224 protein-coding genes, 7 tRNA genes and 3 pseudogenes (2 of these 234 only partly in view) are annotated in these 224,254 nt (G+C 65.1%); 120 read left to right on the forward strand and 114 right to left on the reverse strand.

What is annotated here, in order from left to right; all coding sequences use genetic code 11:
• The 5 genes from G7078_RS03595 to G7078_RS03615 form a co-directional block, all read left to right on the forward strand.
• Window positions 1–1,272, forward strand: partial view of a hypothetical protein gene (locus G7078_RS03595; RefSeq protein WP_166093078.1) — the 3' portion only. The gene continues 120 nt to the left of window position 1, outside the view; only the last 1,272 of its 1,392 coding nucleotides appear in the window; its start codon lies beyond the left edge, outside the window; it ends in the stop codon at window positions 1,270–1,272.
• Window positions 1,273–1,282: 10 nt separating this feature from the next.
• Window positions 1,283–1,768 (forward strand): nuclear transport factor 2 family protein, encoded by a 486-nt coding sequence (locus G7078_RS03600; RefSeq protein WP_166093081.1) that lies wholly within the window; start codon window positions 1,283–1,285, stop codon window positions 1,766–1,768.
• 43 nt (window positions 1,769–1,811) lie between these two features.
• Window positions 1,812–1,887: transfer RNA gene (locus G7078_RS03605), tRNA-Glu, on the forward strand.
• A gap of 151 nt (window positions 1,888–2,038) precedes the next feature.
• A complete protein-coding gene (locus G7078_RS03610) occupies window positions 2,039–3,775 on the forward strand; it encodes a type I secretion system permease/ATPase (protein ID WP_246166461.1) in 1,737 nt (578 codons plus the stop codon).
• Window positions 3,772–5,133 carry an HlyD family type I secretion periplasmic adaptor subunit gene (locus G7078_RS03615; RefSeq protein ID WP_166093084.1) on the forward strand — a complete coding sequence of 454 codons (1,362 nt, stop codon included), beginning with the start codon at window positions 3,772–3,774 and terminating at the stop codon, window positions 5,131–5,133. Before G7078_RS03610 ends, G7078_RS03615 begins: the two co-directional genes overlap by 4 nt.
• Before the next feature lie 44 nt (window positions 5,134–5,177).
• Here G7078_RS03615 and G7078_RS03620 read toward each other — a convergent pair whose 3' ends face one another.
• On the reverse strand, window positions 5,178–5,345 hold the full coding sequence (locus G7078_RS03620) for a hypothetical protein (RefSeq protein WP_166093087.1): 168 nt from the start codon (window positions 5,343–5,345) through the stop codon (window positions 5,178–5,180).
• A gap of 107 nt (window positions 5,346–5,452) precedes the next feature.
• On the reverse strand, window positions 5,453–8,473 hold the full coding sequence (locus tag G7078_RS03625) for an FG-GAP-like repeat-containing protein (protein ID WP_166093089.1): 3,021 nt from the start codon (window positions 8,471–8,473) through the stop codon (window positions 5,453–5,455).
• Window positions 8,474–8,753: 280 nt separating this feature from the next.
• Between G7078_RS03625 and G7078_RS03630 the strand changes: the two genes are divergently transcribed.
• On the forward strand, window positions 8,754–10,205 hold the full coding sequence (locus tag G7078_RS03630) for an AMP nucleosidase (RefSeq protein WP_281346920.1): 1,452 nt from the start codon (window positions 8,754–8,756) through the stop codon (window positions 10,203–10,205).
• Here G7078_RS03630 and G7078_RS03635 read toward each other — a convergent pair.
• Both G7078_RS03635 and G7078_RS03640 read right to left on the reverse strand, forming a co-directional pair.
• On the reverse strand, window positions 10,202–11,881 hold the full coding sequence (locus G7078_RS03635) for a bifunctional metallophosphatase/5'-nucleotidase (protein WP_166093091.1): 1,680 nt from the start codon (window positions 11,879–11,881) through the stop codon (window positions 10,202–10,204). The genes G7078_RS03630 and G7078_RS03635 overlap by 4 nt on opposite strands.
• Entirely contained in the window at window positions 11,878–12,735 is an 858-nt protein-coding gene (locus G7078_RS03640) for a S1/P1 nuclease (RefSeq protein ID WP_166093093.1), read from the reverse strand. Before G7078_RS03640 ends, G7078_RS03635 begins: the two co-directional genes overlap by 4 nt.
• A gap of 106 nt (window positions 12,736–12,841) precedes the next feature.
• Here G7078_RS03640 and cdd point away from each other — a divergent pair, with 106 nt between their 5' ends.
• Entirely contained in the window at window positions 12,842–13,255 is a 414-nt protein-coding gene (gene cdd, locus G7078_RS03645) for a cytidine deaminase (RefSeq protein ID WP_166093095.1), read from the forward strand.
• A 23-nt stretch (window positions 13,256–13,278) separates the two neighbouring features.
• Here cdd and G7078_RS03650 read toward each other — a convergent pair whose 3' ends face one another.
• Together G7078_RS03650 and G7078_RS03655 are read right to left on the reverse strand one after the other, a co-directional pair.
• Complete coding sequence (locus G7078_RS03650; protein WP_166093097.1) at window positions 13,279–14,655, reverse strand: ATP-binding protein; 1,377 nt, start codon at window positions 14,653–14,655, stop codon at window positions 13,279–13,281.
• Window positions 14,652–15,368, reverse strand: a complete 717-nt coding sequence (locus G7078_RS03655; RefSeq protein WP_166093100.1) for a response regulator — start codon at window positions 15,366–15,368, stop codon at window positions 14,652–14,654. The genes G7078_RS03650 and G7078_RS03655 overlap by 4 nt, the downstream gene beginning before the upstream one ends.
• Window positions 15,369–15,493: 125 nt before the next feature.
• Here G7078_RS03655 and G7078_RS03660 point away from each other — a divergent pair, with 125 nt between their 5' ends.
• Both G7078_RS03660 and G7078_RS03665 read left to right on the forward strand, forming a co-directional pair.
• A complete protein-coding gene (locus tag G7078_RS03660) occupies window positions 15,494–16,372 on the forward strand; it encodes an ABC transporter ATP-binding protein (protein ID WP_166093102.1) in 879 nt (292 codons plus the stop codon).
• Window positions 16,373–16,383: 11 nt separating this feature from the next.
• The gene (locus G7078_RS03665; protein WP_166093104.1) at window positions 16,384–19,974 is read left to right on the forward strand and encodes an ABC transporter permease/M1 family aminopeptidase; all 3,591 of its coding nucleotides are present in this window, start codon (window positions 16,384–16,386) and stop codon (window positions 19,972–19,974) included.
• A 19-nt stretch (window positions 19,975–19,993) separates the two neighbouring features.
• Here the strand turns inward: G7078_RS03665 and G7078_RS03670 are convergent, their stop codons facing one another.
• The 4 genes from G7078_RS03670 to G7078_RS03685 form a co-directional block, all read right to left on the reverse strand.
• Complete coding sequence (locus G7078_RS03670; RefSeq protein WP_166093106.1) at window positions 19,994–20,938, reverse strand: isopenicillin N synthase family dioxygenase; 945 nt, start codon at window positions 20,936–20,938, stop codon at window positions 19,994–19,996.
• Window positions 20,939–21,019: 81 nt separating this feature from the next.
• Window positions 21,020–22,294: a NupC/NupG family nucleoside CNT transporter gene (locus G7078_RS03675; protein WP_166093109.1), complete on the reverse strand. Its 1,275-nt coding sequence runs from the start codon at window positions 22,292–22,294 to the stop codon at window positions 21,020–21,022.
• A 31-nt stretch (window positions 22,295–22,325) separates the two neighbouring features.
• The gene (locus G7078_RS03680; RefSeq protein ID WP_166093111.1) at window positions 22,326–22,895 is read right to left on the reverse strand and encodes an LOG family protein; all 570 of its coding nucleotides are present in this window, start codon (window positions 22,893–22,895) and stop codon (window positions 22,326–22,328) included.
• Window positions 22,892–23,878: an adenosine kinase gene (locus tag G7078_RS03685; protein ID WP_166093113.1), complete on the reverse strand. Its 987-nt coding sequence runs from the start codon at window positions 23,876–23,878 to the stop codon at window positions 22,892–22,894. The genes G7078_RS03680 and G7078_RS03685 overlap by 4 nt, the downstream gene beginning before the upstream one ends.
• 82 nt (window positions 23,879–23,960) lie before the next feature.
• Between G7078_RS03685 and G7078_RS03690 the strand changes: the two genes are divergently transcribed.
• The 4 genes from G7078_RS03690 (at window position 23,961) to G7078_RS03705 (ending at window position 35,069) form a co-directional block, all read left to right on the forward strand.
• The gene (locus G7078_RS03690) at window positions 23,961–24,638 is read left to right on the forward strand and encodes a queuosine precursor transporter (RefSeq protein ID WP_166093115.1); all 678 of its coding nucleotides are present in this window, start codon (window positions 23,961–23,963) and stop codon (window positions 24,636–24,638) included.
• Between the two features lie 159 nt (window positions 24,639–24,797).
• Window positions 24,798–27,440, forward strand: a complete 2,643-nt coding sequence (locus tag G7078_RS03695) for a TonB-dependent receptor (RefSeq protein ID WP_166093117.1) — start codon at window positions 24,798–24,800, stop codon at window positions 27,438–27,440.
• Between the two features lie 175 nt (window positions 27,441–27,615).
• Complete coding sequence (locus G7078_RS03700; protein WP_166093120.1) at window positions 27,616–32,991, forward strand: HAMP domain-containing protein; 5,376 nt, start codon at window positions 27,616–27,618, stop codon at window positions 32,989–32,991.
• Window positions 32,992–32,993: 2 nt separating this feature from the next.
• The gene (locus G7078_RS03705) at window positions 32,994–35,069 is read left to right on the forward strand and encodes a response regulator (RefSeq protein ID WP_206367470.1); all 2,076 of its coding nucleotides are present in this window, start codon (window positions 32,994–32,996) and stop codon (window positions 35,067–35,069) included.
• Window positions 35,070–35,075: 6 nt separating this feature from the next.
• Here G7078_RS03705 and G7078_RS03710 read toward each other — a convergent pair whose 3' ends face one another.
• From G7078_RS03710 to G7078_RS03745, 8 genes are all read right to left on the reverse strand, one after another.
• A complete protein-coding gene (locus G7078_RS03710; RefSeq protein ID WP_166093122.1) occupies window positions 35,076–35,441 on the reverse strand; it encodes a response regulator in 366 nt (121 codons plus the stop codon).
• 73 nt (window positions 35,442–35,514) lie between these two features.
• The gene (gene wecB / locus G7078_RS03715; protein ID WP_206367471.1) at window positions 35,515–36,522 is read right to left on the reverse strand and encodes a non-hydrolyzing UDP-N-acetylglucosamine 2-epimerase; all 1,008 of its coding nucleotides are present in this window, start codon (window positions 36,520–36,522) and stop codon (window positions 35,515–35,517) included.
• Between the two features lie 155 nt (window positions 36,523–36,677).
• Window positions 36,678–36,959 carry an ETC complex I subunit gene (locus G7078_RS03720; protein WP_166093124.1) on the reverse strand — a complete coding sequence of 94 codons (282 nt, stop codon included), beginning with the start codon at window positions 36,957–36,959 and terminating at the stop codon, window positions 36,678–36,680.
• 45 nt (window positions 36,960–37,004) lie between these two features.
• Window positions 37,005–38,018 (reverse strand): polyprenyl synthetase family protein, encoded by a 1,014-nt coding sequence (locus G7078_RS03725; RefSeq protein ID WP_166093126.1) that lies wholly within the window; start codon window positions 38,016–38,018, stop codon window positions 37,005–37,007.
• Between the two features lie 47 nt (window positions 38,019–38,065).
• Entirely contained in the window at window positions 38,066–40,102 is a 2,037-nt protein-coding gene (locus G7078_RS03730) for a M13 family metallopeptidase (protein ID WP_166093128.1), read from the reverse strand.
• A gap of 82 nt (window positions 40,103–40,184) precedes the next feature.
• Window positions 40,185–41,489 carry a sensor histidine kinase gene (locus G7078_RS03735; RefSeq protein ID WP_166096101.1) on the reverse strand — a complete coding sequence of 435 codons (1,305 nt, stop codon included), beginning with the start codon at window positions 41,487–41,489 and terminating at the stop codon, window positions 40,185–40,187.
• 95 nt (window positions 41,490–41,584) lie between these two features.
• Entirely contained in the window at window positions 41,585–42,250 is a 666-nt protein-coding gene (locus tag G7078_RS03740; RefSeq protein ID WP_166093130.1) for a response regulator transcription factor, read from the reverse strand.
• 119 nt (window positions 42,251–42,369) lie between these two features.
• Window positions 42,370–42,672: a PepSY domain-containing protein gene (locus tag G7078_RS03745; protein ID WP_166093132.1), complete on the reverse strand. Its 303-nt coding sequence runs from the start codon at window positions 42,670–42,672 to the stop codon at window positions 42,370–42,372.
• Between the two features lie 150 nt (window positions 42,673–42,822).
• Here G7078_RS03745 and G7078_RS03750 point away from each other — a divergent pair, with 150 nt between their 5' ends.
• From G7078_RS03750 to G7078_RS03760, 3 genes are all read left to right on the forward strand, one after another.
• Complete coding sequence (locus G7078_RS03750; protein WP_166093135.1) at window positions 42,823–44,613, forward strand: ABC-F family ATP-binding cassette domain-containing protein; 1,791 nt, start codon at window positions 42,823–42,825, stop codon at window positions 44,611–44,613.
• Window positions 44,614–44,739: 126 nt separating this feature from the next.
• Window positions 44,740–46,563, forward strand: a complete 1,824-nt coding sequence (locus G7078_RS03755) for a cation:proton antiporter (RefSeq protein ID WP_166093137.1) — start codon at window positions 44,740–44,742, stop codon at window positions 46,561–46,563.
• A 5-nt stretch (window positions 46,564–46,568) separates the two neighbouring features.
• Window positions 46,569–47,147 carry an OmpA family protein gene (locus tag G7078_RS03760; protein ID WP_246166462.1) on the forward strand — a complete coding sequence of 193 codons (579 nt, stop codon included), beginning with the start codon at window positions 46,569–46,571 and terminating at the stop codon, window positions 47,145–47,147.
• On the opposite strand, the gene prsR is transcribed toward G7078_RS03760, so the two are convergent.
• Window positions 47,122–48,486, reverse strand: a complete 1,365-nt coding sequence (prsR, locus tag G7078_RS03765; RefSeq protein ID WP_166093141.1) for a PEP-CTERM-box response regulator transcription factor — start codon at window positions 48,484–48,486, stop codon at window positions 47,122–47,124. The genes G7078_RS03760 and prsR overlap by 26 nt on opposite strands.
• Window positions 48,483–50,540: an XrtA/PEP-CTERM system histidine kinase PrsK gene (gene prsK, locus G7078_RS03770; protein WP_166093142.1), complete on the reverse strand. Its 2,058-nt coding sequence runs from the start codon at window positions 50,538–50,540 to the stop codon at window positions 48,483–48,485. Before prsK ends, prsR begins: the two co-directional genes overlap by 4 nt.
• Window positions 50,541–50,655: 115 nt before the next feature.
• Between prsK and G7078_RS03775 the strand changes: the two genes are divergently transcribed.
• Window positions 50,656–51,591 (forward strand): aldo/keto reductase, encoded by a 936-nt coding sequence (locus G7078_RS03775; RefSeq protein WP_166093144.1) that lies wholly within the window; start codon window positions 50,656–50,658, stop codon window positions 51,589–51,591.
• Here G7078_RS03775 and G7078_RS03780 read toward each other — a convergent pair.
• Genes G7078_RS03780 through G7078_RS03790 form a run of 3 tightly spaced genes read right to left on the reverse strand, consistent with a single transcriptional unit; the run spans window position 51,588 to window position 54,320 of the window.
• Complete coding sequence (locus G7078_RS03780; protein ID WP_166093146.1) at window positions 51,588–52,910, reverse strand: amidohydrolase; 1,323 nt, start codon at window positions 52,908–52,910, stop codon at window positions 51,588–51,590. The two genes, G7078_RS03775 and G7078_RS03780, sit on opposite strands and share 4 nt — an antisense overlap.
• 14 nt (window positions 52,911–52,924) lie before the next feature.
• On the reverse strand, window positions 52,925–53,542 hold the full coding sequence (locus tag G7078_RS03785) for a DUF4893 domain-containing protein (protein ID WP_246166464.1): 618 nt from the start codon (window positions 53,540–53,542) through the stop codon (window positions 52,925–52,927).
• Window positions 53,543–53,552: 10 nt separating this feature from the next.
• Window positions 53,553–54,320: a 3-hydroxybutyrate dehydrogenase gene (locus tag G7078_RS03790; protein ID WP_166093148.1), complete on the reverse strand. Its 768-nt coding sequence runs from the start codon at window positions 54,318–54,320 to the stop codon at window positions 53,553–53,555.
• 86 nt (window positions 54,321–54,406) lie between these two features.
• Here G7078_RS03790 and ypfJ point away from each other — a divergent pair, with 86 nt between their 5' ends.
• Window positions 54,407–55,306 carry a KPN_02809 family neutral zinc metallopeptidase gene (gene ypfJ / locus G7078_RS03795; protein WP_166093150.1) on the forward strand — a complete coding sequence of 300 codons (900 nt, stop codon included), beginning with the start codon at window positions 54,407–54,409 and terminating at the stop codon, window positions 55,304–55,306.
• Here the strand turns inward: ypfJ and G7078_RS03800 are convergent.
• Window positions 55,303–56,292: an NADP-dependent oxidoreductase gene (locus tag G7078_RS03800; RefSeq protein ID WP_246166466.1), complete on the reverse strand. Its 990-nt coding sequence runs from the start codon at window positions 56,290–56,292 to the stop codon at window positions 55,303–55,305. The two genes, ypfJ and G7078_RS03800, sit on opposite strands and share 4 nt — an antisense overlap.
• Window positions 56,293–56,500: 208 nt before the next feature.
• Here G7078_RS03800 and G7078_RS03805 point away from each other — a divergent pair.
• A tRNA-Ala gene (locus G7078_RS03805) sits at window positions 56,501–56,576 on the forward strand.
• A 73-nt stretch (window positions 56,577–56,649) separates the two neighbouring features.
• Complete coding sequence (locus G7078_RS03810; RefSeq protein WP_166093152.1) at window positions 56,650–58,515, forward strand: ABC-F family ATP-binding cassette domain-containing protein; 1,866 nt, start codon at window positions 56,650–56,652, stop codon at window positions 58,513–58,515.
• Here G7078_RS03810 and G7078_RS03815 read toward each other — a convergent pair.
• From G7078_RS03815 to rimP, 12 genes are all read right to left on the reverse strand, one after another.
• Window positions 58,512–60,185, reverse strand: coding sequence for a DEAD/DEAH box helicase (locus tag G7078_RS03815; RefSeq protein ID WP_166093154.1), 1,674 nt, complete (start codon window positions 60,183–60,185; stop codon window positions 58,512–58,514). The genes G7078_RS03810 and G7078_RS03815 overlap by 4 nt on opposite strands.
• A gap of 235 nt (window positions 60,186–60,420) precedes the next feature.
• Window positions 60,421–62,799 carry a polyribonucleotide nucleotidyltransferase gene (pnp, locus tag G7078_RS03820; RefSeq protein ID WP_166093156.1) on the reverse strand — a complete coding sequence of 793 codons (2,379 nt, stop codon included), beginning with the start codon at window positions 62,797–62,799 and terminating at the stop codon, window positions 60,421–60,423.
• Window positions 62,800–62,958: 159 nt separating this feature from the next.
• A complete protein-coding gene (gene rpsO / locus G7078_RS03825; protein ID WP_166093158.1) occupies window positions 62,959–63,228 on the reverse strand; it encodes a 30S ribosomal protein S15 in 270 nt (89 codons plus the stop codon).
• 17 nt (window positions 63,229–63,245) lie between these two features.
• Window positions 63,246–64,181, reverse strand: a complete 936-nt coding sequence (gene truB, locus G7078_RS03830) for a tRNA pseudouridine(55) synthase TruB (protein ID WP_166096107.1) — start codon at window positions 64,179–64,181, stop codon at window positions 63,246–63,248.
• Complete coding sequence (locus G7078_RS03835) at window positions 64,181–64,801, reverse strand: thymidine kinase (protein WP_166093161.1); 621 nt, start codon at window positions 64,799–64,801, stop codon at window positions 64,181–64,183. The genes truB and G7078_RS03835 overlap by 1 nt, the downstream gene beginning before the upstream one ends.
• Before the next feature lie 90 nt (window positions 64,802–64,891).
• Window positions 64,892–65,287, reverse strand: a complete 396-nt coding sequence (locus tag G7078_RS03840; RefSeq protein WP_166093163.1) for a hypothetical protein — start codon at window positions 65,285–65,287, stop codon at window positions 64,892–64,894.
• Window positions 65,284–65,817, reverse strand: a complete 534-nt coding sequence (locus G7078_RS03845; protein ID WP_166093165.1) for a GNAT family N-acetyltransferase — start codon at window positions 65,815–65,817, stop codon at window positions 65,284–65,286. The genes G7078_RS03840 and G7078_RS03845 overlap by 4 nt, the downstream gene beginning before the upstream one ends.
• Window positions 65,814–66,206: a 30S ribosome-binding factor RbfA gene (rbfA, locus tag G7078_RS03850; protein WP_166093167.1), complete on the reverse strand. Its 393-nt coding sequence runs from the start codon at window positions 66,204–66,206 to the stop codon at window positions 65,814–65,816. The genes G7078_RS03845 and rbfA overlap by 4 nt, the downstream gene beginning before the upstream one ends.
• A 92-nt stretch (window positions 66,207–66,298) precedes the next feature.
• The gene (gene infB / locus G7078_RS03855) at window positions 66,299–68,806 is read right to left on the reverse strand and encodes a translation initiation factor IF-2 (protein WP_166093169.1); all 2,508 of its coding nucleotides are present in this window, start codon (window positions 68,804–68,806) and stop codon (window positions 66,299–66,301) included.
• Window positions 68,803–69,513 (reverse strand): DUF448 domain-containing protein, encoded by a 711-nt coding sequence (locus G7078_RS03860; protein WP_281346921.1) that lies wholly within the window; start codon window positions 69,511–69,513, stop codon window positions 68,803–68,805. Before G7078_RS03860 ends, infB begins: the two co-directional genes overlap by 4 nt.
• Window positions 69,494–71,125 (reverse strand): transcription termination factor NusA, encoded by a 1,632-nt coding sequence (nusA, locus tag G7078_RS03865; protein ID WP_166093171.1) that lies wholly within the window; start codon window positions 71,123–71,125, stop codon window positions 69,494–69,496. Before nusA ends, G7078_RS03860 begins: the two co-directional genes overlap by 20 nt.
• Window positions 71,126–71,127: 2 nt before the next feature.
• On the reverse strand, window positions 71,128–71,670 hold the full coding sequence (gene rimP / locus G7078_RS03870; RefSeq protein WP_166093174.1) for a ribosome maturation protein RimP: 543 nt from the start codon (window positions 71,668–71,670) through the stop codon (window positions 71,128–71,130).
• A gap of 187 nt (window positions 71,671–71,857) precedes the next feature.
• Here rimP and G7078_RS03875 point away from each other — a divergent pair, with 187 nt between their 5' ends.
• Window positions 71,858–72,406, forward strand: a complete 549-nt coding sequence (locus tag G7078_RS03875) for a hypothetical protein (RefSeq protein ID WP_166093176.1) — start codon at window positions 71,858–71,860, stop codon at window positions 72,404–72,406.
• Here G7078_RS03875 and G7078_RS03880 read toward each other — a convergent pair.
• Both G7078_RS03880 and G7078_RS03885 read right to left on the reverse strand, forming a co-directional pair.
• On the reverse strand, window positions 72,403–72,897 hold the full coding sequence (locus G7078_RS03880; RefSeq protein WP_166093179.1) for an isoprenylcysteine carboxyl methyltransferase family protein: 495 nt from the start codon (window positions 72,895–72,897) through the stop codon (window positions 72,403–72,405). The genes G7078_RS03875 and G7078_RS03880 overlap by 4 nt on opposite strands.
• Window positions 72,894–73,937 carry a type III polyketide synthase gene (locus G7078_RS03885; RefSeq protein WP_166093181.1) on the reverse strand — a complete coding sequence of 348 codons (1,044 nt, stop codon included), beginning with the start codon at window positions 73,935–73,937 and terminating at the stop codon, window positions 72,894–72,896. Before G7078_RS03885 ends, G7078_RS03880 begins: the two co-directional genes overlap by 4 nt.
• Window positions 73,938–74,134: 197 nt before the next feature.
• Between G7078_RS03885 and G7078_RS03890 the strand changes: the two genes are divergently transcribed.
• Window positions 74,135–75,133, forward strand: a complete 999-nt coding sequence (locus tag G7078_RS03890; protein ID WP_246166468.1) for a PQQ-dependent sugar dehydrogenase — start codon at window positions 74,135–74,137, stop codon at window positions 75,131–75,133.
• Here the strand turns inward: G7078_RS03890 and G7078_RS03895 are convergent.
• Window positions 75,102–75,650, reverse strand: a complete 549-nt coding sequence (locus G7078_RS03895; RefSeq protein WP_166093185.1) for a hypothetical protein — start codon at window positions 75,648–75,650, stop codon at window positions 75,102–75,104. The genes G7078_RS03890 and G7078_RS03895 overlap by 32 nt on opposite strands.
• On the reverse strand, window positions 75,650–76,348 hold the full coding sequence (gene trmB, locus G7078_RS03900; protein ID WP_166093187.1) for a tRNA (guanosine(46)-N7)-methyltransferase TrmB: 699 nt from the start codon (window positions 76,346–76,348) through the stop codon (window positions 75,650–75,652). The genes G7078_RS03895 and trmB overlap by 1 nt, the downstream gene beginning before the upstream one ends.
• 56 nt (window positions 76,349–76,404) lie before the next feature.
• Here trmB and G7078_RS03905 point away from each other — a divergent pair, with 56 nt between their 5' ends.
• The gene (locus tag G7078_RS03905; RefSeq protein WP_166093190.1) at window positions 76,405–76,761 is read left to right on the forward strand and encodes a hypothetical protein; all 357 of its coding nucleotides are present in this window, start codon (window positions 76,405–76,407) and stop codon (window positions 76,759–76,761) included.
• 9 nt (window positions 76,762–76,770) lie between these two features.
• On the opposite strand, the gene metK is transcribed toward G7078_RS03905, so the two are convergent.
• Entirely contained in the window at window positions 76,771–77,979 is a 1,209-nt protein-coding gene (gene metK, locus G7078_RS03910; RefSeq protein ID WP_166093191.1) for a methionine adenosyltransferase, read from the reverse strand.
• A gap of 38 nt (window positions 77,980–78,017) precedes the next feature.
• Window positions 78,018–79,571, reverse strand: coding sequence for an apolipoprotein N-acyltransferase (lnt, locus tag G7078_RS03915; protein ID WP_166093194.1), 1,554 nt, complete (start codon window positions 79,569–79,571; stop codon window positions 78,018–78,020).
• A gap of 139 nt (window positions 79,572–79,710) precedes the next feature.
• Between lnt and G7078_RS03920 the strand changes: the two genes are divergently transcribed.
• Both G7078_RS03920 and G7078_RS03925 read left to right on the forward strand, forming a co-directional pair.
• Window positions 79,711–80,784, forward strand: a complete 1,074-nt coding sequence (locus tag G7078_RS03920) for an acyltransferase family protein (protein ID WP_166093196.1) — start codon at window positions 79,711–79,713, stop codon at window positions 80,782–80,784.
• A complete protein-coding gene (locus G7078_RS03925) occupies window positions 80,781–81,197 on the forward strand; it encodes a VOC family protein (protein ID WP_166093199.1) in 417 nt (138 codons plus the stop codon). The genes G7078_RS03920 and G7078_RS03925 overlap by 4 nt, the downstream gene beginning before the upstream one ends.
• Here G7078_RS03925 and G7078_RS03930 read toward each other — a convergent pair.
• The 20 genes from G7078_RS03930 to G7078_RS04025 form a co-directional block, all read right to left on the reverse strand.
• A complete protein-coding gene (locus tag G7078_RS03930) occupies window positions 81,194–82,075 on the reverse strand; it encodes a hemolysin family protein (RefSeq protein WP_166093201.1) in 882 nt (293 codons plus the stop codon). The genes G7078_RS03925 and G7078_RS03930 overlap by 4 nt on opposite strands.
• Complete coding sequence (gene ybeY / locus G7078_RS03935; RefSeq protein ID WP_166093203.1) at window positions 82,075–82,578, reverse strand: rRNA maturation RNase YbeY; 504 nt, start codon at window positions 82,576–82,578, stop codon at window positions 82,075–82,077. Before ybeY ends, G7078_RS03930 begins: the two co-directional genes overlap by 1 nt.
• On the reverse strand, window positions 82,572–83,588 hold the full coding sequence (locus tag G7078_RS03940; protein WP_166093205.1) for a PhoH family protein: 1,017 nt from the start codon (window positions 83,586–83,588) through the stop codon (window positions 82,572–82,574). Before G7078_RS03940 ends, ybeY begins: the two co-directional genes overlap by 7 nt.
• Window positions 83,588–84,913, reverse strand: a complete 1,326-nt coding sequence (miaB, locus tag G7078_RS03945; RefSeq protein WP_206367487.1) for a tRNA (N6-isopentenyl adenosine(37)-C2)-methylthiotransferase MiaB — start codon at window positions 84,911–84,913, stop codon at window positions 83,588–83,590. Before miaB ends, G7078_RS03940 begins: the two co-directional genes overlap by 1 nt.
• Window positions 84,910–85,602: a lysophospholipid acyltransferase family protein gene (locus G7078_RS03950; RefSeq protein WP_166093209.1), complete on the reverse strand. Its 693-nt coding sequence runs from the start codon at window positions 85,600–85,602 to the stop codon at window positions 84,910–84,912. The genes miaB and G7078_RS03950 overlap by 4 nt, the downstream gene beginning before the upstream one ends.
• A gap of 49 nt (window positions 85,603–85,651) precedes the next feature.
• Window positions 85,652–86,077, reverse strand: a complete 426-nt coding sequence (locus tag G7078_RS03955) for a Fur family transcriptional regulator (RefSeq protein ID WP_166093211.1) — start codon at window positions 86,075–86,077, stop codon at window positions 85,652–85,654.
• Between the two features lie 69 nt (window positions 86,078–86,146).
• Window positions 86,147–86,581, reverse strand: coding sequence for a Ros/MucR family transcriptional regulator (locus tag G7078_RS03960; RefSeq protein ID WP_166093214.1), 435 nt, complete (start codon window positions 86,579–86,581; stop codon window positions 86,147–86,149).
• Window positions 86,582–86,691: 110 nt separating this feature from the next.
• Window positions 86,692–87,156, reverse strand: coding sequence for a GNAT family N-acetyltransferase (locus G7078_RS03965; protein WP_166093216.1), 465 nt, complete (start codon window positions 87,154–87,156; stop codon window positions 86,692–86,694).
• Window positions 87,153–87,779: a tRNA (adenosine(37)-N6)-threonylcarbamoyltransferase complex dimerization subunit type 1 TsaB gene (tsaB, locus tag G7078_RS03970; RefSeq protein WP_246166471.1), complete on the reverse strand. Its 627-nt coding sequence runs from the start codon at window positions 87,777–87,779 to the stop codon at window positions 87,153–87,155. The genes G7078_RS03965 and tsaB overlap by 4 nt, the downstream gene beginning before the upstream one ends.
• 29 nt (window positions 87,780–87,808) lie before the next feature.
• Complete coding sequence (locus G7078_RS03975; protein ID WP_166093218.1) at window positions 87,809–88,381, reverse strand: NifU family protein; 573 nt, start codon at window positions 88,379–88,381, stop codon at window positions 87,809–87,811.
• Window positions 88,382–88,412: 31 nt separating this feature from the next.
• Entirely contained in the window at window positions 88,413–89,066 is a 654-nt protein-coding gene (locus G7078_RS03980) for a cytochrome b/b6 domain-containing protein (protein WP_166093220.1), read from the reverse strand.
• Window position 89,067: 1 nt separating this feature from the next.
• The gene (locus G7078_RS03985) at window positions 89,068–89,613 is read right to left on the reverse strand and encodes a c-type cytochrome (protein ID WP_166093223.1); all 546 of its coding nucleotides are present in this window, start codon (window positions 89,611–89,613) and stop codon (window positions 89,068–89,070) included.
• Window positions 89,614–89,624: 11 nt separating this feature from the next.
• Window positions 89,625–90,533, reverse strand: a complete 909-nt coding sequence (gene mmsB / locus G7078_RS03990) for a 3-hydroxyisobutyrate dehydrogenase (RefSeq protein WP_425505259.1) — start codon at window positions 90,531–90,533, stop codon at window positions 89,625–89,627.
• Between the two features lie 90 nt (window positions 90,534–90,623).
• Window positions 90,624–91,400 carry an enoyl-CoA hydratase gene (locus tag G7078_RS03995; RefSeq protein ID WP_166093228.1) on the reverse strand — a complete coding sequence of 259 codons (777 nt, stop codon included), beginning with the start codon at window positions 91,398–91,400 and terminating at the stop codon, window positions 90,624–90,626.
• The gene (locus tag G7078_RS04000) at window positions 91,397–92,455 is read right to left on the reverse strand and encodes an enoyl-CoA hydratase/isomerase family protein (protein WP_166093230.1); all 1,059 of its coding nucleotides are present in this window, start codon (window positions 92,453–92,455) and stop codon (window positions 91,397–91,399) included. The genes G7078_RS03995 and G7078_RS04000 overlap by 4 nt, the downstream gene beginning before the upstream one ends.
• Window positions 92,452–93,606, reverse strand: coding sequence for an acyl-CoA dehydrogenase family protein (locus tag G7078_RS04005; RefSeq protein WP_166093232.1), 1,155 nt, complete (start codon window positions 93,604–93,606; stop codon window positions 92,452–92,454). Before G7078_RS04005 ends, G7078_RS04000 begins: the two co-directional genes overlap by 4 nt.
• A gap of 11 nt (window positions 93,607–93,617) precedes the next feature.
• Window positions 93,618–94,238 (reverse strand): glutathione transferase GstA, encoded by a 621-nt coding sequence (gstA, locus tag G7078_RS04010; protein WP_166093234.1) that lies wholly within the window; start codon window positions 94,236–94,238, stop codon window positions 93,618–93,620.
• A gap of 10 nt (window positions 94,239–94,248) precedes the next feature.
• Window positions 94,249–94,764, reverse strand: a complete 516-nt coding sequence (locus G7078_RS04015; protein ID WP_166093237.1) for a hypothetical protein — start codon at window positions 94,762–94,764, stop codon at window positions 94,249–94,251.
• Between the two features lie 34 nt (window positions 94,765–94,798).
• Window positions 94,799–96,301, reverse strand: a complete 1,503-nt coding sequence (locus tag G7078_RS04020) for a CoA-acylating methylmalonate-semialdehyde dehydrogenase (RefSeq protein ID WP_166096113.1) — start codon at window positions 96,299–96,301, stop codon at window positions 94,799–94,801.
• Window positions 96,302–96,378: 77 nt separating this feature from the next.
• Complete coding sequence (locus G7078_RS04025; RefSeq protein ID WP_166093239.1) at window positions 96,379–98,388, reverse strand: M3 family metallopeptidase; 2,010 nt, start codon at window positions 98,386–98,388, stop codon at window positions 96,379–96,381.
• Window positions 98,389–98,503: 115 nt separating this feature from the next.
• Here G7078_RS04025 and G7078_RS04030 point away from each other — a divergent pair, with 115 nt between their 5' ends.
• The 5 genes from G7078_RS04030 to G7078_RS04050 are packed head-to-tail and all read left to right on the forward strand — an operon-like array spanning window position 98,504 to window position 103,542.
• Entirely contained in the window at window positions 98,504–99,925 is a 1,422-nt protein-coding gene (locus tag G7078_RS04030) for a M28 family peptidase (protein WP_166093241.1), read from the forward strand.
• Window positions 99,925–100,188: a DksA/TraR family C4-type zinc finger protein gene (locus G7078_RS04035; RefSeq protein WP_166093243.1), complete on the forward strand. Its 264-nt coding sequence runs from the start codon at window positions 99,925–99,927 to the stop codon at window positions 100,186–100,188. Before G7078_RS04030 ends, G7078_RS04035 begins: the two co-directional genes overlap by 1 nt.
• A gap of 17 nt (window positions 100,189–100,205) precedes the next feature.
• Window positions 100,206–102,479, forward strand: coding sequence for a ribonuclease R (rnr, locus tag G7078_RS04040; RefSeq protein ID WP_166093245.1), 2,274 nt, complete (start codon window positions 100,206–100,208; stop codon window positions 102,477–102,479).
• Window positions 102,480–102,490: 11 nt separating this feature from the next.
• A complete protein-coding gene (locus G7078_RS04045; protein WP_166093248.1) occupies window positions 102,491–103,072 on the forward strand; it encodes an NADPH-dependent FMN reductase in 582 nt (193 codons plus the stop codon).
• A 59-nt stretch (window positions 103,073–103,131) separates the two neighbouring features.
• Entirely contained in the window at window positions 103,132–103,542 is a 411-nt protein-coding gene (locus tag G7078_RS04050) for a DoxX family protein (protein WP_166093251.1), read from the forward strand.
• Here the strand turns inward: G7078_RS04050 and kynU are convergent.
• Together kynU and dcd are read right to left on the reverse strand one after the other, a co-directional pair.
• A complete protein-coding gene (kynU, locus tag G7078_RS04055; RefSeq protein WP_166093254.1) occupies window positions 103,535–104,758 on the reverse strand; it encodes a kynureninase in 1,224 nt (407 codons plus the stop codon). The two genes, G7078_RS04050 and kynU, sit on opposite strands and share 8 nt — an antisense overlap.
• Window positions 104,755–105,309, reverse strand: coding sequence for a dCTP deaminase (dcd, locus tag G7078_RS04060; protein ID WP_166093256.1), 555 nt, complete (start codon window positions 105,307–105,309; stop codon window positions 104,755–104,757). The genes kynU and dcd overlap by 4 nt, the downstream gene beginning before the upstream one ends.
• Window positions 105,310–105,471: 162 nt before the next feature.
• On the opposite strand from dcd, the gene G7078_RS04065 reads away from it, so the two are divergent.
• The 6 genes from G7078_RS04065 (at window position 105,472) to G7078_RS04090 (ending at window position 111,439) form a co-directional block, all read left to right on the forward strand.
• Window positions 105,472–106,962: a replicative DNA helicase gene (locus G7078_RS04065; protein ID WP_166093258.1), complete on the forward strand. Its 1,491-nt coding sequence runs from the start codon at window positions 105,472–105,474 to the stop codon at window positions 106,960–106,962.
• 67 nt (window positions 106,963–107,029) lie between these two features.
• Complete coding sequence (lpdA, locus tag G7078_RS04070; protein WP_166093260.1) at window positions 107,030–108,442, forward strand: dihydrolipoyl dehydrogenase; 1,413 nt, start codon at window positions 107,030–107,032, stop codon at window positions 108,440–108,442.
• Between the two features lie 14 nt (window positions 108,443–108,456).
• Window positions 108,457–109,761 (forward strand): Xaa-Pro dipeptidase, encoded by a 1,305-nt coding sequence (locus G7078_RS04075; protein ID WP_166093263.1) that lies wholly within the window; start codon window positions 108,457–108,459, stop codon window positions 109,759–109,761.
• Window positions 109,758–110,708, forward strand: a complete 951-nt coding sequence (locus G7078_RS04080) for a cation diffusion facilitator family transporter (RefSeq protein WP_166093265.1) — start codon at window positions 109,758–109,760, stop codon at window positions 110,706–110,708. The genes G7078_RS04075 and G7078_RS04080 overlap by 4 nt, the downstream gene beginning before the upstream one ends.
• Window positions 110,709–110,783: 75 nt before the next feature.
• Complete coding sequence (locus G7078_RS04085) at window positions 110,784–111,035, forward strand: hypothetical protein (protein WP_166093267.1); 252 nt, start codon at window positions 110,784–110,786, stop codon at window positions 111,033–111,035.
• Entirely contained in the window at window positions 111,035–111,439 is a 405-nt protein-coding gene (locus tag G7078_RS04090) for a cupin domain-containing protein (protein WP_166093268.1), read from the forward strand. Before G7078_RS04085 ends, G7078_RS04090 begins: the two co-directional genes overlap by 1 nt.
• A 47-nt stretch (window positions 111,440–111,486) precedes the next feature.
• Here G7078_RS04090 and G7078_RS04095 read toward each other — a convergent pair whose 3' ends face one another.
• Entirely contained in the window at window positions 111,487–111,705 is a 219-nt protein-coding gene (locus tag G7078_RS04095; RefSeq protein ID WP_166093270.1) for a hypothetical protein, read from the reverse strand.
• Between the two features lie 397 nt (window positions 111,706–112,102).
• On the opposite strand from G7078_RS04095, the gene rpsL reads away from it, so the two are divergent.
• The 4 genes from rpsL (at window position 112,103) to tuf (ending at window position 116,461) form a co-directional block, all read left to right on the forward strand.
• Window positions 112,103–112,474 (forward strand): 30S ribosomal protein S12, encoded by a 372-nt coding sequence (gene rpsL / locus G7078_RS04100; protein ID WP_147044308.1) that lies wholly within the window; start codon window positions 112,103–112,105, stop codon window positions 112,472–112,474.
• 57 nt (window positions 112,475–112,531) lie between these two features.
• Window positions 112,532–113,002, forward strand: coding sequence for a 30S ribosomal protein S7 (rpsG, locus tag G7078_RS04105; RefSeq protein ID WP_166093272.1), 471 nt, complete (start codon window positions 112,532–112,534; stop codon window positions 113,000–113,002).
• A 103-nt stretch (window positions 113,003–113,105) separates the two neighbouring features.
• On the forward strand, window positions 113,106–115,199 hold the full coding sequence (gene fusA / locus G7078_RS04110; protein WP_166093274.1) for an elongation factor G: 2,094 nt from the start codon (window positions 113,106–113,108) through the stop codon (window positions 115,197–115,199).
• 71 nt (window positions 115,200–115,270) lie between these two features.
• Window positions 115,271–116,461: an elongation factor Tu gene (gene tuf / locus G7078_RS04115; protein ID WP_166093276.1), complete on the forward strand. Its 1,191-nt coding sequence runs from the start codon at window positions 115,271–115,273 to the stop codon at window positions 116,459–116,461.
• Between the two features lie 150 nt (window positions 116,462–116,611).
• On the opposite strand, the gene G7078_RS04120 is transcribed toward tuf, so the two are convergent.
• Window positions 116,612–117,004 carry a hypothetical protein gene (locus tag G7078_RS04120; protein ID WP_166093278.1) on the reverse strand — a complete coding sequence of 131 codons (393 nt, stop codon included), beginning with the start codon at window positions 117,002–117,004 and terminating at the stop codon, window positions 116,612–116,614.
• 411 nt (window positions 117,005–117,415) lie between these two features.
• On the opposite strand from G7078_RS04120, the gene rpsJ reads away from it, so the two are divergent.
• From rpsJ to G7078_RS04235, 23 genes and pseudogenes are all read left to right on the forward strand, one after another.
• Window positions 117,416–117,727, forward strand: coding sequence for a 30S ribosomal protein S10 (gene rpsJ / locus G7078_RS04125; RefSeq protein ID WP_028969184.1), 312 nt, complete (start codon window positions 117,416–117,418; stop codon window positions 117,725–117,727).
• Window positions 117,728–117,902: 175 nt separating this feature from the next.
• A complete protein-coding gene (rplC, locus tag G7078_RS04130) occupies window positions 117,903–118,784 on the forward strand; it encodes a 50S ribosomal protein L3 (protein WP_166093280.1) in 882 nt (293 codons plus the stop codon).
• Between the two features lie 3 nt (window positions 118,785–118,787).
• Window positions 118,788–119,414: a 50S ribosomal protein L4 gene (gene rplD, locus G7078_RS04135; RefSeq protein ID WP_166093282.1), complete on the forward strand. Its 627-nt coding sequence runs from the start codon at window positions 118,788–118,790 to the stop codon at window positions 119,412–119,414.
• Window positions 119,407–119,724 (forward strand): 50S ribosomal protein L23, encoded by a 318-nt coding sequence (locus G7078_RS04140; protein ID WP_166093284.1) that lies wholly within the window; start codon window positions 119,407–119,409, stop codon window positions 119,722–119,724. Before rplD ends, G7078_RS04140 begins: the two co-directional genes overlap by 8 nt.
• A 3-nt stretch (window positions 119,725–119,727) precedes the next feature.
• Window positions 119,728–120,564 (forward strand): 50S ribosomal protein L2, encoded by an 837-nt coding sequence (gene rplB, locus G7078_RS04145; protein ID WP_166093286.1) that lies wholly within the window; start codon window positions 119,728–119,730, stop codon window positions 120,562–120,564.
• A gap of 3 nt (window positions 120,565–120,567) precedes the next feature.
• Window positions 120,568–120,843 carry a 30S ribosomal protein S19 gene (gene rpsS, locus G7078_RS04150; protein ID WP_166093289.1) on the forward strand — a complete coding sequence of 92 codons (276 nt, stop codon included), beginning with the start codon at window positions 120,568–120,570 and terminating at the stop codon, window positions 120,841–120,843.
• Window positions 120,843–121,220, forward strand: a complete 378-nt coding sequence (gene rplV / locus G7078_RS04155) for a 50S ribosomal protein L22 (protein WP_166093291.1) — start codon at window positions 120,843–120,845, stop codon at window positions 121,218–121,220. Before rpsS ends, rplV begins: the two co-directional genes overlap by 1 nt.
• A complete protein-coding gene (gene rpsC, locus G7078_RS04160) occupies window positions 121,220–121,930 on the forward strand; it encodes a 30S ribosomal protein S3 (protein ID WP_166093293.1) in 711 nt (236 codons plus the stop codon). The genes rplV and rpsC overlap by 1 nt, the downstream gene beginning before the upstream one ends.
• Before the next feature lie 18 nt (window positions 121,931–121,948).
• Entirely contained in the window at window positions 121,949–122,383 is a 435-nt protein-coding gene (gene rplP / locus G7078_RS04165; protein WP_166093295.1) for a 50S ribosomal protein L16, read from the forward strand.
• Window position 122,384: 1 nt separating this feature from the next.
• Window positions 122,385–122,594, forward strand: coding sequence for a 50S ribosomal protein L29 (gene rpmC, locus G7078_RS04170; protein ID WP_166093297.1), 210 nt, complete (start codon window positions 122,385–122,387; stop codon window positions 122,592–122,594).
• A 16-nt stretch (window positions 122,595–122,610) separates the two neighbouring features.
• Window positions 122,611–122,859 (forward strand): annotated as a pseudogene (gene rpsQ, locus G7078_RS10905) (30S ribosomal protein S17); the annotation flags it as partial.
• Window positions 122,860–123,015: 156 nt separating this feature from the next.
• The gene (gene rplN / locus G7078_RS04180) at window positions 123,016–123,384 is read left to right on the forward strand and encodes a 50S ribosomal protein L14 (protein ID WP_166093301.1); all 369 of its coding nucleotides are present in this window, start codon (window positions 123,016–123,018) and stop codon (window positions 123,382–123,384) included.
• Window positions 123,384–123,698: a 50S ribosomal protein L24 gene (rplX, locus tag G7078_RS04185; RefSeq protein WP_166093304.1), complete on the forward strand. Its 315-nt coding sequence runs from the start codon at window positions 123,384–123,386 to the stop codon at window positions 123,696–123,698. Before rplN ends, rplX begins: the two co-directional genes overlap by 1 nt.
• A complete protein-coding gene (gene rplE / locus G7078_RS04190) occupies window positions 123,691–124,287 on the forward strand; it encodes a 50S ribosomal protein L5 (protein ID WP_166093306.1) in 597 nt (198 codons plus the stop codon). Before rplX ends, rplE begins: the two co-directional genes overlap by 8 nt.
• Window positions 124,288–124,317: 30 nt before the next feature.
• Window positions 124,318–124,623 carry a 30S ribosomal protein S14 gene (gene rpsN / locus G7078_RS04195; RefSeq protein ID WP_166093308.1) on the forward strand — a complete coding sequence of 102 codons (306 nt, stop codon included), beginning with the start codon at window positions 124,318–124,320 and terminating at the stop codon, window positions 124,621–124,623.
• 12 nt (window positions 124,624–124,635) lie between these two features.
• Complete coding sequence (gene rpsH, locus G7078_RS04200) at window positions 124,636–125,031, forward strand: 30S ribosomal protein S8 (RefSeq protein ID WP_166093310.1); 396 nt, start codon at window positions 124,636–124,638, stop codon at window positions 125,029–125,031.
• The gene (gene rplF / locus G7078_RS04205) at window positions 125,032–125,565 is read left to right on the forward strand and encodes a 50S ribosomal protein L6 (protein WP_166093313.1); all 534 of its coding nucleotides are present in this window, start codon (window positions 125,032–125,034) and stop codon (window positions 125,563–125,565) included.
• Window positions 125,566–125,567: 2 nt separating this feature from the next.
• Window positions 125,568–125,921: a 50S ribosomal protein L18 gene (gene rplR / locus G7078_RS04210; RefSeq protein ID WP_166093315.1), complete on the forward strand. Its 354-nt coding sequence runs from the start codon at window positions 125,568–125,570 to the stop codon at window positions 125,919–125,921.
• Complete coding sequence (rpsE, locus tag G7078_RS10910; protein WP_246166473.1) at window positions 125,922–126,812, forward strand: 30S ribosomal protein S5; 891 nt, start codon at window positions 125,922–125,924, stop codon at window positions 126,810–126,812.
• Window positions 126,813–126,817: 5 nt separating this feature from the next.
• The gene (gene rpmD / locus G7078_RS04220) at window positions 126,818–126,997 is read left to right on the forward strand and encodes a 50S ribosomal protein L30 (protein WP_166093318.1); all 180 of its coding nucleotides are present in this window, start codon (window positions 126,818–126,820) and stop codon (window positions 126,995–126,997) included.
• 52 nt (window positions 126,998–127,049) lie between these two features.
• Window positions 127,050–127,598: a 50S ribosomal protein L15 gene (rplO, locus tag G7078_RS04225; RefSeq protein ID WP_166093320.1), complete on the forward strand. Its 549-nt coding sequence runs from the start codon at window positions 127,050–127,052 to the stop codon at window positions 127,596–127,598.
• A 112-nt stretch (window positions 127,599–127,710) separates the two neighbouring features.
• Complete coding sequence (gene secY / locus G7078_RS04230; RefSeq protein ID WP_166093323.1) at window positions 127,711–129,078, forward strand: preprotein translocase subunit SecY; 1,368 nt, start codon at window positions 127,711–127,713, stop codon at window positions 129,076–129,078.
• 27 nt (window positions 129,079–129,105) lie between these two features.
• Window positions 129,106–129,765 (forward strand): adenylate kinase, encoded by a 660-nt coding sequence (locus tag G7078_RS04235; RefSeq protein ID WP_166093326.1) that lies wholly within the window; start codon window positions 129,106–129,108, stop codon window positions 129,763–129,765.
• Here the strand turns inward: G7078_RS04235 and G7078_RS04240 are convergent.
• Window positions 129,732–130,241: a dihydrofolate reductase gene (locus G7078_RS04240; RefSeq protein ID WP_166093328.1), complete on the reverse strand. Its 510-nt coding sequence runs from the start codon at window positions 130,239–130,241 to the stop codon at window positions 129,732–129,734. The genes G7078_RS04235 and G7078_RS04240 overlap by 34 nt on opposite strands.
• 57 nt (window positions 130,242–130,298) lie before the next feature.
• On the opposite strand from G7078_RS04240, the gene G7078_RS04245 reads away from it, so the two are divergent.
• Window positions 130,299–131,705, forward strand: a complete 1,407-nt coding sequence (locus G7078_RS04245; protein ID WP_166096118.1) for an FAD-binding oxidoreductase — start codon at window positions 130,299–130,301, stop codon at window positions 131,703–131,705.
• Between the two features lie 18 nt (window positions 131,706–131,723).
• Here the strand turns inward: G7078_RS04245 and G7078_RS04250 are convergent.
• Window positions 131,724–131,800: transfer RNA gene (locus tag G7078_RS04250), tRNA-Arg, on the reverse strand.
• Between the two features lie 169 nt (window positions 131,801–131,969).
• Here G7078_RS04250 and G7078_RS04255 point away from each other — a divergent pair.
• Entirely contained in the window at window positions 131,970–132,113 is a 144-nt protein-coding gene (locus tag G7078_RS04255) for a hypothetical protein (protein WP_166093331.1), read from the forward strand.
• Here G7078_RS04255 and purQ read toward each other — a convergent pair.
• Window positions 132,110–132,775, reverse strand: coding sequence for a phosphoribosylformylglycinamidine synthase subunit PurQ (gene purQ / locus G7078_RS04260; protein WP_166093334.1), 666 nt, complete (start codon window positions 132,773–132,775; stop codon window positions 132,110–132,112). The genes G7078_RS04255 and purQ overlap by 4 nt on opposite strands.
• 2 nt (window positions 132,776–132,777) lie before the next feature.
• The gene (purS, locus tag G7078_RS04265; RefSeq protein ID WP_166093336.1) at window positions 132,778–133,011 is read right to left on the reverse strand and encodes a phosphoribosylformylglycinamidine synthase subunit PurS; all 234 of its coding nucleotides are present in this window, start codon (window positions 133,009–133,011) and stop codon (window positions 132,778–132,780) included.
• 53 nt (window positions 133,012–133,064) lie between these two features.
• Here purS and G7078_RS04270 point away from each other — a divergent pair, with 53 nt between their 5' ends.
• Window positions 133,065–133,475, forward strand: coding sequence for a PaaI family thioesterase (locus G7078_RS04270; protein ID WP_166093338.1), 411 nt, complete (start codon window positions 133,065–133,067; stop codon window positions 133,473–133,475).
• Here the strand turns inward: G7078_RS04270 and G7078_RS04275 are convergent.
• On the reverse strand, window positions 133,472–134,749 hold the full coding sequence (locus tag G7078_RS04275; RefSeq protein ID WP_206367475.1) for a hypothetical protein: 1,278 nt from the start codon (window positions 134,747–134,749) through the stop codon (window positions 133,472–133,474). The genes G7078_RS04270 and G7078_RS04275 overlap by 4 nt on opposite strands.
• 65 nt (window positions 134,750–134,814) lie before the next feature.
• Between G7078_RS04275 and G7078_RS04280 the strand changes: the two genes are divergently transcribed.
• Window positions 134,815–135,807 carry a 2OG-Fe(II) oxygenase gene (locus G7078_RS04280; protein WP_166093340.1) on the forward strand — a complete coding sequence of 331 codons (993 nt, stop codon included), beginning with the start codon at window positions 134,815–134,817 and terminating at the stop codon, window positions 135,805–135,807.
• 89 nt (window positions 135,808–135,896) lie between these two features.
• Entirely contained in the window at window positions 135,897–137,144 is a 1,248-nt protein-coding gene (locus tag G7078_RS04285; protein ID WP_166093343.1) for an acyl-CoA dehydrogenase family protein, read from the forward strand.
• Between the two features lie 49 nt (window positions 137,145–137,193).
• On the opposite strand, the gene ctrA is transcribed toward G7078_RS04285, so the two are convergent.
• Window positions 137,194–137,907: a response regulator transcription factor CtrA gene (gene ctrA / locus G7078_RS04290; RefSeq protein WP_166093345.1), complete on the reverse strand. Its 714-nt coding sequence runs from the start codon at window positions 137,905–137,907 to the stop codon at window positions 137,194–137,196.
• Between the two features lie 168 nt (window positions 137,908–138,075).
• On the opposite strand from ctrA, the gene arfB reads away from it, so the two are divergent.
• Window positions 138,076–138,486, forward strand: coding sequence for an alternative ribosome rescue aminoacyl-tRNA hydrolase ArfB (gene arfB, locus G7078_RS04295; protein WP_166093348.1), 411 nt, complete (start codon window positions 138,076–138,078; stop codon window positions 138,484–138,486).
• 83 nt (window positions 138,487–138,569) lie between these two features.
• Complete coding sequence (locus tag G7078_RS04300) at window positions 138,570–139,049, forward strand: GAF domain-containing protein (RefSeq protein WP_166093350.1); 480 nt, start codon at window positions 138,570–138,572, stop codon at window positions 139,047–139,049.
• Here the strand turns inward: G7078_RS04300 and G7078_RS04305 are convergent.
• Window positions 139,046–139,510, reverse strand: coding sequence for a universal stress protein (locus tag G7078_RS04305; RefSeq protein ID WP_166093352.1), 465 nt, complete (start codon window positions 139,508–139,510; stop codon window positions 139,046–139,048). The genes G7078_RS04300 and G7078_RS04305 overlap by 4 nt on opposite strands.
• 124 nt (window positions 139,511–139,634) lie before the next feature.
• On the opposite strand from G7078_RS04305, the gene G7078_RS04310 reads away from it, so the two are divergent.
• Genes G7078_RS04310 through G7078_RS04320 form a run of 3 tightly spaced genes read left to right on the forward strand, consistent with a single transcriptional unit; the run spans window position 139,635 to window position 141,702 of the window.
• Window positions 139,635–140,930, forward strand: a complete 1,296-nt coding sequence (locus G7078_RS04310; RefSeq protein ID WP_166093354.1) for a pyruvate dehydrogenase complex dihydrolipoamide acetyltransferase — start codon at window positions 139,635–139,637, stop codon at window positions 140,928–140,930.
• A 26-nt stretch (window positions 140,931–140,956) separates the two neighbouring features.
• Window positions 140,957–141,340: a hypothetical protein gene (locus G7078_RS04315; RefSeq protein ID WP_166093357.1), complete on the forward strand. Its 384-nt coding sequence runs from the start codon at window positions 140,957–140,959 to the stop codon at window positions 141,338–141,340.
• On the forward strand, window positions 141,322–141,702 hold the full coding sequence (locus G7078_RS04320) for an acyl-CoA thioesterase (protein WP_425505260.1): 381 nt from the start codon (window positions 141,322–141,324) through the stop codon (window positions 141,700–141,702). Before G7078_RS04315 ends, G7078_RS04320 begins: the two co-directional genes overlap by 19 nt.
• Here G7078_RS04320 and astD read toward each other — a convergent pair.
• Window positions 141,699–143,126, reverse strand: coding sequence for a succinylglutamate-semialdehyde dehydrogenase (astD, locus tag G7078_RS04325; protein WP_166093359.1), 1,428 nt, complete (start codon window positions 143,124–143,126; stop codon window positions 141,699–141,701). The genes G7078_RS04320 and astD overlap by 4 nt on opposite strands.
• Before the next feature lie 32 nt (window positions 143,127–143,158).
• Entirely contained in the window at window positions 143,159–144,556 is a 1,398-nt protein-coding gene (locus tag G7078_RS04330) for a protein adenylyltransferase SelO family protein (protein ID WP_166093362.1), read from the reverse strand.
• Between the two features lie 41 nt (window positions 144,557–144,597).
• Here G7078_RS04330 and G7078_RS04335 point away from each other — a divergent pair, with 41 nt between their 5' ends.
• Window positions 144,598–145,458, forward strand: coding sequence for an alpha/beta fold hydrolase (locus G7078_RS04335; RefSeq protein ID WP_166093364.1), 861 nt, complete (start codon window positions 144,598–144,600; stop codon window positions 145,456–145,458).
• Here the strand turns inward: G7078_RS04335 and G7078_RS04340 are convergent.
• The 3 genes from G7078_RS04340 to G7078_RS04350 form a co-directional block, all read right to left on the reverse strand.
• Window positions 145,455–146,045 (reverse strand): SCO family protein, encoded by a 591-nt coding sequence (locus G7078_RS04340; RefSeq protein WP_166093366.1) that lies wholly within the window; start codon window positions 146,043–146,045, stop codon window positions 145,455–145,457. The two genes, G7078_RS04335 and G7078_RS04340, sit on opposite strands and share 4 nt — an antisense overlap.
• A complete protein-coding gene (locus G7078_RS04345; protein WP_166093368.1) occupies window positions 146,042–146,458 on the reverse strand; it encodes a copper chaperone PCu(A)C in 417 nt (138 codons plus the stop codon). Before G7078_RS04345 ends, G7078_RS04340 begins: the two co-directional genes overlap by 4 nt.
• A 90-nt stretch (window positions 146,459–146,548) precedes the next feature.
• A tRNA-Cys gene (locus tag G7078_RS04350) sits at window positions 146,549–146,622 on the reverse strand.
• Between the two features lie 171 nt (window positions 146,623–146,793).
• Between G7078_RS04350 and G7078_RS04355 the strand changes: the two genes are divergently transcribed.
• The 5 genes from G7078_RS04355 (at window position 146,794) to G7078_RS04375 (ending at window position 153,640) form a co-directional block, all read left to right on the forward strand.
• Complete coding sequence (locus tag G7078_RS04355) at window positions 146,794–147,444, forward strand: protein-L-isoaspartate O-methyltransferase family protein (RefSeq protein ID WP_166093369.1); 651 nt, start codon at window positions 146,794–146,796, stop codon at window positions 147,442–147,444.
• A gap of 17 nt (window positions 147,445–147,461) precedes the next feature.
• Window positions 147,462–148,925 carry a TolC family outer membrane protein gene (locus G7078_RS04360; protein WP_166093372.1) on the forward strand — a complete coding sequence of 488 codons (1,464 nt, stop codon included), beginning with the start codon at window positions 147,462–147,464 and terminating at the stop codon, window positions 148,923–148,925.
• Between the two features lie 66 nt (window positions 148,926–148,991).
• Window positions 148,992–149,399 carry a DUF2497 domain-containing protein gene (locus G7078_RS04365; protein WP_166093374.1) on the forward strand — a complete coding sequence of 136 codons (408 nt, stop codon included), beginning with the start codon at window positions 148,992–148,994 and terminating at the stop codon, window positions 149,397–149,399.
• A gap of 46 nt (window positions 149,400–149,445) precedes the next feature.
• Window positions 149,446–152,064: a valine--tRNA ligase gene (locus G7078_RS04370; RefSeq protein WP_166093376.1), complete on the forward strand. Its 2,619-nt coding sequence runs from the start codon at window positions 149,446–149,448 to the stop codon at window positions 152,062–152,064.
• Between the two features lie 100 nt (window positions 152,065–152,164).
• Complete coding sequence (locus G7078_RS04375) at window positions 152,165–153,640, forward strand: MATE family efflux transporter (RefSeq protein WP_246166475.1); 1,476 nt, start codon at window positions 152,165–152,167, stop codon at window positions 153,638–153,640.
• Here G7078_RS04375 and G7078_RS04380 read toward each other — a convergent pair.
• Complete coding sequence (locus tag G7078_RS04380) at window positions 153,637–154,530, reverse strand: diacylglycerol/lipid kinase family protein (RefSeq protein ID WP_246166477.1); 894 nt, start codon at window positions 154,528–154,530, stop codon at window positions 153,637–153,639. The genes G7078_RS04375 and G7078_RS04380 overlap by 4 nt on opposite strands.
• 52 nt (window positions 154,531–154,582) lie before the next feature.
• Here G7078_RS04380 and hemB point away from each other — a divergent pair, with 52 nt between their 5' ends.
• Both hemB and G7078_RS04390 read left to right on the forward strand, forming a co-directional pair.
• Entirely contained in the window at window positions 154,583–155,572 is a 990-nt protein-coding gene (gene hemB, locus G7078_RS04385; RefSeq protein ID WP_166093380.1) for a porphobilinogen synthase, read from the forward strand.
• Window positions 155,565–156,140, forward strand: coding sequence for a GNAT family N-acetyltransferase (locus tag G7078_RS04390; protein WP_166093383.1), 576 nt, complete (start codon window positions 155,565–155,567; stop codon window positions 156,138–156,140). Before hemB ends, G7078_RS04390 begins: the two co-directional genes overlap by 8 nt.
• On the opposite strand, the gene G7078_RS04395 is transcribed toward G7078_RS04390, so the two are convergent.
• The gene (locus G7078_RS04395) at window positions 156,137–156,631 is read right to left on the reverse strand and encodes a hypothetical protein (RefSeq protein WP_166093385.1); all 495 of its coding nucleotides are present in this window, start codon (window positions 156,629–156,631) and stop codon (window positions 156,137–156,139) included. The genes G7078_RS04390 and G7078_RS04395 overlap by 4 nt on opposite strands.
• A 117-nt stretch (window positions 156,632–156,748) precedes the next feature.
• Here G7078_RS04395 and G7078_RS04400 point away from each other — a divergent pair.
• A tRNA-Arg gene (locus tag G7078_RS04400) sits at window positions 156,749–156,825 on the forward strand.
• Window positions 156,826–156,886: 61 nt separating this feature from the next.
• Window positions 156,887–157,300, forward strand: coding sequence for a PilZ domain-containing protein (locus G7078_RS04405; RefSeq protein WP_166093388.1), 414 nt, complete (start codon window positions 156,887–156,889; stop codon window positions 157,298–157,300).
• On the opposite strand, the gene G7078_RS04410 is transcribed toward G7078_RS04405, so the two are convergent.
• Window positions 157,254–158,000 (reverse strand): PilZ domain-containing protein, encoded by a 747-nt coding sequence (locus G7078_RS04410; RefSeq protein WP_166093390.1) that lies wholly within the window; start codon window positions 157,998–158,000, stop codon window positions 157,254–157,256. The genes G7078_RS04405 and G7078_RS04410 overlap by 47 nt on opposite strands.
• A 104-nt stretch (window positions 158,001–158,104) precedes the next feature.
• Between G7078_RS04410 and G7078_RS04415 the strand changes: the two genes are divergently transcribed.
• Together G7078_RS04415 and G7078_RS04420 are read left to right on the forward strand one after the other, a co-directional pair.
• Entirely contained in the window at window positions 158,105–158,581 is a 477-nt protein-coding gene (locus G7078_RS04415) for a sterol desaturase family protein (protein WP_166093392.1), read from the forward strand.
• Window positions 158,578–159,321: a fatty acid desaturase gene (locus G7078_RS04420; RefSeq protein ID WP_246166479.1), complete on the forward strand. Its 744-nt coding sequence runs from the start codon at window positions 158,578–158,580 to the stop codon at window positions 159,319–159,321. Before G7078_RS04415 ends, G7078_RS04420 begins: the two co-directional genes overlap by 4 nt.
• 19 nt (window positions 159,322–159,340) lie before the next feature.
• Here the strand turns inward: G7078_RS04420 and G7078_RS04425 are convergent.
• The 4 genes and pseudogenes from G7078_RS04425 to crtY form a co-directional block, all read right to left on the reverse strand.
• A pseudogene (locus G7078_RS04425) lies at window positions 159,341–160,510 on the reverse strand (glycosyltransferase); the annotation flags it as partial.
• Window positions 160,510–161,388, reverse strand: a complete 879-nt coding sequence (locus tag G7078_RS04430; protein WP_166093395.1) for a phytoene/squalene synthase family protein — start codon at window positions 161,386–161,388, stop codon at window positions 160,510–160,512. The pseudogene G7078_RS04425 and the gene G7078_RS04430, both read right to left, overlap by 1 nt.
• A complete protein-coding gene (locus G7078_RS04435) occupies window positions 161,385–162,863 on the reverse strand; it encodes a phytoene desaturase (protein WP_166093397.1) in 1,479 nt (492 codons plus the stop codon). Before G7078_RS04435 ends, G7078_RS04430 begins: the two co-directional genes overlap by 4 nt.
• Window positions 162,860–164,002 carry a lycopene beta-cyclase CrtY gene (gene crtY / locus G7078_RS04440; RefSeq protein ID WP_166093399.1) on the reverse strand — a complete coding sequence of 381 codons (1,143 nt, stop codon included), beginning with the start codon at window positions 164,000–164,002 and terminating at the stop codon, window positions 162,860–162,862. Before crtY ends, G7078_RS04435 begins: the two co-directional genes overlap by 4 nt.
• A gap of 56 nt (window positions 164,003–164,058) precedes the next feature.
• Here crtY and G7078_RS04445 point away from each other — a divergent pair, with 56 nt between their 5' ends.
• Entirely contained in the window at window positions 164,059–164,484 is a 426-nt protein-coding gene (locus G7078_RS04445) for a DUF2141 domain-containing protein (protein ID WP_166093401.1), read from the forward strand.
• 68 nt (window positions 164,485–164,552) lie between these two features.
• Window positions 164,553–165,545 (forward strand): 4-hydroxy-3-methylbut-2-enyl diphosphate reductase, encoded by a 993-nt coding sequence (gene ispH / locus G7078_RS04450; RefSeq protein WP_166093403.1) that lies wholly within the window; start codon window positions 164,553–164,555, stop codon window positions 165,543–165,545.
• A gap of 20 nt (window positions 165,546–165,565) precedes the next feature.
• Here the strand turns inward: ispH and G7078_RS04455 are convergent, their stop codons facing one another.
• The 3 genes from G7078_RS04455 to folK form a co-directional block, all read right to left on the reverse strand.
• Complete coding sequence (locus tag G7078_RS04455; RefSeq protein ID WP_166093405.1) at window positions 165,566–166,210, reverse strand: LuxR family transcriptional regulator; 645 nt, start codon at window positions 166,208–166,210, stop codon at window positions 165,566–165,568.
• A gap of 81 nt (window positions 166,211–166,291) precedes the next feature.
• Window positions 166,292–166,367 (reverse strand) — tRNA-Lys (locus G7078_RS04460).
• Between the two features lie 17 nt (window positions 166,368–166,384).
• Complete coding sequence (gene folK / locus G7078_RS04465; RefSeq protein WP_166093407.1) at window positions 166,385–166,882, reverse strand: 2-amino-4-hydroxy-6-hydroxymethyldihydropteridine diphosphokinase; 498 nt, start codon at window positions 166,880–166,882, stop codon at window positions 166,385–166,387.
• A gap of 17 nt (window positions 166,883–166,899) precedes the next feature.
• On the opposite strand from folK, the gene G7078_RS04470 reads away from it, so the two are divergent.
• A complete protein-coding gene (locus G7078_RS04470) occupies window positions 166,900–167,568 on the forward strand; it encodes a uracil-DNA glycosylase (RefSeq protein WP_166093409.1) in 669 nt (222 codons plus the stop codon).
• Window positions 167,569–168,255: a TMEM175 family protein gene (locus tag G7078_RS04475; RefSeq protein ID WP_166093411.1), complete on the forward strand. Its 687-nt coding sequence runs from the start codon at window positions 167,569–167,571 to the stop codon at window positions 168,253–168,255.
• Here G7078_RS04475 and aguB read toward each other — a convergent pair.
• Entirely contained in the window at window positions 168,252–169,103 is an 852-nt protein-coding gene (gene aguB / locus G7078_RS04480) for an N-carbamoylputrescine amidase (RefSeq protein ID WP_166093413.1), read from the reverse strand. The genes G7078_RS04475 and aguB overlap by 4 nt on opposite strands.
• Window positions 169,104–169,180: 77 nt before the next feature.
• On the opposite strand from aguB, the gene G7078_RS04485 reads away from it, so the two are divergent.
• Complete coding sequence (locus G7078_RS04485) at window positions 169,181–169,579, forward strand: low affinity iron permease family protein (protein WP_166093416.1); 399 nt, start codon at window positions 169,181–169,183, stop codon at window positions 169,577–169,579.
• Between the two features lie 12 nt (window positions 169,580–169,591).
• Here G7078_RS04485 and G7078_RS04490 read toward each other — a convergent pair whose 3' ends face one another.
• The gene (locus G7078_RS04490) at window positions 169,592–170,566 is read right to left on the reverse strand and encodes an agmatine deiminase family protein (RefSeq protein ID WP_166093418.1); all 975 of its coding nucleotides are present in this window, start codon (window positions 170,564–170,566) and stop codon (window positions 169,592–169,594) included.
• Between the two features lie 118 nt (window positions 170,567–170,684).
• Here G7078_RS04490 and G7078_RS04495 point away from each other — a divergent pair, with 118 nt between their 5' ends.
• Both G7078_RS04495 and G7078_RS04500 read left to right on the forward strand, forming a co-directional pair.
• Entirely contained in the window at window positions 170,685–172,472 is a 1,788-nt protein-coding gene (locus G7078_RS04495; protein ID WP_166093420.1) for a M61 family metallopeptidase, read from the forward strand.
• Window positions 172,473–172,561: 89 nt separating this feature from the next.
• Window positions 172,562–174,532 (forward strand): S9 family peptidase, encoded by a 1,971-nt coding sequence (locus tag G7078_RS04500; RefSeq protein ID WP_166093423.1) that lies wholly within the window; start codon window positions 172,562–172,564, stop codon window positions 174,530–174,532.
• A gap of 39 nt (window positions 174,533–174,571) precedes the next feature.
• Here the strand turns inward: G7078_RS04500 and rpsD are convergent, their stop codons facing one another.
• From rpsD to rpiB, 6 genes are all read right to left on the reverse strand, one after another.
• Window positions 174,572–175,186, reverse strand: coding sequence for a 30S ribosomal protein S4 (gene rpsD, locus G7078_RS04505; RefSeq protein WP_166093425.1), 615 nt, complete (start codon window positions 175,184–175,186; stop codon window positions 174,572–174,574).
• 182 nt (window positions 175,187–175,368) lie between these two features.
• Window positions 175,369–175,590 (reverse strand): hypothetical protein, encoded by a 222-nt coding sequence (locus G7078_RS04510; protein ID WP_166093427.1) that lies wholly within the window; start codon window positions 175,588–175,590, stop codon window positions 175,369–175,371.
• Window positions 175,591–175,652: 62 nt separating this feature from the next.
• Window positions 175,653–176,375, reverse strand: coding sequence for an RNA methyltransferase (locus tag G7078_RS04515; RefSeq protein WP_166093429.1), 723 nt, complete (start codon window positions 176,373–176,375; stop codon window positions 175,653–175,655).
• Window positions 176,372–176,851, reverse strand: coding sequence for a transcriptional regulator NrdR (gene nrdR / locus G7078_RS04520; RefSeq protein ID WP_166093431.1), 480 nt, complete (start codon window positions 176,849–176,851; stop codon window positions 176,372–176,374). Before nrdR ends, G7078_RS04515 begins: the two co-directional genes overlap by 4 nt.
• Before the next feature lie 34 nt (window positions 176,852–176,885).
• Window positions 176,886–178,193 (reverse strand): serine hydroxymethyltransferase, encoded by a 1,308-nt coding sequence (gene glyA / locus G7078_RS04525; RefSeq protein ID WP_166093433.1) that lies wholly within the window; start codon window positions 178,191–178,193, stop codon window positions 176,886–176,888.
• Window positions 178,193–178,639, reverse strand: a complete 447-nt coding sequence (rpiB, locus tag G7078_RS04530; RefSeq protein WP_166093436.1) for a ribose 5-phosphate isomerase B — start codon at window positions 178,637–178,639, stop codon at window positions 178,193–178,195. The genes glyA and rpiB overlap by 1 nt, the downstream gene beginning before the upstream one ends.
• Before the next feature lie 254 nt (window positions 178,640–178,893).
• Between rpiB and G7078_RS04535 the strand changes: the two genes are divergently transcribed.
• Complete coding sequence (locus tag G7078_RS04535) at window positions 178,894–180,480, forward strand: FAD-dependent oxidoreductase (protein ID WP_166093439.1); 1,587 nt, start codon at window positions 178,894–178,896, stop codon at window positions 180,478–180,480.
• Window positions 180,481–180,554: 74 nt separating this feature from the next.
• Entirely contained in the window at window positions 180,555–181,907 is a 1,353-nt protein-coding gene (locus G7078_RS04540; protein ID WP_166093441.1) for an APC family permease, read from the forward strand.
• A 110-nt stretch (window positions 181,908–182,017) separates the two neighbouring features.
• On the opposite strand, the gene G7078_RS04545 is transcribed toward G7078_RS04540, so the two are convergent.
• A complete protein-coding gene (locus G7078_RS04545; protein WP_166093443.1) occupies window positions 182,018–183,121 on the reverse strand; it encodes an extracellular catalytic domain type 1 short-chain-length polyhydroxyalkanoate depolymerase in 1,104 nt (367 codons plus the stop codon).
• A 168-nt stretch (window positions 183,122–183,289) separates the two neighbouring features.
• Between G7078_RS04545 and G7078_RS04550 the strand changes: the two genes are divergently transcribed.
• Window positions 183,290–183,691, forward strand: a complete 402-nt coding sequence (locus G7078_RS04550; RefSeq protein ID WP_166093445.1) for a hypothetical protein — start codon at window positions 183,290–183,292, stop codon at window positions 183,689–183,691.
• A gap of 4 nt (window positions 183,692–183,695) precedes the next feature.
• Here the strand turns inward: G7078_RS04550 and G7078_RS04555 are convergent, their stop codons facing one another.
• From G7078_RS04555 to murI, 3 genes are all read right to left on the reverse strand, one after another.
• Entirely contained in the window at window positions 183,696–184,766 is a 1,071-nt protein-coding gene (locus tag G7078_RS04555; protein ID WP_166093447.1) for a calcium:cation antiporter, read from the reverse strand.
• Window positions 184,767–184,838: 72 nt separating this feature from the next.
• Window positions 184,839–186,050 (reverse strand): 5-aminolevulinate synthase, encoded by a 1,212-nt coding sequence (hemA, locus tag G7078_RS04560; RefSeq protein ID WP_166093450.1) that lies wholly within the window; start codon window positions 186,048–186,050, stop codon window positions 184,839–184,841.
• A 74-nt stretch (window positions 186,051–186,124) separates the two neighbouring features.
• Window positions 186,125–186,916: a glutamate racemase gene (murI, locus tag G7078_RS04565; RefSeq protein WP_166096129.1), complete on the reverse strand. Its 792-nt coding sequence runs from the start codon at window positions 186,914–186,916 to the stop codon at window positions 186,125–186,127.
• Between the two features lie 55 nt (window positions 186,917–186,971).
• Between murI and plsY the strand changes: the two genes are divergently transcribed.
• The 4 genes from plsY to topA all read left to right on the forward strand — a co-directional run bounded on the left by plsY (window position 186,972) and on the right by topA (window position 192,752).
• The gene (plsY, locus tag G7078_RS04570; RefSeq protein ID WP_166093452.1) at window positions 186,972–187,571 is read left to right on the forward strand and encodes a glycerol-3-phosphate 1-O-acyltransferase PlsY; all 600 of its coding nucleotides are present in this window, start codon (window positions 186,972–186,974) and stop codon (window positions 187,569–187,571) included.
• Window positions 187,528–188,640, forward strand: coding sequence for a DNA-processing protein DprA (gene dprA / locus G7078_RS04575; RefSeq protein WP_166093455.1), 1,113 nt, complete (start codon window positions 187,528–187,530; stop codon window positions 188,638–188,640). Before plsY ends, dprA begins: the two co-directional genes overlap by 44 nt.
• 246 nt (window positions 188,641–188,886) lie before the next feature.
• Window positions 188,887–190,200: a VWA domain-containing protein gene (locus G7078_RS04580; protein ID WP_246166481.1), complete on the forward strand. Its 1,314-nt coding sequence runs from the start codon at window positions 188,887–188,889 to the stop codon at window positions 190,198–190,200.
• Between the two features lie 68 nt (window positions 190,201–190,268).
• Window positions 190,269–192,752, forward strand: coding sequence for a type I DNA topoisomerase (topA, locus tag G7078_RS04585; RefSeq protein ID WP_166093458.1), 2,484 nt, complete (start codon window positions 190,269–190,271; stop codon window positions 192,750–192,752).
• 13 nt (window positions 192,753–192,765) lie between these two features.
• On the opposite strand, the gene G7078_RS04590 is transcribed toward topA, so the two are convergent.
• Window positions 192,766–193,332: a helix-turn-helix domain-containing protein gene (locus G7078_RS04590; protein ID WP_166093460.1), complete on the reverse strand. Its 567-nt coding sequence runs from the start codon at window positions 193,330–193,332 to the stop codon at window positions 192,766–192,768.
• Window positions 193,333–193,426: 94 nt separating this feature from the next.
• On the opposite strand from G7078_RS04590, the gene G7078_RS04595 reads away from it, so the two are divergent.
• Together G7078_RS04595 and G7078_RS04600 are read left to right on the forward strand one after the other, a co-directional pair.
• Entirely contained in the window at window positions 193,427–193,927 is a 501-nt protein-coding gene (locus G7078_RS04595; RefSeq protein ID WP_246166482.1) for a DUF6456 domain-containing protein, read from the forward strand.
• 22 nt (window positions 193,928–193,949) lie between these two features.
• Window positions 193,950–194,600: a glutathione S-transferase family protein gene (locus G7078_RS04600; protein WP_166093462.1), complete on the forward strand. Its 651-nt coding sequence runs from the start codon at window positions 193,950–193,952 to the stop codon at window positions 194,598–194,600.
• A 52-nt stretch (window positions 194,601–194,652) separates the two neighbouring features.
• Here the strand turns inward: G7078_RS04600 and G7078_RS04605 are convergent, their stop codons facing one another.
• From G7078_RS04605 to rpsF, 4 genes are all read right to left on the reverse strand, one after another.
• A complete protein-coding gene (locus G7078_RS04605; protein ID WP_166093464.1) occupies window positions 194,653–195,120 on the reverse strand; it encodes a hypothetical protein in 468 nt (155 codons plus the stop codon).
• 179 nt (window positions 195,121–195,299) lie between these two features.
• Window positions 195,300–195,944 (reverse strand): 50S ribosomal protein L9, encoded by a 645-nt coding sequence (gene rplI, locus G7078_RS04610; protein WP_166093467.1) that lies wholly within the window; start codon window positions 195,942–195,944, stop codon window positions 195,300–195,302.
• A gap of 12 nt (window positions 195,945–195,956) precedes the next feature.
• On the reverse strand, window positions 195,957–196,181 hold the full coding sequence (gene rpsR, locus G7078_RS04615) for a 30S ribosomal protein S18 (RefSeq protein ID WP_114228749.1): 225 nt from the start codon (window positions 196,179–196,181) through the stop codon (window positions 195,957–195,959).
• Window positions 196,181–196,606 (reverse strand): 30S ribosomal protein S6, encoded by a 426-nt coding sequence (gene rpsF, locus G7078_RS04620; protein WP_166093469.1) that lies wholly within the window; start codon window positions 196,604–196,606, stop codon window positions 196,181–196,183. The genes rpsR and rpsF overlap by 1 nt, the downstream gene beginning before the upstream one ends.
• A gap of 298 nt (window positions 196,607–196,904) precedes the next feature.
• Between rpsF and G7078_RS04625 the strand changes: the two genes are divergently transcribed.
• The gene (locus G7078_RS04625; RefSeq protein ID WP_166093471.1) at window positions 196,905–199,097 is read left to right on the forward strand and encodes a M3 family metallopeptidase; all 2,193 of its coding nucleotides are present in this window, start codon (window positions 196,905–196,907) and stop codon (window positions 199,095–199,097) included.
• A gap of 17 nt (window positions 199,098–199,114) precedes the next feature.
• Here G7078_RS04625 and G7078_RS04630 read toward each other — a convergent pair whose 3' ends face one another.
• Window positions 199,115–200,224, reverse strand: coding sequence for a phosphotransferase (locus tag G7078_RS04630; RefSeq protein WP_246166484.1), 1,110 nt, complete (start codon window positions 200,222–200,224; stop codon window positions 199,115–199,117).
• 64 nt (window positions 200,225–200,288) lie between these two features.
• Between G7078_RS04630 and G7078_RS04635 the strand changes: the two genes are divergently transcribed.
• From G7078_RS04635 to G7078_RS04660, 6 genes are all read left to right on the forward strand, one after another.
• Window positions 200,289–201,131: a metallophosphoesterase family protein gene (locus G7078_RS04635; RefSeq protein WP_166093473.1), complete on the forward strand. Its 843-nt coding sequence runs from the start codon at window positions 200,289–200,291 to the stop codon at window positions 201,129–201,131.
• 32 nt (window positions 201,132–201,163) lie between these two features.
• Window positions 201,164–202,003 (forward strand): carboxylating nicotinate-nucleotide diphosphorylase, encoded by an 840-nt coding sequence (nadC, locus tag G7078_RS04640; protein ID WP_166093475.1) that lies wholly within the window; start codon window positions 201,164–201,166, stop codon window positions 202,001–202,003.
• Window positions 202,004–202,068: 65 nt separating this feature from the next.
• Window positions 202,069–203,475, forward strand: a complete 1,407-nt coding sequence (locus tag G7078_RS04645; protein WP_166093477.1) for an NAD(P)H-dependent flavin oxidoreductase — start codon at window positions 202,069–202,071, stop codon at window positions 203,473–203,475.
• On the forward strand, window positions 203,475–203,954 hold the full coding sequence (locus tag G7078_RS04650) for an SH3 domain-containing protein (protein ID WP_166093480.1): 480 nt from the start codon (window positions 203,475–203,477) through the stop codon (window positions 203,952–203,954). Before G7078_RS04645 ends, G7078_RS04650 begins: the two co-directional genes overlap by 1 nt.
• A gap of 53 nt (window positions 203,955–204,007) precedes the next feature.
• Window positions 204,008–204,220, forward strand: coding sequence for a helix-turn-helix transcriptional regulator (locus G7078_RS04655; RefSeq protein WP_166093482.1), 213 nt, complete (start codon window positions 204,008–204,010; stop codon window positions 204,218–204,220).
• Window positions 204,217–204,873, forward strand: a complete 657-nt coding sequence (locus G7078_RS04660) for a hypothetical protein (RefSeq protein ID WP_166093484.1) — start codon at window positions 204,217–204,219, stop codon at window positions 204,871–204,873. The genes G7078_RS04655 and G7078_RS04660 overlap by 4 nt, the downstream gene beginning before the upstream one ends.
• Before the next feature lie 4 nt (window positions 204,874–204,877).
• On the opposite strand, the gene G7078_RS04665 is transcribed toward G7078_RS04660, so the two are convergent.
• Window positions 204,878–206,074 carry an acetyl-CoA C-acyltransferase gene (locus G7078_RS04665; protein ID WP_166093486.1) on the reverse strand — a complete coding sequence of 399 codons (1,197 nt, stop codon included), beginning with the start codon at window positions 206,072–206,074 and terminating at the stop codon, window positions 204,878–204,880.
• Between the two features lie 101 nt (window positions 206,075–206,175).
• Between G7078_RS04665 and G7078_RS04670 the strand changes: the two genes are divergently transcribed.
• Together G7078_RS04670 and G7078_RS04675 are read left to right on the forward strand one after the other, a co-directional pair.
• Window positions 206,176–207,327, forward strand: coding sequence for an isovaleryl-CoA dehydrogenase (locus G7078_RS04670; RefSeq protein ID WP_166093488.1), 1,152 nt, complete (start codon window positions 206,176–206,178; stop codon window positions 207,325–207,327).
• A complete protein-coding gene (locus G7078_RS04675; protein ID WP_166093490.1) occupies window positions 207,324–208,400 on the forward strand; it encodes an AI-2E family transporter in 1,077 nt (358 codons plus the stop codon). Before G7078_RS04670 ends, G7078_RS04675 begins: the two co-directional genes overlap by 4 nt.
• A 63-nt stretch (window positions 208,401–208,463) precedes the next feature.
• Here G7078_RS04675 and G7078_RS04680 read toward each other — a convergent pair whose 3' ends face one another.
• Window positions 208,464–210,554: a M13 family metallopeptidase gene (locus tag G7078_RS04680; RefSeq protein WP_166093492.1), complete on the reverse strand. Its 2,091-nt coding sequence runs from the start codon at window positions 210,552–210,554 to the stop codon at window positions 208,464–208,466.
• 231 nt (window positions 210,555–210,785) lie between these two features.
• Between G7078_RS04680 and G7078_RS04685 the strand changes: the two genes are divergently transcribed.
• From G7078_RS04685 to cysQ, 7 genes are all read left to right on the forward strand, one after another.
• Entirely contained in the window at window positions 210,786–211,337 is a 552-nt protein-coding gene (locus G7078_RS04685; protein ID WP_166093494.1) for a hypothetical protein, read from the forward strand.
• Between the two features lie 52 nt (window positions 211,338–211,389).
• Entirely contained in the window at window positions 211,390–211,869 is a 480-nt protein-coding gene (locus G7078_RS04690; protein ID WP_166093496.1) for a DUF2846 domain-containing protein, read from the forward strand.
• A gap of 104 nt (window positions 211,870–211,973) precedes the next feature.
• Window positions 211,974–213,575 carry a carboxyl transferase domain-containing protein gene (locus tag G7078_RS04695; RefSeq protein ID WP_166093499.1) on the forward strand — a complete coding sequence of 534 codons (1,602 nt, stop codon included), beginning with the start codon at window positions 211,974–211,976 and terminating at the stop codon, window positions 213,573–213,575.
• On the forward strand, window positions 213,575–214,060 hold the full coding sequence (locus tag G7078_RS04700) for a hypothetical protein (RefSeq protein WP_166093501.1): 486 nt from the start codon (window positions 213,575–213,577) through the stop codon (window positions 214,058–214,060). Before G7078_RS04695 ends, G7078_RS04700 begins: the two co-directional genes overlap by 1 nt.
• Before the next feature lie 16 nt (window positions 214,061–214,076).
• Window positions 214,077–215,972: an acetyl/propionyl/methylcrotonyl-CoA carboxylase subunit alpha gene (locus tag G7078_RS04705; protein ID WP_166093504.1), complete on the forward strand. Its 1,896-nt coding sequence runs from the start codon at window positions 214,077–214,079 to the stop codon at window positions 215,970–215,972.
• Entirely contained in the window at window positions 215,969–216,748 is a 780-nt protein-coding gene (locus G7078_RS04710; RefSeq protein WP_166093506.1) for an SDR family NAD(P)-dependent oxidoreductase, read from the forward strand. The genes G7078_RS04705 and G7078_RS04710 overlap by 4 nt, the downstream gene beginning before the upstream one ends.
• 5 nt (window positions 216,749–216,753) lie before the next feature.
• Window positions 216,754–217,575 carry a 3'(2'),5'-bisphosphate nucleotidase CysQ gene (cysQ, locus tag G7078_RS04715; protein ID WP_166093508.1) on the forward strand — a complete coding sequence of 274 codons (822 nt, stop codon included), beginning with the start codon at window positions 216,754–216,756 and terminating at the stop codon, window positions 217,573–217,575.
• Between the two features lie 205 nt (window positions 217,576–217,780).
• Here cysQ and G7078_RS04720 read toward each other — a convergent pair.
• The 6 genes and pseudogenes from G7078_RS04720 to G7078_RS04745 form a co-directional block, all read right to left on the reverse strand.
• Window positions 217,781–217,856, reverse strand: a tRNA-Val gene (locus G7078_RS04720).
• A gap of 54 nt (window positions 217,857–217,910) precedes the next feature.
• The gene (locus tag G7078_RS04725; protein ID WP_166093510.1) at window positions 217,911–218,669 is read right to left on the reverse strand and encodes a HesA/MoeB/ThiF family protein; all 759 of its coding nucleotides are present in this window, start codon (window positions 218,667–218,669) and stop codon (window positions 217,911–217,913) included.
• Entirely contained in the window at window positions 218,666–219,103 is a 438-nt protein-coding gene (gene dut, locus G7078_RS04730; protein ID WP_166093512.1) for a dUTP diphosphatase, read from the reverse strand. Before dut ends, G7078_RS04725 begins: the two co-directional genes overlap by 4 nt.
• A pseudogene (gene coaBC, locus G7078_RS04735) lies at window positions 219,100–220,265 on the reverse strand (bifunctional phosphopantothenoylcysteine decarboxylase/phosphopantothenate--cysteine ligase CoaBC). Before coaBC ends, dut begins: the two are co-directional and overlap by 4 nt.
• Window positions 220,266–220,270: 5 nt before the next feature.
• A complete protein-coding gene (ubiB, locus tag G7078_RS04740) occupies window positions 220,271–221,803 on the reverse strand; it encodes a 2-polyprenylphenol 6-hydroxylase (RefSeq protein ID WP_166093514.1) in 1,533 nt (510 codons plus the stop codon).
• Complete coding sequence (locus G7078_RS04745; RefSeq protein ID WP_166093516.1) at window positions 221,800–222,531, reverse strand: class I SAM-dependent methyltransferase; 732 nt, start codon at window positions 222,529–222,531, stop codon at window positions 221,800–221,802. Before G7078_RS04745 ends, ubiB begins: the two co-directional genes overlap by 4 nt.
• A 46-nt stretch (window positions 222,532–222,577) precedes the next feature.
• Between G7078_RS04745 and mutM the strand changes: the two genes are divergently transcribed.
• From mutM to dnaA, 3 genes are all read left to right on the forward strand, one after another.
• Entirely contained in the window at window positions 222,578–223,381 is an 804-nt protein-coding gene (gene mutM, locus G7078_RS04750; protein ID WP_166096139.1) for a bifunctional DNA-formamidopyrimidine glycosylase/DNA-(apurinic or apyrimidinic site) lyase, read from the forward strand.
• A gap of 103 nt (window positions 223,382–223,484) precedes the next feature.
• Entirely contained in the window at window positions 223,485–223,748 is a 264-nt protein-coding gene (gene rpsT / locus G7078_RS04755; RefSeq protein ID WP_166093519.1) for a 30S ribosomal protein S20, read from the forward strand.
• A gap of 366 nt (window positions 223,749–224,114) precedes the next feature.
• Window positions 224,115–224,254 carry the start of a chromosomal replication initiator protein DnaA gene (gene dnaA, locus G7078_RS04760; protein ID WP_166093520.1) on the forward strand. It continues 1,249 nt past the right edge of the window, so the window shows 140 of its 1,389 coding nt (coding positions 1–140); the start codon lies at window positions 224,115–224,117; its stop codon lies beyond the right edge, outside the window.

Consider the following 224,254-nt stretch of genomic DNA (forward strand, 5'->3'; position numbering starts at 1 on the left):
CCGCCGGCGGAAACCGTCGACCATTCGCAAATGGATCATTCGCAGATGGATCATTCCGCGCCGGCGCCTGACGCCATGGAGGCGGGGCATACCGACCATGCGATGACGGGCGCGCTGGGCGCTTACCCGATGCAGCGCGAAGCGTCCGGCACGGCCTGGCAGCCGGACGCTTCCGAACATCTGGGCCTGATGAAGGACAGCGGTGCGTGGACGCTGATGGCCCACGGTACGCTCAACGCCGTGTTCGATCGTCAGTCTGGCCCGCGCGGCGACGACAAGCTGTTCGTCAGCGGGATGGTCATGGGCATGGCGCGGCGGCCGCTTGGCAATGGAACGCTGCAGCTCCGCGCCGGCATCAGCCCGGACCCGCTGATGGGCAAGCGCGGCTATCCCCTTTTGCTTGCAAGCGGGGAGACCGCCGACGGTGTCGAACATCTCATCGACCGCCAGCACCCGCACGATTTCTTCATGGAGCTCTCGGCGTCCATTTCGCAGGACATCGGGGCCGGCAGCAGCCTGTTCGTCTACGGCGGCTTGCCGGGTGAGCCGGCATTCGGCCCGCCGGCCTTCATGCATCGCGAAGCGGTGATGGATTCGCCGGAAGCGCCCATCAGCCACCATTGGCTGGACTCGACGCACATCAGCTTTGGCGTCCTGACCGCGGGTGTGGTTGCCAACCGCTTCAAGCTGGAGGTGAGCCGCTTCAACGCGCGCGAGCCCGACCAGCACCGCTGGAACATCGAAACCGGCCCGCTGGATTCGACCGCGGTCCGGATTTCCTGGAACCCGACGCGAGAGCTTGCCCTCCAGGGCAGCTGGGGCAAGTTCAAAAGCCCCGAACAGCTCGAACCCGGAGTCGACCAGGACCGCTGGTCGGCGAGCGCGCTTTACGCGACCGAGCTTGGATCGGGGTGGAAGCTGGCCGGCACACTGGCGTGGGGCCGCAAGTCGATCGTTCATCACGAGGAGCGGCAGAACGATGACGCGTTCGTCGCCGAAGCGGCGCTCAAGCGGGCGGACTGGACGATCTTCGGTCGCGCCGAGATGACCGAGAACCGGGAACTGGTCGAAGATGCGGACGAGCACGGCCCGGCATTCAAGGTCGGCAAGGCGAGCGTCGGCGCGGTCCGCGATTTCGACGTCGCGCCCCACGTAAAATTCGGCGCGGGCGCGCTGTTCTCGCTGAATTTCGTTCCCCGCGCGCTGGCGCCGCTTTACGGTGGCGGCAATCCGACCGGGGCAATGGCCTTCGTTCGCCTGAAGATCGACTAAGGGAGGGCATATGCGCTGGGGAATCCTTGCTGGTTTGCTGTTTGTCTGCGCAGGGACCGCTCCGGCGCAGGTCGCCCATCATCCGGCGCATTTCGCGGCGCTTTCGCCGCAGGCCAGCCAGGCTGCTGAAACCGTTGATGCCTTTCACGCCGCGCTGCGCCGCGGCGACACGGATGGGGCGGCAATGCTGCTGGCCGCGGGTGCCGTCATCTTCGAAGGCGGGGACGTGGAACGGTCGAAGGCGGAATATGCGGCGCACCATCTTGGCGCCGACGCGCAATTCGCCGCCGCGGTCCCGTCGAAGGTTTCGCGCCGTAGCGGCTCGGTAATCGGAAATATGGCGTGGGTTGCGACGGAAGGGCGGACGACTGGCAGCTTCAAGGGGCGGGACGTGGATAGCGTCACCACCGAAACCGCGATCCTCGAGCGGGTCGGCTCCAACTGGAAGATCGTTCACCTGCACTGGTCGTCGCGCAAGGCCGGCGCGGCTGATTGACTAGGCGGCGCGCAGCCCACATATGCCCCTCGCCTTCGCGCAAGGCCCCTTCGTCTAGCGGTCTAGGACGTCGCCCTCTCACGGCGAAAACACGGGTTCGAGTCCCGTAGGGGTCACCAGCCGCGCCCGCCTTACGCTCCGACGCGCACCGGCGCCGGCGCGGCGAGTGGCACGAGGTGGACCTTCAGTCGTTCTTGACGGGAACTTTGAAAGCCGCTCCGTCGCATCTAGAGTGGCTAGCCGTACCGTCTGGAGGTCAAACTGTTCGCGTTGAAGTCCGCGCCACCGGCGATCCAGGCCGCGCTGACCGCGTGTCGGCGACACTTCGTCTACGCGTTTGCGTTCAGCGCGTTGCTCAACCTGCTGTTCATCGCACCGATGCTGTACATGCTCCAGGTGTACGACCGCGTACTTCCGACGGCTGGCGGCACGACCCTCCTGTTCCTGACATTTGCGATTCTGTTCGCCTTGAGCACGCTGTCGGCACTGGACAGCATCCGGTCGCGCCTGCTGACCAGGGCCAGCGTTCGGCTCGACAAGGTGCTTGCCGGAGCGATCATCGACGCGACCTTGCGCCGCCCGGACCTCAACTCGCAGCGCCTGTCGCGGCAGGCACTTCGGGAATTCGACATCCTTCGCCAGGTGCTGACCGGCCCGGCGATCATCGGCGCCTTCGACGCACCGTGGATCCCGATTTACATCTTGATCGCTTTCATCATTCACCCGTGGCTCGGCGCCATGGCCCTGGTTGGTGCCGGGCTCAGCATATTCCTTGCGTGGCGCAACGAAGAAGCCACCCGCGGGCCGCTGCAGCGAGCGAACGAGGCGGCGGGCCGGGCCTATGCGTCATACGAATCGAGCCTTTCCGCGGCAGATACCGTGCGCGCTCTCGGCCTTCGTGAAGCGTTGGTCGCAAGCCACTTGGCCGAGCGCGGCAGCATGCTGTCGATGCAGACCGACGCCAGCCTCGGCTCGAGCCGGATTTCGGCGCTCGCCAAGTTCCTTCGACTGGCCCTTCAGTCGCTTGCACTCGGCCTTGGCGCGCTGCTCGCGATCGACGCGAAGATCACGCCCGGCGCGGTGTTCGCAGCAAGCTTCATCGTCGGTCGCTCGCTGGCCCCGATCGACCAATTGGTCGGCAGCTGGCGGTTTATCGTTCAGGCCCGCGGCGCGTTGACGACCCTGCGCAATCTGTTTGCCGAAACGCCGCCCGACATCGCCTTGACCCGGTTGCCGCCGCCGGAGGGCAAGCTGCAGGTCGAAGCGCTGACCGTCACCGACCAGCACGGGCGAACGATCCTCGACGACGTCAGCTTCAACGTGGCACCCGCGACCATGGTCGCGATCATCGGCCCAAGCGGGGCAGGCAAATCGACGCTAGTGCGCGCGGTGGCCGGGGCGTCCGTGCCATCGTCGGGCGTGATCCGGTTCGATGGCGCCGACCAGAAGAATTGGGACCCCGAACGGCTTGCCGAGCACGTCGGCTACCTGCCGCAAGACCCATCGCTGTTCGCTGGCTCCATCAAGGAAAACATCTCGCGCTTCCTCAATCGTCTCGGCGAGGACCCGACCCGGCTTGACGAACAGGCGGTCGCGGCCGCGCGGCTCGCCGGCGCGCACGACCTGATCCTGCAATTGCCTGGCGGTTACGACTACCAGCTCGGCATGTGGGGACGGGGTCTATCGGCCGGACAGGCGCAGCGGATCGCGCTCGCCCGCGCACTGTTCCGCAACCCGCGCTACCTGATCCTCGACGAACCCAACTCCAACCTCGACCCGGAAGGCGATCAGCAGCTGATCCGCACGCTCGGCGAAATCAAGGCGCAGGGGACGACGATCCTGGTCGTCGCCCACCGATTGAGCATGCTGCCGTCGGTCGACAAAATCATGCTGATCCAGGGTGGCCGGCTCACCGCTTTCGGCGATCGTGACGAAATCCTTCGTCAGATGAAGCCGCAGCCACCGGCGCGCGGCTCGGTCGTTAGCAATCTGAAGACAGTGTCGTGAACATCGAAGCACTGAATATCTCGGCGACGCCGGTCCTTCCGCAGATTTCGGAAGATGTCGACGATCCCAGGAGCGAAATCCGGCTTGGACTTCTCATCGCCGGCGTATTTTTCATCCTGTTCCTTGGATGGGCCAGCTTCGCCCGCCTCGACGCCGCGGCGCAGGCCCCGGGCAAGCTCGTGGTTTCGGGCCAGCGGCAGACCGTGCAGCACCGCGAAGGCGGTGTCATTTCGGCGATCCTGGTGCGTGAGGGTGCACAGGTCCAGCGCGGCCAAGTGCTCATCCGCCTGACCGGTGCCGACGTCCGCGCGCAGGAGCGCGCACTGTCGGCGCAGGCGATCGGCCTGCTTGCGCAGCGGGCACGGCTATATGCCGAACAGAGCGGCGCCAGGACGATCACGCCGCCGCCCGAATTCGCCGACCTGCGTCCGGAAGACCGCGCCGCCGCGGCCGATGCGCTGCGCATTCAACTGGGCCAGATGCGGACCCGCGCTGCGGTCTTGAGCGCCCAGCGCGGGGCCCTCGGCCAGCGAAGCGCGCAAGCAGGCAGCCAAGGTCAGGGCTTCAGCCGCCGCCTGACCGCCATCGACGAGCAGATCCGGCTGATCGATGAAGAACTCGAAGGCATGCGTGAAGCTGCCGCGAAGGGGTTCGTTTCGAAGAACCGGCTGCGCGCATTGGAACGGGCCAAGGCCGAGCTGGAAGGACAGCGTGGCCAGGATTCCGCAAGCATCGCGCAAAGCCGCCAGCAAGCGGGCGAAAGCCAGCTCCAGGCGCTTGAGGCACGAAGCAACTATTACGAGCGGATCGCCGCGGAATTACGCGAAGTCGAAACCAGCCTGAACGATGTGCTGCCCAGGCTCGCGGCTGCCCGCGAGCAGTTGGCACGAACCGAGATCAGGTCTCCCGCCGCCGGCACCGTCGTCGGCCTTAGCGTGTTCACCCCGGGCGGCGTGATCGAACCCGGCGCCAAGTTGATGGACATCGTTCCCGGCCGGGCGCCGCTGACGATTGAGGCGCGCGTTTCTGCAAGCGATGGCGACGACGTGCGCGTCGGGCAACGTGCATTCGTGCGCTTTGAAACGCTCCACGAACGGGCACTGCCGGCGCTCGAGGGCTCGGTGACGCGGGTTTCGGCCGATGCTTTCACGGACGAGAAGACCGGCGCCAGCTATTATACGGCGGAGGTCGCAGTGCCGGAGTCCGAGCTTCGGAAAATCGAGGAGCTTCGCGGCAAGGACGTGCTTCGCGCCGGCCTGCCCGTCGCGGTAACGATCCCGCTGCGCAAGCGCACGGCGCTGCAATATGCGCTCGAACCGATCACATCGTCGCTGCGCCGGTCTTTCCACGAAAATTGATCGGCGACCGGCGGGCGGACTGAAGCCCGCCCGCGCTCGTCTGCTTACTGTTGGTCGAGCGCTGCGCGCTTTTCCTTCGCCGCAGCCGCCAGCGGATGGCCGGGATGCCTGGCGATGAATAGGTCGTACGCGTACCGCGTGTTCGCTTTCACCGCAGCGTCATACTCGCCACGGACTGCAATCTCGGGATTGAGCGCGCGTTGCATGTCCATCGATGTCCTTTCGGCTGGCCGTGCTGCTGGCTGCGCAGTGCACCCGCCAGCCAACACGGCCGTCAACAAGGCGGGCGCCCGAGTCACCAAAGCTGCCCGGCGCCGGGTCAAAGGATCAGGTCCGGCGGCAGGATCCCAGTCTTACCGAGAAGGATCACTTCCATGTCGGCAACGCCGTCACCGTTGACGTCGGCGTACAGGTGAACGTCGCTGCCGATCTGCGCGTAGCGCAACTGGCCGGCCTGGCCGGTAAACGCACCCGTGCCCAGGAACGTGAACGCGTCGTTCGCCGTCGTGTTGGTGTTGGCATCGATGGCCGAAAAGTTCAGTCGGTCGCCCGAATTGAAGTCCAGGATCGTATCCGCTGCTCCGACTTTGCTCTGATCGACGGTATAGAAATAGTAGTCGTCGTTCCCGCCGTTGCCGCGCAACACGTTGGCAACGTTGTTGCCCGTGATGTTGTCGTTGCCGCTCGTCCCGATCACATTCTCGATCAACGACCGGACGTCGCCGTTGTACTGCAGCGCATTGTACACGTTGCCGCTGGCGTAGGTACCGCCCAGGTTCGCGCGCTGGACGATGCTGAACAGGCTCTCTTCACCCGGGCGAAGGTCGATGTTCATCCGCTGGGATGCGTCGCCCGTGTAGTTGGAGAAGTCGTAGGTATCGACACCGCCGCCGTCCCAGATCGTCATGAAAACGCGGTTGCCGCCCGGCGTCGCCTGGACCGCCCCGTTGATCATGAAGGCGCCGGTATTCGCGTTCCAGCTGTACGTCGTGTTCCCCGAATTGGTGCCGAAGTCGGCTCCATACAAACGCTGCAATGCAGCGATGTCGTACATCATGAACGTCGTCGGGAAGCCCCACTGCTCGTTTGAGTAGCCGCCACCGACGGTGCCGCCGATGAACGAGCGGTAGGTCATGATCGAATATTCGAGCGAGTCATGGGTCGGATCGAGCGCAGGCGATTCGTGGCCGTGCTTCAGCCCCAACGCGTGCCCGGTTTCGTGAATGAAGGTGGCCCAAGCGTAATTGCCGACGACCGGGTTGTCGTACTTGCCGTTCGACGCATTGTACCAGCTGTCGCCGCCGTTACCCGAGCCTGGCGAATAGGCATAAGCGGTTTCGGGCGTGTCCGAGCGTGCATAGCGCAGCATGGCGCTTCCCGGTGACGACGAGTTTTCCGTGAACGTCAGGTTCGTCAGCGAGGCAATATATTGCAGGATGGTGCGGGTCGCGTCCTGCTGAACCGGTAACAGGACCTGGAACGTCCCGATCTCATCGTCCCCGTCGCTGGCGTATTGGCTTACGCTGGTGGGGAAGGAGTACGTCAGGTTGACCGTGTTCCAGGTATAGCCCCAGATCAGCGCCTCAATATTCTCCTCGTGGATCTGCTCCGGCGTCGCAATCGGACCGATCGAAACGTTCAGGTTGTAGTTCCCCGTTCCGGCGCCGTTGTAACCCTCGATCCGGAAGTAATATGTGCCGCTGGTCGGGGCCCGATATTCCATCAGCGAATCAAGATAAGTGACCGATCCGGCATCGAGGACGCCATCGGGAGTGGTCCCATCATCGTTAGTCGCCAAGTCTTCACCCAACGGGGACACGATGGTGACGACGGTATCGATCCCGCCGGTGGTGTTGTCGACGTCGAGGATGAGCAGCTCACCCGCCTGCAAGGTGATGCTGAAATAGTCCTGATCGCCGGGCGTCAGCGAGCCGACGATCCGGGCGGACGGATCGCTGGAGGTTTCCAGGTTCGGATCGTTCGATACGGTGAACAGGGTCCGGTCCAAAACCTGTGGGAGATAGATCGAACCGTTCTGGCCCGTCGTTTCCTGGATGGTGTAGACCGACGCTGGCGGCGGCGGCGGCGGCGTAACAACCGAAGAAAGCGACACATAGGTGCCGGCAATGCCGAAACCGACAATGTCCGCGCGTCCGTCGCCATTCACATCGCCGAGTGTGCGTGGAAAGGTGTTCAGGCTGTTCCAGCCGCCGGCCGTGGCCCCGTATTCGCTGATAAGGAGCTGCGAAGCGGTGAAGTTGCCGCCGCCGGTTGCGAACGCGACGTAGACGCCTGTTTCGTCGAACCCGACAACATCGTCCATCCCGTCACCGTTGACGTCGGCAAGCATGCGGGGGGTGGTGTCGTAGCTGCTCCAGCCGCCAGCGCCGCTGCCGGCGCCGAATTCGTTCAGCGTGATGCTCGGGAAACCGAACGCGCCGCCGCCGATCGCGAGGGCGACATTAACGCCGTTCTCGCCGAAGCCGATCAGGTCAGCCATCCCATCGCCGTTCACGTCGCCAAGCATGCGCGCGAACGTCTCCTGGCTCGCCCAGCCGCCGGCTTCAGGCCCGTAGCCGAAGGCGCCGAGGGTCAACGTCGGTGCGGTGAAGGTGCCGGTGGTCGTCCCAAGCGCGACCCAGACGCCCGAAGCGCCGAATCCGACGATATCGGCCCGCCCATCGCCGTTCACATCGGCAAGCTCGCGGTGGAAAATGTTGTCGCTGCCCCAGCCGCCCGAACTTGGGGCCGCACCAAAGGCGTTCATGACCAATGTGGCGTTGGCGAAGCCGCCGCTGGCGTTTGCCAGCGACACATAGACGCCGGCGTTGCCGAAGCCGACAATGTCGGCGCGGCCGTCACCGTTGATATCGGCAAGGCGACGCGGGAAAGCGTCCATCGACGTCCAGCCGCCGCCGCTGGCCGCGGCGCCGAAATTTGCAATGACGAAATTGGCTGTGCCAAAGTTACCGCCGCCAGTCGCCAGCGCGACATAGACGCCGGCGTTACCGAACCCGATGATGTCGGCCATGCCGTCGCCGTTCACATCCGCCAGTTGCCGCGAATAAACGTTATTGTTCGACCATTGGCCGGCGCCAACGCTGGTGCCGAAGTTGGCGATGCGGAACGTCGCGACGTTGAAAGTCGTCTGGGCGGAGCCGGAAACGACTTCAGCGAGGCCGGGGATCTGATCGGCGTGGCTGGGGCCGTCGCGAAGCGACTGAATATAATCGTCACCAACCAGGCTAGTGTCGCCGCGGTTCAGGCCTGACCATGCGGGCGCGAACGCGTCGTCCCGGATGAAATCCACGTCGCGAACATTATTGTGCTGCCGGTACATCAGCCCACCCCATCCAAACGGTTGCAAATCTGAACGATCAGCCTGCGCTCAGCTCTCCCCGACAGAGATTGCGCTGCTTTCGAACCTACGAACTAATCCATAAAAATGCGGAGGTTGCAATAGGGTGCGGTCCTCACGCTTGTCAATTTAGTAAATAAGCTCAAAACCTTAGAGCCTCGACGCCCGCGCCGGGCAGCGTAGAATTTTACCGTTTCTGAAGGAAGCTGACCGGCGACGATCGCTCTTGTCTCCTCAACTGATCGGCGGCAGTGCCGTGGGCGTGAAGAAATCCCAGGACATGACCGCTGTCGTCGCCGAGCTTTGCGCCGTTTACGACAGCTCGCTCGAAAACCTTCGCAACGCTCTTCAGGCGTTTGTCGAAACCGGCGCGGTTCCCGATCCGGCGGATCGCGTCAAGGGCTGTTTCGCTTATCCGGAGCTTCGGATCGTCAACCGCAGCTCGACCCCGCGCAAGACCCTGACTCGCGCCTTCGCAAGGCTCAACCAGCCGGGCACCTACGTTGCCAGCATCGCTCGGCCGGCGCTGTTCCGCGAATATCTGGTCGACCAGCTCGAGCATCTGGTGCGCGACTATGACGTCGACGTGTCGGTGGGCCGGTCAAGCAGCGAGATTCCCTATCCCTATGTCATGGACGGATCGGGGATCAGTGTCGGCGACATCGGCACCGGCGAGCTGTCGCGCGTGCTGCCGTCGACCGAGCTGATGCATATCGGCGACGAAGTGGTGGACGGCACCTGGATCGTGGCGGAGGACGGTGTCCGGCCGCTGGCCCTGTTCGATGCACTTCGGACCGACTTCAGCCTTGCCAGGCTGCGGCATTATACGGGGACCGCGCCGGAAGATTTCCAGCACTATGTGCTGTTCACCAACTACATCCACTACGTCGACGAATTCATCCGCTTCGCCATCGCTTCGTTGCGTTCCGGCGAGGGGCCCTACACCGCGCTTTCGGTGCCAGGCGGGGTGTATGAGCGCGGCGAGTTGCAGGACGCCGAGGAGCAGATTGCCGCCGGAACCTGGCGACGGCACCAGATGCCCGCCTATCACCTCATGGCCGAGGGCCGGTCGGGGATTACGCTGGTCAACATCGGGGTCGGTCCAGCAAATGCGAAGACGATCTGCGATCATATCGCGGTCCTTCGGCCCGAGGTTTGGCTGATGATCGGCCATTGCGGCGGTCTTCGACCGACCCAGACCATCGGCGATTACGTTCTTGCTCACGCTTACCTTCGCGACGACCACGTCCTCGACGACCACCTGCCGATCGAAATCCCGATCCCGGCGATCGCGGAGGTGCAAACCGCACTGTTCAGCGCCGCGCAGAGCGTCACCGGCGAAGATGAGGAAACGTTGAAGAAGCGGCTTCGCACCGGGACGGTCGTGACCACGGACGACCGCAACTGGGAGCTCCGCTACACGCTGTCGGCGCGCCGGTTCGACCAGAGCCGGGCGGTCGCGATCGACATGGAGTCAGCGACGGTGGCGGCGCAGGGGTATCGGTTCCGGGTGCCTTACGGGACGCTGCTGTGCGTTTCCGACAAGCCGCTTCACGGTGAGCTCAAGCTGCCCGGTCAGGCCAATGCCTTTTACAACCGCGCCATCAGCCAGCATCTGAGGATCGGCATCGAGACCCTCAACCTGCTCAAGGAAGAGGGCGAGTCCCTGCATAGCCGCAAGCTGAGGAGCTTCGACGAGCCGCCGTTGCGCTAGCGGCCCACGATTCCAATGCGGCCGGTCTTCGGCGGGTTCCGGCCTGGAGCAAGCCACGCGACGAGCGCATCGAGATCGACGATTCCCCCATCTGTCACGTCGGTTCCGTCGGTGAACGCCTTCAGGCCGTCGCCCCCGGCCGCCACATAGTTGTTGACGACGACGCGGTAACGCCCCTGCGGCCGGATCGGCGTGTCATTGAGCGCCATTCGGGTAACGCGATCGCCGGACGGGCGCGAAACGTCGATATCGTAGGCGAAGCCCGCGCTCGCTGCGAGCACTGCCACGTGCTTTAGCGCGGCGAGGTTGGTGTCGCTATACTGCTGCTCGATTGCGGTCTTCAGCTGCGCGCCGGTGAGCGTCATCACCACCAAATTGTTGCCGAACGGCATCATCGCGAAGGCGTCGCCGTAGCGGACATCGCCGGCGGCAAGGCCGACGCGCACGCCGGTCGCGTTGACCAGTGCGAGCTGCGCGCCGCCCGTCGCCGCTGTCCGGGTCGCGCCGAGCATTGCATCGGCAATCAGGTTGGCGGCCGCGCTTTCACCGTCGCTATCGTCGCGCGGCGCCGGCCCAGCCAGCGTGCCCACCACCTGATCGGCCACCGGCTTGATGGCGGCGGCATAACGGTCGACCAGCTGCTTGACCGGCCCTTCGGTCGCGGTCCCGGCAACCGGCACATTGCGCGCCGACTGGGCAATGAGCTGGTGGGTGCGCGGCGCGAAGGTCAGGCGGATATCGCTGACGAGATAGCCGTTTTTGCCCGCGCTCGTGAGCAGGCGCCGAGCGCCGCCGCGATCGAGCTCGCAGGCGTAGGCATTATGCGTGTGGCCGGAAACGATGGTCCGAATGGCCGGGTCGAGGCGGTCGAGGATTGGCAGGATGTCGCCGGTCAGGCCTTCGCATCCATGCTCGATAAAGCTGCCGGGCAGCTTGCCGCCTTGGTGCACCAACAGAACAATGGCGGCTGCGCCCTGGGCCTTGAGGATCGGCACCAGCGCATTCGCGGTATCCGCCTCGTCGCGAAAGCTGACGCCGCGCACGCCCGACGGCGTCACGACGTTCGCGGTGCCTTCGAGAGTCATGCCGATGAAGCCGACGCGGATCGGGCCGTCGACCGACCGGAACGTCTTGATGCCGGTCGCAGGAAACACGGTGCTGCCATCCTGCTGGACGACGTTGGCGGCGAGGTAACGGAAGCGGGCCCCGGCGAAGGGCTCCACCGCGCAGGGCTTGCGGCGCGTATTTTCAGCACAGCCGCCCGACTGCATCCGCTTGAGCTCGGCGACGCCCTTATCGAATTCGTGATTGCCGACCGAATTGAATTCCAGTCCGATGCGATTCATGGCCTCGATGGTCGGCTCGTCCAGATAGTAGCCGGAGATGAGCGGGCTGGCGCCGATCGTATCGCCGGCCGAGACGGTGACCGTATTCGGCTGCCGCAGACGCTCCAGGGTCGCGCCTAGTCGCGCCGCACCGCCGAACCGGTCGCGGCGCTCGGAACCATCCGCCGCCTTGATCACGATCGGGTCGGGCGGCGTTTCAAGGTTGCCGTGAAAATCGTTGAACGCGAGCAGCTGCACTTCGACCGGCGCCGCCACCGGTTGCGTAACCGGCACCACCGCCGTGCGCGCGCAGGCGCCGAGCAACAGCAAGGGAAGCAGTTTGCGAATCATTTGCCTTCGCTCTTCGCCAGCGGCTGCGGGTGGCCGAACAGTGCATTTAGGTAGGCCGCAAGGCGCACGCCGGCCTGGCTGAGCCGCTGGTTCACCACCGGCGTGAACTTGTAGACGTAGGCGTAGGACAGGTCCGGCAGCGGTGCGGGCGTCGCTTCGCCACTCGACGCCGGCGGGGGAGGAGGCGGGACGTCCGGATAGACCGTCTCCCGAATGCGGGCGCTTTCGGCGATCCAGTCCTTCGGGCGAACGGTCCACCAGTCGATCACGTCCTGTGGGCTGATGTGCCGCTCCAACCGCTCGGCATATTCGGTGAAGGATAGTTGCTGGTCGTCGACCAACGCGCTGTCCCAAATGGCGTGGAGGTTCGATTCCTTGCCGAAATAGCGCACTTTCACCTCGTTGCCGCCGCGGTCGCAGCATTTGCCGACGTGCAGCGGCTGGTGAAGGTCGCCGACCAGGTGGATGATGAAGCGGAGCGCCAATTGCTTGTCTGCGCGACTTGCCTTTGGATCCATCAAGACCGCGCGAAAACGTTCGATCGCTTCCAACGCATCGCCTTCGCTCGGCGCATGGTCGTAGATGAGGCCGTTGAGGGTCACATAGTGCCACGGCGTCGATGTCTTCTGCCAGAATGGCGCCGGATCGCTGCGCATCTCGTCGGGCCAAGTCGAGGCTTCGTCGAGCGACTCAACCCCGATCAGCTCGCGAATGTGGGCGCGGGCAAGGCCGCTGAGTTGCGAGTCGGCGATCTTCGCCACCACGCGGTGCCCGGTCTTGCCCCAGGCGAAAGCAGGCGTGGGAAGCGCAGCGAACGCGACGGCGGCCGAGAGGAACAGGTGACGCAGCTTCATTATTCCGAGCAACTCCAAAGGCGTCATGCAAACAGCGCAGTGACCAGGCCGCCAAGGCGGCGAGTCCGGATTGCTTCGCTCCGCCGCCAATGACAAGGACTTGGCGATGAACGATGACGAGTTGATGGCCTTGGCGCGCCAGGCCGCGGGCAGGGCCTATGCGCCTTATTCGAAGTTCAATGTCGGCTGCGCGATCGAGAGCGCGGACGGGGACGTGGTCACCGGCGCCAATATGGAGAATGCCTGCTACCGGCTCGGCATCTGCGCCGAGCAGAGCGCGCTGACTGCCGCGCAGCATCGGTTCGGGCTCGACAAGGTCGCGCGGATCGCGGTTTCGGGCGGCGAGGGGCCAATGGTGTGCACGCCCTGCGGCGGTTGCCGGCAGGCAATCCTGGAAGCGGCCCAACTGTCCGGCCGCGATGTCGAAATCCTCTGTTCGAGCGGCGATGGCAGCGTGGTCGAGCGGTACAGGATCTCGGCCCTGATACCGCACGGCTTCGGGCCCGCGAACCTGGATTGAGCCTGCGTTAGAGGGAAGCGCCGCTAGTCAGCATCTTCCGGCTCGCGTCTTCCGGCTGAGGCGGCGGGAAGGCGCACATGGACTCGAACGCCCTTGGGCGAGCGGTTGGTCAGCCAGACATCGCCGCCGTGCGCCCGGGCAATTCCGCGAGCCAGGGCAAGGCCCAGTCCGACCCCTCCGGTTGCCGGATCGCGGGTCGAGTCCCCCCGCTCAAAGGGCGTGAAGACCCGCTCGAGCGAATCCTCGCTTATTCCGGGGCCATCGTCATCCACCAGCAGGAAGGCCGAGTCGCCGTCCCGGCCGACGCTGCACCGGGCGCTTCCCGCATATTTGATCGCATTCTCGATGATGTTGGAAATCAACCGGCGCAGCGCCAGCGGGTCGGCTTCAACCTGAACCGGAAGCGCTTCGGCAACGGTGACGTCGGCGCCGGAGTCCGACCAATCGTCGGCGGCGGAGTGAACGAGCGCGGAAAAGTCGAGGCGGTGCCGGTCGTCTCGCTCCTCGCCTTTCACGAATGCCAGGACTCCCCCGATCATCGAATCCATGCGCTCGATATCCTGGACGATCCGATCGCGATGGTCGGCGGGCGCATATTCGGCACGAAAGCGAAGGCGCGTCAGTGGCGCCCGCAAATCGTGCGCAATGGCAGCAAGCAGCTTGGTTCGCTCCTCTACCGCGCCGCGGATCCGGCGCTGCATCTCGCTCAGCGCTTGCGCGGCGGTGCGCACTTCGCGCGGGCCGGCGACCGCGAAGGTGGCGTCGGGATCGCCGCGCCCGGCGGCTTCGGCAGTCTCGGCAAAGGCACGGATCGGGTTCACCACACGCCGAGTGAAGGCCCAGGCCATGGTGATGAGCACCAGCGCGCTTGCGGCGAGCCAGCTGAGCAGGAACTTGCTTATCCCGAGCCATTCGATCGGATCGCTGACGACGACCCACCGGCCGCTTTGCAGGCGGGCCGCCACCGCGGCGTCCTCGAACGAGGTGGCTCCGCCGCGTGCATAAGGCTCGGTCGGCAACTCGTTTTCCGGCAGCTTCGGCTCGGCGAGCCGCAGAAGCATCATGCCGCCCGGTATCGGAACCTGCTGTTCCACCCGGATGTCGGCGGGGTTCATCCTGAGCGACTGTGCGACGGTCAGCTGGATCCGCCGTTCCAGCGGATCGTCCTTCTCCCAGCCTTCGGGCGGCGCATCGACGATCTTGACCGAAAGCCTGACGCGTCCATCGTCGGGCGGCGGCAGGCCCCGCAACGTATCCGCGATCTCGCTGATACTGAACGCACTGTGCGGCATAGGCACGAGCATCAACACCGCGAAGGTGGTCAGCTGCATGGCGACTACGGTCGTGACGACCAGCGCGAGCGTCTGGGCAAAGAGCGGGGCGCGGGACAGTCGGCTCATCGAAGCACCGGCTTGACCGCGAACATGTAGCCTTCGCTGCGCACGGTCGCGATGAGATCGGCGCCGCCATGATCGGCGAGCTTCTTGCGGAGGCGGCTGACCTGGACGTCGATCGCGCGATCGAAGACGTCGGACGTCGGGCCCCGCGCAACCTCGATTAGTTGGTCCCGGCTTAGGACGCGAAGCGGCCGCTCCAGGAAGGCGCTCAGCAGCCTGAATTCGCCCGACGACAGGGCGACCGTGATGCCGTCGGGCGAACGAAGCTCCCGCCGGCGGGGGTCGAAGCTCCAGCCCGCGAAGTGATAGAAGCCCGCGGCGGCCGGCTGCGCGCTTTCATGCCGGCGCAGGACTGCGCGGATCCGAGCCAGCAATTCGCGCGGGCTGCACGGCTTGGCGAGGTAATCGTCGGCGCCAAGCTCAAGGCCGACGATCCGGTCGGTTTCCTGGCCGAGCGCGCTTAGCATGATGACCGGGATTTGAGTTGCCGACAGGCGGCGGCAGATGGCCAGCCCGTCTTCGCCCGGAAGCATTAAGTCGAGCACGATCAGTGCGGGCCGCTCGGCGGCGATCTGTCGGTCCATTTCCACGCTGTTGCCGGCGGACGCGACGCGGAAGCCATGCTGGTCGAGGAAGTCCCCGATCAACTGCCTGATTTCCGGATCGTCGTCGACGAGCATGACGAGGTCCGCCTGCCCAACACCCGCTTGGCTCATGCGCCCCCTCTATGCGCTTCCCGTTTCGTCACGATTTCGGTCTTGCAACAAATCGCAACGATCGGAAATCCGGCCGCAATGTCGCACGGCCAGATGGCTCTCCCAGCCAGGGAGGACTCACACCGATGCTCGAGCTTCACGACGTAAGCCATGTCTATGCCAACGGAACCCGCGCGCTCGATCATGTGAACCTGACGATTCCGCGTGGCATGTTCGGGCTGCTTGGGCCGAACGGCGCCGGCAAGTCGACGCTGATGCGGACGCTGGCGACGCTTCAGACGCCGACCGAAGGTGCGATCAAGTTCGGCGATATCGATGTGGTGAAGGCGCCGGAGATGCTCCGCCGGGTGCTTGGCTACCTGCCGCAGGATTTCGGCGTCTATCCGCGCGTTTCCGCCTACGAAATGCTCGATCACCTGGCCGCGCTGAAGGGCGTCGCATCGCCCCGGGACCGCAAGGCGACCGTCGAGACGCTGCTGCAGCAAACCAACCTCTGGCAGGTGCGCAAGAAAGCGCTGACCTCGTTTTCAGGCGGGATGCGCCAGCGGTTCGGGATCGCGCAGGCACTGATCGGCAACCCCCGGCTGATCATCGTCGACGAACCGACCGCCGGCCTCGACCCGGAAGAGCGCAACCGCTTCCTCAACTTGCTGGCGGAAATTGGCGAGAACGTGGTGGTCATCCTGTCCACGCACATCGTCGAGGACGTGTCCGACCTGTGCCCGAAAATGGCGGTCATCGCGGACGGCCGGATCCAGCTTGAAGGCGCGCCGAGCGAGCTCATCCGCGCAACGCGGGGACGTGTATGGATGAAGCGCATCGCGCGCGGCGAGCTGGACGCGTGTCGCGAGCGATACACGGTCATTTCGACCCGCCTGTTCGCCGGCCAAACCATCGTTCACGTGCTTTGCGACAGCGACCCCGGCGACGGCTTCGCGCCGGTCGAAGGCGGCCTCGAGGACGTCTATTTTTCCACGCTCGCGCAATCGCGCCAAGCGGCTTGAGGGGTAAAGCGATGTTCGCCAGGATCGCCGCCTTCGAGTTCCGCTACCTGCTTAAGAATCCATTGCTGTGGATGACCGCCGCAGTGGTCTTCCTCATGCCGTTCGCATCGCTGGCGCTGGGCCTTGGGCTTGAGGAAGACTTCCTCGTCTTCAAGAACTCGCCGTACGAGGTGATCAGCAAATACCGCCTCATTTCCTGCCTGTTCATGTTCGCGACGACCGTGTTCGTTTCGAACATCGTGCTGCGCGACGACGAGACCGAATTCGGGCCAATCCTACGGTCTACCGGGATTACCAAATTCGATTATCTGTTTGGCCGCTTTTTCGGCGCCCTGGCGGTGGTCGCGCTGTGCCTGGCGCTGGTCAGCGTGGGGATCTGGCTTGGCTCCGTGATGCCGTGGATCGACCAGGCGACGGTCGGCCCCAACCGCATCGGCGACCACTTGTATGCTTACTTCCTGATTGGCCTTCCCAACGTCGTCATCAGCGCGTCTGTCTTCTTCGCGGTCGCGACCATCTCACGTTCGATGATGGGCACGTACCTTGGGCTAGTCGTGTTCCTCGGGCTCTATCTCACCCTGTTGAGCCTGCTCGGCGGCAGCTCCGAAACGATCCCGGGGTTCGCGATCGCCGAGCCATTCTCCGCCCGGGCATTCAATGACGCGATCCGTTACTGGACCACGCCCGAACGCAATTCGATGCTGCCGGATTTCTCCGGCGCGCTGCTTTACAATCGGCTGCTCTGGCTTGGCATCTCCGCAGGGTTTCTGGCCACGGCCTATTTCGGCTTCGATTTCGCGACGAGGCGTGGGTCGCGGCGCCGGCGCAAGCAGACGAAGATGGCCCGATTGGCAGCCGACGACGGGAAAGCGGCCGGCATTTCGTTGCCGCACCTGCCTTCGCCCCAGCACGGCCCGCGAGCTACCCTGGCCCTGTTGGCGGTGCGCACGCGCTTTGAAATGAAGCAGGTGCTGAAAAGTCCGGCCTTCATCTTGCTGATGGCCTGGGCGACGATCACGACGCTGTTCGTCCTCATCACGCAGCGCGACCCTGGCGGCAGGCCGGCCCACCCGGTGACGGTCACCATGATGGCGGACCTTCGCGACATCTTCCAAATCCTGCCGATCCTCGTCGTCGTCATCTACGCCGGCGAGCTGGTCTGGCGCGAACGCGACCGCAGGATGCACGAGATCGTCGACGCCGCACCGCATCCGAACTGGGCCTATGTCGTGCCGAAGATGGCGGCGATCGCCGCCGTCCTGTTCTCGATGTTCGTGGTCAGCGCGATCGCGGCCATCGCCACGCAGCTTGCACTGGGCTTCCCCCGGATCGAGGCTGCCACTTACCTGTTGTGGTATGTCCTGCCGATGACCTGGGACGCGCTCCTGGTCGCGGCGCTGACCGTTTTCATCCAGACGCTGACTCCACACAAATTCGTCGGCTGGGGCGTCATGGCGCTTTACATCGGCGCCAAGTTCACCGGTTACACGTTCGCGCACCATCTCCTCGATTATGCGAGCACGCCGCCCACGCCTTACAGCGACATGGATGGGATCAGCTCGTTCTGGCAGGGGCCGTTGGTCTTCCGGCTGTACTGGGGCGCGCTGGCGGCCTTGCTGTTGGTGGCCGCACACCTGCTTTGGCGACGGGGAACGGACACCCGGCTGAAGTCGCGGTTGCGGCTTGCTCCAGGCAGATTGAAAGGGGGGCCGCGGCTCGTTGCCGGCGGCGCGCTGCTGACCTTCGCTGCAACGGGCGCTTTTGCCTATTACAACACCAACATCCTCAACCGTTACGAAACGCCCGAGGCGAGCGACGCATATTCGGCGAGGTACGAGAAAAAGTACCTGAAGTTCGCCAAAATTCCCCAACCCTCGGTCGCGGACGTCAAGCTGGATGTGGCGCTCTATCCCCACCAGCGCCTGGCAACGGTCCAGGGCAGCTACCTGCTTCGCAACCTGACCGGCCAACCCATCTCGGACGTGCACGTTCGGGTCACCGACCGTGGCCTCGTGTTGAAGCAGGCGGAAATTGCCGGCGGCCGACTGGCCATGAACGACGCGGTGTTCGGTTATCGCATCTATCGCCTCGACCGGCCGATGGCGCCGGGCGAGAGCCGGGTCATGCGGTTCGCCACCGAGCGGCACCATCGCGGCTTCGCCAACGGAACGCCGAACACCCGGATCGTCGATAATGGGACTTTCTTGAGCAACAGCCAGTTGCTGCCGCTGGTCGGCGTGCGCACCCAGCCGATGGTGCAGGACGCGGCCGTCAGGCGCGAATTCGGCCTCCCCAAGCTCGGCCGGGCGCCGCTCGAGGACGAATCCGCGGCAGCGCTTCCGGCGGACGAGGCGTCGTGGGTCAATGCGGACATCCAACTGTCCACTAGCGCCGACCAGACGCCGGTCGCGCCGGGCCGGAAAGTGTCCGACAGCGTTCGCGGCGGCCGCCGAATAGCGCGCTTCGTTTCCGAAGCCCCGATCCGCAACAGCTTCGCGGTCCAATCCGCGCACTATGCGGAAAGGCACCGGCAGTATCGGGGCATCGACCTGGCGGTTTACTATCACCCGGCGCACGCTTGGAATGTCGGTCACATGCTCGACACGCTGCAGACCGCGCTCGATTATTATCAGGCCAATTTCGGCCCCTATCAGTTTAGCCAGGCCCGCATCGTCGAGTTCCCGAGCTATCAGTTCAACTATGCCCAAGCCTTTGCCGGGACGATCCCGAACGCGGAATCCCTGGGCTTCCTCGCCGACCTGAGGTCGCCTGAAGCACTGGATTACGTGTCCGGCAACGTCGCCCACGAAATGGCGCACCAATATTGGGGGCACCAGATTACCCCCGCCGCGGTCCAAGGCAGCCTGTTGCTGGTCGAATCGCTGGCCCAATATTCGGCGATCATGGTTGTGAAGCACACGCAGGACGAAGCGCACCTTCGTCGCCTGCTTCGCGCCCAGCTAGACAACTACCTCTCGGGCCGTGCCTGGGACCAGCACGGCGAGGTTCCGCTCGCCCGGCTCGAGACGCAGCAATATCTGATGTACAACAAAGGGCCGCTCGCGCTGTACTTGCTCCAGCAGCGGCTGGGCGAAGCTGCGGTGAACCGGGCGCTGCGTTCGCTGCTCGACCGTTTCCGGTTCAAGAGCGCGCCTTACCCGCGCTCCGTCGACCTGATCGGTGCGCTGCGGGCGCAGGCCAAGACGCCGGAGCAGCAGGCGCTGATCACCGATCTTTTCGAACGAATCACGCTTTACGACCTGAAGGTGACTGGTCCGACGGCTAGACGCCGTGCGGACGGAAAATGGGAAGTGACCGTGCCGATCCAGGCCCGCAAATTCTACGCGGACGCCGCTGGTGCGGAAAAAGAAGCTCCGCTGTCCGACGCGATCGAGATTGGTGTGTTCACCGCCGACCCCGGCAGCGGCGACTTCACCAAGCGAGACGTCGTCCTGCTGGAGCGCCGGCCACTCGAATCCGGCCGCCAGATCGTCAAGTTCGTCGTCGACCGGAAGCCGGTCTACGCGGGCGTCGATCCCTACGCTTATTACATCGACCGCAATGTCACCGACAACGTGGTCGAGATTGCGACGGCGAAATGACTGCCGCCTCCGGCAACGGTCAGGCCAGATTGATCTCGCGTAGCCGTTCCTGGAGGTAATCGTTGGCCGTGACCGGCGGCCACTTCGGTTCCTGACCTGCGGCGACCGTGCCGGGCAAGGGTTCGATCAGGAAATCGCTCCGGAAATGGAGGAAGAAGGGCATCGAATAGCGCGCATTGCTGGCACGGTCGGGCGACGGGTTGACGACCCGGTGCGAGGTCGAGCGCAGCCGCCCGTTGGTCAGCCGCTGCAACATGTCGCCGATGTTGATCACCATCTGCCCCGGCTTCGGCGAGACCGGGATCCAGCGGCCGTCGCGGGTCAGCAGCTCCAGACCGGCTTCCTCGGCGCCGAGCAGGAGGGTGATGGCGTTGATGTCCTCGTGCGCGCCGGCGCGGATATGCTCGCCGGTCGGCTCGGTCTGCGGCGGATAGTGGAGCATCCGCAACACCGAATTGCCCTCGCGGACGGCGTCCTCGAAATAGTTTTCATCGACGTCGAGGTAGCGGGCGATCGCCTTGAGCACCTTCAGCCCGACGCGGTCGAACGTCGCGAACAGCTCGGTGAACGTGTCGCGAAAGCTTTGCACCTCCGCTGGCCAGATGTTGTCGGGCATATGGTCCCGGAACTTATGGCCCTCGGGCAGGTCGCGGCCGACGTGCCAGAACTCTTTCAGGTCGTGCGCCTTGTGGCCCTTTGCGGTCTCGATCCCGAACGGCGTGTAGCCGCGCGCACCGCCACCGCCGGCAATGTGATACTCGTGCTTTTGCTCTTCCCGCAGCGCGAAGAAGGCTTTGGCTTTCTCTTCGGCGCGTTCGATCAGCTCGTCCGGGATGCCGTGGTCGCCCAGGACGGCGAAGCCAAATTCCTCAAAGCTCCGGCCGAGCTTGTCGGCGAAGGCGTCCGGGTCGGAGTCGGCGTCGCGCAGCGAGACCGAGGCGATGTTGTCTGCAGTAGTGGCCATGAGTCGCCTTTAACTGTCATTGCGACCGAAGCGAAGCACTCCAACGCCGGATGGCCGCGTCGCTGCGCCGATTGCCGTCGATCAGGGCAGCATCAAACCGGCGAGCGCTGCGCTCATCAGGTTGGCGAGACTGCCGGCGATCAGCGCGCGAATGCCCAAGCGGGCGATCACCGGCCGCTGGTTTGGCGCGAGCCCCCCGGTCACCGCCATCTGGATCGCGATCGAGCTGAAATTGGCAAAGCCGCACAGCGCGAAGGTGACGATGGCACGGCCGCGTTCGCTGAGGCCCGCAGCGGCGCCCTGGGCATTGCCAAGGTCGATGAAGGCGACGAATTCGTTGAGCACGATCTTGGTGCCGAACAGCCCGCCGGCGATGCCCGCTTCGTTCCAGGGCACGCCGATCAGATACATCACCGGCGCGAACACCAAGCCGACCAGGCGCTGGAAGCTGAGGTCGGGGACGCCGACCATGTTGCCGAGGCCACCGAGGAGGCCGTTGGCTAGAGCGACGAGGGCGACGAAAGCGAGCACCATCGCGCCGACGGCGACGGCCAGTTTGACGCCGGTCTGCGCGCCCTGAGCCGCCGCCATGATGATATTTGCCGGCCGCTCCCCTTCCTCGAAGGTTTCGGCGACATCGACCTGGTCTTCGGCGGATGCACCGCCGGCAAGCGGCAACTCATCAGCCGCTGAATCGTCGTCGGGCATGATGATCTTGGCCATCAGGATGCCGCCCGGCGCCGACATGAAGGCGGCGGCGAGCAGGTAAGGCAGGTAGGCCTCGCCAAGCAGCGCCGCATAAGCCGCCAGGATCGTTCCCGCGACACCGGCCATGCCGACCACCATCAAGGTGAACAGGCGGGCGGGCGGCAGGGCGGCGAGATAGGGACGCACGACCAATGGCGATTCGGACTGGCCGACGAAGATGTTCGCGGCCGAGCCAAGCGCTTCGACCCGGCCGATTCCGGTGATCCAGCCGATCGCGCCTCCGACCCAGCGGACGATGCGCTGCATGATGCCGAGATAGTAGAGGATCGAGACGAGCGCGGCGAAGAAGATGATGACCGGCAGGGCGGCGATCGCGAAGGTGTTGGCAAGCGGGTTGCTGGCGCTCGGCCCGAACAGGAATTCGGTGCCCTTGTTGGCGTAGCCCAGCAGGTTGGCGACGCCGCTTGCAAGCGTCTCGATGCCGGCGCGGCCCCAGTTTGTGTAAAGCACGAGGAAGGCGATGAACGCCTGTAACGCGAAGGCGGCGCCGACAACCCGCAGGCGAATGCCGCGTCGGTTGGTCGAAAACAGGAGAGCGATGGCCAGGATAACGACGACCCCGGCGATGCCGAGCAGCTTGCTGTTCATGAAAGAGCCCCTCCCCAAGGGCGAAAGATGCCTACCAGACCATGCCCTGCGTAGCGGCTGCGGCGGCTTCGTCCAGCTTTTCAAGCGCTTCGACCGGGGTGTCGGCGACAAGCAGCTGCTGGCGCCGCTTGGGTGACATGAAGCCGCAGGCGGCGGCGTGATCGAGGAAGGCAATCATACCATCCCAAAAGCCGTCGACATTGAGCAGGCAGAAGGGCTTGGCGTGGTAACCAAGCGCGTTCCAGCTCCACGCTTCGAATAATTCATCGAGCGTTCCGATGCCGCCCGGCAAGGCGATGAAGCCGTCCGCAAGGTCGGTCATCTTGGCCTTGCGCTCGTGCATGTTGGCAACCGTGTGGAGCTCGGTAACGCCGGTGTGCGCGACCTCCAGGTTGACCAGCGCCTCCGGGATGACTCCGTACACCCGGCCGCCTTGTTCCAGTACGGCGTCGGCGACGATGCCCATCAGGCCGAGACGGCCACCGCCGTAAACGAGGTCGACGCCGGCGCCGACCATCGTCGCGGCAAGGTCGCGCGCGGAATCGGCGAAGATGCTGCCGCTACCGGCCGCCGAGCCGCAATAGACCGCGACTCGGTTCACAGCCGAACCAGCTGCTTGAGGTCGGCCTCGGGACGAGCGCCGAAGTGGGAAATGATTTCCGCGGCGGCCTGCGCTCCGGCTTCGAGGCAGCGCTCAAGGCCGTGACCTCGGCTATGGGCGGTGAGGAAGCCCGCGGCGAACAGGTCGCCGGCTCCGGTCGTGTCGACCACCTTGTCGACCGGCGCCGCCGAAACCGTCACGCGGTCAGGTCCGCGCATGGCCAGCGCACCATCGGCGCCGCAGGTGACGACCAGCGTTTCCACTTTCGGCCGCAGCGCGGCCAAGGCGGTTTCGATGTCGTCGGTGCCGGCAAGCAACAGCGCTTCGTCCTCGTTGGCGAAGAGAATGTCGACGACGCCGCCGTCGATCATTCCCAAAACGCCCTCGCGACGGCCGGCGATGCACAGGCTCTCGGACAAGGTGAAAGCGACCTTGCGGCCGGCATCATGAGCGAGGCGTGCGGCGTGCAGCATCGCCTCGCGCGGCTTTTCCGGACCCCACAGATAACCTTCGAGGAAGGTGACCGCTGCGGAGCGGATCAGATCCTCGTCCAAGGCCGCGACGGTCAGCTCGTGGCTCGCGCCCGGGCTGGTGTTCATCGTCCGCTGCGCATCGGGTGTGACGAGGATCAGGCAACGCCCGGTCGGCAGGTCGTCTCCGATCGGCGGCGTGTCGAACCGGACCCCGAGCGCCCGCATGTCGTGGGTGAAAATTTCGCCGAGCTGGTCGCTCGCCACCTGGCCGATAAAGGCCGCCCGGCCGCCGAGCGCGGCCACGCCCGCCATGCTGTTGGCGGCCGAACCGCCGCTCATCTCGCGAGCGACGCCCATCGCGGAATAAAGGTCGTCGGCGGCGTCGGTGTCGAGCAGCTGCATCGAACCCTTGCGCAGGCCCCTTGCGACCAGGAAGGCGTCGTCGCAGGTCGCGATGACGTCGACGATCGCATCGCCGATGGCGACGACATCAAGGCTGCAGGAAGTCACGGACGCGTCGCCTAGCGGCGGGGTGTTGGCGCGGTCAACAGCAGGCGCTTGCGGTTGCGGGCAAAGCCGCTAGGCCTTCGCCATGGCAATCGAGACCAAAGCCGACGCCGGCACCCGCGACACCCTTATCAGCCGCTCCTTGTTCGCCTTCGCGATTTTCTATGGCGGCATGGTCTGCATTGCCGGCGTGCTTGGCAACAAGCAGGTGTCCCTCGGGCCGCTGGCGGTCGAGGCGGGCATCTTCGCCTTCCTGCTGCTGGTGGTGACGTCGAGCGCAGTCGCCGAGCTGCAGGGCCGGAGCACGGCGAATCGCCTGGTGATCATCGGCTTCATTCCGCTGCTCGTGTCGCTGTTGCTGACTCTTGTCGTGCTCTGGATCCCGGCGTCGCCGGAAATGGCCCCCGATCGCCTTGGCGCCTTCAATACGATGATGAGCGCAACGCCCCGGATCTGGCTTGGGGGCATCATCGCCTATGGGACGTCGCAGCTGCTCAACGTGACGATCTTTACCTGGCTCAAGCGCGAAGGCGGAAAGATGCTGTGGGCCCGGTCCGCGATCGCCAGCGTGCTGAGCCAGGCGCTGGACACGCTGATCTTCATCACCGTCGCTTTTTACGGCGTGTTCCCAATCCAGTCGCTGCTGTTCGGCCAGTTGATCGCCAAGGTGACCTTGTCGATCATCCTGGTGCCGCCATTGGTCTATCTCTTCGTCTGGCTAGGGCGCCGGCTGGACGGGGTTTCACGCACTACCCACAGCTAAGTTCCCAATCCGATTCAGAAATCAGGGCACTGTGGCCAAGCGGCAACAACCCGAATCGGATTCTGCTGCTAAGGGCGATTGTAATAGAAGTGACTTGGTAGCCGCTTAGCGGGTCGCCGCATCCCACAACCCATACTCGACTCGGGGGAGTTCATTCCTGTGAAGAAGATCGCATACCTGCTTTGCTCGTCGGCAGTCCTGGTTCCGACCAGCGCTTACGCGCAGTCCACCGGCACCGTGGACTTCGAAAAGGACACCATCGTCGTGACCGGCACCCGCCAGACCGACGTCGGTGGGATCAAGGCCCCCGACGCGACCAAGGCCAAGGCGGTCGTCACGCAGGAGATGATCAAGCGGGCTGGGCCTGGACAGACCGTGCTCGACGTCATCAACGTCGTTCCTGGCGTCAGCTTCCAGAACAACGACGCTTACGGCAACGCCGGCGGTACGCTGACGATGCGCGGCTTCGATTCTACCCGCATCAGCTACACGCTCGATGGCATTCAGTTGAACGACAGCGGCAACTACAACATCTACTCGAACTTCTCGATCGATCCCGAGCTGATCGAGCAGGTGAACGTCAACCTCGGCTCGACCGACGTCGACTCCCCAACTGCTTCGGCCGTTGGCGGCACCATCAACCAGCGGACGATCACGCCGACCAAGCGCTTTGGCGGACTGGTCAACACGTCGCTTGGCGAATTCGATTACCGCAGGTTCTTCGGCCGGCTCGAACTGGGCGAATTCACGCCGTGGGGCACGCGTGCGTTCGTCGCTGGCAGCACGTCCAACTACCGCAATCCGTTCAACAATTACGGCAAGCTCAACCGGCAGCAGTACAATGCCAAGATCTGGCAGCCGATTGGCGGCAACGGCGATTTCGTTTCGATCGCGGGCCGGTACAACCAGGATCGCAACAACTTCTTCGGCTCGCTGCCGCTTCGTACCGACCTCGACCCGCGCAACGGTTTTCCGACGAGCCGCAGCGAGCGCCAGTACAATATCACTTATCCGTGCACCACCGACGTCCCGCAGGCAGGTGTCCCGGATACGACTGCCAGCTGCGGCACCGAATTCGACCGTCGCTACAATCCATCGAACAGCATCAACATTCGGGGCAACTCGAAGTTTTCGATCACCGACAAGCTGACGCTCACCATTGACCCGAGCTTCCAGTATACCAAGGCCAACGGCGGCGGCACGGTCACCGGCCGCGAGGGCTTCTTCGTGCGCAACGGCGTCCAGTACACCGGCTTCATCGGCGGCGCCTACTGGTTTGGGCGCGACCTGAACGGCGATGGTGACGTTCTCGACACGTGCGTCCAAAACTCGAACAACAGCGGTGGCTGCGCATCCGGCTCGACTGCCAGCCGTGGCGTGACGTTGCTGGCACCGAGCCAGACGCGCACCCGCCGCTACGCTGCGGTTGCGAACCTGTCGTACGAGATCAGCCCCGAACATCTGATCCGCGTTGCCTACACGCACGATTATTCGAACCACCGGCAGACCGGCGAAGTCGGGCGGGTTGATTCAAATGGCGAACCGCTGGACGTTTTCCCGGTCAATGAGCCGCTGGTCGACGGCAACGGCAACGTCCTGCAGAAGCGCGACCGTCAATCCTATGCGATCCTCGACAAGTTCGCCGCCGAATATCGCGGTGAGTTTGGCCCGCTGACGCTAAACGTCGGTGCGGCGCTGCCTTACTTCACCCGCGATCTGGAGAACTACTGCTTCGCAACTTCGGCCGGCGGTTTCGTTGACTGCTTCGCCCAGGATCCGGAGCTGAACGCCGCTTACGATGCAGCGACGACGTTCCAAGGTCCGCAACGGCGTGTGCTGAAGTACCACAAGCTGCTTCCAAGCTTGGGCGCGATCTATGACCTTACGCCGCAGGTTTCGGCCTTCGCGAGCTACACAAAGAACATCTCGGTCCCGAGCACCGATAACCTCTACAACTCGTTCTTCTTCGCTCCGGACAAGGAAGAGGCAAAGCCGAAGCCGGAAACGACCGACTCGTTCGATGGCGGTCTTCGCTACCGCAGTTCGAAGATCCAGGCGCAGTTGGCGGGCTGGTACACCCGCTTCGATAACCGCCTCGCCTCGGCTTATGATCCGGAGCTCAACGACACCGTGTACCGGAACCTCGGCCGCGTGAATAAGTGGGGCATCGATGGCTCGTTTGCGTATGAGCCGGTCCGTGAGCTCACGCTTTATGCGTTCGGCTCTTGGAACCGTTCGAAGATTCAGGACAACATCCAGATCGGGTCGTTCGGGAACAACCCCAACGACCCTAATGACCCCACAAAGGTCAAAGACTGCGACAATCTGCCAGCGGGGGTGAATCCTCTACCGCTCGCGCGCAGCTGCGCATTTACGGCCGGCAAGTACGAGTCCGGTGCGCCGAAATATAGCTACGGCTTGTCGGCGGTAGGCCGTTTTGCCGGCTTCGAGCTTGGCGCGACGGCCAAGCGCACCGGCCCACGTTACGTTTACGACAATAACCAGCCGTTCTTCGTTAGCACGCTGGCTACCCCGACCACGCCGGTGACCCAAGCATACGGAGCCACCACGCCCGCCTACTGGCTGGTGAATCTCGATGCCCGCTACAAGCTGTCGATGCTCCGCGGGCTAGAAAACAGCTACCTTCAGCTGAACGTCTACAACCTATTCGATCAGCTATATGTCGGCGGCTTCCAGGGCGGCCTCAACGAGTCGGTCAGCGGCTCGGGTTACGGTAGTGCGCCGAACGTCCAGATCGGTGCTCCGCGGACGATCTCCGGGACGCTCAGCATCGCGTTCTGATTTCGACCCGACTCGGACAGCGAAAGGGGCGTCCCGCCGGGGCGCCCCTTTTTCGTGGGCTCGGCGCCACCTGCATTTTCATCAAGCGTAAATCAGTTTTGCTGGTATGACGGACGCTTGCGGCCGGGGGGCTGCGTCAACCCGGGTGGGGGGAGCCTGACATACGGAGAGTTGAGTGAACGCCCAGAACCCTCGCGACTTCATCGATCGCCGCCAGCTGGTTTCGGCGCTTCGAGCGCTTCGACGCGGCGACTTTTCGGTTCGGCTGCCGGAGGACGCGGAAGGTGTCGATGGCGAGATCGCGAGCCTCTTCAACGAAGTCGTCACCATCAACGAGGATATGACGACCGAGTTCGAGCGGCTTTCCCAGGTCGTCGGCAAGGAAGGCAAGATCACCCAGCGCGGGCGCATCAAGAATGCGCGCGGCGGCTGGGAATCGGCGGTGCGCTCGGTCAACGAACTGATCGAGGACATGGTGCAGCCGACGGCCGAGGTCGCGCGCGTCATCGGCGCGGTCGCCAAGGGCGACCTGTCCCAATCAATGACCGTCGAAATCGACGGCCGCCCATTGCGCGGCGAGTTCCTGCGCATCGGTAAGGTCGTGAACACGATGGTGGAGCAGCTCGCCAGCTTCGCCTCCGAAGTAACGCGCGTGGCGCGCGAGGTCGGTACCGAAGGCAAGCTGGGGGGGCAGGCGCAGGTGCGCGGCGTCGCCGGCACCTGGAAGGATCTGACCGACAACGTCAACGCGATGGCGACCAACCTCACCTCGCAAGTCCGCAACATCGCCGACGTGACGACCGCGGTCGCCAGCGGCGATTTGTCCAAGAAGATCACCGTGGAGGTGAAAGGCGAAATCCTGGAGCTGAAGAACACCATCAACACCATGGTGGACCAGCTCAATTCGTTCGCGTCGGAAGTGACCCGCGTGGCCCGCGAAGTCGGCACCGAAGGCAAGCTTGGCGGGCAGGCGAAGGTGGAGGGCGTCGGCGGGACCTGGAAGGACCTCACCGACAACGTGAACCTCATGGCCGCGAACCTGACCGGCCAGGTGCGCAACATCGCCGAAGTGACCACCGCCGTGGCCTCGGGCGACCTGTCCAAGAAGATCACCGTCGACGTGAAGGGTGAAATCCTTGAGCTGAAGAACACCATCAACGTCATGGTCGACCAGCTCAACGGCTTCGCGTCCGAAGTGACCCGCGTGGCGAGGGAAGTCGGCACCGAGGGCAAGCTCGGCGGCCAGGCGCAGGTGCCAGGCGTCGCCGGCACCTGGGCCGATTTGACCGACAACGTGAACCTGATGGCGGACAATCTTACCGGCCAGGTCCGCAACATCGCCGAAGTGACGACCGCCGTGGCGTCAGGCGACTTGTCCAAGAAGATCACCGTCGACGTGAAGGGCGAAATCCTGGAGCTGAAGGACACCATCAATACGATGGTCGACCAGCTCAACGGCTTCGCTTCGGAAGTGACCCGCGTGGCGAGGGAAGTGGGTACCGAAGGCAAGCTCGGCGGGCAGGCGCAGGTGCCTGGCGTCGCCGGCACCTGGGCCGACTTGACCGACAATGTGAATCTCATGGCCGCGAACCTCACCGGCCAGGTCCGCAACATCGCCGACGTGACCACCGCGGTGGCGAAGGGCGATCTGTCGAAAAAGATCACCGTCGAGGTGAAGGGCGAAATCCTTGAGCTGAAGAACACGATCAACACCATGGTCGACCAGCTCAACGGCTTCGCTTCCGAAGTGACCCGCGTGGCCCGCGAAGTGGGTTCGGAAGGAAAGCTCGGCGGGCAGGCAAAGGTGGAAGGCGTCGCCGGCACCTGGGCGGACTTGACCGACTCGGTGAATTTGATGGCCGGTAATTTGACCGGTCAGGTTCGTAACATCGCCGAAGTGACGACCGCGGTGGCCCGCGGCGATTTGTCGAAGAAGATCACCGTCGACGTGAAGGGCGAAATCCTGGAGCTGAAGAACACCATCAACGTCATGGTGGATCAGCTGAACTCCTTCGCCTCGGAAGTGACCCGCGTGGCCCGCGAAGTGGGTACCGAAGGGCGTCTCGGCGGCCAGGCGAAGGTGGAAGGCGTCGCCGGCACGTGGGCGGACTTGACCGACAATGTGAACGCAATGGCCGCGAACCTTACCGGCCAGGTGCGTAACATCGCGGAAGTGACCACCGCGGTGGCGCTGGGCGACCTGTCCAAGAAGATCACCGTCGACGTGAAGGGCGAGATCCTGGAGCTGAAGAACACCATCAACACCATGGTGGACCAGCTCAACGGCTTCGCTTCGGAAGTGACCCGCGTGGCGCGCGAGGTCGGTACCGAAGGCAAGCTTGGCGGCCAGGCGCAGGTGCGCGGCGTTGCCGGCACCTGGAAGGATTTGACCGACAACGTGAACCTGATGGCGGAAAACCTCACCGGCCAGGTGCGTAACATTGCCGACGTCACGACCGCGGTTGCGAAGGGCGACCTTTCGAAAAAGATCACCGTCGAGGTGAAGGGCGAAATCCTTCAGCTGAAGGACACCATCAACACCATGGTGGATCAGCTCAACGCCTTCGCAAGCGAGGTGACTCGCGTCGCCCGCGAAGTGGGTACCGAGGGCAAGCTTGGCGGCCAGGCGAAGGTGCCGGGCGTCGGCGGGACGTGGAAAGACTTGACCGACAACGTCAACCTGATGGCGACCAACCTGACCAACCAGGTGCGCGGCATCGCCGAAGTCGTGACCGCCGTTGCGCAGGGCAATCTGAAGCGCAAGCTGACGCTCGACGCGAAGGGCGAAATCGCGGCGCTGGCCGAGACGATCAACTTCATGATCGAGACTCTGTCGACCTTCGGCGACCAGGTGACCAACATGGCCCGCGAGGTGGGTATCGAAGGGCGCCTTGGCGGCCAGGCCCGCGTGCCGGGCGCCGCCGGCCTGTGGCGCGATCTTACCGACAACGTGAACCAGCTCGCCGCCAACCTGACCAACCAGGTGCGCTCGATCGCCGACGTGGCGACCGCGGTCACCAAGGGCGACCTTACCCGGTCGATCGCGGTGGAAGCGTCGGGCGAAATGGCGGCGCTGAAAGACACGATCAACGAGATGATCCGCAACCTCAAGGATCAGACGTTGAAGAACGCGGAGCAGGACTGGCTCAAGACCAACCTCGCCCGGTTCAGCCGGATGCTTCAGGGCGAACGCGATCTCACCACCGTGTCCAACCTGATCATGTCCGAACTCGCGCCGCTGGTGAACGCGCAATATGGCGTGTTCTACGTCACCAAGCGCGAAGAAGAGGAAACCAAGCTTGAGCTGGTCGCCAGCTACGGCGCGGAGAACACTGACGAGCTGAAAAAGGAATTCAAGCTGCGCGAAGGCCTGGTCGGCCAGGCGGCGGCGGACAAGCGGCCGGTCCTGCTCAAGGACGTGCCGCCGGACTTCATCCGCATCGGGTCCGGGCTCGGCCACGCCAAGCCGGCCAACGTCAACATCCTGCCGGCCCTGTTCGAGGACGAAGTCAAGGCGGTGATCGAGCTCGCCTCGTTCAACGAGTTCAACGAAACCCACCAGAACTTCCTCGACCAGCTGGTGGAATCGATCGGCATCGTGCTCAACACCATCGCCGCGACCATGCGCACGGAGGGGCTGCTCAAACAGTCGCAGCTGCTGACGACTGAGCTGCAGGCGCGCCAGACCGAGCTGACCACGAAGCAGGAAGAACTGCACGCGACCAACGAGGAGCTGCAGGAGAAAGCGCAGCTGCTCGAGAATGAGAAGAAGCAGGTCGAAGCGAAGAATATCGAAATCGACATGGCCCGCCGCGCCATCGAGGAGAAAGCCGAACAGCTCGCCCTGACATCCAAGTATAAGTCCGAGTTCCTCGCGAACATGTCCCACGAGCTGCGGACACCGCTCAACTCGCTGCTGATCCTCTCGAAGCTGCTCAGCGAAAACCCGCAGGGCAATCTGAACGGGAAGCAGGTCGAATTCGCGCGGACGATTCACTCCGCCGGCGCCGACTTGCTCAGCCTCATCAACGACATCCTCGACCTGTCGAAGATCGAATCCGGCACGGTGACGATCGAGGTCGGCGAAATGCCAATGGTGACGCTGAAGCAGCACATGGAACGCACGTTCCGTCAGCTTGCGGCCGACAAGAGCCTCGATTTCAACGTCAACTTCGAAGCCGGTTTGCCTGCGGCGATCCGCACCGACGAAAAACGGCTTCAGCAGATCGTGCTCAACCTGCTGTCGAATGCGTTCAAGTTCACGGCCAAGGGTGGCGTCACGCTGGACGTACGCAGCGCGAACGAAGGCTGGAGCCGCAACCACCCGGTCCTGCGCACTGCGGATTCAGCGATCGCGATCTCAGTCACCGATACTGGGATCGGCATCCCCGAAGACAAGCAAAAGCTGATCTTCGAGGCGTTCCAGCAGGCCGACGGCACGACCAGCCGCAAATATGGCGGCACTGGCCTTGGCCTGTCGATCAGCCGCGAAATCGCTCGCTTGCTCGGCGGCGAGTTGCAGGTCCGCTCGAAGCCGGGCGAAGGCTCCACCTTCACGCTGTACGTGCCGTTGGAAGCTGTCGCCGATGCCGGCGTCACCGGCGGCAGTTCGGCACGCTACGACAACAGCGGTGCGATGGTGCCAACGGCCCTGCCGGCGCCGGAGGAAGTCAGCGACGACCGCGACAACCTTGGCAACGACCCGTTCGTGTTGATCGTCGAGGACGACGCGACGTTCGCTTCGATCCTGCTGGAACTGGCGCGCGAAGCCGGATGGAAAGGCGTCGTCGCGACGGCCGGCGGTGGAACGCTGGCAATGGCGCGCAAGATGCAGCCCCATGCGATCACGCTCGACCTTGGCCTCAGCGATATCGACGGGTTCGTCCTGCTCGACCTGCTCAAGCACGATCCGGATACGGCGCACATCCCGATCCACGTCATTTCGGGTGCCGACCGCCTTGAATCGGTCGTCAACATGGGCGCCTTTGGCGTGACCGAGAAACCGGCCGAGCAGGAAGAGCTGGCCAAGCTATTCACCGACCTGCTGGACGAAGCGAAGTCGAAGCCTGCACGCGGCAAGAAGAAGAAAAAGGTCAGCGCGTCGGCGGCAAGCCGCGAGATCGCCGAGCTGGCGGGGACCAAGGTGCTGATCGTCGACGATGACATTCGCAACATCTTCTCACTGACCAGCGTTCTTGAAAGCTACGACGTGGAGGTGCTTCACGCCGAACGCGGCAAGGACGGGATCAACATTTTGGAGAATACCCCGGGCATTGATGTCGGCCTGATCGACATCATGATGCCGGAAATGGACGGCTATGAGACGATGCAGCACATCCGGCGTAACCCTGCATTGGCGCATCTGCCGCTGATCGCGGTCACCGCCAAGGCGATGAAGGGCGACCGCCAGAAGTGCCTCGATGCCGGCGCTTCGGACTATATTGCCAAGCCGGTCGACATCGACCTGCTGCTAGCCCTGCTTCGGGTATGGGTGGCGCGGTCCCGCGACATGGCTCAAAGCGAGCAGCCGGTCGTTGAAGCCGCGGAGTGAAATTGGACGATAGCAGCCCGATCGATGTCGTAACCGACGCGCTAGGCGATGCGGCGCCCGTGACCGACCAGGAAACGGGCGAGCGTCCACGCGTGCTCGTCGTCGACGACGACCAGCGCAACCTGCTGGCGATCGAGACGGTGCTTGAGGATGTTGGCGAGGTCGTCACCGCCAGTTCCGGCGAGGAGGCGCTCCGGCAATTGCTGAGGGGCGAATTCGCGGTCATCCTGCTCGACGTCTTCATGCCTGGCCTGGACGGCTATGAAACTGCGCAAATAATCCGCAGCCGCGACCAGTCGAAGCGAATCCCGATCATTTTCCTCTCCGCGGTTAACAAGGAGAACGAACATCTGATCCGCGGCTATTCGATGGGCGCGGTCGATTATGTGTTCAAGCCGGTCGAGGCGGTGGTCCTGCGTTCCAAGGTCGCGGTGTTCGTCGACCTGTTCGCCAAGACCAAGGAAATTGAGCGCAAGGCGCGGCACGAGCAGGCGCTGCTCGACGCGACGCTGCGCGCCAATGCCGAGAAGCTGAAAGCGGAGCAAAATCTTCGCCAGGCCGAGCAACGGCAGGCGGCGATCATCCAGTCGCTTCCGATCGTGCTCTACCTCGAGCCGCTGGGCTGCGACCCGCGCTGCCCCAAGTTCGTCAGCGGCGACCTTCATGCCATGACCGGCTACAGTTTCGCCGAAGTCATCGAAAATCCGACCTTGTGGGGCGAACGCCTTCACCCGGACGATCGCCATCGCGTGCTCGACGCGCTGGCCGAGCGCGAACGCACCGGGCGCCTCTCCGTCGAGTACCGCTGGCGGTGCGCCGACGACAGCTACAAGCATTTTCACGACCAGGCGGTCCTGCTCAAGGACCCGGATGGCCGGCCGCACGAATTTGCCGGCACCCTGACCGACGTGACCGAGCGGCGGCTGCTTGAAAGCCAGCTCGTGCAGGCGCAGAAAATGGATGCGATCGGCAAGCTGACCGGCGGCATCGCGCACGATTTCAACAATTTGCTCGCGGCGGTCCTTGGCGGCCTTGGCCTGATCGAACGGCGCGCCGAACTTTCGGACGAGCACCGGCGGATCCTGACCATGACCCGTCGTGCGGCCGACCAAGGCTCAGAACTGGTCCGGCGGCTGCTCGCTTTCTCGCGCCAGCAACAGCTCGAGCCCGCGGCGATCGATATGCATTCGCTCCATGAGGGCGTCGATGAGCTTCTGACGCACACGCTCGGCGGCCTGGTTGAGCTCGACTGGCAGATCGCCAAGGATGCGTGGTGTGCGTTCGCCGACCGCTCGCAGCTAGAGCTGGCGCTGATGAACCTCGTCATCAACGCGCGCGATGCGATGCCGGACGGCGGCACGATCAGCGTGCTGGCCGAGAATCGCGAAGTGACGGAGGAAGACCCGCTGCCGCTCGCTGGCGGCAATTATGTCGTCGTTTCGGTCGTAGATGCCGGCTCGGGCATTGCCCCCGACCTGCTCGAAAAGGTGCTTGAACCGTTCTTCACCACCAAGGAGGTTGGCAAGGGCACCGGCCTTGGCCTCAGCATGGTTTACGGCTTCGCCAAGCAATCGGGCGGCACGCTGCGCCTGACCAGCGAGGTCGGGAAGGGCACGACCGCCGAACTGTGGCTTCCACGCGCCGCGGAGAATGAAGCTCCGGCGGCCAAGCGCTCCTCGGACATCGACGACCTGGAGCCGCAGGGCGCGTTCAAGGTGCTTCTGATCGACGACCATCCGGAAGTGCGCGGGACCACCGCGGCCATGCTTGCGGACCTTGGCCATCAGGCCGTCGAAGTGAGCAGCGGTTCTGAAGCGATCGCGCTCCTGGAGCGTGACGGGAGCGGCGTCGACCTGGTGATCACCGATTATGCAATGCCTCGGCAAAGCGGGACCGAGGTGGTTCGGGTCATTCGCGAACAGCATCCTGAGCTGCCGGCGATCATCGTCACCGGCTATGCCGACGAAAATGAGATCGGCGAGCGGCCAAGCGACGTCGACCTGCTGATGAAGCCGTTTTCGCTGTCGGATATTTCAGGCGCGATCCGTCGAGCGATGGCGCCCAAGGTGAGCGCCTAGGCTAGTCTAGGACTGCCGTCCCGATTGCCGCTGTCCCAGCGCAGTGCGCACCGCGGTCGCCAATTCCGCCTCGTCGACCGGCTTTTGAACCACGATTGCGTCGGGCACTCGGTCGATCAACTCGTCGGCATAGCCGGTGATGAAAACGACGGGCAGGTCGCGCTTCGCGCAGATCGCATTCACCGCGCTGACCCCGTCGCCGGGCAGGAGCCGCACGTCGGCGGTAATCAGGTCGATGTTCTGGGCATTGGCGCCCATCACCGCCGCATCTTCAGAGCGGGCAAAGCTGAAAGAGTTGAAGCCCAGCCGCTCAAGCATGTCCTGAAGCGACTGGCCGATCAGATATTGGTCTTCGATGATGAACGCGTGCATTGCTTTGTCTCTTCAGCCCCCCGTTATTAACATGGAGCAGTAACGCTCGCCGGCGAGGGGGTTTCCAAAAAGCTTAGCCCGTCCTCTGTAATATCGCACCGGACCGCGCCAGCGCATCGACGATCAAGGCGGCGATTCGCTCGCTCGCGCGACCGTCGCCATAGGGATTTACCCATTGCCGAGGCACCAATGCCCGCCCGCGCAGCGCGACCCCGACGTAGTGGAGAATTCGGTCCGGGTCGGTGCCGACCAACCGCATCGCGCCGCAAGCGATCGCCTCGGGGCGCTCCGTCCGTTCGCGCAGGACCAGCAACGGCACCCGAAGCGCCGCGCATTCTTCCTGCAATCCGCCGGAATCGCTGAGTACCAGGTCCGCCCGCGCCAGCCGATCGATCGTGCCGACATGCGGGAGCGGTGGCGAAAGGCGGATCGAGGCTACGTCGCGGAGCGCATCGGCCACGAATCGCGCGGTCGTCGGGTTGGGGTGCAATACCACATCGATGCTTGCCGCGCCTGAATCGGCGAGCGACCGTAGCGCCGAAGCGATTCCAGCCAGCCCCGCGCCCCAGCTTTCGCGCCGGTGGCAGGTCACGAGGATTCTTGGCAGGCCTGGGGAGGCGACCGCGTGCGGCTCGCGCTCCTGACGAAGGCGAAGCACTGCGTCGATGCCCGTGTTGCCGGTGATGTGGATCGCGCCCGCGATGCGTTCGCGGCGCAGGTTGGCGGCGCTCAACGCCGTGGGTGCGAACAGCAGGGCCGCAAGCGAGTCGATCCGGCGACGGAAATCTTCTTCGGGCCAGGGCTGCCGCCGGTCGTGGCTGCGCAGTCCGGCTTCGACATGAGCGACGGCAAGGAACCGGTCGGCCGCGGCCAGCGCCCCGCCGAGCGCCGAGGAGGTGTCCCCTTGCACGATGACGAGCGAGCAACCGGCAAGCGCGCTTCCGGCGACCGTGCGAACGCGCTCGACATGAAACAGCGGATCGGCGCCTCCCGCGCAATCCAGCACGATGGCCGGGTAGCCGCACAGGCCGTAGTCCGCCGGGGACAGCGGGTGCTGGCCGGTAAAGATGAGCCTCGGCACGATACCGCGCTTCGACAGCGCTTCGGCGACTGGGGCGAGCTTGATCGCCTCGGGGCGGGTCCCGATGACGATTGCAATTGGAGCGTGCAGCCTTCCCCCTAGCTCGGCGGAGCTAGTCTGCCCTTACGGCCGGAATGGCGCAAGTCTGTCTCGGATCAACGGAAATTGTCGGCGTAGGCCTGCAATTTCAGGCTGACCGGCGTTGCCGGGACCAGGTGATAATCGATGCCGTGTCGATCGGCGTAGGCCACCGCTTCATCCCGGGTGGCGAAGGTCAGGCGCACCTGCGTGGCGGTATCGCCCGAGCCGTTCCAGCCGGTGAGCGGGTCGGGACGCTGCGGCTCCGTCCGTTCGAACTCGAGCAGCCACAGGCCGGCGTTGGCGCGGCCCGACTGGGTGGCCTTGCGATCGAGTTCGGAGATGCGGGCAACGGTCATGTGCGCGGAGTGGCAAAGCCTAGGCGTCGAATCAAGCCGGCTTGCCTAATAGGCCCGGGCGACCGCGAACTCGACCGCCTCGACCAGCGCCGCTTTCGCCTTGCCCGCCGGGAACGATGCGAGGGCGTCAATCGCGCGGCGGCCGTAGTGGCGGGCGCGCTCGATCGTGTCGGCAATCGCCCCGCTCGACCGGACCAGGTCGATGGCACGGACAAGGTCTTCGTCGCTGCAGCGCTCGCCGCCGATGGCAGCGCGCCAGAAAGCCCGATCCTCGCCGCCGGCGCGCGCGTAAGCCAAGATTACCGGCAACGTCATCTTGCCGTCGCGGAAGTCGTCGCCGACGCCCTTGCCCATGACTTCGCTGTTCGATGCATAGTCGATGACGTCGTCCGTCAGCTGGAAGGCGATGCCAAGGTTGCGGCCGTAGACGTCGAGCGCGAGTTCCGCGTCCTCCCCAGCTTCGGCAATGACCGGCGAGATTCGGCAGGCGGCCGCGAACAGAGCGGCGGTCTTGGCGCTGATGATCGCCAGATAATCGTCTTCGTCGGTTTCGATCCGCCGCTGCGCGGTCAGCTGGTCGACCTCGCCCTCGGCGATGACGGCCGACGCGCGGCTGAGGATCTTGAGCACCTTCAGGCTGCCGTCCTCGACCATCAATTCGAAGGCGCGGCTGAACAGGAAATCGCCGACCAGGACGCTTGCCGGGTTGCCCCAGATGAGGTTCGCGGTGCGCTTGCCGCGGCGCATGCCCGACCCGTCGACGACATCGTCGTGGAGCAGGGTGGCCGTGTGGATGAATTCCACCGCGGCAGCCAGCTTGTGATGCCGAGTCCCGGGATAATCGAGCAGTTCGGAGCAAGCGAGGGTCAGCATCGGTCGCATCCGCTTGCCGCCGCCGGCGATCAGGTGGCCGGCAAGCTCCGGGATCAGCGCGACCTTGCTTTGCATGCGCTCGAGGATGACGGCGTTGACGCCGTGCATGTCGTCGGCGACGAGTGCGATCATCGGCTCGAGCGAGGCTTCGCGCGAGGTTCGGAGCGGGTGAACGGTGGCGGTCACGGCGCCCCCCTAGCCCGGGAGGCGCCGGTTTCCTAGCCGAACGAGCGTCAGGCGCCCCAGATATGGACCCGCTGATCCGGCGGCAGGTAGAGCCTGTCGCCCGGCTTGACGTTGAACGCCTTGTACCAGGCATCCATGTTCCGGACCGCGCCATTGACCCGGTATTTCGCCGGTGAATGGGGGTCGGACAGAAGCTGCGCTCGCAATGCGCCTTCGCGCGCCTTGCTCTGCCAGCTGTAGCCGTAAGCGATGAAGAAGCGCTGGTCGCCGGTGAGGCCGTCGATCAGCGGCGGCTCACCGGTCTTTTCGACATGCTTGCGATAGGCGGCGTAAGCCACTTCCAGGCCGCCGAGGTCGCCAAGGTTCTCGCCCAGCGTCAGCTGGCCCTTGATGTGGACGCCGGGGATCGGCTCGTACGCGTCATATTGCTTCACCAGCGCGTTCGCCTGCTTCATGTAGGCTGCGGAACTCGCCGGGGTCCACCAGTCGCGAAGTCGCCCTTCAGCATCGTAAAGCCGGCCCTGGTCGTCGAAACCGTGTCCGATTTCGTGCCCGATGGTCGCGCCGATGCTGCCGTAGTTCGAAGCCGCGTCGGCGTTCGGATCGAAGTAAGGCGGCTGCAAGATCGCGGCCGGGAAGGTGATCTGGTTGTTTGACGGGTCGTAATAGGCGTTGTTCGTCTGCGGCAGCATGCCCCACAGCGAGCGATCGACGGGCTTCTTCATCCGTTCGACCAGCAGTCCCCATTCGAACTCCCCAGCGCGAAGCGCATTGCCAAGCAGGTCGCCGCGGCGGACCTCAAGCGAGGAATAATCGATATATTTGGCGGGGTGGCCGGTGCGCGGATCGAAGCTTGCAAGCTTCTTGAGCGCCTCCTTGCGGGTCGGCTCGTCCATCCACGTGTTGGTGCGGATCTTCTCTTCCAGCGCGGCGCGGAAGTTGCGGATGAGTTCGCCCATCTGCCGGTCGCTTTCGGGCGGATAATGCTCCGCGACGTAAATCTGGCCGACGCCTTCGCCAAGCGCGCCGTTGACCATTTCGACGCCGCGCTTCCAGCGATCCCGCTGGGTCGGAACGTCGCGCAGAGTCTTCGAGAAGAAATTGAAGCGCGCCTCGTCGAACGCCGCCGGGAGGTAAGTTGCGTTGTCGCTGATGAAACGGAAGGCCAGCCACTCCTTCCAGGTGGACAGCGGCACCGACTGAACCAGCTTGGCTTCGTCGCGGATGGCCGTCTTCTGGTTGAGGACGACCCGCTTTTGATCAGCGAGCTTGAGCGGCTTGAAGAACGAGGCCCAGGCAAGACCCGGCGCGTAGCTTTTCAGCTGCGCGACCGTCATCGGATTGTCGGTGGCCTTGGCATCGCGGCTCTGTTCCGGAGTCCACATCCTTTTCGCAAAGGCCGTTTCAAGCGCGACGATCCGGTCGGCCTTTGCCGCCGCATCGGGAATTCCGGCCAATTCCTGCATCCGGATCACATAATCGCGATAGGCCGCGCGGAAGGCGTCGTATTTGGCGCCCGGGAGCAGGTAGTAGTCCCGCCCGGGCATGCTCAGCCCGCCCTGGTACAGGTTGACGACGTAATGCGTCGGGTCATCGTTGCCCGGCTGGATGTAGGGATTGATCGGCGACGCGAAGCCGTTGCTGCCGAAAAGTTCGGCAAGCTGGGTCCGGTTCTTCACTGCCGCAATGCGTTGAAGGTAGGGCTTGAGCGGCGCCGTGCCGAGCGACTCAATCGCGGCCGTGTCCATCCAGGTCGCGTAATAATCGCCGATCTGCTGACCGAGCTTGCCCGATGCCGCGGGATTTTGAGCCTTGGCCTCAATGATCGACCGCACATCCTTGTCGATCTGGTCGTTGAGGACGGAATCGATGCCGACGAACGTGCGATCCGCGGCGATTTGCGTCCGCTTGGCCCAGGCGCCGTTGACGTAGTCCCAGAAGTCGTCGCCCGGCTTGACCGATCCGTCGATGGCGCTGCTGTCGATGCCCCAATTGCCGTAAGCGGGCTTTCCGGTTTGCGCGGCCGCCGGCGCGGCAATGGCGATGAGGCTGGCGGTCAAAAGCGCGAGACGCGTGGCTTTCATTTGGCACTCCGTTGCGATTGGGGCGGAGAGACCACAACCGGCCCGTCCACGCCAGTCGGATTTCGACGAAAGTGCGGGGACGTTAGCCGGCCGGGAGGGTGAGGCGGGCCAGTAACCCGCCAAGATCCTCGCTCTCTTCAAGGTGCACGGAGCCGCCGTAAATCTCGGCAACGTCGCGGACGATGGCGAGGCCAAGGCCGGTGCCGGGCTTGCCGGTGTCCAGCCTCGCCCCGCGGGCGAAAATCGCCTCGCGCTGTTCGGCGGGGATGCCGGTCCCGTCGTCCTCGACCACGATATCGACGCTATCGCCGTGGGATTCGACGGTCACGAACACGCGCCCGCCGCCATATTTCGCGGCATTTTCGACCAAATTGCCGATCATCTCGTCGAGATCCTGGCGTTCGACCCTGGCCTCAACCGCCTTGTCGCCGGCGATATCGACGGTGGCGTCCTCGTACAGGCGATCGACGGCGCGCTCGACCGCTTGCACGCTGTCCCAAACGCAGGCGCGGGCCTGGGCCGACGCACGGCGACCGATGGCGCGCGCCCGGGCAAGATGGTGATCGACTTGCCGGCGCATCTGCGACGCTTCTCGGCAGACCGTGTCGGCGAGCTCCGGCGCATTGGCGGTGGCGGCGTTGGTGATGACGGTCAGTGGGGTTTTCAGCGCGTGGGCCAGGTTGCCGGCATGGCGGCGGGCTTCCTCGGCCTGTTCCTCGCTATGCGCGAACAGCTGGTTGATTTCCTCGGTCAGGGGCCGGATCTCCGTTGGGAAATCGTCCGAAATTCGCGACTTCTTGCCTGATCGGATCGCCGCGACCTCGCGCTGGACCCGCCGCAGCGGCCAAAGCCCGTAGACCGTCTGTAGCGCGGCAAGGATCAGCAGCCCGGCGCCGAGCGCCGCGAAGCTCCAGATGAGCGTCCGGCGAAGCCCATCGATTTGATCGTCGATGCGCTCGCGCGATTCCGCCACCTGGAATCGCCAGCGCGTGTCCGACCCCGGCAGGATGATGTCGCGCTCGGCAATCCGCAGCGGTTCGGTGGCGAACTCGCTCGAATCGAAGAAATGCGGGGTCGCGTCGAAGTGAGTCGGGCGCACCTGGAGCCGCCGATCCCACAGTGACCGCGAGGGGAAGGTGTCGGCGCCGGGCCCGGAAATCTGGAAGTAGGCGCCGGAATAAGGCTCGATGAAGCGCTGGTCGGCGGGCGGCCGGCTGAAGCGCACTTCCCCGTCCGGGCCGATCTCCGAGGCCGCGACCATCGAGTTGAGGACGTAGGCGAGCTGCTTGTCGAAGTTGTCGAGGATCGATCGGCTGAGCACCCGGTCCAGCGCGAACCCACCGCTGAGCAGCAAAATTCCGATCCACAGCGCCGCGACGACGATCATGCGCCGGGTCAGCGAGCCGGTCCGGCTCCGTCGCCGGAGCGGTCCGGCGGCCGCGATGTCGTCGGCCGCCGCCGTCACCGGGGCGGCGTTGGCATTCACGCGCCCGGATCCTCCAGGCTGTAGCCGAGGCCGCGGATGGTCGTGATCACGTCCGCGCCAAGCTTCTTGCGGATGCGCGTCACGAACACCTCAATGGTGTTGGAATCACGATCGAAATCCTGGTCGTAGATATGTTCGATCAGCTCGGTCCGGCTCACCACCTTGCCCTTGTGATGCATCAGGTAGCTGAGCAGCTTATATTCCTGCGCGGTGAGCTTCACCGGCTCGCCCGCCTTGGTGACCTTGCCCGAACGGGTGTCGAGGCGAATGTCGCCGGCGATCAATTCTGAGGACGCATTACCGGAGGCGCGCCGGATCAGGGCGCGGAGGCGCGCAATCAGTTCTTCGGTCTGGAATGGCTTGGCGAGATAGTCGTCGGCGCCCGCGTCGAGGCCAGCGACCTTGTCGGACCAGCTGTCCCGGGCCGTCAGCACCAGCACCGGCATCTTGCGCCCTTCGCGCCGCCAGCGGTCGAGCACGGTCAGGCCGTCCACTTCCGGCAGGCCCAGATCGAGGACGACGGCATCATAGGCTTCGGTGGAGCCAAGATAATGGCCGTCTTCGCCATCGGTGGCGAGGTCGACGGCATAGCCGGCGCCTTCGAGCGTCGAACGCAACTGGCGTCCGAGATTGGGTTCGTCTTCGACGATAAGTACGCGCATTTCAGTCCCCTGAGACGGTTCGGCTAGATGAACACGCGCAAAGCTGAACGGTTGCTTGGGCGAAACAAGTCAGTGGAACTGTGCGGCGGAATGTCAATCCGCAAGCAAGGCGCTGGCGCCTAGTGAGAGCGCCGAAGGATTCGCCCGGTCGCGGCATCGACATCGACCCACACGACCCGTCCGTCCTTGAGGATGAACTTGAGCCGATAGCTGTCGCCGCGAAGCTCTGGACCGAGATCGACGGCGACATCGTCGCCCATGATCGGCATGACCCGGCGCTTGATCTGGGGAAGCGGCATCGAGCGACCTTCCTTGGTCGCACGGAATGCGCGATCGGCGTCGCGCGGCGGGTCGGCCAGCGCGGGCGATGCGGTGAGCCCAACCGCGAAAGCGGCGGCAATGAAGGTACGCAACAGGTTCATGACTATCTCTGAGATGCCCAATAGCACAAACCATTGAATGGCCTATGAATGCTGCGGTCGCGGCGCATTCAGGCAGACGGCTGAAGCATATTTGCAACAAGCAGCGCGTGCGGGTTCCCTTGAACGGGCGTTCAGCCTTAGGAGCGCCCAATGGCCGCGCCGATCCTCGCTTATGAAAAACTTGGGCTGATCCAGGGGGAAGGCTGGCTGTTTCGCGGCCTCGACCTCTACATCGGGGAGCGCGACCGGCTGGCGCTGATCGGTCGCAACGGTGCGGGCAAGACGACGCTGCTCAAATGCCTCGCGGGATTGATCGACCCGGACGAGGGCAAGCGAACGATCGTCCCGGGCACCACGGTCGTCCTGCTGGAGCAGGACCCGGCGATGCCGGCGGATGGAAGCCTGCTCGACTGGGTGCTGACCGGCAATGACGCGCCCGCCGAGCATGAGGCGGAAGCAATTGCCCACCAGATTGGGATCGACCTCGCCCGGCCCGCGGCGACGGCGAGCGGCGGCGAGCGCCGCCGCGCGGCAATCGTCCGGGCGCTGGCGCAGGCGCCTGACGTCCTCTTGCTCGACGAGCCGACCAACCACCTGGACCTTGGCGCCATTGAATGGCTGGAAGACTGGCTCAAGCGGTTCACCGGCGCTGTGGTCGTCATCAGCCATGACCGAACCTTCCTCACGCGGCTGACCAGCAGCTGCATCTGGCTCGACCGCGGCAATCTGCGGCGGGCACAGATCGGCTTCGGCGGCTTCGAAGCCTGGACTGAGCGGGTTTTCGAAGAGGAGGCGCGCGCCGCGGAGAAGCTCGATTCCAAGCTCGCGCTCGAACTTCGCTGGCTTGAACGGGGAGTCACCGCGCGGCGGCGGCGCAACCAGGGGCGATTGACCAAGCTCCATGAAATGCGAGCGCAGCGCGAAGCGATGATCGGCGGCCCCGGGGCGGCCAAGCTAGCGTTGGCCAAGGACGACGCGCGCTCGAAGACGGTGATCGACGCCGAAAATGTCAGCAAGGCCTTCCACGCACGCCCGATCATCCGGGACTTCACCTTGCGGATCCAGCGCGGCGACCGAATCGGCCTGGTCGGGCCCAACGGAGCCGGCAAATCGACGCTGCTCAAGCTGCTGACCGGCGAATTGGAGCCTGACAGCGGCAAGGTCACGCGGGCCAAGACTCTGTCCGGCATCGTCATCGACCAGCAGCGCAAGCTGATGGACCCGGCCAAGCGCGTCCGCGACGTGCTCGCCAACGGCGGGGAGTGGGTCGACGTGCGCGGCCACCGCACCCACGTGAAGGGCTATCTAAAGCAATTCCTGTTCGACCCGGCGATCGCCGATGCGCCGATCGCGTCGCTATCGGGCGGAGAACGGTCGCGGCTGCTGCTCGCGCGCGAATTTGCGCGAGAGGCCAACTTGCTCGTGCTGGACGAACCGACCAACGACCTCGACCTTGAAACGCTGGACCTGCTGCAGGAAGTGATCGCCGACTATGACGGCACCGTGCTCCTGGTCAGCCACGACCGCGACTTTCTCGACCGGACGGTGACGGTCACGCTCGGGCTCGACGGGTCGGGTAAGGTCGATATCGTTGCCGGCGGCTATGAAGACTGGGCCAAGCGGCGGCGGACGGATCGTCCAGCGACGCGGAGTCAAAGCGCGCCCAAAGGCACGCCGAAAGCCGTGCCCGCGCAAGCCGCCAGAAAGCTATCGTACAAGGATCAGCGCGACCTTGATCGGCTGCCGGGCGAGATCGAGCGCTTCGAAGCGGAAATCCGCGCCGACGAGGCCACGCTCGCCGATCCCGACCTTTACGTCCGCGACCCGCAGCGCTTCCAGGCACTGATGGACGCCATCGCCGCGAAGCGCGCGGCGAAGGAGGCCGCCGAGCACCGCTGGCTCGAGGTCGCGGAGATGGCCGATCAACTAGGCTCACCTTAGGGGCGCCGCTTTGATGACCTGGCCGTCGGTCCATCGCTGGAGATCTTAAGGTCGCCTTCGCGCGACGGTCGAATGCTTGCCTGCTTCCGCTTTTAGAGAGGCGGCGGGTTCTCTATCACGGCCAGAATGCACGAAACGGCATTCATGATGGCGCTGGTGGGCGTACTCGGAATCGGCGCTCAGTGGTTGGCTTGGCGCACGCAGTTGCCGGCAATCGCGCTTATGCTGGCCGCAGGATTTCTCGTCGGTCCGGTGTTTGGCCTGATCGACCCTCATCGCGATCTCGGCACGCTGCTTGAGCCGCTCATCGGAATTGCGGTGGCGGTGATCTTGTTCGAAGGCGGCCTCAACCTCAAACTTGAGGAACTGCACCGCTCCGATGGGGCAGTACAGCGGCTAGTCGTTCTCGGTGTCCCGATCGGCTGGGTTTTTGGCAGCATCGCTTGTTACTACATCGCCGGTTTGGTGCTCCCCGTCGCCATCCTGTTCGCCGGGATCCTCGTGGTCACTGGCCCGACCGTCGTATTGCCGCTGCTTCGCCAGACACAGGTCAGCCCAAGGCCGCGCGCGATCCTGAAGTGGGAGGCCATCGTCAACGATCCGATTGGAGCGTTATGCGCCGTCGTCGCTTACGAGTGGCTTCGGCAGTCGCAGACTGGCGGTACCTACTTCAATAACCTGCTCGTGCTCATCACGGCCTCGGCGTTCGCGTGCGTCCTGGGATACGCTGCTGCTCGCGCGATCGCATTCGCTTTCCCGAGAGGCTGGATCCCGGAATTCCTCAAGTCGCCGGTATTACTCGTCGCCGTCATCGCTACGTTCGTGGGCGCCGAATTTGTCTACCAGGAAACCGGGCTTCTGACGGTCACCGTCATGGGCATGTCGCTGGCGAACATGCGTTTATCCAGCGCCCGCGACTTCATGCGGTTCAAGGAAAACGTCACAGTCCTGCTGGTCTCCGGGCTGTTCATCATCCTTTCCGCCTCCCTCGACCTCGAAACGCTTGCCCGGTTCGAATGGCGTTTCGTCGGGTTCGTCCTCGCGCTTGTCCTGATCGTTCGGCCGGCGACGGTTCTGATCTCGTTGATCGGCACCAAAATGCCATGGCGGGAGCGACTGTTCGTCGGCCTGGTGGCCCCACGCGGCATCGTGGCAGTGGCCATTTCCGGCCTGTTCGCGCTGCGGCTAGACGACATCGGCTACAGCGATGGCGGGACGCTTGTCGCGCTATCGTTCGCGGTGGTGGCCGGCACGATCCTCGTTTACGGCTTCGGTGCACGGCCGGCGGCGCGTTTGCTGGGCGTCGCCCAAGGGCAACGCCAGGGTTTGCTGGTGGTCGGCAGCCCTCCCTGGATGCTAACGCTCGCCTCCGCGCTCAAGCAGTACGACGTTCCGGTCCTCGTCGCGGACAGCAGCTGGCAGCGCCTTTCAGCCGCGCGCGCCATCGGGGTTGAGACCTACCACGGCGAAATCCTTGCGGAAGCGACTGAAGACTACCTCGACATCGCGCAGTTCCAGGCGCTGATTTCGGCTACCGACAATGAAGCTTATAACGCGCTTGTTTGCTCCGAATTCGCGCCTGAGATTGGGCGGGATTCGGTCTACCAGATTGGCGACAGCGAGGACGGCGACCCACGCCGCCTGCCGCCTGACCTGCGCGGCCGGGCGCTGTTTTCGTCGGGGGTGGGTGTCGAAGAACTCAACCGCCGCTATGCCCAAGGCTGGCGCTTGCGCGTCGTAGAGCCCGATGAGCCGGGCGGCACCGTCGATCTCGAACATGCGGCCGCAGCCGGTGATCCGCTGTTGATCATGGGCAAGGGCGGGCGATTGCGCTTCTTTACCCATGCCAGTCGTCCGAAGCCCGCTGCGGACGAAGCGGTCGTCATTCATGCGCCCCCGCAAGCGGGGGTCGGAGTTGCGGAAGAGCCAACGACGGGAGCAGTGCCATGATAAGAATGCGTGCAATTCTCCTGGCCGGCGCAGTCCTCCTTTCGGCTTGCGGGCGCCAGGGAGGGCCCGGTTCGGACACTGATGCCAATCGTGTGCCGGAAAATTCGACCGTTGGTTCGGTTGCTGCCGGCCAGTCCCAGTCGATTATCCGCAACGAAGTGCTGGAGGAGACCGAAACGCCTGAGCCCGCACCTGAACCGCGACCCGAAGCGACAATCAGCTTCGAAGTCGCAGGTAAGTTGCCGGACACGGCGGCCGCCAAGCTCGATGAGGTGATTGCCTGGCCGCAGTTGGCGCGGGGTTCCTGCCTCGTCGTGAGCGGGCATACGGATTCCCGCGGATCGGACGAGCAAAACTTGCGGGCCTCGACGCGCCGCGCCGAACTCGTTCGCGACTACCTCGTGGACAAGGGCATCGCGCCGGACCGCATCGCCGTTGTTGCCGTTGGGGAACGCCGCCCGGTTGCTCCAAACGCCAATGAAGACGGCAGCGACAACCCGGCCGGGCGCGCTCGTAACCGTCGCGTTGAGGTCCGGGCGCGCGATTGCCCGGCCGCGGCTAACTCGCGATCTGATACTGCTTAAGTAGGTCGTAGAGCGTCGGTCGGCTGATGCCGAGCAGCTTCGCGGCGCCGGAAATGTTGTTATCCGTTCGGCTGAGCGCCTGGTGGATGGCGCGCCGGTCCGCGCTTTCACGGGCGCTGCGCAAATTGATGATGGCGTCGCCGGCGCCCTGGTCGCCCGCCAAGTCGAGGTCGGAAGCACAGATCAACTTGCCGTCGGCCATGATGACGGCCCGCTTGATGCGGTTTTCGAGCTCGCGGACGTTGCCCGGCCAGCTGTGGCCGTCGATCGCGGCAACCGCATCGGGCGCAAGGCCGTGCACCGTCGGGTTCATCTCTTTGGCGAAGCGATTGACGAAGTGCCGGGCCAGCAGCACGGCGTCGCCGACCCGCTCGCTTAGCGGCGGGATCTTGATCACGATTTCCGCCAGCCGGTAATACAAGTCCTCGCGGAAACGGCCGTCGGCGATCATCGCTTCCAGGTCCTGGTGCGTCGCGCAGACGATGCGCGTGTCGACGGCAATCTGCTGCCGCCCGCCGATGCGTTCGATGACTCGTTCCTGCAGGAAGCGCAGCAGCTTGACCTGTAGCGGCAGAGGGATGTCGCCGACCTCGTCGAGGAACAGGGTGCCGCCCTGCGCCAGTTCGATCTTCCCGACGTTGGTCTTTACCGCCCCGGTGAAGGCGCCGCGTTCATAGCCGAACAGCTCCGCTTCCAGGAGGTTTTCGGGAATTGCGGCGCAATTGATGGCGACGAATTCCCCGGCCGAGCGGCCGCTATGCTCGTGGACCGCGCGGGCAAGCAGCTCCTTGCCGGTGCCGCTGGCGCCCAGCAGCATGACCGACGCATTGGTCGACGCCACCCGCTCGATGCTGCGCGCGACCTTCGACATTTCCGGCGAAGCGCTGATCATCGACCCGAGCACCGTGTCGCCAATCGCGGCTTCGAGCCGGCGGTTCTCCGCCTCAAGCTGGTGCAGCCGCAAGGCGCGGGCGACGATCAGGCCAAGCTCGTCGATGTCGATCGGCTTGCGGTAGAAATCATATGCGCCAAGCGCGATTGCCCGAAGCGCGCTTTCATGCTCGCCGTGGCCGGAAGCGACGACCACCTTGCAGTCGGGCTTGAGCGCGAGGATTTCGGTCAGGATAGCGAAGCCTTCGGTTGTCCCGTCAGGGTCGGGCGGAAGCCCGAGGTCGAGCGTAACGACGCAAGGCTCGTGCAGCCGCAGCGCTTCGATCGCCGAGGCGCGGTCGCCCGCAGCAACGACCTCATAGTCCTCATAGGCCCACTTCAGCTGGCGCTGCAGGCCCTCGTCATCCTCGACGATCAGCAGCTTGGGCTTGGCAATTGCTTCGCTCATGCGGTTTTCCGTTCATCAAGCTCGGTCGGTTGCGCGGCCGGGAGGCGGATGGTGAAGACGGTGCCGTTGCCGGGCGCGCTCTCGACCCCGATCCGCCCGCCCATCGCAGTAATCAGCGACCGCGCTTCGAAAGCGCCGATTCCGAAGCCATTGGGCTTGCTCGACACGAACGGCTGGAACAGCGCGTTGCGGACGAAATCGGGGTCCATCCCTACGCCCTTGTCGGTGATCGTGATCGCGACCTCCGCGGAGTCGTGGTCGATGCGCACGGTGACCGGCTGGTCCGCCGGGCTGGCGTCGACGGCGTTTTGCAGGAGGTGACATAGCGCCTGCTCGAGGGCCGGGGCGTCTGCATGAACCCAGGCGGATGCGTCGCCCAGCAGCAGCAGCTGGTGACGACCGCGCCTCGCGGCGATGGCGGCCGAGACGATGGGGCGAAGCGCCTGCGGTTCGGCGCGATAGGTTCGTCCGACCGCCTGCGGCGAAAGCCGCGCCAGCAATTCCTTCATCTTGCCGATCGAGCTGTTGAGGGTCGCGATCATGTCGCTTCGGAATTCGGCATTTTCCGCGTGGCGTTCCGCGTTGCGGGTGAGCAGCGACAACTGGCTGACCAGGTTCTTGATGTCGTGCAGGATGAAGGCGAAGCGGCGGTTGAACTCCTCGAACCGCTGCGCATCCGACAGCGCACGCTGGGTTTGCGCTTCCGCCAGCGAACTGGCGGCCTGATGCCCGGCCGTCCGCAGTAAGTCGAAGTCCTCCCAGTCGAGCGGACGCCGGTATTCCGGCGCGGCGAGGAGCAGGAAGCCGGTCATTCGGTCGTTATGGATCAGCGGAACTCCGACCCAGCTTTCGGGCGTGTCGAGGATCCACTGCGGCAACGGAATCGCGCGGTCCTGCGCGTGAGCCCAGCCGTGGCGAACGGCATCGACTTCAACGATTCGCCCGTTCGCCCCGGCGACGGCCCAGAATGCCCGACCGTCTTCGCCGCGCTCGGCACGCGGCGAACTGCCGGGCCAGCCGTGGCTTGCCGAAAGGATCAGAGCGCCGCCCGCATCGCATTCGAGAAGCAGGCCACCCGGGGCTTCGAGAATGTCGGCGAAGGCTTTGACGACCCGTTCGCCGAGCGGCCGATCGGCGCTGCCATTGCGGCCCAGGGTGGCGGTGAACCGAAGCCATTCGCTGCGATAATCGTAGCGATGCTCGAACAAGTGCTTGGCCATCTTGACCTTCGCCCACGCGCGGGCGCGGGCGCTCGGGACCAGCACCATGCCGGCGACGGTGAGGCCGGCGAGGACAGCGATGGCAAGCGTGCGCGGCCAGTCGAGGCTGCTGCCGCGAAGCGCGGTGGCGATGATCGCCATCAGCGCGAAATAAGCACAGATCGCAAGCAAGGAGAGCGACTGGAATGTGGCCGCCCGGGACAGGCGCACCCGCCAGCCCTGCTCGTGCCGGGCGCTAAGCGCGAAGAAGCCGCCGGTCAGTGCAATCGCTGCGCCGCGCCATTCAAACAGCGATCCGGCGCGAGCCGGGTCGAGGTAAGCGACGGTGTACAGGTTGAGATCGTAGGTCCAGCCGATCGTCAGGGCCAGCATCGCATGGCGAATGCTCAACCGGCTTCCTGGCGACGCCTGCCCGTACAGGTTGTGGACAAGGACGAGCGCGCCGGCAGCGGCCGTGATCCGGAGCAGCCGCCCGGTATCCTGGCTGGCTGCCCCCGCCTCCGACAGGGTCAGCGCATCGACGACGAGCTGAAGGCCGAGGACGGCCGAAACCGCGCCGTAAACCAGGCGGACGCCCTTCTGCTGGGCTTCCTGTCCGTTGGGGTCCGCCATGCTGTGTAGCAGGCCGATCCAGACGAGGTTGCGTGCCGTTTCCGCGAACTGCACCACCGCGCTGCCGGGCATGACCACGGCGAGCCAGCTCCAGCAGGCAGTGACCGCGAAGCCTGCGAGGAGCATCCAATGACCGGGCTGGCGAGCCCCTGAAAACAGTCGCCATGCCAACAGCACGGCGAACGCTGCGGCGGCCAACGCATTGGTCCACTGGCCGATCATCCGCGCTTCGCTTTCGTCAAATCTACCGACATCGCGTGGGTGTCGCTAAACTTTACAAATATTCTCTGAATGGCCGGGTCTTGCGGAGGCAATGCAAGTGGCGGAGGAGGGCGGAATGACCAGCAAACGCCCAATCGGCAGCAGCGGCCTTAGCGTCGCCCCACTCGCGCTCGGCGGCAATGTCTTCGACTGGACGGCCGACGAGAACAACAGCTTCGCAGTGCTCGACGCCTTCGTTGCGGCGGGCGGCACGATGATTGACACCGCGGACGTCTATTCGGCCTGGGTGCCCGGGCACAGCGGCGGCGAGAGCGAGCGGCTCATCGGGCGCTGGCTGAAGCGGACCGGTAAGCGGGACCAGGTCGTGATCGCCACCAAGGTCGGGATGATGACCGGCCTGAAGCCGGAAACGATCCAAGCGGCCTGCGAAGCATCGCTTGAGCGGCTCGGCGTGGAAACGATCGATCTTTATTATCAGCACAAGGACGACGCCGACGTGCCGTTGGCCGACAGTCTCGGCGCGTTCGATCGGCTCGTCAAAGGCGGCAAGGTCCGCGCGGTCGGCCTGTCCAATTTCTCCGCCGGCCGGGTCGACGAAGCGATGGCGGCAGCGGCGGACAACGGGCTGACGGCACCGACGGCCCTGCAGCCCTGGTACAATATGGTTGAACGGCAGAAGTTCGAAGGCGATCTTCGGGACTCGGCGCAGCGGCACGGGCTGGCGGTGTTCCCTTATTACAGCCTCGCCAACGGCTTCCTCACCGGCAAATACCGTAGCCGCGACGACTTGGAGAAAAGCCCGCGCGGTCTTCGCAACCTCGAATATCTGGACGGCAAGGGGCCGAAAATCCTCGAGGCGCTCGATGCCGTGGCGGTGGAGTCCGGCGCTTCGCTAGCCGCGATTGCGCTCGCCTGGACGATGGCTCAGCCGGCGATCACCGCGCCAATCGCAAGCGCGACGAGCCTGTCGCAAGCGCAAGAGCTGGTGGCGGCGCTAAACCTGCAATTGACGCCGGCGCAACTGGACCGGCTCGACGCCGCGAGCGCTTAGCCCTTCTTCAGCACGTCCATCGCGGCCAGCGTCAGCGCTTCCGTCGCGGTTGAGATAACCGCTTCGGCATCCGGCGCCCAGAACGGGCTGTGGATGGATGGCAGCTTCTGCGGGTTGCCGCCGGCCGCCTGCCACTTGGCCGTCGGCGTGCCGCCGACCCAGAAGATGAGGCTTTCGATCGACTTGTCGGCCAGCCAGAAACGGCTGAAATCTTCGCCGCCCATTACCGCGGGTGTCTTCACGACGCGCTGGGTACCGAAGTTCTGGCTGAACAGCGCCAACGCCCGGCCGGAGAACTTTTCGGTGTTGAAGGTCGATGGGGTGTATTCATTCTCGCGCACCGTCACGACCGGCATCCGGTCCTCGGGCAACCCGGCGGCGATCGCTTCCCCGCGAGCGACGCGCTTGATCCCGTCGAGCAGCAACTTGCGAACCTCGGGTGTGTAGCTGCGCACCGTCAGTTGCAGCTTCGCTTCCTCGGAAATGATGTTGTGCTTGGCGCCGGCATGAAAGCTGCCGACGGTGACGACCGCCGGTTGCTGCGGGTCGTTTTCGCGGCTCACGAGGGTTTGCAGCGTCGAGACGATGCGCGAGGCGACGACGATCGGGTCCTTGGTCGTGTGCGGATAGGCGCCGTGGCCGCCGACGCCTTTCACCGTGATGTCGACGCTGTCGACGTTGGCAAGCGCATAGCCTGGGGTGATGCCGATCTGTCCTGCGGGCAGGGCCGCAGCGTCATGGAAGGCAAGGGCGTAGTCGGGCTTGGGAAAGCGCGTGTAGAGCCCATCGTCGAGCATCGCTTTCGCGCCGACGCCGATCTCCTCGCCGGGTTGAAGGATCATCACCAGGGTGCCCGACCATTGATCTTTGGCCGCCGCCATCCGCCGTGCGGTTCCCAGCCAGCTCGTCATATGCGTGTCGTGGCCGCAGGCGTGCATCACCGGACTAGGCGTTCCGTCGGGCAGCTTGCCGATAACCTTGGACGCAAAGGGCAGGCCAGTCTGTTCCGGCACCGGCAGCGCGTCCATGTCGGCGCGGATCAGAAGCACCGGCCCCGGCCCGTTCTTCATCACTGCAACGACGCCGGTCTTGCCGACGTTCTCGGTCACGGCGAAGCCGAGCTTGCGTGCCTCGGCAGCGAGCTTCGCCGGGCTTCGCACTTCCTGCATCGACAATTCCGGGTTGGCGTGCAGGTCGCGGTACAGCGCCATCAACTGCGGCATATCGGCGGCAACCGCCTCGCGCAGGGTGGCCGCGAAAGCCGGGGCAGGGACGGCGGTTGCAAGCGCGGCGGCGACGAAAGCGATGGTGCGGGACATGGCGGGGAAACTCCTCAGGAGACGGGGACCAGCTCCATGACATCAAGCTGCGATTCGAAATGGGGGCGCGGCATCAGCAGCCGCCAGCGGGAAGGGCCGATGCGTTCCAGATAACCGGCAACGTCGCGCTGCTCGTCCTGCCCGTATTGCATCGCGCGCGGTTCGTCGCCCAGCACCAACGTGCCGAGGAAAACCTGCCTCAGCGCATCATTCGGGAACAGTCGGCCGACCGGCCGCTGCGAGCCGCTCAGCTTGATCAGGCTTTGCAGCGATCCCGGCTGTTCGACCCGGCAGCGGAAGAAGGGGTAATCGACGTAATCGAGCAGACCCTCCGATTTCGCTCCAAGCTTGATCACCCGGCACTTGTAATCGCCGTTGGGGATCGCTGCTCCAGCAAGGGCGGCGTCGGGTGCAAGCAACACGCCTTCTCGGGCAATGTCGTCCCCGTGCCCGGCCCGGCGAGCGGCGTCGAGCGCACTCGTGAATGCACTTCGCCAGCCCGACAGCCGGCCGCGATCGTCGGCCGTGGCGACGCTTCGCCAATCGCCGGTCGGGGCAGCGATCATCCGCGGGCCCGGCACCGCCGAACAGGCGCCGAGCATCAATAAGGCTGTAAGGGTCAGGCTTCGCATGGCGCGCAGCCTATTGGGCCGTCCACCCGCCGTCCATGCTGATGTTGGCGCCAGTGATTGCCGCCGCCTCGTCACGGCACAGAAAGGCGGCGAGGGCGCCGACCTGCTCGGGCGTGACGAATTGCTTGGTTGGTTGCGCGGCGAGCAGGACGTCGTTCATCACTTGCTCTCGAGTCATGCCGCGCGCTTTCATCGTGTCGGGGATCTGGTTCTCGACCAAAGGCGTCCAGACATAGCCGGGCGAGATGCAATTGGCGGTGATTCCGTCGCGGGCGGTTTCCAGCGCGACGGTCTTGGTGAAGCCGGCAACGCCGTGCTTGGCGGCGACGTAGGCGGACTTGTTGGGGCTAGCGACGAGGCTGTGGGCGGACGCGGTGTTGATGATCCGGCCCCAGCCTTTCCCGCGCATTGCCGGAAGCGCGATCCGCGTGGTGTGGAAGACCGCGGACAGGTTGACGGCCAGGATAGAATCCCACTTTTCGGGCGGGAAACTGTCGACCGGCGAAACGTGCTGGATGCCCGCATTGTTGACCAGGATATCCGGCCCGCCCAGCGCGTCGGCGCAGCGCTGGACCATGCGCTCGATCGCGGCCGGATCGGACATGTCGGCGTCATCGTGAAGGGCGCCAAGCTCCTCCGCGATGGCCGAAATCGCGCCGGCATCGCCGAAGCCGTTGATCATCACCTTCGCGCCTTCCGCCGCCAAGGCTCGCGCGATGGCCAGGCCGATGCCCGAGGTGGATCCGGTAACGAGTGCGACTTTGCCAGTGAGTGTCATGGCCACCCAATGCCGCCGGTCGCCGTCCCTTTGCAACCGCCAAGGCGGCTGGTGCATTACGCATCCGCAACAGGAGGAAATTATCGATGCGGCTGGGCGGCGGGAACGACGACGATTTCATTGACCGCACCGGACAAAGCGGCGGCGGCTTCGGCGGGCTGGGCGGCGGCGGCAACATGCTCGGCTGCCTCCTTCCGCTCGTGGCGAGCCGGTTCGGGATCGTCGGCGTGCTGTTCCTGCTGCTTGGTTATTGTGCGCTGCAGTCGCTTGGCGGCGGCGGGAGCCTGCTTCCCGGCGGCACCGGCGGGGCTCCGACCCAGACTCAGGGTACCGCCAAATCGCGGCTCGATCCGGAGACCGCGCAATTCCTTCCGGCCGTGCTGAGCAGCACGGATAACGTCTGGACCGAAATCTTCCGCAAGAGCGGCGCTGCCTATCGCGAGCCCAAGATGGTGGCCTACACTTCCGGCACGCAGACCGGTTGCGGCTTCGGCCAGGCGCAGATGGGCCCGTTCTATTGCCCGACCGACCAGACGATCTACATTGACCCGGCCTTCTTCAACGAGCTTCGGACCAGGTTCGGCGCCGACGGTGACTTTGCCCGTGCCTATGTGATCGCTCACGAAGCCGGTCATCACGTCCAGAATCTCGAAGGGACGCTGGACCAGGCCCAACGCTCGCAATCTTCGCTTGGCCGTTCCGAAGGCAACCAGGTGCAGGTCGGGGTGGAGCTCCAGGCCGACTGCTACGCCGGGGTATGGGCGGCCAATGCCAAGGCCCCCGACGGAACCTCGGCGCTAGAAGCCGGCGACATACAGGAAGGCATGCGCGCCGCCGAAGCGATCGGCGACGACACGCTGCAACGTCAGACGCAGGGCCGCGTAGTCCCCGAAAGCTTCACCCACGGCACGTCGGCACAGCGCATGGCGGCACTGCGCACCGGCCTGGAAAGCGGCAATCCAGCCGCCTGCAAGTTCAACCGCTAGACCCGGACGAGCATCTTTCCGGTGTTGGTACCGGTGAACAGGCCCAAGAACGCCTCCGGCGTGCTCTCCAGCCCGTCCATCACCGTGTCGCGCGACTTGACCCGGCCGTCGCTGACCCATTGGCCCATGTCGCGGTAGAACTCGCCAAGTCGCGACACATAGTCGCCGTAGAGGAAACCGCGCATGGTGATGCGCATTGCGATCATACGGATGATGTAGCGGAATTGCGCCGGTTCGCGGCTGTTGTAGCCATCGATCATTCCGCACAAAGCGAAGCGGGCGTGAAGCCGGGCGCGCGCGAAGGCGGCGTCGAGGTGGGCGCCGCCGACATTATCGAAATAAACGTCGATTCCTTCGGGCGCCGCCTCGCGCAATGTGACAAGCAGGGAGCCGGACTTGTAGTCGATCGCCTGGTCGGCGCCGAGCGATCGGACGAACTCACACTTGTCGGGTCCGCCAGCCGAACCGACGACGGTCATCCCCTTGGCCTTGGCGATCTGTACTACCGACGACCCGACCGCGCCGGCGGCAGCGGAGACGAAAACGATATCGCCGCCCTTGGCCTCGGCCGCGTCGAGCAAGCCGAAATATGCGGTTGCTCCCGGCATTCCTAGAATGCCCAGGAACGCTTGCGGCTCGACGCCCGAGATGTTGGGCGCCTTTTGCAGGGCCTTGGCCGGAAGCACGGCTTCGTCGCGCCAGCCGGCCATGTGGATGACGAGGTCGCCCGGAACGAAGTCAGGGGCGTTGGACTCGATCACCGTCCCGATCGCGCCGCCTTCCATCGGCGCGTCGATGGCGAATGGCGGAATGTAGGATTTCGCCTCGTTCATCCGGCCCCGCATGTACGGATCGACGGACAGGAACAGGTTGCGCACGTGCACCATGCCGTCGGTGAGTTGGGGGAGCGTATATTCCTTCAACGCGAAGTTATCCGCCGTCGGCGTGCCTTCGGGACGGCTCATCAGGTGCCAGGCGCGGGCCACATCTTCCTCCTCGCAAAAATCCGGTCTGCGATAAGCCTGCTGCCGGCAATACGAAAGGCCCGGCAGTGTTTGTGGGATGCCAATGGACGCGGCGGTATCGGTGGGAGCACGGGAGTTGCCGGAGGGGCGATTGCATGGGGCAAAAAGCGCGGCTATTGGGGCCGCTCTCCCGGGTCCGGCGAAGGCTGAACCCACGCTCGGCTGGGGCGGGGCTGTAGCTCAGATGGGAGAGCGCTGCAATCGCACTGCAGAGGTCAGGGGTTCGATTCCCCTCAGCTCCACCAGCCTATTTTCCCTTCCTGCAAAGTCATTTGCTCGACACTTGGGCAGGACGCGTTTGGCTGCTAAGCGCCGCGGATGCTCTCCATCAATGGAATTACGGTCCGCCTTGGCGGCAGGACGATCCTCGACCGCGCCTCGGCGACGTTCACGCCGGGCAGCCGCGTCGGGCTGATCGGCCGCAACGGGGCCGGCAAGTCGACGCTGATGAAGGCGATCATCGGCCAGATCGAGCCCGACGAAGGTACGATCGAGATGCCGCGGCGCACGCGCATGGGCTACATCGCGCAGGAAGCCCCGGCGGGCGCTTCGAGCCCGTTCGAAACCGTGCTTGCCGCCGATGTCGAGCGGGCCCGACTGATGGACGAGGCCGAGCATTGCCAGGACGCGCACCGGATCAGCGACATCCATGAGCGACTGCTGGCGATCGACGCCTACACCGCGCCGGCGCGTGCCGCTCGAATCCTGCTTGGTCTTGGCTTCGACGAGGAGATGCAGGCGCGGCCGCTGGATAGCTATTCCGGTGGCTGGAAGATGCGCGTGGCGCTTGCCGCCTTGCTGTTCTCCGAACCGGACCTCCTGCTGCTCGACGAGCCGTCGAACCATCTCGACCTCGAAGCGACCTTGTGGCTCGAGAATTTTCTCAAGAGCTATCCCGGCACCTTGGTGGTGATCAGCCACGAGCGGGACCTGCTCAACAATGTGGTCGACGCGATTGCCCATCTCGAGCGCGGCAAGGTGACCGTCTATGCCGGCGGTTACGACAGCTTCGAACGGCAGCGGGCCGAGCGCGCCGCGCAGATTGCAGCGGCGCAGGCGGCGCAGGAATCCCAGCGGGCGCGGTTGCAGGATTACATTGCCCGCAACAGCGCGCGCGCTTCGACCGCCAAGCAGGCGCAGTCGCGGGCGAAGATGCTGGCGAAGATGCAGCCGATCGCTGCGCTCGCCGATGACCCGAGCCTCAGCTTCGACTTTCCAAGCCCGTCGCAGCTCAAGCCACCGTTGATCACGCTCGACATGGCGGCGGTCGGCTATTCACAAACGCCGGTGCTTCGCCGGCTCAATCTGCGCATCGATCCCGACGACCGCATCGCGCTGCTCGGCCGTAACGGCAACGGCAAGACGACGCTGGCCCGGCTGCTGGCGGCGCAGCTGGCGCCGATGGAAGGCAGCGTCAGCGCCTCGTCGAAAATGCGCGTGGGGTACTTCACCCAGTACCAAGTTGAGGAACTGCACGGGGACGAAACGCCGTTGCAGCACATGACCCGGGCGATGGCCGACGCGACCCCGGGCGCCGTGCGGGCCCAGCTTGGGCGGTTCGGCTTTTCCGGCGACAAGGCCATCACGTTGGTCGGTAAATTGTCGGGCGGTGAACGGGCCAGGCTCGCGCTTGCGCTGATCACTCGCGACGCGCCGCACCTGCTGATTCTCGACGAGCCGACCAACCACCTCGACGTCGATAGCCGCGAAGCGCTCGTGCAGGCGCTCAACGGCTATGACGGGGCGGTGATCATCGTCAGCCACGACCGGCACATGATCGAACTGACCGCCGACCGGCTGGTGCTGGTCGATGGCGGCGCGGCGAACGAATATGCCGGCAGCATCGATGATTACATCGACCTGGTGCTGGGCCGGAACCAGCCGGCGGCCGAAGCGAAGGCGAAGCAGCCCAAGCAGGACCGCAAGGCAGCGGCGAAGGCTCGCGAAGATGCGCGGGCGCTGAAGAAAGCGGCGTCCGAAGCGGAAGCGGCAAGCGCCAGGCTGATGGCCCAATGTTCGGCGATCGACCAGGCGATGTTCGATCCCAAGAGCGCGCCCGCGGAACTGGCCAATTTGCCGATGAGCGAGCTCAGCCGGCGTCGGGCCAAGGTGGCCGCGGAGCTGGAAGCTGCCGAAGCGCGTTGGCTTGAAGCCAGCGAGCGGCTGGAGCAAGCGGCGGCCTAGGCCGGTTTCGGCCGGCGCGGCTTCTTCACGCGCGGCTGCTCGTGCGCCTGCTCGGGCCGGTAATTCGACGGCTCGCGCTGCGGCGCCGGCTCGATCATCAGCCCTTGGTCCTCCGGTGAGATGACGGCCCGGCGAAGCGCCTTGATGAAGCCGGGCGTGGCCCGTTCGCTGACCTGGAAATAGCTTTCGCTTGCTGCGATCCGGATCGCGCCGATCTCGGCCCGCCCGACATGACCGTAGCGGCAGATCAGCGGCAGCAGCCAGCGCGGGTCGGCATTGTGGCGGCGGCCGGCGTTCATCTGGAACCAGACCGCATTCTCGAAACCCGGGCGCGGGCCGTCCGGACGCCGTTCTGCGCGCTCGGCTGGGCTCAGGATATCCTCCGGCGCCGGCATATCCGTGCGCAGCGATTTGACCAAGGCCGCGACGATCGCTTCCGGCGAAAGCTTGGCCATCAGCTGGTTGGCGAGTTCGCGGTCCTCTTCCTCAAGCTCGGCCGGTTCGGACAGGGCGACCAGCAATCGCTCCCGGTCCTTGTCGCGGATCTGGGCGGCGGACGGCACCTGGACCCACTCGGCATCGATGCGGGCACCGCGAAGCATCCCCTCGACGCGCTTGCGGCGCTGGTACGGGACGATGAGGATTGCCGTGCCTTTGCGCCCGGCGCGCCCGGTGCGGCCCGACCGGTGCTGCAGCGCCTCGGCATCGCGGGGAAGCTCGACGTGGACGACCAGCGAGACCGACGGCAGGTCGATGCCGCGTGCCGCGACGTCGGTGGCGACGCAGACGCGGGCGCGCTGGTCGCGCAAGGCCTGCAGCGCGTGGTTGCGCTCGCTCTGGCTGTGCTCGCCAGACAAGGCGACCGCCTGGAAGCCCCGCTCGGTCAGGCTGGAATGGAGCCGCCGCACCGCCTCGCGGGTGGCGCAGAACAGGATCGCCGTCTCCGCATCGTGGAAGCGCAGGAGGTTGACCACCGCATGCTCGATGTCGGTCGGCGATACCGCCACCGCCTGGTAAGCGATGTCCTGATGCCCCTGGTTGTCGCCCAGGGTTTCGATCCGAAGCGCGTCCTTCTGGTAGCGCTTGGCGAGCGCCACGATCGGCCGCGGCATCGTCGCGGAGAACAACAAGGTGCGGCGGCCCTGAGGGGTGGCATCGAGGATTTCTTCAAGCTCCTCGCGGAAGCCCATGTCGAGCATCTCGTCGGCCTCGTCGAGCACCGCGACGCGAAGCGCCGAAAGGTCGAGAGCGCCGCGTTCCAGGTGGTCGCGAAGTCGGCCCGGCGTGCCGACGACGATGTGCACCCCGCCCTGGAGCGCGCGCCGTTCCTTCATCGGGTCCATGCCGCCGACGCAGGTGACGACCCGGGCGCCGGCGCTGGCATAGAGCCAGTCGAGCTCCTTGCTGACCTGCATCGCAAGTTCGCGAGTCGGGGCGATGACCAGGGCCAGCGGTTCGCGGGTGAAGGTCAGCCGGTCGGCCTCGATCAGCTGCGCGGCCATCGCCATGCCGAAGGCAACGGTCTTGCCCGACCCGGTCTTGGCCGAAACAATGAGATCGCGGCCATCCGCTTCCTCAGCGACGACGGCCGACTGGACAGGCGTGAGTTGTTCGAAGCCGCGCGCGGTCAGCGCCTCGGCGAGGGCGTCATGAAGCCGGGGATGTTGCATTCGTGCGCGGTAGCCGGAAGTCGCTGGAATGGCCACCATCGCGCTGGTCGTCGCCGTTCGTTCCGGTGGGCATCCCGATTTCTCCAACACTCTCGAACCGAGCGAATCACGGCATAACATAATGATTTCACGAACCGAATGGCTGGCGCGCCCAAGCCAAAGAAGAGAAGCCCCGCGATCGCTCGCGGGGCTTCCTTTTTTAGTGCATTGAAACCGGCTTGCGCCGGAGCGCAAATCAGTCGGCGTCGTCGCCGGTCAGGAAGGCTGGGGCGAACGTGGGTTCGCTGCCGCCTTCGTTGCCTTGACCTTCACCGCCGTCGCGCCGGGGACCACGCTCGCCGCGGCCTTCGCCGCGCGGGCCGCGATCGCCGCGTCCGCCGCCGTCGCGTCCACCGCCTTCACGACGGGGTCCGCGATCGCGGTCGCCGCCGCGGCCACGGCCACGATCGCCACGATCGCCGCGCGGTCCGCGGTCGCCGCCTTCACGGGGCTCCTTGGGCGGGCGGGTGTCTTCGAGCTCGGCACCGGTTTCCTGATCGACGACGCGCATCGACAGGCGGACCTTGCCGCGCTGGTCGACCTCGAGCAGCTTGACCTTGACCTCCTGGCCTTCGGACAGAACGTCGCGGACGTTCTCGACCCGCTCGTTCTTGATCTCCGAAACGTGCACCAGGCCATCCTTGCCCGGCATGAAGGTCACGAACGCGCCGAAATCGACGATGTTGGCGACCTTGCCGGTGTAAATGGTGCCCGGGATCGGCTCGGCCACGATGCCGTGGATCCAGGCGCGCGCGGCCTCGATCTTGGCCGGGTCCGAAGACGCGATCTTGATCGTGCCGTCGTCGTCGATGTCCACCTTCGCGCCGGTCTCCGCGACGATTTCACGGATGACCTTTCCGCCGGTGCCGATGACTTCGCGAATCTTGTCCTTGGGTACCTGCATCGTTTCGATGCGCGGCGCGTGGGCGGACAGTTCTTCGCGCGTATGATCGAGCGCCTTGGCCATTTCGCCCAGGATGTGGGCGCGGCCTTCCTTCGCCTGGGCGAGGGCCACCTTCATGATCTCCTCGGTGATGCCGGCGACCTTGATGTCCATTTGCAGCGCGGTGATGCCGTTGGACGTGCCCGCAACCTTGAAGTCCATGTCACCAAGGTGATCTTCGTCGCCAAGGATGTCGCTGATTACGGCGAAGTCCTTGCCTTCGAGGATCAGGCCCATGGCAATGCCGGCGACTGGCGCCTTCAGCGGAACGCCGGCGTCCATCATCGCAAGGGAGCCGCCGCAGACGGTGGCCATCGAGCTGGAGCCGTTGGACTCGGTAATGTCGGACAGGACGCGGATCGTATAGGGAAACTCCTCCGCGCTCGGCAGCATCGGATGAAGCGCGCGCCAGGCGAGCTTGCCGTGGCCGGTCTCACGCCGGGACGGGGCGCCGAAGCGGCCGACCTCACCGACCGAGTAAGGCGGGAAGTTATAGTGCAGCATGAAGCGCGAGTAGGAGAGACCCTCCAGCCCGTCGATCATCTGTTCCGATTCCTTGGTGCCAAGCGTGGTGCTGACGATAGCCTGCGTTTCACCGCGGGTGAAAATCGCCGAGCCGTGCGCGCGCGGCAGGAAGTGGACCATCGCCTCGATCGGCCGGATGTCCCTGGGACCGCGGCCGTCGATGCGGCGGCCGTCCTTGAGGATGGCGCCACGAACGATGTTGGCTTCAAGCTTCTTGCCGAGCTTGGTGGCCTTCAGGGCAGTCGCCGGGTCGGCGTCCGCATAAGCATCCTTGAACGGCGTCTTGGCGGCGGCGAGCGCAGCGACGCGCTCAGCCTTGCCGACGATCCCATAGGCCTTTTCAAGGCCGTCACCGGCGAGATCTTTGAGCTTGGCGAGAATGCCTTCGCTCTCGGTGTCCTCGGGCAGTTCCCAAGGCTCCTTGGCGGCCTGCTCGGCCAGCTTGATGATGGCCTTGCAAACTTCCTGGCTAGCCTTGTGGCCGAACATGACGGCGCCGAGCATCTCGTCTTCCGAGAGCTCCTTGGCCTCCGATTCGACCATCATCACCGCGTTCGGCGTGCCGGCCATGACGAGGTCGAGCTTGCCTTCGGCAATCTGCGCCTGCGTCGGGTTGAGGATATATTCGCCTTCGGCCGAATAGCCGACGCGAGCGGCGCCAATCGGGCCCATGAAGGGAACGCCGGAGATGGTCAGCGCTGCCGACGCGGCGATCATCGCCAGGATGTCGGGCTCGTTCTCGCCGTCGTAGGAAAGGACCTGCGCGATCACGAGGACTTCGTTGTAGAAGCCTTCCGGGAACAGCGGGCGGATCGGACGGTCGATCAGGCGGCTGGTCAGCGTTTCCTTTTCGGTCGCGCCGCGCTCACGCTTGAAGAAGCCGCCCGGGATACGCCCGGCGGCCGAAAACTTTTCCTGATAGTGGACGGTCAGCGGGAAGAAGTCCTGCCCCGGCTTCACGCTCTTGGCGGCAGTGACCGCGCAAAGGACGACGGTTTCGCCGAGCGTGGCCATGACGGCGCCATTGGCCTGGCGCGCAACGCGGCCGGTTTCGAGCTTGAGGGTCTTGCCGCCAAGATCGGCTTCTACGGTTTTGATATCGAACATTTGATTTCCTTCTCCCGCGGGCCGGATGCCAGCGGGGTCATCTAGTGGCAGGCGAGACCGGCCTGCGAGCGGTGCGGGGCGTGTAAACCTGCCCCTGGACGCGCCGCCGAATTGCGGAGCTGTCCTACGCAAAGGGCGCCGCAAGGGCGCCCTTCGTAATTACTTGCGAAGGCCAAGCTTCGCGATGAGATCGGTGTAGCGCTTTTCGTCCTCGCGGCGGAGGTAATCGAGCAGCGACCGGCGCTTGTTGACCATCATCAGCAGGCCGCGGCGCGAATGGTTGTCCTTCGCGTGCGTCTTGAAGTGGGCGGTCAGCGTGTTGATGCGGTCGGTGAGGATGGCGACCTGGACCTCGGGCGAACCGGTGTCGTCCTTGCCGCGGCCGTGTTCCTTGATAACTTCCTGCTTGCGCTCAGCGGTAATCGACATCGTCATTACTCCTGTCTTTAAAGGTTGAACCCCCGGACGACCTTGAGGCCGTCAACCGCGGCTTCGACCAGCGCCACCGGGACATCGTCCAGGCAGGCCAGTTGGAGCCCCGGTGTTGCGGGGAACCCGGCCAAGCGCTGTCCATGCCGGAGCAGCTGTGCCTGATCGGGGGTGACGGGGAGGGCCGGGATGTCGTCCAGCGCCGCTTGAAGCGGAACAACCGTCCTCGTCAGCTCGCGCGCCTTAGCGGTTTCGGCCAGGAAGTCCAGCGAAATGGCCGAATCGAGCCCGAACGGCCCAGCGCGTGTCCGCCTCAACATGGTGACGTGGCCGACCGTGTTCAACGCCCGGGCAATGTCGCGGGCCAGCGAGCGGATGTAGGTGCCCTTTGATACGGTGGCCGAGAGGGTCACTTCGCCGCTCCCGCTAAGACGGAACTCCAGTTGTTCTCTATCCTCCGCTGGCTCCTCGCTTTCGCCGGGCTGAAGAATCGAGAGAGCGTGCACCGTGACGGATCGCGGACCCATCTCGACCTCCTCCCCGGCGCGGGCGCGGGCGTAGGCGGCTTTCCCGTCAATCTTGAGTGCCGAATAAGCCGGCGGCACTTGCTCGATCGGGCCGGTGAAGGCGCAAAGCACGGCTTCGACCTGCGCCAGCGTTGGGCGTACGTCGCTGGTGGCGATCACAGCGCCCTCCAGGTCGAGCGTATCGGTCTCTTCGCCGAACCGTATGGTGAAATCGTAAGCCTTGGTCGCATCGAGCATTCGGCCCGCGACCTTGGTCGCTTCGCCAATGGCGATCGGAAGCACGCCGCTGGCGAGCGGGTCCAGCGTGCCGCCATGACCCACCTTGGTCTTCGGCTCGCCAGCCTCGCGAAGGGCGCGCTTGACCGCGCTGACCGCTTGGGTGGAGCCAAGGCCAACGGGCTTGTCGAGAATGACCCAGCCGTGGATCACGGCTTGCGCGGGAGGCCGAGTGAGAGCTGTCGTGCATGGCTTTCCCGAAGCCGCTCGAAGAAGTGGCGGCGGCACAGGGCGATGTAACGGTCGTTGCCGCCAATTTCGGTCTGCTCGCCGGCGCCGACTGCGTGCCCTTCGGCATCGACGCGCAGGTTCATCGTCGCCTTGCGGCCGCATTCGCAAACCGTCTTCAATTCGATCAGCGCATCAGCCAGCGCCAGCAACGCCGCGCTGCCTTCGAACAATTCGCCGAGGAAATCGGTGCGCAAGCCGTAGCAAAGCACTGGAATATGGAACTCGTCCGACACCCGGCACAGCTGCCGCACGTGGTCGCGCGTGAGGAACTGCGCTTCGTCGACCAGGATGCAGTCGAGCGTGCGCTTCTTCAGTTCCTCGGCTGTCGCGACGAACATGTCGTCGGCGGGCGAATAGGTCCGCGCCGGCGCGGACAGGGCAATGCGCGAACCAATGGTCCCGGTCCCGGCGCGGTCGTCGTGCGCCGCCGTCCACAGCGCCGTCTCCATCCCCCGCTCGCGATAGTTGAAGTCCGCCTGCAGCAGGGTCGTCGATTTACCGGCATTCATCGCCGCATAATAGAAATAGAGCTTGGCCATTGGCGCGACGTTTAGCGGGATCGGCGGCGAGATGCGCCATCGATCTATGAAGAGATGCCGATCCCCTTAAGCCAGGTGGCGACCCTGCTTTTAACAGTGGCCGCCGCGCGTCGGTTTGAAATTGCTGAACCGAACGGCCTTGGCTTCGACCGGCCAGGATTCGAGCGCTGGCTTAGCGCCGCCGGGCAGGGTGCAGGTACGCGCGGCGCCCTTGCCGGGCGCGGCGCCGATCAGTTCGGCCTTGAAGGTGTAGCTGGTCGGGCTGTTGTTGGTCACGGTCATCATCGTCCCAAGCATCTTGCTGGTCACCACCTTGATCTCGCCTTTCTTCGGCCCGGTGGCGGAGGAGATGCGGCGGGCGTGGACCGGGTCGCCGTCCTTGAGCTTGAAGACCCAGCTTTCGCCGACCGGCACTATGAGCGGCTTCGCGGCGACGGGTACGGTTAGCGCAGCGGCAGCGGCGAAGACGAGGACTGAGCGGATCAAGGCCATTCCTCGCGAAGAATAGAGAAAAGCACCGTGTCGCGCACGTGGCCGTTCCAGGTGATGCGGTCGGAGCGGAGCACGCCTTCGCGCACGGCGCCGAGCTTGGCCATTGCCGCCTGGCTACGCGTGTTGCGGCTGTCGACGCGGAACTCGACGCGGCGGATCCCGCAAGCGAAGGCGCGGCGCAGCATCATGTCCTTGATCCGGCGGTTAAGGCCGGTGCCGCGCAGGTGCGGGCGGTAATAAGTGCCACCAATTTCCAGCGTCTGGCGCGGCTCGTCGATGCCGATGAAGCTCGACATGCCGGCCAATTCATCGCCGTCGAACAGGACGAAGGTGCGGTTGTTCGGCGCACCCGCGAAGCGATCGATGCTCTCGTCGAAATGCTCGGGATCGAACGAGATGGAATAGATTTTCCAGATTTCGGTCTCTTCGGCGCAGGCGGCCTTGAGCGCTTTGCGATGATGTTCGGCGAACACTTCGGCGCGGCAACCGTCGCCGGCCATGGGCGCGTCGAGGCTGTCGATCATTCCTCGGCCAGGTCCTGAGCGACGTGGTCGGACCGCAGGATCCGGTCGATGTGGGTGCCTTCGTCGAAGCTTTCGTCGGCGCGAAACCTGAGCTTGGCGGCGAACTTGGTCCGGACCCGCTGGGCAACTTCGCGCTGCAAATAAGCGGTATTGGTTCGCAGCGCCTTCAGCACCGCTTCCTCGTCCTGGCCGAGCAAAGGTTTCACGAACACGGTGGCGTGGCGAAGGTCAGGCGACATGCGCACTTCGGTGATGCTGACGAGGTGGCTTTGCAGCGTTTCGTCGTGCACGTCGCCGCGCTGCAGGATTTCGCTCAGCACGTGCCGCACCTGTTCGCCGACGCGAAGCAGGCGGACCGAGCGGCCTTCAGCGGTTTCGATTTTCCTCATTCAGACCTGAACCGTCATTGCGAGCGAAGCGAAGCAATCCAGCTGGATCGCCACGTCGCCACGCTCCTCGCGATGACGACGCGGCGGACCCACTAGAGTGTGCGAGCGCGCTCCTCCACTTCGAACACTTCGAGGCTGTCCCCCGCCTTGATGTCGTTGGTGTCAGCCAGCAACACGCCGCATTCCAGGCCGGCGCGCACTTCGGCGACGTCGTCCTTGAAGCGACGGAGCGAACTGATCGTCGTCTTGGAGACGATGACATCCTCGCGCGTGAGGCGGGCGTTGAGGCCCTTGCGGATGACGCCTTCGAGGACCAGCAGCCCCGCCGCCTTGTCGCGCTTGCCGGCCGGGAAGACTTCCTGGACCCGGGCACGGCCGACGACCGTCTCGATGATCTCCGGCCCAAGCTCGCCGGCCATCGCACCCTTCGCCCAGTCAGTGAGGTGATAGATGACGTCGTAGTAGCGGAACTCGACCTTGTTACGGTTCGACGCTTCGCGCGCCTTGGCATTAGGGCGGACGTTGAAGCCGATGATCGGCGCGCCGGTCGCGCTGGCCAGGGTCACGTCGCTTTCGGTAATCGCACCGACGCCGGACTGCAGCACGCGCACCTTGATCTCGTCGGTCGACAGACGGTTTAGCGCATGGACGATCGCTTCGACCGAGCCTTGCACGTCGGCCTTGATGACCACCGGGAACTCGATGACCGTGGACGCATGATTGGCGAACATGTTTTCGACGCTTAGCGGCGCTGAAGTCGTGCGCTTCCGGTCGAGCACGCCCTGACGATAGGTGGCGACTTCGCGGGCACGTGCATCGTTTTCGACCACCGTGAAAGGGTCGCCCGCCGACGGCACGGCGGAAAGTCCGAGCACTTCGACCGGGAACGCCGGGCCGGCTTCCTTCACCTGGCGACCCTTGTCGTCGACCAGCGCGCGGACCTTGCCGCTTGCCGCACCGGCAACAAACACATCGCCAACGCGAAGCGTGCCGCGCTGGACCAGGACGGTGGCGAGCGGGCCGCGGCCCTTGTCGAGCCTCGCCTCGATCACGGTCGCCTCGGCGGCGCGGTCGGGATTGGCTTTTAGCTCCAGCAGTTCGGCCTGGAGGTGGATCGCCTCCAGCAGCTTGTCGAGGTTGGTTTGCTTGAGCGCGGAAACCTCCACGTCCTGGACCTCGCCGCCCATGTCCTCGACGATGATTTCGTGCTGCAGCAGTTCCTCGCGGACGCGCTGCGGCTTCGCATCCGGCTTGTCGATCTTATTGATCGCCACGATCATCGGGACGCCGGCGGCCTTGGTGTGGTTGATCGCCTCAATCGTCTGCGGTTTCAGGCCGTCGTCGGCGGCAACCACCAGCACGACGATGTCCGTAACGTTGGCGCCGCGCGCCCGCATTTCGCTGAACGCTTCGTGGCCCGGCGTATCGAGGAAGGTGACCTTCGACTTGTCGGGCAGCGCAACCTGATAGGCGCCGATATGCTGGGTGATGCCGCCTGCTTCGCCCGACTGGACGGAAGCGCCGCGGATCGCGTCGAGTAGCGAGGTCTTGCCGTGATCGACGTGGCCCATGATGGTGACGACCGGCGGCCGTACCTGCAACGTTTCCGGGGCGTCGACGTCGGCCGCGGAATCGATGTCGATATCGCTTTCGCTGACGCGCTTAATGTTGTGCCCGAACTCGGTGACCAGCAGCTCGGCCGTGTCCTGGTCGATCGTCTGCGTCAGCGTGACCGGCATGCCCATCTTGAACAAAGATTTGACGAGGTCGGCGCCGCGTTCGGCCATGCGGTTGGCAAGTTCCTGGACGGTGATCGCTTCAGGAACGACGACGTCGCGGACTTGCTTGGCCGACGGTCCCGCCTGCTGGTGGGCGCGCTTTTCCTTTTCGCGGGCACGGCGGAGCGCGGCCAGCGAGCGCGCGCGGCTGTCGTCTTCGCCGGACAGGGCGCGGGTGACGGTAAGCTTGCCGCGCTGGCGATCGTCGCGGCCACGGCCCGGGCGCGCCGGTTCCGGGCGCTTGGCCGCGGGTGCGCCGGCGGGACGGCGGAAACCGCGGTCCTCTTCCTCAGCGCGGGCGGCGGGCGCCGGCGGCTCCTCGAGCATCCGGCGCGCTTCTTCCTCCGCAGCGCGCTTGGCGGCTTCGGCGGCTTCCTCTTCAGCGCGGCGGTTCTCTTCCGCGCGGCGGCGTTCTTCGTCGTTGGCCGAAATCTTGGCATGATCTTCGCGACGGCGCGCTTCCTCGAGCGCGGTCATGCGCGCTTCCTCGGCCTCGCGAAGGAGCTGAGCCTGACGTTCCTTGCGCGCGGTGATGTCGTCGACCGGCGCCGAACGCGTCGAGCGCGGCGCGGGTGCGGGCGCAACCGGCTTTGGCGGCTCGACCGGAGCGGCGGCGGGCGGCGGAGCTTCCGCCTCGACCGGCTTGGGCGCTTCGGCCGCTTCGCCCGGCTTCCCCAGGATCCGCCGCTTCTTGACCTCGACCACGACCGTGTTCGACCGGCCATGGCTGAAGCTTTGCTTCACCTTGCCGGTTTCGACCGTGCGCTTAAGGCCGAGCGGTGCGCGCGTGCCAAGCTTCGGCTTGTCGGACTGGTCGGTCATTCTGTTCCTTCAACTTCTTCGGTCAAGCCGGTGCCAGAGGCGGGATCGCCGCCCCCCGGACCGGTTTCGGGGGCAATGAATTGGCTCCACCGGGAGAGCGCGTGAAGCACGCGCGCCGCGGCAGCAGCGTCAGTCAGGGCGATATGTACCACATTTTCGCGTCCCAACGCCATGGACAAGATAGAACGGTCTTCGGGGAATATAAGGCCCTGGCGGAAGCCGAGATCTTCAGCGCCGCCCATGCGCCACGCCTGGTCCAGCTTCTTGCGCCCGTCCTCGCCTGCGTCGGCGGCGTGAACCAGTAGGCGGACCTTGCCGGAACGGGCGGCAATTTCGACCCGGTCGGCGCCGTTGATCAGGTTCGACGCCTTGGCTTCCATGCCAAGCCGGTCGAGCGCTGCCTGGCGCAGCGCCTGTTCGGTCTGGGCGCCGATTTCGGCCGGAACGGTTACTTCCGATTTGAACGCGCGGGCGAGGGCGCCCTTCAGCTTGCCCTTGGCATTGGCGGCATCGAGATCGGCCCGACCCACCGAGATCCACGCACCGCGACCCGGAGCGCGGGCGCGCACGTCCGGTGCCACAGAGCCGTCAGGCCCCAGCGCAAGTCGGATCAGCTGATCGCGCGTGCCCTTGCGCCGGGTAAGGACGCAAGTGCGTTCGGGCGAATGCTTTACGCCGTCCGCGGTCTCATTGCTCGGATTCCGCAACAGCGTCCTCCTTGGCAGGAGCGCTGGCGTCTTCGTCTTCGAACCAGTGGGCGCGGGCGGCCATGATGATTTCGTTGCCCTGCTCTTCGCTCAGGCCGTAGTCGGACAGGATCCCGCCCTTGTCTTCGTTCCGGATCGGAGCGTCGGACCGGCGACGCGGCTCTTGCCGCTTCTTCGCGACCAGTTCGTCGGTGGCAAGGTCGGCAAGGTCGTCGAGCGTACGGATGTTGGCCTTGCCCAGCGTGACCAGCATCTGCTCGGTCAGGTGCGGCATCTCGGCCAGCGCATCGTCCACACCAAGGCTTCGGCGCTCCTCGCGGGAAGCAGCTTCGCGGCGCTCCAGCGCTTCGCTTGCGCGGTTCTGAAGCTCGCCGGCGATGTCGTCGTCGAGGCCCTCGATCGAAGCGATTTCGTCGACTTCGACATAAGCGACTTCTTCCAGGCTGGTGAAGCCTTCGGCGACCAGCAGCTGGGCCAGCGTCTCGTCGACGTCGAGCTCGGTCTGGAACATCTCGGAGCGTTCGACGAACTCCCGCTGACGCTTTTCGCTGGCGTCGGCCTCGGTCAGGATGTCGATCTGGCTGCCGGTCAGCTGGCTGGCGAGACGAACGTTCTGGCCGCGACGGCCGATCGCCAGGCTGAGCTGGTCGTCCGGAACGACGACTTCGATGCGGCTTTCTTCCTCGTCGATGATGACCCGGCTGACGGTCGCCGGCTGCAAGCCGTTGACGACGAAGGTCGCAAGGTCGTCGGACCAGGGGATGATGTCGATCTTCTCGCCCTGAAGTTCCTGAACGACGGCCTGGACGCGGCTGCCCTTCATGCCGACGCAAGCGCCGACCGGGTCGATCGAGCTGTCGCGGCTGATAACGCCGATCTTGGCGCGCGAACCGGGGTCGCGGGCGGCGGCCTTGATCTCGATGATGCCGTCGTAAATTTCCGGCACTTCCTGCGCGAACAGCTTCTTCATGAAGTCGGGATGGGCGCGCGACAAGAAGATTTGCGGGCCGCGCGCTTCGCGTGCGACGCGCAGGATCAGCGAGCGGATGCGGTCGCCGACGCGGACCATTTCCCGCGGGATCTGGGCATCGCGGCGAATCACGCCCTCGGCGCGGCCGAGGTCGACGACAACGTGGCCGAACTCGACCCGCTTGACGACGCCGGTGATGACTTCGCCGGCCCGGTCCTTGAATTCTTCATACTGGCGCTCGCGCTCGGCGTCGCGGACCTTCTGGAAGATCACCTGCTTGGCAGCCTGGGCGGCGATCCGCCCGAACTCGATCGGCGGCAGCGGATCGACGATGAAGTCGCCAAGCTCGGCGCCCTTCTGAAGCTTCTGCGCGCCCTTCAGATCGACCTGCTTGAAATGATCCTCCGGCTCCTCGACGACTTCGAGCACGCGCCACAAGCGAAGGTCGCCGGTCTCGGCATCCAGCTTGGCGCGAATGTCGTTCTCGGCGCCGTAGCGGGCACGCGCCGCACGCTGGATCGCGTCCTCCATGGCTTCGATGACGATGCCCTTGTCGATCAGCTTTTCGCGAGCGACGGCGTCGGCGATCGCAATCAGCTCTGCCTTGTTTGCGGAGGGTGCGGCTGGGGCAGCGGTGGCCATATCTAGTCCTCTATTTCCTGAATTGAATCGGCGCCTTCGGTGCTGAGCGGCGCGGTCGATTGGATGAGCTTGTCGGTAAGCAGCAGCTTGGCGCTGGCGATTGCAGCGAAGGGGACGGAATAATCCTTCCCGTCCTTGCCGTTGACCCGAACGGTGTCGCCATCGACGCCGCCCAGTTCGCCGGAAAATTGCTTGCGTCCGTCCTGCGGCTCGGCAAGCGCGATCCGGGCTTCGTGGCCGGCCCAGTCGGCAAAATCCTTGAGCCGGGTCAGCGGCCGGTCGATGCCGGGCGACGACACCTCGAGGCGGTAGCCGCCCTCGATCGGGTCACGACCTTCGGCTTCCAGTGCGTCGAACTTCTCCGAAATCCGGCGCGAAATCTTTTCGCAGTCGGACAGGTCGAGCTGCCGCGTATCGGGGCGTTCGGCCATCACCTGCAACGTCGGGTCGGAGGTGCCACCGGTCATCGCCACGCGCACAAGTTCGAAGCCGAGGCTCTTCACCTCCGGCTCGACCAACTGCTGCAACGCGACCAGATCCGTCATGACCACCGTTCGATAGACCAAATCCCCTCGGACCGGCCCGGAGCCCCGGACCAGCCTCAGCATCAATCACGATGTCGAGGAGAGGAGAGCGATATAGGCAGGGGCGCCGAAGGTAGCAAGCGCGGAAGACTCGCGAGTTTAAGCGAGCTGCGGTACGTTTATTCGGTCAGGCACAGGAGGGCACGTCATGAGATTCCTTGTTGTTGCGTTAGCGCTTGCGTCCGCGGTACCGGCTTCGGCCCAGGTGATAAGGCTTCCGCGGCTCAACGTGCCGCCGGCCGCCGTGGCGACCGACCTGTCCCGCAAGGTCGAAATCCTGCAGGCGCAGGGCCTGTCCATCCCGGCCAGCGGGATTCAGGCGCCGGTTGTGCTGTCGCCCCGGCAGCCGTGGATCGATTCCCGAACGCATCTGGAGCCGGTTGGACCGGTCCAATACCGGGTCGATGGCGACATGATCCTGTTCCAGCATGACGGCGACGAAGGAAGCTTCCTGACGCTTTATTGGGCGGAAGATCCGTCAAAGCGGCATATCGTCGACTGCGCGGTCTCGGAAACTTCGCGGCCGATGCGCTATAGCTGGACCGGCAGCGGCGGCCGCTTGGGGAGCTCCGAAGCGACTATAGACAAGGGCAGGGTGGCGGTAATCCTGCCATCCGGCGTCGGGGGGAAGGTCACCCTGCAAAGCATGGCCAATTGGCGGCTGCACGGCTGCGAGATTACACCGGTGGCGACCTAATCCGCCGCCACTTTCAGGGCCGCATTCTCGGCCCGGATGCGGATGGTGAGGGCGGCTGCGTTGAGCACGGTGAAGGCAAGGGCAATCCCCCACAGCCCGAAGACCAGCGGCAGGACCAGGATTTCTCCAATCACCACCAGGTAATTGGGGTGAGACACGAAGCGGTATGGCCCGCGCCTGACCAGCGCTTCGCCGGGAACGACGATAATTCGCGTGGTCCAGCGGCGGCCGAGCGTCGCCAGAACCCAGATGCGGCCGAGCTGGAGCAGGGCGAAGAGCGCTAGTAGCGGAAGGCTGATCGGGTTGCCGGGGGCCTGCCACCACAGGGCGGCCAGCCAAAGGGAGTGAACGGCGACGATGAGCGGATAATGTCCGGGCGCATATTCCCGTGCGCCCCGCGCCATCAGTCGCGCGGTGTTGCGCTTCGCGATCGCCAATTCGATCAGCCTCTCGGCGGTCACGAAAACCAGGATCAGGATCGTCGCCGTCATGGGCGTTCGAGCAGAAGCCCGGCACAGGTGAAGCCGGGGCCGAAAGCGGTCGCGAGCACGGTCTTCGGCAAGCCGCGTGCCAGCAAGCGTTCAAGCACAAACAGCACGGTCGGCGCGCTCATATTGCCGAAGTCGCGCAGCACCTCTCGCTCGAGTTCAAGCGCGCCTTCGGCGAGTTCAAGCGCGCTTTCGATCGCGTCGATCACCTTGGCGCCGCCCGGGTGAGAGCAAAGGCGGTCGATATCCCCGCGCGAGCGGCCCATCGACGCGAGGATTTCGTCAATCGCCGCGGCCAACTCCTTCGCGATGAACGGCGGGATCGCGCGATCGAACACGACGGCAAGGCCCGGATCCTCGACGTCCCAGCCCATGATCCGCTGGGTGTCCGGCCACAATTTCTCTCCCGCTCCCACGATCCGGGCGAGACCCTGGCCTTCGGTGCTCACCACCGCGGCCGCGGCGCCGTCGCCGAACAAAGCGGTTGCCACGACGGCGGCCGGGTCGTCGCTGTCGAGCCGGATCGAGATCGAGCAGGTTTCGACGGTGACGAACAACCATTTGCTGCCCGGGTCTGCCGCCGCCAGGCGCGCCGCGGTCGCGAGGCCGCTAATCCCGCCGGCGCAACCCAGGCCGAAGACTGGGACTCGGCGGATGTTCCCGCGCAGGCCCAGGCGCGAAGCCGCGCGCGTTTCAAGGCTGGGCGTCGCGATCCCCGTGGTGGAGACGGTCACTACCCCATCGATTTGGTCGGCGGTCAGGCCCGCATTAGCGATCGCCTCTGCAGCGGCCGCTTCAAACAGGGCTTCAGCCGAGTCCAGGTAGAGCCGGTTGCGTTCCTGCCAGCCGTGCGGGTGCCCGTACCATTCAATCGGCGCGACCAGGTGCCGCTGGGCGATGCCGGCATTGTCAAACACGCCCGACAGGCGGTCGAACAGCGCTTTTCGGCGGAACGCCTCGCGCCCCACGGCTTTAGCTTCCTGTTGAGCGATGACATGCTTTGGTACGGCAGTCGCCAACGAAAGGAGGTTGCAGGGGTCCATTGGCGCCTTGTGACCGGCCGCGATCTGGCGGCCTTTATAGGAGAGGAAGTGGGATGAGCCTGAAGCTGTTGCAAGCTGCCCTTTTGCTGGTAGCCGGATCGTGCAGCGCCGCCCCTTCGCAACCGCAGGCGCAAGGACCTTCGGCGACCGAGCCGTTCACGACCACCCCAGTGGCATCGTTCGACTCGCCCTGGGCAATGGATTTCTTGCCTGGCAGCGGGCTGCCTGTGACGACGATGGCGCTGGTCACTGAAAAGGCCGGCAAGCTTTGGCTGGTCGACACCGCGACGGGCAAAAGGCAGGCGGTCGGCGGGATCCCGAAAGTCGCGGTAACTAGCCAGGGCGGTCTTGCAGACGTCGTGGTCCACCCGGATTTCGCCGGCAATCGGCTCGTCTACCTCAGCTTTACCGAAGCGGGGCCAAACGGGACCAGCGGCGCTGCCCTTGGCTATGGCACCTTGATATTCGTTGGGCCCGCCGTTCCCGGCGGCCCGACCGGCGCGCAGCTGAGCGACTTCAAGGTGATCTGGCGGCAGCAGCCGAAGGTCGGCGGCGGCGGGCATTATTCGCAGCGCATCGCTTTCGCACCGGACGGGACGATGTTCGTATCCTCGGGCGAGCGGCAGAAAGGGGCGCCGGCGCAAGACCCGAACAGCGACCTTGGCAAGATCATTCACCTGACCGCCGATGGGCAGCGGATCGGCCATCATTATACGGCGGGCCATCGCAACGTTCTCGGCCTCGCCTTCGCGCCGGACGGCCGGCTGTGGGAAACCGAAATGGGGCCCAAGGGCGGTGACGAGCTCAACTTGATCATCCAGGGGAAGAACTACGGCTGGCCCGTCGCGTCTTACGGCAGCGAATATAGCGGGGCCGACATTCCCGACGCGCACGCCAGCCGCGGGTTCGAGGAGCCGAAACTGCGGTGGAACCCATCCATCTCGCCGGGTTCGCTGTTGATCTACACCGGCGACGCATTTCCGCAGTGGCACGGCGATGCATTGATCGGCGCGCTGTCGGGCCAGGCGCTGATCCGCGTCGACATCGACGGCGACACGGCGCGCAAGGCCGACCAGTGGGATATGGGCAAGCGCATCCGCGCGGTCGACCAGGGCCCGGGCGGAATCGTCTACCTGTTGGAGGACGGCCCCGGCGGGCGACTGATCAAATTGCAGCCGGCGCCGAAAAACGGCTGACCGTCCGGCCGAGCTTGCGCGCTTCCTGACTGACCATCTCGAATACCCCGGGCATGCCGAGAAACAACTTCGAGCACGTGCTGCCAACCTCAAGCTTTGCCGCCTTGCGCGCGGCGGCGATACGGCGCTTCGTTTCCCTATCCGACAGAGGATAGCCGGTGTCGCTGGCCTGCGTCGGCGGATAGAGAGCGACGAGCGCCCGCCCGCCCGGTCCAGGCGACGCGTCGCAGGTGGAAATTACCCGCCCGCCAAAGCCCTCTTCGCTTTTCTCGAAGTTGGTCTCGTCGATGAAGGTCTTGGGTGCGGCCCCCACATACGTTCGGATCACACGATAGCGAGGCGGCTTGTCCCAGCTTTCGTCGACTGCTTCGATTTCGGCGATAGCAACGACATTGCGCGCCATTTCCCGCGCGAATTCGCGGGTCTGCTTCGCCCCGTGCGGGCCAAGGCAGGAGCAGGCCACCGCGGGCGCCGCGGCGGCAAGAATCAGGCAGGTGGCAATGATCAGCTTGCGCATCACCGTCTCCGATACCGCAAATAATAGGGACGCCGTCCCTCCCGCCGCGACTTGGCGCCGTAGCGGGTCTCGATCCAGCCACCCGACGGGTTAAGAAAGTCCTCAGGCCCCCGCGCCGTCCAGTCGAATTGATGCCGGTGCCGCTGCATGATCATCAGCGTCCACTCGAGGTAGACGGGATGATCGGTGGCAATCCTGAGTTCGCCGCCGGACTTCAGCTTGGCCGCGAACAAGTCGACCGGGCCGGCGTTGACCATCCGGCGCTTGGCGTGGCGCGCCTTCGGCCACGGGTCGGGGTGCAGTAAGTAAATAAAGCTGAGCGCGCCGTCCGGGATCCGCTGGAGCACTTGCAGCGCGTCGTTGTGCCACAAGCGTACGTTGGCGAGCTGCTTGTCGCGGACGTGGCCGAGGGCGGTGGCGACTCCGTTGAGGAAGGGCTCGGCGCCGATGAAGCCATGGTCGGGGAGCATGTCGGCGCGGTCGGCAAGGTGTTCGCCGGACCCGAAACCGATCTCGAAATGCAGCGGCCGGTCATCCCCGAACAGCGATCGGGAATTGACCTCGCCTTCCGGAGGAACCTCGATCTTAGGAAGCAAGGTCTGGACCAGCTCCTGCTGGCCCTTGCGCAGCTTGTGACTGCTGGAGCGGCCGTAAAGGCGGTTGATCGTGGTCGGGTCGCCAGGCTTGTGCGCGCTCATCGGCGCGCCTTCGCCTCTAATCGCCGGTTCAGCAAGCCGGTCGCAGGGTCTCGCGAATGAAGATAGCTTGGCTTGCAATTCCGTTCGCCGCCGCGATTGCGGCATCTCCTGCTAATGCAACAGGCGGCCTGGTCTGCCGAACCGCCGGTACCGCACCGGTCGACCTGTCGCTGGTCATCGGTCACGCAGCGGTGTCGACCGTCGTGTCGGCGCGGCTGACCGACAACGGGCGTGGAGTGGCGGTGCGGATCGGCCAGGCATGGATCGACCCCGACGAAGTCCGCCTCGACCTCGTCGACCCGCGAGCCATGCGGCACGAAGCGCGGTTGGTCGTGAAGCGCCGGGCCGGCGTTTACGACGGTTCGCTGTGGCGCGGTGGCAAGCGCCGCTGGATCCGCTGCCGCGAAGGCTGAGGTGCAGGCTTAGCCGAGCGCGGCGCGCAGGTCGTCGACCAGGTCGATCTTTTCCCAGGGGAACAGATCGCCTTCGGCCTTGCGCCCGAAGTGGCCGTAAGCCGCAGTCTTGGCGTAGATCGGCTTGTTGAGCTGCAAGTGCGTGCGAATGCCGCGCGGGGTCAGGCCGCCGAGCTTTCCGATCCGCGCAATCGCCGCCTCGATGGCGTCGTCGCCAACGCTGCCGGTGCCGTGCGTGTCGACATAGAGCGAAAGCGGCGCTGAAACGCCGATCGCATAAGCGAGCTGGATGGTGCAGCGGCGGGCAAGGCCGGCGGCAACCACATTCTTTGCCAGATAGCGGGCGACATAAGCGGCCGAACGATCGACTTTCGTCGGATCCTTGCCCGAAAAGGCGCCGCCGCCATGCGGAGCAGCGCCGCCGTAGGTATCGACGATGATCTTGCGGCCGGTGAGCCCGGCGTCGCCGTCGGGACCACCGATCTCGAAGCTGCCGGTGGGGTTGATGTGATAGACGGTCTCGTCGCTCAGCAATTCGGCCGGAAGCACCTCGGCGATGACCCGCTTCACGTAATCGTGAAGTTCCGCCTCCTGCGCGCCCGAGTCATAGCCCGGCGCATGCTGGGTCGACACAACGATCGCGGTTGCCGCGACCGGCTTGCCACCTTCGAACCGGAGCGTGACCTGGCTCTTGGCGTCCGGCTCGAGGAACGAAGCGGCGCCCGAATGACGGTCGGCAGCCATCCGTTCCAGGATCTTGTGGCTGTAATATAGGGTAGCCGGCATCAGGTCGGGGGTCTCGTCGGTGGCGAAACCGAACATGATGCCCTGGTCGCCGGCGCCTTCGTCCTTGTTGCCGGTCGCGTCGACGCCCTGCGCGATGTGCGCGGACTGACCGTGGAGATTGTTCTCGAAGGTGAAGCTTTCCCAGTGGAAGCCTTCCTGCTCGTAGCCGATGCGCTTCACGGTCTCCCGCACGGTGCGCTCGATCTCTTCCTTCGCCCCGGGCGCCCACTCACCATTTTCATAGACTCCGCGGCAGCGAATTTCGCCAGCCAACACGACGAGTTGCGTCGTGGTCAGAGTCTCGCACGCGATTCGGGCTTCCGGATCCTTGGACAGGAACAGGTCGACGATGGCGTCGGAAATCTGGTCGGCGACCTTGTCCGGGTGGCCTTCGGATACGGATTCGGAGGTGAAGAGGTAGCTGCTGCGCATTCGGGAGGGTTCCGGCGAAGTGGGATATAAAGGATTCGTTATGTCCCGCGCCGATAGCCGCCACCTCGGCCAAGGGCAATGCCGGCGATCATCAGCAGGAAGCCGATGAACAACGGGACGACGTTGCCAAAGCGGGCGAACAGCGTCGCTGCTGCAGGCGGCGGTATTACGGTGTCGATGGACCCTGCGGAACGCCAGGGGATGTGGTGGAGGAGAGCGCCATTGGCATCGATGACCGCGCTGATCCCGGTCGGCGTCGAACGGATGACTGGCATCCCTTCCTCTGCCGCGCGAAGCCGCGCCTGCGCCAGGTGCTGCGGCGGACCCCAGCGCCCGAACCAGGCGTCGTTGGAAGGGTTGAAGATGAAATCGGGGCGGTCGCGGCGGTTGATGACTTCGCCGGAGAAGATGATTTCGTAGCAGACCTGGACGCCCATCTTGCCGAAGGCGCCGAGGTCGATGGTCCGCGGTCCGGGCCCGAACGAAGTGTCGCCCTGGCCCGGCGCGAGCTGGGACAGGCCAATCTTGGAAAGCAGTGGCCGCATCGGCAGATATTCGCCGTACGGGACGAGGTGCGCCTTGTCGTAGCGCCCGAGCAGCCGGCCGTCGCCGGTCAGCGCGAAGACGCTGTTGGTGTTGCCGACGACCAGGCCACGGTCACTGACGATCACCGCCGCCGCACCGGTCGCTAGCATGTCGCCGGGGCGGACCGATTGCAGCGCGCGAGGGACGGTCGGCAACGGCACTGGGAGCGATTGACGCTGCTCATCGAGAATTGCGAACGGTTCGGGCACGGCCACTTCCGGCCAAAACACAAGGCGGGGCGCCGAAGGCGCCGGGCCAATCCGCGACAGGCGATCGAGCCGGACGAATGCCTCGTCAGCCAGACCGGGCCGCCATTTGTCCTCCTGTCCGATGTTAGGCTGGACGACACGAATCGGTCGTTGGGCAGGAGCCTCGAGCAGCGTCGCTCCGCCCATCGGCAGCAGCAGCGCGATGGCGCCTGCAGCCGCCGCTGGAATCTTCCAACGTCGAAGCCAAAGCAGCCAGGCGCTGCCGCCGATCAGCACGACAATCGCCGACAGGCCGTAGGTCCCGACCAGCGACGCGACCTCGCGCAGCGGCGTGGAGACCAGGGTGACTCCAGCGGGGTTCCAGGCGAAGCCGGTGAACATTCCCGCGCGCAGCCATTCGGCGATCGCCCACGCACCGGCAAGGCCGGCCACCAGCGCTTCGGGACGGCCGTTGGCGAGCCGCCAGGCGACGCCCGTGGCAAGCGCCGGATAGACCGCAAGATAGAGGGACAGCAGAACTACTGCGATCCAGCCCAGCCATGCCGGCATCGCGGCCTGATAGGTGAACGCCGTTGCGATCCAGTTCAGGCCGGTGACGAACTGACCGACGCCAAAGCACCAGCCGATCGCAAGCGCGCTTCGAAGGCGCTTCGCCCGGTCCAGCAATGCGATAAGCCCGGCGAAGGCCAGTGGCATCAGCGGCCAAAGGCCGACGGGTTCAAATGCAAAAGCGGAAAGCGCGCCAATGACCAAGGCGAGCAGCCATCCGAAACGCCGAAGACCATCCACTGAATTCACCGCGCGCCCTATGCCGAGGCCGTGCGAACTAGGACAGCGATTTTCTAGGCTCAAGCCAACGCGGCGGGACAGCCCTTGGCTGGCAGCTCTTTTAGTTCCTCCCGAACCTGATACCTGACGGGCAACTGAGGACCGGTCTTTGTCAATCGAGAGCTTGCCGCAAGCCGGCGAGCAGAACCATTTTACGCTCGTGCGGTTAGTGGCGGCCAGCGCCGTCATCGTCGGGCATTCCAGCCTGGTGGCGCTAGGCCCAAACGCCCCCGATCCATTCTTCGTCCTTGGCGAATATCATCTTGCGACAACGGCGGTGATCGCATTTTTCGCGATCTCCGGATACTTCGTGTCGATGAGTTTCGAACGTCGAACGTCGACTTTCGATTTCATCTTGGCGCGGGCCGCTCGAATCATCCCGGGTTTGCTGGCTGTGTCCCTGATCACGACGCTACTGATCGGGCCCTTGTTTACCGCGCTCGCGCCCGCCGATTATTTCTCCCAGGCTTCCGTGTGGCTGTACCCGCTCCGTGCGACGTCGGTCCTGCGAGTGATGGCCGCGCGCCTTCCGGAAATGTTTCCGGCAAACCCGTTTCCTAGCGGGGTCAACATCCCGCTTTGGACGCTGTATTACGAAACTGCCTGTTACGCCGGGTTGCTGGTGGCGGGATTGCTTGGCCTCTCGCGCCGCTTCGGACTGCTGCTCCTGCTTTGGATCCCAGCTTACCTGGTCGCCCGCTACGGACCCTGGGACGAATTGGTGCCCTTTGCCCGCTTCAGTCTGCCGTTCGTCCTGGGCATGGCGGCCTATCGATATCGTTCGCTGGCTCCCTTCAAGGGCTGGGCTGCACTCTCGCTTCTGGTTGTCGCCGGGGGGCTCGCCTGGACTGGCAGCGGTGTCGAGGAAATTTGGTCCGCGGCGATCGGATATGGCGTGCTGTGCCTTGGCTTTATGCGGGCGCCGCTGTTGCTGCCCTTCAACCAGATCGGCGATTTCTCTTACGGGACTTATATTTACGGGTTCATGGTCCAGCAAAGCATCGCCGCCGTCTTTCCTGGGATCGGCCTGGCGGGGATGATCGCCTTGGCGGTTCCCGCCGCAATCCTGTGCGGTGCCCTTTCGTGGCACTTCGTCGAGCGCCCGGCGATCGACTGGCGCAAGCGGCGCGCCGCGCGGGGCCGGTTGCCCTCCGGCGCTTCCGATGACAGTGCGCCGGCATGACCTTGCCACCCTTTCATCTTGCCTTCCCGGTCGATGACCTGGGCGCGGCGCGACGCTTTTATGGGGATTTGATCGGTTGCGCCGAGGGGCGCAGCGCCGACGAGTGGATCGATTTCAACCTGTTCGGCCATCAGATCGTCGCCCACCTTGCACCGGCTACGCGCCTTTCATCGAATGCGGTCGACGGCCACGACGTGCCGGTGCCGCATTTCGGCGTGGTGCTGCCGATGGAAGAGTGGCGGGCGCTGGCCGAGCGGCTGACGGCGGCGGGTACGCAATTCGTCATCGAGCCGACGGTCCGGTTCGAAGGCACGGCTGGCGAGCAAGCGACAATGTTCCTGCTCGATCCGGCTGGCAATGCCCTGGAATTCAAGGCCATGGCGAACCCGGCCAACCTTTTCGCGACGGACTAGGCGGCCGGCTCGTTCTCCGGCGCGTGCAGCCGGACGCGCAGGATCTTGCGCGGATCGGAATCGATCGCCTCGAGCCTCCAGCCGGACGGGTGAGTCACGCATTCGCCCTTCGCCGGTATGTGCCCGGCCAGCAGGAAGACCAGGCCGCCAAGGGTGTCGACCTCATCCTCTTCCCAGGTCAGGCGTGCATCCACGCTCAGGGCCAGTTCCTCCAGTTCTATCCTGGCGTCGGCTTCCCAGACCCCGTCGTCGAGCTTGGCGAGCATGCCGCCAACGTCTTCGATGTCGTCATGCTCGTCTTCGATCTCGCCGACGATTTCCTCGACCACGTCTTCGATGGTGACGAGGCCTTCGGTCCCGCCGAATTCATCGACGACGATGGCCAGGTGGATGCGATCGGCGCGCATCCTCGCAAGCAGGTCGATGACCCCCATCGATTCAGGAACGAACAACGGGTTGCGCATCATCGCGGCGATGGCGCGGTCGCGCGCGGGATCGTTCATCACGACGAACAGATCCTTGATGTGAATCATCCCGACAATCTCGTCGAGGCTTTCGCCGTAGACCGGAAGGCGGCTGTGTTCGGCATCGGCAAAGGCGCGGATCAGGGCGTCGAAGCTGATCGTCGCTGGCACGGCGATGATGTCGCCGCGGTTCACGCAAATATCGCCCGCGGTTTCGTCGCCGACGTGAAGCAGGTTGCGGAGCATCTGCCGCTCGTGGAGGGACAGGTCCCCGGCGACTTCCGGCGACTCTTCCGCTTCGTCGATCGCTTCCTCAATCTCCTCGCGCAGCGTGGTGTCGTTGCCCTCGCCCCAGATCAGCGAGCGCATGCCGCGCCAAATCCGCGAGCCGCCGTCTTCATTGCGGGTGGCCATCAGCGGTCGCCCTCATAGGGGTCGGCGATCCCAAGCCGGGCGAGCGCGCGGACTTCGCGGGCCTCCATGTCGTCGGCCTGTGCGTCGTCATGATGGTCGTAGCCGAGCAGGTGGAGCGTTCCGTGGACGATCAGGTGCGATGCGTGATCCGTCACGGCGATGGCCTTTTCATCGGCCTCGCGGCTGCAGACTCCGTGCGCCAACACCACATCCCCGAGCATCAGTTCCGGACCGTCGCTGCCGACCTGCTCAAAATCCTCCGCTTCCATCTGCGGGAAGGAAAGGACGTTGGTCGGCTTGTCCCTGCCACGCCACTTGGCGTTAAGCGCCTGCACTTCCGGGTCGCTGGTCAAGCGCACGGAAAGCTCGACGGGCCGATCCACCTGGCTCAGCTGCGGGAAGGCGCTTTCGGCAATGGCTGCTTCGGCGGCGCGGCGCGCAAGCGCTTCCCAGCCGGTGCTACTGTCCCATTCCGAGTCGGCTTCAATGGCAATGTCTAGCATCGCCGGCCGTGCCCTGGTGCAGCGTTGGGGCCTTCGTAGGCATCGACGATTCGGCCCACGAGCGGGTGACGGACGACATCGGCGCTGGTGAAGGGCACCACCGCGATCCCCTTTACATCTTCCAGGCGAGAAACGGCGTCGGCGAGGCCGGACTTGCCGGGATCGGGAAGGTCGACCTGGTTGGGATCACCGCAGATCACCATCCGGCTGCGCATGCCGAAGCGGGTGAGGAACATCTTCATCTGCAGCGGCGTGGTGTTCTGCGCTTCATCGAGGATGATGAAAGCATCGTTGAGCGTGCGCCCGCGCATGAAGGCTAGCGGCGCAATTTCGATTTCCCCGCTGACGATCCGGCGCTCGACCTGCTCGGCGGGGAGCATGTCGTACAGAGCGTCGTAGAGCGGGCGAAGGTAAGGATCGACCTTCTCCTTCATGTCGCCGGGCAGGAAGCCGAGACGCTCGCCCGCTTCGACCGCGGGGCGCGACAGGATCAGTCGGTCGACGCTGCCAGTGATCAGCTGCGAAACCGCCTGCGCGACGGCAAGATAGGTCTTGCCGGTCCCCGCAGGGCCGAGGGCGAAGATCATGTCGTCGCGGGCCAGCGCTTCCATGTAGGTGGTTTGCGTCGGCGAGCGCGGAACGATGGTCTTTTTGCGGGTGCGGATCATCACCTTGGGCGGCGATCCGACCTCGTTATTGATAATTCCGTCGAGACTAGGCTGCGCGGCCATGCCGAGCACCGCTTCGACCGCTTCCTGGTCGATGTCGTGGCCTTGATCGAGCCGGTTGTAGAGACCGACCAGGACTTCCCTTGCGCGCGCTGCCGAATCCGGCTCGCCTTCGATCTGGACGCGGCTTCCGCGCGCGGCAATATGCACGCCCAGCCGCTGCTCGATGGCAATCAAATGGCGGTCGTAATCGCCGAATAGCGGCCCGATCAGATACGGCTGGTCGAACTCGATTTCGAGGCGTGAACGGTCCGGTGCCGCCTCCACTTCACGGCGCGCCATCAGGCGGCGACCTGCTGCTTGAGAGCGCCGCTCATGCTGTTCGGGTAAGCGGCAGTGAGTGTCACGCCCAGCATGTCGCCCGGGACGGCGTCCGTCTCGACAAACACTGACTGAAGCCATGGCGAGCGGCCGATCATCTGCCCGACGCGCTTGCCCCGGCGCTCGATCAACACTTGCGTGTCGTGACCGACAGTGGAGCGATTGAAAGCCATCTGGTGCTCGGCGATGCGGGCGTGAAGCCGCTGCAGCCGGTCGTCCATCACTTCGCGAGCGATCTGGTCCTCCATCGATGCGGCCGGCGTGCCGGGGCGCGGGCTATATTTGAACGAGTAAGCCGCAGCGTAACGCACCGCGTCGACAATCTGCAGCGTTTCTTCGAACTCTTGGTCGGTCTCGCCCGGAAAGCCGACGATGAAGTCGCCCGAAATGGCGATATCGGGGCGGGCGGCACGGACTTTTTCGATCGTCCGCAGATAGCTTTCGCTGGTGTGGCTGCGGTTCATCGCGCGCAACACGCGGTCGCTGCCCGACTGCACGGGGAGGTGCAGGTAGGGCATCAACTTCTCAACCTCGCCATGCGCGGCGATGAGGTCTTCGCCCATGTTGACCGGATGGCTGGTGGTGTATCGAATACGGTCCAGCCCATCGATCCCGGCCAGCTGGCGGATCAGGTCGGCAAGGCGGCGCTCATCATGCTCCCACGCATTCACGTTCTGGCCGAGCAGGACGATCTCGCGTGCGCCGCTTTCGACCAGCGCATGCGCCTCGGCGACGATGTCGCTTCCTGGGCGCGAGATTTCCGCTCCGCGGGTGTAGGGCACGACGCAATAGGTGCAGAACTTATCGCAACCTTCCTGCACGGTTAGAAACGCGCTGGGCGTCGCGCGGCGCCGCTTTGGAAGCGCATCGAACTTGGAGATTGCCGGCATGTCGGTGTCGACCGGGCGGTGGCCCTGCGCGGCGTCGGCGAGCATCTGCGGCAGGCGGTGATAGGCTTGCGGGCCGACCACGACGTCGATCATCGGCGAGCGCGACCGCGCTTCCTCGGCTTCGGCCTGGGCGACGCAACCGGCCAGCGCGATCAGCGGCTTCGACCCGTCTTCGCGCCGCAACCGGCCGACGTCCGAATACGCCTTCTCCGCCGCTTTCTCGCGAATGTGGCATGTGTTGAGCACGACCACGTCCGCGTCCTCGCCTTCGGCGACGGCATTGAGGCCGCTGTCGCTAAGCAGCTCGGCCATGCGTTCGCCGTCATAGACGTTCATCTGGCAGCCAAAGGATTTGACTCGGAATGTCTTTGGGATTGCGGTCATCGGCCGGCCTATAGGGTAGCCGCAAGGCGACTTGAAGACAGCGCGCGCTCGATTGCCGCATGGGCCGCCTTCGACAGGGCCTTGCGGTCGGCATGTTCGGCGAGCGGATCGAGCATATGGAGGGTTACCGGGATCGTGCCCGGCCGTCCCAGGATGCGCAGCACATTGTCCTTGCCGCTTTCGCCGTACCAGCCGACTTCCTCGGCCGGCGCATAATCGATCGCCACGGGGCGGATCGCCGCGCCTTCCGGCACCGGCGTCACGGCCGCGAACAGGGTCGACCGGAACGGCAGCAGGTGCGTTCCAGGCCCCGTCGTGCCCTCGGGGAAAAGGGCGATCGGCTGAGGCTGGCGAAGCTTCGCAGCGATTGCGTTGGCCTGGCCCGCCGCGCCGCGCTTGTCCTCCCGCCGGACGTAGAGCGTGTAATTCTGGTCGGCGAGCCAATGAACGAAGCCGTGGCCGAGGTTGTCCTTCGAAACGAACGCGCATCCGGTGGCGCCGGCGAGGACAAGGATGTCGAGCCAGCTGGTGTGATTGACGATCAACAAGGTGTGCGGCCCGACCGGCGCCCCTTCGGTTCGGACCCGGGCGCCGCAGATCCAGCTGGCACCGCGAAGGAAGAGGCGGGGGACATGCGAGCGGCGAAACAGCAGGCGGCTGCCAAAATGAAGCGGGAAGCAGACGATCAGCCAGCCGAGCAACGCCGCAACGCGCGCGCCGGCAATCAGCGTCGAAGCCTTGCGAGTGCGATCAGCGGCTGCGGTTGAGGGAGACGCCGTAAAGCTCCATCCGATGGTCGACGAGGCGAAAGCCCAGCTTTTCGGCGATCTTTTTCTGAAGCGCCTCAAGCTCCTCATCGACGAACTCGACGACCTTGCCGGTTTCAACGTCGATCAGATGATCGTGGTGCTCGTCGGACACGGCCTCATAGCGTGCGCGGCCGTCGCCAAATTCGTGACGCGAAAGGATGCCCGCCTCTTCGAACAGGCGAACGGTGCGATAGACAGTGGCGATCGAAATCTTCGGGTCGACCGCTGCCGCGCGTTCATGCAGCGTTTCAACATCCGGGTGGTCTTCGGACTCCGAAAGGATTCGGGCGATGGTCCGCCGCTGCTCGGTAATGCGCAGCCCTTTTTCGGCGCATAGCGATTCGACGTCGATGATGGTGTGAGGCATCGGCTATCAAGTAAGAGCCCGCGAAGGCCGGGTAAAGGGAAGGGCGCATGAGAACGACCTTCCGTAAGATCACTTCGACTTCGCGGCCCCGCGCGTCCGGCGGCGCTTGGTGCCGAGTCCGATCGACTTGGCCAACGTCCGACGCTGTTCGGCATAATTGGGCGCGACCATCGGATAGTCGGCCGGAAGCCCCCATTTGCGGCGATATTCATCCGGGGTCATGCCATGGTTGGTCATCAGGTGACGCTTGAGCATCTTCTGCTTTTTGCCGTCTTCGAGACAGACGATATAATCCGGCTTGATCGAGGCCCGGACGGACACCTTCGGCTCCTGCTTTTCTTCCGGAGCGTTCTGGCGGCCAGAAATAGTGTTTAACGCCTGGTGCACGTTTTGAATCAGGTTCGGCAGGTCGTTGACGGCGACGCTGTTATTGCTGACGTGCGCTGCGACGATATCGGCGGTCAGTTCAAGCAGCATGTCTTCCATCGGTTCAGTATCGGCCATGTCAATTTTCTTTCGGTTCCGAGCAAAGCGTTGCAAGCGCAACGCACCGCAGAACTTTTAGTCCGCGCGGGGATGTATAAGCAACAGTAACTTGCCGCCCTATACTTTCGTTAGTCCGCCAGCGAGAAGGTCAGGGCGTCGTACTGCATCCCGTCCAAGCCGCGGTAATATTTGTGCCTTCGCCCGACCGCGGAAAATCCGGACTGTTCGTATAGCCGGATCGCGGGATTGCCGTCGCGAACTTCCAAATGCACTCTGTTCGCCCCGTTTTGCTTCGCGTCTTCAATGAAGTGATCGAGCAAGCGCCGCCCAATTCCCTGCCGCTGAGCGGCGCCGGCGACTCCCAGCAGCAGCAGCTCGGCATCGCCGACCACCGTCCGATACAAAGAAAACCCGAGCGGATCCCCGGTTCGGTCATGCTCCGCCAGGATTAGCCGGACGCCCGCCATCGGCAGGATTCCGGCGCATTGCGAGCGGGTCCAGGCCTCGCCGAAATTGGGGTCGAAGGCGCTGGCCATGACCGTCATGACGTCATCGAGACGCTTGGCGTCGACCGCGACCAGGTTGCAGCTCATGCGGCGCTTTTCACCTTGGCGTCGGGCGCGCGGGCGTAGATCGGTGCCGGCTCCACTGCCCTGAGGCCGGGGGGTAGCCGGAGCGCGTCCCTTGCCGATGGCAGGATGTCCAGCGCTTCCCCCCAGCCGCGCGCGTCGATCAAAATCGAGGCCGCCGGTCCGACCACCAGCGCCGCGTCGACCGAGCGCGCAGCCGCTTCGGGCGGAAGGTTGAGCAGTTCCGTCACAGGAGAAAGGTCCGCGCCGAATTGCTGGACGAACAGCTCCCCGTGTCCGCCGAGCATTGCCGAGGCGACGGCTTCCTTGCTGCGTGCCGAAGCCGCCAGCAGCGCAAGGGATGACATTCCGGCCACATCGGCGCCCCAGCCGATCGCCAGCCCATGAGCAGCCGCGACGGCGACGCGAATGCCGGTGAAACTACCCGGCCCGACTCCAACGACGATCGAAGTGGGGCGGCGACCGTTGAGAAGGCCTTCGAGCATCGGCACCAGCCGCTCGGCATGGCCGCGGCCAATGACCTCGTCACGATGATCGAGGCATTCGCCATCGTCGCCAAACAGGGCAGCGGTGCACGCCGCGGTCGAGGTGTCGAACGCAAGAAGCATCGGCCGGATAGTGGTCACATGCGACGGCACCGGGCAACCCCCCAGGCTCAAACCGCTTCGACGGACTCCACTTCGGGGACGTAGTGCTTGATCAGCCCTTCGATCCCGCGCTTCAGCGTGATGGCGGACGATGGGCATCCGGCGCACGCGCCCTGCATGGCCAGGTACAGTCTCCCGTCCTTGTAACCGCGATAGACGATGTCGCCGCCGTCCTGCGCGACCGCCGGGCGGACGCGGGTTTCGATCAATTCCTTAATCTGCTCGATGATGTCGGCGTCGGCCGGGTCGTCGTCCATCCCCACGTCGTCGGCGATGTGAATTCCCGCCGCAGATCCGGGAGTGAACAGCGGCGCGCCGCTGACGAAATGGTCGAGCAGGGTTTCGACGACCAGCGGCTCAAGGTCGGTCCACGACAGTCCCGGGGTCGCAGTGACCGAGACGAAATCGCGGCCGAAGAACACGCCTTCGACCATGCCGCTTTCGAACAAGGCGCTGGCGAGCGGTGACGCCTTGGCGCTCTCCGCGTCCGGAAAATCGCGCGTGCCGGCTTCCATGACCGTCTGGTCGGGAAGGAATTTGCGCGTCGACGGGTTTGGCGTTTGTTCGGTGCGGATCAGCATGGGGGCGATGTGGCCCCGCGGCGAGGGGGTATCAACCCCCGAACGGCGGTGCGCCGCCAACGATCCAGCGGGTGATCGCGATCGCTGCGGCAAGGCATAGAAGTGCGGCCCACCATTTGCCGGGGCGCATGCCTTCGAAACCTTGGGCCCCCGCGCGGCCGGTGATCATTGGCGAGATCAGGTCTTTGCGCCTGACCAGCCGGTAATAAGCGAGCGCCGCCAGATGGAGGACGATCAACCCCAACAGCACGTAGAAAAAGCTCTCATGCAGGTCGGTGGCTTGTTCCGACAGGTCGAGCCCGACGAGATCGGCTAGCGGGCCGGCCACTAATCCGTCCTCGTCCTGGGACACGAGGCCAAGTCCCACCTGCACCGCAACGGCAAGAAGCATTGCGACGACGCTGAGGGCGCCGAGCGGACTATGGCCGATGCCGCGCCACTCGCCGCGCAGATAAGCGAAGACCGAGGCCGGGCCACGAACGAAGCTGGCAAAGCGCGCCGTCGAACTGCCGAAAAATCCCCAAAGGATGCGAAACAGCAGCAAGGTCAGGATGCCGAATCCCGACCACAGGTGCCAGTCGCCGTGATGGTTTTCCGCCGACCACCAACTGAATGCGATCAGGCCGGCAAGCAGCCAGTGAAACAGGCGTATTGGGACATCCCAAACGCGCTGCTTTTCCGTCACGTCAGTCGTGCCCCTTGGCGCGATAGGGGTCGTGGCAGGCCGAGCAGGTCTTGCCGAGGTTGCCGAACGCCGCCTTGCTGGCAGCGATGTCGCCCTTCTGCGCGGCGGCGTTGAGCGTCCGCGCGGCGCCCTCAAAGGCACGCGCCTTGGCTGCAAAATCGGCCGGCTTCTGCCAGATTTCGGCCTTGCCCCGGGTCTTGCCGACATCGGGCCCCGTGCCGGGCGGGTACCAACCACCCACCTTTGGGGCGAGGGCGTCGATCGTCGCGGCGGAAGCCTTGACCGCGGCCAAGTCCGGGCTGCTGCCCCCAAGCTGGGTGCGAAGGGCCTTGGTCGCCTTGCCGATCTTCTCCATGCCCTCGTGCCGCTCGAGCATCAGCGTCTTGGCGCGTGCCGAGTCGACCGGTTTGCCCAGCGGGGATGCTTGCTCGGCCCGCGCTTCAGCGGACATCAGCAACTGGTTGTCAGGCTGGTCCGCGGTCTCCTGGCCCTTGCAGCTGGCGAGGAGCGCGAAAGCGGCGAGACCGGCAAGCATCTGGATACGCATTGGCAACTCCCTCACTGATGGTCGGTGACCTTCCAGCTGTCGTCGATCATCTTGATCAATGCCGAAAAATCCTTCGAACCGCCGCCGCGTTCCACGAAGCGCTGGTACAGTTCCTCGGCCTCGCCGCCCATCGGCGTATAGGCGCCCGACTGCTGCGCGGCTTCCATCGCCAGCTTCAAGTCCTTGAGCATAAGCGCGGCCGCGAAGCCGCCCTCATAGTCGCGGTCGGCCGGCGTCTCGGGGCCAACACCGGGGACAGGGCAATAGGACGTCATCGACCAGCATTGGCCGGACGCCTTCGACGAAATGTCGAAAAAGGTCTGTGGATCGAGCCCAAGCTTTTGCGCCAGGACGAACGTCTCGCAGGTTGCGGCCATGCTCGCGCCCAAGAGCATGTTGTTGCAAATCTTCGCGGCCTGGCCCGCGCCTGGTCCGCCGGCGTGGATGACCGCCTTGCCCATCTTCTCGAGAATTTCGCGGGCGCGCCGGAAGCCTTCTTCCGAGCCGCCGACCATGAAGGTCAGGGTGCCGCCCTCAGCAGCGGCAATGCCACCGGAAACGGGCGCGTCGACCATCGTGTAGCCTTGCGCCGACGCCTGCTCCTCGACCTCGCGAGCGGTCGCGATGTCGATGGTCGAGCAGTCGATCAGCAGCGCGCTGGTGGGCGCCTTGCCGAACACCTGGTCGCGATAGACCTGGGCGACATGCTTGCCCGCGGGGAGCATGGTGACGACCGCTTCGGCGCCTTCGCAGGCGGCATCCGCGGACGACGCCTGTTTACAGCCGCGCTCGACGGCGCGGGTCAGCGCATCCTGGCTGAGGTCGAACGCCTGTACGTCATGTCCGGCCTTGGCGAGGTTCGCGGCCATCCCGCCGCCCATGTTGCCCAAGCCGATGAATGCGATCTTGGCCATTTTCACTCCATGTTCCCCGGCGAAGGCCGGGGTCCAGTCCAAAATAAGAAACGGCGCAAAGCGCCGCCTGGGCCCCGGCCTTCGCCGGGGAACCGACTATTTACCCTTCCACTCACCCGGACGCTTCTCGACGAAGGCCGCCATGCCTTCCTTCTGGTCTTCGGTCCCGAACAGACCGTGGAACAGGCGGCGTTCGAAGCGGATGCCTTGCGCGAGCGGCAGTTCGAGCGCGGTATTGACCATTTCCTTGGTGGCGATGGCGGCGAGCGGCGGCATTGCGGCAATCGCCTCGGCGGTCTTCATCGCCTCGTCGAGGAGTTGATCGGCGGGCACGACCTTCGCGACGAGGCCGGAGCGCTCGGCTTCCTCTGCCCCCATCATCCGGCCGGTCAGGCACATTTCCATCGCCTTGGCCTTGCCGATCGCCAGCGTGAGCCGCTGCGATCCGCCCATGCCGGGAGTCACGCCGAGCTTGATTTCCGGCTGGCCGAACTTGGCGCTGTCGGCGGCGATGATGAAATCCGCCATCATCGCCACTTCGCAGCCGCCGCCGAGCGCGTAGCCGGACACCGCCGCGATCCACGGCTTGCGAGTGGCGGTGACCTGCTCCCAGCCGGCGAAGAAGTTGGACGAATACATGTCCGCGAAACCCTGGCTCGACATCTCCTTGATGTCGGCGCCGGCGGCGAATGCCTTTTCGGAGCCGGTCAGGACCAGGCAGCGCTGCGCCGGGTCGGCGTCGTAAGCTTGGAAGGCTTCCGTCAGTTCCTTCAGCACTTCGCTGTTCAGCGCGTTCAGCGCCTGCGGACGATTGAGCGTCACTAGCGTGACGGCACCGCGCCGTTCGACCAGGATCGTATTGTAGTCGCTCATACTTCGGTCTCCGGGAATGGGGTCCAGCGCTCGCCCGGGGGCAGCGGTGCGAACAGCGCCTCGACCATGCCATCGTCGACCTCGGCCGGGATCGGCGGATCCCACTGCGGTTCGTTGTCCTTGTCGATCAACAGGGCGCGGACGCCTTCGCGGAAATCGTGAGTCTGCACGACATTGGCGGCCAGCGCATATTCCGCCTCCATCTCGTCAGCGAAGCTGGCGCGGTCGGCGCCTTCCGCCAGCAGGCGGAGCGAGACCTTGCAGGACAGTGGGCTTTTCGTCCCGAGCGTCGCGCGTTCCGTCTTTGCCCAGTCGCTTTCCTCCGCCTCAAGCCCGGCGAGGATTTCCTCATAGTCGTCGGACGCAAACAGCCGGGCGATCTGCGCCAAATTGGCCTCGATCTTGCCATCGGGCGCGGTGGCCGACGCGCCACCGAGCGTTCCCTTCACCCGCGCCGGCGCCTTCACGATGCGGTCGACCAATTCCTCGATCGAGGCGCTCGGCACATAGTGGGTGGCTAGACCGAGGTAGAGGCATTCGGCGCCATCCAGCCGCGCGCCGGTCAGCGCCATGAACTGCCCGACCCGGCCGGGAAGGCGCGACAGATACCAGCCGCCGCCGACGTCGGGGAACAGCCCGATGCCAGTTTCCGGCATGGCGAAGCGGGTGTTCTCGGTCGCCACGCGATAGGTGCAGGGCTGCGAAATGCCGACGCCGCCGCCCATGGTGATGCCATCCATGATCGCGACGGTCGGCTTGGGATAGGTGAATAGCAGGTGATTGAGCCGATATTCGGCGAAGAAGAAGTCGCGGGCCTTGGACGCATCGCCGGCGCCGCTCTTGGCCAGCATGACGACGTCGCCGCCGGCGCAAAAGCCGCGGCCCTCGGCATGATCGATTAGGACGGCCGTGATGTCCGGGTCGCTCCGCCAGCGAAGCAGCGCCGTCGACATCGCGTCGCACATCTCCGTGGTCAGCGCGTGGATCGCCTTTGGTCGGTTGAGCCGGATCCGGCCGACGCCGCCGTCGCGGCGGACAATGATGTCGTCGGTCACTGGCGGAGCAGGTCGCGGCTGACGATCACGCGCATGATCTGGTTGGTGCCTTCGAGAATCGAATGGACGCGAAGGTCGCGCCAGAATCGTTCGATCGGATAATCCATCAGATAGCCGTAGCCACCGTGCAGCTGAAGCGCGCGGTCGACGACGGAGGAGCCGGTGTCGGTCGCGAGGCGCTTGGCCATGGCCGCGAAGCGAGTCTTGTCCGGCGCGTTGGCGGTGACCTTCGCCGCAGCGACATAGAGCAGGTAGCGCGCCGCCTGAAGCTCGGTCTCCATGTCGGCGAGCGTGAATTGGGTCGCCTGGAAATCGGCGATGGCGGTGCCGAACTGCTTGCGGTCCTTCGTGTAAGCTATTGCCTCGTCAAGGCAGCGCTGGGCGCCGCCAAGCGAGCAGGCGCCGATGTTCAGGCGGCCGCCGTCCAGGCCCATCATCGCGATGCGGAAGCCTTCGCCTTCACCGCCGACGCGGTTCGCGACCGGCACCCGGACCTCGTCGAAATTGACCTGCGCCGTCGGTTGCGAATGCCAGCCGAGCTTCTTCTCCTGCGCGCCGAAGCTAACGCCCTTCATGTCTTTTTCGATGACCAGCGCGGTGATGCCCTTGGGGCCCTCCTCGCCGGTGCGCACCATGGTGACGTAAATCTCGTTCTCGCCGCCGCCGGAGATGAACGCCTTGGAGCCGCTGACGACATAATGGTCGCCATCCAGGACCGCCTTGGTTTTAAGCGCGGCAGCGTCGGAACCGGAGGACGGCTCCGTCAGGCAATAGCTGCCGATCCGTTCCATCGTGATCATCGACGGCAGATACTTTTGCTTGACCTCGGCCGAGCCGAAGCGGTCGATCATCCACGACGCCATGTTGTGGATCGAGATGAAGGCGCTGGTGGACGGACAGCCGTAGGCCATCGCTTCCATGATCAGCGCGGCTTCGAGCCGGCCGAGGCCGATGCCGCCGCTTTCTTCCGAGACATAGATCGCACCGAAGCCGAGTTCAGCGGCTTCGCGGATTGTATCGCGAGGGAAGGTGTGCTTCTCGTCCCACTCGGCGGCGAATGGCGAGATGGCATCCGCCGTGAACTTGCGTGCCATCTCCTGGATCTGGAGCTGGTCCTCGGTGAGTTCGAACTGGTGCGCGTTGGAGTCCATGGGCGCGGCCTCTAACCCGCGCTCTCCTCCTCAAGCAATCCTTCTGACCGCAGCACTGTACGAACGGAAGGCCGTTCGAGCATACGCTGGCGGAACGCTTGGATGTTCGGCCACTTGGCAAGTCCGTCGAGCATCTTTTCGGCCCAGCCGCTGATGACGAACAGGTAAGCGTCCGGAAGCGTTAGCGTTTCGCCGAGGAGGAACGGGCCCTCGCCAAGCTGGGCATCGACGTAATCCAGCCGCTGCGAAACGGTCTTCCTGGCGAAAGCCTTCACTTCCTCGGTGGCATCAGGCTTGAAGATCGGCGCGAAATTCTTGTGCAGCTCGGTGGTGATGTAGTCGAGCCATTCGAGCACGCGATAGCGGCGAAATTCACCGAAGGGCGGCAGCAGGTCGAAGCTCGAGCGGTCGCCAAGATATTGCAGGATGACGGCGTTTTCGGTCAGCACTTCGCCATTATCGAGCTCGAGCGCCGGGACTGAGCCTTTCGGATTGATCTTCGTATAGTCCGAGCCGTCCTCAAGGGTCTTGTCGCTCAGGTTGGCTCGCACGGCATCATGGCTCAGGCCGGTTTCATGGAGGATGATGTGCGGCGCCTGGCTGCAGGCACCTGGCGAATAATAGAGTTTCATGAAATCCTCCTCAGCCGGCGCAGCGCTTGTAGACCAGTTTTGAATTACCCGGGCTGTCGACGCGCGTCAGCGTGTCGCCGGCGACGCTCCACGACATGGTCGTCGTCCATTCCTGCCCCTCGCCGGTGAATGCGAAGTCGCCTTCGACCGCACTATCACTCCTGCTGCGGAGCGTCACCGGCCGGGCCCGGGATTCGTAGAAGCGTATCGAATTTTCGCCGATCGTCACGAGCCCCTTGGCGTCACCGCGGGTCGAGGTGCAGTCGGCCGGCACAAGCCCCCAGCGGCCATGCAGTGCTGCCGGAATCGATAGGGTTGGCGCGTCGGACTTGTCCGCAGGGCGTGTCGGTCCGCTGGCGACCTCTGTCGTAAGGTCGCCTTCTGGCGGCGCGACAGTGTCGTCCGGGGGCAGCACGTCGATTTCGGCTGACGCCGCTGCGCCGTTGGCCGCATTATCGACGGTCCCCGGCTCCTGGCCGCAGGCGGCGAGGGTGGCGATGAAGCCCAGGAGAAATAGGTTGCGCATGGCGACCTAAACTCCCGAGCCGCAGATTGGTCGCTTATCCCATCGTCGGGATGATGAACGCGTCCTTGTTGCCGGCTTCGACGAAGCCATCGGGCCAGCGCTGGGTGACGACCTTGGTCTTGGTCCAGAATCGGACGCCTTCCATGCCGTACTGGTTGATGTCCCCGAAGCCGGAACGCTTCCACCCGCCGAAGCTGTGGTAGCTGACCGGCACCGGGATGGGCACGTTGACCCCGACCATGCCGACATTGACCCGGCTGACGAATTCGCGCGCGGCGTGGCCGTTGCGGGTGAAGATGGCGACGCCGTTGCCGAAATCATGCTCGGACGGCAGCCGCACCGCTTCATCGAAATCGCGGGCTCGGACCATCTGCAGCACCGGTCCGAAAATCTCGTCCTGATAGGATTTGGACGTCGGCTTGACGTGATCGAAGAAGGTCGGGCCGATGAAGAAGCCCTCTTCATTGCCCTGCAGCCTGAAGCCGCGGCCGTCGACGACGAGTTCGGCCCCTTCGTCGATGCCCATCTGGATGTAGCTCTCGATCCGCTCCTTGTGAGCCTTGCTGACGACCGGGCCGTAATGGGCGTCCGGATCGGTCGAAACGCCAACCCGAAGGGCCTCGATCGCGGGGATCAGTTTTTCGCGGAGGCGGTCGGCCGTTTCGTCGCCGACTGGAACGACCACCGGCAGCGCCATGCAGCGCTCGCCGGCCGAGCCGAAGGCGGCACCAGTGAGATCGGCGACGACCTGGTCGAGATCGGCGTCGGGCATGACGATGCCATGGTTCTTGGCCCCGCCGAACGCCTGCACGCGCTTCCCGTTGGCGGTCCCGCGGGCGTAAATATATTGGGCGATGTCGGACGATCCGACGAAGCTGATCGCCTTGACGTCCTCATGGTCGAGAATGGCATCGACCATCGCCTTGTCGCCGTGAACGACGTTGAGGATGCCGTCGGGAAGACCGGCTTCCTTCATCAGCTCGGCCAGGCGCACCGGGACCGACGGGTCGCGTTCGGACGGCTTGAGGATGAAGGCGTTGCCGCAGGCGATGGCCATGCCGAACATCCACATCGGGATCATCGCCGGGAAATTGAACGGCGTGATGCCGGCACAGATGCCGAGCGGCTGGCGAAGCGAATAGACGTCGATCCCCGGTCCCGCGCCCTGGGTGTATTCGCCCTTCAAGGCTTGCGGAATGCCGCAGGCGAACTCGATCACTTCAAGCCCGCGCTGAACGTCGCCCCTGGCGTCCGCAACGACCTTGCCATGCTCGCTTGCAAGAAGCTCGGCGAGCTCGTCCATGTTCGCTTCGATCAGTTCCTTATAGTTGAACATGACGCGGGCGCGGCGCTGCGGATTTGTCGCTGCCCAGGCCGGCTGCGCAGCTTTCGCGGCATCGATCGCCCGTTGCAGGTCTTGGGCTGTGCCGAGGCGCACCCGCGCCTGGACGCTGCCCTGATTGGGGTCGAACACGTCTCCCGTCCGATCGCCGGAGGAATAGCTTTCGCCGCCGATGAAATGGTCGATGTCACGCAACATGGCTTCGCGTCCTAAGAGTCGTTTGGGGTTAGGCGCGCACTAACCCCGCGACGACACGAACGCCAGTTGCGGCTTCACTTATCCTTGGCGAGCTTGGCTCGATAGGCGTCGAGGCTGATCGGGCGGCCGAGGAAGTCGGCGACCAGGTCCGCAGCGGGCCTCGTCCCGCCCGGCGCGAGCACCAGCCGGCGGTAGCGGTCGGCGGTGGCGGCGTCTTGCAATCCCCGGCGCTCGAACTCCGTGAACAGGTCGTCGGCAATCACCACCGACCAGCGGTACGTGTAATAAGCAGCGCCATAGCCGCCGAGGTGGCTGAAGCTATCCTGCATCTGCGCAAACGCCGGCATCGCCAGCGTGTCGTATTTTGCAGACGCGGCACGAGCAGCCGCGCCCAGGTCTTCAGGCGCGGGGCGGAGATAATATTGCAGTGCGATGTTGGTCAGCGCGAGCTGGCGCATGTCGCCCATGCCAAGATCGAAGTAGCGCGCGTTGTTCATCTTCTGGACGAGCTCGCGCGGGATCGGCTGGCCCGACGCATTGACTGCGAACGTCTTCAACGTGTCGTAGTCGTAGACCCAATTCTCGAGCATTTGCGACGGCGCTTCGACGAAGTCCCACTCGGTCGCCACTCCGCTCTGCCCGGCCCAACGCGGGGTCTGGCCGCCGAAGATGTAGTGCAGCAAGTGCCCATATTCGTGGAGAAACGTTTCGACATCGCGATGCTCCATCAGGCCCGTGGAATGGTCGCCGGCCGGAAGGTTCATGACCAGCGCCGCGATAGGAGTCTGCCTGCTTGTGCCGAGCCGGATTGGGACCGCGTTGGCATGCTCGTACTTGCCGGGGCGCGGGTGCGAATCGAAATAGAAGCGGCCGATCAGCTTGCCGTCGTCGTACATCTCATAGGATTCGACCAACTTGTCCCATTTCGGGGTGTTCCATGGCCGAATATCGACTCCGAACATGCGCTCGGTCAGCTGCAGGATTCCGTCGCGGACGTTGTCGTATGCGAAGTAATTGCGCGCCTCCTGCCGGTCATAACCGTAGGATTGCTTCTGGACGAGGCGGCTGAGGTAGCTGTTGTCCCACGGCTCGATTTTCGTGGCGCCGGGCTGCGTCTGCTGAAGCAATGCAAGCTTCTTGGCATAGTCGCGGTCCGCCGCAGGCTTCGCAGCGGCCGCCATGTCGTCGATCAGCGCCTGCACTTTCGCGGGCGTGTTGAGCATCCGGTCTTCGAAGTTGAGCGTCGCATAGTTCGGCCGGCCGACGAGTTTGGCGAACTCGTCGCGCGTGTTGATCAATTGGCGCAGCACCGGATCGTTCTGCGGATAGGCCCGTTGCATATATTCGGTGTAAAACCGCTGCCGAAGCGCACTGCTGTTCGCGTAGGTCATCACCGGGACGTAGTCGGTGCTGTCCGTTCGCAGCGTGATCTTGCCATCCGGACCGGGCTTGTGCGCGTCTAGGAAGTCCTGGGGCAGGCCGTCCAGCTCGGCCACAGTCGCCGTAATCGTCCGCTGGCCCTTCGGAATGTTCGCTTCGAACTGGGTGTTGACGCTCGAAATGTCGTCGGACAGCGCCTGCGCCTTTGCGCGGCCGGCCGTGTCCAGCGCAATGCCGGCGCGCTCGAATCCGCCGAGCGTGCGTTCGAGGTACAATTTGGTCGGCGCATCGACCTCCGTGGCATCGATCGCCTTGAGACGCTCGTACGCAGGGCGGGACAGCGACAGCTTGGTGCCTTCGCTGGCCATACGCACTTCGCATTTCTCGCCCGCCTCCCGGCTTGCTGCGGTCGGCGAGACTTGACGAAACATGGTGGCTTCGCCGCCGCCGGCTGTGAGGACTTCCTGGAGCCGGTCGTACGCGGTCAGGGCGTTGAGGCTGGAGGAGGGCTTCGATGTTTCCAGTGCCTTGCGCATGGCGGTGCTGCGCGCCACGAACAGGTTGCAGCGCGCGTTGATCGCTGCCGCGGAGGGAGCGCCCGTAAGCATCGGCGGGATTGCGGCGCCAGTGCGTTGCGTTGCCGACGAAGAGGGCGAGGCGATCAGTGCCGATCCGGCGAGCAGCAAGGCAATGTGGTGGCGCATGGCTCTTGTTCCTTAAAGAAGCGACGATGGGTGGTTAGCCGACGCGGGAAGAAGTGCAACTGGCACCGCGAACGCGCGTAGAGAGCGGCAAGAGCGACGAGAAGGAGAGTCGAGTATGCGTGCATTGAAAACGGTTGGCAGCCTTGCCCTGCTTGGGACGGCAATGACCGGCGCCGCGCAGGCCACCCCGCCGCTCCCCGGTCCAGAGGACATTGTCGCCAGTCACGCGCGCGAGGTCGACGGCGTGCGCATGCGCCATACGGTGGAGAAGCTCGTCAGCTTCGGCACGCGCCACACGCTGTCGTCACAGACCGATCCGAACCGCGGGATCGGCGCTGCGCTGCGGTGGACAGATGCGCAGTTCAAGAGCTTCGGACTGCCGACCGTGCGGCCGTGCCAGACATTCACCGGCAAGCGGGTGCCAAAGCCGACCGCAATCTGCGATGCGGTTGCGATCCAGCGGGGGACCGAGCGGCCCAACGACGTGGTGATCATCACCGGCCACATCGACAGCCGGGTCAGCGACGTGATGAACGTCACTGCCAACGCGCCGGGAGCCAATGACGACGGGTCGGGCACCGCCGCGGTGATCGAAGCCGCGCGGGTGCTGTCGAAGCACAAGTTTCCCGGCACGATCGTCTATGCCGCATTGTCCGGGGAAGAGCAGGGACTCTACGGCGGCAAGGTGCTGGCCGACTATGCGAAGGCGCAGGGCTGGAACGTCGTCGCCAACCTTAACAACGACATCATCGGCAACAGCTGCGGTTCGGATGGCGTGTGCGACCGGGCGACGGTGCGCGTCTTTTCGGAAGGACCGCGCTGGCAGGGGCATGAGGACCTGGCCGCGCAAATCCGCAGCTTGGGCGGGGAGAACGACGCTCCCTCGCGCAACATCTCCCGCTTTCTCGATCGCCTGGCGGAGCGGGTCGGACCGCCGGTAAATCTCGAAGTTCGGCAAGTCTGGCGCAACGACCGGTTCGGTCGCGGCGGCGATCACACGGAATTCCTCAACCTTGGCTTCCCGGCGGTGCGATTCTCGGTGGCGGTCGAGAATTACAATCAGCAGCACCAGGACCTGCGGGTCGAGAAGGGCGTCGAATATGGCGACACCGTCGACAAAATGGATTTCGGCTACCTGGCCGCGGTCACCCAGCTGAATGTCGCCGCGCTGGCTTGGCTCGCAAGCGCTCCGCCACCGCCAGAACCGACGGCCGAGGGCGCGGTGAGCACCGATACCACCATTCAATTCAAGGCGGTGCCAGGCGCGTTGCGCTACATCGTTCGCTGGCGCCGCACCGATAGCAACCAATGGCCATATTACGAGCAGATGCGGTCGGTCGGTTCGGACAGTGCCGCCCCGGCCAACGGCTGCTTCATTTCCGGGGGCACATGCGAAGTCGTATTGAAAGGCGTCCGCGTCGACGACTGGGTGTTCGGTGTCGCGTCGGTCAGCCGCGACGGCTACGAAAGCCCGGTTGCGTCCGCCGTGCCCGGCGGTGCGTTCAAGCCTTACATGAAGCCCAAGGAGAAGCCGTAATGGCTGGCGGATGGACGCGCGACGGCGCGGTGCAGGACCAGATCGACGACACGATCAAGGATGCGGTCGCCCGCGCCCGTGCGCTCAACCCAAGCGGGGAAAGCGCCGAGGAATGCGACGATTGCGGGGAGCCGATCCCGCCGAAGCGGCGCGCGGCGCTGCCTGGCGTGCGCACCTGCGTCGGTTGTCAGTCCATGCGCGACAAGGCGGTCGTGCACTCGACCATCAATCGTCGCGGCAGCAAGGATAGCCAGTTGCGTTAGGTGCGTTAAAGGGCTCCATGCCACGCAAACGCCCCGCCGCTGGATTGCCGTCCCGCCAGCAGATCCTCGACTTCATCACATCGTCCGGACAGCCGGCGGGCAAGCGCGAGATCGCCAAGGCCTTTGGCCTGTCGGCCCAGGACAAGATCCAGCTCAAGGCGCTGCTCAAGGACATGGCTGACGAGGGACTGATCAATAGCTCGCCGGGCCGCGCCTTCCACAAGAGCGGAGGCGTTCCGAAAGTTACCGTGCTGCGTGTCGTCGAGGTGGACGACAGCGGCCAGGCGCGCGCAGTGCCGGAACAATGGCACGCCGAAGGGCCGCCGCCGAAGCTGCGCGTGATCGAGCGGGGACGCAAAGGCGCGCTGGGGATCGGCGATCGGATCCTGGCCCGGACCGAGGAGGCCGGCTCCGGCTTCGTCGCGCACCCGATGAAGAAGCTGGAGAAGAGCGCTCAATTGGTGCTCGGCGTCGTCCGGGAAGAGGGCGACAAGCGTTGGCTTCGGCCGGTCGACAAGCGCGAGCGGCGCGAACTGATGATCAGCGACGTCGGCAGTGCGCAGGTCGGCGACCTAGTGCTTTGCGAGGTCGCTGGGCGACCGCCGCGCGTAACCGCCAGGGTCACGGCGGTGCTCGGCGACCCGTTCGCGCCCCGCAGCTTCAGCCTGATCGCGATCCATAAGCATGGCCTGCGCCATGAGTTCAAGGATTCAGCCATCGAGGAGGCGCACCGCGTCTCCAAGCTGCCTCTGGGCGAGCGCGAGGACCTGACTCACCTGCCGATCGTCGCCATCGATCCGCGCGACGCGCGGGATCATGACGATGCGATCTGGGCGGAAGCCGATGGCGAAGGGGGATGGAATGCCATCGTCGCGATTGCCGACGTCAGTTTCTATGTCCGGCCAGGATCGGAGCTGGACAAGGAAGCCCGGGCACGCGGCAACAGCGTCTATTTTCCCGATCGGGTCGTGCCGATGCTGCCGGAAGAGCTCTCCGCGGACATCTGCTCGCTCAAGGCGGGCAAGCAGCGGGCGGCAATGGCTTGCCACCTTAAAATCGCCAGCGACGGCACCCTGAAAAGCTGGCGTTTCACCCGCGCAAAGATTTGTGTTGCAGCAAATATTGCGTACGAAGATGCGCAGGCTGCGATGGATGCGGCGAGCGAAGAGCGCATTGAGGTCTCCTCGCCGACCTGTGCGATGCCCGAGGTCGACGGCACCGTGCCGGCAGAGCTTGTCGAGGCTGCGCTCAAGCCCCTGTGGGCCTGTTGGCGAGCGCTGTTCGCGGCGCGGCAGAAGCGCGAACCCTTGGAGCTCGACCTGCCCGAACGGCAGGTGGTGCTGGACGAAAAGGGGCGCATTACCTCCGTCGCGCCGCGCGAGCGGCTCGACGCGCACAAGCTGGTCGAGGACTATATGATCGCGGCCAACGTCGCCGCCGCGCGGGCGCTGGAAGCGAAGAAAGCAGCGGTGATGTACCGCGTCCACGAACCGCCGAGCCGCGAAAAGCTGGTCGGGCTCAAGGACTATCTGGCCACCTTCGACCTGGAGTTCGCCCTCGGACAGGTAATCAAGCCGAGCACCTTCAACCGGATCATCGAGCGGGTCGGTGACGGCCCCGGCCGCGAGGAGATCATGGAGCAGTTGCTTCGCACGCAGATGCAGGCGCGCTACGGCCCGGAGCGGCTGGGCCACTTCGGGCTGGCGCTGGCGACCTACGCGCACTTCACCTCGCCAATCCGGCGCTACGCGGATCTTCTCGTGCATCGCGCGCTGGTCAGCGCCTTTCGGCTTGGCGACGGCGGGTTGCCAAAGGGCGAGGAAGAACGCTTCGTTGAGATCGGCGAGCAGATTTCGATGCTCGAGCGCAGGGCGATGGAGGCGGAACGGGAAACCGTCGATCGCTACGTCGCCGCCTACCTTTCCGACAAGGTCGGGCAACTCGTCGACTGCCGCATCACCGGTGTCCAGCCGTTCGGCTTTTTCGCGACTGTGGAGGCGCTTGGCGGCGACGGGCTGGTGCCGGTTTCGACTCTGGGCACCGAATATTTCCGCTACGATGAGGCGTCGCAGCAGTTGATCGGCGAACAGAGCGGCGAGACGTACCGCCCCGGCCAAAGATTGCAGTTGCGCATAGCGGAAGCGAACCCGGTTGCGGCTTCCCTGCGTTTCGAACTGCCTGAAGGATCTTACGGCAGCCCGTCCCAACCGCGGCGCAACGATCGAACGCGGGCCGGACAGGGCAAGCGCGGGCGGCCGCCCAACATTCGTCATCAGTCCCGCAAGCGTTGAAGGAAATTCGCATGGCCCCCTACAAGATCGCGATCCTCGTCGGCAGTCTTCGCAAGGACAGCATCAACCGCAAGGTGGCCCGTTCGATCTGCGCCATTCGGGATGACAGCCTCGAATGCTCCATGGTCGATATCGGCGGCCTAACCCTCTACAACCAGGAGTACGATGGCTCAGCGGACGAGCCGGCGGCGTATCGCGAATTTCGCAAGCAGATCGCGGCCGCCGACGGCATCCTGTTCTGCACGCCGGAATATAATCGCGGTGTCCCGGGCGTGCTGAAGAATGCGATCGACGTCGGGTCTCGGCCGTATGGGCATAGCGTCTGGAACGGCAAACCGGCGGCGATCATCAGCGCTTCGCCCGGGGCAATCGGTGGCTTCGGCGCGAACCATCAGCTGCGCCAGGCCTGCGTGTTCCTTAACATGCCGGTGATGCAGCAGCCCGAGGCCTATCTGGGCAACGTCACCGACGACAGCTTCGATTCGAACGGCCAGCTGAAGGATGGGCCGCTCAAGGAATTCGTCGAAAAGATCGCGCACGCGTTCCACGATTGGGTCGACGTCATCCATCGCGCCCGTGCCGCGCTCGCCTGACAACGCTGGACTCGTTTCGCAGGCGTAGTAAGCTTGCGCATCAACAGAGGGGCTGAACGATGCGCTTTACCTGGCTTTCCCGCTACGAACCGCAAATTCACGCGATCCTGCGCATCATCAGCGGGCTCCTCTTCATGGAGCATGGGACTCAGAAGTTCCTGTCCTTCCCGGCCGGCCAATATGCTGGCTCGGGCCTCGCGCTCGACGGGCCGGGTGCTTACGCGGGAATCATCGAGCTAATCTGCGGTTTCCTGATCGCCATCGGCCTGTTCACCCGCCCCGCGGCCTTCCTCGCTTCGGGAACGATGGCGGTCGCTTACTGGATGGCGCACGCCCCGCAGGACCCGTTCCCGGTGAACAACATGGGCGACGCGGCGATCCTGTATTGCTTCGTCTTCCTGTTCCTCGCCGCGGCCGGAGCCGGGCCGTGGAGCGTCGACAATGCCCGGCGTGACGACACGCCTAGGTGACTTTCAGCCGAGCGTGGAAGCGCGGCTGGTCCCAGCTGGCTGAGTTGAGGATTTCGGTCAGCAATTCGGCCGCGCGAACGACTTCGGCATAACTGTTGTAGAGCGGCGCGAAGCCAAAGCGGATCAGGTTCGGCGCGCGGAAGTCGCCGATGACGCCGCCATCGATCAGGGCCTGCATGACCGCGTAGCCGTGCGGGTGGGCAAAGCTGACGTGGCTGCCGCGTGCGTCAGGTTCGCGCGGGCCGGCCAGTTCGACCTTGTCCCCGCAACCGCGCTCGACCTCCTCGATAAACAGCTGTGACAGCGCGCGTGACTTGGCCGCGACGGCGGACATTAGGATCCCGGAAAAGGTGTCGAGTCCGCAGTCAAGCGCGGCAAGCGCCAGGACCGACGGAGTGCCGGTCAGGTACTGGCCGATGCCATCGGCGGGCTGGTAGGATGCGCTGAACGCAAACGGATCGGCATGGCCCATCCAGCCCTGGAGCGGCGAATGCAGCTCCTTTTGCAGTTCCTCGGCGACGAACAGGAAGGCAGGCGCGCCGGGACCGCCGTTGAAATATTTATAGCCGCAGCCAACGGCGAGGTCGCAGCCGCTGCCGTTGAGGTCGAGTTCGACCGCGCCGGCGCTGTGCGAGAGGTCCCACAAGGTGAGCGCGCCGGCCGCCTTTGCGGCTGCGTTGACTGCAGCCATGTCGTACTTGGCGCCGCTGCGATAATCGACGTGCGTGAGCGTGACGACGGCGACGTCCGCATCGATGGCATCCGCAATGCCGCCCGCGGGCACGCGCCGCACTTCACAGCCGAGCAGGCTTGCAGCGCCCTCAATCACGTAAAGGTCGGTCGGGAAATTGGCGGCGTCGGTGACGATCACCCGGCGGTCGGGTCGCGCTCGAACGGCTGCGGTGAGCAACTTGAACAGGCACACTGAGGTCGAATCGGCGATCAGCAATTCGCCGTCCCTGGCGCCGACGATGGGCGCCAGCTTCGCGGCGACCCGGAACGGCGCTTCGATCCAGTCGTGCCCGGTCCAGCTGGCGATCAGGTCGTCGCCCCATTGGTGGCGGATCGTCTCGCCGACGCGGACGGCCGTCGCGACCGGCAGGGCGCCCAGCGAATTGCCGTCGAGATAGGTTTTGCCGGCCGGGAGGCGGAAGCGGTCTTTCGCGAATGCGAGCGGATCGCCGCGGTCGAGCGCGCGGGCGTCGTGCGGGGTCACAGCCGGGGCAGCGTCACGCCCCGCTGGCCCATATATTTGCCGGCACGGTCGGCGTAGCTGATCTCGCACGGCTCGTTGCCCTGCAGGAACAGGAACTGGCACGCGCCTTCATTCGCATACACCTTGGCGGGCAACGGGGTGGTGTTGGAAAATTCCAGCGTCACATGGCCTTCCCAGCCGGGCTCCAGCGGCGTGACGTTGACGATGATTCCGCAGCGCGCATAGGTCGACTTGCCAAGGCAGATGACGAGCACGTCGCGCGGCACCCGGAAATACTCGACCGTCCGCGCCAGGGCGAAGCTGTTGGGCGGAATGACGCATACGTCGGTCTTGCGGTCGACGAAGCTGTTGGCGGCGAAATCCTTGGGGTCGACGATGGCGCTGTCGACGTTGGTGAAAATCTTGAAATCATCGGACACGCGCGCGTCGTACCCATAGGAGGACAGGCCGTAGCTGATGCAGCCGTCGCGGCGCTGTCCCTCGACGAAGGGCTCGATCATCGCGTGGTTTTGCGCCTGTTCGCGAATCCAGCGGTCGGAAAGAATGGCCATGCTCCGCTGCCTAACCGGCGGCTTCCCGCCCTTCAATTTGGGCCAGATTATTTCTGTGGATGAGGCGGGCGGCTGAAAACTGCCGGATTCACATGCTATCCACAGGCGTGCTATGTTTGTTCTCGTTTGGCGCGGGCGAAAGCATCCGCCTAGGACAAGCGCATGGCAGAAATCGTACGTATCGCTGGGGCCGCCGAGCCCGTCGCACCATCCCTTCCGCAGAATGTCGAGGCGGAGGCGGCGCTGCTTGGCGCAATGATGATCGACAACCGGCTGGTCGAGGATATCGGCCTTAAGCTGAAGTCGCATCATTTCTTTGAGCCGCTGCACGGCCGTATCTACGATTCGATTCTTCGGCTGACCGACAAGAATATGGTCGCCAACCCGGTCACCCTGCGGCCGATGTTCGATGGCGACGAAGCGATGAAGGAGGTCGGGGGCGCGGCTTACCTGGCGCAGCTCACCGGCTCCGGCGCGGCCATCATCGGCGCCAAGGATTTCGCCCAGCAGATCTACGACCTGGCGCTGCTTCGCGCGCTCATCGGGGTTGGCCGCGAACTGGTCGAAAGCGCGCTCGACACCAGCGAGGAAGTGGCCCCGCTCGAGCAGATCGAGAAAGCCGAAACCGAACTTTACAAGGTCGCCGAAGAGGGTGGCGCGGAAGGTAAGGCCAAGTCCTTCGCCGAAGCCACCAAGACCGCACTTCAGACGGCCGAGCGCGCGCTTAACAGCGGCGGCCACCTGTCGGGCATCACCACCGGCCTCGACAGCATCAACGCCAAGATCGGCGGCCTGCACAAGTCCGACCTTATCATCGTCGCCGGCCGACCGGGCATGGGCAAGAGCTCGCTTGCCACCAACTGGGCGTTTGCGGCGGCGCAGCGCTTCCTTCGCGATTCCGAAGACGGGATCGAGCCGGGCAAGGGCGCCGGTGCCCCGGTCGCGCTTTTCAGCCTCGAAATGTCGGCCGACCAGCTGGCGACGCGTATCCTTGCCGAGCAGTCGGGGATCAGTTCCGAGAGCCTGCGCATGGGCAAGATCAGCCAGCAGGAATTCCGCTCGCTTGCCCGGGCCGCCGGAGAGCTTGAGAGCCTTCCACTGTACATCGACGACACGCCCGGCCTGACGATCGCGGCGCTTCGCGCCCGCGCCCGCCGGCTGAAGCGGCAGAAGAACATCGGCGTGGTCATCGTCGATTACCTGCAACTGCTCCAAGGCACCGGTCGCGGCGGTGCAAGCGAGAACCGAGTGCAGGAAATCTCGGAGATCAGCCGTGGCCTCAAGCAGCTGGCGAAAGAGCTCGACGTTCCGGTCATCGCGCTGTCGCAGCTCAGCCGCGCGGTCGAACAGCGCGAAGACAAGCGCCCGCAGCTTTCGGACCTGCGCGAATCGGGCTCGATCGAGCAGGACGCGGACATGGTCATGTTCATCTATCGCGAGGATTATTACCTCGCTTCCCGCCAGCCCGCCGATGATCACCCGGACTTCCCGGCCTGGCAGGAGGAGATGGGCCGGGTCTACGGCCTCGCCGAACTGATTGTCGCCAAGCAGCGGCACGGCGCCACCGGCAAGGTGCGGATGAAGTTCGATGCCCGCATCACCCGGTTCAGCGACCTGGTTGAAGATGCCTATCTGCCGGAGCAGCGCGGCTAGCCACGGTTGCGCTTGGCCAGCGATGGAATAAGGGAGCGGCAGGATCCTGCCGCAACCGGAGCATTACATGGCCGACCAGTTTGACGTGATTGTCCTTGGGTCGGGGCCGGGCGGATATGTCGCGGCGATCAGAGCGTCGCAGCTGGGCTTGAAGACCGCGATCGTCGAGCGGGAGCTGCTCGGCGGTATTTGCCTTAACTGGGGCTGCATTCCGACCAAGGCATTGCTGCGGTCGGCCGAAGTGTTTCACCAGATGCAAAATGCGGGTGCTTACGGGCTGTCGGCAGGGGGCGCGAGCTTCGACCTGGCCAAGGTCGTCCAGCGCAGCCGGGGCGTTGCCAAGCAGCTCAATCAGGGCGTCACGCACCTGATGAAGAAGAACAAGATTGACGTCCACATGGGTCAGGGCAAGCTGGCCGGGAAGGGCAAGCTGACGGTCACCGCCGAGGGCAAGTCGAGCGAGCTCCAGGCCAAGCATATTATCGTCGCGACGGGCGCGCGGGCGCGCGAGCTGCCGTTTGCAAAGGCCGACGGGAAGCGCATCTGGACCTATCGCACCGCGATGACCCCGCCGGAAATGCCGACCGAATTGCTGGTCATCGGATCCGGCGCGATCGGGATCGAATTCGCCAGCTTCTACAGCGACCTGGGCGCCAAGGTTACGGTGGTCGAAATGCTCGACCGGGTCGTCCCGGTCGAGGATAGCGAGGTTAGCGACTTCCTCGCCAAGCAGCTCAAGAAGCAGGGCATGACCCTGCTGACCAAGGCCGGCGTCGAAAGCCTAAAGGCCGATGGGACCGGGGTCGCGGCGACGATCAAGACCAGCGACGGCAAGGCCGCCGAGCACCGCTTCAGCCATGCCATCGTTGCCGTCGGGATCGTTCCCAACATCGAGAATATCGGGGTTGAGGAGCTCGGCCTGAAGACCACGAAGGGCCACATCGACACCGACGAGCATTGTCGGACCAACGTCCCGGGCGTGTGGGCCATCGGCGACGTTACCGCACCGCCCTGGCTTGCCCACAAGGCCAGCCACGAAGGCGTGATCGCGGCGGAGGCCATCGCGAAGGAATTGGGCAACACGGACGCGCATCCGCACGCGATGGATGCCAGGAATATCCCCGGCTGCACCTATTGCCGCCCGCAGGTGGCGTCGGTCGGTTACACCGAAGCCGCGGCCAAGGCGGCGGGCTTCGAGGTAAAGGTCGGCAAGTTCCCGTTTATCGGCAACGGCAAGGCCATCGCCTTGGGCGAGCCGGAAGGCTTCATTAAGACGGTGTTCGACGCCAAAACCGGCGAGTTGCTTGGCGCACATATGGTCGGGGCGGAGGTGACGGAGCTCATTCACGGCTACACCCTCGGCAAGACGGCGGAGCTGGTCGAACAGGACTTCTTCCAGACCGTCTATCCACACCCGACGCTAAGCGAAATGCTGCACGAAAGCGCGCTGATGGCGTACGGCCGAGTCATTCACGTTTGAAACAGGGGAATAAGATGAAGCGGTATCTGGCAGTTGCCTTGGCGACGCTTCTTTCATCGACTGTCTCGAGCGCGGCGACCCTGGTCACCGCGGACCGGATGCTCGATGTCCAGACCGGGCGCTATGTGGCTAACCCGGCAATCCTGATTGGCGACGATGGCCGGATTCAGCAGGTCGGCACCCTTGCGGCGATCCAGGTGCCGGCGGGCACGAAGACGATCAGCCTGCCGGGCGAGACGCTCCTGCCCGGATTGATCGACATGCACACGCACCTCGGGCCGGCCGATATCGGCGGGTACCGGTTCCTTGAATATACCGACCGCTTCTGGCCGATCGTCGCCGTCGGGACCGCGCGGCAGATGCTTGACGCAGGGTTCACGACCATCCGCGTCGTCGGTTCGGAAGGTTGGACGGACGTCGGCCTGAAGCAGGCGATCGAGGCCGGCTATGCGGTGGGTCCGCGGATCGTTCCGGCCGGGCACGCCCTCGGCGCGACCGGCGGGCATTGCGACGACACCTATCTGCCGCCGAGCCTCCAGAAAAAGGTCAAGGAAGAAGGGATCGGCGATACGCCGGATGAGCTGAAGTACCAGGTCCGGCGTCAGCGAAAGTTCGGCGCCGAGGTGATCAAGGTGTGCGCGACCGGCGGCGTCTTCTCGCGCGGCGACACGCCGGGCCAGCAGCAGCTTACCGAAAGTGAGCTTCGCGGGATTGCCGATGAAGCCCATATGGCCGGGATGCGAGTGGCGGCGCACGCCCACGGCGCGGACGGGATCAACGCTTCGATCCGGGCCGGCATCGACACGATCGAGCATGCCAGCTTGCTGAACGACGAAAGCATCCGCCTGGCGAAGGCGCGCGCGCGGCCGGTGTGGTTTTCGATGGACATCAAGAATACCGACTACACGCAGGCGGAGGGCAAGAAGAACGGCACCCTGGAGGAGAACATCCGCAAGGACCGGGAAATCGGCCAGATCCAGCGCGACAACTTCCGCAAGGCGCACCGCGCCGGCGTGCGCATGGTATTCGGGTCTGACGCCGGGGTCATGCCGCACTGGATGGTGCCGCAGCAGTTCGCCACGATGGTCGAATATGGGATGACCCCGCTCGAGGCGATCCGGGCCGCGACGATCAACGCCGCCGAGGCGCTTGGCCGCAACGACGTCGGCGCGATCCAGCCGGACCGGATGGGCGACATTATCGCCGTGCGCGGCGATCCGCTGCGCGATGTCCGCGTTCTCGAGCGGGTCGACGCCGTGATCAAGGGCGGCGAGTTGATCCCAGGCAGCAAGGCGCGAGCGACAACCCCGGCACAATGAGCGCGGTTTCCGAAGGGCACCATAGCAACCGCACACTGCTGATCGCGTTCGCGGCCAACCTTGGCGTGGCCGTGGCCAAGTTCGTGGCGGCCGCGATCACCGGATCGTCAGCGATGCTGACGGAGGGGATCCACAGCGTCGTCGATTCCTTCAACCAGCTCCTCCTAATCTACGGCCGACACCGGGCGAAGAAGCCCGCGGACGCGATCCACCCGTTCGGTCACGGGCGGGAAATCTACTTTTGGAGCTTCGTCGTCGCGGTCATGGTGTTCGCGCTGGGCGCCGGCGTTTCGATCTACGAAGGCATATTGCACATCGCTAATCCGGAAGAGCCGGTCACGCCGATCGTTGCCTACGTGGTGCTCGGGGCCGCCTTCCTGCTCGAGGGATGGTCGACCATCGCGGCCTTCAATGAGTTCAAGCAATCGAAGGGACGGCTCGGCTGGATTAGCGCGATCCGCAGCTCGAAGGATCCGCCCACCTTCATCGTCCTGCTTGAAAACGGCGCCGCAATGGCCGGAATCGTCGCCGCCGGCATCGGCGTGTTTGCCACGGAAATTACCGGCAATCCGCTTTACGATGGTGTCGCCTCGGTCGTCATCGGCGGCATTCTGGCCGTTACCGCCTTCGTCCTCGCGATTGAATCGAAGGGCCTGCTGATTGGCGAGGCCGCGGATCTTGAATTGGTCGAGGACATCCGCAGGTTGGTAGAGGGCTGCGAGGGCATCGTCGGCGTCGGCGACGTGCTGACGGTACATTCTGCGCCGGATCAGATCACGGTAATGGTCAGCGTCGATTTCGATGACACCATTTCGGCCGGCCAAGTCGAACGGATCGTCGACGGCGTGGAGGTCGAAGCGTCCCGCCGATGGCCGCAAATCCGGCGGTTCTTCATCCGTCCGCAGCAAGGGGCCCGCGAACAGTCGATCATTGCTCGCACTCAGTGAGTAAGGGTCGAGAGGAACGCCTTGACCCGCTTGCGGTTTGACGTTCGACGACTCGAGTAATTAAGGAATGAAGGAATGCGTTTTTGGACGCTTGCCATGCTTGCGCTGGCGGTCGGTGGCTGCAGCAACGACGACTCCGGCACCGATCTGGCGCCAGGCAGGAACGACCTGAGCTCAGCGGAAATCGACGCTGCGCTCGGACCTGCGGACCAGGCCGCGATAAACGACCTCGCCCCGCAGAACAGCGTCGAGGGCGATGCCCCCTCGAACGAAGCTGGGACGAAGACGACCGACGATGGCTCGGCGCCGAACGAGGAGGAATTGTGATGAAGCGCGGCTACTGCGACAACATCGACAAGGTGACGGTGGAGAACGAGGATTTCCGCCGGGTACTCTACACCGGCAACCACCTGCAGCTGGTGCTTATGACGCTCCAGCCGGGCGACGAAATCGGCGAGGAAGTCCACGAGGATCGCGACCAGTTTTTCCGGATCGAGGAAGGCGAGGGTGCGATCGATATCGACGGCAAGGAGAATCGCGTCGAGGACGACTTTGCCGTCATCGTGCCGGCGGGTGCACGGCACAATGTCCGTAACACTGGCTCACGCCTGCTGCGGCTATACACCATCTACGGCCCGCCCGAGCACAAGGACGGGATCGTTCAATCTACCAAGGAAGAGGCCGACCGCCGCCATCCCCACGAAGAGTGGCACGGCGAGACGACCGAGTAGGAGCCCAGCGGGCGCGCGCGCCGGCTGGTCTCCGGATCGGGCGGCAATTACTTGGCTTTTTCAGGCCGAACGACGATTACGCCTTCCTGCGCCCACTGAGCCTTCGTCTTGCATTCCGACTGACGAATGCGACTGCCGACGATGGGGTCGTACGACAGGCAGATTTTCTTTTCGGCCTGATTGGCCGGCTTGGAGGCGGGAGCTTGGCCGGCGCCCGCGAGCGCGAACGTACCGGCGCTCATCGCGACCAGAAGAGTGTTGATCATGTCAGTTCTCCTTGCTCTGGTTTGAGCCGCGCCAATTTGCGGCACCTGGGCCGGCATGGGCAGCGCCGTTCGACCGGCTGTACAAGGGCGTCGACAAGGTCCCTTTGTCGGTTTGTCGGGGCCGTTCGTCGTTCATCGAAGCCACCGGCCGCGTCGGTGGTTACCGTCGACACGGCTACTCGCTGGTCGAGGCAAACGATTGACCGCTGCGGGCTCGCCCGCTATGTGCCCGCCCGTCCAAGTGCCAGCGAGTGATCGCTCCACCGGACGCAAGAGCTGAACATTGCTCAGTGACGTGAAGGCCGGCTGGCCGAAAGGTTGGCCGCAAGCCTTCGCGCTTTTCATGTTGAGCAAAGTAACCGCCGGGGCTTCCGGCACAGAAAAGGTGAAGGGCTTCATGCCAACGATTAACCAGCTGATCCGCAAGGGTCGCGAACCGCAGAAGGCCAAATCGAAGGTCCCTGCGATGGAGCAGAATCCGCAGAAGCGCGGCGTCTGCACCCGCGTTTACACGACGACCCCGAAGAAGCCGAACTCGGCTTTGCGCAAGGTGGCCAAGGTTCGCCTGACCAACCAGCGCGAAGTGATCAGCTACATCCCCGGTGAAGGCCACAACCTGCAGGAGCACAGCGTCGTGCTGATCCGCGGCGGCCGTGTGCGCGACCTTCCGGGCGTGCGTTACCACGTGCTTCGCGGCGTCCTCGACACGCAGGGCGTGAAGGACCGCAAGCAGTCCCGTTCGAAGTACGGCGCCAAGCGTCCGAAGTAATTTGACGAGTAAGCCCCGAGGGAATCTCGGACCCGGCTGAAGAGAAAGGAACACCCAATGTCCCGTCGTCGTCGCCCAGAAAAGCGCGAAATCCTGCCCGATCCCAAGTTTGGCGATCTGGTCCTGTCGAAGTTCATGAACAGCGTCATGCTCGACGGCAAGAAGTCCGTCGCCGAAAGCATCGTCTACGGTGCGCTCGACAATGTCGAAGCGCGCCTGAAGAAGGAGCCGCTGTCGGTCTTCCATGACGCGCTCAACAACATCAAGCCGGGCATCGAAGTCCGCAGTCGCCGCGTCGGCGGTGCGACCTATCAGGTCCCGGTCGAAGTCCGCACCGAGCGGGCCCAGGCATTGGCCATCCGCTGGCTGATCACCGCCGCCCGTGCGCGGTCGGAAAAGACCATGGCCGGCCGCCTGTCGGGCGAGCTGATGGACGCCTCGCAGAACCGTGGCAACGCGGTGAAGAAGCGCGAAGACACGCACCGCATGGCCGAAGCGAACCGCGCCTTCAGCCACTATCGCTGGTAACAATTCTCCCGGCTGCCGCCCACGGGTGGCACCGGTAAATTTCATACCTATATCAAGGGGGTCCGGCCCGGCCGGTCCCCTACATCGCTAAGGAAACCGACAAATGGCCCGCAGCCATCCGCTCGACCGCTATCGCAACATCGGCATCATGGCCCACATCGATGCCGGCAAGACGACGACGACCGAGCGCATCCTTTATTACACCGGCAAGTCCTACAAGATCGGCGAGGTGCATGAGGGCACCGCGACGATGGATTGGATGGAGCAGGAGCAGGAGCGCGGGATCACCATCACGTCGGCCGCCACCACCTGCGTGTGGAAGGCCGAAGAGGGTCAGGGTCCAGAGCACCGCATCAACATTATCGATACGCCAGGCCACGTCGACTTCACCATCGAGGTGGAGCGTTCGCTGCGCGTGCTCGACGGCGCGGTGGCATGCTTTGACGGTGTCGCCGGTGTCGAGCCGCAGTCAGAGACCGTGTGGCGTCAGGCCGACAAGTATGGCGTTCCGCGCATGTGTTTCATCAACAAGCTTGATCGTACCGGGGCCAATTTCGAATATTGCGTGCAGTCGATCATCGATCGCCTGGGCGCACGTCCGGCCGTCCTCTATCTCCCGATCGGAATCGAAGGCAGCTTCAAGGGCCTCGTCGATCTGGTGGAAAACCGTGCGATCATTTGGCTGGAAGAAAGCCTTGGCGCGAAGTTCGAATATCAGGAAATCCCGGACGACTTGAAGGACAAGGCCGCGGAAGCGCGCACGAACCTCATCGAGATTGCGGTCGAGCAGGACGACGAGGCCATGGAAGCCTATCTCGAAGGCACCGAGCCGGACACGGCCACGCTCAAGAAGCTGATCCGCAAGGGCACGCTGAACATGGCGTTCGTGCCGGTTGTTTGCGGCTCGGCCTTTAAGAACAAGGGTGTCCAGCCCTTGCTCGACGCCGTCGTTGACTATCTGCCGAGCCCGCTCGACGTCCCGCCGATCAAGGGCATCCTGCCCAACGGCGATGAAGATTCGCGGGCCTCGGACGACAACGCGCCTTTCTCGGCGCTCGCGTTCAAGATCATGAACGATCCGTTCGTCGGCACGCTGACCTTTGCCCGCATCTATTCGGGTAAGCTCGAGACCGCGTCGCAGGTCACGAACAGCGTCAAGGACAAGAAGGAAAAGGTCGGCCGCATGCTTCTGATGCATGCCAACGACCGCGAGGACATTCAGATGGCTTACGCCGGCGATATCGTCGCGCTGGCAGGTCTGAAGGACACCACTACCGGGGATACGCTCTGCGCGATAAATGCGCCGATCATCCTCGAGCGGATGGAATTCCCGGACCCGGTCATCGAGCTGTCGGTCGAGCCCAAGACCAAGGCCGACCAGGAAAAGATGGGCGTCGCACTCAACCGCCTCGCCCGGGAAGACCCGTCGTTCCGTGTGTCGACCGACCATGAGAGCGGGCAGACGATCATCAAGGGGATGGGCGAACTCCACCTCGAGATCCTCGTCGATCGCATGAAGCGCGAGTTCAAGGTCGACGCCAATGTCGGCGCTCCTCAGGTCGCGTATCGCGAGTATCTCAAGAAGCCGGTCGACATCGACTACACCCACAAGAAGCAGTCGGGCGGCACCGGCCAGTTCGGTCGCGTCAAGGTCAAGGTGTCCCCGGGTGAGCGCGGGTCGGGCATCGTCTTCAAGGACGAGATCAAGGGCGGTAATATTCCCAAGGAATATATCCCCGCGATTGAGAAGGGCTTCCGCGAGACGGCGGCCACGGGTTCGCTGGTCGGATTCCCGATCATCGATTTTGAGATCAACCTGTACGACGGCGCCTACCACGACGTCGACTCGTCGGCCCTGGCGTTCGAAATCTGTGCCCGCGGCGCAATGCGCGAAGTGGCGCAGAAGGCGGGCATCACGCTGCTCGAGCCGGTGATGAAGGTGGAAGTCGTGACGCCCGAGGATTATCTCGGCGACGTCATCGGCGACATCAACAGCCGTCGCGGCCAGATCCAGGGCACCGACAGCCGCGGCAATGCGCAGGCGGTCGAGGCGATGGTGCCGCTGGCGAACATGTTCGGCTACGTGAATCAGCTGCGGTCCTTCACCCAGGGCCGTGCGCAGTACACGATGCAGTTCTCGCACTATGACGAAGTGCCGCAGAACGTCGCCGACGAAGTGAAGGCGAAGCTGGCGTAACCTTAATTTTGTAGCTATGGGCGCGCTCGCATTGGGCGGGCCGCCCGATTTCAACACAGAAGAGGCGTATAATGGCGAAGGCGAAATTCGAGCGGAACAAGCCGCACGTGAACATCGGAACCATCGGTCACGTCGACCATGGCAAGACGTCGCTGACGGCGGCGATCACCAAGGTGCTCGCCGAGACGAGCGGCGGCACTGCTGTCGACTTCGCCAACATCGACAAGGCGCCGGAAGAGCGTGAGCGCGGCATCACCATCTCGACCGCGCACGTCGAATATGAGACCGCCAACCGCCACTATGCGCACGTCGATTGCCCGGGCCACGCCGACTATGTGAAGAACATGATCACCGGCGCCGCGCAGATGGACGGCGCGATCCTGGTCGTGTCGGCCGCCGATGGCCCGATGCCGCAGACCAAGGAGCACATCCTGCTCGCGGCCCAGGTCGGCGTCCCGACCATGGTCGTGTTCCTCAACAAGGTCGACCAGGTCGACGATCCCGAGCTGCTTGAGCTCGTCGAGCTGGAAATCCGCGAGGAGCTTTCCAAGCGCGGCTTCGACGGCGACAACATTCCGATCGTTTCGGGTTCGGCGCTCGCCGTTCTCGAAGATCGCGACGAGAACATCGGCAAGGAAGCCATCACGAAGCTGATGGCCGCCGTCGATGAGTGGATCCCGCAGCCGGAGCGTCCGCTCGACAAGCCGTTCCTGATGCCGATCGAAGACGTGTTCTCGATCTCGGGCCGCGGCACCGTCGTCACCGGCCGTGTCGAAACCGGCATCGTCAAGGTTGGCGAGGAAGTCGAGATCGTCGGCATCAAGGACACCAAGAAGACGGTCGTGACCGGCGTCGAAATGTTCCGCAAGCTGCTCGACCAGGGCCAGGCCGGCGACAACATCGGTGCGCTGATCCGCGGCGTCGGCCGTGAGGAAGTCGAGCGTGGGCAGGTTCTTTGCAAGCCCGGCTCGATCACGCCGCACACCGACTTCTCGGCCGAAGTCTACGTCCTGTCGAAGGACGAGGGCGGCCGTCACACGCCGTTCTTCGCCAACTACCGTCCGCAGTTCTACTTCCGCACGACCGACGTGACGGGCGAAGTCGTTCTGCCGGAAGGCACCGAGATGGTGATGCCGGGCGACAACGTCACGCTGGGCGTGAAGCTGATCGCACCGATCGCCATGGACCAGGGCCTGCGCTTCGCGATTCGCGAAGGCGGCCGTACGGTCGGCGCCGGTGTTGTCGGCAACATCACCAAGTAAGTCGCGCGCTCTCGGGCGCTAGACTGACGAAGGGCCCGGTGCTTCACCCGAAGCGCCGGGCTTTTTCGTTTGGCGACTGTGCAAATCCGAAGGCGGCGGTCTCGTCTGCGACTTGTTGCTGACGGTCGAGCGGAGTGGGATAGCTTGCGGCTACCTAAATTGGCCGGGATCGACCTTAAGCGCGTACATCGTGATTGCATTGATCAGCTCACCGGATCGAGCTGCCTCTGCACTCATCCCGGATTTTGAACCTGGCCGTTCGAAGATGACCAACAGCCGATCGCGCTCGATATGATTGAGGGGTAGGCTCCCTCGCGCCGGGCAATGCGGGATACCAGGAAATGCTATCTGTTGCTGGCCCTTCGGAAGCAATCCGCGGACTTGCCAAACGGGCGTAACGCTGATCATTGTTGCAGAATTAGCAGTCTTGCTTCCTTCTACGGCAGACGCGATGGTTGCTAAATAAACTGTCCAGTTTTCTTCCAAGGCAGATTTTTCACGTTCGAGCATCGCGATCACATTGATGTCGCGTTCGTAAGCCAAATATCGCTGCTCTGCCTCTGAGTCCGACGCCCCGGGTATTCTGGCGAGATCGGGAGAGTTGTCGCAAGCTTTGGCCGTCGAAACGGGCGCACATGCCAACATTGTCGCCGCGACGGCCGCTAGTTCTACGCGCATCTCTAACACCCCACTCCGTCGGACCGCTAAATCATGTCACAATCTTCCGTTATGACAATGGCTCGCTTGTTGCCCGAGAACGATCTCGTATTAGCCGCACAGGGGTTGATCTGATCGGCGGTCCCCTATAGAGGCGCGTTCACCGACGGGGATTCGTCACCGTCAGCAAATATCAGAGATGAGGTCGTCCGGCCCGGGAAACCGGGGCAAGCGGGTGCGGCCTCTTTGTTTTCGGGCTGGTAACAGCTCGAGCGGCTCTTTCGCATCGGTAGGGACATGGAAACGCAGAATATCCGTATTCGCCTGAAGGCTTTCGATCATCGAGTGCTCGACCAGGCAACCGGCGACATCGCCGATACGGCGCGCCGCACGGGCGCACTCATTCGCGGTCCAATTCCCCTGCCGACGCGTATCGAGAAGTTCACCGTCAACCGTTCGCCGCACGTCGACAAGAAGTCGCGCGAGCAGTTCGAGGTGAGGACCTACAAGCGGCTGCTCGATATCGTGCAGCCGACGCCGCAGACGGTGGACGCGCTGATGAAGCTCGACCTGGCCGCCGGCGTCGACGTTGAGATCAAGCTGGCTTAACGGCCGGCGGCGCCGCGAAAGCGGTGCCGGACTTGGGTGATACCGCCGGAGTTTCTCCGGGCTGCGTCCCCGCCGTTCCGCACCTCGCGGAGCACTAGCCCAGGCGGGGCACGCATAAATTTGGGCTGCAAGCACCTGGAATGGTCCAGGTGCCTCTGTTGAGGAGTCACTGATCATGCGCACTGGCGTGATCGCGAAGAAGGTCGGAATGACCCGCCTCTTCCAGGCGGACGGACGGCACGTGCCGGTTACCGTCCTGCAACTGGACGATGTGCAGGTTATCGGCCGCCGCGAAACAGACCGGGACGGCTACACCGCGATCCAGCTTGGAGCGGGCAAGGCCAAGGCGAAGAACGTCGCCAAGCCGCAGCGTGCCGCGTTCGGCAAAGCTGAAGTCGAGCCGAAGGCGAAAGTCGTCGAATTCCGCGTTGCCGAAGATGCGTTGCTGGACGTCGGTTCGACGATCAGCGCCGACCACTTCGTCGCCGGCCAACTGGTTGATATTTCCGGCGTTACGCAGGGCAAGGGCTTTGCCGGCGCCATGAAGCGCTGGGGCTTCGGCGGTTTGCGCGCGACGCATGGCGTTTCCGTCTCGCACCGTTCGCACGGTTCGACTGGTAACCGCCAGGATCCGGGCCGCGTCTTCAAGAACAAGAAGATGGCCGGCCACATGGGCGCGCGTAACCGCACCCAGCAAAACCTTGAGGTCGTTCGCACCGATCCGATCCGCGGCCTGCTATTCATCAAGGGCTCGGTTCCGGGTCACAAGGGCGGCTGGCTGACGGTCTATGACGCGGTCAAGGTGCCGCGCAGCGAGAGCGCGCCTTACCCGGCGGGCCTCGTGTCCAAGGACAAGCCGGTCGACGAGAGCGAGCTGCCAGCAGCTGGCCTGGTCGACGATGCGGCCGTTCACGAAATTCCGGCGCTTCCGGGCGATGACGAGGTTGCGGCGATCGCAGCCGAGCAGGAAGCGGGCGCGGCTGAAACCAACGAAACCACCGACGCTCCGGCGGACGATGCTTCGCCAAGTGACTCCGGCGAGAGCAAGGAAGGCTAAGCGATGAAGGTCAAGGTACAGACCCTCGACGCCGGCAAGGGCGGCGACATCGAGCTCAACGACGAGATTTTCGCCGTCGAGCCGCGCGCCGATATCCTGCACCGCGTCGTCACCTGGCAGCTCGAGAAGCGCCGCGGCACTGCCCGCGGTGCGCGTGAGCGCAGCGACGTTGCCCGCACCGGCAAGAAGTTCGGTCGCCAGAAGGGTGGCGGTACGGCTCGCCATGGCGATCGCCGCGCCCCGATCTTCGTCGGCGGCGGCAAGGCTCACGGTCCTCGCGTCCGCGACTTCGATCCGTCGCTGAACAAGAAGATCCGCGCGCTTGGCCTCAGGATGGCCTTGTCGGCCAAGGCTCGTGACGGCCAGCTGGTCGTCCTCGACAACCTGGACATTGCCGAGGGCAAGACCCGGGCGTTGCGCGAAAAGCTGGGTTCGCTTGGCTTTGGCAAGACGGCGCTGGTGATCGACGGTGACGCGCTCAACGTCGGCTTCGCCCGCGCTTCGTCGAACCTCGAAAGCATCGACCTGCTGCCTGCCGTCGGCGCCAACGTCTATGACATCATGCGCCACGAGACGCTGGTCCTGACCCGCGCCGCGGTTGAGAAGCTGGAGGCCCGGTTCAATGGCTAAGAAGCAAGCGCAGACTGCGGTCGACGCCCGTCACTACGACGTCGTCCTGGCCCCGCACATCACCGAGAAATCGACGATGCTGTCGGAGCATAATGCGGTCGTCTTCAAGGTTGCGTCGGACGCATCGAAGCCGGAGATCAAGGCTGCGATCGAAGCGCTGTTCAACGTCAGCGTCACCGGCGTGAACACGATCGTGACCAAGGGCAAGAGCAAGCGTTGGAAGGGCAAGCCCTACCAGCGGTCCGATTTCAAGAAAGCGATCATCACGCTGGCCGAAGGCCAGTCGATCGACGTGACGAGCGGAATCTAAGCCATGGCACTGAAGCAATATAAGCCGACTTCGCCCGCCCGCCGCGGCCTGATCCTCGTCGACAAATCGTCGCTGTGGAAGGGCAAGCCGGTCAAGAAGCTGACCGAAGGCAAGACCAAGACCGGCGGTCGCAACAACAAGGGTCACGTGACGTCGCGCGGTATCGGCGGCGGTCACAAGCAGCGCTATCGCCTGGTCGATTTCAAGCGCCGCACCTGGGACGTTGCAGCCACGGTCGAGCGGATCGAGTACGACCCCAACCGTTCGGCGTTCATCGCGCTGATCACCTACGAAGGCGGTGAGCAGGCCTATATCCTGGCTCCGCAGCGCCTCGCTCCCGGTGACAAGGTGATCGCCGGCCGCAAGGTCGACGTGAAGCCGGGCAATGCGATGGAAGTCGGCCAAATGCCGGTCGGGACCATCGTTCACAACGTCGAGATGAAGCCCGGCAAGGGCGGCCAGATCGCTCGCGCCGCCGGCACCTATGTTCAGGTCGTCGGCCGCGACAAGGGCATGGTCATCGTCAGGCTCAATTCAGGCGAGCAGCGCTACGTGCGTTCCGACTGCATGGCCACCGTTGGCGCGGTTTCGAACCCGGACAATGGCAACCAGACGCTGGCCAAGGCCGGGCGCACCCGCTGGATGGGCAAGCGCCCGCTGACCCGCGGTGTCGCCAAGAACCCGGTCGACCACCCCCATGGCGGTGGTGAAGGCCGGACCTCTGGCGGCCGTCACCCGGTTACCCCGTGGGGCAAGCCGACCAAGGGTGCCCGCACCCGTCACAACAAGGCGACCGACAAGTTCATCATTCGGTCCCGTCACGCGAAGAAGAAGGGTTAACCCATGGCCCGTTCCATCTGGAAAGGTCCGTTCGTCGAGCTTTCGCTGCTGAAAAAAGCGGAAGCCGCGCAGGACAGCTCAAAGCGCGCGCCGATCAAGACCTGGTCGCGCCGTTCGACGATCCTGCCGCAGTTCGTCGGCCTGACCTTCAACGTCTACAACGGCCGGAAATTCATTCCGGTGTCGGTCAATGAAGACATGGTCGGAATGAAGCTCGGCGAGTTCGCTCCCACCCGCTTCTTCCCGGGCCATGCCTCCGACAAGAAGGGTAAGCGCTGATGGGCAAGCAAGCTGCACCGCGCAAGGTAGGCGACAAGGAAGCGCTCGCCGTCGGCAACACGATCCGTGGGTCGGCGCGCAAGCTGAACCTGGTCGCTGGCCTGATCCGCGGCAAGAAGGTCGAGCAGGCTCTCAACATCCTCAAGTTCAGCCCGAAGGGCATGAGCGAGGATGTCTACAAGGTGCTCGCGTCGGCCGTCGCCAATGCCGAGAACAACCATAACCTCGACGTCGACGCACTCGTCGTTGCCGAGGCCAGCGTCGGCAAGTCGATCTCGATGAAGCGGTTTGCGACCCGCGCCCGCGGTCGTTCGAGCCGGATCGTCAAGCCGTTCAGCCGCATCCGCGTCGTCGTGCGCGAGCAGGAAGAAGCATAATGGGTCAGAAATCGTCTCCTGTCGGGCTTCGCCTGCAGATCAACCGGACCTGGGACAGCCGCTGGTTCGCGGAAGGCCAGGATTACGGCCGCCTGCTGCTCGAGGATCTCAAGATCCGTCGCTACATCATCGAAACGCTGCCCCAGGCCGCGATTTCGAAGGTGGTGATCGAGCGTCCGGCCAAGATCTGCCGGATCAGCATCTATGCCGCACGCCCCGGCGTGATCATCGGCAAGAAGGGCGCCGACATCGAGAAGCTGAAGCGCAAGCTCGGCTCCATGACGTCGAGCGAAGTGAGCCTGAACATCGTCGAGATCCGCAAGCCGGAGATTGACGCCAAGCTCGTCGCCCAGGGCGTCGCCGACCAGCTCGAGCGCCGGATCGCATTCCGCCGCGCGATGAAACGGGCAGTGCAGTCGGCTCTCCGCCTCGGCGCGGAAGGCATTCGAATCACCTGCGCGGGCCGTCTCGGCGGCGCGGAAATCGCGCGCACCGAATGGTACCGCGAAGGCCGCGTGCCGCTGCACACGCTGCGCGGCAACGTCGATTATGCCGAAGCCGAAGCGCACACCGCTTATGGCGTCTGCGGCGTCAAGGTTTGGGTCTTCAAGGGTGAAATCCTTGGCCACGATCCGCTCGCCCAGGACCGGCTGATGATGGAAGCGCAGACTTCCGGAGTCCGCCCGGCTCGCGAAGACCGCGGTCGCTAAGGCCTAAAGGAAAACAAGATGCTGCAACCCAAGCGCACTAAATTCCGCAAGGCCTTCAAGGGCCGGATCCATGGCAATGCCAAGGGTGGGACCGAGCTGAACTTTGGCGCCTTCGGCCTCAAGGCGATGGAGCCGGAGCGGATCACCGCGCGCCAGATCGAGGCGGCTCGCCGCGCGATCCAGCGCCACATCCGTCGCCAGGGCCGTCTCTGGATCCGCATTTTCCCGGATGTTCCGGTCAGCACCAAGCCGGCGGAAGTCCGTATGGGCTCGGGCAAGGGCAGCCCGGAATTCTGGGTCGCTCGGGTCAAGCCCGGCCGCATCCTGTTTGAACTCGACGGCATTCCGGGCCCGCTCGCCAAGACGGCGTTCGAGCGCGCTGCCGAGAAGCTGCCGATCAAGGTGAAGGTCGTTGCCCGCCTGGGCGAGACCCTGATCGAAGAGGACCGTTAAGATGGCCGCCATCGACGAATTCAAGGCGAAGAGCGACGACCAGCTGCAGCAGCAGCTGCTCGAGCTGAAGCGCGAGCAGTTCAACCTGCGTTTCCAGTCGGCGACGAACCAGCTGGAGAAGCCGTCGCGGGTGCGTGAGGTGCGTCGCGGAATCGCGCGCATCAAGACGCTGCAGACCCAGCGCGCCAACGAACAAGCCGCGAAGGCTTAAGGGAGTTATCGAGGAAATGCCCAAGCGCGTCCTGACCGGCACGATCGTGTCCGACAAGGGTGACAAGACGGTGGTGGTCCGTGTCGACCGCCGCGTTAAGCACCCCCTGTACGGCAAGATCATCAAGCTTTCGAAGAAGTACCACGCCCATGACGCGGACAATGCGTTCAGCTTGGGCGAGCAGGTGCGCATCGAAGAGTGCGCCCCGATTTCGAAGCTAAAGACCTGGACGGTCCTCGACCGCGTCGGCGCCGCGAAGGCAGCCGCCGTCGAGATCGTTGACGGTGCAACCGAACAGCCGGCCGAAAAGCCGGCGAAGCCGACGAAGGCCAAGGCCGCGAAAAAGACGGATGCGGCGAAAGCCGAAGACGTCGCGACCGCGGACGCCTGAGCAGATATTGAAAGAGAGTAGGGTCGAACCATGATCCAGATGCAGTCCAACCTGGAGGTCGCCGATAATAGCGGCGCCAAGCGCGTTCAGTGCATCAAGGTGCTGGGCGGGTCGAAGCGCCGGGTGGCCGGTGTCGGCGACATCATCGTCGTCAGCGTCAAGGAAGCCGCCCCGCGCGGCCGCGTGAAGAAGGGCGACGTTCACCGCGCGGTGATCGTTCGCACTGCGAAGGATATCCGCCGTCCCGACGGTTCGGTGATCCGGTTCGATTCCAACGCCGCCGTGCTGGTCAACAAGAACGAAGAGCCGATCGGCACCCGTATTTTCGGCCCGGTCGTGCGCGAACTGCGAGCGAAGAAGCACATGAAGATCATCAGCCTCGCGCCGGAGGTGCTGTAATGGCGCAGAAGATCCGCAAGGGTGACACGGTCGTGGTCCTGTCCGGCAAGGACAAGGGCAAGACCGGCGAAGTGACCAAGGCAATGCCGAAGGACGGCAAGGTGATCGTGTCCGGCGTCAACGTCGCCGTTCGCCACCGCAAGCCGACCCAGGCGAACCCGCAGGGCGGGCTGGAGCGTCGCGAAGCGCCGATGCACGTGTCGAAGGTCGCGGTTGCGACCGCCGACGGCAAGCCGAGCCGCGTCCGCTTCGAAGTGCGCGACGGCAAGAAGGTGCGTGTCGCCGCCAAGACCGGAGAGCTGATCAATGGCTGACGCCAAGAAGAACGAAGCGGCCTACACGCCGCGCCTGAAGCGCGACTATGACGAGCGCATCGTCAAGGCGATGACGGACAAGTTCGGCTACAAGAACCGCCTTGAGGTTCCCAAGCTCGACAAGATCGTCATCAACATGGGCGTCGGCGAGGCCACCAACGACAAGAAGCTTGTCGAAAAGGCCGCGCAGGAAATGGAGAAGATTGCCGGCCAGAAGCCGGTGATCACCAAGGCGAAGAAGTCGATCGCTCAGTTCAAGCTGCGCGAAGGCATGCCGATCGGCGCGAAGGTCACCCTTCGCCGCGAGCGCATGTACGAATTCCTCGACCGGCTAGTGACTGTCGCGCTTCCGCGCGTCCGCGATTTTCGGGGCCTGAACCCGAAGTCGTTCGACGGCCGCGGCAATTACGCGATGGGCCTGAAAGAGCAGATCGTGTTCCCGGAGATCAACTACGACGAGATCGACAAGGTCCGGGGCATGGACATCATTGTAACCACGACCGCCAAGACGGACGAAGAGGGCCGCGAGCTGCTGCGCCTGTTCAACTTCCCGTTCCCGGCGGACTCAGAGGAGAAGCAGGCCGCCTAGTGCGGTCTGCGTAGGAGAAGAACTTAAGTCATGGCGAAACTGAGTTCGATCAACAAGAACGAGCGTCGCAAGAAGCTCGTCGAGAAGTATGCGTCCAAGTACGCGAAGCTGCGCGAAATCGCAGACGACGAGTCGAAGGACGAGACCGAGCGGCTGATCGCGCGTCTCAAGATGGCGGAACTTCCGCGCAACGGTAACCCGACGCGCATCCGCAATCGGTGCGAGCTGACGGGTCGTTCGCGGGCATATTACCGCAAGTTCCGGCTGTCCCGGATCATGCTTCGGGAGCTGGCCAACAAGGGCCTGATCCCGGGCGTCACGAAGTCGAGCTGGTAGGAGGATCAAGATATGGCGATGACCGATCCTCTGGGTGATATGCTCACCCGCATCCGCAACGGCCAGCAGGCGCGCAAGGATAGCATCCTGACGCCGGCGTCGACGCTGCGCGCGCACGTCCTGGATGTGCTGCAACGCGAAGGCTACATCCGCGGCTACACCGAAGAGACGTTGAGCGGGCAGAAAGGCCTGCGCATCGAGCTCAAGTATTTCGAGGGCCAGCCGGCGATCCAGCATCTGGCGCGCGTGTCCAAGCCTGGACGCCGGGTCTATTCCGGCTCCCGCGAACTGCCGCACATCCGCAACGGCCTCGGGACGATCATCGTCTCGACCCCGCGCGGCGTGCTGTCGGATGCCGAAGCCCGCGAACAGAACGTCGGCGGCGAAGTGCTGGCGGAGGTATTCTAAATGTCACGCATTGGAAAACGTGCCGTGCCGCTGCCTTCGGGCGTGACGGCGTCGACCGAGGGCCAGGTCCTGTCGGTGAAGGGGCCCAAGGGTACCCTGCAGCTGCAGATGCGCGACGAGATCGCCTATGAAATCGGCGACGACGGAATCCTGGTAAAGCCGGCCAACGACACCAAGCAGGCGCGTGCCTTCTGGGGCATGCAGCGCACGCTGGTCGACAACCTGGTCGTCGGTGTCACCGAAGGCTTCACCAAGGTTCTGGAAATCACCGGCGTCGGCTATCGCGCCGCCGCCCAGGGCCGCAACCTGCGCTTGCAGCTCGGTTACAGCCATGACGTAAACTTTCCGGTCCCGGAAGGCGTCGAGGTGAAGACCCCCGATCCGAACACGGTCGAGATCAGCGGCATCGACAAGCAGAAGGTCGGCCAGGTTGCCGCCGAGATCCGCCGCTGGCGCAAGCCCGAGCCGTACAAGGGCAAGGGCATCAAGTACCGCGGCGAGTATATCTTCCGCAAAGAAGGCAAGAAGAAGTAGCCATGGCGATACTCTCCCTCTTCGACCGGCGCCGTCAGCGCGTCCGCACGACGCTCCGCAAGCGCTCGGGCGGCAAGCCGCGCTTGTCGATCCATCGTTCGGGCCGTCACATCTATGCCCAGGTCATCGACGACGCAGCCGGCCGCACGGTCGCTTCGGCTTCGACCCTGGACAAGGATTTGAAGGGCAAGGCCAACGCCACTCGCGACGGCGCTGCCCAGGTTGGCAAGGCGATCGCCGAGCGTGCCAAGGCCGCCGGCGTTTCGACCGTTGTGTTCGACCGGGGCGGCTTCCTGTTTCATGGCCGCGTCAAAGCGCTGGCCGATGCTGCCCGCGAAGGCGGATTGGAGTTCTAAATGGCTGACGAAAAAGAAACTCCGCAGGTAACCGCCGAAGGCGTCGAGCAGGCCCAGGTTGAAGTGCCGGCAAAGCAGGACGCGGTCATTCCGACCGAAGGCACGGCGCCAACTGAGGCCGCAGAACCTGTTGCAGCGGAACCCGCAGCAGCGGCTGAACCGGCACCGGCTGAGCCCGCAGCGCCTGCTGCTGCTGAACCCGCACCGCAGTCGCATGGCCGTGGCCCAGGCGGGCCAGGTGGCCGTGGCGGCCCCCGTGGCGGCCGTGGTGGCCCCGGCGGCGGCCGCGACAATCGCGGTGGCCGTGGCGGCCGTCGTGACGATCGTCGCGGACGTGGCGGCGACGACGATGGCGGTGAGGAGCTGATCGAAAAGCTCGTCCACATTAACCGCGTTTCGAAGACCGTTAAGGGCGGCAAGCGCTTCGGCTTCGCCGCGCTGGTCGTCGTCGGTGACGGCAAGGGCCGCGCCGGTTTCGGTCACGGCAAGGCGCGCGAAGTGCCGGAAGCAATCAGTAAGGCGACCGCTGCGGCGAAGAAGGCGATGGTTCGCGTTCCGCTGCGCGACGGGCGCACGCTTCACCATGACGGTCTTGGCCACTTCGGTGCCGGCCGAGTGACGGTTCGCACCGCTCCTGCGGGTACCGGGATCATCGCCGGCGGCCCGATGCGCGCGATCTTCGAAAGCCTCGGCGTTGCCGACGTCGTCACCAAGTCGGTCGGCACGTCCAACCCGTACAACATGATCCGCGCGACGTTCGAAGCGCTCAAGGACCAGACGAGCCCGCGCTCGGTGGCCCAGCGGCGTGGCAAGAAGGTTGCCGACCTGCTCGGCCGCGGTGGCGCCAGCCAGGCGGAAGCCGAGGCCCAGGCCGAAGCGATCACGGAGTAAGCCAAATGGCCAAGATCAAGATCACCCAGACCGGATCGCCGATCCGCCGCGACAAGACGCAACGGGCGACCCTTGTCGGCCTCGGCCTCAACAAGATGCATCGCACCGTGGAAGTGGAGGGCACGCCTGAAGTGCTCGGCCAGGTCCGCAAGGTGCAGCACCTCCTGAGCGTCGAGAACGCCTGACCTATCCGCGCCTTCGGGCGCTGCGCGACCACAGCGAAAGCGAGTGCAAGACATGAAACTGAACGAAATCAAGGACAACCCTGGCGCCCGGAAGAGCCGGGTTCGCGTCGGCCGAGGCATCGGTTCTGGCGTCGGCAAGACTGCCGGCCGTGGCCAGAAGGGCCAGAAGAGCCGCTCCGGCGTGTCCATCTGGGGCTTTGAAGGCGGCCAGATGCCGCTGCACATGCGGTTGCCGAAGCGCGGCTTCAACAACAAGTTCGCCAAGGATTATGCCGAGGTGAATTTGGGCGCCGTCCAGAAGATGATCGACGCGGGCAAGCTCGACGCCAAGGGTACGCTTGATCACGACGCGCTGAAGGCCGCTGGCCTCGCTCGCGGCGGCAAGGACGGTGTGCGCCTGCTCGGCAAGGGTGAATTCAGCGCCAAGCTGGCTTTCCGCGTCGCCGGTGCCTCGAAGGGCGCGCGCGAAGCCGTCGAGAAAGCGGGCGGTTCGATCGAAATCATCGAGCGCGTCGCCGCCGCCGACAAGGCCGCCGCCAAGAAGGGCAAGGCGCGCGATGCGAGGCTTGCCGACAAGGCCGCCAAGAACGCCAAGGCGTAACTTCGTATTGCGGGCAGCGTAGGGACGGGGCAATCCGGCCGGGCTGCTCCGCTCCGCTCGCAATGACGGAGCTACCGCCTATATCAGCGGCAGCGTAGGGGATTCGAACCAAATGGCATCCGCAGCCGAGCAACTGGGCTCCAGCATCAGCCTGGGCAACTTCTCAAAGGCGACAGAACTCAAGAAGCGCCTGTGGTTCACGCTGGGCGCTCTCGTTCTTTTCCGCTTCCTGTCGTTCGTGCCGATTCCCGGCGTCGATCCGGCGGCGATGCAGGCGCTGTTCCAGACCCAGAGCGGCGGGATCCTCGACATCTTCAACACCTTTTCCGGCGGCGCGCTGGAGCGGATGAGCGTCATCGCGCTCGGCGTCATGCCTTACATCACCGCCTCGATCGTCGTGCAGCTCGGCGCGACCCTCTACGGACCGTGGCAGGCGCTGCGCAAAGAGGGCGAGACGGGCCGCAAGAAGCTCAACCAATATACACGCTACCTGACCGTCCTGCTCACCCTGGTTCAGGGCTATGCCGTGGTTCGCGGGCTCGAATCGCAGTCGATCAAGCAGGGCATCCAGGCGGTGGTCGAACCGGGCCTGGTGTTCCAGGTTGCCGGCACTATCTCGCTGGTTGGCGGAACCCTGTTCCTGATGTGGATTGGTGAGCAGATCACCAGCCGCGGCATCGGCAACGGCGTGTCCCTGATCATCATGGCCGGTATCGTTGCCGGATTGCCGCGCGGGATCGTGCAGCTGTTCGAGGGCGGCCGGTCGGGCACGATGGACCCGTTGATCGTTGTTTCCATCGTGCTGCTGACGGCGGCGCTGGTGGTCTTCATCTGCTTCATGGAGCGCGCGCAGCGGCGCGTGCTGATCCAATATCCAAAGCGCCAGACGGCGCGCGGGCTGATGCAGCAGGAGCGTTCGCACCTGCCGATCAAGATCAACACCGCCGGCGTCATCCCGCCGATCTTCGCTTCGTCGTTGCTGCTGATGCCGCTGACCGTGCTGCAATGGGCCGGGAGCGGGGTCGACCCGAACAGCGCGTCGAGCGAGTGGCTGATCACGATCAGCACGTACCTGCAGCACGGCACCCCGCTGTACATGCTGCTGTACGGGCTCGGCATCGTCTTCTTCTGCTTCTTCTACACCGCGGTGCAGTTCAACAGCGAGGAAACGTCGGAAAACCTGAAGCGCCATGGCGGCTTCATCCCCGGAATTCGGCCGGGGAAGGCGACCGAGCATTACTTCGACTTCCTGCTCACGCGGGTGACCGTGGTCGGCGCCGCTTACCTGGCGCTGATCTGCCTCATCCCGGAATTCTTGCTGGCGCAGGCCGGCATTCCGTTCCGTCTGGGCGGGACGAGCCTGCTAATCGTCGTCAACGTGACGATGGACACCGTCACCCAGATCCAGAGCCACCTGATCGCCCACGAATATGGGAACTTGATCAAGAAGGCGAAGCTGAAGAGCGGCCGCAGGCGTTAAGGCGAGCGGACGGGAATGGATCGGCCGATGAACATCATTCTGCTCGGTCCTCCGGGTGCTGGTAAGGGGACGCAGGCTGCCCGGCTGGAGGCCCAGCGCGGGATGGTCCAGCTGTCGACCGGCGATATGCTTCGCGAAGCCCTGGCCAATGGCACACCCGTCGGGTTGCAGGCCAAAGCCGTGATGGACGCCGGCGAGCTGGTCAGCGACGCCATCGTCAGCGCGCTCGTCGGGGAACGGCTCGACAAGCTTAAAGGACGCGGCGCGATCTTCGACGGTTATCCCCGAACCCAGGGACAGGCCGAGGCGCTGGACCTGTTGCTAAGCGAACGCGGCCGGCAGCTCGACCACGTCATTGAGCTGGTGGTTGACGAAGACGCCCTGGTCGAGCGCATCGTCGGCCGGTTCAGCTGCGCGGTGTGTGGCACGCCCTATCACGATCTCTACAAGATGCCGAAGGTCCAGGAGACTTGCGACACGTGCGGTTCGCACGAGTTCAAGCGTCGCCCCGACGATAATGAAGCGACGGTGCGCACGCGCATGGCCGAATATCGATCGAAAACCGCGCCGATCCTTCCTTATTACGAGCAGCGCGGTTTGGTCCGTCATGTCGACGGCATGCTGAGCGTCGACGAAGTCTCCGATCGAATCGATCAACTGCTCGCCGGAGACTCCGCGCGCTCATAGGATAGGAAGCGGAAGCCCGGTTTGCCGGCTTGCTGCTGATGCTCCTCGCGCCCGGTTTCGATCCACTCGGCGCCGTCCCTTGGATCGTCGATCACGGTGTCGCCATCGACGTCTGCAAGCACCTCCGTCAGCTCCAGCCGGTCGGCCAGCGGCAGGAACAGTGCAAAGATGTCCGCTCCCCCGATCACCGAAACCGGCTCCCCACCGGCAAGAGCGAGCGCCTGGTCGATCGAGCTTGCCACTTCGGCGCCCTCAGCCTGCCAATTTGAGTCCCGGGTGAGGACGATGTGCCGGCGCCCGGGCAACAGGCCGGGAAGGCTGTCAAAGGTCTTCCGCCCCATCACCATGACCGTTTGCATAGTCAGCGACTTGAAGCGCTTTAGGTCAGCCGGCAGGTGCCACGGCAATTGGCCGTCGCGGCCGATGACCCCGTTGATGGCACGGGCGACGATGATCGTGATTGATGGGCGCGTCATCGGTTCGATTTGCCCCCGACGACGGGCAATGCCAAGCTGCCGCCGGTGAATAGCAAAATGCAGGCCTTTATCGACGCCGTCCGGAACGCGATTGGCGACAAGGCGGTCGTGACCGACCGGCAAGACATCGAACCGTGGCTGACCGACTGGCGGGGGCGATATCGCGGCGAAGCGCCTGCGATGCTGTCACCCGCCAACCGCCAAGAGGTGCAGTCGATCGTTGCCTTGGCGGCCGAGCATGGCGTTCCCCTTGTCCCTCAGGGTGGGAACACCTCGATGGTCGGCGGGGCAACGCCGCCGGAGGAAGGTTCTGCCGTCATCCTGTCACTGAGGCGGATGAACCGGCTGCCGTCGATCAGCGCCGAAGACAATCTGGCGGTTGCGGAAGCGGGAATGATCCTGTCCGACCTGCACGACGCCGCCGCGGCGGCCGGCCGTCGCTTTCCGCTGACGCTCGGGTCGCGCGGCAGTTGCACGGTAGGCGGACTGGCCGCGACCAATGCCGGCGGGACGCAAGTCCTTCGGTTCGGGACGATGCGGGAGCTGGTCGCCGGGGTCGAGGCGGTGCTTGCCGACGGGTCGGTCCATGACGGCCTGGCCGCGCTCAAGAAGGATAATCGGGGCTACGATCTCAACCAGCTGCTGATCGGGTCGGAAGGGACGATTGGGGTCATTACCGCCGTCGCGCTGCGGCTGGTGCCCGCTGTGGCTGTGCGGGCGGTTGGCTGGGCCGGGGTGGCTGACCCACAGGCCGCCTTGCGCCTGCTCCGTTTCTTCGAGCAGCGGACCGACGCTGTCGAAGGATTCGAATTGATTGCCGGGGATTCGCTGGCTCTCGTCCTCAATCACATTCCTGGCACGCGCGCACCGCTTACCGGCAGTCACCGGTGGCATGTGCTGATCGAAGCGACTGCGGCCGATGCGGCGTCGGATCCTGCGCAAATGCTCCAGGATGTGCTCGGCCAGGCGATGGAGGCCGGCATGGTCGAGGATGCGACGATTTCGGCCAATGAGGCGCAGGCCGAAGCCTTCTGGCGCATTCGCGACAGCATCTCGGAAGCCGAGCGCGCCGAAGGGCCGACGACCGCCCACGACATCTCCGTGCCGATTGCCGCAATGCCGGATTTCATCGTCGAATCGTCAAGGACGGTAGAGCAAGCCTTTCCCGGCGCGGTCGCCAGCGCGTTCGGCCACCTTGGCGACGGCAACGTCCACTTCCATGTCCGCGCCGGCAGCCGGGTCGGCCCAGACTGGATGGCGGCGGAAGCGCCGGCAGTGACCCGCCTGGTGCATGACCTGGTCGTCGCCGCCGGCGGATCGATCTCAGCCGAGCACGGTATCGGCCAGATGAAGCGCGACGAATTGGAACGCCTCGCCGCGCCCGGGGACCTTGCGGCGATGCGCGCAATCAAGCGCGCCCTGGATCCGCGCGGAATCTTCAACCCCGGCAAGCTCGTCGACTAGGCCGGTTTCACGGTGAAGTGGCGCGCCCGGTAGGATTCGAACCTACGACCTCAAGCTTAGAAGGCTCGTGCTCTATCCAACTGAGCTACGGGCGCGCGGGAAAGGCAAATTAGGGCAATTGCCGGTCCGCTCAAAGCGCCATTCAGTTGGCGTTCAAGCAAATAGGTGGCATCTGGCACCAAGGGGGATGATTAGATGCGTTTACGTTTGTTATTGGCAGGTCTCGGCGGGCTGATCGCATCGGCTCCCGCAGCCGCTGAAACTGTGATCATCTACACCAACCCGATGACGATGCAGCGTCACACGGTCATCGTCGATTCCGATGGGCCTGACCGGGCATTTCTGTGCATGTTGCCGCCGGGCGATGCCGGTTGCCGCGCGGTCGCCGTTCGCCGCGAGCGGCGCTAGGCAACCGTTTCCAGCAATCCTTCGAACAGCCGGCGGCCGTCGGTGTTGCCGTGCGCCGCTTCGATCGCCCGTTCCGGGTGCGGCATCATCCCAAGGACATTGCCCGCGTCGTTGAGGATTCCGGCGATGTTGCGCGCCGATCCATTGACCGGCTCCGCGTAGCGGAAGGCGACCCGGCTCGATTGTTCAAGCCGGTCGAGCGTTTCCGGATCGGCCTGGTAATTGCCGTCGTGGTGAGCGACCGGAATGTGCACCGTCTCTCCGCTTTGATAGCCGCTCGTGAACAGGGATTGGCTGTTTTCCACGGTCAGCGCGACCGGTCGGGAGACGAAGTTGAGCGCTGCGTTGCGCATCAGCGCCCCGGGCAGGAGGCCGGTTTCGGTGAGCACCTGGAAACCGTTGCAGATGCCGAGCACCGGAACGCCGCGTCCCGCCGCATTGGAAACTTCGCGCATGATCGCCGATCGCGCGGCCATCGCGCCCGACCGCAAATAATCGCCGTAGGAAAAGCCGCCCGGAATGCCGATCAGGTCGACGCCGTCGGGCAGGGCTGTTTCCGCGTGCCAGACCATTGCCGGAGCGCGGCCCGTCACCGATTCGAGCGCGACCGCCAGGTCCCTGTCGCAGTTGGACCCGGGAAAGACGATGACCGCGGTCTTCATCGTTAGGGCAGCCGTTCGATCCGGAAGTTTTCGATCACGGTGTTGGCAAGCAGCTTGCGGCACATCGATTCGATGGCATCGTCGCCGGTGCCGTCGGCAAGGTCGAGCTCGATCAGCTTGCCGGCGCGAACCTCATTGACCCCGTCGAATCCCAAGCCCTCCAGGGCGTGGTGGATCGCCTTGCCTTGCGGGTCGAGAACGCCGGGTTTGAGCGTGACAAAGACGCGTGCCTTCATGCGCCGCCTATGGCTTCCCGGAGCAGCCGCGGCAAGGTCTTCGCGCCGGTTGCATGCTGGGCTATGTCGCGCAGGTGCAGGATCGCCCGCCTTATGCCGAGTTGCTGAATGTCGAGGTTGAACGCGGTGACGGCGAAATCATCGTCAACATGCCGTTCGCGGACGACGTCGTCGGGCGGCCGGGCTTCCTCCATGGGGGCGCCATTGCCGGCCTGCTGGAGATCGCCGCGTTCACGGCGCTTCGGGAGAAGCTGGCGAACGATTCCGTCCGGATGAAGCCGGTCACGGTGACGGTCGACTATATGCGGCCCGGGTCGGGCCACCCGACGCGGGCTTCGGCGCATGTCCAGCGGCTTGGGACGAATATCGCGAATGTCGAGGCCTTCGCCTGGCAGAAGGACCGCGACGAACCGATCGCGACGGCACGCATCAATTTCCTGCTGGAGCGTGGGCCCGACGCCTAATGAAAGGCTTCGTCGGGCTGGGGCTTCAGCGCCCTTGCAACGGCTCGGATCTCTTCCAGCGTGACTGGCTTGTCGTAAGGATCGGCATCTAGCCCGGTGACCCGGTGCAGCCGCTTCTGCCAGCCGTGCAGCGCATCGACGTATGGAACGAACGGCGTTCGCATCAGCGCACCGCTCGGCAGTTCCTCGACGTCGGCGATCCCCATGTGCAGCCATTCACCGCTGTGCCAATCGGTCATGTCGACCGCGGGAAACAGGCAGATGCCGTGCAACTCGACGCCGTTGTTGACCGCCGCCAGGGCTTCGCAGGTGATATCGTTGAGCCAGTCGACCCGGCCGCCGTACAGCCCGGAAGTCTCCGCGACGATGCATGGCCGACGGTACTTGCCCCAGGCCTCGGTGAGGAGGTCGCACACCGATCGGATGCGGTCGTCGCCCGGTTCGAGGGGCGTGTTCGGCCCACCGCCGCCGCCATATTCCATCTGCCCGAAGCTGTAGTTGTTGAACCCCAGGATATCGATCAATCCCAGGCTGCCGCCATATTCCGGGTGCTTGAGGCCGGAGATGATGTCCCAGGCAATGTAGGCGTCCTCGTAACTCTCGCGCCTCGCTTCGTCGGCAAGGTCGGGCCGGTCGCGCGGCGGCACCACCCACACCAGCGGGTCGATGTGGACGAACCGAGCGTCGGGAAGGTCGGCCCGGATCGCCTTGCACGCGGCGATATCGGCACGCGCCAGCATGGTGGTGAAGCGGCGCCGCTCGTCGGCGGTTTTGCCGAACGGCGCGCACCAGCCCCATTCTCCACCCATATAGCCCCAGAAGGTCGGCTCATTGACCGGCGTGAAGCAAGGCGGCCCGTGGTGCGCATGCCTGGCCACGTGGCGAGCGGCGGCACGGGCATAAGCGGCGAAACGGGTGATGAACGCTTCGGAATACGGGTCGAGATCGTCGGGATAGCCGTAGTGGCACAAATCCCAGATCGGCAGGATGTTGTGGTTGCGCTGGGCCGCCAGGAACGGGTCGATGCACGAAAAATCGTAGCGACCGTCCCCCTTGTCGACCAAGGGCCAGGGAACCCCTTCGCGCGCGACGGCAATGCCGAGCGGCGGCAGCATCGCATAATCTTCGTCCGCATGCTGATAGTGGCGAAGCTCCGCGTTCAGGTCGCGGCGAACCTTGTCCTTACCCCACAGGAACGAGGAACATTCGAAGCCGGACAGGAAAAAGGTCGGGAAGATGCCCTCGGTTGCCGCCATGGCCGGACTACGCGCCACGATGGGCTTCGGTTGCCGGGACGCTCCGGGTGGCCCCGGGCCGGCGGATTTGGCAAGAAGGCTGAATGCCGCCGTCCCAGTCGCTCATCCAGGTGCAATCTTTAGCCTCCGCCGGGCGTATCGCGGAGGCGGCCGCGGCCTTGGTTGCGGCTGCCGACCGCAACGACGGGGACGCCCTCTTCGAACTGGCGCTCTGGCGGATTTCAGGGCAGATCATTCGGCGGGACACGGCGGCTGCGCGGACCTTGATGGGGCGAGCGGCCGATGCCGGCCACTTGGAGGCGAAGCTCTACTTCGCCCATTTTCTGGCGAACGGCACAGGCGGCGAGCCGGATTGGCAGCGGGCGCGCCAGTTGCTGGAGGGCTTGCGCGGGCAACACCCGCGCGCGGATGAGCAACTCGACCTGCTGCGCGGCATGAGCATCGGCGATGACGGCGAGCCCGCTACCGACGCCAAGCTCGAAACGTTGAGCGAGAAGCCTTTGGTGCGCCGGCTCGCGGACTTTTTAAGCGCGGATGAGTGCGCATATCTGATGCGCCGGGCGGCCCCGCGCCTGACGCCCTCGGTGGTGATCGACCGGGCCACCGGCCGCAGCCATCCGCATCCAGTCCGCCGGTCGGACGGGACGTTCTTTGGCGTGACCGAAGAGGATCTGGTGGTGAACGCGATCAACCGCCGGATTGCTGCCGCGACCGGCACGAAGCCGGTCCAGGCGGAGCCGCTGCAGATCATCCATTATTCCAAAGGGGGTGAGTTCCGGCCGCATGTCGACACCGGCGCGCCTGGCGGCAATCAGCGCATCGTGACCGCCGTCGTCTATCTGACCGACGATTACGAAGGCGGCGAAACCCGCTTCATGAAAACGGGGCTAAGCTTCCGCGGCCGCGTCGGTGAACTCCTGACCTGGCGTAACGTCACGGCTGCCGGCCAGCCGGACCCGCAGACGGAACATGCCGGGATGCCGGTGACCGCCGGCACCAAGCAGATTGCGTCGCGCTGGATTTGGGCAAAGCCACCGGTCTTCCCGCCGCCGACACCGGCCGTGCCCAACCTGTGACGGAGCGGCCGGGTCGCCTTGCCCGACGCTATTGGGCAGCTTAGCGAGAATTGCGGCTGCGATCTCGCGGGCGACGGAGGCAAGCTAGAATGGACTTCGACTTAACCGACCGGCAGCGCCATTATCGCGACCGGGTCCGCGCCTTCGTCGAAGACTATATCCGGCCCCGCACCGCGGATTATCAAGCGCAACATTCGGGTGGCGACCGGTGGCAGCCGATCGCGGTCATTGAAGAGCTGAAGCCGAAGGCGCGTGCCGCCGGGTTGTGGAACCTGTTCATGCCACCCGCGCCCGCGGTTCCGCAGGTCGACGAAACCTTCCAGTTCGAGGGCGAGCAACTCACCAATCTCGAATATGCGCTGTGCGCCGAGGAGATGGGGCGCATTCCCTGGGCCAGCGAAGTCTTCAATTGCTCCGCGCCCGACACGGGCAACATGGAAGTGCTGCACCGCTACGGCACGCGCGAGCAGAAAGAACAATGGCTGGCGCCGCTGATGCGCGGGGAGATTCGATCCGCCTTCCTGATGACCGAGCCGGGCGTCGCTTCATCGGATGCGACGAATATCGAATGCAGCATTGCGCTGGCCGGCAACGCCTATGCGATCAACGGCCGCAAATGGTGGTCGTCCGGGGCAGGCGACCCGCGCTGCAAAGTCGCGATCGTCATGGGCAAGACCGACCCGGACGCGCCCTCGCACAAGCAGCAGTCGATGATCCTGGTGCCGCTCGACGCCGATGGAATCACCATCGAGCGTCACCTGACGGTGTACGGTTATGACGACGCGCCGCACGGACACATGGAAATCGAGCTCAGCGACGTTCGCGTGCCTCCAGCAAACATGCTGCTTGGGGAGGGCAGGGGATTCGACATTGCGCAGGGGCGCCTAGGGCCGGGGCGGATCCATCATTGCATGCGCACCATCGGTGCGGCGGAAGAAGCGCTGGAGCTGATGTGCAAGCGGCTGCAAAGCCGCACCGCTTTCGGCAAGCGATTGTCCGAGCACAGCATCTGGGAGCAGCGCGTGGCCGAGGCCCGGATCGAAATCGAGGCGACGCGGCTGCTGTGCCTGAAAGCGGCGGACGTCATGGACCGCGCCGGCAACAAGGCGGCCAAGGGCGAAATCGCGATGATCAAGGTCAAGGCGCCGAATATGGCGCTGAAGGTCATCGACGATGCGGTGCAGGCGTTCGGCGCGGCTGGCGTCGGGCAAGATACGCCGCTCGCGATGTCATGGGCGCATATCCGCACGCTGCGGCTGGCCGATGGCCCGGACGAAGTGCACAATCGCGCCATCGCGCTGATGGAGTTCAAGCGGCACGCGTCAGCGCCGGAATGAAAAAGGGCGGCGCTTTCGCACCGCCCTTCGTCCCCGCTCCGGAAATCGTTTAAGCGACGGCCGCGATCGGCTCCGGCAGTTCTTCCGAATCCGGATCGCGAAGCACGTAGCCGCGGCCCCAGACCGTCTCGATATAATTGGCGCCGCCGCAGGCCAGGCTCAGCTTCTTGCGCAGCTTGCAGATGAAGACGTCGATGATCTTGAGCTCGGGCTCGTCCATCCCGCCGTACAGGTGGTTGAGGAACATTTCCTTGGTCAGGGTCGTGCCCTTGCGGAGCGACAACAGCTCCAGCATCGCATATTCCTTGCCGGTCAGGTGCACTCGGGCGCTGTCGACCTCTACGGTCTTGGCATCCAGGTTCACGGCCAGCTTGCCGGTGCGGATGACCGACTGCGAATGGCCCTTCGAACGGCGGACAATGGCATGAATGCGGGCGACCAGTTCGTCGCGGTGGAAAGGCTTGGTGACGTAATCGTCGGCGCCGAAGCCCAGCGCGCGAACCTTGCTGTCCATTTCGCCAACGCCGGAAAGGATCAGGACCGGCGTCGAAACCTTTGAATTGCGCAGCTTCTTGAGCACGTCATAGCCGTGCATGTCGGGCAGGTTCAGGTCGAGCAGGATGATATCGTAATCATACAGCTTGCCCAGATCGAGGCCTTCTTCCCCCAGGTCGGTGGTATAGACATTGAAGCCTTCGATGCCGAGCATCAGCTCGATGCTCTTGGCCGTCGTCGGCTCGTCCTCAATCAGCAAGACCCGCATGTTCTTCCCCCCGTTTCAGACCAAAGCGTAAGCTCCGCTTAATGGCCTTGAAGCGTGCATTAACCATTCGAGAGATGAAGGCAAAAGGTTAATAATGTGTAACGCGCTGGAATCATTCGATCGTTGCTGAGGAGTCACAAAGTGCAGCGCGCCTGCTAAGGAGCGGGAATGAAAGCGGAAGACGTCTTTATCCCGGAGGAGGCGCTTAGCGAGGCGTTCCTGGCGGCAACTGGACCGGGCGGACAGAACGTCAACAAAGTCGCCACTGCGGTCCAGCTTCGCGTCAACTTGGAGCAGCTTCGTTTACCTTGCCAGGTGTTGGAGCGGCTGAAAGTCATCGCCGGGTCGAAAGTCACTTCGGGCGGGGAATTGCTGATTACTGCCCGCCGCTTTCGCACGCAGGATTCCAACCGCACCGACGCGCGTGTCCGGCTGGCGCAGATGATTGCCGATGCCCATATCGTGAGGCCGAAGCGAAAGCCGACGCGCCCCAGCCGGTCGGCCAGGGCCAAGCGGGTGGATTCGAAGAAGCAGCGCGGGGCGGTAAAGCAGGCCCGCGGCAGAGTGACGGAACATTAGTCCGTCATTGCGAGCGAAGCGAAGCAATCCCGCTGGATTGCCACGTCGTCTTCGGCTTCTCGCAATGACGAGGAGACAGAAGAATGTACGACTTCAAGATTGAAACCGGTGACGCGCCCGCGATGTATGCGGATCTCGCGCTGGCGCTCGAAGGCCTTACCAGCGGCGAGCCCGATGCGATTGCCAATATGGCCAATGCGGCCGCGCTGATCTGGGAAACGCTTCCGGACCTCAATTGGGCCGGCTTCTATCGCAATGTCGGCGCTGAGCTAGTCGTCGGGCCTTTCCAGGGGCGCCCGGCCTGCATTCGAATCCCGTTCGGCAGCGGTGTGTGCGGTGCGGCAGCCGCAACCCAGCAGGTCCAGCGGGTCGACGACGTCAACGCGTTCCCCGGTCACATCGCCTGCGACGCCGCAAGCGCAAGCGAACTGGTCGTCCCGATCGTCCGCGATGGTGAGCTGCTGGCGGTCCTCGACCTCGACAGCCCCAGGCCCGGGCGATTTAGTGCCGACGATGAAGCCGGCTGCGTCCGCCTCGCGGAAATCCTTGCCCGCGTGCTTTAGCTGAGCAGTTCGAGCCGTTCGTCCGACAACCCGCCCGGGATGATCATCACCGGGCAGGCGAGCGTGCCGGCATCCTTGCCCGCGAAGTGCGACACGAGCTCGCCCGGGCTCCCGCTCGGCGCCGCTCCAAGCACCAGCGCCGCAATATCGTCGCGGCTGGTCAGGTAATCGCGCACGATTTTCACCGCGTCCCCCTGGCGGAGCACGATTTCCGGCTTGATCCCTGCTTCGTCGAACAGCTCGCCCACGGCAGCGCTGACGATGCCTTCGATGCGCAGCTGCTGGTCTTCTTCCATCGCCGCCTGGACGCCGCCCCATTGGACGAAATCCTGCGGCGCGACCACGGCCAGCACTTCGACATGCCCGCCGGTCTTGACCGCGCGGCGAGCGGCGAAGCGCAGCGCCACGCGCGCTTCGGCGCTGTCGTCGATCACGACCAGATAAGTGCGGCCCCCTGCCATCGGCTCGAACGCTGCGGCAAAGCGCGGCCGAGCGCAAGCGAGAGGCCGCTGGCCCGTCGCAGACTTGACCCTGACCGGCGCATTCGCTTTGTGCCGCTAGCCTGCCCCACGCGGAAAGACCCTGATGCCAATCGAGCTTAAAATGCCGGCCCTGTCCCCGACGATGGAAGAGGGCACCCTTGCCAAATGGCTGGTCAAGGAAGGGGACGAGGTGACGTCCGGCGACATTCTTGCCGAGATCGAGACCGACAAGGCGACTATGGAGTTCGAAGCCGTCGACGAGGGCACGATCGCGAAAATCCTCGTCGCCGAGGGAAGCGACGGGGTGAAGGTCGGAACGCCGATCGCCATCCTCGCCTGCGAAGGCGAGGACGCGTCGAGTGCTTCGGCGACTCCGGCTCCGGCGGCAGCGCCCAAGCCCGAAGCTGATCCCGCCAAGGCCCCGACTCCGGAGCCCGAAGTGAAAGGGTACGGGACCAACCCCGGCGAAGACAAAAAGATCGCGCAGGCCGCTCCGCAGCCGCAGGCGAAGTCCGGCGGCGACCGGGTGAAGGCATCGCCCCTGGCCCGGCGCATTGCCGAGGCGCAGGGCGTCGAGCTGTCCGGAATCACCGGCAGCGGTCCCGGCGGGCGAATCGTCAAAGCGGATATCGAGGGCAAGGCCGGCTCCCCGGCGCAAGCGACGGCCAAGGCGGGCCCGGTAGCTAGCGCGGCCACCGCCGAGACCGACATCCCGCACGAAGCGGTCAAGCTGTCGAACATGCGCAAGACCATCGCGCGCCGGCTGACCGAGGCGAAGCAGACGATCCCGCACATTTACCTGACGGTCGATATCCAGCTCGATGCGCTGCTCAAGCTGCGCGGCGAGCTGAACAAGGGGCTGGAGAGCCGCGGCGTGAAGCTGTCGGTGAACGACCTGCTGATCAAGGCGCTGGCCCAGGCACTGATCGAAGTGCCGGAGTGCAATGTCAGTTTCGCGGGCGACAGCCTCATCAAGTACAGCCGCGCCGACATCTCGGTCGCTGTGTCCATCCCGGGCGGGCTGATCACGCCGATCGTGGCGGGCGCCGACGGCAAGAGCGTCTCGGCCATCGCGACCGAGATCAAGGAGCTCGCCGGCCGCGCCAAGGAAGGCAAGCTGCAGCCGCACGAATATCAGGGCGGCACGGCTTCGCTCAGCAACATGGGCATGTACGGGATCAAGCAGTTCGACGCCGTCATCAACCCGCCGCAGGCGATGATCATGGCGATCGGCGCGGGTGAGAAGCGGCCCTACGTGATCAACGACTCGCTCCAGATCGCCACCGTGATGAGCGCCACCGGCAGCTTCGACCACCGCGCCATCGACGGCGCCGACGGCGCGCGGCTGATGCAGGCGTTCAAGCGGCTAGTGGAGAATCCTCTGGGAATGCTTGCTTGAGCTTATTGCTGCTTCGAGTGGCGTTCATGGTCGTTATCTTGACCGCGCCATTCGTGCTGCTCGCGATGGCTCAGGGTAAGGCAGGCGGCCTCATCTGGCTGATGTTCCCGGTCGTATTGTTCGTTCCGGTCCTGCTTGCGTCGATCCTCTTGCTCGCGCCGTTCGAAGCGACGGTCGAGCGGTTCGGATGGAACGCGAATATACTTTTGCCGATATTCGGCGGTCTTCTCGGAGGCCTTGTTGTCGCGGTCGCATTCAAGATCTCGAAGAACCCGCAAGTGATGACGAAACTGCTGAATGGCGACCCGGCAATCGTGGGGGCGACGGCTGGAATTATCCTCACCGGCGCGGTCATCGCGGGCTTATGGCGCATCTCGCTATGGGCATTGAAGTGGATGGACTGGGCATGACCCGCGACAATCCGCACATCCGAGTCACAGCAATGCCCGCCGACACCAACCCCTATGGCGGCGTCTTCGGCGGCTGGTTGATGAGCCAGATGGGCCTGGCGTGCGGATCGTTCGCCTCCAAGCACAGCAAGGGGAAGGCGATCCTGGTTGCCGCGGACGCCCTGAAGTTTCCCGGCGCGATGGCGGTTGGCGATGAGCTTAGCGTCGAACTGCTGAAGCAGGGGCGCACGTCGATGCGGCTGCGGGCACAAGCGGTCGCGCGGGAGCGTGACGGCGAGGCGGAGAAAGTCGTGGCGGAGGGCGAACTCACCTTCGTCGCACTGGGGTCCGACGATCGGCCTCGGGAAATCGCCCCCGCTTAATCTTCCTGCATGTTCGGATCGCGCAGGCCCTGGGCGATGCCGCCGCGAATGCTCGTGCCCTGCACGCTGGTCACCGGATAAGCGCAATAATCGGCGGCATAAAAGGCGCTTGGGCGATGATTACCCGACAGGCCGACGCCGCCGAATGGGGCGTTGGACGGGGCGCCGTTGGTCGGCTTGTTCCAGTTGATGACCCCGGCGCGGACCTCGCTCCAGAAGCGCTCGAACTGTTCCGGGCTGCCGCCCAGCAGGCTCGCCGCCAGGCCGAAGCGAGTGTTGTTCGCCTCCGCGATCGCATCGTCGAAGCTCTTCACCCGGATCAGCTGGATCACCGGCCCGAAAAGCTCCTCGTCCGGCCGATCGCGGACATCGGTCACGTCGATCAGGGCGGGGGTCAAGTAAGGGCGATCCTCGAACGGACGGTCGAGACGACGGATCGGCTTGCCGCCCCTGATCATCAGCTCCACCCACTGCTCCTGCAAGTGGTCGGCGGCGGCATTGTCGATCACCGGCCCCATGAACGGCGGCGGTTCGGCGAACGGCTCGTCGACGATCATCCGGTCGATCAGCGCGGTCAGCGCGTCCAGCAACGGCCCTTGCTTGCCATCCTCGACGATCAGCCGCCGCGCGGCGGTGCAGCGTTGCCCGGCGCTGAGATAGCCGGATTGGGCGACGATGGCGGCGGCGGCCTCGATGTCCTTGGCGTTCCATACGACCATCGGGTTGTTGCCGCCCAGCTCCAGCGCCAGAATCTTGTGCGGAGTCTCGGCGAACTGCTTGTGCAACGCCATCCCGGCCCGCGCCGAGCCGGTGAAGAGCAGGCCGTCGATGTCCGCCTGCTCGGCCAGCGCCCGGCCCTCGTCGGGGCCGCCGACCAGCAACCGGACGACGCCTTTGGGAACGCCCGCCTCGTGGTAGCATCGGACGAGGAATTCGCCGGTCGCGGGTGTCTTTTCCGATGGCTTGAAGACCACCGCGTTGCCCGCGATCAGCGCCGGGACGATGTGCCCGTTCGGCAGGTGCGCGGGGAAATTGTAGGGCCCGAGCACCGCCAGCACGCCATGCGGCTTGTGCTGGACGATGACCTTGTTGCCCATCGCCGCTTCGACGGTCCGCTTGGGCGTGCGCTCGGCGAAGGCATTGATCGAAATCTCGACCTTGTTGACCACTGCACCGACCTCGGTCTGCGCTTCCCAGAACGGCTTGCCGGTCTCGCGTGCGATCAGTGTCGCGAACGCCTGCTCCTTCTTGCGCACGACGTTGGCAAAGCGGCGCAGCGTCTCCATCCGGTAGGACGGGGAGCGCCTTGCCCACTCAGCCGCCGCGGCTCGCGCCGCCGCAACCTCGGCGCCAGCCTCGCCGGGCGGTCCGGCCCAAAGCTGCTTGCCGGTGGCCGGTTCGGTCGAAATCAGTTGTTCGGGCATGGGCCGGCCTCCACCATGGGGCGAGTGTTCGGTCAAGCGGCGTCGGGTCCGTCCTGACCCATTGCCGCGCCCATTCGCCGCATGGCGGCGACCTTCGCCTCAAGCGGGCCCCAATCGTCGGCCTCGGCAATGGCCGCCCAGATCGCTTCAACTTCATCGATGTGCATCGAACATGGTTCTGGGCCGGACCAGTAGGCATGGCGCTGTTCGACCGCGCGGCCTTCAAGATGGGCAGCCAATTCGCGGAACGGCGGCTCGGGATACTGACCGGCGCCGGGGTCGCGGCCGCCGCGCCAGTCGAAGAAAAAGCGGTCGATGGTCGCTGCCTTGTTCTCGAGCGCTCGGACGATTGCGGCGGCGAGGTCGCGGTCGGCGTCGGGCATGGACGGCGCGACGCCAAGGCGGTGGATCAAGGCGTCGATCAGCGAACGTTCGAAAGTCTCGCCCCACCCGCCCAATGTCTCGGTCAGCCCCGCCACGGGCGTCAGCAACGACAGGCAACCGGCGAATTGGGCAACGTCCCAGTGGATCGCCTCCGGCTGCCGTCCAAAAGCGTAAAGCCCGTAATGGTCGAAGTAAGCGGCGGTGAAATCGGCGTCCCAGTGCGGCGTGAAGCGCCATGGACCGTAATCGAAGCTCTCGCCGGTGATGTTGATATTGTCGCTGTTGAGGACGCCGTGAACGAAACCCGCGGCCATGTAGCTGGCCGCCAGCTTCGCGGTTGCGGCGCAGACCAGCCCGAACAAGCGTCGCGCATTCGTTGCCGGATCGTCGTCGGGGGCCTCGCCGTACAGATGCTCGAGCGAATAGCGAACGAGTTGGTCGAGCCGGCCGGTAGCATTTTCAAATGCGTGCCGCTGGAAGCTGCCGATGCGAATGTGGCCATGGCTCAACCGGGTCAGCACGGCCGATCGAGTGGGCGAGGGCTCGTCCCCACGGACCAGTTCCTCGCCGGTTTCGAAAACGGCGAACGTCTTGGACGTGTTGACGCCCAGCGCATCGAGCATCTCCGTCGCCAGGATTTCGCGCACCGCGCCTTTCAGAGTCAGGCGCCCGTCGGCGGTGCGGCTCCAGGGTGTCTGGCCGGACCCCTTGGTTCCGAGGTCGAGCAGCCGACCGCGATCGTCGCGAAGCTGCGCGAACAGGAAACCGCGTCCGTCGCCAAGCTCCGGATTATACGTGCGGAATTGATGGCCGTGGTAGCGCAGCGCAAGCGGCTGCTGCAGGTTGCCCGCCAGCGGGTCGAAGCGGCAGAAGTGACGCGCCCACGCTTCGTCGGAAAGGTCGGCCAGCCCGACGGTCGCTGCCGCCCTGCGGTTGAGGAAGCGCGCGGCGCATTGCGGAAAGTCGGCTGCTCGGACCGGATCGTAGAATGCGTCGCCAAGCTGGAGGATTTGGACGTCCGGGCGGTAGGGTTGCTCGACTTGCATCCCGTCGCGATAGGGGAGGCCACCGGCAGGGGGAACCACGGATGGCAGCCTGGAGCGACCGATACTGGACCAGCCGCGACGGCCTGAAGCTCCATTTCCGCGATTATGCCGGGCCCAGCGACCGTCCACCATTGCTGTGCCTCCACGGCCTGACCCGCAACGGCCGCGATTTCGAAAGCCTCGCTAACCGTTACGCCGGGCAGTGGCGGCTGATCGTGCCCGATTTTCGCGGTCGCGGATCGAGCGGCTACGATCCCAATTCGGCCAACTACCTGCCGCAGACCTACGCCGCCGACGTGATCCAGTTGCTGGCCGAGATCGAGGTCGACCGCGCGGTGTTCATCGGCACCTCGCTCGGCGGTCTGGTGACGATGATCGTCGCCGCGGTCGCGCCGCAACTGATCGCCGGGGCGCTGCTCAACGACGTCGGACCGGAACTCAACACCAAAGGCCTCGACCGAATCCGCGATTATGTCGGCAAGCCCGAGCTGTTTCGCGATTGGGCAGAAGCGACGTCGGCCTTCTCGGAGCGCCTTGCCGGCGTTCACCCGCGCTACGACACCGCGGCGTGGGAACGCTACGCGCGGCGGGTGTGCCGGCAGACGGAACGCGGGATCGAGCTCGATTATGACATGGCGATCGTCGATCCGTTCGATGCGCTTTACATCGAACCGCGGCCGGACGCCTGGCCCCTGTTCGCCGCGCTAGGCGGCCGCCCGCTGACCATTTTGCGCGGAGAGACGTCCGACCTGTTGCCGGCCGAAGCCGCCGAGCGAATGCGCCAGGCGATCCCAGGGGCCGAGCTGGTGACCGTGCCGAAGGTTGGCCACGCGCCCGACTTTGAAGAACCGGAGACCATCGCGGCAGTCGATCGCTTGCTGGAGCGCGTGCTCGCCGCCTAACCGACCAGCATTTTCAGCTTGTCGAGGGCGGGAGCGTCCCCCTCGTCGGCCGCAATCGTCCCCGCGCGCTGGCCGTCGCGGTCGAACAGCTGCACGGTTGCCGTATGATCGACCGTATAGTCGCCGCCGCTAGTCGGCACCTTCTGCGAGAAGATTCCAAACTGCTGCTTCACCCCGTCGATCTGCGCAGGCGATCCGGTCAGGCCGATGACCGGAGAATTGAAGGCTTTCGAATAAGCGCCGACCTCCTCGGCCCCGTCCCGCTCCGGATCGACGGTGACGAACACGATGTTGAACGCTTCCTCACCGCGCCCGACCGCCTTGCGCAGCCGGATCAGCCGCGAAAGCGTCGTCGGGCAGACGTCCGGGCAGTGGGTGAAGCCAAAAAACAGCGCATAGGGCTTTCCAGCCAGCTTGCTGCTCGGAAACGGCTGCCCATTGCCGTCAGTCAGGGTGAAGGGGCCAACGGGCGTCGAAGCGGCGCTGATCGTCATGGGCTGCTGTTCGTGGCCCCGAGTGGCAACCAACACGCCGGCCACCGCTGCCACCGCCACCGCAATCCAAAGAACGATCCGCAAGCGCTTCACATCGCCGCTCCGGCAGCATCTTTCACCGGCAAGGCGATCGACAGCTCGGCGCCGCGCTCGAAGCGCAGCCGAAGCGTGAAGGGCTGCCCGATCGTAAGCGGCTGTTTCAGCCCCGTGATCATGATGTGATCCCCGCCCGGACGGAACTGGGCCGTCGCGCCGTGCTGGAGCTCAACCCGCGCCAGTGGCCGCATCCGCATGATTCCCCCCGCCATCGAGGTGCTGTGCATGGACGCGGCACCGTCGCTGGCAGCGACTTCGACAAGCGCGTCGGCGCCGCCACGGTTGGTCAGCGTCAGGTAAGCGGCGGTGCTGGCCTGCCCGTCTTGGGTCGCTCTTACCCATGCGTCGCGGACTTCGATCTCGGGCGCGGCGTCGGGTGCCGAGCAGGATGCGAGCAAGAAGAGCAGCACGGGGGCCGCGCATCGTTTCAACATCGCTTCACTCTCTCCGGTCGTTCACAGCCGGGACTGGGCGGGCAAGCGCTGCCAATCGGTTGAAGTTGGAGGCCCGAGCCGGAATCGAACCGGCGTGCAAGGATTTGCAGTCCTCTGCGTAACCACTCCGCCATCGGGCCGCCGCCGCGCATTTCGTTGGGAATTCAGGTCCGGTCAAGGGCAAAGGCCCGACGACGCCCTTCGCGACGACGGTTCTTTTCGACGAGCGGCACTAGCGTCGGCTTGGCGTAGGGACCCTCGCCGGATAAGAGCATCTTGTATCGCAACTGTATTAGCGGCATATAACACCTATGACGGTCCAGACGACCATTCTCGACTTCGCAGCGGCACGCGTGGCAATGGTGGACAGCCAGTTGCGGCCCCAGGGCGTCAACTATGCGCCCGTCGCTGAAGCGATGGCCGCGATTCCGCGCGAACAGTTCGTCGCCGAAGATGTTTGGCCGCTGGCATATAGCGACCGGGCGGTCGCAATCGGTGACGGACGCGCCATGTCCTCGCCCACCGTGCTTGGCCTGCTGTTGACCGAACTCGCCCCTCGAGCGGGCGAGCGCGCGCTCGTGATCGGCTGTGGCACTGGTTATTCAGCTGCGGTGCTGGCGGAAATGGGCGTCGAGGTCGTCGGGCTCGAGTGCTCGGCGTCGCTCGCGGCCGAAGCGCGCGCTAAGGGTATCGAGGTCGTCGAAGGGCCCCTGGCCCAGGGCCTCAATGGCCGCGCACCCTTCGACCTAATCCTGGTCGATGGCGCCGTCGACCATCTTCCGCAGCCGCTGCTGGACCAGCTCGCGTCCAATGGGCGGCTTGCCGCGGCGCTCGTCGACCAGGGGATCAGCCGGCTCACGCTCGTCCGCCGTGCCGGCGATGGCTTCGGGATGCAGACGCTTGGCGACCATGGCGCCGCCCCGCTCCCGGGCTTTGATCGTCCCAAGAGTTTTACCTTTTAAAGAGACCTGGAGTTTCCGTGACCCATCGCTCGATTTTCATAGCCGGCCTGGCCGCCGCCTTGCTGGCGGGCACCGCATCCGCGGACACGCTGCGCGAAGCGCTGGTGTCGACTTATCGGACCAACCCGACGCTGACTGCTCAGCGCGAAGCGCTGCGGGCGACCGACACGACCGTCGCCATCGCGCGCGCCGCGGGTCGGCCGCAGGTTAGCGCCACCGCCGGCCTGAACCGCGACCTCACCCGCAGTGGCGTGCTCGACGTCGGCGGAAAGGGGCCGGACGTCTCGGTCGGCGTTGATCTATCCTATCCGATCTTCACCGGCGGGAGCGTCCGCAACCAGGTCCGCGGCGCCAAGGCGCGGGTCGAAGCGGGTCGCGCGACCCTGCGCGCCGTGGAGGGGGATGTCTTCACCGAAGCCGTCGCCGTCTACATGGACGTGATCCGCGACCGTGCGGTCGTCGAGTTGAACCAGAACAATATCTCGGTGCTCCGGACCAACCTCGAAGCCACCAAGGACCGGTTCGAGATTGGCGACGTGACCCGCACCGACGTCGCCCAATCGGAAGCGCGGCTTGAACTCGCCCGTTCCAACCTCGCCATTGCCCAGGGCCGGCTCACGTCCAGCGAAGAAAATTATCGCCGCGTGATCGGGCATCGGCCGGACCAGCTGGCGCCGCCGCCGCCGCTGCCGCCGCTGCCGGCCACGCCGGAGGAAGCGGTGCGCATCGCGCTTGCGAGCAACCCCGACCTGCTGGCGGTGAACCGGCAGATCGCGGCGGCCGGCTTCGACGTCAATGTCGCTCGGGCGGGGCGCCTGCCGACGCTGTCCGCCGGGGCCAGCGGCACCTACGTCAACGACCTGAGCGGCGGGACGACCGACTTTTTCGGCCAGCAGAACCCCAGCGCAGGGACCAAGACCACGGTCGGCGTCAATTCGCGGATTCCGCTGTACCAGGGTGGCGCGCCCGCCGCCCGGATCCGCCAGGCGCAAGCGATCCAGAGCCAGATCATCGAACAATCGATCGGCACCGAGCGCGCGGTCATCGCCAACACCCGCGCAGCCTATGCCACCTACCGCGCCGCCCAAGATGCGATTGCATCGAACGCCGTGGCGGTCAGCGCCAACGAGCTCGCGCTGGAAGGCGCCCGCGCCGAACGCTCCGTTGGGACCCGCACCGTTCTCGACGTCCTCAACGCCGAACAGGAATTGCTGAACGCGCAGGTCGCGCTGGTCACCGCCAAGCGCGATGCCTACGTCGCCGGGTTCCAGCTGCTCAACGCCATGGGCCAGGCCGAAGCCGACGATCTCGGCCTCGACGGCGGCCCGCTGTACGACCCGCTGGGCAATTACCGGCGAGTCGCTGGCGGGATCAATGACTGGGCGAGCGACGCGCTTCGCGCTCCCGCGGCCACGCGGACCCTGACCCCGGCCGAGATCGGCGTTGCGCCGCAGCCGCTGCCGACGCCGCATGATCAGTAAGCAGGCGTCGCTTCGCCGGCAGTAAGCAGGGGTGACTTCGCCGGCGGCTTGGGCGATATCGATCCGATGCAATCCGCCGGACGCGAACCTTCGATGGAAGACATCCTCGCCTCGATCAAAAAAGTGATCGCGGACGAAAAGGAACAGCGAACCGCGCCGCCGCCCGCTGCCGCCGCGATCGATGAGGGCGCTGACGAGGACGACATCCTCGAACTCGACCAGCCGATTGCGCCGGTCGACCTTGGCCCGCCATTGGTCGACCAGGGCGCGCTCGAAGCCGCCCGCCACTCGCTGGACGAACTTTCGACCGTCGCCGCTTCGGTGCCGCCGGCACCGGAAACCAACCCGTTCGAGGACATGGTGCGCGACATGGTCCGGCCGATGCTCAAGCAATGGCTCGACGAGAACCTGCCGGAGCTGGTCAGCGAGCATGTGAAGCGGGAGATTTCGCGGATTACCGGCCGCCCCGTCTGATTGCCGCGGTTGATGCTGCGCTGCGCCACCGCTAGGCGCGGCTGCGATGAGCGAACTGCCGAAAACCTTTGATCCTGCCGCAATCGAGCGGCGCTGGTACGAGCATTGGGAGTCGAACGGGCTGTTCCGGCCCGAGCGCCCGAACGCAGAGCCGTGGACGATCGTCAATCCGCCACCCAACGTCACCGGCTCGCTGCATATCGGCCACGCGCTCGACAACACGCTGCAGGACGTCATGACCCGCTATGAGCGGCTACGGGGCAAGGACGCCTTGTGGGTCGTCGGGACCGACCATGCCGGAATTGCCACGCAGATGGTGGTCGAGCGCCAGCTCGAGGAGCGGCAGGACAAGCGCACCAACTACAGCCGTGACGCGTTCGTCGCGAAGGTCTGGGACTGGAAGCAGGAAAGCGGCGGCGAAATCACGCGCCAGCTGCGCCGCCTCGGCTGTTCGATGGACTGGAAGAACGAGCGCTTCACGATGGACGAGGGCTTTACCAAAGCCGTCCTCAAGGTGTTCGTGCAGCTTTACCGCGAAGGCCTGCTGTACCGCGATAAGCGCCTCGTGAACTGGGATCCCAAGTTCCAGTCGGCGATCAGCGACCTCGAAGTCGAAACCCGCGAAGTTCAGGGCAAGTTCTGGCACCTGACGTACCCGCTGGCCGACGGGAGCGGCCACATCAGCGTCGCGACCACCCGGCCCGAAACGATGCTCGCCGACATGGCGGTCGCGGTTCATCCCGAGGACGAGCGCTACGCGAAGCTGGTCGGGCAACAGGTGCGGTTGCCGATTACCGGGCGGCTGATCCCGATCATCGCTGACGAACATGCCAATCCGGAGCTTGGCTCGGGCGCGGTGAAGATTACGCCGGGGCACGATTTCAACGACTTCGAGGTCGGCAAGCGCGCGGGCATGCAGCCACGCGACATGCTCAACATGCTCGATGGGCAGGCGCGGGTTTGCCAGACGGCGGACGGGTTGGTGCCTGACGCACTGCTCGGGATGGACCGCTTCGACGCCCGCAAGAGGGTGGTCGAGCTATTGGAGGCGGAAGGCGCGCTGGAACGGGTCGAGGACCGCGTCATCCAGCTGCCTTATGGCGACCGCTCCGGTGTAGTCATCGAGCCGTGGCTGACCGACCAATGGTATGTCGACGCCGCGACGCTGGCGAAGCCGGCGATCGCTGCGGCGCGCACCGGCAAGATCGAGATCGTCCCCAAGAGCTGGGAAAAGACCTGGTTCAACTGGCTTGAGAACATCCAGCCCTGGTGCGTCTCCCGGCAGCTATGGTGGGGGCATCGAATCCCGGCGTGGTACGACGAAGACGGCAGGGTCTACGTCGCCGAAACCGAGGCGGAGGCGCGCGCCGAAGCCGGAGACAGGCCGCTTCGCCGTGACGAGGACGTACTCGACACCTGGTTCAGCTCGGCCCTGTGGCCGTTCGCGACGCTCGGCTGGCCGGAGCAGAGCGACGAGCTCAAGCGCCACTATCCCAACGACCTGCTGATCAGCGGCTTCGACATCATCTTCTTTTGGGATGCCCGCATGGCGATGCAGGGCATCCATTTCATGGGCGAAGTGCCGTGGAAGCGGCTTTACCTGCACGGCCTGGTCCGCGATGCGCACGGCGCCAAGATGTCCAAGTCGAAGGGCAATACGGTCGACCCGCTCGGCCTGATCGACAAATATGGCGCTGACGCGCTGCGCTTCACGATGGCGGCGATGGAAAGCCAGGGCCGCGACATCAAGCTCGATGAGAAACGGGTCGAAGGCTATCGCAACTTCGCGACCAAGCTGTGGAACGCGGCGCGCTTCCTGCAGATGAACGGGGTCGGCGCGAGCGGCAGCATCGCCGCGCCGGAAGCGGCGTTGCCAATCAACCGCTGGATCATCGGTGAGGTGGTCGAGACCCTGGCCAAGCTCAACCGCGCCTTCGACGAGCTGCGCTTCGACGACATGGCCGACGCCATCTATCACTTCACCTGGGGCACCTTCTGCGACTGGTATGTCGAGCTGGTGAAGGGCGCGTTCGACGCCGAAACCAAGGCCGTCGCCGCTTGGGCCTTCGACCAGATTTTGGTGATGCTGCACCCGATCATGCCGTTCATCACGGAAGAACTGTGGTCGGCGATGGGCGAGCGGCCCTACGAGCTGATCGTTGCCAAGTGGCCGGAGCCGGAGGCGAGCGCCGACCAGCAATCGAAGCGGGAGATCGAGTGGACGATCGAGCTTGTCTCGCAGGTCCGCACGCTGCGCGCCGAATTGAATATTCCGTGGAGCGCCACGCTGGAGCCTGTCGTCCTCGGTAACGGCGTCAGCGCCGAACGGATCAACAGCGGAACGGCCATTCTCGGCCGGATGGCGAAGCTGGGTCAGGCGCGATCCGCGGACGCGGCGCCGGCCGGATCAGCGCAAGTCGTCGTCAACGGCGAGACTATTGCCTTCCCGCTTTCGGGGCATATCGATCTCGAGGCGGAAAAGGGACGCCTGGCAAAGGCTGCGGCGGCCGCCGAGAAGGAACGCGACAGCCTCGCCGCCCGCCTCTCCAACCCCAACTTCACCGAGCGGGCCAAGCCGGAAGCGGTCGAAAAGGCGCGCGCCGATCATGCGGAGAAATCGGCTGAGGCCGAACGCTATCGTGCGGCGTTGGAGCGGCTTGGGTAGGTGACCCATCATGCTGAACTTGGTTCAGCATCCATGCTGGAGACGTCTGTGCAGCTAGAGAAATGGACCCTGAAACGAGTTCAGGGTGACGGAGACGTGCGTGGCTGATGCAGCATCAGCGCCGCCCGGATCGCCCGGTCGCGGCGACCTGACGCAGGGCAGCATCGGGCCGACTTTGCTGCGGTTCGCGCTGCCGACTCTCGCATCGTCCATCCTGCAGTCGCTGAACGGGACCATCAACGCCATCTGGGTCGGCCGTTTCCTGGGCGAAAACGCGCTTGCCGCCACCGCCAATGCCAACATGGTGATGTTCCTGCTGACCGCCTTCGTCTTCGGCTTCGGCATGGCCTCGACCATCCTGATCGGCCAGTCGTGGGGCCGGAAGGACGTTGACGGCGCGCGCCGCGTGTTCGGCAGCGCCGGCGGCAGCTTTACGTTCGTCACCATCGTCATCGCCGGGGCCGGTTACCTGCTTTCGCCGGCGATCCTGCAATTGCTCGGAACGCCCGGCGACGCGGCGCCGCTGGCGCTGGATTATTTGCGGGTCATCTTCCTAGCGACCCCGCCGTTGCTTCTGCTGACGCTGCTGATGATGGCGCTTCGCGGGTCGGGCGACAGCCTGACGCCCCTGTGGTTCATGATCCTGGCGGTGGTCCTCGACAGCGGGCTCAACCCCGTCTTCATCCTCGGCCTTGGGCCGGCGCCCGAAATGGGGATCGCCGGCGCCGCGATGGCGACCCTGATCGCCAATTATGCCGCGCTGTTCGCCTTGCTCGGCTACATGTACTGGCGCGACCTGCCGCTGCGCCTGCGCGGGCGGGAGCTGCGCTACCTGCTGCCGTCCGCAGCCATCCTGAAGACGATCGTCGGTAAGGGCCTGCCGATGGGCATCCAGATGGTGGTCATTTCGCTGTCCGCGCTGGCGCTGGTCGGGATCGTCAATCGGGAAGGCGTCGACACCACCGCGGCCTTCGGGGTCGCGATGCAGCTTTGGACCTATGTGCAGATGCCGGCGATGGCGCTGGGCGCGGCGGTCAGCGCGATGGCGGCGCAGAACATCGGCGCCGGAAAATGGGATCGCGTCGGCCGGATCACCCGATCCGGCGTGATCTACACCTTGCTGATCACCGCCGGACTGATCGTCGCGCTGACGATTGCCGACCGCTGGGTGCTGGCGCTGTTCATGGGCAGCGACAGCCCGGCGCTTCCAATCGCCCAGCACATCCACCTGCTCGCGACATGGAATTTCCTGCTGTTCGGAGTGACCATGGTGCTGTTCGGCACGGTCCGCGCCAACGGCGCGGTGTGGGGGCCACTGGTCATCCTAGCGATCGGGCTGGTGCCGGTGCGCTTCGGCTGGGTGCTGGGCACCTATGGCTGGCTTGGCGCCGATGCGATCTGGACCAGCTTCCCGGTGAGCTCGCTGGTCAACCTCGCGCTTGCCGCCGCTTTCTACTTCCATGGCGGCTGGCGCCAGGCGCGGATGACGGCTGCGCAGCGCCCGTGCGAGGTTGAGTGCGTCGAACATGCGGAGGCGACGCGCGAGCCCGGAGGCGCGCTAAGCCCGGCCGGCTAGCCCAAACGCGGGGCGGCGACCTTCACTGCATCCGGCAGGAGCCTAACCTCAAACGGCGTTTCCGGCCCAAGTTCGCCGTCGATCGACACACGCATCCGCGGCTTCGTCTCGACCCGCATCTTCGTGCCGCGAAATTCGCGGACACTCGTCTTGCGCGACTGCAATTTGAGCGCGCTTGCGAAATAGCTCCAGCCGAGGCGCACGATGCTTCGGCCCTGGACCGCCTGGATCACGACTTCCCCGCTGTCGAGCTCGGCGCTTTCGATCAGCTCGAGCCCGCCGTGGAAGCGGCCGTTGGCGATCCGCGCCTCGGTCGCCCACAGCCGGTGCTGGCGCCGCCCGTCATCGACCACCAGGCGGAACGCCTGGAAGCTGGCCGCCGACCAGCCGGCCCAAAGCAGGTAACCGAACCGTCCAAGGCTCTTCTTGAGCGCGCTTGGAACGCTGTCGGCGACAACCGGGGCAAGCCCCAGCGCGGCATTGTTGAGGAAGTAATCTCCGTCGATGCTGGCAAGGTCGATCGGCCTGGCAATGCCATTGGCGATGACGTCGATGGCGCCGTCGAGGTCGAGCGGCGTGCCGAGCGTCCGGGCGAAGCTGTTGGCGGTCCCGAGCGGCAGGAAGGCGAAGATGGTGTCGGTGCCAAGGAAGGAATCGATTGCTTTCGACAATGTGCCGTCGCCGCCTCCCACGATCACCATCGGCGCGCGGTCGATGGCGGAGGTGATTTCGCCGCCCAGCAATTCGGGATCCTCAACCGCCCGGGCGTCGATCAAGGCGACGCCCGCGGCGACCAGCTTGTCGCGCGCCGAAGCGAACGCCTCGGCGCCTTGCCGGCTGGCGGCGTTGACGATCAATATTGCCTGGCGGGGAAGGGCTGGTTCGGTCACTCGGCGACAGCGGCTACCGCCCGATACAGTTCCACGATAGAGAGCCGCGGTCATGAGTTCCTTTCCTGCACTGCGCATGCGCCGCGGGCGTTCCTCGCCCTGGATGCGCGAAATGCTCGCCGAGAACCGGCTGCACCCAAGCGACTTCATCCTGCCGATGTTCGTTTGCGAAGGCAGCGGCTGCGAAGAACCGATTGCGTCGCTGCGGGGCGTCAGCCGTTGGTCGGTCGACCGGCTGGCGGAGCGGGCGAGGGAAGCGGCGCGGCTCGGCATCCCGTGCGTTGCGCTCTTCCCCAACACGCCGGCGCGGCTGCGCACCGACGATGCGGCGGAGGCGCTCAATCCCGACAATCTGATCTGCCGCGGCATCCGCGCGATCAAGGATGCGGTGCCACAGATCGGGATCCTGACCGACGTCGCGCTCGATCCCTACACCAGCCACGGGCATGACGGGCTGACCGACGATCGCGGCTGCGTGGTCAACGACGCGACGGTCGAGATGCTGGTCCGGCAGGCAGTCGTGCAGGCGGCCGCCGGGGCCGACATCGTCGCCCCCTCCGACATGATGGACGGTCGTGTCGGCGCGATTCGCTCGGCGCTGGAACAGGACGGCCATTGCGACGTCGCGATCATGGCTTACGCCGCCAAATATGCTTCGGCCTTCTACGGGCCGTTCCGCGATGCGGTCGGCAGCAAGGGCTTGTTGAAGGGCGATAAGCGCTCTTACCAAATGGATCCCGCCAACGGCTTCGAAGCGATCCGGGAGGTCGAGCTCGACCTGGCCGAGGGCGCCGACATGGTGATGGTGAAGCCGGGCCTGCCCTATCTCGACGTGCTGGCGCGGGTGAAGGACACGTTCGGCGTGCCGACCTTCGCTTACCAGGTGTCCGGCGAGTATGCGATGATCGAAGCGGCGGCGGAGGCCGGCGCGGCCGACCGCGACGCGCTGATCCTCGAAACGCTGATGGCCTTCAAGCGCGCCGGTGCGACGGGGGTGCTGACCTATCACGCGCTCGATGCGGCGCGGCTGATCAATGGCTGAGATCGTCGCGGAGACTGAGCGGCTTCGCCTGCGCACGTGGGACGACGCCGACCTCGACGCGTTCATCCTGCACACCAACACGCCCGCGGTGATGCGCTGGCTCGGCGGCGTCTGGCCGCGCGAGCAGCAGGAGGCGGCCTATACACGCGTCAAAAGCTATGAGCGCGACTTCGGCCACACCTTCTGGATCGTCGAGCGCAAGGACGACGGGGCGTTGCTCGGCTTCTGCGGCCTCAAGCGGGTCAACAGCGGCGGTGCGCCCAACCCCGGGGACTTCGAAATCGGCTGGCGTCTGCGCGAGGATGCGTGGGGCCACGGCTATGCCAAGGAAGCCGCCATCGCGGCCATGGACCTGGCCTTCGACCGTTACGATGCGCCGTTCGTCGTCGCGCTGACGGTTGACCAAAATATATCGAGCGTCGGGCTGATGAAGCGGCTTGGCATGAAGCGGCGAACCGACCTCGACTTTGTCACGACCGATGCCTGGGCCGCGACGCTCAACCCGGTCATCGTGTACAGCATGGATCCGGCACAATGGCCCGCGGCACGCGCGGCGGCGCTCGCCTAGCCGCCAAGCCTGGCCTGCAATTCGTCGATCACGGCTGCTTCGGATCGATCGATGGCGCTAATTCGGGCGCTCGTGGCCTGGATTGCGCGAAGGTCGGCGGCCGCGATGCCGCCGAATTGCCGAACCCGGGCCGCGCCAAGCTCATCGACCTGCGCCAGCGCTCGCGTGACCCCTGTACGGGCGGCGACCAACGCCGACAGCGCCTGTTGCGCGGCGATCCAGCTTTCGCTGCCCGCTGAGCCGGCGGCATTCGCTGCGCTTCGAGCCGGTCCGGCGGCAGCAACGAACAGGTCGTGGCTTGCCCCCGCTTCGGCCTCAAGCGTCGCGAGCCGGCCTACTAGGGCCGCATCGGGAACCGACGACAAGACCGGTTCCGGCACCGGCACCCGCGGATCGATGGCTTCCGATGGGCGCGGAGCGAGCGACGGAACCGGATAGCCGGTGGTGCAGGCGGTCAGGAACAGGCACGCGGCAAGGGGCAGCAGTCGCATGCAGTTGCTCTAGGAAGCGTCGCAGCGTCGCGCAATCGTGCTTGGATGCGCCCGCCGCGAGGGGTTGCGTGGTTCGCGACCGCCCCCTATGTCGCGCCCCTGCCGCTTGCCGGCAGCGCGCCCGTAGCTCAGCTGGATAGAGCATCAGACTACGAATCTGAGGGTCGGACGTTCGAATCGTTCCGGGCGCGCCAATTTCCTTTAAAAGCCCGCTAGATTAAACGTCCATTTACCCGGTTCCCCTAGGGTGCGGGCATGGACGAGGCCCGCACGACACACCAGCGGCGTTCGACGCGGTCGAACGTGTTGCTGAAAGCGACGCTGCAGACCGTCGAATCGGCGGGGTCCGTCATCTTGCGCAATCTGTCGCAGGACGGTGCGCTGGTCAGCGGGGAGGACCTGCCGCGCGAAGGCACCTGGGTGCTGTTCCACCGCCAGGGCCTGTCCGTACCAAGCCGCGTCGCCTGGGTGCAGGGATCCTATGCCGGGCTGGCATTCGAATCGCCGTTGTTTCCGAAAGAACTGCTCCGCCATATCCCGCCGCCCTCGGCCAGCCTGCCGCCGCCCGTCCAGCGGCGCCCCGGCCTCGCTTCCCGCCCGCTAAGCGAGAGCGAGCGGCGGCTTATCCAGCAATGGGCGGAAGAATCGCCAAACGTTCTGGGGGACTAGGCACCGGTTCGCCGCCGTTGCCGTGTTCCTGAAGCCACCGGACCAGCACCGGCAGGCCAAGGACACTGTTGAACCTGATTCCGTAAAGGCCGCCGTTGTGCCAGCGCACGACCCCTTGCTGCGGGCTGATTCCGGGAAGCGTCACGGTGACGCCCTCACTGACGTTCAGTGGACCGGCGGGTTCGACGCTGAGTCCGCCTTGCGAGATGTTCTTGATCGCGGCGCCCCGGACAACGGCGCCCTGCCGAATCGTCGCCCGCGCGCGGACCTCCACCCTCGGCATCCTCGGCCGCGGCCCGTCGCCGGCGCTGGTCAGCAAGTCGACGACGTCGATCGCCGCATCGAATTCCAGGCCCGCTTCGTTGCCGCGAGTCCAGCTGACGCTGCCGGGAATGGGCTGCCCCTCCCGGATCTCCAGTTGGATCGACTCGCCCGCGGCCAGGTCGGAGAAGAGTTTGACGAGCGCACCGCCGGCCGAAAGGTTCTTGACCAGGCAGAGCTCGCGTCGGCTGCCGATGACGATCGAGCCGACTCGGAAGATGGTCAGGTGGCGGTCGTCGGCGCGGCGATCGGTTTCCGCCGGCACATCGCGCATTAGCGAGTAGGACGTCGTTCGGACCGGCAATTCTTCCACGCGATCCTCGTCCCAACCTAAAAATGCTGCCGCAGTGACGAAGTTATCGCGCGGCCTGGTTACCAAGGTGTTGAAAATAGCTCCGCGGTGGAGCCTCTCTTTGGCGACGGCATCACCTGCTTTGGCCCGTGGCGATGGACGCCTGCCGCTTCGCCAGCTAAATCAACGGCATGGCCCAACAGTGGCTCCTCCCGCTGACAATCGTTGCGATCACCGTAGTGGCGATGGAGATCGTCGCTGCCGCAGTGCACCGCCATGTGATGCACGGGCCGGGGTGGAATTGGCACCGGTCGCACCATGAGCCGGCCGACGGCTGGTTCGAGCGCAACGACCTGTACGCACTGGTGTTTGCCGCGATCAGCCTTACCTTGTTCGTTGCCGGTGCGCGCTGGCCGGCGCTGTGGTGGGTGGGGCTCGGGCTGGTTGTCTATGGCTTGTTGTATGCGATCGTCCACGACGGGCTGGTTCACCGCCGCTTTCGGTTCGTGAAGCCGCCTAAATCGGGTTATCTGAAGCGGCTGGTGCAGGCCCACCGGCTCCATCACGCGGTGCGCGAGCGCGACGGGGCCGTTTCCTTCGGGTTTCTCTATGCGCCCCGCCTGGACAGCCTGCTCGACCGGCTGCGCGCCCATCGGTCCGCCCCATGACGGTCCCTCGCCAAGGCGCGATCGGCCTCAGTCTCGCCGTCGCCATCATGTTCGGCTGGATAGCGCTTGAGGCCTATGCGATCTTCGCGCACCCGCTGGGCTTCGCCGGTGCGCTGGCCGCGCCGCTGCTCATCGCCGCGATCTGCTGGCTGAACGTCGGGCTTTTCATCATCGCCCACGACGCCATGCACGGATCGCTCGCGCCGGGCCGTCCGGGCTTTAACCGCGCCGTCGGCCGGCTCGCGCTCGGCCTTTATGCCGGGTTCTCCTATGATGCGTTGCTGCCCAAGCACCTGGACCATCATCGCCGGCCAGGAACGCCGGATGATCCCGACTTCGACGCCGACAACCCGCGCCACTTATGGCGCTGGTACAGCGGCTTCATCCGTCGCTATTTCGGCTGGCGGCAGTTGATGATCCTGAGCGTCGTATTCGTCGCCTTGCTGTTGCTTGGCGCCCGCTACGCCAACGTCATGCTGTTCTGGGCGCTCCCCGCGATCCTGTCGTCGTTCCAGCTATTCTATTTCGGCACTTATCTGCCGCACCGGCACGAAGACGCCGAATTCGCCGACGATCATCGCGCCCGAAGCAACCAGTTCACCTGGCTCGGCTCGCTGCTGAGCTGCTTCCACTTCGGCTATCACCACGAACATCATCTGGCGCCGTCGGTACCGTGGTGGCGCCTGCCTTCGGAGCGGAAACACCGGGCATCCGCTCGATCAGGTCCACGGCCCGCCTGACGCCGCCGGCGGCGAGCATTTCCTGCTGGATCGCCCGTGCCTTGGCGCGGAAGCTGGGGTTGCCGCGCACCTCGCTTATCGCGGCTGCCAGCTTTGCGGCGGACGAGCGGAAGCTCAACTCGCGCGCGGCCCCGGCATATTCCATCCGCGCCGCGATCGCGCCTTGTTCGAAGGCCAGCGGCATCAGCACCATCGGCACGCCCGCCGCGAGCGGTTCGAGCACCGTGTTGATGCCGCCGTGGCACACGATCAGGTCGGCATGGCCGAGCACGCCTTCCTGCGACACCCAGTCGTAAACCAGCGGATCGCCGGGCAGCTTTGCCGCGCGCTTGACGTTCGATAGCCCGCCCTGGGTCAGCAGCAGGCGCAGGTCGAGATCGGCGCACGCCTGCGCCACCTTGCGGAACAGCTCGACCCGTTGCCCCTGCAAGGTGCCGAGCGCGCAATAGACCAGCGGGCGCTCGTCGCCTGGCGGAACTTCGAAATCCTCGGCTTCCCCGTGACGGAAGGGGCCAGTGTAATGGAACGTCGCCGGCAGTTCGCGGCGGGGAAAATCGATACTCGGCACCATCTGCGACAGTTGCAGGACCGGCGACAGGCAATCTTCGAGCCGGCGGCGGGCTGGAAGGCCGAGCATCCGCGCGTTGGCTTCGATCGCCTTGCCGACCTTACGCAGCAGCAGGTCGGTGACTCGCCAGCCGCCACGATTGCGCTTCAAGCCCTTGTCGGAAGGATCGTAGGGCCAGGCGACGTAGGGTGGCGGAATGCCGTCCTCGCGATTGATCGGCATCGTATCGGCGACGCTTGCATAGGGCAGGCCCAGGTGCTCGGCGACCAGGCCGCCACCGGCCTCCAATTGGTCGACGATGAGCGCGTCCGCGCCGATCCGCCGAATGACATCGGGCGCTTCCCGGCAGAACATGTCGGTAAAGCGGACCATGCCATCCATCATCCCGCCAAGCCCGATGAGGCCGCGGATTTTCGCCATCGGCAAGGTCCAGCGGGAAACCGGCGGCGCGTCCGTGCCGATCGGCGCGAAGCTGGCGCCCTCTGCCTCGATCAGCGATTGTGCGTCCGGGTGATGGATGAAGGTCACCTGGTGCCCGCGATCGATCAGCTCCCGTGCCAGGTTGGAAAGCGGCTTGTAATGCCCGCGCAGCGGCGGGCCGATAACGGCGAAATGCGACATCAGGCGCGCCGGCGCAGGCTGACCGCTTCGGCGAAGCTCGGCACGAGCATAGCCAGCTTGCGGGTCTTGCCGACGGTGACTCGGCGATCCCAGGCCGAAACGCCCAGCCGGCCGACCCGGCGGCCGATGGCGCCGTAGATGCGCAGCGCCGTCAGCACCGCAAGCCGCGATCGGAACGGCAGCCGCTGGACGCCCTTCCGAGCGCTGCTTTCATAGACGATCACGCTGTCCACCAGGCGGTCGACGATCGCCAGAAGCGCCATTCGATTCGTGGGATCGAACACGGTCTGCGGAGTCACCCCGTGAGCCTGCATCCATTCCGCTGGGAGGTAGCAGCGGCCGTTATCCAAATCCTCGCGGACGTCGCGCGCGATGTTCGACAGCTGGAAGGCGATGCCGAGGTCAGCGGCGCGCTCCAGCGTTTCCGTATCGTCGGGCGCTACGCCCATGACGATCGCCATCATGCAGCCGACGGTGCCGGCGACATGGTAGCAATAGCGGATGAGGTCTTCTTCAGTCTGCGGGCGCCAGCCGAGCTCATCGAGGGTGAAGCCTTCCAGGTGGTCGTCGAGGAATTGGAGCGGGATCGGCCGTTCCTTGAGCAGCTGGCCAAGCGCGTCGAACGGCAGCTCACCAACGATTTGCCGGCTCGCCGCCCGGTGAGTCTTTTCGCGCAGCATGCTGACCGGCCCGCGCGGCCCGCTGCCGAAGCCAAGCGTCTGCCCGTCGCAGACATCGTCGCAGTGGCGGCACCAGCAATAGAGCAGCCACGCCCGCTCGCGGGTCTCGCGGTCGAACAGGCGGCTCGCGGCGCGGAACGACTTGGACCCGTGCTGGATCGCCGCGAACGCTCCGGCGACGAGCGCGTCGCGGGTCATTGGCCGAGGTCCTGGAGCATCAGCCCCGCGGTGGCCTTCGCGCTTCCGACGACGCCCGGGATGCCGGCGCCCGGGTGAGTTCCGGCGCCGACGAAATAGAGGTTCGGAATGACGTCGTCGCGGTTGTGCACCCGGAAGTAGGCGCTCTGTGTCAGGATCGGTTCGAGGCTGAAGGCCGAGCCAAGGTGAGAATTGAGCTCGCTATCGAATTCGGCGGGGCCGAAGTGGAACACGGTGTCGAGCCGCTCCGACAGGCCCGGGAGCATCCGCTGCTCGAGGATCTGAAGCACCCGCTTGCTGTACGCCGGTCCCTCGACGTCCCAATCGATCTGTCCCTTGCCAAGGTGCGGGACCGGGGCGAGCGCATAAAAAGTGGACTTGCCCGGCGGCGCCATGCCCGGGTCCGTGGCCGTCGGATGGTGCAGGTAGAGCGAAGGATCGTCGGCAAGGCTGCTGCCCCGATAAATGTCGTTGAGCAGGCCGGCATAGCGGGGACCGAACAGGATCGAATGGTGCGGCACATCGGGCCACGCGCCGGCGGTCGAGAAGTGGACGACGAACAAGGAGGGCGAGAAGCGCTTGCGCCGAAGCCTGGCTGCCGCTTTGCGGCCGCGCGGATCGGCGAGCATGTCGTAGGTTCGCACGATGTCGGCGTTGGAAGCGACCGCATCGAAGGCCGCGGACCAGCCGCTGCGCGTTCTTATACTCGTCGCCCGGCCACTCCGCGTCTCGATGCGGTTGACCGGGTCGCCAAGCCGAATTGTGCCGCCCAGCCGCTCGAAGTGCCGCACCATGCCTGCGACCAGGCGGTTGGTGCCGCCCTTCGCGAACCAGACGCCGCCGTCGCGTTCCAGCTTGTGGATCAGCGCATAAATGGCGCTGGTCGTCATCGGATTGCCGCCGACCAGCAGGGTGTGAAACGACAGCGCCTGCCGCAGCTTCTCGTTCTTCACGAAACCGGAGACGACCGAATAGACCGATCGCCACGCCTGGTAACGCGCCAGCTTCGGGGCCGCCTTCAGCATCGACTTGAAGTCCAGGAACGGCACCGCTCCCAGCTTCTCGTAACCTTCGACGAACACGCCCGCGGCATAATCGAGGAACCGCCGGTAGCCTTGCACGTCGGCCGGGTTGAGCGCCGCAATCTGCTTTTCCAGCAGGGCGTCGTCGTTGAGATAGTCGAACGTGCTGCCGTCCGGCCACGACAGGCGGTAGAAGGGCGAGACCGGGACCAGTTCGACATCCGCCGCCATGTCCGATCCCGACAGCGCCCACAGCTCCTTGAGGCAGGCGGGGTCGGTGATGACGGTCGGCCCGCCGTCGAACACGTGGCCGTCCTTTTCCCAATAATAAGCGCGGCCGCCAGGCTTGTCGCGCGCTTCGATGACCGTGGTCTGGACGCCGGCCGATTGCAGGCGGATCGCCAGCGCCAGGCCGCCGAAGCCGGAACCGATCACTGCCGCGGTCTTGCTCACGCCGCTCTCCGCCGCATGGCGCTTAGCGCACGCCCGATCGGGACCGGCGGCCGGCCGCTCAAGATTCGCAATTTGTCGAGCGACGTCAGCCGGGCGCCATAGAAACGGGCGATGACTGGGGCCGGAAGCCGGTAGAAATGTTCGAGTACCCGATAGCGCGTTTCCGGTTCGGCTGCCCGGAACAGCATTCGGTTGAGTAGCTTGAAGAAACCGCGCTCGGCCCACAAACGCTCCGCGCGTTGCCGGTAGACCTTCAGCAAGGCAGCCGTCGTTAAATCGTCCTGCTCGGTCAGCAGGATCGCGTTGGCGACCGCGTCGGGTAGGGAATATCCCGTCGTCAGGTGGAAGAACCCGCCGCGCAAGCCCAGCATCGGGACCTGGGCCCCGTGCCACAGCGAAGCAACGTCGCCGCCGATCACGACCGGCAAAACGCCCGCTTCCTCCGCGATTACGACGCCCGTGGTGCCGGTCAGCGTCCGCGCATAGTCCGCCAGCTTCGCCACGATCGCGTCCAGGTCGAGGTCGGCGGTGGTGGAGTAATAGGTGTCCTCGATCAGTAGCTCGGTGCTGCTGAAGGGGAGCAGATAGATGAAGCGATAACCGTCCGATTGATCGACCGTCGCGTCCATGATCATCGGACGCTCGACGCCGTGACCGCCGTCGAAGCGGACAACCTGGCCGGCGAATTTCTGCCAACCCAGTTCGATTCCCGGCATCGGTTCCGGCCCGCGCGCGTCGATCACCGCATCGGCGTCAATTCGCTCGCCGCTGTCGAGCAAGATCGACGTCTCGCCCAGCGCGGCGACGCTGGCGCCAAGCCGATATTGGTCGCGCCGCAAGGTCCGGCGAACGATTCGGTCGAGGTTCTCCGATCGAATGCTGTTGTAGCCCAGTGCGATGGTGCGGCGACGGGCGGGGAAGCGCACCTCGTGATCAGGCCAGCTGCTCGCGATCAACCCTTTCAGGAGCCAGCATTGGTCGTCGGGGACATCGCTGTCGAAGAAGGACCAGGTGTGATTGCCGCCGAAACGGTCGCCTTGCTCGACCAGTACGAAATCGACGTCAGGCCGGCGATTGGCGAGCGCCAGCGCGACCAGCGATCCGGCCAAGCCGCCGCCGGCGATGGCGATCCTGGTCATCGCGCGGGACGACCAAGCGGCGTGGAAGCACGACAATTGGCATGATAGGATGCGCCATGCGCCGCTTCGCCGTCATCATTGCCTTGCCCGCCCTGGTTTCCGCCACCACCGCCACGACGCAGCTCGACGTCTCGATCGAAGGCGTTCGCAATCAGCGCGGCCTGATCCATGCCTGCCTGACGGCAGACGAACACTTCTTCCCCGATTGCAGGAAGGATCCGCAGGCGTTGAAGCGGACGGCGCCGGCGACGACGCGGAACCTGATATTCACCGGCTACCCGCCCGGCGATTACGCGCTGACCGTCGTTCACGATGAAAATGGCAACCAGCGGCTCGACACCATGCTCGGGATTCCGAAGGAAGGATTCGGGTTTTCACGGAATCCGGTGGTGCGCTTCGGCGCGCCAAGGTTCAAGCAGGTCGACATCAAACTCGAGCTCGGCTTCACCCGCGCCGCGGTGCGCATGCAATACATTCTTTAGCCTAGATGGATTCGGGACGACCGCCTCCATAGGCTTCATTGCGGGTGAGGGGGAGTTGCAGGGAGAAAATGCTCCACGTCCCGACCCTTGTCGCAAATCAGCAGGCTCCGGAGGATTCGGTGCGTCCGAAGCTGCGCGTCTTGCTTGCCGCTCCGCGTGGCTTCTGCGCCGGCGTCCGCCGCGCGATTGATGCGGTCCGGGATGCGCTCGCGGTCCACGGGGCGCCGGTCTACGTGCGGCGGCCCATCGTCCACAATCTCGATGTCGTCCGAAGCCTTGAGGCCGAAGGTGCGATCTTCGTCGAAGAGCTGAGCGAGGTGCCGGCCGGAAGCGTCGTCGTCCTATCGGCGCACGGGGTCGCACCCGCTGTCTTGAAGGAGGCATCGGACTTGGGGCTGCGCGCCTTCGACGCCGTCTGCCCGCTGGTCGCCAAGGTCCACCGCGAAATCGAAAGGCATCACCGCAGGGGCCGCCACGTCGTCATCATCGGTCATCATGGCCACCCGGAGATCGAGGGCACAATAGGCCGCCTTCCCAAGGGCGCCGCCTCCGTCGTCTCCAGCATCGCCGAGGTCGAGGGATTGCCGCTACGCCGCGAAGCCCCGGTCGCCTACGCGGTGCAGACGACCTATTCGGTCGATGAGGCCGAAGGCATCGTCGCTGCGCTGCACGCCCGCTTTGCGAAGGTCGACGGGCCATCGACCAGCGACATCTGCTACGCCACCACCAACCGGCAGGCCGCGGTCCGGGAGGTCGCGGCCCGTGCCGACGCGGTGATCGTGGTCGGGGAAAGCTTTTCTTCCAACGCGGCTCGCCTTGCCGAAGTCGCCTCGCTGCTGTGCCCGAACGTCCAGCTGGTCGCCCGCTCCAACGCGCTCGACGTGGGCCGGCTGGCCCAAGCGAAATGCGTCGCCATTTCGGCCGCCGCTTCAACGCCAGAAAGCAGCGTCCAAGCGGTGATTTCGCTGCTGGAGGAGCGATTTTGCGTCTCCATCGAGGAGATCGAGGCGGCGCGGGAAGACACCGTCTTCAAGCGGCTGGCGATCGCCAACCTGGACTAGTCGCGCCACCGCTTTCGCGGTCAGCCTGCGTCGCTCAGCCGCAAATCCGCTTCGACGGCAATTCGGATTGCATCCGCGGAACTGGTCACGCCAAGCGACTGAAGCATCCGGGCGCGGTGCATCTTGACCGTCTTCTCGTCGATGCCGAGCTCGCCGCCGATCTGCTTGTTGCGAAAACCCGCGCTCATCAGCTTCAGCACCTGTCGTTGCCGACGGGTCAGCCCATCGACCAGTTGCTTCGCTCGCTGGTTGCGAAGGCCTCCCTGCGCCGCACATTCGCTGACATCCATTTGCGAGCCGACGAACAGCGTCACCCGGCCGGCATCGTCCCGTACCGGCGCGATCATTACGGCATTGCGGAACGCGCGGCCGTCCTTGCGGTAATTGGTCAGTTCGACGACCACCGAAGCCCCTTTTCGAACGGCTTTGCCAAGGGCGAGCTGCGCTTCCGGCTCGGTCGCTTCGCCCGACAGGAAACGGCAATTGCGGCCGACCGCCTCTTCCCGCGAGTAGCCGGTGAGTTGCTCGAAAGCCGCGTTGACGGCGATGATCGGATTATCGGGCAACCGGCAATCGGTCACGATCGTCGCAATCGGCGTGTTGGCGATGGATTTGACTACCGTGTCCACGTCGTCCGGGCTCAATTGTGCGTCCGCCTGATGCATGGTGCCAGGGGCGTAGCATACCTAGCCCTAAGCAGGTAACTCAACCCGTGGGCTGAATCCTGCCGATGCTGGAAGAGGCGCTGGTGAGCCCTGCTGGGTTCGAACCAGCGACCTACTGATTAAAAGTCAGTTGCTCTACCGACTGAGCTAAGGGCCCGACCAGCGGGGAGCGCGTTACCGCCGTGGCCGCGGCCTAGCAAGGCGGTCCGCGAGATGACGTGCGGTAAGCGCGCCGTGAAGCCGCCAGCCGGGGGCGATTGCGGCTAGCGGACCGACGACGAAAATACGGCTCGACGCGGCACGGTGAGGAACGGTCAGGCCGCGCGAACGCCACTGGCCGCCACTCCACGCGGCGATGTCGAGATCGAGCACCCGCTCGCCCCAGCGCCGACCAGGGCGGCGCCCGAACTCCCGCTCAATCGCCTTGAGCCGTTGCAGCATCTGGGGCGGCGCAAGCGTGCATTCAACCAAGGCGACGGAATTGGCGAATTCCCGGCCCGCCCCACCGACCGCGGGATTGAGGATGGTCGGCGCAACGTCGAACAGGCCGAATTCGCTTTCCAGGCGGAATACGGCGGCCTCGACCACGCTTGCCGGCCGTCCGTGGCGCCCATGGCGGCGGTTCGACCCGATGGCGATTGCGTAGAGGTGCGTTGCTTCGGCCAAGCGCATGGGCCTAGGTGAGCGCGATGCACTTCGCCAGCCCCGCCGACCGGTCGCCCATTCCCCAGGCGGAGGCGCCGCGCGATTGCCCGCTGTGCCCGCGTCTGGTGCGCTTCCGCGAAGCGTGCAGGGCCGAGTTTCCCGAATGGTGGAATGCGCCGGTTCCCGCGTTCGGCGATCCCGATGCCTGGCTGGCAATCATTGGCCTCGCGCCGGGCAAGCATGGCGCCAACCGCACCGGTCGCCCCTTCACCGGCGATTATGCCGGCGACCTCCTCTATGCGACGTTGCTCAAGTTCGGCCTGGCCAAGGGCGCTTATGCCGGCGATTCCGCCGATGGATTGCGGCTGGACGGCGCGATCATCCTCAACGCCGTCAAATGCCTGCCCCCGGCGAACAAACCCGAGCCGAGCGAGATCGCCACCTGCCGCAATTATCTGGAAGCGGGCCTGGCAACTTTGCCAAAGGTGCGTGTGGTTGTCGCGCTTGGGCAGATCGCCCACGTCGCTTCCGCCCGGGCGCTGGGCCTGCCGCCGTCGGGCACCAAGTTCGGGCACGCTGCAGAGGCGGTTGCTCCCGACGGCCGCATCTTGCTCTCCAGCTATCATTGCTCGCGCTACAATCAGAATACGCGAAAGCTCGACGCGCCGATGTTCGAAGCGATATTTGAGCGGGCGCTGGCACTGGGGGACTGAATGGCCGGGGAACTTGAAAGCCTTCACGGGAACGAGCCGCTCGCGGCGCGGATCGAGCGTCACGACTATGACCGCATGGTCATGCTCTCCGACGGTGTGTTCGCGATCGCGATCACGCTTCTGGCACTGGAATTGCCGCTTCCGCACGCGTGGGACGGGCGGCTGCAATCGCTCGCGGTTGCCGCGGGGCCGGCGCTTTTGGGCTATCTGTTCGCCTTCCTGATTGTCGGTGCCTTCTGGCTCATGCACCGCCGGATCTACGCGCAGCTGCTACGCGTCGACCGGTTCGTCAGTGTCATCACCCTGGCGATTCTCGGCCTGGTCGGGCTGTCCCCGTTTATTGCGCGGCTCGTAACCGAGATCGGGCCGACGAAAGGCATGGTCGCTTATGTCGCGCTCGTCTCCAGCGTGACGTTCCTGCAGGTCGTTTTGTGGTTCTACGCAATGAACCGCCCCGGCATGATCCACGCGGAAGTGACCGCTGCCGAACGGCGAAGCGTCCTGTTCCGCTTCGGGTCGATCGCCCTGGTCTGGGGCGCGCTCGCCTTGTGGGCGGTGCTTCGCGACGAAACGCTGAAGGGCGAACTGATCGCAGCGGCGGCGGTCATCAGCCTGGCGATCCGCCGCCTGAGCCTGCACTTGCTCGGAAAGAACGCCGACTCGGGTTCGGCAGCCGCCGCCGACTAGCGGTCCTCGACCAGGCGGCCGTAAAGGTCGGGCCGCCGGTCGCGGAAGAAGCCGAAGGCGGCGCGATGCTTCTTGGCCAGCGCCAGGTCGAGCTCGGCCGTAATCACCCCGCTCTCCTGCGCACCGAATTCGGCGAGAATGTCGCCGCGCTCGTCGCAGATGAAGCTGTGCCCGTAGAAGCGCTGCCCGCACTCCGTCCCGATGCGGTTGGCAGCGACCACCGGCACGACGTTGCTAACGGCATGGCCGATCATCGCCCGGCGCCACAACCGCGAGGTGTCGAGGTCGGGATCGTGCGGCTCGGTGCCGATCGCGGTCGGATAGAAGAGGATATCGGCGCCCATCAGCATCATCGCCCGCGCCGTTTCGGGATACCACTGGTCCCAGCACACGCCGACGCCCAGCGTCGAGCGGTCGGGGCCATTCCATACCTTGAACCCGGTGTTGCCGGGGCGGAAGTAGAACTTCTCCTCATAGCCCGGGCCGTCGGGAATGTGGCTCTTGCGATAGACCCCGGCGATCTTCCCGTCCGGGCCGATCATCGCCAGCGAGTTGTAATGGTGCGGACCGTCCGCCTCGAAAAAGCTGGTAGGAATCCACAGCTTCAGCTCTTGCGCAAGCGCCTGCATCGCCAGCACCGACGGATGCTCCGCGGTCGGCTTCGCGTTGGCGAACAGGGCTTCGTCTTCCTCGCGGCAGAAATACGGACCTTCGAACAGCTCGGGTGGAAGCACGACTTGCGCCCCTTTCCCATGCGCTTCGCGCACGAGATCGGAGACGTTGCGGATGTTCTCCTGCGTGTCCTCGCCAAAGGCGAGCTGGAGCGCGGCGACGGTTAGCTTGGTCATGCGCTTGCCCTTAGCGGCATTCGCCGCACAGTGGCAGCCACGACGAGCGAGTCGCAGGGCATCGATCGGGGGCAATGATGGAAAACGCATTTGAGCGGCTGGCGCAGGCGGTAGCGAGCTGGGCAGGGCGGCCAGTCGCCTTTGCGCTGGCACTGACGACGATCGTCCTGTGGCTGATTTCGGGTCCGGTGTTCGGCTGGTCCGACACCTGGCAGCTGGTGATCAACACCGGCACGACGATCATCACCTTCCTGATGGTGTTCCTGATCCAGAATGCGCAGAATCGCGATGCCAGCGCGATCCAGTCGAAGCTGGACGAGCTGATCCGTGCGATCGACGGCGCCCGCAACGAATTCATCGGCATCGAACACCGCACGCAAAGCGAGCTCGAGCGCATCCGCCATTCGATGGAGGCCGAGTTCGGGGTCGACGCTTCGCACGCCGAGACGATCGACCGGCTGCTCGATCGCCGCTGATGGCGAGAAGGTTTAGGCCGGCACCTGCTGGCTGATGCAGTGGAAACTGCCGCCGCCGGTCAGCACATGGTCGGCGCGAAGGCCTATCGCGACGCGGTCGGGGAACAGGGCCTGGATCGCCGCGACCGCCGCTTGGTCATTCGCTGCGCCATATTGCGGAACCACGACGGCCGCGTTGCCGATGTAGAAGTTCATGTAACTGGCCGGAATGACGTCGCCTTCGTCGTTTTCGATCCGCCCCGGTGAGGGCAAGGTGGTCACGTCCAGCCCGGCATCGGCCAGCCGACGCGCAGCATCGGCATAGACCTGGGCATTCGGGTCGGCTTCGGCGGCGGTCGGGATCGCGATCCGCCCGGGCGCGACGAACCGCGCCAGATTGTCGACATGGCCGTCAGTGTGGTCGTTCAGCAGCCCCGCCCCGAGCCAGATCACGCGATCGAAGCCAAGGTCCTCGCGCAGCCGCTGTTCAACCTCGTCGCGCGTCAGCGTGTTGCGGTTGGGGTTCAGCAGGCATTGCTCGGTGGTGATGACGTTGCCCGCCCCGTCATGATCGATCGCCCCGCCTTCGAGGATCCAGCCGGCTTTTGAAAACGGCAGCGATTCGCTCGCCGCAAGCCGCTCCCCGATGCTGTCGTCGCCGGGCAGGTCGTACTTGCCGCCCCAGCCGTTGAAGCGGAAACCTGCCGCTCGGCGGGCATCGCCCGTGCCGCGGACGATCGGCCCGGTGTCGCGCAGCCAGATGTCGCCGAACGGTTCGACGACAACGGTGGCGAAGGGGGCAAGCGCGCGCGCGGCAACCGCCGCATCCTCATGCGCGCAGACCAGCCGAACCTCTTCGCCTTCACCGTCGGCGTGGACGGCGGCGGCGAAGGCGGCGACCTCGCGCTCAGCGCTTTTCAGGTCGGCAAGCCACAGTTCGGGATCGCTCGGGAAGCCGATCCACACGGCTTCATGTTCGGCCCATTCGGGAAGAGGGGGGGAAGACATGCCCGCCCGACTAAAGGAGTGGGGGGTGCAAGCAAAGTGCCCCTTCGTTCGTCGATGGGGCATTTCGCCAGGCCGTCCAGCTGCTAGGGTGGGTCGATCATCAGCATGCGGGGCGACCATGTTTCGAGCGTTCAAATATCTGGCTGCGGCATCGGCGCTGGCCCTGGCCGCGACGGCCGAAGCGCGGGTCGACTATGCGATCGACCTGACCGCGCCGGAACATCACACCGGCAAGGTCAGCATCGACTTTCCGGCCACGGCCGGCGCCTCCCTCGACATCAGGATGCCGGCTTGGCGAACCGGTCGCTACAACATTCTCAACCTTGCCAACGGGGTCCGCGGTTTCAGCGCCAGCGACCGCGCCGGGCGTCCGCTGCGCTGGAAAAAAATCGACAAATCGACGTGGCGGATTCACCGCGCGCCGGGGACGCCGGTCCGCGTCGGCTACGAAATCTATGGCAACGAACTGGGCCTTCGCACGCGTCATATCGATGACAGCCATGCCTACCTGAACCCATCGGCGATCTTCATGTACGCGGACTCGCTTCGAAGCGACGATACGACGGTGTCGCTGCGGGTGCCGTCGGGCTGGACCAGCGTGTCCGGGATGCAATCGCCAGCGCCGCATCGCTTCATCGCCGCCAATTGGGACGTGCTGACCGACTCCCCGATCGAAACCGGCATCAGCCGGCGCTTCGCTTTCAAGGAGGGCGGCCGCGACTATGAAGTCGTCTTCTGGGGCGATGGCAATTACGACGCTCGGCAGACCGTGGCCGACCTTCAGAAGATCGTCGCCCAGGCGCCGAAAATCTGGAGCGCTTATCCCTTCCAGCGCTATGTGTTCATCGTCCACGCGACCGATGGGGCCGGTGGGGCGACCGAGCACCTCAATTCGACCGTGATCCAGATTCCGCGTTACGCGTTCTGGCCGCGCGAACGTTATCTCGGCTTCCTCTCGACGGCTTCGCACGAGTTCATCCACACCTGGAACGTGAAGGCGTACCGGCCCAGCGGCCTTGTCCCTTACGACTACCAGCGGGAAAATTATTCCGACCTTTTGTGGATCGCCGAAGGGTCGACCAGCTACTTCGCCGACCAGCAATTGCTTCGGGCCGGGATCGCGACGCCGAAGGAATATTTCGGCCACCTCGACGACATCATCGACGGCCACCAGCGGCGTGGCGGCGCGGCGGTGCAGTCGGTCGCCGACGCCTCGTTCGACCAGTGGATCGGCCAGTCGGGCGACCGCGCCAGGAATTCGGAAGTCGATATCTATGACCAGGGGGAGATCGTCTCCTGGATCCTCGACATTGCACTGCTCGAGCGGACGGGCGGACGAGTCTCCTATCGCGATGTCCATGACGCTCTCTACAAGCGCTTCCCCTCGACCCGGCGGGGCTACAGCAGCGCGGACGTGCTTCAGATCCTGCAGGAACTGACCGGTTCGTCCTGGAACGACTGGTGGGCTCGCTATGTCAACGCGCCGCTGGGGGCAGTGGACTTCAACAGCTTGCTTAATCCGGTCGGGCTGAAACTGACCTATTCCAACGCCGCCGATCCGAAGCCGTTCGCCGGCTGGAGCGGGGAACAGGGCAGCGGCGGGATGAAGCTGACCTCGGTGGAGCGCGGAGGCCCGGCATGGAACGCGGGGTTTACGCCTGACGACATCATCGTCGCTTTCGATGGCAAGCGGGTGACCAACGACCGCTTCGGCGCCGCACTGGCCGAGCGCCGCCCCGGCGCCACGGTCACCGTGACCTATTTCCGCCGCGACCAGATCGGCCAGAAGACGCTGAAGCTCGGCGCTTCGAGCGGCGACGCTTCGGTAGGACCGATCGACAATCCCACGGCGGCCCAGAAGGCCCTGTTCCAGCGCTGGCTGCTGGTCACCTACCCGGGCGCTTAACGCCGCAGCCCAAGGAATCCCGCTGCCAGCTTGCGTTTGCCCGCCATCGTGGCACGATGCGGGGGCTCGGGGACCTTGGGGGGAGTTCGATGTACAAGGCCTTGTTGCTGGCCAGCGCGATTGCGCTGGGCGTTGCGCCCGCTGGCGCGCAAACTTCGCTAGTCGATGACGCCAACGCGTTCGGCTCGCGCGAAGACATCCATTCGGCGGATCTTTCGCCCAACGGTCATCGGGTCGCTTACCTGCGGCCGTCCCAAGGCGCCGGCATGGTCGCATTCGTCGCCGACCTCGACACGGGCGCGATCCAGACATTCCTGAAGTCGGCCGGGGCGGCCAAGAATGAGAAGATCGACTGGTGCGGCTTCGTCACCGACATACGGCTGATCTGCGAGATCAGCTGGATGGAAAGCGATGCCGGGAAACTGATCCCCTTCTCGCGCACCGTCGCGATCAACAGCGACGGCACTGGCGTGAAACTGCTTGGCCAAAGCGCCAGCTACAAGGACGAGCGCATCCGGCAATTCGACGGCACGATCATCGATTGGCGCCCGGGCGGCGATGGGGCGGTGCTGATGCAGAGGGAGTATGTGCCCGAGACCAACACGACGGGATCCCGCGTCGTGCGGACTGACGACGGCTTGGGCGTCGATTGGATCGACTCGGCCAGCATGGCGACGAAGATCGTGGAAAACCCGCGCCGCGGCGTCGGGGCCTACCTGACCGACGGGCGGGGAAATGTGCGGGTTCGGATTACCAACGAGGAGGACGGCCGCGGCCTCCTGACCGGTCGCCGGCGGATCGATTTCCGCACCGCGTCCTCGCGGGAGTGGCGGTTGCTGAGTGGCTATGGCGGGCAGGAGATCGTGCCACTCGCCATCGATGCGTCGGTGGATTCGCTTTACGCCTTGAAGAAGCTGGATGGCCGCTATGCCTTGTACCGGATGCGGCTGACCGATCCCGTGTCGACGGAACTGGTTGCTTCCAATCCGCGTGTCGACATCGACGACGTCGTTCGCAGCGCGCAGGGAGGGCAGGTGATCGGCTACAGTTTCGTCGATGACCGGCGCCAGACGATCTATTTCGATGCTTCGCACAAGGCGCTGGCCGAATCGCTGAACAAGGCGCTGCCCGGCCTGCCGCTGATCCGTTTCGTCGCGGACAGCCAGGACGGCACGCGCAGCCTGGTCTTTGCCGGAAGCGACAGCGATCCCGGGCGCTACTATCTCTACGACCGCTCCGCCAAGAAGCTGGATGAGCTGTTCCTTGCGCGGCCACAGCTCGAAAAGCATCCGATCGCCAAGGTCCAGACGGTCACTGCGACCGTTGCGGATGGAACGCAGATTCCCGCTTATCTGACCCTGCCGGCAGGCAAGGATCCGAAAAACCTCCCCGCCGTGGTCCTTCCGCATGGCGGACCGAGCTCGCGCGATGAATGGGGTTTCGACTGGATCGCCCAGTTCCTGGCCGCGCGCGGCTACGCCGTGATCCAGCCGAACTATCGGGGATCGGCGGGCTTTGGCGACCAGTGGCTGGTCGACAATGGCTTCAAGAGCTGGCGGACGTCGATCGGGGATATAACCGGGTCGATCCGCTGGCTGGTGAAGCAAGGAATTGCCGACCCCAACCGGCTTGCAGTGGTCGGTTGGTCGTATGGCGGATATGCGGCCTTGCAGGCTGCGGCGACCGAGCCCGACCTGTTCAAGGCCGTCGCCGCGATCGCGCCCGCGACCGACCTCGCTTTGCTGAAGTCAGAGGCGCGGGGCTACGCCAGGCAGGCGCTCGTCGCCGATTTCGTCGGTAAGGGCCCGCATATCGAAGAAGGATCGCCTTTGCGGCGCGCGGGGGCAATCCGGGCGCCGGTGCTGCTTGCCCATGGCGACCTCGACCTCAACGTCAGCGTCGACCATTCGGTGAAGATGGATTCCGCGCTGCGGTCGTCGGGCAAGACCGTCGAGCTGCTGCGGTTCAGGACTCTGGATCACCAGCTCGATGACGGGCCCGCCCGCCGGGAGCTGCTGCGCAAGATCGGCGAGCTGCTGCAGCGGACTATCGGGCAATAGGAAAGCGAGGGCGGCGCAAACCGCCGCCCAAGCCGTCGATTAGCGCGAGTAGAATTCGATCACGAGGTTGGGCTCCATCCGGACCGGATAGGGCACCTCGTCGAGCGTCGGCACGCGGTTGTAGGTCACCTTCGAGGTGCCGTCCGGGACCACGTAATCGGGCACGTCGCGCTCGGCCAGGCCCTGCGCTTCGATGACGAGCGCCATTTCCTGCGCCTTCGGGCCCAGTTCGATGACGTCGCCGACGTTCACGCGGCGGCTGGCGATGTTGCACTTCACGCCGTTCACGCGGATGTGGCCGTGGCTGACCAGCTGGCGCGCGGCCCAGATCGTCGGCGCGAACTTGGCGCGATAGACGACCATGTCGAGACGGCGCTCGAGCAGGCCGATCAGGTTCTGCGAAGCGTCACCCTTCATCGCGCTGGCTTCGGTGTAGGTGCGCTTGAACTGCTTTTCGGTGACGTCGCCGTAATAGCCCTTCAGCTTCTGCTTGGCGCGAAGCTGGATGCCGAAATCGCTGACCTTGCCCTTGCGGCGCTGGCCGTGCTGGCCGGGGCCGTATTCGCGGCGGTTGACCGGGCTCTTGGGCCGTCCGAAGACGTTCTCGCCCATGCGGCGGTCGAGCTTATACTTGGCGCTTGAGCGCTTGCTCACGTTGGTTCTCCAATTTGCTTCTGTCGTTTTCCCGGACCGCACCGCCGAGCCTTACGCTCGACGCGATCGCCGCTTCACCGGGAATGCGGGATCAATTGCGAGCGGCGCACTTGGCGGCGCTCGTGCGAAAAGTCAATGAAGCGAGGCGCCCCGCCGATCGGCGGCGAAGCGCCCGCGCTCCCTTATTTCGAGTTGCCGCTGCCGGCGGTCGGCTGCTGGCCCTGCTGGATCTGGCGCCATTCCGACGCTTTCTTGCAGACCTTGTCGCCGCGGCCGCGAAGCCGCGAACCGACGTCCGCCTGGTCGTCTTCACGCTTGCAGATCACTTTGTCCTGCGTCGGTGCGGTCGAAACCGTGGAGGGCGCGCCCGCCTGGGCAAAGGCAACAAGGGCGGCAGTGAACACAAGCGACATACAGGCTCTCCAGTCGAGTAGATAAAGGTGATTCTTGTCCCGTTTAGAGTGACCTAGCGGATTCTTGCAGGCTTGGCGAGTGCCCGAATAACCCCCCGAACGGCCTTTATTTCACGCGAAGACCAGGGGGCCTTGGTGAAGATCGTTCGAAGCGTGTTCTTGGTCGCCTGGGAGCGCTCCGGCGGATGGAAATAGCCCTTCGATTCCAGCTCGCCCTCAAGTTGCGCGACCAATCCTTCGAACTCGCCGTGCGGCGCCGGCGGTTCGGCTTCCCTCGCTGGCGGAACCGCGAGCTCCGACTGCTTTGACCATTCGTAAGCCAGCAGGATTACCGCCTGCGCCAGGTTGAGCGACCCGAATTTAGGGTTGATCGGGACGGTCACGATTGCGTTGGCTAACGCGACGTCCTCCGTCTCCAGCCCTGACCGCTCCGGCCCGAACAGGATGGCTGAGCGCTCCGCCGAGCCGGCAATCGCCTCGCCCGCCTGCTGCGGGGTAAGGACTGGGATCACCAAATCGCGGCGGCGAACGGTCGAGGCGTAGACGGCCGCACAATCGGCGATCGCGTCCTGCACCGTCGCGAAAACCTGCGCCTGCTCGAGGACGACGTCGGCGCCGCTGGCCGACGGGCCGGCGTCCGGGTTCGGCCAGCCGTCGCGCGGGGCGACGAGCCGCATCTCCGTCAGCCCGAAATTGAGCATCGCCCGCGCCGCCTTGCCGATGTTCTGGCCAAGTTGCGGGCGAACTAGGACGATGACGGGCTTGGCGCCGCTCACAACAGCTTTTCGTGGTCGGCCGGCGCGGCCTCCTTCTCGACCCGCTCGGCGATTTCCGCGAAGTCGCCGGGGTCGGAGAAGTCCTTGTAGATGCTTGCGAAGCGAATGTAGGCGACATGGTCGAGGCTCTTGAGCCCGGCCATCACCGCCTCCCCGATGCGGGTCGAGGAGGTTTCGTCGCCGCGGGTTTCCAGTTGCCGCTGAACGCCGCTGATCAGACGGTCGATCTTGGCCGCGTCGACTTCGCGCTTGCGGGTCGCATGGCCGATGGCGCGGGCCAGCTTTTCGCGGTCGAACGGCTCGCGCTTGCCGTCTTTCTTGACCACGGTGAGGTCCCGCAGCTGGATCCGCTCGAACGTGGTGAAGCGGGCGCCGCAAGCCTCGCACTGGCGGCGCCGGCGGATGGCCGCGCCATCCTCGCTGGGACGGCTGTCCTTAACCTGGCTGTCTTCGTGCGCGCAGAAGGGACAGCGCATCAGTCAACGCCTGCGTGAAGGACCGACAAGGCGCCTAGCCTTCGTAGATCGGGAAGCGAGCGCACAGGTCGCGGACCCGTCGATTGACCTGTGCTTCGACGTCGCCGTTATTCTCCGTCCCGTTTTTGACCAGGCCGTGGAGCACGTCGGCCACCATGTCGCCGATGTCGCGGAACTCCGCTTCGCCGAAACCGCGCGTGGTGCCGGCCGGCGAGCCGACGCGGATGCCGCTGGTCTTCATCGGCGGCAGCGGGTCGAACGGAACGCCGTTCTTGTTGCAGGTGATGCCGGCCCGCTCCAGGGCTTCGTCGGCGTCCTTGCCGGTGAGGCCGAGCGGGCGCAGGTCGACCAGCGCCAAGTGCGTATCGGTGCCGCCGGCGACCAGATCGGCGCCGCGTTCCTTCAGGCGTCCCGCAAGCGTCCTGGCGTTGGCGATTACCGCCTTTGCGTAGGTCTTGAAGTCGGGCTGGAGCGCCTCGCCGAACGCCACCGCCTTGGCGGCGATGACATGCATCAGCGGCCCGCCCTGAAGCCCCGGGAAGACCGCCGAATTGATCTTCTTCGCAATGGCTTCGTCATCGGTCAGAACCATGCCGCCGCGCGGGCCGCGAAGCGTCTTGTGCGTCGTCGTGGTGACGATGTGGGCGTGGCCGAACGGGGAGGGGTGCTCGCCTGCCGCGACCAGCCCGGCGAAGTGGGCCATGTCGACAAAGAGCAAGGCGCCGACACTGTCCGCGATGGCGCGGAAGCGGGCGAAATCGAGGTGGCGCGGATAAGCCGAGCCGCCGGCGATGATCATCTTCGGGCTATGCTCGGCCGCCAGCCGCTCGACCTCGTCGAAGTCGACGAGGTGATCGTCCTGGCGAACGCCATATTGCACCGCGTTGAACCACTTGCCCGACTGCGCCGGCGGCGCGCCGTGGGTAAGGTGTCCGCCGGCGGCGAGGCTCATGCCCATGATCGTGTCGCCGGGCTTTAGCAGCGCCATCATCACCGCGCCGTTGGCCTGCGCGCCCGAATGCGGCTGGACGTTGACGAAGCCGCAGCCGAACAGCTGCTTGGCGCGGTCGATCGCGAGTTGCTCGACCGAGTCCGACGGTTCGCACCCCTGATAGTAACGGCGGCCGGGATAGCCTTCGGCATATTTGTTCGTGAACACCGACCCTTGCGCTTCCAGAACGGCGCGGCTGACGATGTTTTCCGACGCAATCAGCTCGATCTGGGTCTGCTCGCGCTTGAGTTCCGACTGGATCGCAGCAGCGACGGCGGGATCGGCCGAGGCCAGGCGTTCGCTGAAGAAACCTTCCGGTTGAACCGCGTGGAGGTCGGCTGCACTGGCCATCAATCGCTGTCCTGTAAGCTTTGAGAAAGTTGATCGACGCGGCGCTGGTGGCGCCCGCCGGCGAAATCGGTGTCGAGGAACGCGGCGACGCAGGCCTTGGCCATGTCGGGCCCGACCAAACGAGCGCCGAGCGCGAGGACGTTGGCATCATTATGTTCGCGGGCAAGCGCTGCGGAAAGCGGATCGTCGACCCGCGCGCAGCGGCAGCGCGGGTCGCGGTTGACCGCGATCGAAATGCCGATGCCCGAACCGCAGACGGCGATTCCGCGGTCGGCGAGACCGTCGCCGACATGGCGGGCGAGCCTAGCGCCGAACTGCGGATAATCGACGCTTTCGCCGCCATTGGTGCCAAGGTCGGTCACGTCATGCCCTTGATCGCGAAGCCAGGCGGCAAGCTCATCCTTGAGGGCGTATCCGGCATGATCAGCGGCGAGGGCGATGCGCATGACGCTTCCTATCGCCCGCCGCGCCGGGTTTCCACCGGCACCGCGCTTAAAGTCATTAAAGTCACGCGGTCGTGCAGCATTTTCGTGACTTTAAGCGCGGTTCGGGAAGGTGGGTCGATCGTCGAGAGTCGCCAGTTGCCCATCCGCAAGGTTCGTAGCCGTCCAGCGCGGTGTAGGACAGCTTTTCAGCCCTTGACCGGCGGACGATAAGCGCACGACTTGGCGAGTTCGTGCAGCGGCTCTAGGGGCGCGATATGGAATCGATCGGCGGCGACCTCGCCACCATGACACCGCGGCCGTTTTCGGCCGAGCATCATGAGGCCATTCGCGCCATCGGCGTCGAGCGTGAATATCGTCCCGGCGACGTCGTCCAGGAAATCGGCGAGCCGCTCGACCGGTTCGTGCTGATCGAGTCGGGCGAAGTCGTCATCATCGATCCCGACACCGGCGAGCCGTATCAGGACGCATCGCTGCGGACGGGCCAGTTCATGGGCGAGCTGGCCTTTCTCAACGGCGGGTCGATGACCTTGACCATGCAGGCGGCCGAGACGACGCGCACCATTGAAGTTCCGCGCCCGGCAATGCTGCGGCTGATGAGCGACGTGCCGGAGATCGGCGACCACATCCTGACGGTCTTCGCGGCGCGGCGCCGGAGCCTGTTCGAAGGCGGCGATAGCAGCATCGTCATCAGCGGCGCCGATCGCGATCCCAAGATCGGGCGGATCGCGAGCTTCCTCAACCGCAACCGGCTGCCATTTCGCGAAGCTGCCAACGGCGCTCCCGGCGTGACCATCGCCGGCAAGCCGCTCGAGGACCCGAACCCACGCGCCATCGCCCGCCATTTCGGGCTGGACCTCGACCGCAAGCATGATGGGGAACTGGACCTCATCATCGTCGGTGCTGGGCCGGCGGGGGTCGCAGCCGCCGTCTATGCCGGGTCCGAAGGGCTAAGCGCGCTGGTCATCGAGGACAATGCCATCGGCGGGCAGGCCGGGACCAGCAGCCGGATCGAAAATTACATGGGCTTTCCGACCGGCATCTCCGGTGCTGACCTGACCTTCCGCGGCCAAATCCAGGCGATGAAGTTCGGCACCTGCTTTGCAATGCCGCGCCGAGTCGAGCGGCTGGAGCAGCGCGACAACGGTTTCTGCGTCACGCTGGAGGACGGCGAGCAATTGTGTTCCCGGTCCGTCCTGGTCGCGACCGGCGTCCAATACCGGCGCCTGCCGATTCCCCGGCTGGAGGAATTCGAGGGCATGGGCGTTTATTATGCCGCGACCGAGATGGAAGCGCGCTTCTGCGCGGCGACGGAGGCGATCATCGTCGGCGGCGGTAACAGCGCAGATCAGGCGGCGATGTACCTGTCGAGGGTCGCGAGCAAGGTCCACTTGCTGGTGCGCGGTTCCGGGCTTGCGGAAACGATGAGCGCCTACCTGCGCGAACGGCTGGACGCCGATCCGAAGATCGAAATTCATACCGGCTCGGCAGTGTCGAGGCTGGACGGCGACGGCGCGCTGGAAGCGGTGACGGTGCTGGGACCGGACGGCGAATGGACCTCGCAATGCCGAGCCTTGTTCATCATGATCGGCGCCGCCCCGAACACGCGCTGGTTGTCCGACCTTGTCGAACTGGACCGGCATGGGTTCGTGAAGACCGGGATCGAGGTGGGCGCAAGCAGCGGCTTCGCCACGTCTTTGCCGGGAGTGTTCGCGGTCGGCGATGTCCGCTCCGGGTCGGTCAAGCGCGTGGCAAGCAGCGTCGGCGAAGGGTCGGTGGTGGTCAGCGCCATCTGGAGCCACGTCAACCAGCCGCCGCACGCCGCGCTCGGTATAGGCGGCTGACGCTCCCACGCGGCCCTGGCAGCTTGGGACATCGCCGATAAATCCTGCTACGACCGCGCCGCAGGGGGCGGTTCATGGGGGCGAACACACCGCGCGGGCTGCTGCGCGTCCTTGGTACCGGATTTGGGATTGCGGCCGTAATCGGCAGCGTGATCGGCGTCGGCATCCTGCGGGTTCCGGCCGCGCTGGCGGGGGATCTCAACCAGCCAATCCTCTTCATCGGTATCTGGCTGGTTGGCGCCATGGTGGCGGCGCTAGGCGCGAACTGCGTCGCGGAACTGGCCGTGATGTTGCCGAAAGCCGGCGGGCCTTACGTCTATATCCAGCGTGCCTATGGCGACTATCCCGGGTTCCTGATGGGATGGGTCGACTGGTTCATCTCGGTCGCCTCAGCCGCGTACATCCTCGTCGCCGTCGGGGAATACGGGTTGCAGCTCGCTCCTGCGTTTCCAGGCGGCGGCAATGCGATCAGCCTGTGCGTCATTGTCCTGTTGTTCCTGATCCACGCGACGGGCCTCCGCAGCGGGAGCGAATCGCAGAAGCTGCTTTCGGGCGCGAAAGCGCTGGCCTTCCTCAGCCTTATCGTCGTCTGCCTGGTCGGCGGCCTGTCGGTCGAAGCGACGCCCGAGCCACGCCAGGCCATAGTGCAGCCGCCATCATGGGCCCTGTTGCTCGTGCTCGGGCGAAGCGCGATCATGGTCAACGAGACGTTCGCCGGCTGGAACACGCCGGTCTATCTCACCGAGGAAAACCGGCGGCCCGAACGGAGCATTCCGCGCGCTTTGTTCGGCGGGATCGCAATCGTGGCCGCAATCTACGTGCTGATGAACCTTGCGCTGTTAAGTGTGCTTCCGCTTGAGGCGATCGCGCAGTCCAAACTGCCGCTGGCCGACGCCACCGCGCTGATCCTCGGGGACGCAGCGGGCGTGGTTGTCACGGTCCTGGCGGTCGTTACCTTGATGAGCCTGTGCCATGCCAACCTGTTCCAGGCGCCGCGCATCCTGTTTGCACTGTCGCGGGACGGCTGGTTCCATAGCGCGGCCAGCGCCGTGACCAGCAAGGGCGCGTTGCTCCCGGGCTTAGCGATCACCGCAGGCGCCATGATTGCCCTGGCCATGACCGGAACGTTCGAAGAGCTGTTCATCAGCATCGCGCTGCTTGGCACCGCGCTGGACGCTTTCACATTCTCAGCGGTGATGCGCCTGCGCAAGACGGAGCCGAACCTTCCCCGGCCCTATCGCGCCAAGGGATATCCGTGGCTACCGCTAGCCGTCATCGCCTACTCGGTCGTCATCATCGCCGCGGCGGCGTGGGCCGAGCCCTCGTCGATGGTGCGCGGCGGCCTCGCCCTACTAGCCAGCGTGCCGGCTTATTTCTGGCTGAGATCGAAGCGGAAAAGGGTGTCGGCGGAGCCGGCCGCATCGTAACCGGCACTACGGATTTGCCCTCGTCGACAATCGCTCCGCTCGCCGGCACGGTATAAGGCGTAGCGATGGCCGCAGGGGAGTCCGTTGTCTGGGCCTGCGAGACGCGACCGCTATTTCAGCAGCCCGGCGCTTCGCAGCGCATCCTCGATGGTTTTCTGAATACCCTGCTCGGGTGACGCGGCGGTCTTGGCGAGGTGCGGCGATCCCTGGAATGCCGGCGCTGCCTCCGGTGACGGCCGGGTGCGTGGCTGCGCCTGCTTCGGCGCGATGCCCCAGAAATTCGCGATCAGGCGGGTCGAGGAGATGCCAGCGTCGAGCATGAACGGAGCGGCGCTCTCTGCGTGATCGCTGCCCGCCGGGTCGAGCGGGGTGCCGTGACCGAGGCCGGCGATGCGGTATTCCTCAAGCACCTCACGGCCGATCGAGTCGCGCCAGACCCGGTGCGGGTGGCCGGCGACATCCTCGACTTTGCTCGGCGCCGGCGCCGCGCCGTGAAGCGGGCGCCATTGTTCAATCAGCGCGGCGGCGTTGGCTTGGTCCACGGTTTGATCGGCCGTACCGTGCCAAACCGACAGCCGGGGCCAGGGGCCGGTATGCGCGGACGCATCCCTGACCAGGTCCGCGAGCCTTTCCGGCCGTGGGCCGCCGTGAGCGCGCATGCGGTCGAAGGCTTCGGGGACGGAACAGGCGACGCCGAACGGAAGCCCGGCAATGACCGCTCCGGCCGCGAAGACATCCGGGTAAGTCGCAAGCATGGCCGCGGTCATCGCCCCGCCCGCCGACAAGCCGGTGATAAAGACCCTGTCCGGGTCGGTGCGGTGGCGGGTCTGGACCGCGGTGACCATCTGGCGGATCGACAGCGCCTCGCCCTGGCCCCGCGCGGCGTCGGCGGGCGAGAACCAGTTGAAGCACAGGTTGGGATTATTCGACCTTTGCTGCTCTGGATAAAGGACGATGTAGCCGTGAAGGTCGGCAAGGCGCGACCAGCCGGCGCTGGAGTCATAGCCCGCCGCTTCCTGGGTGCAGCCGTGGAGGACGACGACTAGCGGAGCGCCCGGTTCGACGGCTTCGGGAACATGGATCCAGCCTTTAAGCTGGCCCGGGTTGGAGCCGAAGCCGGTGAACGGTTGCAGGGGACTGGTTGCGGGCGTCGACTCGCCCAATGCGGGCCGCAAGCGCTTGAGCCGCGTAAGAGTGTCGGACAGGTTTCGCATGGCGGCACTCCGGGATGGCTGAAGAGACAGCTTCGGGAAAATGCTGCACTGCACAATATGGGGTAGCGGACGACTAGAGCAAGGCTCGTGCTTGCGGAAAAGCGGAGCAGGCGGCTGCCGGGGTGGCCTCGGTTGGGTTTGCCGCCCCCACGTGGCATAACGATCATCATGAGACTGCTGCCTTTCGCTGTCGCTGTGCTTTTTTGCGCCGGTTGCGATCCGTCGGTCGATGACACGGTCACGCCGGCAGCAAGGGACATTGAGCGCCTGGAGAGGATGCTTGCGGCGCACCCGTGCGTCGGGCCGCTCGACCGGTGGGAGCGAAACTACCGTTTCTCGCGGAGGAGCGGCTTGCTCTTCGGCCACTCGCTGAATCCGGAAATGGACGTGATCGAGTTTCACTTGCGCAGGGCGGGCACCGTGGTCGTCCTGCCCGGCCGCTACGTCATGGCGCCGCCGCCGAACGGCGATTGGCCCGACAGCAGGCCGATCGAAGCGCTGGACGGGAAGCTGACGCTGAGCAGCGGCAAGCTGGCGATGACCCCATGCGCGTCGAAGCGGGCCGTCTGACCGCCTAAGGAAGAACCGTCGTCAGCAGGTACGCGCCGAATATTACCAGGTGGACGGCGCCGTGCAGGACGGTCGTCCGGCCGCGCGCGAGCGACAGCGCCCCGATCAGGAGGGTGAGCGACAGGAGCACGGTCCCCTTGCCGTCCAACCCAAGCGCGAGCGGAAGCCCAAGCGCGAACGAAGTGACGGTGACGGCCGGGATCGTCAGCCCAATCGTCGCAAGCGCCGACCCGAGCGCGAGATTGAGGCTCGTCTGAAGTCGATTGGCGCGGGCCGCGCGGACCGCGGCGACACTTTCCGGCAAGAGGACGATGGCGGCGATGGCGATGCCGACTAGCGCACGCGGCGCATTGGCGGCGGCGACCGCCGATTCCAGCGGCGCCGAAAGCGATTTGGCCATCAGCACGACGGCGCCGAGGCTGACGACCAGGGCGCCGAACGAAAGCCAGGTTGCCTTGACGCTCAAAGGCTCCGCGTGCGCCTCGGCGTTCGCTTGCAGATCGCCTTTGGGGAGAAAGTAATCGCGGTTGCCGACTGTCTGGACGAACACGAACGTGAGGTAGAGCAGCAGCGAAAGAGCGGCGACGAACGCAAGCTGCGGCGGGCTGTAGATCGGCCCGGTGACGGTCGTCGTATGATTGGGCAGGACCAGGGTCAAGATGGTCAGGGTCGCCAGCGTGCTGAGGGCCGCGGTCGCCCCGGTACGGGTGAACCGCGCCTCTTTCTGGTGCCTTGCAGCGCCGATCAGGCACAGGCCGAGAAGCAGGTTGAGGATGATCATGCAGGCGGCGAAAACCGTGTCGCGGGCAAGCGTTGCGGCACCCTCGCGGTTGGCCAGCATCAACGAGACGATCAGCCCGACCTCGATCACCGTCACCGCAACGGCAAGGATCAAGGTGCCGAATGGTTCGCCGACCCGGTGGGCGACCGTTTCAGCGTGGTGGACGGCGGCGATGACGACACCGATCAGGAAGATCCCGACGAGCAGCGGTGAGGACAATCCGACCGCGGTGGCCGCCAGCACAAGCCAGCCGACTATCGGCATCAGGAGACTGGCAAGCCGAGCGAATGTCATCGCCGCTTCTATTGCCGACGAGCAGGCCGAGCGCCACCCCGGGGAAGCGATTTCAACCCGGCGGCGCGACAGCTAAGCCGCCAACCGAATCTCCTCCCGAGTCCAGATCTCCACCAGCGCGCCGGTCAGTTCGTCCATCATTTCGGCTGAATGGACCGGGCCCGGCGTGAAGCGAAGGCGCTCGGTGCCGCGGGGGACGGTGGGGTAATTGATCGGCTGAACGTACAGGCCGTATTCGGCGAGCAGGATGTCGCTGACGCGCTTGGCCTTGACCGGGCAGCCGACCAGCAGCGGCACGATGTGAGTCACCGTTTCCATCACCGGCAGGCCGGCGGCGGCGAATTTCTTTTTAAGCGTTGCGGCGGCCGCCTGCTGCGCTTCGCGCTCCGCCGAGGAGACCTTCAAGTGGCGGACGCTGGCGAGCGCGCCGGCGACCAGCACCGGTGATAGCGAGGTGGTGAAGATGAAGCCCGGCGCATAGCTGCGGATGCAGTCGATGATCTGCTGGCTGGCGGCGATGTAGCCGCCCATGACGCCATAGGCCTTGCCCAGAGTGCCTTCGATGATCGTCACGCGCTGCGCGACACAATCGCGTTCCGAAATGCCGCCGCCCTGGGCGCCGTACATGCCGACGGCGTGGACTTCGTCGAGGTAGGTGAGCGCGCCGTAGCGGTCGGCGAGGTCGCAGATGGCGGCGATCGGGGCGATGTCGCCGTCCATCGAATAGACGCTTTCGAAGGCGATCAGCTTGGGCGCTTCGGGATCGGCCTCCATCAGCATCTGTTCGAGATGCTCGAGGTCGTTGTGGCGGAAGACGCGCTTTTCGCAGCCCGAGCTCTTGATGCCGGCGATCATCGAGGCGTGGTTGAGCTCATCGGAATAGATGATGCAGCCGGGCAGCAGCTTGCCCAGCGTGGAGAGCGCCGCCTCGTTCGACACGTAGCCCGAGGTGAAGAGCAGCGCGCCGTCCTTGCCGTGGAGGCTGGCAAGCTCGGCTTCGAGCTGGACGTGGTAATGGGTATTGCCGCTGATGTTGCGGGTGCCGCCGGAGCCGGCGCCGCATTCGTGCAGCGCTTCTTCCATCGCGGCGACGACGGCGGGATGCTGGCCCATGCCGAGATAGTCGTTGGAGCACCAGACGGTGACCGGGCGCGGGCCATTGCCGCCAAAACAATGGGCGTTGGGGTAGGACCCCTTGTTGCGGACGATGTCGATGAAGACTCGATAGCGGCCTTCGTCGTGAAGCCGGTCGATCGCCGCCTTGAAGATCTGGTCGTAGTTCACAGCTGTCCCGGGCTCGCTCGAAGCGCCTTTAGACCCACCGCCAGCCAATTTCCAATGCGAATCGCGCCCAAGGTTCAGATCGTGCCAACTTCGTCGAGGCCATAGGCAGCGAGCGCGCCGAGCAGGGCTCGCCGCGGCGGCGGGCCGGTGAAGACGGCGATTCCGGCGGGCGGGTCGGCCGGCCAGGGCTGGTCGCGCGTGAGGAAAGCGATGCGGCGGGCGATCCCAGCGGCCCCGTCGACCCAGGCAACGCCGGGGAAAGCCGCGCTCAGTTCCTGTTCCAGCAGCGGAAAGTGGGTGCAGGCAAGGACGACGGTGTCGAGCCTGTCGCCGCCGGGTTGGTCGAAGAGCGGCTGGGTGGCGGCGCGCACCTGCTCGACGGTGACCGGCTCGCCGCCGAGCTTGCGTTCCGCCAGCTCCACCAGTTCGGGCGAGCCGTGGCGGAGCACCGTGCAGTCGGCCGCGAACTGGGCAGCGAGATCGTCGACGTAGCGCTGGCGGATGGTGGCCTCAGTGCCGAGCACGCCGATGGTGCGGGTGCGCGATCGCTCGGCGGCCGGCTTAATCGCCGGGACCGTGCCGACCACCGGCAGGTCGAGCGCGGCGCGGACCTGGTCGAGGGCGATGGTGCAGGCGGTGTTGCAGGCGATGACCACCAGGCGGGGCTGGAAACGCTCGACCAGGCGGCCGAGCAGAGCCGGCACGCGCGCTGCGATCTCGGCTTCCGTCTTGGTGCCGTAAGGGAAGCCGGCGCTGTCGGCGGCATAGACGATCGGTGCCGTCGGCAGCAGCGCCCGCGTCGGCCCGAGCACCGACAGCCCGCCGACGCCGGAATCGAAAAAGAGCAAAGGCGCGGCGGGGTTCATGGCCGTCATGTGGCGCGGCTGGATTGCCGCCGCAAGTTTGCTACGAACGTCAACAATGTCGTCCGAACTGCTCATTGCCCTGGCCATCGGTTACCTGTTCGGGTCGATCCCGTTCGGCCTGGTGCTGACCCGGCTGGCCGGGAAGGGCGATGTCCGGGACATCGGATCCGGCAACATCGGCGCGACCAACGTGCTTCGCACCGGAAGCAAGCCGCTGGCGGCGCTGACGCTGGTGCTGGACTGCCTGAAGGCGACCGCGGCGATTCTGCTGGCACGGGCGCTGATTGGCGATGAAGCGGCGTTGTTCGCCGCCGCCGGCGCCATGATCGGCCACTTGTACCCGGTGTGGCTGAAGTTTCGCGGGGGCAAGGGCGTGGCGACGCTGCTTGGCGTGCTGATCCCGCTCCTGCCCATCGCCGCCGCGGTCTACGCGGCGGTCTGGATACTCCTGCTGCTGACGATCCGAATCTCGTCGGTCGCGGGGATTGCCGCGGCGGTCAGTGCGCCGATCACTGCCGCGATTTTAGGAAATGACCTGCTCTTCCCACTGCTGCTCGGTTTCGCATTGCTGATCCTTTGGAAGCATCGCGAAAACATCCTTCGCCTGAAGGATGGGACGGAGCCGCGCGTGGGAAGGAAGACCACTGAACAATGACCTGATCGACCGCATCCGGCTGGTGCGGTCCCCCGGCATCGGGCCGGTAACGTTCCGCCAGTTGCTGATGCGCTTCGGCAATGCTCGCGCCGCGCTCGAAGCGGTGCCCGACCTTGCGCGGCGCGGGGGCGGAAAGGCGCCGCGCCTGTTCAGCCAGGGTGAGGCCGAGCGGGAAGTGGAGCGGGTCGAGCGACTGGGCGCGCGCTACCTGGCGCTTGGGCAAGGCCTGTACCCGTCGCTGCTCGCGCAACTCGACGATGCGCCGCCGCTGATCGTCGCCAGGGGCGACCTCAAGCTGCTTGACCGGCCCGCGATCGCGATCGTCGGCGCGCGCAATGCCTCCGCAGCGGCGTGCCGCTTCGCCCGGAGCCTTGCGCACGAACTTGGCTGCGAAGGCGTGCTGGTCGTGTCCGGTCTGGCGCGCGGGATCGACGCTGCGGCGCACGACGGATCGCTGGAGGTCGGCACCGTCGGCGTCGTCGCCGGCGGGATCGACGTTTTCTATCCGCCCGAGAATGAGGCGCGGCAGCAAGCGATGTTCGAACGCGGCCTGGTGCTTGCCGAAATGCCGCCGGGCACCGAGCCGCGAGCGCGCCATTTCCCTTATCGCAATCGGATCATCGCCGGGATGAGCGCCGGGACCGTGGTGGTCGAAGCGGCGCCGCGGTCGGGTTCGCTGATTACCGCCAGGCTTGCTGCCGAAGCTGGGCGCGAGGTGATGGCGGTGCCGGGATCGCCGCTCGATCCCCGGGCGCAAGGGTGCAACCAGCTGATCCGCGACGGCGCGACGCTGGTCCAGAATGCCAGCGACGTGCTGGAGGCGGTACGGCCGATGCAGGTCCGAGTCGCTTCGCCCACGGCGCCGTTCGAGCCGGTCGAACCCAACGGCGAGGCGGTTCCATTCGACAGGGTCGAGGAACTGCTCGGCCCTTCGCCGGTGCCGGTCGATGAACTGATCCGGCTGTCGGGGGCGCCGAGCGGGGCGGTGCAGATGGCCCTGCTCGAGCTCGACCTTGCCGGGCGGCTCGACCGTCATGCGGGCGGCAAGGTCAGTTTGAGGGTCGCGTAGAGCCCGCTTGACAGCGGCAGCCCTTCAGGCATGTTACATTGTAACACGGCAAGGAGTTGGAGCATGCGTCCTGTTGCTTATTGGGTTGGAGCGATGGTTTCCCTGAGCGCATTGGCGGTAGCAATCGCGCCGACCTCCGCAGCCGCGCCGGACCAAGGGCTGTGCCGGCGCGCGCCCGCCTTGCCGCCGCTTGGGCCTGAGACTGCACCCCGTCCTCAGGACCGACACCGTGCGGTACCGGTTGGAATGCCGGCGCCGCCCCCGCCAATGGCGCCGCCTTCGCCGGCTTCCCCGATCGAGATGCCGGAAGCCTCCGGAGAGATCGTTCTGACCGGGTCGAGGGCCGAAGCATCCGACGCGAAAACGGCGGTGCCGACGCCCACTCCGGTGGTGGTGGCACCGCCCGTTGCGGCGGTTTCCCCCGAAGCCCGGGGCCCGGGCGGATTTCGCCAGGCGCCGCCGGCCGGGCTGCTCACCGCCGGCGACCATGACGACCTGCTCAACCCGATGCTCTACGCCCGCTATGCAGCGCGGGCGGCGCGCCAGCTTGGCCAGTCGGTCACCGGCCTGCCGAGCGTCGATACCCGCCGCACGCTTAGCATCGCGGTCCAGGATTCGGGCGGCCGGGCAAGGCCGTTCGTGCCGGTGACGATCACCTGCGCCGACGGCAACAGCCTGACTTTGCAGACCCTTGCCGATGGCCGGGTGGTGCTGTTCCCCTCGCTCGACCGGCTGGGCGACAAGGTCACCGTGGCGGCGGGCGGCATTCGCAAGACGGTGCTGATCGACGCCGAGAACGGCGGCCAGGAGCAGGCGATCGTGATCCCGGGCGGCGCCGCGCCGGTCCGCAAGTTCGACCTGGTCATCGCCCTCGATACGACCGGCAGCATGGGCGACGAGATCGAGTTCCTGAAGTCGGAGTTGCAGTCGATCCTGGGCGACATCCGCCGCGCTTATCCGCAGCTCGACATTCGCGTCGGGCTGGTGGCGTACCGCGATGAGGGCGACGATTATGTGACGCGCACCGATCGCCTGACCGGCAATTTCGCGACCATCCAGAAAAGGCTGAACGGGACGGACGGTGACGGCGGCGGCGACATGCCCGAGGCGATGGACCAGGCGCTGATCCGCGCGGTCGGCCTGGACTGGCGGCCGGACGCGGTGAAGTCGCTGCTGCTGGTCGCCGACGCGCCGCCGCACGATGAACTGCAGGGCAGGGCCTTCGCTGCCGCGGAAGCGGCGCGGGCCAAGCGGATCCAGATCGTCCCGGTGGCCGCGTCCGACACCGACGACCGGGCCGAATATTTCATGCGCGCCGTCGCGGCCGCGACCCAGTCGCGTTACATCTTCCTCACCGACGACAGCGGGATCGGCAATGCACATGCGGAGCCGAACGTCGATTGCTACGTCGTGACGAAGCTGGCCGGAAGCATCCGACGAGTCCTTGCCGGGCAAATTGCCGGCACGCGCGTCGAGCCGCTGCCGGACGAAGTGATCCGGGTCAGCGGCACGTACGACAAGGGCCGCTGCGTCCTGCCGCCGGATTTTTCGATCCAGTAAGTCGAGGCCCTTGACGGCGGGAGTCTTCGCTCACCACCCTCGTACGCACATACGTGAGGGGTAATGCGTTGAAGTTAGTCGTCGTCGAATCGCCGGCCAAGGCGAAGACCATCGAAAAGTATTTGGGCAGCGGTCACAAGGTCCTCGCGTCCTTCGGCCATGTCCGCGACCTGCCGCCCAAGGACGGGTCGGTCGATCCCGACGATGGATTCGCCATGCAGTGGCAGGTCTCGCCGGACCGGGCGAAGCAGCTGAAGGCGATTACCGACGAGGCGAAGACAGCCGATACGCTGATCCTGGCCACCGACCCGGACCGCGAGGGCGAAGCGATCAGCTGGCACGTGCAGGAGGTGCTTCGCCAGAAGAAAGCGCTTCCGGCCAACGTCCAGCGGGTGGCGTTCAACGCCATCACCAAGGCCGCGGTGACCGAAGCGATGGCCAAGCCGCGCGCGCTCGACGAGGATCTGGTCGATGCCTATCGGGCACGCCGCGCGCTCGATTACCTGGTCGGCTTCACCTTGTCCCCGATCCTGTGGCGCAAGCTTCCCGGCGCCAAGTCCGCCGGCCGCGTGCAATCGGTTGCGTTGCGCCTGATCGTCGACCGGGAGCGCGAGATCGAGCTGTTCAAGCCGCAGGAATATTGGACCGTCAGCGCCAGCTTCGACAAGGACGGACAGAACTTCACGGCCCGGCTGGTCAACTTCGAAGGCCGGAAAATCGACCGGCTGACCATCGGCAGCAAAGGCGAGGCGGACCGCGCCAGGGAAGCGGTCGAGGCAGGCCGCTTCACGGTCCAGTCGGTCGAGACCAAGCCGTTCGGCCGCAACCCGCCGCCGCCCTTCACGACGTCGACGCTGCAACAGGAAGCGGCGCGCAAGCTGGGCTTCGCGGCCAGCCATACGATGCGCCTGGCCCAGTCGCTCTACGAGGACGGGGCGATCACTTACATGCGGACGGACGGTGTCGAGATGGCGCCGGAAGCGGTGAGCGCGGCGCGCAAGGCGATCGCCAGCCGCTATGACGCCGGCTTCGTCCCCGACAAGCCGCGGCATTACACCAGCAAGGCCAAGAATGCGCAGGAAGCGCATGAAGCGATCCGGCCGACCGACTTTTCCAAGCAGCGGGCGGGGAGCGGCGACCACGGGCGGCTGTACGAGCTGATCTACAACCGCGCGCTGGCGAGCCAGATGGCCTCGGCGCGGCTGGAGCGCACCACGGTCGAGCTGGCCGACGGCACTGGCAAGGCGGTGCTCCGCGCGACCGGGCAGGTAGTGCTCTTCCCCGGCTACCTCGCGCTTTACGAGGAAGGCCGCGACGACAAGGGCGACGAAGAGGAAGGCGCGCGCATGCCGCACCTTCGCGAAGGCGACGCGCCGGCGAAGACCGGGGTCGAGGCGACCCAGCATTCGACGCAGCCGCCGCCGCGCTATTCGGAGGCCAGCCTCGTCAAGCGGCTGGAGGAGCTCGGCATCGGCCGGCCGTCGACCTATGCGTCGATCCTGCAGACGCTCAAGGACCGCGAATATGTGCGGGTCGAAAAGCAGCGCTTCCTGCCCGAGGAGAGCGGCCGGCTGGTGACGGCGTTCCTTGAGCGCTTCTTCGAGAAATACGTCAGCTTCGATTACACCGCCGAGCTTGAGGAAGAGCTGGACGACGTGTCCGGCGGGCGGCTCGACTGGCAGAAGCTGCTCGAAGGCTTCTGGCACGACTTCAAGCCCAAGGCGGGCGAGGTGATGGAGCAGCAGCCGTCGGAAGTGACGGCCGCGCTGGACGAATTCCTGTCGCCCTGGCTGTTCCCGGACAAGGGCGACGGCAGCGACCCGCGGCTATGCCCCAATTGCGGGACCGGGCGGCTAGCGCTTCGCGGCGGCAAGTATGGCGCGTTCGTCGCTTGCTCGAACTATCCCGAATGCAAATACACCCAGCGGTTCGGCCAGAGCGGAAGCGAAACGGCGAGCGGCGAGCCGGTCGACTTCGGTGACGGAATTACGCTGCGCAGCGGACGCTTCGGCCCCTATCTGCAACAGGGCGAGGGCAAGGAGGCCAAGCGCGCTTCGGTGCCCAAGGATGTCGGGACCGACGCGCTGACGCCCGAAATGGCGCAGCGGCTCATCTCCCTCCCGCGCGAAATCGGGCCGCACCCGGAAAGCGGGCTGCCGATCACCGCGTCCATCGGGCGTTATGGCCCGTACCTCGCGCACAACGGCAAATATGCCAAGCTCGGCTCGACCGCCGAAGTGTTCGAGACGGGAATGAACGCGGCGGTCGCCAAGCTGGCGGATGCGGCGACCGGCGGGCGCGAGCGCGGCGCCGCGCGCGAGCCGATTGCGGTGCTTGGCGCCCACCCGGGAAGTGGCAAGGAGATCAAGGTGATGGAGGGGCGCTACGGCCCCTATGTTACCGACGGGACCACGCACGCGACGATTCCCAAAGGTACCGAGCCCAAGTCCGTGGTGCTGGAAGAAGCGGTACAGTGGATCGACGAACGAGCCGCCAAGGGTCCGGCCAAGAAGAAGGGCCGGGGCGGGCCGAAGCGGAAGAAGAAAGCCTAAGGCCGAGCGCGCCTTACAGGCTGCGCACGAGCCGTGAGGCCACCGCGATCCACGGTGGATCGGTGACGACCGACTGGCGCGTGCCTGCACCGGTGGGCAGAAGGTGCAGCTTGTTGCCGTCACGGCCGATCAGCCGCCCGAACAGGAAACGCCCGGCGGGGCGCGGGACTAGGACGTCGCGGTTGAGCGCGCGGGCGAAATCGTCGGCCTGGAGCGTGTCGCACCAGATTTCGTCGCCCGCCCGATAGTCGCCGGCGCTCACCGCAACGGTGACCGCGACTTGCCCGGCCCTGGGGCGCGCCGCGACGACAATGCTGGCCCGCTTCGGCGCCGCCGCGCCGTTTGGGCCGATCACCGCCGCAACCTCGATCTCCGCCCGCTCCTGGGCGCTGTGCACTAGGTCCGACGCGTCGGCGCCGAGCGCCGCCGCGATCCGGTTGAGCCAGTCGACGGAGACGGTCCGAGTGCCGGTTTCAAGCCGGCCGATCGTCTGCGGCGTGGTCGGCGGATCGCAGGCGCGGGCGACATCCTCGAGGGTCATCTTGCGAGCGCGCCGGACTTCGCGGATTCGGGTTATCACAAGCTGCTCCTGACGAACCGTTCTGGTTTTATCGCTGTCCTACACTTTCGCCGTTGTGGCAAGTCCCCGGCGAATCGCAAATGGAGGCAATCGGATGAGCGAAGCGGGCGCGGGAAGGATTTTGGAGGAGCGACGGATCGGCCGGGACGGCGAGACCCTGCGCGGCCACGGCAAGCAGCGCGGGGTCCGGTCGATTACGGTCAATACGCTGGAATCCCCGCTTGGGTGGCTGCTTGCGCGCAAGCTGGTGACCCGGCGCCAGTTCGACGCCGGCGAGCAATTGCGCGGCGATTGGGAACGCGCTTCGCTGTCGCGCGGGGTGACGATGAACTGGACGTCGGCGCCGATGGAAAGCCGTCGTGGCGGATCGGCTGCCGCGCTCGACCATTCGGCGGCGCAGATCGACGCCCGGCGGCGGTTCGATTGCGCGATCGCTGCGGCGGGGCCGGGATTGGCCGATATCCTGTGGCGGGTGGTCTGTTCGGGCGAGGGGATGCGCGACGCCGAAACCGCGCTTGGCTGGCCGGCGCGGGCGGGCAAGCTGGTGCTGGTCCTCGCACTCGATCGCGTTGCAGACTACTACCGGATCCGCTGAGTCGTCGCCAGGGAGTCGGGGCATGATCATCTACGGGTCTTCGCTGTCGCCGTTCGTGCGCAAGGTCGTCGCTTTCGCGACCGAGAAAGGCGTGGCGGCCGAGATGAAGCCGATCGGGCTCGGCGACCCGGATCCCGAATTCCGCAAGGCGAGCCCGTCCGGGAAGATGCCGGCAATGGTCGACGGCGACTTCATGCTCGCCGATTCCAGCGCGATCGTCCACTACATCGAGGCGAAGCACCCTGAGCCAGCGCTCATTCCCGCCGATCCGAAGCTTCGCGGCCAATGCATCTGGTTCGAAGAATTTGCCGATACGATCCTAAATGGTTGCGGCGCGAAGATGTTCTTCAACCGGGTCGTGGCGCCGGTCTTTCTTAAGCGCGAGGGCGATCTCGCGGCCGCCGCGGCGGCGGAGCGCGACGAGCTTCCCAAAATCCTCGACTATCTTGAGCGGAGCGTGCCGGAGGGGGAGGGTTTCCTGCTCGGCGACCAGATCACGCTGGCCGACCTGGCGGTTGCCAGCCCGTTCGCCAATTTGCGGCACATGCAGGTGGCGATCGATACCAGCCGCTATCCCAGGACGCTGGCCTACACCGACCGGATCCTCGCGCGCGAAAGCTTTGCCCCGGCAATCGCGCGGGAGGCTTCGGCGCTGCAGCGGCTGACCGCATGAAAAAGCGCCGCGCTCCCGCTGGGGAACGCGGCGCTCTCATTGACCCGAAGGCTTAGCGGGAGGTGGAGCCGCCGGAGCTGTCGTCGCCTTCATCCTCCGTGGCGCCGCGGCCCTGCTCGGCGAAGTTCTGGTCCGACGAGCCGTCCTGCTTCTGCAGATATTCGCCAGATTCCTGACCCTGCGAGCCGACGAAGCCGCTGCTGCTGCCGCCGGCCTGGTTGGAGCCCTGGCCTTCGATCGACTGTTCCGAACCCTGCTGACCGGTTCTGTCCGCGAGGCTGGTCTGGCCTTCGCTCAGCTGCTCCTGCGAGGAGCCGTAGCCGGCCTGGTTGCCGCTTTCGCCGGAAAAGGCGCCGTCTTGCGACTGGCCGCCCTGGGCGCTGGGATCCTGGCTGCCGGACTGTCCGCTCGGCTGCTGTTGGCCCTGTTGCCCGGTCGGCTGCTGGTTCTGCTGGCTGGTGGAATCCTGCTTGTTGCGAGCGTTCTCGCCCTGCATTTCGTCGTCGCGTTCGTTCGCCATCTCAAACTCCTTCACAAGCCCCGCGCTCCTGTCTTCATCAACAGCGGGGCCGGGGTGACCGTTCCGGGCGAGGAAGGCTGCGTGCGACGAGGCGCAGGATTTGCGACGAACCGAAACGAGAAAGGCCGCCGACCCTTGCGGACCGGCGGCCTTCTTGAATGCCTGGCTGGGCGGAGAGGCTAGGCCTCGCTGCCCTCCTCCGTGGCGGCTTCCTCGGCGGCGGGTGCCGCTTCGTCGCCAGCGGGAGCTTCGGTAGCCTGGACTTCGGCAGTCGCGCCCGGCTCCGCATTCGGATCGTAATCCTCGGTGAAGGCGGCGGTGTCGCGTTCGAACATTTGCGCCATCACGTCGACGCCCTGCGCCTGCAGGTCGGCTTCTTCCGGCGAACGGGCGACGTTGACCTTGACCGAGACTGCGACTTCCGGATGCAGCGCAACCTTGATCTCGTGCATGCCGATCGCCTTGATCGGGCGGTCGAGCACGATCTGGCTCTTGGTCACCTTGGCGCCGTCAGCCTCGAGCGCCTCGACGATGTCGCGGGCCGAAACCGAGCCGTAGAGCTGGCCGGTGTTGGATGCCTGGCGGATGAGCTGGACGGTCTTGCCGTCGACGCCCTTGGCCGCCTTTTCCGCATCGCTGCGGCGATCGGCATTGTCCGATTCGATCTTGGCGCGGTTGGCTTCGAACAGCTTGCGGTTCGCTTCGTTGGCACGAAGCGCCTTCTTGTTCGGCAGCAGGTAGTTGCGCGCAAAGCCGTTCTTCACATTGACGACATCGCCAATGTGACCGAGCTTTTCGACGCGTTCGAGCAGGATGACTTCCATGTGCTCTGCTCCTTACTTCACGACATAGGGAAGCAGGCCGAGATGGCGGGCGCGCTTGATCGCCTTGGCCAATTCACGCTGCTTCTTGGTCGACACCGCGGTGATGCGGCTGGGGACGATCTTGCCACGTTCGGACACGAAGCCCTGCAGCAGACGGACGTCCTTGTAATCGATGCGGGGAGCGTCCTTGCCGGAGAAAGGGCAGCTCTTGCGGCGGCGGAAGAATGCGCGGGCCATCAGATCTGCTCCTCTTCCTGGACGCGCGGGGTGCGCGGGCCGCGATCGTCGCGGTCGCCGCGCGGGCCACGGTCGCCGCGGTCACCGCGCTCGCCACGGTCACGGTCGCGGCGCATCATCGCCGACGGACCGCCTTCATGCTCATCGACGCGGATGGTCATGAAGCGAATGACGTCTTCGTTGATGTTGGTCTGGCGCTCAAGCTCGGCCAAAGCGGCCGGCGGGGCGTCGACGTCGAGCATCACGTAATGCGCCTTGCGGTTCTTCGCGATGCGGTAGGCGAGGCTGCGAAGGCCCCACGTTTCCGTCTTGGCGACCTTGCCGCCATTGTCTTCGATGATCTTGGTTGCGTTTTCCGCAAGCGCATCGACCTGGGCCTGGGCCAGGTCTTGACGCGCGAGGAAAACATGCTCGTAGAGCGGCATGTTCGTTCTCGTCTTGTTGGCCGATCGCTGACGCCGCCCAGTGCGACGCCCCTCCGGCTGTCTTCAAAAGCAAAGGGCAGCCGAAGCCGCCCTCAACGGCCGCGCCTATAAGCGAAGGCGGCGCCGATTGGAAGAGCCGAGTGGATGAATGCCGCCCTGGCCAGCGCCGGATTTACGCGACGCTCATTTGAAGTTCACTCGCAGGGCGGTAAAACCGCTTCGTCGAACGCGTCCTTGCGGGCGCTGGCCGCAGCGGCTCCTCGCTGCAGCGTGAAGATTCAAGTCAAGAGGATGATGCATGAAGTCGATGCTGCTGGCCGGAACGGCCGTACTTTCGCTGGGCGTGGCCGGCTGCGCAACGACCGCCCCGGGAGACCGGATCGTCACCGGCTCGGCCATCGACAACCCGCAGATCGACTCCTCGCAGGAAGGGCTGACCTTCGTCCCGGCGCCGGTTCCGGACAATGTCTTGCTGGCGGAGTGGACCGGCCCCTACGGCGGCGTCCCCCCGTGGGACAAGGTCAAGCCGTCACTGTTCCCGGAAGCGTTCAAGTTCGCCATCGACGAGCGGCGCGGCGAAGTGCTGGCAATTGCCAACAACCCCCAGCCGCCGACGTTCGCCAACACCATCGAAGCCATGGAAAAGGCGGGCCAGCGGCTGGGCCGCGTCGAAACCTTGTTCAGCGTGATGACGGGCAACATGGCGACGCCGGAATATCAGGCGCTCGACAAGGAATGGTCGCCCAAGCTGTCGGCGGCCTACGACGAGACGACGCTTAACCCGGAGCTCTTCCAGCGGATCAAGACGCTCTACGACGCCAAGACGACGCTTGGCCTCAACCCCAAGCAGGATCGCTTGCTGACCCGCTATTACGACAGCTTCGTTCGCGAGGGCGCCAACCTCAACCCAGCGCAGAAGCAGCAATTGTCGGCCATGAACCAGCAATTGGCCGAGCTGTTCGCAACGTTTTCCGAGCGGGTGCTTGCCGATGAAAGCACCTATTTGTTCGCGACCGAAGCGCAACTGAAGGGCGTGCCGGCGGACATGAAGGCAGCCTATGCCTCGGCTGCCAAGGCGCAGGGCAAGGCGGGCTTCGCGATCAAGAACACGCGCTCGGCGGTCGATCCGCTGCTCACCTTCGGCGCCAACCGCGACCTTCGTGAAAAGGTCTGGCGGGCGTTCGTCAACCGCGGCGACAATGGCGGTGCCAACGATACCAACGCAATCATCGCCAAGATCGTAAAGCTGCGCGCCGACCGCGCCAAGCTGCTCGGCTACGCGAACCATGCCGAATGGCGGATGCAGGATACGATGGCCAAGACCCCGGCCAAGGCGATGGACCTGATGATGCGGGTGTGGCCGGCAGCGGCCGCGCGGGTGAAGGAAGAGGTTGCCGACCAGCTGAAGATCGCGCGCAAGGACGGCGTTCGGACGATCGAGCCGTGGGATTACCGCTATTACCAGGAGAAGGTCCGCAAGCAGCGCTACGACCTTAGTCAGGAAGAGATCAAACCCTACTTCAGCCTCAACAACATCATCGACGCGTCCTACTGGGCGGCCGGCGAACTCTATGGCCTCGACTTCAAGGAAGTGACGGGAACGGTGCCGGTCTGGCATCCTGACGTTCGCGCATTTTCGGTCACCAAGCGCGGCACGGGCGAGCAGCTCGGCCTGTTCTATCGTGACGATTATGCGCGTGAGGGCAAGAGGTCGGGCGCCTGGCACTCATCCTACCGGACGAGGAACCGGCTGCTCGACGACAAGATCGTCCTCAATTCGAACAACAACAACTTCGTGAAGCCTGGACCCGGCGAGCCGGTGCTGATCAGCCTCGACGATGCGGAGACGCTGTTCCACGAGTTCGGGCACGGCATCCATTACCTGCACGTCGACGTCGATTACCCGAGCTTCGGCGGGGCGCAGCGCGACTTCGTCGAATATCCGAGCCAGGTGAATGAAAATTGGCTGCTGACGCCCGAGGTGCTCAACCGCTTCGCCAAGCATTACAAGACCGGCGCCGCGATGCCCAAGTCGCTGGTCGCCAAGATCCAGAAGGCATCGACGTTCAATCAGGGCTTCGCGACGGTGGAATATCTCGCCGCCGCGATCGTCGACATGAAGCTGCACATGGACCCGAACGGAGTGATCGATCCCGACGCGTTCGAGAAGCAGGCGCTGGCGGACCTCGGCATGCCCAAGGAAATCGTGCTGAGGCACCGGCTGCCGCAGTTCAACCACCTGTTCTCGTCCGACGCATATTCGGCAGGCTATTATTCCTACCTGTGGTCGGAAACGATGGACGCCGACACCTGGGCCGCGTTCGAGGAGACCGGCAACGTGTGGGACAAGGCCACGGCCGAGCGCTTCGCGCGGGTGCTGCTGACGACCGGGAACGAGACCGACCGGATCGAGGCCTATCGCCAGTTCCGCGGGCGCGATCCGGACGTCAACGCGTTGCTCAAGCGGCGCGGCTTCCCGACCGGCCAGTAAGCGAAGGGGGCGCGGCCCTAGAGCCGCGCCTTCGACGCCTCCGCCCAGGCGAGATCGGCGAGCGGCTCAAGCTTGTTGGCGGTCTCGATCGCGTGCGCCGACGACGCATTGCCGCGCGCGATCCTGCCGCGGATTCCGTGCAGGATCGCCGCCAGCCGGAAGAGGTTGAAGACGATCAGGTAATCCTTGTTCGGCAGATGGTCGCGGCCGGTGCGCGCGCAATAGGCCGCGACGTAATCCGCTTCGGCGGGAATGCCGAGTTCGTCCACGTCCATGCCGCCGAGCCCGGCGAACAGGTCGCGCGGCATCCGGTACATCATCAGGTGGTAGGTGAAATCCGAAGCCGGGTCGCCAAGCGTCGAAAGCTCCCAATCCAGGACCGCGGCAACCCGCGGCTGGGTGGGGGCGAAGATCATGTTGTCGCACCGAAAGTCGCCATGAACCACGCTCGAGCGGCCGCTGTCGCGCGGCAAATGCTTGCCCAGCCAGTCGACCAGCCGGTCCATCGTTTCGACGCGGCCCGCGTCGGTGTCGGCGAGATATTGCTTCGACCAGCGCGCGACCTGCCGTTCGACGAAATTGCCCGGCCGGCCATAGTCACCAAGGCCAATCGCCTGCGGGTCGAAATTGTGCAGCCGCGCGATGGTCGCGTTCATCGCTTCGAAGTGAGCCGCGCGCTGTTCGCGGGAAACGCCGGGCAGCTGCGCTTCCCAGAAAATCCGTCCTTCGACCATATCCATGACGAAGAAGGGCGTGCCGATGACGCCGTCGTCTTCGCATAGCGCGTGGACCCTGGGCACCGCGAAGCCCTGCGCGCCAAGGGCCGCCATCACGCGATATTCGCGGTCCACCGCATGGGCGCCGGGAAGCAGCGGCCCAGGCGGCTTGCGCCGCAGGACATAGGTGCCGCTGGCCGCGTCAAGCCGATAGGTCGGGTTGGACTGGCCCCCCTTGAACTGGCTGACCTGCAGCGGGCCGCGAAAGCCATCGACCTGCGCTTGCATCCAGAGCGCCAGCGCATCCTCGTCGAATCGCAGCCGTTCGGCCACGGTCCTGGTGCCGGTGTTCGCCTCGGTTCGGTCCACCGATCCTCCGTCACCCTGCGCTTGTTCGAGGGCCTTGATCACGCACCAGATGCCCTTGACCAAGATCGATGCTGAAACAAGTTCAGCATGTCTGGGTTAGAGGTATATGCCACGGATCATTCATCTCTCTGACCTCCACTTCGGCGCCCACGACGATCGCATCGTGGCTGCGGTCGAGGAACAGGTCGGCGCCGAGCAGCCGGACCTGGTCGTCATCAGCGGCGATTTCACGCAGCGCGCACGAACCGAGCAATTCCAAGAAGCCTGTCGATTCCTCGATCGGCTGAAGGGCGCCGGTCATGAGGTGCTGGGCGTTCCGGGCAACCACGACATCCCATTGTATGACGTGCTCCGCCGCTTCCTGTCGCCGCTGACCCGCTACACGCGCTATGTCGACGACGTGCTTTGCCCGGTGCACGAAATGGCCGGGGCGACGGTGCTGGGCATCAACACCGCGCGCTCGCTCACCTTCAAGGACGGGCGGGTGAGCCACGAGCAGATTGACCTCATCCGCAAGACCTTTGAGCGCACCGATTCCGAAGCGATGCGGATTTTGGTGACTCACCATCCCCTGTTCGCGCTGCAAATCGGCGACGAAGTGACGCCGGCGGCCGGGCGCAGCGAACTTGCGCTCGATGCGATCGGCGACGCCGGCGTCGACTTGCTGCTTGCCGGCCACAACCACCATGCCGATGTCCATGACGCCCGGGACCTGGTGACTCGCGCAGGGTCCGCGCTGGTCGTGCAGGCGGGCACCGCGACGTCGATACGGGTGCGTGAGCAGCCACAAAGCTTCAACCGCATCGATATCGAGCCGGGCACGCTGACCCTGACGGTGCTGGTGTGGAATGGCGACCGCTTCGAAGCCGAAGACGCCAAGCGCTATCGCCAGCAGGACGGTCGGTGGCGGATGTCGGAGCAGGACGTGCCGTTGGAAGCCGCGCACTAGCCGTGCCGGCAACGCTCGCTTAGGGCAGGCGGGTGATCGACGGTTTCGACAGCGACGCATTCGTCCGCCGGGTCCTGGACGAGGACCTCGGCAGCGGCGGCGACGTCACCTCCGATGCGACCATCGACGCCGATGCGCGATTCTCCGCCGAGATCGGTTGCCGAGAACCGATCGTGCTTGCCGGGATCGACCTTGCGGCCGCTTTCTTCCGAGCGCTGGATGAAACTGTGCGGATCGCAATGCAGGTCGCCGATGGCGAGCGCGTCGATGCGGGCGGCGTGGTGATGACGATGAGCGGCCTGGCCCGCCCGATGCTTGCGGCGGAGCGCTCCGCGCTCAACACGCTCCAGCACCTCTCGGGAATCGCGACCTTGAGCCGCCGCTATGCCGACGCAATTTCGGGGACCAAGGCGGTACTGCTCGATACGCGCAAGACCATCCCGGGGCTTCGCGCGCTGGAAAAATATGCGGCGCGGATGGGCGGCGCGCACAACCACCGGATGCGCCTCGACGACGGGGTGCTGATCAAGGACAACCATGTCGCAGTGGCCGGCGGCGTCGGCGCTGCCGTGCGCTCGGCGAAGGCGGCCAACACCGGGCTGCAGGTCCAGGTCGAAGTGGACCGCCTCGCGCAGATCGAGGAAGCGCTGGACGCCGGCGCGGACCGGCTCTTGCTCGACAACATGGACGTACCGACGCTCCGGCACGCGGTTGCGCTGGTGGCCGGGCGCGTGCCGCTGGAAGCGTCCGGCGGAGTCAATCTGGAGACTATCCGCGGCATCGCCGAAACCGGCGTCGATTTCATTTCCGTCGGCCGGATCACGCAGTCGGCGCCCGCGGTCGATATTGGCATGGACTACGCACTGGAGTAGCGGCGCACCATATCCGCCGTTTAAGCGTTCAGTGTATCGGGTGCTTACCTCTCGGGAGACATGTGTTGTTCAAGGGCCTGAAGCCCATCACCTACGCCGGACAGGAAGTCTGGCCGCTGATCGAAGGCGGCAAGGGCGTGTCCGCCACCAACCACATGAGCTCGGGCGCGTGGGCCGCGGCTGGTGGAATCGGCACCGTCTCGGCGGTCAACGCCGACAGCTACGACCCCGAAGGGCGAATCATTCCGCAGGTCTATGCGGGCATGACCCGCCGCCAGCGGCATGAGGAGCTGATCCATTACGGCATCGAAGGCGCGGTGGCCCAGGTCGAGCGCGCTTATGAGATGGCGGACGGCAAGGGCCTCATCAACATCAACGTGCTGTGGGAAATGGGCGGCGCGCAGCCGATCCTGCACGGCGTGCTGGAGCGCGCGCGCGGCAAGATCGCGGGCGTGACCTGCGGCGCTGGCATGCCGTATAAGCTCAGCGAGATCGCCGCTTCCTACGGCGTTTACTACCTGCCGATCGTCAGCTCCGGCCGCGCCTTCCGCGCGCTGTGGAAGCGGGCTTATTCGAAGGTCGCCGAATGGCTTGGCGGCGTGGTTTACGAAGATCCGTGGCTGGCCGGCGGCCACAATGGCCTGAGCAACGCCGAGGACCCGCGCCAGCCGCAGGATCCTTACCCGCGGGTCAAGGAACTGCGCGAAACCATGCGCGAGGGCGGCATTCCGGACAGCGTGCCGATCGTCATGGCCGGCGGCGTCTGGCGCCTCGACGAATGGGAGAATTGGATCGACAATCCCGAGCTTGGGCAGATCGCCTTCCAGTTCGGAACGCGCCCGCTGCTGACGCAGGAAAGCCCGATCCCGCCGGGCTGGAAAGAACGGCTGATGACGCTGGAAGAAGGCGACGTCCTGCTGCACAAGTTTTCGCCGACCGGCTTTTATTCCTCCGCCGTCCGAACGCCATTCCTGCGCAACCTCGAAGCGCGCAGCGAACGGCAGATCGCCTTCACCAAGGACGAGGTCGGCGACCATAGCTTCCAGCTCGACGTCGGCGTCGGCACCAAGAAGAATTTCTGGGTCACCAAGGGCGACTTGCAGCATGCGCGCGAATGGTTTGCGCAAGGCTTCACCAACGCGATGAAGACCCCGGACGACACGCTGATCTTCGTCGCGCCGGAGGAAGAAAAGCAGATCCGGATCGACCAGGCGGAATGCATGGGCTGCCTTAGCCAATGCGCCTTTTCGTCATGGGCGGACAATGAGAAGAACTCGACCGGGCGGCTGGCCGACCCGCGCAGCTTCTGCATCCAGAAGACGCTCCAGGACATCGCCCACGGCGGCGACGTCGACAAGAATTTGATGTTCGCCGGCCATTCCGCGTTCCGCTTCAAGACCGACCCGTTCTACTCGAACGGATTCGTCCCGACGGTGAAGCAGTTGGTCGACCGGATCCTGACGGGCGCCTGATGCGGCTGCGGGGGTCGATCGGCATGGTCCTGGCACTGGCCGTGGCTGCCCCGGCCGCCGCCCAGGACAAGGTCCCGCCTTATTGGGCATCGATCGCAAGCGGGCAGGCGATGACCCGCAAGGGCCCGGCCAAGACCTATCCCGGCGTCTGGCTCTATCAGCGCCGCGACCTGCCGGTGCGGGTGATCAAGAAGTATGAAAATTGGCGCCTGATCCGCGATCCCGACGGGGCCGAAGGCTGGATGCTCGTCACTTTGCTGTCCGACCGACGAACCGCGCTGGTCAAGGCCGGCGAACCCCGGGCGATCCGGATCAAGCCCGAGGCAGGCGCCCGAATCCGCTACCTCGCCGCCCCCGGCGTGGTCGGCCGGATCGAAAAGTGCCGCAACGACTGGTGCCACATCAACGTCGGCGACCGCGAAGGCTATATCAGCACCGCCGACATCTTCGGCCTCGCCCCCGGAGAAACGGTCGACTGACCGCTCTGTAAAGAGCTCTTGACAGTCAAGAGCTCTTTACACATCCTTGGCGGGTGGAGAATCGGGTCAAGGGTTGGCGCGAGGAGCGTGGATGGAGCCAGGGCGAACTCGCCCGGCGCCTCGGCGTTTCGCGGCAGACGATCAACGCGGTCGAAACCGACAAATACGACCCGAGTCTCCCGCTGGCGTTGCGCATGGCCAAGCTGTTCGCCGTGCCCGTCGACGCCTTGTTTATCGATCATTGGAAGCCGGGGGACATCACATGAATGATACGAAATCGGAGCGGAGCGCGATGTCGCGGTCGCTGGGGCGGGCGCTTCTGGGCGCGGTGGTCGGCGCCGTCGGCACCGCGCTTCTGCTGGCGCTCGTTGGCGAGCGCTACATCGACCTTGACGACGGGGCGGCAATGCTGACGCTTGCCGTTGGAGCGATCTACGCGCTTATCGGCCTGGCCGTCGGCGTCGGAGCGATCGCGCCGGGTGCGGGCGCCCGCTTCCTCAACGTCGAAGATGCCGATGAAGTCCGCGAGGATCGCCCCCGGATCGCGCTGGGCGCGTTGAGCTGCCTGCTGGTCGGGCTGTTCCTGCTAACCTTGGTGCTTTCCGGCGGGTCCGGGTCGTTGCTGAGCGCGCAGGCGGCCCTGGTCATCGCTTCCTTCTGCGTCCTTGGGCTGGTTGCGATCGCCCTCCGGTTGCGTGGCGGCGGCGACGAAATGTCTCAGCAAGTGGGCCGCGAGGCGTCCTCGCTAGCGATGAGCGTGACGACGCTCGTCTTCGGCGGTTGGGCCGGCCTGTGGCACCTTGGGTATGCAGGCCCGATCCAACCGCTCGTGCTGGTCAGCGGCTTCGCGGCAATCCAGCTGCTTGCGAGCTTCTGGGCGATCGGCCGGAAAGGCCTGATGGCGCCGCGGTTCAGGTAAGCCCCTAGACCAGCTCCACCGCAATCGCGGTTGCTTCGCCGCCGCCGATGCAGAGGCTCGCGACGCCGCGCTTCAGGCCGCGATCCTGGAGGGCGGCGATCAGCGTCGTGGTGATTCGGGCGCCCGACGCGCCGATCGGGTGGCCGAGCGCGGTGGCGCCGCCGTTGACGTTGATCTTGTCGTGCGGAATGCCGACGTCGCGCATGGCGATCATCGCGACGCAGGCGAATGCCTCGTTGATTTCCCACAGGTCGACGTCGTCGACGCTCCAGCCGGCCTTTTCCAGCACCTTGTGAATCGCCGGTACCGGGGCGGAGGTGAAGCGGTTGGGCTCCTGCGCATGGGCGGCATGGGCGACGACCCGAGCGATGGGCTTGGCGCCAAGCTTGTCGGCGACGCTCTGCCGGGTCAGCACCAGCGCCGCGGCGCCGTCGCTGATCGATGACGAGGTGGCGGCGGTGATCGTGCCGTCCTTGGCGAAGGCGGCTTTCAGCTGCGGAATCTTTTCCGGGTTGCCCTTGCCCGGCTGCTCGTCGCGGTCGACCGTGACGTCGCCCTTGCGGGTGGCGACGGTGACGGGGACGACTTCCTTGTCGAAACGGCCGCTGGTGATGGCGTCATTGGCGCGGCGCAGGCTTTCGATCGCATAGTCGTCCTGCTGCTCGCGCGTGAATTGATATTCGCGCGCCGCATCCTCGGCGAAGGTGCCCATGGCGCGGCCGGGTTCGTAGGCGTCCTCGAGCCCGTCGAGCATCATATGGTCGTACATCGTGTCATGGCCGATGCGGCCGCCGGCGCGATACTTCTTCGATAGGTAGGGCGCGTTGGTCATGCTCTCCATGCCCCCGGCGACGATGACGTCGGCCGAGCCCGCGGCCAGCATGTCATGGGCGAAGATCGCGGCCTGCATGCCGGACCCGCACACCTTGTTGACGGTCACGGCTTCGGCCGAACGCGGCAGGCCCGCACCGAGCGCTGCCTGGCGTGCCGGCGCCTGGCCAAGGCCGGCGGGAAGAACGTTGCCCATGAACACTTTTTCGACCTGGCCGGGGTCGATGCCGGCGCGCTCGACCGCCGCCTTGACCGCCGTTGCGCCAAGCGCGGTCGCACTGACGCCCGACAAGGCGCCCTGGAAGCTGCCCATCGGGGTGCGCGCGTAAGACAGGATGACGACGGGATCGGCGGAAGGAGAGGTGGCCATGAGACGCTCCGCAGGAGTTATGTTGCAGTGCACATAAGACTTGCGGACGCCTTGTCCAAGCCTCTCGGCCGGTGCTAGCGCCATGAGCCAAGGAGATACGCATGAGCGAGCCCACCCTCGATTTCGGCCTTGGCGAGATGGCGGATGCGATCCGCGAGACAACCCAGCGCTTCGCCTCCGACCGGATCGCGCCGATCGCCGCCGAGATCGACGAAAAGGACGAATTCCCGACGCAGCTATGGCCGCAGATGGGTGCGCTTGGGCTGCACGGGATCACCGTCGAGGAAGAATGGGGCGGCCTGGGGCTGGGCTATCTCGAGCATGTCGTGGCGCAGGAAGAAGTGGCGCGCGCCTCGGCTTCGGTGGGCCTCAGCTACGGCGCCCACTCAAACCTGTGCGTCAACCAGATCCGCCGCTGGGCCAACCCGGACCAGAAGGCGAAATACCTCCCCAAGCTGATCAGCGGGGAGCATGTCGGCGCGCTGGCGATGAGCGAGGCGGGCGCCGGCAGCGACGTCGTTGGAATGAAGCTGAAGGCGGACAAGAGCGGCAACGGCTATCGCCTCAACGGCACCAAGTTCTGGATCACCAACGGCTCCCACGCCGACACCCTCGTGGTCTATGCCAAGACGGGCGAGGGCAGCCGCGGGATCACCGCCTTCCTGATCGAAAAGGGCATGGAGGGGTATTCCACCGGCCAGAAGATCGACAAGATGGGCATGCGCGGGTCGCCGACTAGCGAGCTGGTGTTCGACGATTGCTTCGTGCCGCCGGAAAACGTGCTCGGCGAGGAAAACAAGGGCGTCGAAGTGCTGATGAGCGGCCTCGATTACGAGCGCACCGTGCTTGCCGGAATCCAGACCGGGATCATGCAGGCCTGCCTCGACGTGGTCCTGCCTTACGTCCGCGAACGCAAGCAGTTCGGCAAGGCGATCGGCAGCTTCCAGCTGATGCAGGCCAAGGTCGCCGACATGTATGTCGCGCTCAATTCGGCGCGGGCCTATGTCTACCAGGTCGCGCGGGCCTGCGACGCGGGCAAGACGACGCGGTTCGACGCGGCCGGCGCGATCCTGCTGGCGAGCGAGAATGCGTTCAAGGTCGCGGGCGAGGCGGTGCAGGCCTTGGGCGGCGCGGGCTATACCAAGGACTGGCCGGTCGAACGTTACTTGCGCGATGCCAAGCTGCTCGACATCGGCGCCGGCACCAATGAAATCCGCCGGATGCTGATCGGTCGCGAGCTGGTCGGCGCGTGAGCGTGGAAACCCGCCGGCTCGGGGTAGCCCAGGGGCTGGTTGCGACCGCGGCGGCCGTCTGGCTTCTTTATTACCTGCGCACGATCCTGATCCCGCTCGTCGTCGCGTTCGTGCTCACGGTGCTGGTCGATGCGTTGGTGCGATCGCTGCAGAAGCGCTGGCCGCGGTTGCAGTCGTGGGTGGTGTCGTCCCTTGCGGCGCTGGTCATCATCGGTTCGATCGCGAGCGCAATCTACGTCATCGGGCAGGGTGGGGCGCAGATCGTCAACCAGGGGCCGGCGCTGCTGGCCCGAGTCGAAGGGTTGATCGCGGACATCGGCGCAAGCTGGGGCGCGAAGGAGCAGCTGAAGCTAAGCGCGGTGATCGGGCAAATCAGCATCCCGCACTTGGCGGGGCAGGTGCTAACCGGGCTGCAAGGGCTGGTCTCGTCCCTGTTCATCGTGCTGGTCTATTTCGGCTTCATGCTCGCCGAGCGGACCCGGATCCCGAAGAAGGTGCGCAATATCGCCGGTTCGTCGGAGCATTCGATCGCCATCCTCAAGGGCACGTCGCGGATCGCGGAGGACATCCAGACCTATGTGTGGGTGCAGACACTGACCGGCGTCATGCTGGCGTTCGTGTCCGCGGTTGCGATGCTTTCGGTCGGGCTGGACAATGCGTTGTTCTGGACCTTCGTCCTATTCCTACTGTCCTTTATCCCGGTGATCGGCGTGACGGTGGGATCGGTGGCGCCGGCGCTGTTCGCGCTGCTGCAATTCACCAGCGTCTGGCCGGCGATCATCATCTTCGGCGCGATCCAGATCGCCGCCGCGATCGTCGGCAATGTCATCTATCCCAAGATGCAGGCGCAGACGCAGAACATCGGTTCGGTCGCGACTCTGCTTGCGCTTGCGTTCTGGACTTTCCTGTGGGGGCTGCCCGGGGCGTTCCTGGCAGTGCCGTTGACGCTGATGCTGATGATGGTCTTCGCCAATTTCGAAAGCACCCGCTGGGCGGCCGTGCTGCTGTCCAACGACGGCGCGCCCAACTTTCCCAAAATGCTTCCGACCGGCAACAGCCCGCACAAGAACTAGCGGCGGAGCCGGCCAGGTCGCGGGAACGAGTCCCGTGACCTGGCCAGACCGCGCCTTTGAAGCTTAGCCCCAGACCTTCACGCGCTTGTCGGGAGCGAGATAGAGCTTCTGCCCCGGCTGGACGTTGAAGGCCGGATACCAGGCGTCGAGGTTGCGGACGGTCAGCGCGCGATACTGGCCGGGCGCGTGGCCGTCGGTGGCGATGCGGCCGCGCAGTGTCTCGTCCCGCATCTTGCTGGCCCATGCCTGGGCGTAAGCGATGAAGAAGCGCTGGTCGGGCGTGAAGCCGTCGATGGTCGGCCCTTCCTTGCCGCCGAGCGAAGCCTTGTAGGCGTCATAAGCCGCGGCGAGGCCGGCGACGTCGGCGATGTTCTCGCCCAGCGTCAGCTTGCCGTTGACGTGCAAGCCGGGGAGCGGCTCGTAAGCGTCATATTGGGCGGCAAGCGCTGCCCCGGCCTGCTGGAACTTGGCGAAGTCCGCCGGAGTCCACCAGTTGCGCAGCCGCCCGGTCGAATCGAACAGCGCGCCATTATTGTCGAAGCTGTGACTGATTTCGTGGCCGATGACGCTGCCGATCGCGCCATAGTTGAAGGCCGCGTCCGCCTTGGGATCGAAGAACGGCCGAACCAGGATCGCCGCCGGGAAATTGAGCGCGTTCTGCACCGGCAGGTTGACGGCGTTGACCAGCTGCGGCGGCATCCACCATTCGGCCCTGTCCATCGGCTTTCCGAGCTTGGCGATCTGATGTTTATACTCGCCAAGCGCCGCCGCCTTCTGGTTCGCGTAGGCATTGTCGGCGGTGATCGGCACGGCCGAATAATCGCGCCAGCTGTCTGGGTAGCCGACCCCGACGACGATGTTGCGCACCTTCTTGAGCGCTTCTTCCTTGGTCGATGGCGCCATCCACTGGATCGATTCTACGCGCTTGGCGAAGGCTTCCTTGATCCCGTCGACCATCTTCTGGACTTCGGCCTTGGCCGAGGCCGGGAAGTATTTGTCGACATAGGCCTTGCCGACCGCGTCCTGCAGCGCGTTGCTGGTCGCGTTCAGCGCCTGCATCTCGCGCGGGCGCTGCTGCGGCGTGCCCTGCAGCGCGGTGGCGTTGAAGGCGAAACTGGCATCGCGGATCGGCTTTGGCAGCACGTTCGCCTGCTGGTTGAGCGTGTGGAAGACCAGCCAGTCCTTCCAGGCGTCGAGCGGTTCGGATCCGACCAGTGCCGCAAGCTTCGGGATCGCGGTCGAATGATAGGCCTGGAACTTCTGCGCGCCGCCGAGCTGCGCGGCGCCCAGCAATGCGCCCCAGTCGATTCCGGGCGCGCGCTTTTCAAGGTCGGCGCGGCTCCATACCTGCGCGCCCTTGGCGAAGTCCTCGCTTTCCTCGCGGGTCGCGTGGGCCTGGGCAATCTTCATTTCCAGATCCATGATTCGCTTGGCGGAGGCCGCCGCATCGGCGCTTCCGGCGGCCTGCATGACGGTCTGGATATAGCCGCGATATTTGTCGCGAAGGCCGGCCATCTTGGCGTCGCTCGAAAGGTAATATTCGCGCTCCGGCATGCCGAGCCCGCCCTGCAGAATGTAGGGCAGGGTCTCGCCCGGCGTATTCAGACCCTGCGTGACGAAGATCCCGAACAGATTGTCGGTCTGGAAATTGGTCGAGTTGAGCGGATCGACGTCGGCGCGGATGGTGTTGCCGATCGCCGCCGAAAGCGCGCGCTTGTCGCCGATTCCGGCGATCGAATCGAGGTCGGCCTTGGCCGGGGCCATGCCGGCGCGGTCGATGGCGTCCGTGTTGAGATAGGCCTTGTAGTAATTGGCGATGCGGCCTTCGTTCGAATTGGCGGCGGGGTTGCCCTTGAGCAATTCGTCGAACAATTCGCGCGTGTTTTTCTCGCGCACCTGGTCGGCGATGTAGAACGCACCGACACTCGACCGGTCGGCCGGGATTTCGGTGCTCTTCATCCAGCCGCCGTTGGCGAATTGATAGAAGTCGTCGCCCGGCGCGACGGACTTGTCCATCGCCGCGGGGACGATCCCAAGTTCCGTCCCGGCAGTCGCGGTTTCGGTCGCAGCGGTGTCGCCGCCCCGGTTGCAGGCAGCGGTGCCCAGCGTGAGGGCAAGTGCGGTGGCGGCAAGGAACAGTGGCGAACGGCGCATCGGACAACCTCGTGAGAAGATGAAGCTGCACGGTGGCTGCTCCGAAAGCCCCTGCTTTGCAAGCGTGACTCACCCCGCTAGGCGCTAACGCGCACGTCTGTTCGACGAACGGCCGGTCAGCGCGCCGCTGGCGCGAGCGATCGGCAGATGTAAGCCCCTTGAGTCTCTGAAATCCTTCGCATACGTTTCGCTCTTCCGGACGAGTGCCGACGTCTGGAGGGGGAGAGTTTAATGACAGCCTTGATCTGGCTGGGCGGCTTGACTGCCGCTGTCGGCGCGTCTGTGTCTTCGCCAGAAGTCCCGCCGCTACAGAGTCCGTCGCAGGTGTTGCCGCCTGGTCCATCACCGACCGCGGCTCGATTGCCCAAGGATACCTTGGTCCGGATCACGGTCGATAGAACCTTGCGATCCGACCAGGTCTCAGCCGGTGACAGATTTCCAATTCATCTTTCCGACCCGGTCGTCATCGACGGTCGGACGGCGCTACCAGCGGGTTTGAAAGGCGAAGGCGAGGTCATCGATGCCAAGAAATCAGGCATGGGAGGATCGGGCGGCCGGCTCATTGTCAACGCCCGTTACCTGCAGTGCGGGCAGACTCGCATCTCTCTTGGCAAAATGCACCTCATCAGCGCCGGCAATGAAGGTACGGTGGGAGCAGTTGCGCTGGCCGCGGTCGCTGGGCCGTTTGGAATGCTGGTTCGTGGACGCAACGGCGTCATCGCGCAGGGTGCCGCAGCCGATGCGAAGGTGATCATCGAGATCGAGGTTCCGGCAGCCTGCTGAGGCGACTGTCCAAACGCAACGTAAAACTTAAAATTTAAGGGGGAAAAGTCTTATGAAGTTGCTGACATCCGCATTTGTGGTTTTGACCATGATGTCCACCGCATATGCCGCTGCGGAAACCACTCCAATCCAGACAAAGTCGGGAACGATCGGCGCGGCGCCCGCTGGAATGGGCCAAGTAGTTTTCTTTCGCACCAGCGCGATGGGCGCTCTGTTGGGTTGCACCGTTCGTGAAGGCACCGAGGAAATCGCACGGCTCGGCGTCGGCAAGTATTACGTTGTCCCAACAGCACCCGGAATGCACGTTTACAACACCAAAAGCCTTGAATCGCGTGACCAGCTGCGGCTCGAAGTCGAAGAAGGCGAAACCTACTTTGTGAAATGCTCGATCTCGATGGGTTTCATGTCCGGCAAGGCCAAGCTCGCGCCGGCGGACTTGAGCCAGTTTGCGAAAAGCGCTGCGGGTTTGAACCTGTGGAACAACCCGAAGAATGCCGTGAATGCTGCAACATCCGCGGGCGCTGCGAAGTAAAGCTTCGAGTTGACTTGATCGATCGGGCGCAGCTGGATGCGCAGCCGCGCCCGACTATCAACGTCAACTAGGCAAGACGTTTTGCTCCGGCTAGGCGTCTCAAAATGAGCGCCCCTCGTCTCGATACCAAGGTCAGCGTCGACAGCGACGAATTTCATGCGCGCGCCGCGCATAATCGGGCGCTCGCGGAGCGGCTTCGCGGCGATGTGGCGAAGGCCGCGCTGGGCGGGTCTGAAAAGCATCGCGAGCGGCACGTTTCGCGCGGCAAGCTGCTTCCGCGCGACCGCGTCGAGCGGCTGCTCGATCCCGGTTCGCCGTTCCTGGAGATCGGCCAGCTCGCCGCCTGCGACATGTATGAAGGCGAGGTGCCCGGCGCCGGGATGATCGCCGGTATCGGGCGCGTCTCGGGCAAGCAGGCGATGATCGTGTGCAACGACGCCACGGTGAAGGGCGGGACATACTACCCGCTGACGGTCAAGAAGCACCTTCGCGCGCAGGAAATCGCGCAGGAAAACCGGCTGCCGTGCATCTATCTGGTGGACAGCGGCGGCGCCAACCTGCCGCACCAGGCGGAGGTCTTCCCCGACCGCGATCACTTCGGCCGCATTTTCTACAATCAGGCGCAGATGAGCGCCGCGGGCATCGCCCAGATCGCCTGCGTGATGGGCAGTTGCACCGCGGGCGGCGCCTACGTCCCGGCGATGAGCGACGAGAGCGTGATCGTGAAAAGCCAAGGGACCATCTTCCTCGGCGGTCCGCCGCTGGTGAAGGCCGCGACCGGCGAAGTGATCAGCGCCGAGGATCTTGGCGGCGGCGACCTGCACGCGCGCAAGTCGGGCGTCGTCGATCACCTGGCCGAGAATGACGAGCATGCGCTGACCATCGTCCGCGATATCGTCAGCACGCTGCAAGGCGGGCCGGGCGCCGGGATCGAAGTGCGCGAACCGCGCCCGCCCGTCTTCGACCCGGAGGAGCTGTACGGTATCATTCCGGAAGACGTGCGCGCGCCCTATGACGTGCATGAGATCATCGCCCGCATCGTCGACGGCAGCGAATTTCACGAGTTCAAGCCGCTCTACGGCACGACCCTCGTCTGCGGGTTCGCGCACATCTGGGGGATGCCGGTCGCGATCCTGGCCAACAACGGCATCCTGTTCAGCGAGAGCGCGGTCAAGGGCGCGCATTTCATCGAGCTTGCGGCGCAGCGCCGGACGCCGTTGCTGTTCCTCCAGAACATCAGCGGCTTCATGGTCGGCGGCAAGTATGAAGCCGAAGGGATCGCAAAACACGGCGCCAAGCTGGTCACGGCGGTTGCGACGGCGCAGGTGCCGAAGATCACGGTGCTGATTGGCGGCAGTTTCGGCGCCGGCAATTACGGCATGTCCGGCCGCGCTTATTCCCCGCGCTTCCTGTTCACCTGGCCCAACAGCCGCATCAGCGTGATGGGCGGCGAGCAGGCCGCGTCGGTCCTCGCTACCGTCCACCGCGACGCCGACACGTGGACTCCGGAACAGGCCGAAGCCTTCAAGCAGCCGATCCGCGACGATTACGAAGCGCAAGGCAATCCCTGGCACGCGACCGCGCGGCTGTGGGACGACGGTATCATCGATCCCGCCCAGACGCGCGACGTCCTCGGCCTAGCCTTCGCCGCCTGCCTCAACGCGCCGATTCCCGAGCACCCGCAGTTCGGCGTGTTCCGGATGTGATGGCGATGGGCAGGATCAACCTCAAATTTCGGGCCCTGGCGGTCGTGACCCTTTTTCTCTTCGTGGGTGCAGGGCAGGCGACCAGCGATGCGCGGGCCAAGGTCAGCTCGACCCCGGCCGCGCCGAAGCTGCTGTATCCGATCGGCGACCGCGATCTCATGACAGTGCGCGAGTCGGGCTGCGAGTTTTCCTTTGGTCCAGGCAGCATTTCTTACGTCTGGACGATCAACTCGACGTTGCTGGTGCGCACTGCGCCGGGCCTGCGCGGACTCAAACGGTGCACGATCCCGGCCAAGCGCATGTCCGCTTTCCATAGTGGCACAAAGCTGACCTGCAGCGGCCTGGAGTTGCAGATCAAAAAGGTCGGGAAGATGTCGAGCAGCGTCGAAGCCGACAGTTCAAGCTGGCCGGCGAGGCTGACGGTCCGCCAAGGCGGGACCGGTCGGCGGGTTACGCTCAAGGGCGAGGCGGGCGTGGCGTGTTAAGGACGATGGGCAACCCGTGATCACCTCCCTCCTCATCGCCAATCGCGGCGAGATTGCGTGCCGGATCATTCGGACGGCGCGCGACCTTGGGATCCGCACGGTCGCGGTCTATTCCGACGCGGATGCCAAGGCGCTGCATGTGCGCATGGCGGACGAGGCGGTGCTCATCGGGCCGTCGCCGGCGCGGGAGAGCTATCTGGTCGGCGAGAGGATCATCGCGGCGGCCAAAGAGAGCGGGGCCGAGGCGATCCACCCGGGTTACGGCTTCCTCAGCGAGAATGCCGACTTCGCGCAGGCGGTGATCGATGCCGGCCTGGTCTGGGTCGGGCCGAAGCCGGACAGCATCCGCGCGATGGGCCTGAAGGATGCGGCCAAGACGTTGATGGCCGATGCCGGGGTGCCGGTAACCCCGGGCTATCTCGGTGACGACCAGTCGCCTGAGCGGCTGCAGCGCGAGGCCGATGCAATCGGCTACCCAGTGCTGATCAAGGCCGTTGCCGGCGGCGGCGGCAAGGGGATGCGCAAGGTCGACCGGGCCGAGGATTTCATCGACTCGCTCGAAAGCTGCAAGCGCGAGGCGGCGAGCTCGTTCGGCAACGATGTCGTGCTGCTCGAAAAATGGATCGAAAGCCCGCGCCACATCGAAGTGCAGGTGTTCGGCGACAGCCATGGGAACGTCGTTCACCTGTTCGAGCGCGACTGCTCGCTGCAACGCCGCCATCAGAAGGTGATCGAGGAAGCGCCCGCGCCGGGCATGGACGGAGCCACGCGCGAAGCCGTGTGCGGCGCCGCCGTCCGGGCCGCGCAGGCCGTCAACTACGAAGGCGCGGGCACCATCGAGTTCATCGCCGACGGGTCGGAAGGCCTGCGCGCCGACCGCATCTGGTTCATGGAAATGAACACGCGGCTGCAGGTCGAGCATCCCGTGACGGAAGAGATCACGGGGCAGGACCTGGTCGAATGGCAACTGCGCGTTGCGTCGGGCGAGCCGCTACCGTTGGGGCAGGACGAATTGTCGATCGACGGCCACGCCATCGAAGCGCGGCTGTACGCGGAAGATCCGGCAAACGGCTTCCTGCCCAGCGTCGGCAAGCTGGAGGTCTGCGACCTGGCGGAGGGGCTGGCGAGGATCGAAACCGGTGTCGAGGCCGGCGATGCCATCAGCCCCTATTACGACCCGATGATCGCCAAGCTGGTGACGGCCGGCGCCGACCGCGAGGAAGCGATGCTGTCGCTTGCCGCCGCCTTGCATGGCGTGCGCGTGTGGCCGGTCAAGACCAATACCGCCTTCTTGCTGGCGTGCCTCAACGACCCGGACTTCCAGGCCGGGACGGTGACGACCGGGATGATCGCGGAGCGTGGGGAAAAGCTTACGCAAGCGCCGGCGCTTAACGACGACGACTGGAAACTCGCGGGGCTGCAGCTGTTCGCCCCATTCTATCAGGCGGGCGAGGACGCGGTTGCCGATCCCTGGTCCAGCAACTTCGGTTTCCGCCTCAACGCGTCCGATCGGACGGTGATTGCGATCCAGCACGCCGGTGAGACTCGCGCGCTGATGCTGGAGGATTGCGTCGACGCCTCCGGCTTTTCGATGCCGATCGACGGTGGGGCGCTGGTGTTCAGGAACGCGCAGCCGTTCCTTTTCACCCTCCCACGGCAGAGGGCGAGCGGCGCGGCCGCGGCGAGCGGCGCGATCGTGGCGCCGATGCCGGGCAAGGTGACGGCGGTCGAAGCCTCCCAAGGCGAAAAGGTTGTCAAAGGACAACGCTTGCTGACCCTTGAAGCCATGAAGATGGAGCATGGCCTCGTCGCGCCGTTCGACGGCGTCGTGGCGGAATTGAACGCGCAGGCTGGCGCGCAGGTCGGCGACGGCACCGTCCTCGCCCGCATCGAACCCAAGGAGAGCGAATGAACATCGAGGGAATAGCCGCGGTCGTCACTGGCGGCGCATCGGGTCTGGGCGAAGCAACGGCGCGGGAGCTGGCTCGGCGCGGGGCCAAGGTCGCTATCTTCGACCGCAATGCGGAGCTGGGCGAAAAGGTCGCGACCGAGATCGGCGGCACCTTTTGCGAAGTCGACGTGACGTCGGAGGAGAGCGTCGCGGCGGGCTTCGAAAAGGCTCGCGCGGCCCACGGGCAGGAGCGGGTGCTGGTCAATTGTGCAGGTGTCGCCACTGCCGCCAAGACCGTCGCCCGCGACAAGGAAACGAAGGCGCCGCGCCTCTATCCGGTGCAGATGTTCGAAACGACGATCGCCATCAACCTGGTCGGCAGCTTCCGCTGCATCGCCCATTCGGCGTTCGGCATGGTCGGGCTCGATCCGCTTGAGGATGGTGAACGCGGCGTCATCATCAATACCGCGTCGGTCGCCGCGCAGGACGGGCAGATCGGCCAGGTCGCTTACTCGGCGTCCAAGGGCGGGGTGCTTGCGATGGCGCTGCCGATCGCCCGCGACCTGATGGGCGACGGCGTGCGCGTGAACACCATCCTTCCGGGCGTGTTCAAGACGCCGATGGTCGCGATGATGCCCCAGAACGTGCAGGACGCGCTCGGCCAGCAAGTGCCGTTCCCCAAGCGGCTCGGCCAGGCCGACGAATATGCCAAGCTCGCCGCCTTCATCGTGGAAACGCCTTACTTGAACGCCGAGGACATCCGCCTCGACGGCGGCATCCGGATGGCGCCCCGCTAGGTAGCTTGGACCACCCGCAGCTCCTCGAAGATATCGCCATTGCCGCGCGTGAGGCCGGCGAGGCGATTTTGGGGATCGTGCGCCGCGGCTATGCGGTCGAGCACAAGAGCGACAGCTCGCCGGTCACCGAAGCCGACCGCGCCGCCGAGCAGATCATCCTCGCCGCATTGGCGAAGGCCGCGCCCGGCATCCCGGTCATCGCCGAAGAGGAAGTGGCCGTCGGCCGGATCCCCGCGCACGGCGATACCTTTTTCCTGGTCGACCCGCTGGACGGCACCAAGGAGTTCGTTCGCGGCGGCGACGATTACACGGTCAATATCGGGCTCATCGTCGGCGGTGCGCCCGTGCTCGGCGCGGTATTCGCACCCGCGACCGGCAAGTTGCACGCCGGGGCGGTGGGGCACGGCGCCTGGCTTGAAGAGCGCAGCCTTCGGACCCCAATTTCGACCCGCGCCGCGGCGGCGAACCTGACCGCCGTCGCCTCAAAGTCCCATTTCAACCAGCCGACCGCCGATTACCTCTGCGCGGTCGGCGAGTGCGACTATGTGGCGATCGGCTCCAGCCTCAAATTCTGCATCGTCGCGGAAGGAAAGGCGGACATTTACCCGCGCCTGTCGCCGACCAGCGAGTGGGACACAGCGGCCGGTCACGCGGTGCTGCTGGCGGCGGGCGGCCGGGTCGACGGCCCCGACGGCGGGCCGCTGCGCTACGGGAAGCCGGCCTTCCTGAACCGCGGTTTCGTCGCGACCGGTGGGTGGGAGGCGCTTGGGGTGAGCCCGTTCCTGCAGCCGTTTTCAGGCGGCGGCGACCTGCCGCAGGGCGTTTAGTCCGGAATGGACTGATCGAGCGTGCCGGTCCAGCCAAGGTGCTGAACCAGCCAGGGTTCCAGTTCTTCGCGCAATTGGGCGCAGCTTGTGCGCAGGGCCGGCGCCGGGTTTGAGCTGCGCCAGTTCAATCCCGATCGAACGATCGAAATCGGTACGGCCGAGGTCGCGGCGGTGTTCAAAATCCTGGGCGAACTGATCTAGGCCATGGTGGGCGGTGACGGGCTCGAACCGCCGACCCTCTCGGTGTAAACGAGATGCTCTACCAACTGAGCTAACCGCCCTGCGTAAAGGCACTGCTTCGCGCACGGACCGGCGTCAAGGTCGCCGCGGACGCTTTAAGCGCCGCAGGTTCGGCAGCCGGGATTCTTGGGCAGGCGCAAGGTTCGCCAGTCGAGCGCCAGGCCGTCGAAGAGGAACAGCTTGCCGGCCGCGTCGCCACCGATTCGGGCGAGTGCTCGGATGGCCATCAGCGCCGCGAAGCTGCCGACGGTCGCGGTAAGCGCGCCGACCACGCCCTGCTCCGCGCAAGTATCGCAATCCTCGCTGTCGAAAGCGTCGCCGACGAAGCAGCGATAGCAGGGCTGGTCCGCCTCCCAGCCGCGAAACAGGCCGACCTGGCCCTGGAACATGACTGCGGCCGCGGAAATCAGCGGGATGCGCAAGCGCGTCAGCGTGTCGCCGACCGCAAGGCGGGTGGCGAAATTGTCGCTGCCGTCGATGACGATCGCGTGGCCGCTAAGCAACTCCTCGGCGCCATTTTCCTCGAGCCGCTGCGCGATCGGCGAAACCTCGACATGTGGGTTCAGGGCCGTTGCATAGTCCGCGGCCAGCAGCGCCTTGCCTTCGCCCAGTTGGTCGTCGCGAAACATGGTCTGGCGCTGCAGGTTGGACCGGTCGATCGTACCGTCGTCGATGATGGTCAACTTGCCGATGCCGGCGCCGGCAAGGGCTGGAATGACGGCGCTGCCGATGCCCCCAGCGCCGATGATCGCTACACTTGCCGCGCGCAGCTGCCGCTGCCCGATGCCGCCGACCTGCGGCAGCACGATGTGTCGCGCGTAGCGCTCAAGCTCGGCGTCGGAGAGGTGGGTCACCGGCCCGTCGACCCGAAGCCTCCGTCGCCGCGGTCGGTGTCGCCCAGCGCGCCGACCTCGACGAAGCCTGCCTTGGTCACTGCGGCGGGCACCAATTGCGCGATGCGTTCGCCGCGGCGGACTTCGAACGGCTCCTGGCCGAGGTTGATCAGGATCACCTTCACCTCGCCGCGATAGTCGGCATCGATGGTGCCCGGCGTGTTGAGGCAGGTGATCCCGTGCTTGAACGCAAGGCCGGAGCGAGGGCGGACCTGCACCTCGTGCCCGGGCGGAATCTCGATCGCGAATCCAGTCGCAACGGCATGGCGTTGCCCGGGCGCCAGCGTGAGTTCCTCGGCGGCGGTGACGTCGAGGCCGGCGGCTTCGTGCGTGGCATATTGCGGCAACGGCAACCCCTCGCCGTGCGGCAGGCGGGTCAGCTTGATCTCGATCATTGAAACTCCTTGGCGATTCTGTCGACGAGGCGGCGCGCCACCGCCTCCTTGGTCATTTCCGGCCAATCCTCGACACCGTCGGCGGTCACGAGGTGGACGCGATTGTGGCTGCCGCCCATCACGTCGCCGGAAACGTCGTTGGCGACGATCCAGTCGGCCTTCTTGGTAGCCCGCTTGGCGGCGGCCTGGTCGACGATGTCGGCGGTTTCAGCGGCGAAACCGATGAGGAGGCTGGGCCGGCGCGCGTGCCGGCCAAGTTCGGCAAGGATGTCGCGGGTCGGGAGGAAGCGCAGCTCCGGCGGTCCGTCGCCTTTCTTGAGTTTGTGGGAGGCCGGCTCGACCCGCCAATCGGCCACGGCGGCGACCAGGATGGCGACGTCGGCAGGGAGGGCGCGCTCGACGGTGTTGGCCATCTGCTCCGCGGTTTCGACGTCGATCCGGGTCACGCCGCTTGGCGTCTCCAGCGCAACCGGTCCCGCGACCAGGGTCACTTTTGCGCCCGCGCCGGCGAGCGCGGCGGCGATTGCAAAGCCCTGGCGGCCGGACGAGCGGTTGGCGATGACTCGAACCGGGTCGATCGGCTCGTGGGTCGGGCCGGCGGTGACGATGACGTGCTTGCCGGTCAGGCTCACTTCAGCAGGTCGCCGAGCGCGTCCATGATCTGCTGCGGCTCGGGCAGCCGGCCCGGTCCGTATTCGCCGCACGCCATCTCGCCCTCTGCAGGATCGATGACCCGGACGCCGTCCGTTTTCAGTTGCGCGACGTTGCGCTGGGTCGCGGCGTGACGCCACATGCGAACGTTCATCGCGGGCGCGACGACCACGGGCTTGTCGGTGGCCAGCAGCAGCGTCGTTGCGAGATCGTCGGCGATGCCGCTCGCCATCTTGGCCAGCAGGTCGGCGGTGGCGGGGCAGACGAGGACCAGGTCGGCGGCGCGCGAGAGCTGGATATGGCCGATCTCGACTTCATCCTTGAGGTCCCACAGCGAAGTGTGGACCTGGCTTTCGGCAAGCGTGCCAAGGCTCATCGCAGTGACGAAATGCTCGCCGCCCTTGGTCAGCACCGGCGTGACTTGGTGGCCCGCCTTCTTGATCAAGCGCACCAGTTCCAATGACTTATAGGCGGCGATGCCGCCGCCGACGATGAGGAGGACCTTTGCCATCGGCGCTAGCGTAGCAGAAGCATGGCCGCCGCGGCTATCAGCCCGCCGATAATCGCGGCAAGCGCGTAGCCGCCAAGGCGCGGTCGCTGGATGACCTCGATCTCCGGTAGCGGCGGTGGAGGCGGCGCGGCGCCCGGCGGCGGGTAGTAATGGTCGAGACGATCGATCAGGTCCGGAATCTTCTTCAGTGCGCGCACGGTGTCGACGATTCGGTCGGCGTAATAGGCTTCGGGGCCGAGCTCCGTTCGCATCCAGTCGCGCAGGAACGGGTCGGCGGTTTCCCACATGTTGATGTCCGGATCGAGCTCGGTCGCGATGCCTTCGTTCATCACCATGGTTTTCTGCAGCAGCAGCAGGTGCGGCTGGGTCGGCATCTCGAAATCGCGGGTGATGGTGAACAGGCTTTCGAGCATCCGCCCGACGGAAATGTCCTTGACCGGAAGCCCGCGAATCGGCTCGCCGGCGGCGCGCAGCGCGGTTGCGAACTCGTCCACATTGTGATGGCTTGGGACGTATTGCGCCTCGAAGTGGATTTCGGCGACGCGGCGGTAATTGCCGGTGATCAGCCCGTAGAGGATTTCGGCCAGCCACACCCGCGCGCGCCGGTCGACCCTGCCCATGATCCCGAAATCGATTGCCGCAATCCGCCCGTCCGGAAGCGCGAACAGGTTGCCGTGGTGGAGGTCGGCGTGGAAGAAACCGTCGACGATCGCCTGGCGAAGGAAGGCGCGAACCAGGATCGCGGCAAGGTCCTTGCAGTTGTGGCCGGCGTCGATCAGCGCCTGGCGGTCGTTGAGCTTGATCCCCGGCAGCCATTCCAGGGTCAGCACCCGCCGCGCCGTGCGCCGCCAATCGATCTCGGGCACGTAGAAGCCCGGCTCAGCGGTCAGATTTTCCTTCAGCTCGGACGCCGACGCAGCTTCGCGCTGAAGGTCCAGCTCCCGCGCGGTCCATTGCTTGAAGTGCGCGACGACCAGTCTCGGGCGCAGCCGCGCGACTTCGCCCCCGGCGCTCTCGGTCTGCGCGGCGGCCCATTCATATGTCTCGATGGCGCGCGCGAACTCCTGCTCGATGCCGGGGCGAAGCACCTTGACCGCAACCTCGCGGCCTTCGGTCGTCACCGCCTTGTGCACCTGCGCGATCGATGCCGCGCCGATCGGGTTCGGATCGAACTCGGCGAACAACTGGTCGAGCGACGCGTCGAACGAGGATTCGATTGCCTGCCGGATCAGCGCAAAGGGCGCTGGCGGGAGATTGTCCTGCAGCCGCGACAGGTTTGCCGCCGCCGCCGCCCCCACCAGATCGGGGCGGGTCGAAAGCGTTTGGCCAAGCTTGATCGCCGCCGGGCCGATCGCCTGCAGGGCGGCTGCATAGTCCGGGTCCTTGGGCTGGGGCAGGCCGAAGCGGGCGATGCGCGCGATCCGCCGGACCTGTTTGGGCGTCGCCGGATCGTTCTCGATGCCGCGCAGCGCGCCGTGGCGAGCGAGCGTCCGCCCCCACTTCAACAGCCGCCAGACGTGGGTCGTCGTCCGGGTCAAATGCGCCAGCCGCAATGGATCGCGACGAGGCCGCCAAGGATCGGCTCGACCGAAGTGCGCTGGAATCCGGCATCCGCGATCATCCGGCGAAACTCCGGCATTTTGGGAAAGCGGCGGATCGATTCGACCAGATACCGGTAACTGGCCTCATCGTTGGCGACCGCCTTGCCGACCTTCGGAATGACCTTTTCCGAATAGCGGTCGTAAAGCGCGCCGAAGCCGGGCCATTCGGTGGTCGAGAATTCCAGGCAGTAGAAGCGGCCGCCATGCTTGAGCACGCGATGCGCCTCGCGGAGCGCGGCCGGGATGTCGGTGACGTTCCGAATGCCGAAAGCGATGGTGTAAGCATCGAAGCCCTGGTCGGGGAAGCTCAGGCTTTCGGCATTTTCCTGCTTCCAGCTGAGGTTCTCCAGCCCGCGGGCCTCGGCACGCTCCATGCCGACGGCAAGCATGTCGGCATTGATGTCGCTGACCGTGACATGGGCGCCGCGCCGCGCCATCCGGAAGGCGACGTCGCCAGTGCCGCCGGCCATGTCGAGGATCTGCTCGCCGGCGCGCGGCTTCACCCGAGCGACGAAGCGATCCTTCCACAGCCGGTGCATGCCGCCGCTCATCAAATCGTTCATCACGTCGTAGCGGCGCGCGACCGAACTGAAGACCTGCCCGACTCGGCGCGTCTTCTCGTCCGGGGTGACCAGCTGCTCGCCGAAGTTGACCTGCTCGCTCATGGCGCTGCCTCTAGCTGGCTCGGTGAACGTTCGCCATATGGCTGCTGTGCCCGAGCTTCCCGAAGTCGAAACCACCGTGCGCGGGCTAGCCAAGGTGCTCAAAGGGCAGACCATCCGCCATATTGTCGCCAATCGTGCCGACCTGCGCCGGGCGATTCCGGTCGACCTCGGCCAGCGGCTGACCGGCGCCACGGTCACCAACCTCCACCGCCGGGCGAAATACGGGATCATCGATACCGACCGCGGCGACAGCCTGGTCTTTCACCTCGGCATGTCGGGCAGCTGGCGGATCAACCGGGACCCGGAAAAGCACGACCATCTGGTGATCGAAACCGGGCGCGGGGACCGGCTGGCGCTTAACGATCCGCGCCGTTTCGGCTCGGTGGACCTGGTCCGAAGCGAGGCGGTTGGCGACCTGCCCGGGCTGAAGGGCATCGGCCCCGAACCGTTCGACCTGACCGCGCCCGAACTCGAACGGCGGCTCGATGGGCGCAAGGCAGCGATCAAGCTGCTCCTGCTTGATCAGCGGATCGTTGCGGGCCTGGGAAATATCTACGTCTGTGAGGCGCTTTATCGCGCACGGATCAACCCCAAGCGCGCCGGCGGTTCCGTGTCGCGAGGACGGCTCGAACGGCTCGTCCCCGCAATCCACGCCGTCCTCAACGAAGCGATCGACGCCGGTGGGTCGAGCCTGCGCGATTACGCCCAGCCCGACGGCGAGCTCGGCTATTTTTCGAAGAGCTTTGCCGTCTATGGCCGCGAAGGCGCGCCGTGCGAATGCGGCGGCAGCGTCAAGCGGATCGTGCAGGGCGGGCGATCGACTTTCTATTGTCCCCGCTGCCAGCATTGACCCGAATTGCCTCTGGGAGTAGGGGAGCGGCAGATCGGCGCGGAGCTGCGTGCTTCCGGCGCCGTTTTTCATGAGACTTTCCTGAGACGAGGACGAGCTAAGAATGGCGAACACGCCGCAAGCCAAGAAGCGCATCCGCCGCAACGCAAACCGCGCGACGATCAACCACGCGCGAATCAGCCGCATCCGGACCTTCATCAAGGCCGTCGAGTCGGCGGTTGCTTCGGGCAAGAAGGACGATGCGGTCCAGGCGCTTCGCAACGCGCAGCCGGAAATGGCCCGCGGCGTGGCTCGCGGAGTCCTGCACAAGAATACCGCGTCGCGGAAATTTTCGCGGCTCGCAAAACGAGTTGCGGCGCTCGGCTAAGACCGCGCCGAAATGGGACGATCTAGCGGGTCGCCGGGTAAGCCGGCGGCCCGCTTTTTTTCGCCCTGTGGAAAAAACCGAGGAATCTCCGCGATTCGCGCGGTGACCCTAAAGTTAACGACGCAAAAAAGCGCAGTTTTCAGACATTTCAGCGACTTTCCCAGCATTTCCGCTGTCAAGCCAGTTTATTTCACATTTGTGAAAATTCTCATCTTGAAAGCTGCCTCGCAGGCTTTCAGAAACACTCTTCCGAGGCGCGTTCGGCGCCGGGGGCAAGACAGAAACAGAGCATCAAGCGCGCGACTCGGAAGTCGCGTGCCGGATCGACCTGCGTCTTGATGAGGGCAGCGGAGGAGGTGCGAGCCAGTGCACGGCGGCGGGACAGATTTGGTCGACAGCAAGCTCGCGGCACCGCTTGAGGCGGCGTGGGAGTCGATCCGGTCGGGCCTTCGGCGGGACCTTGGCGCACGTACGTTCGACGGCTGGCTGAAGCCGGCCCAGCTCGG

It is taken from the genome of Sphingomonas sinipercae (assembly GCF_011302055.1).
GTDB classification, from domain to species: domain Bacteria; phylum Pseudomonadota; class Alphaproteobacteria; order Sphingomonadales; family Sphingomonadaceae; genus Sphingomicrobium; species Sphingomicrobium sinipercae.

Coding starts and splice junctions, on each gene's coding strand:
- G7078_RS03600 (WP_166093081.1), top strand. CDS start 1,283: ATGCGCTGGGGAATCCTTGCTGGTTTGCTGTTTGTCTGCGCAGGGACC.
- G7078_RS03620 (WP_166093087.1), bottom strand. CDS start 5,345: ATGGACATGCAACGCGCGCTCAATCCCGAGATTGCAGTCCGTGGCGAG.
- G7078_RS03625 (WP_166093089.1), bottom strand. CDS start 8,473: ATGTACCGGCAGCACAATAATGTTCGCGACGTGGATTTCATCCGGGAC.
- G7078_RS03635 (WP_166093091.1), bottom strand. CDS start 11,881: ATGATTCGCAAACTGCTTCCCTTGCTGTTGCTCGGCGCCTGCGCGCGC.
- G7078_RS03640 (WP_166093093.1), bottom strand. CDS start 12,735: ATGAAGCTGCGTCACCTGTTCCTCTCGGCCGCCGTCGCGTTCGCTGCG.
- cdd (WP_166093095.1), top strand. CDS start 12,842: ATGAACGATGACGAGTTGATGGCCTTGGCGCGCCAGGCCGCGGGCAGG.
- G7078_RS03650 (WP_166093097.1), bottom strand. CDS start 14,655: ATGAGCCGACTGTCCCGCGCCCCGCTCTTTGCCCAGACGCTCGCGCTG.
- G7078_RS03655 (WP_166093100.1), bottom strand. CDS start 15,368: ATGAGCCAAGCGGGTGTTGGGCAGGCGGACCTCGTCATGCTCGTCGAC.
- G7078_RS03660 (WP_166093102.1), top strand. CDS start 15,494: ATGCTCGAGCTTCACGACGTAAGCCATGTCTATGCCAACGGAACCCGC.
- G7078_RS03665 (WP_166093104.1), top strand. CDS start 16,384: ATGTTCGCCAGGATCGCCGCCTTCGAGTTCCGCTACCTGCTTAAGAAT.
- G7078_RS03670 (WP_166093106.1), bottom strand. CDS start 20,938: ATGGCCACTACTGCAGACAACATCGCCTCGGTCTCGCTGCGCGACGCC.
- G7078_RS03675 (WP_166093109.1), bottom strand. CDS start 22,294: ATGAACAGCAAGCTGCTCGGCATCGCCGGGGTCGTCGTTATCCTGGCC.
- G7078_RS03690 (WP_166093115.1), top strand. CDS start 23,961: ATGGCAATCGAGACCAAAGCCGACGCCGGCACCCGCGACACCCTTATC.
- G7078_RS03710 (WP_166093122.1), bottom strand. CDS start 35,441: ATGCACGCGTTCATCATCGAAGACCAATATCTGATCGGCCAGTCGCTT.
- G7078_RS03720 (WP_166093124.1), bottom strand. CDS start 36,959: ATGACCGTTGCCCGCATCTCCGAACTCGATCGCAAGGCCACCCAGTCG.
- G7078_RS03730 (WP_166093128.1), bottom strand. CDS start 40,102: ATGAAAGCCACGCGTCTCGCGCTTTTGACCGCCAGCCTCATCGCCATT.
- G7078_RS03735 (WP_166096101.1), bottom strand. CDS start 41,489: ATGATCGTCGTCGCGGCGCTGTGGATCGGAATTTTGCTGCTCAGCGGT.
- G7078_RS03740 (WP_166093130.1), bottom strand. CDS start 42,250: ATGCGCGTACTTATCGTCGAAGACGAACCCAATCTCGGACGCCAGTTG.
- G7078_RS03745 (WP_166093132.1), bottom strand. CDS start 42,672: ATGAACCTGTTGCGTACCTTCATTGCCGCCGCTTTCGCGGTTGGGCTC.
- G7078_RS03750 (WP_166093135.1), top strand. CDS start 42,823: ATGGCCGCGCCGATCCTCGCTTATGAAAAACTTGGGCTGATCCAGGGG.
- G7078_RS03755 (WP_166093137.1), top strand. CDS start 44,740: ATGCACGAAACGGCATTCATGATGGCGCTGGTGGGCGTACTCGGAATC.
- G7078_RS03760 (WP_246166462.1), top strand. CDS start 46,569: ATGCGTGCAATTCTCCTGGCCGGCGCAGTCCTCCTTTCGGCTTGCGGG.
- prsR (WP_166093141.1), bottom strand. CDS start 48,486: ATGAGCGAAGCAATTGCCAAGCCCAAGCTGCTGATCGTCGAGGATGAC.
- prsK (WP_166093142.1), bottom strand. CDS start 50,540: ATGATCGGCCAGTGGACCAATGCGTTGGCCGCCGCAGCGTTCGCCGTG.
- G7078_RS03775 (WP_166093144.1), top strand. CDS start 50,656: ATGACCAGCAAACGCCCAATCGGCAGCAGCGGCCTTAGCGTCGCCCCA.
- G7078_RS03780 (WP_166093146.1), bottom strand. CDS start 52,910: ATGTCCCGCACCATCGCTTTCGTCGCCGCCGCGCTTGCAACCGCCGTC.
- G7078_RS03785 (WP_246166464.1), bottom strand. CDS start 53,542: ATGCGAAGCCTGACCCTTACAGCCTTATTGATGCTCGGCGCCTGTTCG.
- G7078_RS03790 (WP_166093148.1), bottom strand. CDS start 54,320: ATGACACTCACTGGCAAAGTCGCACTCGTTACCGGATCCACCTCGGGC.
- ypfJ (WP_166093150.1), top strand. CDS start 54,407: ATGCGGCTGGGCGGCGGGAACGACGACGATTTCATTGACCGCACCGGA.
- G7078_RS03810 (WP_166093152.1), top strand. CDS start 56,650: ATGCTCTCCATCAATGGAATTACGGTCCGCCTTGGCGGCAGGACGATC.
- G7078_RS03815 (WP_166093154.1), bottom strand. CDS start 60,185: ATGCAACATCCCCGGCTTCATGACGCCCTCGCCGAGGCGCTGACCGCG.
- pnp (WP_166093156.1), bottom strand. CDS start 62,799: ATGTTCGATATCAAAACCGTAGAAGCCGATCTTGGCGGCAAGACCCTC.
- rpsO (WP_166093158.1), bottom strand. CDS start 63,228: ATGTCGATTACCGCTGAGCGCAAGCAGGAAGTTATCAAGGAACACGGC.
- G7078_RS03835 (WP_166093161.1), bottom strand. CDS start 64,801: ATGGCCAAGCTCTATTTCTATTATGCGGCGATGAATGCCGGTAAATCG.
- G7078_RS03845 (WP_166093165.1), bottom strand. CDS start 65,817: ATGATCGACAGCCTCGACGCGCCCATGGCCGGCGACGGTTGCCGCGCC.
- rbfA (WP_166093167.1), bottom strand. CDS start 66,206: ATGAGGAAAATCGAAACCGCTGAAGGCCGCTCGGTCCGCCTGCTTCGC.
- infB (WP_166093169.1), bottom strand. CDS start 68,806: ATGACCGACCAGTCCGACAAGCCGAAGCTTGGCACGCGCGCACCGCTC.
- nusA (WP_166093171.1), bottom strand. CDS start 71,125: ATGGCCACCGCTGCCCCAGCCGCACCCTCCGCAAACAAGGCAGAGCTG.
- rimP (WP_166093174.1), bottom strand. CDS start 71,670: ATGACGGATCTGGTCGCGTTGCAGCAGTTGGTCGAGCCGGAGGTGAAG.
- G7078_RS03875 (WP_166093176.1), top strand. CDS start 71,858: ATGAGATTCCTTGTTGTTGCGTTAGCGCTTGCGTCCGCGGTACCGGCT.
- G7078_RS03880 (WP_166093179.1), bottom strand. CDS start 72,897: ATGACGGCGACGATCCTGATCCTGGTTTTCGTGACCGCCGAGAGGCTG.
- G7078_RS03885 (WP_166093181.1), bottom strand. CDS start 73,937: ATGGACCCCTGCAACCTCCTTTCGTTGGCGACTGCCGTACCAAAGCAT.
- G7078_RS03890 (WP_246166468.1), top strand. CDS start 74,135: ATGGATTTCTTGCCTGGCAGCGGGCTGCCTGTGACGACGATGGCGCTG.
- G7078_RS03895 (WP_166093185.1), bottom strand. CDS start 75,650: ATGCGCAAGCTGATCATTGCCACCTGCCTGATTCTTGCCGCCGCGGCG.
- trmB (WP_166093187.1), bottom strand. CDS start 76,348: ATGAGCGCGCACAAGCCTGGCGACCCGACCACGATCAACCGCCTTTAC.
- G7078_RS03905 (WP_166093190.1), top strand. CDS start 76,405: ATGAAGATAGCTTGGCTTGCAATTCCGTTCGCCGCCGCGATTGCGGCA.
- metK (WP_166093191.1), bottom strand. CDS start 77,979: ATGCGCAGCAGCTACCTCTTCACCTCCGAATCCGTATCCGAAGGCCAC.
- G7078_RS03925 (WP_166093199.1), top strand. CDS start 80,781: ATGACCTTGCCACCCTTTCATCTTGCCTTCCCGGTCGATGACCTGGGC.
- G7078_RS03930 (WP_166093201.1), bottom strand. CDS start 82,075: ATGGCCACCCGCAATGAAGACGGCGGCTCGCGGATTTGGCGCGGCATG.
- ybeY (WP_166093203.1), bottom strand. CDS start 82,578: ATGCTAGACATTGCCATTGAAGCCGACTCGGAATGGGACAGTAGCACC.
- G7078_RS03940 (WP_166093205.1), bottom strand. CDS start 83,588: ATGGCGCGCCGTGAAGTGGAGGCGGCACCGGACCGTTCACGCCTCGAA.
- G7078_RS03955 (WP_166093211.1), bottom strand. CDS start 86,077: ATGCCTCACACCATCATCGACGTCGAATCGCTATGCGCCGAAAAAGGG.
- G7078_RS03960 (WP_166093214.1), bottom strand. CDS start 86,581: ATGGCCGATACTGAACCGATGGAAGACATGCTGCTTGAACTGACCGCC.
- G7078_RS03965 (WP_166093216.1), bottom strand. CDS start 87,156: ATGAGCTGCAACCTGGTCGCGGTCGACGCCAAGCGTCTCGATGACGTC.
- G7078_RS03975 (WP_166093218.1), bottom strand. CDS start 88,381: ATGCTGATCCGCACCGAACAAACGCCAAACCCGTCGACGCGCAAATTC.
- G7078_RS03985 (WP_166093223.1), bottom strand. CDS start 89,613: ATGCGTATCCAGATGCTTGCCGGTCTCGCCGCTTTCGCGCTCCTCGCC.
- G7078_RS03995 (WP_166093228.1), bottom strand. CDS start 91,400: ATGAGCGACTACAATACGATCCTGGTCGAACGGCGCGGTGCCGTCACG.
- G7078_RS04005 (WP_166093232.1), bottom strand. CDS start 93,606: ATGGACTCCAACGCGCACCAGTTCGAACTCACCGAGGACCAGCTCCAG.
- gstA (WP_166093234.1), bottom strand. CDS start 94,238: ATGAAACTCTATTATTCGCCAGGTGCCTGCAGCCAGGCGCCGCACATC.
- G7078_RS04015 (WP_166093237.1), bottom strand. CDS start 94,764: ATGCGCAACCTATTTCTCCTGGGCTTCATCGCCACCCTCGCCGCCTGC.
- G7078_RS04025 (WP_166093239.1), bottom strand. CDS start 98,388: ATGCGCCACCACATTGCCTTGCTGCTCGCCGGATCGGCACTGATCGCC.
- G7078_RS04030 (WP_166093241.1), top strand. CDS start 98,504: ATGCGTGCATTGAAAACGGTTGGCAGCCTTGCCCTGCTTGGGACGGCA.
- G7078_RS04035 (WP_166093243.1), top strand. CDS start 99,925: ATGGCTGGCGGATGGACGCGCGACGGCGCGGTGCAGGACCAGATCGAC.
- rnr (WP_166093245.1), top strand. CDS start 100,206: ATGCCACGCAAACGCCCCGCCGCTGGATTGCCGTCCCGCCAGCAGATC.
- G7078_RS04045 (WP_166093248.1), top strand. CDS start 102,491: ATGGCCCCCTACAAGATCGCGATCCTCGTCGGCAGTCTTCGCAAGGAC.
- G7078_RS04050 (WP_166093251.1), top strand. CDS start 103,132: ATGCGCTTTACCTGGCTTTCCCGCTACGAACCGCAAATTCACGCGATC.
- dcd (WP_166093256.1), bottom strand. CDS start 105,309: ATGGCCATTCTTTCCGACCGCTGGATTCGCGAACAGGCGCAAAACCAC.
- G7078_RS04065 (WP_166093258.1), top strand. CDS start 105,472: ATGGCAGAAATCGTACGTATCGCTGGGGCCGCCGAGCCCGTCGCACCA.
- lpdA (WP_166093260.1), top strand. CDS start 107,030: ATGGCCGACCAGTTTGACGTGATTGTCCTTGGGTCGGGGCCGGGCGGA.
- G7078_RS04075 (WP_166093263.1), top strand. CDS start 108,457: ATGAAGCGGTATCTGGCAGTTGCCTTGGCGACGCTTCTTTCATCGACT.
- G7078_RS04080 (WP_166093265.1), top strand. CDS start 109,758: ATGAGCGCGGTTTCCGAAGGGCACCATAGCAACCGCACACTGCTGATC.
- G7078_RS04085 (WP_166093267.1), top strand. CDS start 110,784: ATGCGTTTTTGGACGCTTGCCATGCTTGCGCTGGCGGTCGGTGGCTGC.
- G7078_RS04090 (WP_166093268.1), top strand. CDS start 111,035: ATGAAGCGCGGCTACTGCGACAACATCGACAAGGTGACGGTGGAGAAC.
- G7078_RS04095 (WP_166093270.1), bottom strand. CDS start 111,705: ATGATCAACACTCTTCTGGTCGCGATGAGCGCCGGTACGTTCGCGCTC.
- rpsL (WP_147044308.1), top strand. CDS start 112,103: ATGCCAACGATTAACCAGCTGATCCGCAAGGGTCGCGAACCGCAGAAG.
- rpsG (WP_166093272.1), top strand. CDS start 112,532: ATGTCCCGTCGTCGTCGCCCAGAAAAGCGCGAAATCCTGCCCGATCCC.
- fusA (WP_166093274.1), top strand. CDS start 113,106: ATGGCCCGCAGCCATCCGCTCGACCGCTATCGCAACATCGGCATCATG.
- tuf (WP_166093276.1), top strand. CDS start 115,271: ATGGCGAAGGCGAAATTCGAGCGGAACAAGCCGCACGTGAACATCGGA.
- rpsJ (WP_028969184.1), top strand. CDS start 117,416: ATGGAAACGCAGAATATCCGTATTCGCCTGAAGGCTTTCGATCATCGA.
- rplC (WP_166093280.1), top strand. CDS start 117,903: ATGCGCACTGGCGTGATCGCGAAGAAGGTCGGAATGACCCGCCTCTTC.
- rplD (WP_166093282.1), top strand. CDS start 118,788: ATGAAGGTCAAGGTACAGACCCTCGACGCCGGCAAGGGCGGCGACATC.
- G7078_RS04140 (WP_166093284.1), top strand. CDS start 119,407: ATGGCTAAGAAGCAAGCGCAGACTGCGGTCGACGCCCGTCACTACGAC.
- rplB (WP_166093286.1), top strand. CDS start 119,728: ATGGCACTGAAGCAATATAAGCCGACTTCGCCCGCCCGCCGCGGCCTG.
- rpsS (WP_166093289.1), top strand. CDS start 120,568: ATGGCCCGTTCCATCTGGAAAGGTCCGTTCGTCGAGCTTTCGCTGCTG.
- rplV (WP_166093291.1), top strand. CDS start 120,843: ATGGGCAAGCAAGCTGCACCGCGCAAGGTAGGCGACAAGGAAGCGCTC.
- rpsC (WP_166093293.1), top strand. CDS start 121,220: ATGGGTCAGAAATCGTCTCCTGTCGGGCTTCGCCTGCAGATCAACCGG.
- rplP (WP_166093295.1), top strand. CDS start 121,949: ATGCTGCAACCCAAGCGCACTAAATTCCGCAAGGCCTTCAAGGGCCGG.
- rpmC (WP_166093297.1), top strand. CDS start 122,385: ATGGCCGCCATCGACGAATTCAAGGCGAAGAGCGACGACCAGCTGCAG.
- rplN (WP_166093301.1), top strand. CDS start 123,016: ATGATCCAGATGCAGTCCAACCTGGAGGTCGCCGATAATAGCGGCGCC.
- rplX (WP_166093304.1), top strand. CDS start 123,384: ATGGCGCAGAAGATCCGCAAGGGTGACACGGTCGTGGTCCTGTCCGGC.
- rplE (WP_166093306.1), top strand. CDS start 123,691: ATGGCTGACGCCAAGAAGAACGAAGCGGCCTACACGCCGCGCCTGAAG.
- rpsN (WP_166093308.1), top strand. CDS start 124,318: ATGGCGAAACTGAGTTCGATCAACAAGAACGAGCGTCGCAAGAAGCTC.
- rpsH (WP_166093310.1), top strand. CDS start 124,636: ATGGCGATGACCGATCCTCTGGGTGATATGCTCACCCGCATCCGCAAC.
- rplF (WP_166093313.1), top strand. CDS start 125,032: ATGTCACGCATTGGAAAACGTGCCGTGCCGCTGCCTTCGGGCGTGACG.
- rplR (WP_166093315.1), top strand. CDS start 125,568: ATGGCGATACTCTCCCTCTTCGACCGGCGCCGTCAGCGCGTCCGCACG.
- rpsE (WP_246166473.1), top strand. CDS start 125,922: ATGGCTGACGAAAAAGAAACTCCGCAGGTAACCGCCGAAGGCGTCGAG.
- rpmD (WP_166093318.1), top strand. CDS start 126,818: ATGGCCAAGATCAAGATCACCCAGACCGGATCGCCGATCCGCCGCGAC.
- rplO (WP_166093320.1), top strand. CDS start 127,050: ATGAAACTGAACGAAATCAAGGACAACCCTGGCGCCCGGAAGAGCCGG.
- secY (WP_166093323.1), top strand. CDS start 127,711: ATGGCATCCGCAGCCGAGCAACTGGGCTCCAGCATCAGCCTGGGCAAC.
- G7078_RS04235 (WP_166093326.1), top strand. CDS start 129,106: ATGAACATCATTCTGCTCGGTCCTCCGGGTGCTGGTAAGGGGACGCAG.
- G7078_RS04240 (WP_166093328.1), bottom strand. CDS start 130,241: ATGACGCGCCCATCAATCACGATCATCGTCGCCCGTGCCATCAACGGG.
- G7078_RS04245 (WP_166096118.1), top strand. CDS start 130,299: ATGCAGGCCTTTATCGACGCCGTCCGGAACGCGATTGGCGACAAGGCG.
- purQ (WP_166093334.1), bottom strand. CDS start 132,775: ATGAAGACCGCGGTCATCGTCTTTCCCGGGTCCAACTGCGACAGGGAC.
- purS (WP_166093336.1), bottom strand. CDS start 133,011: ATGAAGGCACGCGTCTTTGTCACGCTCAAACCCGGCGTTCTCGACCCG.
- G7078_RS04270 (WP_166093338.1), top strand. CDS start 133,065: ATGCTGGGCTATGTCGCGCAGGTGCAGGATCGCCCGCCTTATGCCGAG.
- G7078_RS04280 (WP_166093340.1), top strand. CDS start 134,815: ATGCCGCCGTCCCAGTCGCTCATCCAGGTGCAATCTTTAGCCTCCGCC.
- G7078_RS04285 (WP_166093343.1), top strand. CDS start 135,897: ATGGACTTCGACTTAACCGACCGGCAGCGCCATTATCGCGACCGGGTC.
- ctrA (WP_166093345.1), bottom strand. CDS start 137,907: ATGCGGGTCTTGCTGATTGAGGACGAGCCGACGACGGCCAAGAGCATC.
- arfB (WP_166093348.1), top strand. CDS start 138,076: ATGAAAGCGGAAGACGTCTTTATCCCGGAGGAGGCGCTTAGCGAGGCG.
- G7078_RS04300 (WP_166093350.1), top strand. CDS start 138,570: ATGTACGACTTCAAGATTGAAACCGGTGACGCGCCCGCGATGTATGCG.
- G7078_RS04305 (WP_166093352.1), bottom strand. CDS start 139,510: ATGGCAGGGGGCCGCACTTATCTGGTCGTGATCGACGACAGCGCCGAA.
- G7078_RS04310 (WP_166093354.1), top strand. CDS start 139,635: ATGCCAATCGAGCTTAAAATGCCGGCCCTGTCCCCGACGATGGAAGAG.
- G7078_RS04315 (WP_166093357.1), top strand. CDS start 140,957: ATGGTCGTTATCTTGACCGCGCCATTCGTGCTGCTCGCGATGGCTCAG.
- astD (WP_166093359.1), bottom strand. CDS start 143,126: ATGCCCGAACAACTGATTTCGACCGAACCGGCCACCGGCAAGCAGCTT.
- G7078_RS04330 (WP_166093362.1), bottom strand. CDS start 144,556: ATGCAAGTCGAGCAACCCTACCGCCCGGACGTCCAAATCCTCCAGCTT.
- G7078_RS04335 (WP_166093364.1), top strand. CDS start 144,598: ATGGCAGCCTGGAGCGACCGATACTGGACCAGCCGCGACGGCCTGAAG.
- G7078_RS04355 (WP_166093369.1), top strand. CDS start 146,794: ATGACGGTCCAGACGACCATTCTCGACTTCGCAGCGGCACGCGTGGCA.
- G7078_RS04365 (WP_166093374.1), top strand. CDS start 148,992: ATGCAATCCGCCGGACGCGAACCTTCGATGGAAGACATCCTCGCCTCG.
- G7078_RS04370 (WP_166093376.1), top strand. CDS start 149,446: ATGAGCGAACTGCCGAAAACCTTTGATCCTGCCGCAATCGAGCGGCGC.
- hemB (WP_166093380.1), top strand. CDS start 154,583: ATGAGTTCCTTTCCTGCACTGCGCATGCGCCGCGGGCGTTCCTCGCCC.
- G7078_RS04390 (WP_166093383.1), top strand. CDS start 155,565: ATGGCTGAGATCGTCGCGGAGACTGAGCGGCTTCGCCTGCGCACGTGG.
- G7078_RS04395 (WP_166093385.1), bottom strand. CDS start 156,631: ATGCGACTGCTGCCCCTTGCCGCGTGCCTGTTCCTGACCGCCTGCACC.
- G7078_RS04405 (WP_166093388.1), top strand. CDS start 156,887: ATGGACGAGGCCCGCACGACACACCAGCGGCGTTCGACGCGGTCGAAC.
- G7078_RS04415 (WP_166093392.1), top strand. CDS start 158,105: ATGGCCCAACAGTGGCTCCTCCCGCTGACAATCGTTGCGATCACCGTA.
- G7078_RS04420 (WP_246166479.1), top strand. CDS start 158,578: ATGACGGTCCCTCGCCAAGGCGCGATCGGCCTCAGTCTCGCCGTCGCC.
- G7078_RS04430 (WP_166093395.1), bottom strand. CDS start 161,388: ATGACCCGCGACGCGCTCGTCGCCGGAGCGTTCGCGGCGATCCAGCAC.
- crtY (WP_166093399.1), bottom strand. CDS start 164,002: ATGACCAGGATCGCCATCGCCGGCGGCGGCTTGGCCGGATCGCTGGTC.
- G7078_RS04445 (WP_166093401.1), top strand. CDS start 164,059: ATGCGCCGCTTCGCCGTCATCATTGCCTTGCCCGCCCTGGTTTCCGCC.
- ispH (WP_166093403.1), top strand. CDS start 164,553: ATGCTCCACGTCCCGACCCTTGTCGCAAATCAGCAGGCTCCGGAGGAT.
- G7078_RS04455 (WP_166093405.1), bottom strand. CDS start 166,210: ATGCATCAGGCGGACGCACAATTGAGCCCGGACGACGTGGACACGGTA.
- folK (WP_166093407.1), bottom strand. CDS start 166,882: ATGCGCTTGGCCGAAGCAACGCACCTCTACGCAATCGCCATCGGGTCG.
- G7078_RS04470 (WP_166093409.1), top strand. CDS start 166,900: ATGCACTTCGCCAGCCCCGCCGACCGGTCGCCCATTCCCCAGGCGGAG.
- G7078_RS04475 (WP_166093411.1), top strand. CDS start 167,569: ATGGCCGGGGAACTTGAAAGCCTTCACGGGAACGAGCCGCTCGCGGCG.
- aguB (WP_166093413.1), bottom strand. CDS start 169,103: ATGACCAAGCTAACCGTCGCCGCGCTCCAGCTCGCCTTTGGCGAGGAC.
- G7078_RS04485 (WP_166093416.1), top strand. CDS start 169,181: ATGGAAAACGCATTTGAGCGGCTGGCGCAGGCGGTAGCGAGCTGGGCA.
- G7078_RS04490 (WP_166093418.1), bottom strand. CDS start 170,566: ATGTCTTCCCCCCCTCTTCCCGAATGGGCCGAACATGAAGCCGTGTGG.
- G7078_RS04495 (WP_166093420.1), top strand. CDS start 170,685: ATGTTTCGAGCGTTCAAATATCTGGCTGCGGCATCGGCGCTGGCCCTG.
- G7078_RS04500 (WP_166093423.1), top strand. CDS start 172,562: ATGTACAAGGCCTTGTTGCTGGCCAGCGCGATTGCGCTGGGCGTTGCG.
- nrdR (WP_166093431.1), bottom strand. CDS start 176,851: ATGCGCTGTCCCTTCTGCGCGCACGAAGACAGCCAGGTTAAGGACAGC.
- glyA (WP_166093433.1), bottom strand. CDS start 178,193: ATGGCCAGTGCAGCCGACCTCCACGCGGTTCAACCGGAAGGTTTCTTC.
- rpiB (WP_166093436.1), bottom strand. CDS start 178,639: ATGCGCATCGCCCTCGCCGCTGATCATGCCGGATACGCCCTCAAGGAT.
- G7078_RS04535 (WP_166093439.1), top strand. CDS start 178,894: ATGGAATCGATCGGCGGCGACCTCGCCACCATGACACCGCGGCCGTTT.
- G7078_RS04540 (WP_166093441.1), top strand. CDS start 180,555: ATGGGGGCGAACACACCGCGCGGGCTGCTGCGCGTCCTTGGTACCGGA.
- G7078_RS04545 (WP_166093443.1), bottom strand. CDS start 183,121: ATGCGAAACCTGTCCGACACTCTTACGCGGCTCAAGCGCTTGCGGCCC.
- G7078_RS04550 (WP_166093445.1), top strand. CDS start 183,290: ATGAGACTGCTGCCTTTCGCTGTCGCTGTGCTTTTTTGCGCCGGTTGC.
- G7078_RS04555 (WP_166093447.1), bottom strand. CDS start 184,766: ATGACATTCGCTCGGCTTGCCAGTCTCCTGATGCCGATAGTCGGCTGG.
- murI (WP_166096129.1), bottom strand. CDS start 186,916: ATGAACCCCGCCGCGCCTTTGCTCTTTTTCGATTCCGGCGTCGGCGGG.
- plsY (WP_166093452.1), top strand. CDS start 186,972: ATGTCGTCCGAACTGCTCATTGCCCTGGCCATCGGTTACCTGTTCGGG.
- dprA (WP_166093455.1), top strand. CDS start 187,528: ATGGGACGGAGCCGCGCGTGGGAAGGAAGACCACTGAACAATGACCTG.
- G7078_RS04580 (WP_246166481.1), top strand. CDS start 188,887: ATGCCGGCGCCGCCCCCGCCAATGGCGCCGCCTTCGCCGGCTTCCCCG.
- G7078_RS04595 (WP_246166482.1), top strand. CDS start 193,427: ATGAGCGAAGCGGGCGCGGGAAGGATTTTGGAGGAGCGACGGATCGGC.
- G7078_RS04600 (WP_166093462.1), top strand. CDS start 193,950: ATGATCATCTACGGGTCTTCGCTGTCGCCGTTCGTGCGCAAGGTCGTC.
- G7078_RS04605 (WP_166093464.1), bottom strand. CDS start 195,120: ATGGCGAACGAACGCGACGACGAAATGCAGGGCGAGAACGCTCGCAAC.
- rplI (WP_166093467.1), bottom strand. CDS start 195,944: ATGGAAGTCATCCTGCTCGAACGCGTCGAAAAGCTCGGTCACATTGGC.
- rpsR (WP_114228749.1), bottom strand. CDS start 196,181: ATGGCCCGCGCATTCTTCCGCCGCCGCAAGAGCTGCCCTTTCTCCGGC.
- rpsF (WP_166093469.1), bottom strand. CDS start 196,606: ATGCCGCTCTACGAGCATGTTTTCCTCGCGCGTCAAGACCTGGCCCAG.
- G7078_RS04625 (WP_166093471.1), top strand. CDS start 196,905: ATGAAGTCGATGCTGCTGGCCGGAACGGCCGTACTTTCGCTGGGCGTG.
- G7078_RS04635 (WP_166093473.1), top strand. CDS start 200,289: ATGCCACGGATCATTCATCTCTCTGACCTCCACTTCGGCGCCCACGAC.
- G7078_RS04650 (WP_166093480.1), top strand. CDS start 203,475: ATGCGGCTGCGGGGGTCGATCGGCATGGTCCTGGCACTGGCCGTGGCT.
- G7078_RS04660 (WP_166093484.1), top strand. CDS start 204,217: ATGAATGATACGAAATCGGAGCGGAGCGCGATGTCGCGGTCGCTGGGG.
- G7078_RS04665 (WP_166093486.1), bottom strand. CDS start 206,074: ATGGCCACCTCTCCTTCCGCCGATCCCGTCGTCATCCTGTCTTACGCG.
- G7078_RS04670 (WP_166093488.1), top strand. CDS start 206,176: ATGAGCGAGCCCACCCTCGATTTCGGCCTTGGCGAGATGGCGGATGCG.
- G7078_RS04680 (WP_166093492.1), bottom strand. CDS start 210,554: ATGCGCCGTTCGCCACTGTTCCTTGCCGCCACCGCACTTGCCCTCACG.
- G7078_RS04685 (WP_166093494.1), top strand. CDS start 210,786: ATGACAGCCTTGATCTGGCTGGGCGGCTTGACTGCCGCTGTCGGCGCG.
- G7078_RS04690 (WP_166093496.1), top strand. CDS start 211,390: ATGAAGTTGCTGACATCCGCATTTGTGGTTTTGACCATGATGTCCACC.
- G7078_RS04695 (WP_166093499.1), top strand. CDS start 211,974: ATGAGCGCCCCTCGTCTCGATACCAAGGTCAGCGTCGACAGCGACGAA.
- G7078_RS04700 (WP_166093501.1), top strand. CDS start 213,575: ATGGCGATGGGCAGGATCAACCTCAAATTTCGGGCCCTGGCGGTCGTG.
- G7078_RS04710 (WP_166093506.1), top strand. CDS start 215,969: ATGAACATCGAGGGAATAGCCGCGGTCGTCACTGGCGGCGCATCGGGT.
- dut (WP_166093512.1), bottom strand. CDS start 219,103: ATGATCGAGATCAAGCTGACCCGCCTGCCGCACGGCGAGGGGTTGCCG.
- G7078_RS04745 (WP_166093516.1), bottom strand. CDS start 222,531: ATGAGCGAGCAGGTCAACTTCGGCGAGCAGCTGGTCACCCCGGACGAG.
- rpsT (WP_166093519.1), top strand. CDS start 223,485: ATGGCGAACACGCCGCAAGCCAAGAAGCGCATCCGCCGCAACGCAAAC.